The following is a 230,686-nucleotide window of genomic DNA, read 5'->3' as shown; positions in this document are numbered from 1 at the left end:
CGGCGTGAATCGCCTGCAAGCGCTCTGCACCTAAACGAAAAATACTCACACCATGATTTTGCGAGCCTATCCAAACACTGCCATCTGACATCGCTCTCGCAGAGAAAAAATCGATACCGACTAAACCACGCGGATGTTTTTCAGTACCGAATAAAGTAAAGAAGGCGCTGGAAGAGGGGTCATGCAGACTAATACCGCGTTGACTACCTACCCAGACTAAGCCAGAACGATCTCGAAAAATCGACCATACCGAATTGTCGGCCAGACTGCTATTTCTACCTGGCTCATGCAATAGGCGTTTGCTTTCCAAGGTCGTACCATTGACGATCACAATACCTTTACCATAAGTACCAAGCCAGATTTCATTTTCTGCGGTTTCACGTATCGTAAAGATATTATCATTGGAGGGTAACAACTGATCGGTATCCGGCTGCGGCAATAGTAAACGATGTGGAATACCATCTTTAGGATCAATATAAAAAGCGCCTGCATCAAAAGTACCGACCCAAATCTTACCGTCTTGGCTACATGCCAAGCTAACGATGCGTTGAATTTTTCCTCCGTCCATAGGCAAACGCACGGGCGTAAAACGTGCGCTACCAACATCTTGTGCGCTTTGTTTCACTAAGCCGACACTCGTGCCTATCCACAAACTGCCGGTTTTATCGCGGGTAATCGCGCGCACAAAATCACTAGGCAAACTCGCCTCTTGTTTTGCATCGGCATGAAATTGTTGAAACTTACGGCTATCAGGATCGTAATGATTTAAGCCACCACGAGTCGCTAACCACATACCATTTTTACCATCGCCAATAATCGCATTGACGGTGACATGGCTAATCGCCTGCGCCCCGATTGGTACCCGAATGAAATGATCGGCTTTACTATCGTATTGCGCCAAACCACCGCCATTGGTGCCGACCCAAATCCGCCCACGCGGATCGGTATATAAAGACATGACGTAATTATCTGGCAAGCTGTGCTCATCATTTTGCACAGGCAGATAGTTACGAAAACGATAGCCATCCCAACGTGCCAAGCCACCTTGGGTACCGACCCAAATAAAGCCATCACCATCTTGGGCGATAGCCGTCGCACTGGTTTGAGGCAATCCATTCTGCATAGATAAACGATGGAACACCGTATCAGCGAAACGCTGCCAAGTTCGTACTGGGACCAGTGCCGGATGACCTTGTTGAGTACGAAGCTCTGCGGCATTTTGAGTTTGGGCAGAGGCGCTATTCGTCCATAGATTCCCGTATAGCAAAACGTGGCTCAAGATACTCAGCACTGCAACTCGCCCAAACATTGAATGTAAGCTCATCATCTACGATCCACCATGCACCATATATCGACTTATTCTCGTCTTTGTTTAACCACCGTGACCGTACATTCAGCTTCTGCCACCACCTGCGCCGAGACGCTACCTAAATAACGTCGGAGTGTAGAGCTGCCGCGCGAACCGATAATGATTTGATCCACATTGTTATTGTGCGCATAGTCAATAATCGCTGCCGCCGTATCATGGGCTTCCAATACATGAAAAGTAATTTTATCTTTCGATACTTGCAAAGAACGCGCCCAATGCTTCAGTTCTACCAATTGCTTCACGTGCATATTCTGACCGCCTTGCACTATGCCCTCGTCCAAGCCTATACGGCTGGTTTTACGGATCGTGACACAGGCCAGCCGCGCCCCTGGTTCGGTCTGCAACATGCGACGAGTCAACATACGGATATCATCTGTCAGCTCGGTATTACTTTCGCTCAAATGTAGCGCCACCATAATGATGGGGGATTGCGACAATTGATCTGACATACTGTATTTGGCAAAGGGCTCAACCCCAGCCGCATGAAAACGTCGTTTCAAAACCGACAGCAAACCATCTTTGCCAGATTTTTCGGCACGCGCCGTCAAACTTAACTGATCGGGATTTTGTAGCATCAAACCCAACTGTGCAGCAGTGTCAAAACGAGCACTAGGATCTACTTCCAAACAGCGCAAAATGATCTCTTGCAGCCAATCGGGTATCGCAGGATTATGATCGCGAGGTGGAATCGGATCTCGATACAAACGCTTTTTCAATCCCGACACCGAAGTAGGATGACCAAAAGGGCGTTCGCCCGTCGCTAAGTGATACAACAATACGCCTAATGAAAATTGATCGCTACGCGGTTCATTGCGTATCCCCAAAACTTGTTCCGGGGCGATGTAAGGTCCAGTTCCCATCGGCAAACGAAACTCTTCTCCGAGTAGATCTGGCAATTTGTCATGGCGCGATAAACCGTAATCGATCAAGACAGCGGCACCACCTGCACGAAACATAATATTGGAAGGTTTGAGATCGAGATGGATCACATGCTGTCTGTGCAAATCTTGTAAAGCTGCCGCCACTCGGATCCCAACACTCACCACTTCTTCAACTGGCAAGGGAGAATCATCAAAACGGGCGCGTAATGACACGCCTTCGATGTGTTCCATCACGATAAAAGGTTGAGCATCAAAGTCACCAGCACCGTAATATCTGGGCACATGCTTTCCTTTGAGTTTAGGCATGATCATTTGCTCAACTTCAAAGGCCACAATAGCGGTGGGATCTTCGATGCTAAACATCAAAGGCACTTTCATAATCAAAGCAGGCAATTCACCTTCGGGCGAACGATAACGCTCCTGCAAATCGGTAATGCGCCACAATGCCGCCATGCCGCCCATATGCAGTTTTTCTTCTAAACGATAACCATCCACCACCATGCCCACTTGTAAGCGGCGTGGTGAACTTGGTTTTTCGGATGATGCGGCCGACTGCCCACTGGACTTATTGCCAGCCTGATCGCTGATAGGTGTAGTAGGGGATGCAGTAGAAGATGCAGACTGATTTGGTGACTTCGGTAGATTATTACTCATACCTTAGCCTCCCTGAATCAAACGCTGTGCCAAAACGGCAGGCAATCCGGCTTCCAATACTTTTTGTGAAGCCGTTTCCGCATCATAAGGGACTCGGAAAAAACTCAGTTCTCGCTGCACGGTGTCATACAAGGCATAACAAGCAGCAGGATTGCCATCGCGAGGTTGGCCAACAGAGCCAGGTTGCACTAACCAGCGTCGTAACTTGCTTAATGACATACTCAGATCGGAGACAGGTGTGAATTCACCTACTTTACCCGCATGACTCATATGGTACAGACTAGGCCGATGCACATGACCACAAAAGGTAATCTGCGCCTGCGTCGCATTGATACTGCGCCCCGCTTCCATGACGCCATCGACATATTCCCACTTCTCCGGCGCCCAAGCATTCGCGTGTACCAATAATAAATTATCCAATTCAATTTGCATGGGTAAATTGCGTATGAACTCTTTTTGATAATCATTCAATTGGCCACGAGTCCACTCAACGACAGCGCGCGCATTCGCATTCATATCTTTACGATCCGCTTGCAGAACGCCCAGATCATGATTACCCATCAACACGTAGGCACCGCGTCCAACATAGTTAATCACGGTATCGAGCACCCATGAAGGATCTGCACCATAACCGATCAAATCGCCTAAAAAAGCATATTGTTCGGCCTGCCGCTCTTGTGCATGCGCGAGGCAAGCCTCCAAGGCCTCACGATTGGCATGCAAATCCGTTAACACCGCTAATAACATGGGCAAAACCGTTAAAAGATAAAATTTGATTGTAAGATATTTGCGTAATCAGAAATGCGATTTTGTTGTTGCTATGACAGACTATCTGTAGGACATACTAAAGCGATGCTAAATAATTACGAACAGCAATTACGAACAGCAGCTACAAAAAACAGTAATGAAAAGCGGCTATAAAAAACAGCACTATAGAGTCACCGTTATGATTTATTTTCACCACGCATCCTTGCTACTCAACAACTACTGCATTCTTTAAGCGAAAAAAATACAACGTAGGCTATTTTCTCTACAAAAAAATCTACTTATTTTTCGATGATATTAGTCAAAAGCGTTTTTTTGGGATATTGTGACTTATACTCAAACAGTTAACTTGCGGCAACTTTTTTAAAGTATCCTAGCGCTTTTACAAATTCTCAAGCAGTACCGCGCGAACACCTTGATATACCTTGAATTACCAGCTCCATGACCGACGCTACCCACCAATTTATCAGTCCGGCAGAATTACGGATAGGCTTGTACATCTACCTTGATATAGGTTGGATGGATCATCCTTTTCCGGTGAGTAGTTTTGAAATTCGTAATCAAGAGCAAATTCACAAATTGCAGGCACTAGGTTTACAAAAGATTCGTTACGCTCCCGAAAAAAGTCAGCCTGATCCGCACGCAACAGAAGCAAAAGCGGCACTGGAGCAACTAAATACGCCCTTGCACACAGAATCACCCGAGGCGCTCGCCGCCAAACAACGCAAGGCTTTACTCGCCAGCCAACAAGCCAGTCTGATGGCCTGCGAACGCCAATTTGGTCAAGCCACCCTAGAATTTAAACATCTGACCGAAATCATCCACGCCCAGCCTCCAGCGGCTAGAGATACGGCCAGTAAATTAGTACAAGGCATGCTCGATGGCATTCTCAACCATGATGAATCGGCGATACGCTTGCTGTCTGAAAAAGCCGGTGAAAAAACCGCGCTGCACAGTATCAATGTCACTTTAATTTCACTCTTATTGGGTAAGGCCTTAGAGCTACCCAAAGAAGATATGCTAGAGCTCGGTATCGGCGCTTTATTGCACGATGTCGGCAAGATAGAATTACCCGATCGCCTGCGCTGGGTCGATGAACAGAGCAGCCCAGCCGAGCGTCAGCTCTACCAAAGTCATGTGGCACATGGGGTGAATTTAGCACGCAAAATGCAGCTCTCTAACAGTGCCACTTTATTGATCGCGCAACATCACGAATTCGCCGATGGCAGTGGCTATCCGGGTCATATCCATGTCGATAAGATGAGCGCATTGAGTAGAATTATTTCGCTGGTAAATCGCTTCGATAATATGTGTAATCCTAGCAATGTGGCACTGGCGGTAACGCCGCATGAAGCTTTATCGCAATTGTTCACCAAAAATAAGATGCAATCCGATACGCCCACTTTAACCGCGTTTATCAAAATGATGGGCATCTATCCACCTGGCTCTGTAGTGCAACTAAGTGATGAACGTTATGCCTTAGTCGTCTCGGTCAATTCATCCCGTCCGATCAAACCCAAAGTCATCATCCACGATCCAGCCATTCCACGTGATGATGCTTTGATGATTAATCTGGAACATGAAACACATATTGGCATACGCCGCAGTTTAAAACCGGTGCAGTTGCCTAAAGCGGCTTACGACTATCTGTCTCCTCGTAAGCGTTTATGCTATTTCTTCGAACGCGCCAGCGATCCTCTGTCGATGGCCACTGATTTGGTCGGTAAAATTTCATGAGCCGTCGTCAATGGGAAGCCTTGATCGAAGGCATGTTAGAAGGGGTACTGTTAGTCGATCCCTTACAACTACATATCGTCGCCGCCAACCGTGCAGCTCACGAATTATTAGGGGTAGCGCCACTTAGCTTGCTCGATACGCCTGTCATCAATCTAGCAGCTGCACCCGAGGACATGTTTTTTTGGGAAGATGTGGCAGCTGGGCTATCCAATAATATCTACTCTGAAACCTTACTGAAACGCCCCGATGACAGTATTGTCCAGGTCATTCGTCGTGTTAGTTTTGTTCATATGGATATGGACACCTCTTTGTATGTGGTTGCGATACGCGATCACAGCGATCAAAGGCAAATCGAAACTGAATTAGAAAAACTCATCGCTGAATTACGTGCCACATTAGAATCAACTGCAGACGGGATTTTGGTCACCGATCTGAATGGCGACATACGCAGTTATAACCACTTATTTGCCAAGCTTTGGGATTTGCCCGAAGAGCTGCTCACCGAACGCAATGACATCGCGATCTACGCTTGGATGGATAATTGCATCGTGGATGCCAGTCATTACCATGAACGGCTGTCTGAAATACGCCGCTCGCCATTGATGGAAGCCAACGATGTCCTAGTACTACATTCAGGCAAAATCTTAGAGCGCGTCACCTTACCGCAGTATGCACGCGGTCGACCAATAGGTAGGGTTTTTTCCTTCCGCGACATCTCGCAAAAATTGGCCGATCAAGCACGCCTGCAACTCGCTTCCAAAGTCTTCGAAGCCAGTACCGATGCGATCTTTATTACGGATCACTACCAAAATATTATCACCACCAATCCCAGTTTTGAGCGCCTGACACAGTACACCGAAGCCGAAGTGGTCGGTTTAACGATTAGTGATTTTCTACACAATCAAGGTTCAACTGAGCTCTTGAAACGCGTATTAAATGAATTGACCGAGTACGGCTTTTGGGAAGGTGAAATTTGGAATCGACGTAAAGATGGGCATGCCTATCTCTGCATGATTTCCTTAGTCTGCGTACAAAATGAATTGGGTTATACCGTCAATATCATAGGCTTTTTTAAAGACCTGACTGAAAACTATAACGCCAAGCAAAAAATCGAAGAGCTGGCCTTTTCCGACGCTTTAACTGGCTTGCCTAATCGGCTGTTACTAGAAGAACGCATCAATCAAGCCATCACGCACGCGGCTCGCGACAATACTGAATTTGCTTTACTGTTTTTAGATCTGGACAATTTCAAACAGATTAATGACTCACTAGGCCATCCATTTGGCGACCGGGTTTTAATCGAAGTCACGGAACGTCTGAAGAAATGTTTACGACAAGTTGATACCGCCGCTCGCCTAGGTGGCGACGAATTTGTTTTGCTCCTCCATCAAGTCAACGCCAGCGGTGCAGAGATTTGTGCCCGACGTGTATTAGCTGATTTAGCCGCCTCATTTTGTCTGGATGGCATTCCATTTAGTGTGACCTGCAGTATTGGCATCGCGCTCTATCCAATTGATGGTCAAACGATGGAGGATTTGATTAAAAACGCGGACAGTGCCATGTACCACGTGAAAGAACGTGGGCGCTCGGATTTTCGCTTTTATCAAAGACAAATGAACATAGGCTTATTGTCGCGCATGAAAATTGATCATGCGATGCGCCAAGCCCTAGAACATCAAGAATTCCGCTTGCACTATCAGCCCCTGGTCGATCTGGAAACGCAACAGGTCTACGGCGCAGAAGCGCTATTGCGTTGGCACGATCCAGAGCTAGGCGAAGTCAGTCCCGCCAAATTCATTCCAATTGCGGAAGAAACAGGATTAATTATCGCGTTGGGACAGTGGGTTATGCATACCGCGATCGCACAAGCCGCCGCGTGGAATAAAGACGGTCGCCAATTACGTATCTCGGTGAATGTCTCGGCTCTACAATTTCAGCAAGCCAATTTTGTCGATAGCTTAGCCAATGCCCTCGATGATGCCCATTTAGACCCTGGCTTTATCGAATTAGAATTAACCGAATCTATCTTGATTCGAGATATAGAAGAAACACTCAAAAAACTCAATGCCATCGCCAAGCTAGGCGTCAAAATGGCGGTAGATGATTTTGGTACCGGTTATTCCAGCCTCAGTTATCTCAAGCGCTTTCCTATCAACAAACTCAAAATCGACCGCTCCTTTGTGATGAACTTGACCAAGGATGAAAGCGATGTTGCCATCGTCACAGCTATTATCAGTCTGGCGCATGCGCTGAAATTGAAAGTGATTGCCGAAGGTGTTGAGACCGAAGAACAAAAACAACTACTATCGTCGCTACACTGCAACGAAATCCAAGGTTACTTAATTTCGCGCCCGCTCCATCCTCAGGATTTTGAAACCCAGTTTCTGACTAATGTTTAGTAAAATCTGGCGAAATTGCGCTAAATTTTGCTAAATCATCCTCAGTCAGTTCGAATATCTGGCAAATGCGGCTATCACTAATTCGTCACGCATATGCTTTACAAGACTGAGCAATTAAATCACCGCTGGTTGGCAATAGTTGGCAGCAGAATTTAAATTTAACTTATCTTTTAGATCATCAAACGCAAAATTGTCGTTACACTATCGCCTGCGTCGAATTTCTATTTGTTTTTCAATGTTGGTTTTTTTATTTGTTCTTCGGTTTTTTATATTTTTACACATTAGTTTTTATTCGATTTTTAAAGGATGGGTCACATGAAAAAAAGTTCCTTGGCTATTGCCGTGGTTGCCGCTCTGGCAGTCGCTTATCCAGCCGCCTCCTGGGTCACAGGCAAACGCTTAGAAACCAAATTGAGTCAACTCAATACCAACGAGGTGCTGTTTTCTAAGTTAAAGATAGTCAAACAAAACTACACCCGCGGTATCTTCACATCGACCCAAGAAAGTACGATAGAAATCAGTTACGCTGACATGGTTCCAGGCATGCCTGCACCAGCCCATTTCCAAGAGCCAGAAGCGACAACAGCAGACAATAATGCGGACAATGCCGACAATGCGGCGCAAGCAATGCCGGACATGATGCCTGTCATCAAGCCTATACAAATTCAAATTATCAACCATATTACGCACGGACCTATCCCCGGTATCGTTGGCATAGGCGCGGGTAAGATAGAAACAGAATTCGTTCTAGATGCAGCAACCGTCGCCGAAATCAAAAAAATCTTCGGCGACAAAAAATATTTAGAGCTACAAACTGTACTTAACTACAGTGGCGGCGGCACAGTCAAAATGAGCAGCCCAGCAATTAATACCGTGGTTGGTACACGTCAAGATAAACTCAATTGGAAAGGCTTGAATCTGGAATTCGCATTCGATGCAGCCTACAAAAAATTGAAATTTGATTTCAATGCGCCAGGCATGGATTTGGTCAGCAGCGACGGTAGCACCACCATGAATCTGGGTGCGGTCAAAATGAATGGCGACGCAGAACGTGCCTATGCTGATGGAATACTCTATGTTGGCAACTCAAAAGCGAGTATCAGCGGCATCAGCTTCGCCAATACCCAAGCTCCCAATGCAGGCTTTAATTTGAAAGACCTGATCTTAGAGAGCAACACCACGCGTAAAGACGATTTATTCGATTCAGCGCTAAAAATGGGCATACAGCAAATTCAAGTTAACAAACAAGATATCGGTAACTTCCATTACGACTACTCTTTGAAAAATCTGCACGGTCCTAGTTTCAATCAATTATTCACCGCCTTATACGCAATGGATCGTAAAAATCTGACGCCTGAAAAATTGGAAGAGATGCAAGTTACTTTCAAAAAACACGGCGCCGAAATGCTCAAGTATCAACCCGTCTTGTCTTTAGATCGCCTCAGTCTGGCTGGCAAAAACGGCGAATTTAAGGCTAGCGGTAAATTGCAATTTGTCGACGTAAAACCTGGTGACATCGATAATCCTATGCTCTTGTTGAACAAACTAGAAAGCAAAGCTGATGTCAGTTTGGCGGAAACCTTGGTACAAGAATTGATTAACGGCACACAAACCGATCCCGATGCACGCACCATGATGCTGGGCATGTTTAAAGCCAGCATAGAACCCTACGAAGCCCAAGGTTACATCGCCCGCAATGGCAGTAACTTGAGTTCGCAAGTGCTCTGGAAAAATGGCAAGCTGACGATTAATGGCAAGGCTTATCCAGCAACTGCAGCAGGCGAAATGCCTATGGAACCAGCGCCAGAAATAAAATAATCAGCTTCAAAAATTAGCTGGTGTTAGCTAGTATCAGCTAATTTAAGCAACAAAAAAGCGACCCGTGGGTCGCTTTTTTTGTTGGGTACATCAACTACCGTAGTTTCAATTTTACTTCACACCATGCATCAATTTTTGCATCAAAGGTCCAATCAAGAACAATACGATACCTGCGCCTAATAATGAGTAGAAGCCGAAGGTATAGCCGCTCAACGCAGACGCTACCGACATCCCGCCATCACCACTCACATGGCTAGCAAAAATACCTGACAAGTTATTACCAATACCCGTCGATAAGAACCAGCCGCCCATGCCCAAGCCGACCAAACGTGTTGGTGCCAACTTAGTCACCATCGACAAACCGATTGGAGATAAGCACAACTCACCAATTGATTGAATCACGTACACCATGAACAAAGTCCAGAATGGAATTTTGCTCTTTTCATCGACCAAGAAAGTCAAAGCGTACATCAACAAACCAAATGCCAACGCGTTACCGATCAAACCCAGACCAAATTTACGTGGGATAGATGGATTCAAATTACGACGACCTAACATTACCCACACCGCAGCAACCACCGGTGCAAAACCAATAATCGCTAAAGAGTTAACGCTTTGGAACCACGCCGTTGGGAAAGTAAATGCGGAGGTCAAATCACGATCAACAATTTTGTCAGCCAAGAAAGTGAAAGAACTACCAGCTTGTTCGAAGAACATCCAGAACAAAATATTGAAGGTAAAAATCAATAACATCGCGATCACTTTATCACGAGCGATGTTACCGTTGCGGAAGCCTTCTACCAACAACATAATCGCCAAGCCGCCAAATAAAATGAACAAAACAATTTGTAATTTTACGGCACCCATAGAGAGTAAGAAATAGGCAACTGGAATTACGCATAAAGCACCGATCGCGACATAAATCACGCGCGACATACTTTCTGCGCCAGGGGCTGGTGCGCCTATACCTTTTAACATGCGACGGCCGATAGCAAACCAAATCAAACTCAAAACCATACCGATACCAGCAGCGATAAAGACGATCTTGTAAGCAGGGGTGTCGCCAGTGCTGAAGACTTTTTGTGCCAAGAATTGAGTAAAGATTGGTGCCAAGAAGCCACCCACATTAATACCCATATAGAAAATAGTAAAACCAGAATCACGACGGGTATCAGCAATGCTGTACAACTTACCCACCATGGTAGAAATATTCGGTTTAAACAAGCCGTTACCAATAATGATGGTCGCCAAACCCATCTTAAAAATATCTTGGTTGGGAATCGATATCATAAATAAGCCAGCTGCCATGAATACCGCGCCCACTAAAATCGAACGCTGGTAACCAATCACTCGATCAGCTACATAGCCACCAAACAAAGCAGCGGCATACACTAGAGCCAAATAAGAGCCATAAGTCAGATTAGCGTCAGCTTGGCCAGCGCCAGAGCCTTGGTAGAACTGATCAACGATATACAGCACCAAAGCCCAACGAATACCGTAGAACGCAAAGCGCTCCCAGAATTCGGACATGAATAACATCCAAAGTGGAGCGGGATGCCCCATGATTTGCTTAAACTCTGGAATTGGGGTCTCTTGACCCGGTGTGATTGCAGCACCGCTCATGCAATTTTCTCCTGTTTGAATTTTGTAAAACTTATTTTGAATTATCGTAACAGTTCATCGTAACTACTCGTCATAACTACTCATAGCAATTACTGAATGACATCAAATCCGCCTAAATCTATCCTTATCCGTCCACATCCGTCCAAGATCCACTAAATCCATTAAGTCCCGATCTCATCGCAATTCCCATTTCATTTTTTGACGGGAAAAGGCACTTTTCTGTATTTTTTATGTTTCTCTTTCTGCATTCTGTACTTACCAAAAATGCAGGGATTTTCAACGACGGTGCATTCTAAACTAGAAATGTCAGACATGCGGTCAATTTGTGGCGAGGAAAGGCGCTAGATTTATTGCGCATTGCGGCATTTTTTATGATTTAGTTGATCTAGATCTGATCTTCTTCTCATTACTCGCATTGCGGCATACCAAAGCATCACCTTGCTCGGTATGCCACACGACGTAATTTACTGCCCCGGATGATAGCTGCGTTTTAAGTGCTTAGCGATGTCTTCTGGGTAAAACAGCACGTCTTTAAACTGCGCTTTACTATACATATCGGCCTGATCATTGAAGTGTGGCGAGGTAGGATCGCCACTTTCACCACCGGCCAATATGCTCTTCGCTTGGATCCGAGGACCAAAGGAAACGACAGCAACAAAACTATTGCCACGATCACCATAGATTCGTTTGGTCGTTTGTTTGGCGACCATGCCATAGGCGGCTAACGCCCCCCAATTACCCGAGGCAAATGCAACGGGCAAACTGGGCTTGTTATCATCATAAGTGGCATTTATATCACCGGACAGTCGTTGAAAACGATTGATTTCTCCCCAAGGTGTTTGCCAACTTCCAAAATCCTTTTGCAAACGCTCACTGGCACGTTGCAAACCCGACAGCAAAGCAGATGCGGGCAAACTAGGTAGGTAATCCACGACCGGCATATGATGGCGACGCGCTTCGGCCGCGTGTGTCTGTACTAAATCTTGCGCCCAATAGATTGCCAAGGAAGTGGGACGAGATTCTAGGCTGGTTCGCAAATCCCATTCGCGCAAGCTTTTAATTTGCTCAGCTAAAGCCGGGCTGGGCGCAGCATCATAGGCTTTAAATAAGGGCGGCAATAAAGATTCAAACGCGGTAAGCTCACTGTCATAAGCCAGTGCAATCATACCGTCCAAAGTCAATTTATTGGCGTCTTTCAATACTTTGACGGCGTGCAAACCGCGCGCATTCTCGCCATTACTCCACATATAGCGCGGATAATCCTGTTGGCGCGGACTACTATTACCGTCCCCGATACCGGCTGCTGAAAATGGCCAGTTATTGGTATTTTGTATCCAGCCGTTGGCGGGATTAAATAGCTGAATAATGTCCTTGACCGGATGCAGACCTTGCCAGTCCGCCGCACGAGTGCTGCCATCAACCGGCTGTGTCCAGTCAAGTTGCGGATTACGACGCGGCACAAAATCACCATGGAAATACGCAATATTGCCATCGCGATCAGCATACACCGTGTTATTCGATGAATTCGCGCGCAAATCCATGACTTTGGCAAACCCAGCATAATCACGCGTCTTAGTGCGCAGATAGGATTGCATCAAGGCTTTGACTGGTTCATTCATCAATTGCACTGCGATCCATTTACCATCCGCAGCGCGCACCACAGGGCCATGATGGCTAGCATAGGTGGTGATCTTGCGATTGGTTATACCGGTACTGGTTTTATAGGGCAGATTTAGTTCGACGACTTTCAAAGCTCGTTGCTTGCCTTCATACAGATAATAGTATTTACCTGCTTTCTGACTCACGGTGAGCGCAAACTCATCAATCACGTCGGCCGCATTTGAGGTATGCATCCAGCCATTATATTGATTGAAGCCCTGATAAATAAAGAATTGACCCCAAGTCACCGCGCCGTAAGCGTTCAAACCTTGTGAACTGGTCACTTGCACTTCGGGACGAAAATAGAACGAGGTATGCGGATTAATCCACAACATCGCCTGTCCATTCGCGGTACGAGTAGGGGCAACCGCAAAACCGTTAGAACCACGTGGTTCCGGCAACAGGGGATCGGTATCGAGCGCTGCTAATTCAGGACGCTTCCCCTGTTGCGAACCGTACAAGGCAGCGAGTTGAGTAAGATTGACCGACTCAATATCGCCACCAATACTACCTTCACTAAACGCTAAAGCCATCCAAGGTTCAAAATGAGTGATCAAGCGTGGTTTGACCTCAGGATGGGTGTGCAGATAATAGTTCAAACCATCCGCAAAGGCATTCATCAGTTGCTTAAGCCAGACCGGACTGGCCGCATATTTGGCTTGTAAATCCTTAGGTTGAATAAACAACTTCATACGCAAATCACGCCAAATCTCAGCCTCACCTTCGACCTCAGCCAAACGCCCCAATGCATTGATGTAATTTAGTTCTACGCGTTTAAAATCATCTTCTGCCTGCGCATATAGCAAGCCAAACACGGCGTCGGCATCGGTTTTACCAACCACATGCGGGATCCCCCACTTATCACGCGAGATCGTGACTTTCTGCGCGGTGGCTTGCCAGCGTGCGAGCTCTTTCGAGGCCGCAGTTGGTGCGCTTTGTGCGCTTTGTGCAGTCGCCATATGAACACTGGCGTAGAGTAAAAATCCTAAACTCGCTAGCGTCTTTGAAAGCGCCAATGTTTTTATCGGCGTTTTTGTTCGTTTTTCTGATAATTTCATTTCAGAACTCAACATCATGCATGCTCCTTTTATTGGTTTTTATTATTAATTCCCCTAACGAAAGGCTAACACAGCTCACCGCATTTACTCATCACACATTCATAAGATAAAAAGCAAAACAGACACCCGATTTCTCAAGTGTCTGTTGATTTTCCAAAAGTATGGGAATGGAAAATTAAGAGGCATTTAATTATGGCATTTCACTTTTTCACGGCAAATCAATAGTAAGCCCTCAAAAGTAAAAATGACTCCTACTTGACCATAGACTTATAAGAATACGGATCGAAGTTTATCAAATAAATATCTTCTATCATTCTGTCCGCCCCTTTTTGCTGACGAGTGAAATACAACTTACCTTGATGAACAAAAGGGCAGAATTCAGCTAAGTTTGAATTGATAGGTAAACCCAGATTGAACGGCTTAGTCCACCCACCATTTTCAAAAAAACTAATATACAGATCGACTTCACCAAAGCCCGTGGCATCCGAAGAAAAATAAATTAAGTAATCTTCGTCAGGGGAGATAAAGGGATTGGATTCTCTGAATTGTTCAGTATTGACTGGCATACCGATATTGATGGGTTTCTGGTACTTCCCATTGACGAATTTAGACACAAAAATATCTGAATTACCAGGCTGATTTTCATGGTCTTTCATAAAATAGATATTGCCATTTTTTGCGATTGACGCGTAAGACTCTGAGGCTTCCGTGTTGATCACGCTTCCCATATGAAAAGCCGCTCCCCAGCCTTGGTCTGTCTTTTTGACTGCCCAAATATCAAAATCCTTTTTCGGTATCCCATCCGCATTCGACACCGGACGATTCGATTGAAATAACACCAGATTACCGTCGGGACTAAACATAGGATCGATATCTTTCCATCGTCCGCTGTCATCAGAAAACAGCGCTATTTTAGGCTCAGTCCATTGGCCATTCACATTCGTAGACTCCATGATGGTGAGTTTTTCTCGCTTGCCCTGAGATTGCACCCACAGTGCGGTTTTACCATCTGGAGATAAAGTCAGACCAAACACCCCACCATTAGAAATGAGAGGCGCTTGAAACTTTTCTGGCAAAACTTGCGCAGTCAGAATAGGTGTAAAAAATAAAGCGCTGATAAGGAAAGCAAATTTATACAAATTCGTCATCATCGTCACCATAGAGCTAACAGTTTTTAAGAAAAACAAATTACTTAAACATACATCGGCCTACATAGGCTTAAATCGCCAAGCATAAGCCTGACTCACCTTTAACAGCTCTTTACTGCCACGCAGTTCCACCGTCACTTTGCCTAATTCATCGCGGTGAGCTTTGGCGATCGCTTCAGCGCGCACTACGACGCTGCGATGAATTTGCCAAAACACTTCGGGATCTAAACCGTCGATAATTTCTTTCAGCGGTTTGCGCACGTGTGCCTCATCATCAGCGCAAACGACACGCGTGTATTTTTCATCCGAAGTGAAAAACAAAATTTTATCGATCGGGAACATCTTAATCGTGTCGCCAACACTGGCACTGATCCAGCGTATGCGCTCAGCCGTTTGCGGGCGTAGGCGCTTGTCTAGCTCTTGCATCAACTGACTGAGATCACTTGGTGCGGCTTTCGTTGCCAGACGTTCTTTGAGGCGATTGATGGCATCGACCAGACGTTCGCGCGAAATAGGTTTAAGCAAGTAATCAATGGCACCTGCCGAAAAAGCTTCTAAGGCATGATTATCGTAGGCTGTAGTAAACACCGCATGGCAGTGGCCTTTGGTGGCATTGGCAACATCCAGTCCTGTCATCCCCGGCATACGGATATCGAGAAAGGCAATATCCGGACTATGGTGATGGATCGCTTCCAAAGCTTCGGTGCCATGTTCACACTCCGCCAGAATTTCTAACTCTGGCCACAACTCGGCGAGCATGCGGCGTAAATCTTTACGAGGTAAATCTTCGTCATCAGCGATGATCGCAGTGGTCATATGCACTCCGTCTAAGACTATATATGTTAAAAAATAGGATATTTATATCAGTTTATGATTCAGCTTATGAAAATACTTTAGCATCAGGCAATTAAGCAATTATTTAAGCAATTAAAGGAAGCACGATACTGGCGGTGACGCCACCTTCAGGTCGTGCTTTCAAAACTAAGCTGGCACGTGAACCGTACATGGATTCGAGACGTTCGCGTATATTGGCGAGACCAATCCCGGAACCGGAAGTCGCACCACCAAATCCGACTCCGTTATCACTCACCGCGACTTCTAGTTTCTCTTCATCGTCTTGATCAAAATAACGCGCATTAACACTAATATGCACCGGGCCAATTTTGGGTTCGATTCCATGTTTGATGGCATTCTCTACCAAAGAAATCAGCATTAAAGGGGGAAATACCGCGTCTTTTAATTCAGATTCCACGCTATATGTCAGGCGCGGTATACGCGCTTGCATCAAACCTAAGTAAGCTCGCGCCGCCTCTAATTGTTTTGCTAAGCGGCCTTGCTCAGAGCTACCATCACCTCGCATCTGAGGTATGGTAGAACGCAGATAATCAACTAAGTGATCCACAATTGCCGTCGCGCGCACTGGTTCGGTCAAAATCGCAGAGCGCACACCCGCTAGAGTATTAAACAGAAAATGTGGTTCTACCTGAGCCACCAAAACCGAGAGACGCAACTCCGCTTCTCGTCTCGCATCTTGCGCGCGTTTCAACTCTTGTTGACGCAAGGCTTCCGCTAAGCGTTTACGTTGCCGGAAAAAGAACCATAAATCAAAGCCGCTGCCGGTATAAATAACTAAGAAAATCATAGGGAAAGCACTCAACACCAGCTGAATCAATTTATCGATTTTGACGGTGTCGCTATTCGCCGTGCTGCTGACGGCAGTGGATTTGCTCGCGATGGTGCTAGGGCTTGAGCCTGGGCTTGATGCTTCCGCTGTTGCTGCAGATCCTGAAGCAGCAACCGTCTCCGTACTCGCTACCGCAGACGAACTAGGCGCGCTAGCCGCCGATCTTTCAATATCATTGCTGGCTTGTGAATTAGTAGATTGTGACTCAGGGTTATTTTTTTTCGCCTTGGAGGGAAACTTGTAATTCGCATCGCCATAAATCGCCAATTTCGCTAAGTTATCGGTGACTTGCGCGACACCGTAGGCGATCCCAACACCCGACAAAATAGCGATACTTAGATAAATACCTTCTTTACGACTTGTAAAATGTTTTTGCCTTACCCACACCGCCATGGCTTGGCCAACTGTCGTCAAACTAATCGCAGCCAAGATAACGGGTAACATAACGGCAGCGTAGGTCTTCCAATCGCCCTTCGTCAAAGCGGCTATCGCACTGATTAACACCGCGATAAAAATATAAACGCTGATAAAAGCAACGGTTCTATAACGAAACCACGTTTTAGAAAATACCGGAAAATTACGATACCGATTCAACCAGGTATCGCTTTGTATCGATACCTCGGCGGGTAATGCTTGTTCTGACATAGCAGGGGTAAGGGATGAAGAACTCATAAGGCCTCCTTAAGATTATGTCTCACTGTAAGCGAAGGTCAGAGCTTGGTGTAAAAATGTGATGGAATTAGCTGATACCTGATAAAGCAAGAGAAATACAGGATGAACTAGTCGCTAGGAGGGTTGCTGTTGCCATCAGCGGCAGGAGTTGGGGAAGTGCTAGCCGCTTCGGCTTGTTTTGCGCGCGCCTGAGAGGCAATGCGAAGTATTGTATTACGAATTGACATCAGTACAGCGGTTGCATTGAATGGTTTCACGATAAAACCCACCACGCCCAAAGCTTGTGCTGCTGCGATAGTTTCCGCATCCAATTTGGCTGACACCAAGAACACCAAAGCTTTAGGTAATTGGGCACGTAGATTTTCCAAGATCGCCAAACCATCTTTGTCGGCTTCACCGATATCTACGCACACAATTTGCGGTTGTAATTTGACCATTTTGGCCAAATTATGCGCACTGTGGTTACCATCACCTATCACTTCGTGCCCACCATTCATCAACACCGATCCCAATAAATTCCGGGCAACGGCTTGATTATCTAAAATGTAGGCTTTGAGCATAATAAGAATTTAAAAGTGTTATCGCGCTGGAATTAAAATGCATTGTAACAACAAAACACTAAGCTTTTAGTTGCTATGCCAAAAAAGCTATTTACCAGAGACAGGTTTAGCATTTTTTACATAACGTAGCAACCATTGATCTTGCTCCCACAGCATATGCAATAAAGATTCACGCGCTCGGTAACTGTGACTTTCATACGGCAACATCACCAAACGTGCCGGTGTTCCTAATCCTTGCAAAGCCTGATACATACGCTCACTTTGCATAGGAAAGGTGCCGGGATTATTGTCGTCTTCGCCGTGTATCAAAAGCAGTGGCACGTCGATCTCATCAGCGTAATTGAAGGGTGACATCTCTTGATAAGTATCGATCGCCTTCCAGTAATTTCTATCTTCGGCTTGGAAACCAAATGGTGTCAGGCTGCGGTTATAAGCACCGGAACGCGCAATTCCTGCTCGAAATAAACTCGTGTGCGCTAACAAATTGGCTGCCATAAACGCCCCATAACTATGTCCGCCTATGGCTATTTTATGTCGATCTGCGACGCCCAAACGCACCACCTCATCGACCGCTGCTTCGGCATTCATTTTAATTTGTTCGATAAAGGTATCATTGGGTTCTTTACGGCCTTCGCCCACTATCGGCATAGCAAAGCCATCTAATACGGTATACCCACGCGCCAACATCACTTGCGGCCCTTGTACATTGATGCGATTAAATTTATAAGGCGAGCTAGTCACCTGAGCAGCAGTCTCTGCGCTTTTAAATTCACGTGGATAGGCCCACATCAACATTGGTCGCGCACCATCGCGCTTTGGATCATAACCAGGAGGTAAATACAAGGTCGCGCTCAAACTCAAACCATCTTGACGTTCATAGTGGAGCTGACGCTTTTGTATACCGCGCAATTGCGGTGTCGGATGCGGAAACGCTGTCAAGGCTTTAGGTGCGGCATTACTACTTATACTACGCAGATACAAATTGGGGCGTTCATCCTGCGACTCACGGGTGGTAATTAATTGCGTTCCCAAATCATCAACCACGCCCAGCACTTCCTCGTAATAAGGTGCTTTAGAACGCCATAAGCGTTGCGCTTTTTCTGTCGGTAAATGATAGCGATCTATAAAAGGCCGATCGCCTTCTGGGCTGGCACCGGTGCCAATTAAAAACATGGATTGCTCATCACGGGTCAGACGTATCACCGAACGGCCGTATTGATTCAACTCCATCAATGGTGCGCCGGGATTTGCATACTGATCCTCCGACTTACGTGCAAATAGCAAATCAGGTTTGCTGTGTGGCGCTCCAGGTTGAATACGCCAAGTACGAATTTCCTTTGTCTTGCCCCAAGTTTCTGTTACCAGCGCAAGGTGATCATTGCCCCATACGACGGAATTAAAACGCCACGCTAAGTCCATTAATTTTTGTGGTGCGCCACCAAATGGCACACCATGCTGCATCAAAATATCATGCACTTTAATATTGCTATCGGGATCGCCACCACCTTGCGCTTCCAGCCAATATAAAGTCGCAGGCTGATCATTGCGCCAAGAGAAATTGCGCGGTCCCGCTTGTACCGCATCGTTAGCGCTCGGCAAGCGTTCACGCATCGGCAACTCAGCAATGGTTTTTAATTTCTTACCCTCAATATCCCACACTTCAATCAACTGTCCGAAGCGCTCTAAAGGTAATTGATAAGAATAGGGGCGTTTGATTTGCGTAGTGAGTATCCATTTACCATCAGGCGATGCCAGCGCTTTTGTCAAATTCATGTTAGGACCAAAGCGCCGTACCTTCCCTTGCACACTGACCATTGCCAATTGGGTTTGTAGCTGCCAATCGAGCATATCGGCATCAAAGGGATTTCTTAATAAATCAGGATAAGTACGGGTTTGCGCTAATTTACCACCGCGCGTTTCCTGCATAGACGGGCCAGTCGGTATCGTGCTCTCACGAGGCGCAGGCTTTTGTGACTTAGGTAACAGTCTGACCAATAGCTGATCGGCTTGCCCATTGCCACTGACCCAAGAAAAACCCGCGCTGGTCACTGCGTTCAAAGGTTCTTCTATCAATTTATGCGCAGTAGCCGTTTTGACATTCAGCAACCACAATTCAACCCCACGTTTGCCCCAATTACTAAAGGCCAACCAACGTTCATCGGCCGACCAAGCCATATCAGCGATTTGCACGCGATTTGGTAATCCACTGACTTTGCGCGTATTACCGCTGGCAATTTCTAACAAACTCAAGCCATCACTAAAACTGGTTCGGCTCGCCGCCCGCAGGCGTGAATGGACACGCAAACCCGCCAGTTTCAATTCGGGCTGGGCGACTTCAGCAATACTGGGCAAGCTAGGAATACTGATCAATAAACCCATCTTATTGAGCGGTCCTAAGCGAAACTCCGGTCCACGTGGTGCATCGACCAAAGCCTGTAACTCTGGCGCAGGCACTTGATATTTACTATCTATCGCCAACGCTGGCGCGCCGCATAGCAGCAAAAATACTGCGCTGACACCACCTACAATACCACTGATCAGATTTTGTCTATGGGACGAAAAACAATTTGACGACATCCCGTCATCCTTTTTTACTTAGATTCGATTGACATTCGAAGTTGATACAATTCAGTGCCGATTTACGTTAAACACACACCAAAATGAGTAAACATTCTCTATTTTTGCGGTATTTTGCCGCAAACTCGGGATGATTGTTGTAAATCCTGCTCATTTATCAAAGCGGAATAGGGCGATGACCGCCATTTTCACATCGATCTTGCCTCATATTCATATCTTTTAAGCATCAACAATGTGCACTGGAGTTCATCTCGTATCTCATATCAGCAACACTTTGTCGGGCTGTTGTTTTAACTAACGCGCTCAGGGGAATTACTAGGATTTAAGTAGAGGAACGCTTAGACTTTAGGAATATCCTTGTCGATAACCATATAGTTTTACCAATTTTCAAAAATACCCATAGGGCGCATTTTGATCTCTTGGTAGGTCATGGTTGATTCTCCATTTTTAAATTGATTGATGTGAGTCTATGTCAGAACTGAACCACGAACAAATTGCTGAACGCCTACAACATTTAACCGAACTCAGTGTCGCTTTAAATGATATTAAAGAGGTCGATCAACTGCTAGAACGCATTGTCAGCACCGCCAAAACGATGACCAATGCCGATGGCGGTACTTTGTATCGGGTCAGCAGCGATAAGCAAAGTCTAGAATTTGATATCGCTATTAATGACACGCTCAATCTACATTTTGGTGGCTCTCACGAAAAATCTTCCAAGATGGCATCCATTCCACTGGTAGATCAGGCAGGCCATCCTAATCTCAGCGCGGTGGTCGCCTACGCGGCAAATCTCAAACAGTCAGTGCGCATCGCTAGCGTCTATGACGCAGACTTATTTAATTTTTCTGAAATGCGGCGTTTTGATGAATTGAATAATTATCGTTGCCAGTCTTTGTTAACCGTACCTATGCTTAATCACGAATCTGAGCTAATAGGTGTGCTGCAATTAATTAATGCGATAGATCCGGTGAATAAAGACATTCATAGTTTTTCAGAGACCGACCAAAGATTTATCGAAGCGCTAGCGTCGCAAGCTGCGATTGCACTGAGCAATCAAGAACTGATTTTTCAATTAGAGAATTTGTTTGAATCTTTGGTCAACCTGATCAATATAGGAATAGACGAAAAATCACCGAATACGGGGCGGCATTGTCAGCACGTTCCAGAACTAACCATGATGCTTGCCGAAGCTGCCCATCGTCATAATGAAGGCCCGTTAAAAGACTTCAAAATGACTGATCGTGATCGTCGCGAATTATGGATGGCGGGCTTATTACACGATTGCGGCAAGATCACAACGCCTGTGCATGTGATCGAAAAATCCACCAAACTCGAAACCATTTTTGATCGTATTCACCTGATCGATGCGCGCTTTGAAATCTTGCGACGTGACCTAGAAATTCAATATCTAAAACAAACTCATACGCTCTCTGCCACCTCAGAGCAAAAGCAAGCGGCCGAACAGGCCTACAAAAACGAGCTAGTGCAACTAGACCAAGAAAAAGCCTTTTTACGCCATGCCAATATCGGTGGCGAGCGTATGAGCGACGAAGATCAACAACGCGTATTACAGATTGCGCAACGTCGTTGGATAGATAGTCACGGCGTACAACAACATTTACTCAACACCGAAGAAAGTGAGAATCTAACCATCAAAGGCGGCACCTTAACCGCCGACGAACGAAAAATTATCAACAACCACATCGCCGTCACGATACGCATGCTAGAAGCTTTGCCTTGGCCTAAGCATTTAAAAAATGTCCCTGAATATGCGGGGGGGCACCATGAACGCATGGATGGCAAAGGTTATCCGCGTGGTTTGCGTGGATCACAAATGTCAGTACAAGCACGCATGATGGCAATTGCCGATATTTTTGAAGCACTGTCGGCTAAAGACCGCCCGTATAAAACCGGAAAAAGCATCACAGAATCGCTCGATATCCTCGGCAAATTCAGTTTAAACGGACACATCGATCCCGACTTGTTTCATATCTTTGTGAAGGAAAAAGTTTATCTGCAATATGCGCAAAAATTTATGGACAGCGCGCAAATTGACGAGGTGGACGAAAGTAAAATTCCCGGCTATCTGGCACCATCGCCAACTTCATAAATAGCCTTCTTTACGATGAAATCTTCACTGCGCTTTATTCACGTTTTTACGCTAGTGGTGGCACTTCTCGCGGTCTTTGAAGTGCTATCGCCAAGTTACCTACTCAACCTCGATGGTAAATTTTCTGACTGGTTAGTCAAACTACAGGCGGAGAAATTATCCGCTGACCCTGCTATCGTGATCCTCAATATCGACGACCGCAGCTTGACCCAAATGGAAAGCAAAGTAGGTAGATGGCCTTGGCCTCGTTCGGTCTACGCAGAAGTGGTGGAAGCCATTCTGCAGCAACAACCCAAAGCAATCGTCTTTGATATTACGTTTAATGAACGCGATTTGGACAGACCCGAAAGCGATCAACTGTTCAACCAGGCGATCAAAGATAAGCGTAATATTTTTTTCCCCTTTATCAGAAGTGAACTTGATCGTGCGGCCTATGTGGGAAAACTCAGCGATTTACAAAACCAATTGGGATTAATCAAGACATCACGAGCGAATGAATTGGCCAATGGTGCGTTTTTATTGCCCATGGTAATTGACTCGCGCCAGTGGCGTATCGGCACTGTCAATTTCTTAGGGGATGCCGATGGCGTAGGGCGGCGCTATGAACTTTACACTGATATTTCTGGTTGGTTAGTCCCATCCCTACCAGCCCGTGTCGCTAAGGATTTGGGTTACAAAGTGCCACAGAGATCCGATTTAGTATTGACTTGGCTTGGTAGTAGTAATCCCTATCAACGCATTTCATTTACCGATCTTTATGCTGACATTGATCGAGAAAAGCCCGCACGTCCTGAACAGGAATTTAAGGACAAAATAGTCATCATTGGTGCCAATGCTTCGTCTTTACACGATCTGCGAGTGACACCAATTGATAGCCAGTATTGGGGTTCAAATATTCTCGCCACCGCGATCGACAATTTGAAAAATCAACAGTTCATTTCTACACCACCGCCATGGTTCTTACTATCAGCCACCTTAACGGCAATTGCACTCATTTATACGTGTTTCTTGCGTAGGGTGAATGCGCTTTATCCAGGACTAGGTCTAGCTTTAATTACGCCTATGGTCATCGGTGGAGCCTACTGGGCATTATCCCAAGGCATATTGCTGCATGTCCTTATCCCCTTATTTTTTGTCTGGATCTATTACCTCTGTCTGGCACTATACGAATATTGGATTGTGCACCGTTCGTATCAAGCCACAATTAAAGAATTTGGTCGCTACGTCAATCCACACGTAGTTAAGGAGTGGGTCGCTCGCGAAGGTTCGGAACATGTCGGTGAAAAAGCAGAGAGCCGTGAGATTACGGTTTTATTCTCAGATATTCGTGGCTTCACTTCATTGTCAGAAAGTCGCACGCCGGAACAAATCGTGGATCTACTGAATCGCTACTTTACACTTCAAGTCGAAGTGATTTTTCGCTATAACGGTACTATCGACAAATTCATCGGCGACTGCATTATGGCATTTTGGGGCGCACCGCTCGACAATAAGCAACACGCCTTAGATGCGGTAAAAGCGGCGCTCGAAATGTCTGAGGTACTGGAAAAATTTAAATTAGAGTTAGGAGATCTCTCAGCCGACTTTGATGTGGGAATTGGGCTGCATTCTGGCCCAGCTGTTGTTGGCTCAATAGGCTCGTCAGAACGGAAAGAATTTACCGCCATAGGCGATACTGTCAACCTCGCCAGCCGCATTGAAGGTTTGACCAAAGGTGTATCGCGCATTTTAGTTTCAAAGGAAACCATGTTGCAATGCGGCGACACGCTTGACTTTGCCTCTTTTGGCTCATATAAGGTAAAAGGTCGTGAACAAGAAGTTGAATTATTTTCCCCTAGTCCAAGGAAGTTAACATGAAACCGTTTGCAGTTCCGATTCTTATCGTGGGCACGTTGATGTTCACACCGTCAATGAGCTTTGCACAAGCTCAAGCTATCGTTATACGTAACACCGAACTCAAGTCCAAGCCCTTTAGCGATGCGGAAACACTAAGGTCTTTGAAGGAAAATCAGAAACTTGATGTCGTCTCACGCAAGGCGAGCTGGACTGAGGTCAAAGCACAAGATGCCGTGGGATGGGTGAAAATGCTGAGCTTACGTTTTGAAGACCATGGGACAAAGTCGTTCAGCCTAACAGAGACTTTAGTCTCGGGAGCCAGCCTACAGAAAGGCACAAATACTGGGAGCACGACAACGACTGCGGTGAAAGGTTTAACACCGGAGAGTTTCAAAAACCTGTCGCCCAATATGGATAGCTTCCAGAAAATGCAGAGTTTTAATGTTGAAAAGACAGTGGCGAAGAATTTTGCGACACAGAGAAATTTAAGTGATCAAGAGCTGGCCTATGTTAAAGCCGAAGGAGAAAGATAATGTTCAAACATTTTCTTGCTGCAAGTACGGTTGGGCTCTGCTTGACACTGATTCCTGCAATGGCGACACCGTCCCCGCAATTTAATTTAACTAAGATATTTAAGACGGTTACGGATGGTGCTAAAGCGGCAAAAGATATCTCCGAATCGGATGAGATCGTGCTCGGTCAAGAGGTTGCTGCCAATTTACTGAGCCTCGCCCCCTTGCTCGACAATCAAGAAGTTCAATCCTATGTGAACAAGGTAGGGCGCTGGGTAAGCTTGCATAGTGAACGCCCAGACTTACCATGGACTTTTGTCGTATTAGACTTGAGCGATGCCACTGCTTTTGCCGCACCCGGAGGCTATATCGTCATTACCAAAGGTCTGCTTCTAAAGCTAAACAATGAAGCAGAACTCGCTGGCGTTTTGGGTCATGAAGCCTCTCACGTCGTCCGTAAACATCACCTCAGCGCGATCAAAAAAGCCAATACGACTGCCTTTCTGAAAACGCTTGGCGATACTGCACTTGATGCCAGTGGTAAAGACAATCGACGAAACCGGGCTTTTTTAGAGATTGCCTCGCTGGGAGCTGCTCTCTACGGTGTTGGCTTGGATAAAGACTCGGAATTTGAGGCAGATCGTATGGGTGTCGTTTTAGCGACCAGATCCGGTTACGATTCTTTTGGTTTACCTGCGGTCTTACAAACCTTGCAAGGAAGCAAAGGTAGCGAAGTCAATTCGCTACTATCTACACACCCACCAACTAGTGATCGCCTCAATCAATTGGATCGCGTGATGGGTTCGAATTTTGACCGTTTTGATGCTTTACCCGCTGTCGAAGATCGGTTCCTAAAAATCAAAGAACTACTCACTGCAAAGAAGAAGTAAACAAAGCAAAAGCCCGTGGACTATCTCAGATCCACGGGCTTTTTTATTCTACGACGAATTAATCTCGCTTTATCACTCTATCGCTTTATCTTTCTATTGCCAACGCCACACCCATACCACCACCGATACACAAACTCGCTAAGCCTTTCTTAGCATCGCGGCGTATCATTTCGTGGATCAAGCTGACCAGAATGCGACAGCCTGACGCGCCGATTGGATGACCGATCGCAATGGCGCCACCGTTCACGTTGATCTTGCTGGTGTCCCAACCCATTTCACGATTCACACCTATCGCTTGTGCGGCAAAGGCTTCGTTGATCTCCATCAGATCGACTTCTTCATGCGTCCAACCAGCTTTTCTCAAACACAATTGCGCGGCGGGCACAGGACCTAAACCCATCACGGTTGGATCGATACCAGCGGAAGAATAGGCTTTGATCTTCGCCAATACTGGCAAACCCAGCTCGGCGGCTTTTTTCGCTGACATCATAATGACTGCTGCTGCGCCGTCATTCAGACCTGAAGCATTGCCTGCAGTGACAGTGCCCGCTTTATCGAAAGCAGGACGTAAAGCCGCTAAAGACTCTAAAGTACAGCCGTGCTTGATGAATTCATCGGTGTCAAATACCGTTGTGCCTTTTTTGCCGACGATGTCGTAAGGAATAATTTCATCCACAAACTTGCCTGCTTTTTGTGCGGCTTCAGCTTTATTTTGGGATTCCAAGGCAAATTGATCTTGCTCTTCACGTGTAATGCCATGTTTCTTGGCAACGTTTTCTGCGGTGATTCCCATGTGGTATTGGTTATATACATCCCACAAACCATCGACGATCATCGTGTCGACCAGTTTTGCATCGCCCATACGGAAACCATCGCGTGAACCGGCCAACACATGCGGAGAAGCGCTCATGTTTTCCTGACCACCTGCGATCATAATTTCGGCATCGCCTGCCATAATGGCTTGTGCTGCCAAATGGGTCGCTTTCAAGCCACTGCCGCATACTTTATTGATCGTCATGGCGGGTACCGTGTTTGGTAAACCAGCACGAATAACTGCCTGACGCGCCGCGTTCTGTCCCACACCAGCTGTTAATACTTGTCCCAAAATGACTTCACTAACTGCAGCACCGCTTAAACCTGTTTTTGCCATCAAGGCCTTGATCACATGCGCGCCTAAGTCCGATGCCGGGACTTTCGCCAAAGATCCACCAAATTTACCAACCGCGGTACGTCCAGCGGCGACGATTACGACTTCTTGCATGGGTAACTCCCTAAATAATTTGAATCAAGGTTGCGATGAGTTCATAAGATTACACCAGTCTGTAATGCTTGGCGCGGAATCGACTTAGAAAATACTGCACCGCATCAGAATTGCTGATTTTTTAGACAATTATTTGTACTATTTGAAAAATAGGGACGAAAAAAAAGCTTCCTTTTCAGAAAGCTTTTTTACTTTGAAGTCAGCTAGCTTGCTCAAACAAACTTAACTGCACTTGCGGGCGAAACTTGCGACTTCGTGGTCGTTTCGCGCTTGCCTTAGGCAAACGCTGATCGGCTAAATTACTTCTTTTTTGCTGTTGTCGTTGCTTTTTCAGCAGCTTGTGTGAATTGCTTAGTGGCGTTGGCCAAGTTGTCTTCCAAAGTTGCAACAGCTTGTTTCGCTGTTTTAGACAAATGCTCGTAACCTGCATTGATGTTACCAACCACTGTTTTTAATGCAGTCACAGCTTGTTCGGAACCTGCAGGTGCATTTTTTGTGACTTCGTCGATCAAAGAAACAACTTTTGCATTAGTTTCAGCAATATGAGATTCCACTGCTTTTGTGAATTCTTGCTGAGTTGCTGAAGTGATCGTTGCCAAGTGACGGCCATAAGCCAAGGCTTTTTCTGCATTTGGTTTTGCCTGAGCAGTAGCCAAAGCGATCAACTCTTGCGCATCTTTAGCGTTCAATAATTGTTGTGTTGCTGTCGTGCTTTCTTCGAAAGTTGCCTTAGCAGCATTCACGTTCAAAGATACGAATTGTTCCAAACCTTCAAATGCTTTTTGGTTCAATGCTGTAATTGCAGCAAATTGTGCTTCCAAGTTAGTCTTAGTCGCAGCGATAAATTGTTCTGGCGTTGTGTACATGAAATTCTCCGTTAGGTTGACGATTCAGATTGAGGATTCAGTGTGAATCAAAATGGCAGTGAGTCCAAAAAACCTTAAACATGGTGCACCGCAACAATTCGCATTGTTGCTGACTATTTTTTAAGCGTCAAGCTTTTTTTGTGCATTGCATCAAAAAATTTCTGATATGCGCCTTTTCATTTACATTACGTCAATTTTTCCTTGTATTTCAAGGATTTACCCCGAATCATCTAACACGCTCTAAATCCAGTAAATACTGCTTATTGGACAACCCGCCAGCATACCCCTGCAAATCACCATTGGCCGCAATCACCCTATGACATGGCACGATAATCGATAAGGGATTGCGCCCATTTGCCGCACCGAGTGCTCGAACAGCCTTAGGTCTACCGATTTTTTTTGCTAAAGCGGCATAACTACAGGTCTGAGCATAAGGAATGCTCGACAATGCACGCCAGACTTCCTGCTGAAACACCGTGCCTTGACTAAGATCCAAAGGCAAATCAAATTCGGTACGCAGACCTGCGAAATACTCTTGCAATTGCGTTTGAGCACGCAGCAATACAGCATCATGCGGCTTATGCTGCCAAGTGTTTTGCCATTGCAAGTGTTTATGCTCAGGGAAATAAACACCGGCTAAACCTTGCTCGCTGGCGACCAAACGCAAATCACCCAATGGTGATGAATAGACTAAATAATTATTCATAATTAATGTTCAAAAAATGCTCAAAAGTTCGCCTTCGAAAAACCTATGCGCATATTTAGGCTCTAGGCAAGTGATTCCCACAAGAGCAAAGCCGCATAACTACGCCACGGTGACCATGTCTGTGAGCGCAATTCCAACGCCTTTGCACTACAACGAGTTTGATCAGGTGGTGTCACTGCCTTTTGCAAGCCCAAATCGCCCGCAGGAAAGGCATTGGGAAAACGCAGAGCCCGCATCGCAATATAGTGTGCAGTCCAGTCCCCAATGCCAGGTAAGGCAACTAAGCGTTGGATCAGTTGCTCCATACTGATACCGGGATTGATATCCAAACCACCACCCGCACTAAAAGCAGCAAAACTCTGGATAGTGGCCGCCCGCGATTTTGGTATGCCGATAGCGGCGATGTCCTCAATGCTCAATGTCGCTAAACGCACTGGCGTCGGAAAATGATGGCTCAACTGTGGCCAAGGTGTCTGCATGGGTTCACCAAAACTGCGTACCAAACGACCTGCCACCGTCGTCGCGCCAGCCACGCTCACTTGCTGCCCTAAAATGGCACGTATCGCCAACTCAAAGGGCGCAAAGCTACCGGGCACTCTCAGTCCCGGGGTGCGCTGCATTTGCTGCGCCAAAATAGGATCGTGTTGTAAATGACTGGCGATCAAAACCGGATTAGCCTCGACATCAAACTGCTGGCGTATTTTGGCTAACAATGGCATCAACACGCTGCTTAAAGAGGGTGCAATCTGCAAGCCCAATTGCTGTTTATCCGCGATGTGATGAATACTGATCCAACCATTTTTTCCATCTAACTGTATGGTGCGGCGATAACTAGCCTCCTCACTATCGACGTATTCCAAACCTGCCATAGCACGTCCGCACAGATAATTAAGTAAGGCATCCCAGGCATAAGGGGGACGATATGCCAAACGCAAATAAATCCCCGACTCGGGCTGAGAATGAGAGCGTCGGATAGAAGCTGGCGTCATTTTGTAACGTGCTTCAAATAAGGCATTAAAACGCCGCACACTGCCAAAACCTGCTGCAAATGCAAGCTCGGTCATACTCAGATTCGTTTCTTGCAAAAGCTTTTTTGCAAATAGTAAGCGCTGCGTTTGTGCTAATTCGATAGGGCTAACGCCAAACTCTTGCAATACCACTCTACGCAATTGGCGCGAAGATAAGCCAACGGTTTGTGCCAATGATTCCAGTCCTTGCTCATTCATTGCTCCTGCTGCAATTTTTTGCCAAATCGCATGCGCCAAATTTTGTTGCAAATCGTAGGGAGCCAACTCAGGACGGCAACGCAAACATGGTCTGAAACCTGCCGCCTCGGCCGCCGCCTGCGAATGAAAAAACACGCAAGAACTTGCACGTGGCGTTTTCACTCGACAAATCGAACGACAATAAATACCTGTGGTCGTGATTCCAGCAAAAAATACCCCATCAAAGCGCGCGTCTTTCGCAGCAAGTGCTCGGTAGTAATCCGACAAATGGAGGTCCGGTGCGGGGATGGAAGGTGCGTTCATGGATAAGGTAGGTAGTGGCTTATGTTGTACTTTATTGGTATCGATTTCAACTGACTCATGCCGTATTTTTTACGGGCACCAATCGCTTAGATGTCGTTATACGTGAAAGCAAGTCCCGCTTCTAGCCATTTTCGGACAAGTATTTTTAAAAATATGTCCCAAACAAAAACAAAACACCCATAAAAAAACGCCTCCCAAGTTACTGAGAGGCGTGAAAGTCCCACCAAGAAATCTTTACATCGACTTATTTAATTGCGTTATTTAACTCAGTTATTCAAATCTGCGCCAGCCAAATTTGTCGGCGCGAACTAGCTTAAGAATGATAAGCAGACTCACCATGACTAGTGATATCCAAGCCTTCACGTTCTTCATCTTCAGGAACACGCAAGCCTATAACCAAATCAACTAATTTATAAGCGATAACAGAAACGATGGCGGACCACAGAATCGTTACGCCAACCGCTGTGGCTTGAGTTGTTACTTGACCCGCAATGCTATAGGCATCAGCCGACATCTTATTAGTCACATAGTCAAAAATACCTTGACCGCCTAAGGATGGTGAAGCAAAAACGCCTGTCAACAAGGCACCCAAAATACCGCCAACGCCATGCACACCAAATACGTCCAGCGAATCATCAGCACCCAGCATACGTTTCAAACCATTGACACCCCATAAGCAGACGATACCGGAAGCCAGACCAATGACTAAAGCACCCATAGGTCCGACAAAACCGCAAGCCGGTGTGATTGCAACTAAGCCAGCCACCGCACCCGAAGCGCCACCTAACATAGAAGGCTTACCCTTAGTCATCCATTCACCGAAAACCCATGAAACGGTGGCGGCAGCAGTCGCTAACAAAGTATTGATAAACGCCAAGGCCGCAATATCATTCGCTTCATACGCGGAGCCTGCATTGAAACCAAACCAACCCACCCACAACAAAGACGCACCGATCATGGTCATTGTCAACGAATGAGGCGCCATTGCTTCTTTACCATAACCAACCCGCTTACCAATCATGAATGCACCCACCAAACCAGCAACCGCCGCATTGATATGAACCACCGTACCACCTGCGAAATCGAGTGCACCCATTTGGAACAAGAAGCCCGCTTTGGCGGTTTCTGTCGCTAAAGTCGCGGCGTCTTTAATCGCGTCGGGGCCAGTCCAGAACCACACCATATGAGCGATAGGCAAATAGCTGAAAGTGAACCAAATGACGACGAAAGCTAATACCGCTTTGAACTTAGCGCGCTCGGCAAAAGCACCAATGATCAAGCCGCAAGTAATCGCCGCAAAAGTCGCCTGGAACGCGACAAATACAAACTCCGGAATCACCACCCCTTTGCTAAAAGTAGCCGCTGTAGTGAAACTTGCTTGTACTGGGTCCCAAATACCTTGTAAAAGAACTCTGTCAAATTTCCCGATGAAACGAGAACCTTCTGTGAACGCCAATGAATAACCATAAACGCACCACAACACGACAATTACCGCAAAAATCATGAACACTTGCAGCAACACAGAGAGCATGTTTTTTGAGCGTACTAAACCACCATAAAACAAGGCTAAACCAGGAATCGACATCATAGTCACCAAAACCGTGGCGACTAATAACCAAGCGGTATCACCTTTATTCGCAGTCGGTGCTGGCGCTGGTGCTGATACTTGTGCTGGTACTGCGGCAGGAGCTGCTGCCGGTACTGATGCAGACACTGAAGCAGATGCTGCGTCCGCGCTAGCTGGCATCGATGCCGGCAGTGAAGCTGACACTGATGCAGACGCACTTACGGCCGCGACAGCACTGGCCGACGCTACGGCTTGCTCTTCGGCAAAGGCTAAACTGCTTTGCCCTATCGCTAGCGCACACACGGTGGCAGCGAGGATTTTAAATAGTTTATTCATTTTAGGTCTCGTTGGTTCGATAAGTTCAATTCGTTCGAAAGATTCGACTAGGCTGATCTTGATTAAAGCGCCTCGTTGCCTGTTTCACCGGTACGAATCCGTACCACTTGTTCCAGTGAATAGACAAAAATTTTGCCGTCGCCAATTTTTCCGGTACGGGCAGCGTTCTCAATAGCTTCTAAAGCACGCTCAACAATATTGTCTTCAACCGCAGCTTCAATTTTGGTCTTAGGCAAAAAATCGACGACATATTCCGCGCCACGATATAACTCGGTATGACCTTTTTGACGGCCAAAGCCTTTCACTTCCGTAACGGTAATACCTTGCACGCCAATTTCTGAAAGCGCCTCGCGAACTTCGTCCAACTTAAATGGTTTAATAATGGCAGTAATCAGTTTCATGATGGTCTCAATGATGTATTGAACAAAACATCTGTTGGTTCGATATGGGTTAATTCTTTATGGATTAATTCTTTGCAGAGTCTTACTCGACCAAGAATTAAAAAGTTTTTACCGCAGACACTACCAAGCTGGTTTTGCCGGTAAATTTACCCGCTGGGGTGTAGTACAGCTTTTCGTCAGCGCTGGTACCGATGACGGCTAAGCTGAAATTCACGCCGACCAATTCTTTGGTGACGCCCACTTTCCAATCGTTGTACGAGGAAGCGGTATTGTTTTTAATCGTTTGGCGACCGTAATGCAGATTCAAGGTATAGCCTTCACTCAGGTCGAGATTGGCACCCAAATCTAAGTAGCCGCTATTTTTACTATTAACGAAGCCAAATAAATTCGTGACGGAATGTGAATACTTCGCGTAGAAAGGACCACTGCCAATTTGACCGTAGATTTCAGTGGTATTCGCATCGGCAAAACCAGCGACCTTTTTCAAACCATTGCTTGGATAAACATAGGACAGAACGCCAACGTCATAAGTCACATCTGGCGTAATCTCACCGCGTTTTCCCGCATACAGGTCCATCTCCACTTCACCACTACCGCCCGCATCTTTAGTCCACTTAATGGTTGATAACCAAGTGCCAGCGTAAATGCCATGCGTGTTATTCACATAATCAGCACCACCTTGTAATGCCGGTTTCAAACGCGATTGAGAAATACCACGATAACGATAGTCACTAACTCCGCCTATATTAAAACTGACTTCATGTTCCGGTTTCGCTTCTTGAGCAAACGCTGGTACTGCGACCAAAGCATTCGCCATTGCACTCATCGCTACACCCATTACTGCACTCGCCATTACCTTGCGCGTTAATTTCGTTTTCATGTTGTATCCCCATTGGTGGAAGTTTGATTTAGACTGCATTTACTAATTAACTCTAAAAAAACTGACCGACGCTAAACATTGACTTTTATTTATTTTCTACGCTGGTATCAGCCAGCAAAGTCGCGACTTTTACTTAACTTCTAGCAGAACTCGTGCCAGCTTTATTGCAATGCGTCATAAATCAGCTAAATCAATTTTTCGAATCAAAAGTGGTATGCCCATTCAATCGCAATTCCGCCCCAAGAATGGACGGTGTGAGTAGGATAAATAGAGTGGAAAAAAAGGAGAGAGCGGAAAGGGGAGAAGAGCAAAGCAAAAACAAAACACCAGCTTATGTAGACAAATCCACTTGCCTACACTTAGCACTCACAACAAAAAAGCAATAAAAAAATATACACAATTTGTTTTCATTTATGTTAATTTTATGCTTTCCCTAATAAATCGCGCACTGAAATGGCGCATTCTTTATCGACAGGAACTTTATAATGCACCGCAAATGCGCTTTTGCACTATAAGACCTCATCGATAACTTTAAACAAGGAAAAATTATGGAACCGAATCAATTTTTTAATGATGTACACAACAAAGTTCAGCAAGCACTGGAAAACTCACCCGCCAAAGATATAGAAAAAAATATCAAGGCGATGATGAACCAAGGTTTTGCCAAGCTAGATTTGGTGACCCGCGAAGAATTTGATATTCAAGCCCAAGTTTTGGCAAAAACTCGCGCGAAATTAGAAGCACTAGAAGCACGGGTCGCCGAACTGGAAGCACACTTAAGCAAGTCATAAACGAATCGTAAACAAATAGTAAGCACTCAAACTCTGGGCAAACTACATGGCATTGGCCGTTTTAAAAAGTCGCGCCTTAAATGGAATGGAAGCGCCCGAAGTGACTGTTGAAGTGCATCTGGCAAATGGTTTGCCCGCATTTGCCATCGTCGGCTTACCAGAAACCGAAGTCAAAGAATCGAAAGACCGGGTACGCGCAGCATTACAAAATGCGCGCTTTGATTTTCCCGCTCAGAAAATTACCGTCAATTTGGCGCCCGCAGACTTACCTAAAGAATCAGGACGCTTTGATCTGCCAATCGCTTTAGGAATACTGGCAGCTTCAGGACAAATACCTGATGACACTTTAGATCAATACGAATTCGCCGGTGAATTATCCTTGTCTGGAGAATTGCGACCGATACGCGGTGCGCTAGCCATGACCTATGCAATTTGCCGAGGTAATGGCAAAACATCGGAAAACGCGCGAGCATTTATGCTGCCCAAAGCCAATGCGAATGAAGCCGCCTTAGTAAGTGATGCGCGTATTTATCCCGCCGAATCATTGTTACAGGTGTGCGCCCACTTCGCAGGTGTTGATTCAGAATCCAAGATCAGCATGCATCGAAGTCAAGTACAAAGCGAAGCGCCAAGCTATCCGGATTTCAGCGATGTCAAAGGTCAATTGCAAGTAAAACGCGCGCTGGAAGTCGCTGCCGCTGGCAATCACAGTGTCTTGTTAATGGGCCCACCGGGCACCGGCAAATCGATGTTAGCTAGTCGTTTCCCAGGCATTTTGCCAGGCATGACCGAGCAACAAGCCTTGGAATCTGCCGCTGTACAATCACTTAGTAGCGGTTTTACTTTGAACAAATGGAAGCAACGTCCTTATCGTTCGCCTCACCATACGGCATCTGCCGTTGCACTAGTAGGAGGTGGAAGTACACCACGCCCCGGTGAAATCTCATTGGCGCATCATGGCGTATTATTTCTCGATGAATTGCCCGAATTCGACCGCAAAGTCTTAGAGGTATTACGCGAGCCATTGGAATCAGGTCATATTCATATCTCACGCGCAGCAAAACAAGCGGACTTCCCCGCACGCTTTCAATTAATTGCAGCCATGAATCCCTGCCCATGTGGCTATCTGGGTCATTTCAATAATAAATGCCGGTGTACACCGGATGCGGTAAGCCGCTATCAAGGAAAAATCTCAGGTCCCTTATTAGATCGCATTGACATGCAAATTCAAGTGCCAGCCCTAGCCCATGCCGATCTATTGCGTCAAAGCGACAGCGAATCCAGCCAAGCAATTCAAGAACGGGTAGAGCGTGCGTTTGAACGCCAGATCGCACGCCAAAATAAAGCAAATAATTTGCTTAGCACCAAAGAAATCGATCAACTCTGTGAAACCGATGCCGCGGCCAGCCAGCTATTGCAAAACGCAATGTTAAAACTCAATTGGTCGGCACGCGCTTATCACCGGGTGCTAAAAGTGGCACGCACTATAGCCGATTTGGCAAATACCAGAGAAATCCGACAAGCCCATGTGGCGGAAGCGATACAGTATCGCCGCGCATTGCGCGAACCTTAATCTACACTAACAAGACTTTCGCAATTTCTAAAAGTTTGGCTTACACTGTTACTTAACAGTAAGTTCATTCTTAAACAAAAACGTGCTTTTCAAATCACTTACTGTCTTCCTGACACCTAGGTTTGCGGGATATCTCGCGATCATAAAAAATCAAAAAGTCAGGTTCATGAATTGTATTTTCAAAATCTCATTTTCAAAATTTCTATCCGAGTTCTTACCAAGTTCTAACTGAGTTTTAACTACGTTTTAGGTCGAGCTTCATGGTCAAGTTTTATAGTTAAGTTTCACATATCAGGTATAAGGCTAATGCCGGAAGGCAACTCTGTCTCCCGCGATTTTTTTACCACTTAAGTCGAGGTTTTTTGATGAGCATCAAACGCAGAATTTGGGCGCTGCCCATTATCGCTACGGTCATTTTTGGTGTAGGTATCGCAGCCAGCGTGTATTTTTCCACGACCGCAATCAAGTCGATTAAGACTACGGAAAATATCGATTATCCGGTGCTAGACCGATCCAAAAATATTCAAGCCGATGTGCAAGGTATCGTTGACGCCTTAAAACAAGCCGTTGGTGAAGACGACAAAAAAGGCATAGAAGCAGTCAACGAACGTGCCAAAAAAGTCCGTGAAAAATTCAAAAACTTAAGCAGCTTACCGGGTCAACAAGCTTTAGGAGATAGACTCGCCAAAGAGTTTGATGCCTATTTCAGTCCCGCCTTAAGTGTCGCCAAAATCATGCTGGGAATGGATCAAGGCGATCCACAAGCGGCGATCGGGCAAATGCAAACGTCTTTGAAAGTATTAGAAGATGATTTGAAAAAAACCGTCGATTCCGCACAAAAACAATTTACTACTGGCGTGGATAATTCTGGCGACAATGTTCGTAAAGTGCTCTGGACGGTCATCGCCGCGGGTCTGATCGTGATGCTGGTATTGGTCATTGTGTCTTATTTTATTATTCGCACTATCTGGCAGCAACTTGGCGGCGAACCTGAATATGCGCAAGAAATTGCCTCGGCAGTCGCATCCGGTAATTTGACCATGCAAATTGATGTAGAGCGTGGCGATACCACTAGTTTGTTAGCGGCGCTGAGCGAAATGCAAATCCGCCTACAAAATATGGTGCTGGATATCAAAACCTCGGCTGAAACCATCAAAGTCGCCAGTGCAGAAATCGCCAGTGGTAACGCCGATTTGTCCTCACGCACGGAATCACAAGCCAGCAGTCTGGAAGAAACTTCCAGCTCGATGGAAACGATGACCGAGACCGTCAAACAAAATGCCGACAATGCACGTCAAGCCAACAAGATGGTTGAGACGGCTTCCGAAGTTGCGGTAAAAGGTGGTGCCGTAGTCAATCAAGTGGTAGCTACCATGGATGATATTAATCAGTCCTCGAAGAAAATTGTGGACATCATCAGCGTCATTGATGGCATCGCATTTCAAACCAATATTCTGGCCTTAAACGCGGCGGTAGAAGCTGCTCGTGCGGGTGAACAAGGACGGGGCTTCGCGGTAGTTGCATCCGAAGTTCGCAGCTTGGCACAGCGCAGCGCGGCGGCGGCGAAGGAGATCAAAACTTTGATTGGCGATTCAGTCGATAAAGTACGTACCGGTTCGGCCTTAGTGGATCAAGCAGGTCAGACTATGGATGAAATCGTAGCCTCCGTACGTAGAGTCAGCGACATCATGTCTGAAATTACCGCAGCCAGTCAGGAACAAAGTACCGGCATACAAGAGATTGGTTCAGCCATCAATCAGATGGATGAGATGACTCAACAAAATGCTGCCTTAGTCGAGGAAGCAGCGGCAGCGGCCGAATCACTGGAAGAACAAGCCGATCTGCTCACTAAGGCTTTAGATGTATTCAAGTTGAACGCAGCTGGTGGCAAAGTCCATGCCGCCAGAGCCAGCACCGCGCCGCGTCCTGCGACTAGTGCGACAGGTCCAGCGCAGGCGAGAATTACTGCAAGCCCCGCCAGCGCAAAAAAAGAAAGCACTGATGAAGATTGGGATGAATTTTAAATTCTTGATCTTGTACTTCATACCAAAAACGCCCACACTACTTACGCATAAGTGGGCGTTTTTATGTCAAATAGAAAATTGGCTTAAAAATTAAGCAGCTTAAATAAGCTAAGATAGACAAAGATAAACTTAAACAGCCAAATAAGCTTCTACCAAACGCACCCAGTAACTCGCACCGATGGGCAATAAATCGTCATTAAAATCATAACTAGGATTATGCAAATTGCATGGGCCTAAGCCGTGTCCCACGTGACGATGCGCACCTTCACCATTGCCGATAAACACATAACATCCGGGTTTGTGTTGCAACATGAAGGCAAAATCTTCTGCGCCCATAGTCGGTTCAACTTGCTCGTCAAGATTCTCAGAACCGACTAAATCACGTAATACTTGCGTGACAAACTGCGTTTCTTTTTCGTGATTAATCAAAGGGGGATAGTTACGTTTAAAAACAAAATCAACTTCAGCATCAAATGCCGCTGCGGTTGATCTGGCGATCACTTCCATACGACGCTCAATTAAATCTAAAACATCGGTACTGAATGTACGGACGGTTCCAATCAAACTAGCATCATCAGGAATAACGTTCGTCGCACTGCCCGAATGGATCTGAGTCAACGACAATACCGCGGGCTCGAGTGGATTGACATTGCGGCTAACGATGGTTTGCCAACTTTGGGCAATTTGTACCGCGATCATCACCGGGTCGATTCCCTTTTGCGGCTGAGCTGCGTGCGCACCTTTACCCCGCACGGTGACTTCAAATTCATTCGACGAGGCCATCATGCCACCGGGACGCACGGCAAAACTACCCGCTGCCAAACCCGGCCAGTTATGCATGCCAAATACCGCATCCATAGGACAACGCTGAAACAAGCCTTCCTCTATCATACGTCTGGCACCACCACCACCTTCTTCCGCGGGCTGAAAAATAAGATACACCGTGCCATCAAAATTCTGATGTTGCGATAAATATCGCGCCGCTCCCAATAACATTGCGGTATGTCCATCATGACCACAGGCATGCATTTTTCCAGCATGCTGTGAAGTATGGGCAAATTGATTTAGCTCTTGCATGGGCAACGCATCCATGTCAGCCCGCAAACCTATCGCACGTTCGCTATTCCCACGCTTAATAATCCCGACTACGCCAGTATCGGCTAAGCCACGCAACATGGGTATGCCCCATGCTTCCAGCTTGGCTGCGACCACTGCTGCGGTTCTATGCTCATCAAAACACAATTCGGGATGGGCGTGAATATCACGGCGTATGGTTTGGATTTCGTGTTGGAATTCACGAATAGACTCAATCAGTTTCATACTGTCCTCAGACTGCAATTATCAGTCTGGCAGTGTAAATCATTTTTGAAGCTACTTATGCTCTGGATAAAGAGGATGACGCGTAATTTTGACGCTAGATATATTATTTATTTATGTCTGGTATACGAAAAAGCGACAAGACTTATTTGCTGCACTGCGATAAAGTAACACCTGTCTCCTCCAACACCTTCAAAGGTTTGGACTTAACCCGCAGCGAATAGCTAGCGGGTTTTTTTTGTCCATTTTTTTATTGGCCAAAAAAACGCCTAAAAATTGGTACTCGATCTTGTGTATTTTAAAAGAAAATACCAACATCAAACCGCTTTAATTCTGATTTTGATTAAAAATCAGTGAAAGATGTACAAAAAGAAAAGAGTGCGATCGTTTAGCATAATTGCATAAACCATCAACACTCTCGTTTTAACTACTTTAGCAAAATCTAAAATAAAGGCGAATTTAAATTAATTTAAGCTAATTAAATTTTTCTTTAAAGCATGTTCAATGCAGCAATACTGACTGTCCCATGTAAGTATCAAATTTCGCCAGAAATTCATCGATCTCTTCAATACTAGGCTCATTCGATATCAATTCTTGTACATCTTGTCGAAAAGTTTCAGCCTGTATGCCACCAATAAAACACTCACGGCGCACTGATTTGTCAGTAATTTCGTAACCACCGTAACGCAAAGCCTCATGCTCCGTCTGGGCGCCAAACTCTACTACGCTGTACTGATCACTGTTATAGATAATGTTCATTTGCTCTTCCTTTCTCAGGGAAGTCTCATTTAAGAAACCAGTCATTCAAATACAAACAGGATGCTTGGTTTGAAAAGAGAAATTACGCTCTCTTAAGAAGAGTTACGGCAGAGCAAGCTATGAACTTTAGGCTTTCACTACGAAGTTTTCAATCGGCGCAATCAAGATAAAGAAATTAATGCTAAAGCATTATCACTTCGTCTGTTCGCAGCAACTGATCGTAGGGTGGAGATGACAATGACTGCTGTAATGCCGTCACATGCTGAGCATCATTAATTGCAATAAATAATTTTTTTGTATTCTGCCGAGTTATTTGTTTGATTAAACGGTTCAATGTGACACGTAAGGCAAGTTGCCCTACGCAGCAAAAACAACCAGGCGCGATACGCTCTATCAAAAGATGTGTATGAGCTTGCAAAGACATCACGCCCGTCGGCAAACCTTCTAATAAGACGGCGGCATTTTCCTGAGATGGAAGAGAGGCTATGGCGGTAGCAATCCAAGCCTCGCGTGCCTGATAATTGCTACCGGCCACTAAAACCAGTGTGATTGGGACTATCGGCTTATTCGCCGCGTTTTCCATATTTAACGGATTCAACGCCTAATTGCTTAAGTTTGCGGTACAGATGAGTGCGTTCTAAACCCGTTTTTTCTGCGACCCGGGTCATACTGCCACCTTCACGGTGCAAATGATATTCAAAATAAATTCTCTCAAACGCATCGCGCGCTTCACGCAAAGGTAAATCAAAAGAGAGATTATTAAATGAATGCTGATTATTTTGAGCAAGATGATTAGCCATGCCAAAATCGCGGCTTTCATACGTTGCTGGTGCAGCTGCAAACGATGCAGTATTACTTACCTGCGTATTCGCTTCCATCGTGCTCATACGCGTCACCGGAGCGACAGGGCGTGGTACCTCAATATTGCGGGTCAAACCTTGTTGTACCGCCTTTAAAAGCTTTTGCAAAGCGATAGGTTTTTCCAAGAAGTTCAACGCACCGATACGGGTAGCCTCCACTGCCGTATCTATCGTTGCATGGCCTGACATCATGATGACTGGCATCGTCAATAAACCATCACGCTGCCATTCCTTCAATAAAGTCACACCGTCGGTGTCCGGCATCCAGATATCAAGTAGTACCAAATCCGGCCGTGATTGCGCTCGCGCCTCCCGCGCTTGCTGTGCATTTTCTGCTAATTGAACGACGTGTCCCTCATCGCCCAAAATTTCCGAGAGTAACTCCCGAATTCCCATTTCGTCGTCGACGACCAATATGTTTGCCATAAATGTACCCTAAAACCTACTACGCTAATTACACGACACTGTGCTTCTCTGTGGAAGCCTGCAGCATACACAGCACTTGAGATAAACCCCGAATGATACTCAGGTATTGAACTCCGGTGCTAACTTTAACAGCAAAATCGAAACTTTGGCACCGTTTGCATCAACACGGTTTTGAATATCGACCTTGCCCCCATGTTCATCTACAATTTTTTTCACCATCGCTAAACCTAAACCGGTACCTCTAGGTTTAGAAGTCGCATAGGGCTCAAAAGCACGAGCCAATATTTTATTTGAAAAACCTGGTCCGTTATCGACCACTGACAAACGAACTGCAAGTCTTTCCGTTTTATCTGCACTGGTGTAATGCACGATTTCTGCTGCGACATCGATTCTTGGAAGCTGTCCGTTTTTTGTATTTTCGGCGACTGCGTCCTGGGCATTTTGTAGCAAGTTATGAATGACCTGACGTAGCTGAGTCGCGTCGCCCATAATCAAAGGTAAATTCGGTTCTATATGTAAATGAATAATATCGCGCCCATCACCCGACAAATACAAATGCAAAACATCATCGATCAAGGCTGATAAATTAATCTTCGATAAAACGGCTTGTGGAATTTTCGCGTAGTCACGGAAATCGTCCACCATGCGCTTCATTGAAGTAACTTGATTCACAATAGTGGTCGTACTTTTATTCAAAAACAAGGCATCAGTTTCGTTTAACTTATCGACTAATTTCATTTGTAAGCGTTCAGCAGACAATTGAATTGGGGTCAGCGGGTTTTTAATTTCATGCGCCAAACGACGTGCAACTTCGCCCCAAGCGATCGAACGCTGAGCTGAAATAATATTGGTAATATCATCGAACACAATGACATAACCAACCCCAGAAGCAACAGGTAGATGTGAGCCGCGCGCTAATAAAGTCAGTCCTTTATCCTCATCCCCTGCCTGACTACTGGTCTGACTCCCTAAGGTTCCATCGCAGCCTTCACTAAATGCAGAACTTGGTAATTCAATTTGCTGCTGCCAATGCTCTTGCTCAGCACCACCTGCTGACTGCGCATGTTGCTCCGAAAAAGCTTTATCAATCGCTTCCGCAAAAACCTGTAAACCGGGAATATCGCTTAAAGGTTTTCCCGTTTCACTATCGAGTTGGCGACGTAAAATCCGTTCAACCGAATGATTACACGTGACCAGACAACCATATTGATCCAACACCATCACACCCGCCGACATACTAGCTAAAACGGATTCTAGATAAGCTTTGGCATTTTCTAATTCATTGCGATTTTTCTCCACCGCTGAACGAGCATCAAATAATTGCCGTGTCATGGTATTAAATGATTGTGTCAAACTCCCTAATTCATCCGAAGTGGTAGTAATCGGACGAGGCGAAAGATTGCCTTCCGCAACCGCCTTCGTGCCTTCTGCCAATAACAATAAAGGTCGAGATAATTCGCTCGCAATAAAAAATGCAGCAGTAATCGCACCAAAAATCGCAAACAGTAAGAGCAAAGTCAAACTGACCAAATACATATCCTTCAAACCTTCACGGCTGCGGGATCGTTCGCGGTGTTCTGAAATCGCGTTGGTAAATACTTTGGCCTGAGTATCCAATAGTTCTGGAATAGGCTGTATCAATTGCAGATAACTAGATTCATGCTGAAAGCGCGCATTCATGCCACTTAATTGCAGAGGGATAATCACGCGCAAAAATTCTTTTTCTCCCAGATCACCGCCGCTATTTTGATGTGCATCAGTGTACAGATTACGCGTCGCATCTTCACCGATATGGTCAAGATGGGTGCTGATTTTTGCGTACTTACCTTCAATTCTTACGGTCTGAATAATGCTGGCATTTGGCAGCTCTGGTACTAAAATCGCAGGATTTTTATTTGCCGTCGCAATCACGCGACCACGGCCACTGATAATAGTCGCCTCTTCGATTTGCATCTGTTCTAACAGACGCGATAATTTGATCGGTAAGGTCGATGAATAAGGATTTTCGCTCACATCACTCAGCTGGTTCACCATACTTCGAGCTTTAGCCTCTAAATCCTTGAGTGTGTAATCTAATGCTGTATGTCCTAAATCAACGCCCGAATTTAATAAAGGATCGAGTTTAACAATGAACCATGAATCAATTGAGCGGGTAACAAACTGGACCGACACAATGTAAATCAAAGAACCCGGCAAGATCCCAGCTAACGCAAAGAGAACCACCAGGCGAGTCATAATACGCGAGCCAAACTCACGCTTACGATAGCGCCGTATTAATTGCCACGACAGCGTCATTACCATTGCTAATAGACCGAATGCAACCACCGCATTGGCAATCAGTAACAAAGGGAAATTTGCGTTGGTGTATTGAAAACGGCTCGAATTCTCGGTGGACGTCATCAGCGAAAACAGCAACACGCTCATCAGAACGCCACCGACAACTAAACCTTTCCACAAAAACTTAATCACTTATCGTCTGCCTTAAACGTAAATCGTTTCCACTCAGAGGCCAGACGCCAATCACTATTGCTAAACGAGGTAATTAACATAGGTCTCGACAATTGATTACTATCGAGTTTTAAACGCACCGCAACGTTATAAGTTGCATTCGAATTCAAAGCATTTTTGTCTGCGACTAACCAACGGCGCGGACGTAATACCAAAGTCATGGCTTCTTCTAAAGTGGCAAAATTTTGTTTTAACCCCCCATTCACCGCGGCGGTATATTGACGACGCCAAAGATCGTATTGAATTTTAACCGTCTGGGCAGAGCGTATGGTTTTCTCGTCAAACCAATACCAACGCGGTCGATTAATTTCGACTTCCGCGGTAAAAGAGACGGGTATCCCTTCATTAATCGCGGTCTTTAAATCATTACCGAGTTCAAACGAAAAAGCGACTAAAACGCGATAACCTTCATCGCTACTTTCAATTTTAGCGGTCGTCACTTCTACCCCAGACGCATGTGCCTGAGCGCAAAAAAACATCATGGGCGCTAAACAACTTAGCGCCCATGCGAGAAAAATTGATCGCGAGAATTGGATCAAGCGGGTGAGCATAAAGAAAACACGAAAATCCTGAAAATAACAAAACCCATAAAACTTAGGAAGACTACTTTGCCACTAGTTCTCAAAGTATTCTTTTTGACATCATAACTTGAAACGAGTTTCAAACTGCTGGTTTTTCAAAGAGGGCATAGAACAAACCATCATGTTCGTTGTTGATTTCTGACGTTGGTAATAATTGACCTGGTGCCGGCAAACGAATTGCGTTATGACGATTTGCAAATGCGGCAGCTTGTGTTTCAGATTCACTAGGCCAAATTGAACAAGTGACCAATAATAATTTTCCACCCGGTTTTAACATGCGCCAAAGATTATCTAAAATACTTGCTGAAGTCTCCGCCAGTTGTAGCGCATCATTTTTACGTCTGAGCCAACGGATATCAGGATGACGTCGTACTACGCCGGAAGCGGTACAAGGTACATCTGCCAAAATACGATCAAACGGCTGACTATTCCACCAATTAGAATATTTCGCATCACCACTTTTAATCGTGGCGAACAATTGCAAACGCGCTAAATTCTCGTGTATGCGTTCTGCTCGTTTTCCGTCTATTTCTAAAGCTAATAAATCAATTTTTGCAATTTCTAATAGATGCCCCGTTTTACCACCAGGTGCAGCACAGGCATCTAACACACGCATGCCATCTTTTACGTCAAGTAAATCAGCTGCCAACTGCGCTGCCGCATCTTGTACCGACACCATACCTTGTTCAAATCCTGGTATGAGTTGCACTGGCATTGCGCGCTTTAAACGCACGGCCATCGGCCCAATTTGTTGCGCTTGAATATCGTTTTTCTCTAGCAAAGCCAAATAGTCATTAACAGAAATTTGTCTTTGGTTCACACGCAAAGTCATCGGTGGTGGCGTATTGCCAGCATTCAAAATTGCTTGCCATTGTTCAGGATAAGCTGCTTTACATTGATCTACCCACCACTGCGGATAATTCCACATAGCCGCCGGTTGTTTCATCACGAGCGCTAATAATTGCGTTTTTTCTCTCAAGAACCGACGCAAAACGGCATTCACCATGCCTTTTGCAAATACCATTTGAGTCGACGAAGCCGCAGCATTGACCGCCTGATCAACCACCACAAAATCATCATACGGTGCGTCTTCAGGGTTTTCTGTCACTAACAATGTCAAGGCACAACACAATAAGCTATAAAGCAAAGGCGGTTCGGGCAATTTGCTGGTCATGACTTTAATTAATGCATCCACTCGACCAACCTGACGCATGGTGCGATACGCAATATCTTGAACCGCACCACGTGCTTGTGGATTCAATTCATTTAGAGTAAAGACTCTCGATAAAGCCTGCGGTAAAGCCGTTCCCTCCAACACATACGCAACGGCTTGGGCCGCACCCACCAAGCTATAGGCGAGCGAATCTGGTTTGATAGTCAGCGTCGCTATTTCATTGACTACTAATGGTGTTGGCGGTGCTGATTTTGGCGCTGGTGCTGAGGCTGATGCTGAAGTTAATCTTGAGTCAGTATGAAACTTTGCTTTGGATTTAGCGCTAGGCTTAGCTACAGATTTAGCGACCGATTTAGCTTTATTCAAAACAGGGCGGGTTAATACTTTGCGGGTGGTCTCTGACATAAGGTTTTTGCTTACGATATGGGGTAAAAAGTAAAATTAGGTAGCAGATATAGCGGGTGTTTCAGGCATCAGATTCTTTTGTTCCAACCACGTTCTAACGTCGTCAAAAGCGCGCAAGGCCTCAAGTTCATTAAAAATTTCGTGATAAAAACCAGGATAAAAAATAGCACTCAAAAATTTCGCATGTTCACTATTTTCAATTTGTTGTACCAAGGCCTTCGCCCCACGCGGATTAACCACGACATCCGCATCTGCAACCAAAAGCAATAAAGGAATAGGTAATTCTTGTATGTGTGCTTTCACATAGCTCATAGAAGACAACATACTGCCAAATAAACTAGCACTGATACGTGAATGTACTAGAGGATCATTTTGATAAGCCGCGACGACTTCAGAATCATGCGATAAATAGCGCCCATTGGTACCATGCGCCACCCCTAAATAGGGAATTAAAGCTCTGCTGAATTTAAAAAGAATTTTTTGAAATGTACTGGTTTTTACAGAAAATGCTGGTGAAGACAAGATAAATGCTTTGACAGGTGCTAATCCTTGCAACACAAAGTGGGTCGCAAATAATCCCCCCATGCTATGTGCAAAAATCATAGGTGCGTCAGGTAGCTGTTTTAAAAAATCATTAATTACCAAGCGTGTATCACGTAATATCGCTTCATCATCGGGAACCACACCACGCCTGCCGCTTGATTGCCCATGACCGCGTTGATCAAAGCTTCTGACTCTAAATCCTAAACCAAGAAAAAACCTAGCGATATGAATATAACGGCCTGAATGTTCACCCAAGCCATGCATGATCAAAATACCGGGTGCCTTATTTGATTTTGCAGACCAATCACGCACAAATAGAGAAGTGCCATCGGCCACTTCTAAAAAAAATTCTTCTGTATGTTCTACGTGTGCGCTCATGAATTCATTTACCTTGCTTATACGCCCCACAAAATATCTTTTTGTTTTTTATGGGCGATTTTTAACATATCTAAGAATGGAAATAGTCGTGCAGACAAAGTGACTGTATCCTTTTTTTTCTTTTTCTCCGCATCATCTAAATCTTCATCGGCATAACTATTTTCTGTACTTTCCTTACTTTCTTGTAATTGTCTTTGTTTTTTATCGGCTTCAATCAAAGCTTCGATTTTTTCTATCGCCTTAGCCATTTCAGCGACCGTAATAACGCCACGGTCAACGTTTTTACCTAGCAATTCCAAAACCTCAACAATATGCGCTTTGTACATAGTAATTTCGGCTGTCGCTGTCGATTGAAAACTGACTAACATAATTGTCCTAAATAATTATTTAATTAAATTTTAAAGAATCAAAAAACATATCGACCACCTCAGGCTTAAACGATTTTTCCTCACCAATCATAATGGCTTGTATCAACCAAGGACCTTGAATGGTAAATCGACCTATCAATTTCACAGCTTGACCATTATGGGTTTTACCTAAAGCCGCAACGGTATTTTTAGGTAATGCCGCTGTGTTATTTTCTATTAGCTTACCTTGGATATTATTTAACATGCCTTGTTTCATTGCATCCAAGGCTTGTTGTTGTAATTGACTTATTTGTTCCTGATTCAATTTGCTGTCTAGCATATCTAATTTGGCATAGGCTAAAGCAAAGCTAATCTGATTAACATCCACAGCCGTCATTTGCATTTTAACTTTTATACCATTTAGATTGACTTCTTTGGCATGGCTAGCGGGCTTACCGGGCATTAACAAACTAATCGGCGCATCGTTCATTCTGACTTCACGCCAGTCAAATTTAGGTGAACAGGCAGTCAATAAAAACAAACAACAAATCGCTATAAAAGCCTGAAATTTAGACATGAAAAAGACTACTTTCTACGATCAAATCTGATTTACGGAGAGAAAACTAAAATGAGCTGTCATTGTAGGTGAAAGTACCTCTAGTTCGCAGTCTTTTTCATAGTTCAACTGATTTTCATCCGATTTTTATCTTCCCTTTGTTTCTAATTTTGTTCCCACTCATCGCGATAAATTACCTTTGAGACCTCGCTTTCTGCTTTTAATCGCAGGCAACTAGTGAGTGTTTTTTTGCGGTGCTAATGTGTAGTCATGGATGCAGGGTTCTGCATCAAATTAACCGACAAATAAGGAGAATTACCATGAACTTCGAAGCCCACAATCAAACTGAACATCAAGCACAACAAACTAGCAATGAACAAAATCAACAGGCCAAAAATAATCCTGTTTTGGAATTTATTTTAAATGTGACTGATGCTGGTAAATACATTTGGCAGCACTACATGGAATGGATTATCGATGTCTCTTGGGGCAAACTTTTCTTAGCATGTTTATTGACTTTGATTATCGGTGGCATTTTGTCTATACACACTTTGGCCAATTGGTTGGTGATTGGATCTTTATTATTGAAATGCTTTATTGGTAAAGAAGATCAGGTTCAAGCAACTTCACCTCAAACGCAACCGGTAAATGACGTTTCAGAAAAAGTTAAACCAGATGAAGTTCATCAGGAGAATTAACATGGAACAAGATAAAAAAAACCAAGTGCTTTTGTTTATGTTGGACGTCAAAGAAACAGCAAAAGTCTTTTGGTGGAAATTTTTTGACTGGTTAGCGGTAATCTCTTGGAGCTACTTAGTTTTTGTATCTTTGTTAGCGATGATTATCGGTGGCATATTAGGTTTAGGCGCCTTGTTACCTCTGCTGGTATTTTCTTCCATCATGATTAAAAGTTTGGCCGGCGGTAAACGCCGTGCCGAAATGGCTGCTAGCGCTGCCGCAACTAGAGCAGATGTTGAAGCTTTAGAACGTCGAGTTTTAGAAGCTGAAATGGCGACTTTACAGGCGCAAATTGAACCGCATTTTTTATTTAATACCTTAGCTTTAATTGGACAATTAATAGAAACCAATCCTGAACAGGCTTCAATTGTTCATACCCATTTAATTAAATATTTACGCACAGCCTTACCGCAAATTCGTGAACAAGGCGGTGGAAAATTAGGCCAACAATTAGAGTTATCACGTGCCTATTTGAATATTATGCAAGCGCGTATGCAAGAGCGTTTGACATACAAAATCGAATGTCCACGTGAATTAGAACACGTACATTTTCCTTCCATGATGATACAAACCTTGGTTGAAAATTCCATCAAACATGGTTTGGAACCTAAAACCGATGGAGGCCATATCGATATTATTGCTCGTCAAGGCGAACAAGAAATTCTAGTTGAAGTCAGCGATAACGGTATAGGTTTTGATATGCATGCAGACGATGGTATAGGCTTAAGCAATATTCGAGAACGTTTAAAAGTTCTATACGGTATGAAAGCCAGTTTAGTAATTGAGGCACCAACAACAGGTGGCGCTAAATTAGTTTTGCATATACCTGATCAACAAAAAAACTAATATTTAATGATGACTACAATTACCGCAATGATCGTTGATGATGAAGCGCCTATGCGTGACTACTTACGATCTAAATTAAAAAAAATCTGGCCAGATTTACAGATAGTTGCAGAAGCTGCTAATGGAATTGTCGCCATAGAAGAAGCGCAATTACATCAACCCGATATTATTTTTCTGGATATCCGTATGCCAGGGAAAAATGGCATTGAGGCAGCGACACAATTAGCTCAACAAGCGCTCATTATTTTTGTGACGGCTTATGATGAATACGCGGTTCAGGCTTTTGAACGTGGTGCTATGGATTATTTATTAAAGCCTATCGATAACGATAGATTGCAACAAACTTGCTTACGTTTACAACAAAGAATAGAAGAAAAACAGTTACACAAAAACAGTCATCTTGGCTCGCACATTAATCAAGTTACTAATTCGAACAAATTATCTGAATCAACATCACAATCAAAACAAGTCGAACAATTATTAACGCAATTAATGCAACATCAACAGAGTCAACAACGTGACTACTTACGTTGGATACAGGCCAGTGTTGGAAATACTTTACGTATGATCAGCACTAAAGAAATTTTATTTTTTAAATCAGATGAAAAATACACCTTGGTACAAACAGAGCAAGCTGAATTTTTGATTCGTAAAACTTTAAAAGAATTAGAAGATGAATTAGATCCTAAAGAATTTTGGCGTATACATCGATCGACCTTGGTCCGAGTTAGTGCCGTTGCAGAAGTAACGCGAGATTTTCGTGGTCGTCAAATGTTAGGTTTAAAAGGAAGTTCCGAAAAACTCGAAGTGAGCCGCAATCATACCCATTTATTTCAACAAATGTGAACTTTTTTAGCAGTTTTTTTTGAGCTCGAAAAAACTGCTTTTTTCTTTTAATTGAATAAGTTTATATATATGAATAGTAGTAGTTGTTAACGTTGAAGAATTTTGTGGATAAGCGAATTTTACTAATTAAAATCAAGGCGCTACAGAAATTATAAGTAGGCGCAAAAATCTTGTATGAGAACTCAACAATTTTTGTATAAGTTTTTTCGTTTGAATAAGTAAGCTAGTTTTACACAAATTTCGCAAGCTTTATCCACAGCCTTATCCACAAAAATAATTTATTCAATTACGCTATCTAGATCGATTTTCAAAAAAATTCTTCAAAATTCCCAGGGTATAAGGCGCAGCAACGTTTTTTACAAAACTTTGAAAATCGATATGCGCCGTATCATTGGCACTATCAGAAATCGTTCGTAATATCGCAAACGCCAATTCATGTTCATCACAAACCTGCGCAATCGCAGCACCTTCCATTTCTACTGCCAATAAATCGGGTAAAGCTTGTTTTAATTGATGCAAAACTTGAGCGTCATGAATGAATTGATCTCCGCTCGCGATTAATCCGGTATGGCTTGTTACGTTTTGTAATTGAAATTGCTCAATCTGCGCGCTAAAAAAATGTCCAGACAAATTTTGAATAAATTGTTGAGTCGCTATTTGTAGCGCTTGATGTAGATCTTTATTCGCCAGAAAACGTGATTTTCCAGTTAATGGAATCTCAAAACGTGGAAATAGCGGAGAAGCATCCATATCGTGTTGTAGCAGTTCTTTAGCGATAACCACGTCTCCCACCTTCAATGCAGGTTCAGCAGCGCCTGCAACGCCACTTAGAATCAATTGATTCACTTGAAAATGATGTATCAGAAGATTGGTTGTGCTGGCGGCGGCGACTTTGCCTATTCCTGCTAGCACCATAACGATAGGGTGTCCCCATAATTCACCTTGTATAAAGCTACGTTTGGCAATTTGATGGATTTGTTTGTCTTGAATATGGGCTTGCAATCCTTCTTGTTCTTCTTGCATGGCAAAGATTAAGCCTGTGGTGTTGGGTTTAATTGAAATAGACATTTTTTAAAAAGAAGGACAAATAAGGAATTAGCTCTGTTTTGTATACATAAGGTATATGTATACATAGTAGTAGTAGTTAACGTTGATGATTTTTGTGGATAAGCAGGTTTACTAGCTTGAAATCAAGGATTTAGCGCAAGGATAAAGACAGGGACAATGCTTGTACAGAAAAAGAATAGATTCTGCATAAGATTTCGACTGTGGAAAGCTTAACTACTTTTGCACATAAGCTCCTCAAGATATGCAAAGACTTATCCACAGATTTTTTACATTTATAGATTTATTTTTTTAATTTGGTTTTTCAAAAATAAATAGCGAGCCGTAGAGTGCGCAGCGATCTTTATTTTGTAGAGATTGATTGCGTAATGAATCCGTTTGCCAATTCGGTGTTTCGTCTGATTGAAATACAACTTGCGGTAGTGGTAATTGTGTTCCTAGGCTGCGGATTAATACTTTTGCCCCAGGAGCAGCGCAGCGATTAATCTCTTGCCATAAAATTTTGATTTCGTTTGGATGTAAGTAATCAAGATGATCTTGTAAAACGAAAGCGTCGATGGACTGTTTGTTTTGTCGGCGTAGAAAATCGATTAGATTTTGTTGGTGCGGATGTACCCGATGTGCAAATTGGCGTAACTGTGAAAAGACTTCTTTTTGCAGATATAAAGGTAGGCTTTGCTGTTGTTGTATTTGGTAAGTTTGGCCTATGACTTGTTGGGCAAAATGGTTTTCTTTGATACTGAAATCACATAGTAGGCGTCGTAATCTTTGTATCAAAATCTGCGACAACTCTTCTTGATTTGCATTTTTGAGTCGGGTAATTTGGTTTTGATTAAAGCCTAGTCGATTAAGTACATAGCGACGCTGTATCAGAAATTGAAAATATTTGTTTTGTAAGGCGGGCAAAATATCTTGTTCGAAGATTTGATTTTGTTGCGCTAAATCTTTTGCCAGATGCAATTTGTCAAAACGCGCACCTAATTGCGTTAAGAGAAATCGTAAGGCGCGCAGACTGCTGTTGTAGTAGCCATGTTCTTGTAAATTTTCACTGAATGCATAGTAACGTGGGCGCCCAAGTAAATTTCGTTTTTGCCAGTAGTGGCTGGCTTGATCCGATAAGTTAGCGCGCAAGTGACGTTGATAGCGTTTTAAATTATCGCTTTGATGTGGTTGCGCTAAAAATTTGAGTACCGCATCGTAATCGGGCAAATGAATTAAGGCTTTGGCTTTGATTTCTAAGAGTGCTAATTGGGCTGGATTATTATCGATGCAATGTATGGCCGCAGGTTTGGCGCTCAAATATGCTAAAGCGTGGCAGGCACCGGCAGCGATGGTCACTATATTGGCTGCTGGTTTAAGATCTAGCGCCAGTAAATCAATATGACTATCAGCCCATGTTTGAGATTGAATAAGTTTATGTTGAGGTTTTAATTCAGCAAAAAAATTACTCACGGAGAAGCTGTCAAGAATCGCCGTTTTAGATGTGGGATGCTTAATCTTGCTGGGAAAAAAGGCTTTTGTATTCATGATCGATACCTGAGAGTTTGCTGAAAATAGAACTACTCTAGGCTGATCAGGTGACCGGTTTATGACAAAATTTCTGTGTATCTGACTATTTTGTAAAGTGTGTGTTTTTGATGATTTTGATTCAGTCGATCTACATTGCCTTATAGCTGTCCGCAAGTGACTGGCAAGGGTGGTGGAGCTAATTCTAGTTTTTCACCTGCTTTGGGATGGCGTACACAATAGGTACCGTAAGGTGTTTTGATTTTACTGACGGGCCTACCATCGTAAGCAAATTTCTTTTCGATGATCACACCTTCTCTTTGAATTAGCGCTGCATCGGCTAAAGCATTTGAGAATTTTTTCATACTTTCAGTATTGCTTTTAGGGTCCGGCCTAAAGTTCTTCTCTTGCTTTAAGAAGTCTTCTTTTAAACTTTGACTCAAGTTACGAATATTTTTTTCTATGGCTGGAGCTGATACTGATGTTGAAACTGATGGTGAAACTGAGGCTGATGAGCTTGTTTCTGCTTGGATTGGTGAACTGGACGCTGGCGTTTGATTGGTGATTGTGATTGATTCTGAGCTTATGAGTTTTTGTTTGTTTTCACTCTCATTTTTATGCTTTGCTTGTGAAAGGCGAGATGTGAGTGTGCTTTCTTGGATTGTTTTTTTCTCGATGAATTGGGTATTGGTTTTGGTATTTTCTTTGGTATTTGTTTTCTGCAGTGGCAACGAGAATACGAACAAGCTTGTATGGCTATTGATCGTTGGTGTAAATGCTGAAGGTATTTTTTGCCAACTCAGAATGAGAACTAGATGCACCAAAAAAATACAGATCAGAATGCAGTAGCGTCCAAAGCGATTGCTGGAGATGGCGACATTTTTTGCGTGAGCCGAATGGATCAATTTTTTCCTAAGAGTTGGGTGTCTTTATGAATACATCAAATTTTTTGATCTAGGGTCAAATTATTTTAGCTGAGTATAAGTGCTAAAACCTATACAAAGCGGCAAATAATTATTTATGAGAATCACTATTTCAAAATAAGCAGATACTTTTTGCTTAATTTTAAGAACAATCGTCGTTATTTTATGTGCTTAGAAAGCGTTTATATTTACTTCGATTTTTACTGGCTGATATCAGGAACTGCACGATTAAAAGGGGGTCTGACTATTCCGACGAAAACTGGGTTTTCTGTTCTTGTGAGATTAGTGAGCTTGAGCGATACTGCGAGTTTGCTTAATCCCGTGGTTTGATGCCGCATAAGCATACTCAATAATTACACTAAAAAAGGAAAGGCAACGGAGATGGATTTTAGTAACCCTACCAGTATCACCTTCATCATTTATATCTTAGCGATGTTAGGTATAGGATTTGCCGCATGGCGTTTTACCAATAATTTATCGGACTATATTTTAGGTGGCCGCAGTCTAGGCGCTTTCGTTACTGCGATGAGTGCGGGCGCTTCGGATATGAGTGGCTGGTTATTGATGGGCTTACCTGGCGCTTTGTATTTTTCGGGTGTGTCTGAAAGCTGGATCGCTATAGGCTTAACTTTGGGAGCTTGGTTTAACTGGCATTTGGTAGCAGGGCGTCTGCGTGTTTATACAGAATTGACGAATAATGCTTTAACTTTACCCGATTATTTTACGCATCGATTTGAAGATACAAGTAAGTTATTGCGGATTATTTCTGCTTTAGTGATTTTGGTCTTTTTTACGATTTATTGTGCATCCGGTATGGTTGCTGGCGCACGCTTATTCCAAGAAACTTTTGGTATGAGCTATAACGTTTCTTTATGGGCGGGGGCTGCAGCAACAATCATTTACGTATTTATCGGTGGTTTTTTAGCGGTGAGCTGGACCGATACTGTGCAAGCGACTTTGATGATTTTTGCTTTGCTATTGGCACCAGTAATGGTAATCATGCATGTCGGTGGCTTTAGCGAAGCGATTACCGTGATTCAAAATATCAATCCTAAATACACGGATTTATTTAGCGGTACCTCGTTTATCGGTATTATTTCTTTGTTGGCTTGGGGTCTAGGTTATATGGGACAGCCACATATTTTGGCGCGTTTTATGGCAGCTGAAAATTTTGCGACCATTAAAAATGCGCGTCGTATTGGTATGACTTGGATGATTTTGTGTTTGGGTGGTGCTATCGCCGTAGGTTTCTTCGGTATCGCTTACTTCGCGATGCATCCTGATCAAGCAGGTGCGGTAACTGCAAATAAAGAAACTGTGTTTATTTCACTGTCTCAAATTTTGTTTAATCCATGGATTGCGGGTATTTTGTTGTCCGCTATTTTGGCGGCGGTAATGAGCACATTGTCTTGTCAGTTATTAGTTTGCTCTTCGGCTTTGACAGAAGATTTTTATAAACCTTTTTTCCGTCCTAATGCTTCTCAAAAAGAGCTGGTGTGGTTTGGCCGTATGATGGTACTAGTCATTGCTGTGATCGCGATTGCGATTGCGGCGAATCCTACGAGTAGTGTCTTGGGTTTAGTGAGTAATGCTTGGGCGGGCTTTGGTGCTGCTTTTGGACCTGTTGTGTTGTTATCTTTGGTCTGGCCTAGTATGAATCGTAATGGTGCTTTAGCGGGTATGTTTGTGGGTGCCTTGACTGTGTTGGTGTGGGGTGAATTTAAATGGTTAGGCTTATATGAATTGGTGTCAGGATTTTTCTTTGCTTGTGTGGCGGTTGTGATCGGTAGCAAATTGGGAGCGCCAGCGTCTGAGAAAATGAAGGCTGCGTTTGCCACTATGCGACAGCAATCACAGTAAATATTTAGAAAAAATGGGGAAGCAAGTCTTCCCCATTTTTTTGTCTATCTGTGTTGTGAGTCTACGGTCTGTGATTACTTTGTATTTTTAAAGAGCGTTTAAAAATCCAGAAAATGCATACAGTTTGATGATTTAAATTTGACGTAAACCTTGTACGGCTTTTTTCCAGTTTTGCATTAAACCGAGCGCATTGGTGCGTGAGATTTTCGGTAAAAAGCGTCGTTGCTCTCTCCATAAACTACGACATTCGTCGAGATCAGAATACACGCCCATTTTTAATCCTGCTAAATAGGCGGCTCCTAAGGCGGTGGTTTCTAAGATTTCTGGACGCACGACGGGGATACCTAGCAAATCGGCTTGGATTTGTAGCAGAGTATTATTTGATGCAGCGCCACCATCAACGCGTAATTCAGTGATCGTCGTATGGCTGTCATTTTGCATGGCAAACAGTAGTTCGGCACTTTGAAAAGCAATTGCTTCTATCGCCGCGCGGGCGATATGCGCGGCTTGAGTGCCACGATGTAGGCCTAAGATGGCACCTTTGACGTTTGCGTCCCAGTAAGGGGCGCCGAGTCCTGCAAACGCTGGTACGAAGATCACACCATCGCTGTCTGGCACGCTATTAGCCAGCGCTTCAATATCACTGGCATGGGTGAATAAATGTAATTGATCACGCAACCATTGCACCACGGCACCGCCGATGAAGACGCTGCCTTCGAGCGCATATTGAGTCTTGCGATCAACTTGGCAGGCGGCGGTGCTGATTAAGCCATGCTGGGATTGGCTACACAGATCGGCAGTTTGTAATAGCATGAAGCAGCCAGTGCCATAGGTATTTTTTGCCATACCAGCTTGAAAACAAGCTTGACCAAAGAGGGCCGATTGCTGATCCCCAGCCATTCCCGCGATCGGTATGGTACTGCCAAATAGATGGCAATCACCAAAATGATGACTGGAGGGATAAACCTCAGGCAAGATCGCTGCGGGAATATTGAATAGCTTAAGTAAATCCTCATCCCAACAATTTTGATGAATATTCCACAGCATGGTGCGTGAGGCATTGGTAACGTCACTTACATGCAATTGACCTTCACTGAGTTGCCATGCTAGCCAAGAATCTATGGTGCCAAATGCTAATTCCCCTTGTTGAGCTTTGCTTCTAGCGTTCGGAATATGGTCGAGTATCCACGCGAGTTTGGTCGCAGAAAAATAGGGATCAAGTACCAGCCCAGTTTTTTCCTGTATGGTTTTACTATAACCTTGGGCACGTAAGGCTTCACAATATGAGCTGGTGCGGCGATCCTGCCAGACGATCGCGGGACAAATTGGATGACCGGTTTTTTTGTCCCACACCACGGTGGTTTCACGCTGATTGGTGATGCCGATGGCGGCAATTTGTTGGCTAGCAATGCCGCTCTTTTGAAGGACTCGCTTGATGGTAGCAAGTTGGCTGTGCCAGATCTCCATTGCATCGTGTTCGACCCAGGCTGATTGAGGAAAATACTGTGGAAATTCCTGTTGGGCGCTAGCTATAATTTGACCTGCACGATTGAAAATAATAGAGCGTGAACTGGAGGTGCCTTGATCGAGTGCCAGTAGATAAGTCATATCGCTCTCCAGATGCGGTAATTGTTTTGCTTATTACTCGTTGCTTTGATTCCAGACATCAGTACCTAGCATTTCGATTTGCGTCAAATAGAGACGACAATCTAATTCGTATTGATGATACTCAGGCTCCATATAGGTGCACAGTTGATAGAAGGCCTTATTGTGCTCTTTCTCTTTTAGGTGTGCCAATTCATGCACGGTGATCATCTTCAGAAAGGCTTCTGGTACGTATTTGAATAAACTGGCGATCCGGATTTCGTTTTTAGTTTTGAGTTTACCGCCTTGTACTCGCGACACATAAGTATGTGTGCCTAGTGCATTTTTGATGACGTGCAATTTGTTATCGTATAAAACCTTGCTGATTTGATCGCCATTTTTTAGTGTGTCATTTTTTAAATTTTGCACATAGAGATACAGCGCTTTATCGGTGCGGATGTCATGTATTTCAGGGTATTTGTGACGCAGATGCTGCGCCAGTTTTCCGCTGTCGAGTAACTGCCTAACTTGAGCTTGTAAATGCTCAGGATAGGCCGTTAGGTATTTCAGCGTATTTGTTTTGGTGTCGCTCAAAATCGTTTATTTTACTTTTAACAGTTCAACTTCAAAAATCAAATCAGAATTTGCTGGAATTAAGCCATTACCAACTTCACGTGCACCATACGCAAGGGCAGCAGGAATGATTAAGGTGCGTTTACCACCGATTTTCATCCCTTGTACGCCGAGATCCCAGCCGCGAATGACTTCACCGCCATTGATGGTGAAACTGAATGCTTCACGTTTGCGTGAGCTATCGAATTCTTTACCTTTTTCACCTTTGGCTTTTGGATCACGTAACCAGCCTGTGTAATGCACGGTCACTTGTTTACCGCTAACCGCTTCTACACCTTTACCGAGTTTATTATCAATTTTTTTGACTTCAGGCATATTGATTACATCTAGTAATTCGATATCGAAAACCAAATCGGCATCAGGTGGAATCACGCCTTTGCCAGCACCACGTGAGCCATAGCCCAATTGTGAGGGAATAATCAAGGTGCGCTTACCACCGACTTTCATGCCTTGTACGCCTTGTTCCCAACCTTTGATGACACGACCTTCACCGAGGTTAAAACTAAATGGGCCGCGACCAATTGAGCTGTCGAAAGCTTTGCCGTGCTGTTGCTCGGCTTGAGGATCACGCAACCAACCACTGTAATGAACGACGACGGTTTTACCAACTACCGCTTCAATGCCGCTTCCGACTAGGGTGTCGATTTTTTCTAAGACGGGAGCCACGGTTGTGATGGGCGCAATCGGTGCGACGGCTTCTTGATTTGTTGTTGCTGTACTTGCGGCTGAACTAGCTGCTGTACTAGTGGTCGTGGTGTTTTCTTGAGTAGTTTTTTGTTCTTGGGCAAAGGCGGTGTTTGCACATAAATTACCAGCAAGCGCGAGTGTGATGATCAGACTGGATTTCATAGATTGGATGTCCTTGATTGAATTGTTATTGCTTGGTGTTTTTGTTGTGTTGGGTTCGACTACTAGCGTTTTAATTTTGCTTCAAACGCGATGTCCAGCTTACTGGCTTTGCGCGGTGCTTCTTTTTGCAGACTATTGACGAAGCGCACAAAGTCATCGATTTCTAATGCCGTGCAAAGTTGTTCTTGTGATTCAGGGTCATGGCCTAAGACTAGGTAAAAATGCCCGCTGCCGGTGCTGACCATAGAATAGGGCGCGTTATTGCTACGTTGTTTTAAACGTAGCACGGCATTACTTGCTTTGGTTGAACGTGCCATGGTGTCCTTGGTTTTTTATGTAAATTTCGTCTCGAAACTTAATCATCGACATGATAATCTACACGCTTGATTTGGAGAATACCAGAAGGATAAGCATGACCGTGATTGCGCATTATATGAATGGCAGTGAGGTGGCCTCGACTAGTGGACGCCAACAGCCCGTGTTTAACCCTGCTAGTGGCCTACAAAGCGCTAGCGTAGCACTAGCCAGCGCTGATGAGGTAAATCACGCGGTAGCGAGCGCGCTGGCGGCGTGGCCTGCTTGGAGTGAGACAGCACCCTTACGACGGGCGCGAGTGATGTTTAAGTTTAAGGCATTGCTGGAACAACATCAGGAACAATTGGCGACCATTATTACCCGTGAGCATGGCAAGATTTTTTCCGATGCGATGGGGGAGGTGACGCGAGGAATCGAAGTGGTGGAGTTTGCTTGTGGCTTGCCACAGTTATTGAAATCACAGTTTTCAGACAATATTGGCGGCGGCATCGATCAATGGAATATCCGCCAATCTTTGGGTGTTTGTGTCGGGATCACGCCATTTAATTTTCCTTTTATGGTGCCGATGTGGATGGCGCCATTGGCAATCGCGACTGGAAATACTTTTATTTTGAAGCCATCAGAACGTGATCCTTCTGCTTCTTTATTGATTGCTGATTTGTTTAAACAAGCTGGTTTGCCAGATGGTGTTTTCAATGTCGTTCAAGGCGATAAAGTAGCGGTGGATGCCTTGCTAGCGCATCCAGACGTGGCCGCTATTTCGTTTGTGGGATCCACTCCGATTGCAGAGTACATTTACGGTGAAGCGACGCGTCGTGGCAAACGAGTACAGGCATTAGGTGGCGCGAAGAATCACTTGGTGGTGATGCCAGATGCAGATTTGGATCAGGCGGTCGATGCTTTGATGGGCGCAGCTTATGGGTCGGCTGGCGAGCGTTGTATGGCGATTTCTGTCGCGGTCGCGGTAGGTGTGATCGGTGATCCATTGGTGGAAAAATTGGTACCGCGAGTGCAGGCACTGAAAGTGCGTGATGGTATGGATGTCGAAGCCGAAATGGGACCGGTAATCTCGGCAGCGCATAAGGCCAAGATAGAAAGTATGATCGCAGCGGGTGTTAGCGAGGGGGCGCAATTATTGGTCGATGGACGTGGTTTGTGTGTGACAGGACATGAGCAAGGCTATTTCTTAGGCGGCTCTCTATTTGATCATGTGCAAGAAGGCATGCAGATCCATCGCGAAGAAATTTTTGGCCCGGTATTGTGTGTAATACGCGTACCGGATTTTGCGTCGGCCTTAGCGCTGATCAATCGTCACGAATTTGCTAATGGCGTTTCATTGTTCACGGCCGATGGAAATACTGCGCGTGAATTTTCACGTAGCGTACAAGTAGGGATGGTGGGAATTAATGTACCGATTCCAGTACCGATGGCATGGCACTCATTCGGCGGCTGGAAGCGTTCTTTGTTTGGTGATATGCATGCCTATGGCGAAGAGGGTATTCGCTTTTATACACGCTATAAATCGATCATGCAGCGATGGCCGGACAGTATTGCCAAGGGCGCGGAGTTTACTATGCCAGTGGCCAAATTGTAGGGTGCACCAAGCGCGTTAATGCGTATCAATGCGCTCCCTACGGTTTATCGCTTGTTGATTAACATGCGATGCTCAACAAGCAGTGTATTTACCCGGTTCAACAGCGAGCATCGTGGTAATTTTCAGATAGTTTTTGATGCGCATTTGTTGTTGTTTATAGCCTATGTTATCGCTGGGTTTTGAACACTCCAAATCGCCATTGATGCTGCGCACAGTTTCACCAAATCCTAAATTTTGTTTGATCGCGATGTGGCTTGGTAAAGGGCCAGAACCTTTGATTTCCATCCAATACCACAAGGCTGTTTTCCACGCGACCGTCGCATCGCGCGCCACCATGTCGGGATCGTTCAGTAAATCTAATCCCAGCGCTTTACCTGCCAACGCATAATTAAAATTCCAACTTAGTTGTATAGGGCCACGTCCAAAATACTGTTTGCCCTTAGCGCACGGGACGCCATTTTTATCATTGCAATAGTGATCGTGTACGCTGGTATCGACTTCGGTAATGGCTTGTAGCTCATGCGATTCATGCATGATATTGGCGAGGAAGGCAGCCACTTCACGCTTGTTCTCAGCCGCACTGCCAAAGTTACCAAACTCGGGATAAGCCTTAATCGCTTCGGTCAAGCCTGCGTAGGTATAGAAGGGAATGCGTTTCGGAAAAAGGGTTTCGAATTGCGCTTCGCTGATCATGAAGCCGGTTGAATTTGTTGTTTGGTTGGCTACCGTGCTACAAGCACTGATGCCGATGGTTATTGATATGCTAGCTATTGTCGCTGCGATGCGAATCATTTTTTTCATGTGCTTCCTTCTGTGTTTTCTTCTATCCGTGAGCGAAATTAAGTCGCTGTTTAGCTTAAACAAAGAACCGATTGAAAGCAAAGAAGTGGTATTGAATCAAGCAAAATAATATAAAAAAATGGCGGACCGAAGTCCGCCATTTTTAAGATAAAGCGCTAATACGATGTTGAAATCAAATTAGAACTTGATGGTTGCACCTAGAGTGTAATAACGACCAGCTACATCATAATAGGTAGGGAAGGTGTTACCAGCATTGACGCCAGTACCAGAAACAGTATTACCTACAAATGGTGGCTTTCTATTAGTCGCATTCGTTACACTTAAACTTAATTTGACTGTCTTGTTAAAGTTCCAGTTTGCACTTAAATCCAAGTAGTTATATGCACTAATGCTTGAGTACGCAGGTAGATAAGTTTTACTGCCATCAGCTTTAGTCGGATTGGATATTGGTTCAATTTCAACCGCACCAACATAACGCCAGTTATAGCCGAAGGTGAAGTCACCGACTATCCAACTAGTACGTTGATTAAACTTGGATTTGTAGCTTGGTCCGCCGCAAGAAGTGGAGTAGTAGCCTAAGCAATCACGATTAATTGACACGGGTGTTGCTTGGAATAAATTGGATTTAGCTTGGTTGTAATTTAATCCTAAGTTCAATTTGCCATATTTTGCATCTAAACCTAATTGATTCAAACCTAATTGATAGGCAATATTCAAATCGTAGCCGCTAACTTGAACTACACCTAAGTTCGATAATTGAACGGCAACACCTTTAGACTCAGCTGCCGGACCATTTAATGTCCCATTATTGATATTTCTACCAATCGCTGCACATGAGACATTCATGACTAAGCCTGGATTAAATTTAGTGCTGTAGCAACCATCTAAAATGTCAGCAACAGTTGGTGTGGTGATAGCTTTGGTGATATCAATTTTGTAGTAGTCGAGACTAATTGCCATTTTTGGCAATGGCTCAATCACGAAACCGATTGTTTTACTCTTAGCTTCTTCTGGTGCCAAGTTTGGATTACCGCCAGACAGACGATTAATTTGGCCTGCAGATGGCGTTGCTACAGAACCAATTGAGCCTGCTGGAACACCTGTTAAACGACACAAGTTCGATAAAGTACCTGCTTTGTTCGCATCAGCTTGGTTAATTAAGGCTAATTGGCAAGGATCTACGGCTAAGTTATTTAAGCCAGTAGAGACTGGTGCAAATAGCTCGTTGACATTAGGAGCACGTGTCGCCAATTGAACCATGCCACGCAAGCGGAAAGATTTAACAGGTTCCCATTCACCACCGTATTTGTAACTACCATAATCACGACTTTGTGCTGAAGTTTCAAAATCAGTTTTGCGGTAACCTAATTCCATTGCTAAATTACGTACAAATGGCAAATCTTTAATTAAGGGAATATTTGCTTCAACAGCCATTTCTTTCATTTTGAAAGAACCTATGCGATTAGGATTTGCGCCACCTGCACCTGCTAAATCTCCAGATTGCACACCTTCATCACTAGTAGTTGATGCTGTTGATTTACGTTGTTCTGCACTAAGTGAAATAGTAATGGGTTGTTTTGCCCATGGACTTTGAACGAAGCTACCTAAATCACCAGACGTAGAAAGTGCCGCAACATCTTGCGTTACATTCTGCAAGGTAATGCCATCCATATTGATGAATTTTGCCATATCCGCATTAATACTACCTTCTGCACCGAAGGCATTTAACGGAACGCAACCACCACTAGTGTTTACACAGGCTGTTTTGCTTACGGCATTTAAAGCTTGTTTCATTTTATTGAAAGAGCCCCAGTTTTTGCGTAGGCTGGTTTGATCTGAAGCACCTCGTGACCAATAGGCATCGTAAGTCCAATTACCCGCTACTTCACCTTTCATACCGAAGGTATATTGATAGGTTTGTGTCGTGTAATTATTGATACGAGGACCTAATTCAGTGATACGGCGATCCACACCCATTGGCACTATAGTTGTGTTACCTACTACGCAATCGGTCGCTGCGATACCACGACGTAGACAAATTTGTTCACGCATAGGCTGTGGAATATATGGATTTCCAATTGGCACATCAAACGTGGAGGCAAAAGTACCTGTTGAGGCTAATTGTGAAGCTACGACACTATTGGTATATAGCATCTCAGTGTACGCTTCAAAATTATCATTAATTTTGTAATTAGCTAAGGCCGTCGCTTGGTTTCTATCCATACCAGTGTTGTAGTAATTGTCTGGATTGAAGTTAAATGTATTGACGGTTGATACCAATGCTCCTGTCGCTGGATCGACTTGCTAAGTACCAGCTAACGTTGTTGTACCGGTATTGAGAGGCTTAGCAACAGTAATTGCCGCCGGAACCGTGGTACCCGAGCCTTGTACTAAACCTGTTGTGGAAGCAATACCTTTTTGTGACCAGCTACGAGAAGATTGTGTAAATGGGTCGACTTTTGTTTTACCTAAGCTGACAACGACATTACCGCGGCCATCATCTAAATTAGCGCCAAAAGTGATATCGGTACGATTGCGTTTTGCATCGCCTTTGTCGGTGACACCCATGGAGGTATTCACTTCAAAGCCAGTGAAATTTTTCTTGAGGGTAAAGTTGACGACTCCAGAAATTGCATCCGCACCATAAACTACAGAAGCTCCACCAGTCATTAAGTCAACTCGATTAATCAAGGCTACTGGAATAGCATTAGTATCAACAACACCAGTTAAATTATAGGGAACCAAACGGCGACCATTTAATAGCACTAAAGTACGATTGGAACCTAGACCGCGCAAATCAATTGTTGCGGCACCACCTGTGCCATTATTGGTACCTGCGCCAATTGCAGGAACAGCCGCAGGAAGTCCTTTAAAAAACTCTTCAACCGCTACTGGTTGAGTTGTTTGAATCTCAGCTGCGCTGATGGACGAAATTGGGCTATTAGAAGTTGTACCTGGAGTGGTAATGCGTGTACCAGTAACGACCACGGTTTCTATTTTCTTTTCTTGTGCTACCGCAGGCAACGCTACAACGCCAATACTTGCTACGACACTACCAGTGAACATGAGTCGCAAGGAACGCGACAAGATTTTTTCTACTATCATTTGATACTCCTAGTGTGGGGATCCCTATTGAAAATCAGGCATGTTGTGAACCTGATGCTTTTGCTACTTCCCTCTTGAGTGGTAATTTTGCACGTCTTTAATTGCGTACATTTTTGTGTGAATTACCTGCGCATGTATGTAATGCAGGCATAATGAGACCACCTTCGCCTATGGCATGTCAATTAGTGATAAGACTCTGTTTTTTCTAAACAACAGTTGTTTTTTTACTTGATTTTATTGGGGTTTCCTGAATGCATTTATCTATATGGTATCTTTATAAACTATGCATCTGCGTAGTTCGTTTCATTAGTGAAATTAAGTAGTCAGTTCAGGTATTGAATCCACAAAGTGGTTTTCGGTCTTTAAGTAATTAAATTATTTTGTAAGTTTGGTTCTTCTTGATCATTGTGTCCGAGAAGCTGACCAGATGTGTTATAGCTAAGCTGTCTCAGTAAAAGGTGGGATGACTAATAGGAGTCTTGTGAGCGATTTTTTACTTTTAGGTGCAGCCGCCTTCTTTGCCGGCTTTGTTGATGCAGTAGTCGGTGGTGGTGGATTGATTCAGTTACCGGCGCTTTTCACGGTGTTTCCGGCGGCGGTTCCGGCAAGTTTATTGGGTACCAGCAAGTTCGCTGGCGTGTGGGGAACTTCGGTTGCTGCATTGAACTATGTCAGGATAGTGCAACTCAAATGGAACGTTATTCTGCCTGCTGCCTTAATGGCATTTATGTGTTCGTTTGTAGGGGCGGTAACGGTAACGCATATTCCGCCTACTTATTTGCGTAAAGCTTTACCATTTATTTTGGCATTGATTGCCATTTATACATTTTGGAAGAAAGATCTCGGCACGCACTTTCGACCTTTATATCAGGGTAGGGAAGAGTTATGGATGGCACTGCTAGTCGGTGGACTTATTGGGTTTTATGATGGATTCTTTGGGCCTGGAACTGGTAGTTTTTTTATCTTTATCTTTGTGCGGGTATTCGGCTATGATTTCCTCCATGCCTCTGCATCGGCGAAGGTTTTAAATGTGGCTTGTAATATTGCAGCTTTATTGTGGTTTGGATTTAGTGGACATGTTATGTGGATTTTGGGTTTAGCAATGGCTGTTTGCGCTGTATTTGGTTCGCTCGCGGGAAGTCATTTGGCAATCAAGCACGGTAGTGGTTTTGTCCGTACATTATTCTTATTTGTGGTTAGTGCTTTGGTTCTAAAAACTTCTTATGATGCATTCTTGAAATAATATTGGTTTCACGTGAAACAAACTTGAGCGAGAAAATTTTGGATTCAATTGATAGTATCTTGTTTAGACGTACAAAGTCAGGTGAGGCGGAGGTTCGTGAGCGCGGCCATACCTTGAGTAAATTCGAGCAGACGCTTTTGTTGACCGTAGATGGAGAGTTGGCATATCCTGATTTGAGTAAGTTATTTGAACAATCAGAGTTGCCTGAGTTTGAGCGAGCCATTAATTCTTTGCAAGAAAAAGCATTAATCGAGCGGGTGCCAGATCATACTGAACTTGATGAGCGTAGTGCAGATTTGCTACGTTCCAGTATTGAGGACTTCAACTCGGATGATTTCTTTTCTGGGTCCTTGCGACCAATTCAACAGGGTTCCGGCTTAGTGGTAGATACGCACGCTAATAAAATGAAGTCAGTAAATCTGAAGAGCCATGATTTTTCTGTTCATGAGACATTTGAACTTTCTTTGGGTTTGGATGACGAGATTAAAGGTAAGAAGGCCAAGCGTACAAATAAAAAACTAGTGCAAGTATTTCCAGAGCCTGAGAAGCCGAAAAGGCGAGAGCGTTCTAAGAAGAAGGTGGTCGTCGTTCCTGAAAACAAATGGAAAATGCGCGCTTATATAGGCTTGATAGCTGGCGGTGTTTTATTGGCTTTGTTGTCTTTGTTCGTCTAATTGCGGTTGTTTCACGTGAAACATGTTGTTCCGTTTCTGAGGGTTTTGTCAGTAAAGTAAATGATTTGATCGAATTTTGCTTTTGAATAAATCATTTTCGGGGTAAAAAGCAACTATAATCGTGCCTCGTATAAGTTTTACTGTATCGTCACCAAGCAATTCCTCCTTGAGCTATCCACATGTTTTATCCAAATGAATTCGATGTCATCGTCGTCGGCGGCGGTCATGCTGGTACAGAAGCCGCTTTAGCTTCTGCACGCATGGGGCAAAAAACGCTGTTGCTGACCCACAATATAGAGACCTTAGGGCAGATGTCCTGCAATCCTTCAATAGGTGGAATTGGCAAAGGTCACCTGGTCAAAGAAGTCGATGCTATGGGCGGTGCAATGGCAATCGCGACTGATGAAGCGGGTATACAGTTTCGTATTTTGAATTCCTCCAAAGGCCCAGCAGTCCGAGCAACTCGTGCGCAGGCAGACCGGATTTTGTACAAGCAAGCGATCCGTAGCCGTCTTGAAAATCAGGAAAATCTTTGGATTTTTCAGCAAGCTGTTGATGATTTGATGGTGGAAGGCGACAAGGTCGTTGGTGCGGTGACGCAAGTTGGTTTGAAATTTAAAGCGCGTGCAGTGGTCTTGACTGCAGGTACTTTCCTCGATGGGAAGATTCACGTTGGTCTAAATAGCTATTCAGCAGGCCGTGCCGGCGATCCGCCCGCCATTTCCTTGTCTAGTAGACTGAAAGAATTAGCGCTGCCGCAAGGGCGTCTGAAGACCGGTACGCCACCAAGGATTGATGGTCGAAGCATAGATTTTTCCCAAATGGAAGAGCAGCCGGGTGATCTTGACCCCATTCCTGTATTCTCAGTGATGGGTAATGTTGCCATGCACCCGCGTCAAATGCCATGTTGGATTACCCATACTAATGCGAAAACCCATGACATTATTCGTGCCGGATTAGATCGTAGTCCTATGTACACGGGCGTGATTGAAGGTGTAGGTCCACGTTATTGCCCATCGATAGAGGATAAGATCCATCGCTTTTCAGGAAAGGATTCACACCAGATTTTCCTTGAGCCAGAGGGTTTGACCACCAATGAGTTTTATCCAAATGGGATTTCCACTAGTTTGCCATTTGATGTGCAACTTGAGCTAGTACGCTCTATGCGTGGTATGGAAAACGCTTATATCTTGCGTCCCGGCTATGCGATTGAATACGATTACTTTGATCCGCGTGGTCTGAAAACTTCGCTGGAAACACGAGCGATTCAAGGTCTATTCTTTGCGGGGCAGATCAACGGCACCACTGGCTACGAAGAAGCTGCCGCTCAAGGCATGCTGGCAGGCTTGAATGCCGCCTTACAAACACAGGGTAAAGACGCGTGGGTGCCACGCCGTGATGAGGCTTATCTCGGCGTGCTAGTTGATGATCTGGTGACCAAAGGCGTACAAGAGCCATACCGTATGTTCACCAGTCGCGCTGAATTCCGTTTGAGTTTGCGTGAAGATAACGCTGATATGCGTCTGACAGAAATCGGTCGCAAGCTCGGTTGTGTCAGCGATAAACAATGGCAAATGTTTGAAGAAAAACGTGAAGCCGTTTCACGTGAAATGGAAAGATTGAAATCTACTTGGGTCAATCCTCGTATCGTTGAAGATGCCGAAGCAGAACGCGTCGTGGGTAAAGCTTTGGAACGTGAATATTCTCTGGCTGATTTGTTACGCCGCCCTCAGGTGACCTACGATCAATTGATGACACTCAAAGGTAAAGAAGGGCAATCTTTGGGTGGTGAGGTCGTTACCGATCCTGCTGTCAAAGAACAGATCGAAATTCAAATCAAGTATTCAGGTTATATCGGACGTCAGGCCAAAGAAGTTGAACGTCAGGCACATTATGAGAATCTGAAAATGCCAACGGATTTTGATTATCTTGAAGTGAACGGTTTATCTATCGAGGTCAAACAAAAATTGAATGCACAAAAGCCAGAAACATTAGGGCAGTGCGGCCGCATTTCAGGCGTGACGCCAGCAGCCTTGTCTTTGTTGTTGGTGCATTTAAAAAAACGGGGCTTTAAAGGTTTTGCCAATGTGGCACCTGCCAATGATGAAGCATTAAATGACAAAGTGGTAGGTGAATAGTTTATGAGTCGTTTTGATAAAGAAGCTCTGGGAAATGAGCTGAGAGAAGGTATTGTCTCACTAGGTCTGCCACTCAATGATGAGCAAGTAGAAAAGATGCTGGCTTACCTCGCTTTATTGGTCAAATGGAACTCAGTCTACAACTTGACTTCTATTCGTGATCCGCATGATATGGTTAAACAACATCTGCTGGATTCTTTGTCCGCGGTGCATGCTTTTACCCAGGCGAAAAATATTTTGGATGTGGGTTCTGGAGGTGGTTTGCCGGGTATCGTATTGGCGATAGTTTTTCCAACGGCTTCGGTCACCATGATCGATATTGTGAATAAGAAGACCGCTTTTCTAACTCAAGTCAAAGCCGAGCTCAAACTCAAGAATGTTACCGTACATACCGGGCGTGTTGAGCTACTGAAAGTTGAACATCAATTTGACGTGATTACCTCGCGTGCTTTTTCTGAACTGAATAATTTCATTAATTGGTCACAGCATTTACTGACGGAGGACGGTCGTTTCTTAGCGATGAAGGGCGTGTCACCAATCCAAGAAATTGAACGGCTACCTGAAGGGTGGAAAGTCGAACGTATCGAGCCTTTGCAAGTGCCGGGTCTGAATGTCGAAAGACATCTGGTGCATGTGAAGAAGCTAGATTCCGTCACTTAGCTCAGTTAAATGAGTCAGTCAAAGAAGTCAGCAAATTAAGTTACACGTGAAACAGCAGTACTGGGATTTTCTTTTAACCGCAATTATTCTAAAAAGTGTCTATGGCTAAAATTTTTTGCGTTGCCAATCAAAAAGGTGGTGTAGGAAAAACTACTACAACAGTGAATTTGGCGGCAGGTTTGGCAAAACTCGATCAACGTGTTTTGTTAGTGGACCTCGATCCGCAGGGCAACGCCACGATGGGTGCGGGTGTGAATAAAGCCAAGCTTGAGTTGTCTGTTTATCAAGTTTTGTTAGGGATGGCGGATGTGAAATCTGCCGTAGTTAGATCAGAATCTGGTAAATTTGATATTCTTCCTGCCAACCGTGAACTCGCTGGTGCTGAGGTCGAAATGGTGGAGTTGGAAAACCGAGACAAGCGCCTACGCTTAGCCTTAGACGAAGTAGGCGCTGACTATGACTTCATTTTGGTTGACTGTCCGCCTGCGCTTTCCATGTTGACTTTGAACGGATTATGCGCGGCGAATGGCGTGATTATTCCTATGCAATGTGAATACTATGCGTTGGAAGGCTTGTCTGATTTGGCCAATACGATTAAGAAGGTGTCTGCCAATTTGAATCCTGATTTGAAGATCGTGGGCTTGCTACGGGTGATGTTTGATCCTCGCATGACCTTGTCGCAACAAGTCTCGGATCAGTTAGAGCAGCATTTTGGTGACAAGGTTTTTAAGACTGTCATCCCACGGAATGTGCGTTTAGCCGAAGCGCCTTCGTACGGCATCCCTGGTGTGGTGTTCGATCCTTCATCCAAAGGAGCGCAAGCTTATGTTGCTTTCGGTGCGGAGATGGTCGAAAGAATTAAGACCTTAGACAAGAAATAAAATTAAAAGAATTTTTTATAAGTGTGAGTGTGGCAGGGAAAATGGTAACGAAAAAACAAAAAGGCTTAGGGCGTGGCCTAGACGCTTTGCTCGGCGGTGCTGATGACTTTGCGGACGCGGTGCCGAATGTTGTCGGTGCGCCGAGTAGCTTGCCGGTAGGGCAAATGCAGGCGGGTAAATATCAACCGCGTACTCGCATGGATGAAGGTGCATTGGCCGAATTGGCAGCTTCAATCAAGGCTCAAGGTTTGATGCAGCCTATTTTGGTGCGTCCGATTGGACAGGCAAATGGTGTCACTAAATACGAAATTATCGCTGGTGAGCGTCGTTTCCGTGCATCGCAAATGGCAGGTTTGACTGAGGTTGCGGTCTTAGTGAAAGATGTAGACGATCAGGCCGCCGCGGCGATGGCCTTGATTGAAAACATCCAACGTGAAGATCTTAATCCGTTGGAAGAGGCGCAGGGCATACATCGTCTGATTTCCGATTTTACTTTTACGCACGAGCAAGCGGCGACTGCGGTAGGACGTTCACGTAGTGCGGTATCCAATCTGTTACGCCTGTTAAATCTAGCGCGTCCGGTACAAACTATGCTGATGGCGGGCGACATCGACATGGGGCATGCCCGTGCCTTATTGGCGGTGGATGCCGCAACACAAATACAATTGGCTAATCAAGTAGTGGCTAAACGTATGTCGGTACGTGATACAGAAAAACTCGTGACAAAGACGACGTTAGAACTTAGCACTCCTGCCAAACAAAAAGACAAAACCGAAAAATCACGTGACATCACTCGTTTGGAAGAAGAGCTGTCTGACTTGCTAGCGACTCAAGTTACTTTAAAGATGGGCAGCAAAGGCCGCGGTCAGATGATTATCGATTTTGCTGATCTTGACTCTTTGGATGGCGTGATACTCAAAATTCGTGGTCAATAAGTCGCTTTAAAAGCTCTCAACGCAGAGACACAGAGTTGAGGAGAAAAGCCGGAGAAAATCTAAGGGAGTTTAAAAACCTAGTTTTTCTCCGCTTCTTTTTCCTCTCTGCATCTCAGCGCCTCGACGTTGAGGGTTTGCTTTAAGTCCCATATAAGTATCTAAAAAGTAAGATTGCCGATAATCCTCGGCAATCTTACTAATTGATCGAAGACAATTGGGCAAATGAATTCTAAAACGAAATTTGTTGCGTTGCATCAAACGTTTGACCTTGCCTATACATGCACGTATAATTCCGTGGCTTTGCAAAATCTGCTGGAAAATGCACTGAAACAGTACAGAAACAGCGTTTAACTAGCACTAAAATAGAACACACTTAGCACCAAATTAGCTCATTTTGCGCACATAAAAAGAAGAAAAATGTGTCCTGCCAATTGGTGGAAAACGAATACTTGTAGTAAAACCTGGGGAGTAGCATGGCGCGCATCATCCTGTTGCAATTTGCAGCAGCTTTTATCGCGGCGCTGGTGGCGTTGTTAGTGTCTGGCTTCTCTTCCGGAATATCCGCTCTACTCGGCGGTCTATGTTGCGCGCTCCCAAACGCGTTTTTTGCTTTGCGCTTACTCAGTAGCGTGCGAAAACCCGGCGGTGCCAACCCGATGAACTTTTTCATTGGCGAGTTTATAAAAATTGCACTGACTCTGGCTCTAATGGGAGCTGTCGTTATGTTTTACCCCGATTTGAATTGGATGGCGTTTCTCGCCGCATTCATCGTGGTAATGAAAAGTTATTTAATTTTACTCTTTAGGCATTGATTATGAGCGCAACAGAGCACGCCCCAACCCCATCGGAATATATTTCCCATCACCTGGGTCATTTGGCTAATTCACATGACCAACAAACAGCACTGGTTGATATGTCCTATATCAACTACGATACGATCATTTGGTCCGTGTTCTGCGGCCTCCTAGCCATCATCTTGATGTACTTAGCTTCTCGTAAGGCGACTTCTGGTGTGCCAGGCCGTTTCCAATGTGCGGTTGAAATGGTTGTCGAAATGGTTAATGACCAAGCCAAGAGCATCGTGCATGGTAATGTGTCTTTCATCGCACCAATGGCATTGACGGTATTCGTATGGGTTTCTTTGATGAACTCTATGGACTTCTTGCCAGTTGATTTGTTCTCAGTGTGGTTGTTTCCATTGCTCGGCATTAATCCAGAAATTCACCACCGCGTAGTTCCAACCGCTGATTTGAATGGCACACTCGGTATTGCTATCGGCGTTTTCGCTTTGATGATGTACTATTCTTTCAAAATCAAAGGCGTAGGCGGCTTCATCAAAGAACTGTGTACAGCGCCATTTGGTCCAGCGATGTTACCGTTCAATATTATGTTGAACGTGGTTGAGTTCGCTGCCAAGACTTTCTCTCTCGGTATGCGACTGTTCGGTAACATGTTCGCAGGTGAGTTGTTGTTCTTGTTGATCGCTTTGCTTGGTGCATACAGCCATTTCGGCGGTATCGGTCAGGTGATTGCTGGTTCTGTTTGGGCGATCTTCCACATTTTGATCGTGTTCTTGCAAGCGTTTATTTTCATGATGTTGACCTTGGTATACATGGGTCAATCACACGACGCACACTAATTCGAATGGTCGTAGCAAGTACTTACGAACTGCGACCATTCAAGTGAAGTAAAAAGTTTTTAGTATTGGTTTTAGTTTTTTGGTTTTTTGGTTTTGGTATTTTAATTTTTTAACTTTTAGGAGTTTTCTCATGACTAACGTCGCATTTGTAGCTTTGGCTTGTGGTTTGATCATCGGTTTGGGCGCTTTGGGTGCATGTATCGGTATCGCTATGATGGGTGGTAAATATTTGGAAGCGTCTGCTCGTCAACCAGAATTGATGGACAAATTGCAAGGCAAAATGTTGTTGTTGGCTGGTTTGATCGACGCTGCGTTCATTATCGGTGTTGGTATCGCTATGTTCTTCGCAACAGCTAACCCATTCAAAGGTTAATTGAATTTCCTTTTTCTACCGTGGTGTTGGTCAATCTGGTCAACACCCGCGGAACGATAATTCAGACAAGGAAACGACATGAATCTTAATCAAACAATGTGGTACCAAGCGATCGTATTTTTCGTACTCGCTTGGTTCACCATGAAATTCGTATGGCCACCGTTGATCGGCGCCATCGATGATCGCAGAAAAAAAATCGCTGACGGTTTGTCCGCTGCGGATCAAGGTCAAGCTGCTATGAAAGAAGCTGAGAAAAAAGTTCAGCTCGAATTAGCAGGTGCCCGCGAAGAAGGCTTGAAACAAGTTGCAAACGCTGAAAAGCGTGGTCAATTGATCGTTGAAGAAGCTAAGAATGCTGCTAACGCAGAAGCCGCACGCATCATCGCTGCAGCTCAAGCAGAAGCCGCAAATCAAGTCACAAAAGCACGCGAAGAGTTGCGCGACCAAGTAGCTGCTCTGGCAGTTAAAGGTGCAGAGCAAATTTTGAAGCGTGAGGTGAATGCAGCTGCTCACGCAGATTTGCTCAACCAATTAAAGACTGAGCTGTAATCATGGCTGAACTCGCAACGATCGCTCGTCCATACGCAGAAGCGTTGTATCGCGTTGCAAAGTCTGGCAACTTGTCCGCTTGGTCGGAACTAGTTGCTGAGATGGCGCAAGCTGCGGCACATCCCGATGTAGTGGCTCTTGCACACAACCCCAAAGTCTCCGCAGGTCAAACTGCTGAGGCTTTCTTGTCCGTGTTGAAGTCAACTGTAACTGCTGAAGCAAAGAACTTCATCAATACTTTGACTGAATATGACCGTTTAACTTTGTTGCCAGAAATCGCGGCACAATTCCACGCACTGCAAAATGCCGATACTGGCTCTGCAGATGCTGAAATTGTCAGCGCGTTTGAAATGTCTGACGCACAAGTTAAAGAATTAGCGGCAACACTGGAAAAGAAATTTGGTCGCAAATTGCACCCAACCGTGACAGTGGATTCTTCACTGATCGGTGGTGTGCGTATCGTGGTTGGTGATCAAGTGCTGGATACTTCGGTTCGTGCCAAGCTGCAACAGATGCACAACGCTTTGACAGCTTAATGCTGTTCAAGTACTGAAACAATTTTAGGAGTTTGTATGCAACTCAACCCATCAGAAATCAGCGAGTTGATCAAGAGCCGTATTCAAGGCCTTGGTGACAGTGCTGAGATTCGTAATCAAGGTACGGTTATTTCCGTTACCGACGGCATCTGCCGCATCCACGGTTTGTCCGACGCGATGCAAGGCGAGATGCTGGAATTCCCAGGCAATACATTTGGTCTGGCTTTGAACTTGGAACGTGATTCCGTTGGTGCCGTTATTCTCGGTGACTACGAACACATTTCCGAAGGCGATACAGTTAAATGTACAGGTCGTATTTTGGAAGTACCTATCGGCCCAGAATTGCGCGGCCGTGTTGTTAACGCATTGGGTCAACCAATCGACGGCAAAGGTCCTATCAATGCAAAATTGACTGCGCCAATCGAAAAAATCGCTCCTGGCGTTATCGCTCGTCAATCCGTTTCTCAACCATTGCAAACTGGTTTGAAGTCTATCGACTCCATGGTTCCAGTTGGTCGTGGTCAACGTGAATTGATCATTGGCGATCGTCAAACTGGTAAAACAGCTGTTGCGATCGATGCGATCATCAATCAAAAAGGTCAAGGCGTTACATGTATTTATGTAGCGATTGGTCAAAAAGCTTCTTCCGTTAAAAACGTTGTGCGTTCTTTGGAAGCACACGGCGCGATGGAATACACTATCGTTGTGGCAGCGACTGCATCTGAATCTGCAGCGATGCAATACGTATCCGCATACTCCGGTTGCGCGATGGGTGAGTACTTCCGTGATCGCGGCGAAGACGCATTGATCGTTTATGATGACTTGTCGAAACAAGCGGTTGCATACCGTCAAGTTTCCTTGTTGTTGCGTCGTCCACCAGGCCGTGAAGCGTATCCAGGTGACGTGTTCTACTTGCACTCCCGTTTGTTGGAACGTGCAGCACGTGTTAACCCTGACTACGTTGAAGCATTCACTAAAGGTGAAGTTAAAGGTCAAACAGGTTCATTGACAGCATTGCCTATCATTGAAACTCAAGCTGGTGACGTTTCTGCGTTCGTTCCGACTAACGTAATTTCGATTACTGACGGTCAGATCTTCTTGGAAACTTCCTTGTTTAACTCTGGTATTCGTCCAGCGATTAACGCGGGTATTTCCGTGTCTCGCGTGGGTGGTGCAGCGCAGACTAAAGTAATCAAAAACTTGTCCGGCGGTATCCGTACTGACTTGGCGCAATATCGTGAATTGGCAGCGTTTGCTCAGTTCGCATCTGATTTGGACGAAGCAACACGTAAGCAGTTGGATCGTGGTGCCCGTGTTACTGAATTGTTGAAACAAGCTCAGTACGCACCATTGTCTATCTCTTTGATGGCGTCTAGTCTGTTTGCTGTGAACAAAGGCTTCTTGGATGATGTACCAGTGAAGAAAGTTTTGGCTTTCGAATCTGGCATGCATAACCACTTGAAGACTAACCAAGCAGCGTTGTTGGCAAAGATCGAAGAAAGTAAGCAACTGGACAAAGATGGCGAAGCTGCCATGGCTGCCGCAATTGCTGATTTCAAAAAATCCGGCGCATTTTAATTTACCGTAGCTAGAAGGAGTCAATACTCATGGCTGCAGGTAAAGAGATACGTGGCAAGATCAAAAGCGTAGAAAATACGAAGAAGATCACTAAGGCGATGGAAATGGTTGCCGCTTCTAAAATGCGCAAGGCGCAGGACAGAATGCGTGCCGCTCGCCCATACAGTGAGAAGATTCGTAATATCACCGCTAACTTGTCACAGGCCAACCCAGAGTACACGCATCCTTTCATGGTTCAACAAGATCAAGCTAAGAAAATTGGCTTGATCGTTGTGACGACTGATAAGGGTTTGTGCGGTGGCTTGAATACCAACGTTTTACGTTTGGTCACCAACAAAATGCGTGAACTCGAAGGTAAGGGTTCGAAAATTGAAGCGGTCGCGATTGGTAACAAGGGTCTCGGCTTCCTGAATCGTGTAGGTGCAAAAGTTGTTTCGCATGCGATCCAACTTGGCGATACGCCGCATCTCGATAAATTGATTGGTCCAGTAAAGTTGTTGCTGGATGCATATCAGGAAGGCAAGCTCGACGCGGTTTATTTGAGCTACACCAAATTCATTAACACCATGAAGCAAGAGCCAGTGTTAGAGCAATTATTGCCTCTGACAGCGGACAAGCTGGAAACAAATGCAGCTTCCCATTCTTGGGACTACATTTACGAACCAGACGCAGCGACGGTGATCGATGAATTGTTGGTACGTTATGTTGAAGCACTGATTTATCAAGCAGTAGCAGAAAATATGGCGTCTGAGCAATCGGCACGTATGGTGGCGATGAAGTCAGCTAGCGATAACGCAGGTAATGTGATTGGTGAGTTGAAACTGGTTTATAACAAAACCCGTCAAGCTGCAATTACCAAAGAGCTCTCCGAAATCGTCGCCGGCGCGGCAGCGGTTTAAACGAATTTTAATATTATTGAAGGAACGAACATGGCTAATGGCAAAATCGTTCAGTGTATCGGCGCTGTTGTGGACGTTGAATTTCCACGCGACGCGATGCCTAAGGTTTACGATGCCTTGAAAATGGAAGGCTCCGATCTGACATTGGAAGTCCAACAGCAATTGGGTGACGGTATCGTCCGTACGATTGCTTTGGGTTCTTCTGACGGTCTGCGTCGCGGCATGACAATCACAAACACTGGTGCACCAATCATGGTTCCAACCGGCAAAGCAACGCTGGGCCGTATTATGGACGTATTGGGTAACCCTATCGATGAATGCGGTCCTGTAAGCCACGAGCAAACAGCATCGATTCACCGTAAAGCGCCTGCATACGACGAACTCTCTCCATCGCAAGAATTGTTGGAAACCGGTATCAAAGTTATTGACTTGGTTTGCCCATTTGCGAAGGGTGGTAAAGTTGGTTTGTTCGGTGGTGCGGGTGTTGGTAAGACCGTTAACATGATGGAATTGATCAACAACATCGCGAAAGCACACAGCGGTTTGTCCGTGTTTGCTGGTGTTGGTGAACGTACTCGTGAAGGTAATGACTTCTACCACGAAATGGCTGACGCGAAAGTGGTTGATCTGGACAATCCAGAGCAATCTAAAGTAGCGATGGTTTATGGTCAGATGAACGAACCACCAGGTAACCGTTTGCGCGTTGCTTTGACTGGTTTGACGATCGCTGAAGGTTTCCGTGACGAAGGTAAAGACGTGTTGTTCTTCGTCGATAACATCTATCGTTACACATTGGCTGGTACTGAAGTTTCCGCGTTGTTGGGCCGTATGCCTTCCGCGGTAGGTTACCAACCAACTTTGGCTGAAGAAATGGGTCGTTTGCAAGAACGTATTACTTCCACTAAGACGGGTTCTATTACTTCTATTCAAGCGGTTTACGTTCCAGCGGATGACTTGACAGATCCATCCCCAGCGACAACGTTTGCTCACTTGGATTCCACCGTTGTTTTGTCTCGTGACATCGCATCCTTGGGTATCTACCCAGCGGTTGATCCATTGGATTCCACATCCCGTCAGTTGGACCCACAAGTTGTTGGTCAAGAGCACTATGAAACAGCACGCGCTGTTCAAGGTACTTTGCAACGCTACAAAGAATTGCGTGACATTATCGCGATTTTGGGTATGGACGAATTGGCTCCTGAAGATAAGTTGATCGTTGCTCGTGCACGTAAGATGCAACGTTTCTTGTCTCAGCCTTTCCACGTTGCTGAGGTGTTTACCGGTTCCCCAGGTAAATACGTTTCACTGAAAGATACAATCAAAGGCTTCAAGATGATTGCATCCGGTGAACTCGATCACTTGCCAGAACAAGCGTTCTACATGGTAGGTACAATCGACGAAGCGATCGAAAAAGCGAAGAAAATGGCTGCTTAATATTGCGAACTCGTTTGCTTGAGTCGTCATGCCTAAGTAGGACGACTCGAAGCAATCGACGCAAGAGGCAGACTTTTCGTGGTGCGCGTAAGCGTACTTAGACGAAAGAAAAGGTTAGCACATGGCACATACTATTCACGTTGACGTGGTTTCTGCAGAAGAGAGCATCTTTTCTGGCGAAGCTGAATTCGTCGCGTTGCCGGGTGAATCAGGTGAATTGGGTATTTATCCAAAACACACACCATTGATCACACGTATTAAGCCAGGCGCAGTACGTATTAAGGTTGCAGGTCAAGCCGAAGACGAATTTGTATTCGTTGCCGGTGGTATCTTAGAAGTGCAACCAAATACAGTGACTGTTTTGGCAGATACAGCGATTCGTGGACATGATCTTGATGAAGCGAAAGCAGCTGAAGCTAAGAAATTGGCAGAAGAAGCTTTGGTTAATCGCGAAGCTGGCATCGATTACGCGCAAGCGCAAGCTGAGTTGGCATCCGCGATCGCGCAATTGGCAGCGATTCAGAAATTACGTTCTAAGCGTTAATTCTATAAAAATTTTATTTTGCGGTAGAGTTAAATGGTTTGATAGAGGAGGCAGCTACGGCTGCCTTTTTCTTTTTGGGACTCGATTTAATTTATACCGCTACTAGGAAAATATGTCTGAAATATTAATTGATCACTTATTGAATACTGCGAAAACTATCGCTATCGTTGGCATCTCGAATAAGCCCGAGCGTGACAGCTATAAAGTCGCACAATATTTACAAGAGCATGGTTATAAAGTGTTGGCGGTGAATCCACTGCAAACAGGTAATACGATATTGAGCGAGATTTGCTATGCGAGCTTGAGTGAGGCGCGACAACACAGCGGTCTTAGCATAGACATCGTTGATTGCTTTCGTAAATCGGAAGATATTCCCGAGATCGTGCAGGAAGCGATAGCTATTAAAGCAGGAGCGGTGTGGATGCAACTTGATATAGTCAACGAAGCTGCTGCAGAACAAGCGCAAGCAGCTGGATTACAAGTCGTCATGGATAAATGTACTAAGATAGAGCACAAACGTTTACATCAAATTTCCTAAATCCAGAGATAAGAGATCAAGGCTATGAGCGCTAGTGCACTACTATTTCTCGCTACATCCGATTTCATCTTGCACGACAAAGATGCTAGCAAACGACCTTTTACTGAGATCGGGACGAAAGAGGCGATAAGATTAAAGACCGCTGGTTTGAGCGAAAAAATCGCCATCTGCCAAGATATCTTGTATGCACAACGTCAGCATAAATTACTGATCATTTTGCAAGGCATGGATACTTCGGGCAAAGATGGAACGGTGAAAGCAGTGTTCGGTCAGCTCAATCCTGCTGGGGTGCGCAGTGTGAGTTTTAAAGCGCCAACTGCGGTGGAATTAGCGCACGATTTTTTATGGAGAATTCATCAGCAAGTGCCTGCTGCGGGCGAGGTGGTAATTTTTAATCGTAGTCATTATGAAGATGTGTTGATCACCAAAGTCCACGCATGGATTGATGACGCAGAATGTGCGCGACGTTACGCGCATATCAATGCCTTTGAACGACTATTGAGCGACACGGGTACCACCATTTTGAAGTTCTTTTTGCATATATCTAAAGAAGAACAAAAGTTGCGATTGGAAGAGCGTATTGCCGATCCAAATAAGCATTGGAAATTCGATCCTCAAGATTTAAATGAGAGGAAGTTTTGGAGCCAGTATCAGCAAGCGTATCAAAATACCCTGAGAGCAACCCATACCGACTATGCACCTTGGCATATTATTCCGGCCAATTCTAAGACCCAAAGAAATCTGGCGATTGCGCAAATCGTGACCGAAAAGCTAGCAGGAATGGGGTTGGCGTATCCGCCAGAAAATCCAGAACTGTATAAGCTAAAGTTTGAATAAAATCCGCGCCGGCTTATTCGCTTGAAGTGACGCCGTAAATTGTAATTGTGTGAGGCACTTACCAAATCTTCATCGTATTTCAAATTAATTATCCACAAAATTTATACCAAATATTTTCCTGTGGAAATTTTAAAGGTTTAATGAATTTTTGTAAATTTGTTTGAAAATCATAGGCTTACAAATGGTAATTAATTTGAATTATGCTGAAATTGATTTGAGCAGCAAATTATTCAAATCTTACTCACAAAGTTATCCACAGATTTCTTGACATCATTCGGTTTGAAGTAAGCTCACCTCGCCTGAAACTTTTCTACAAAATTATTCGACTTTCATTGCCACAAAGCGATAAAAATGTCGCAAAAAAACACAAAATGGGAACGTTTCCATAAAAATGTTGACACCAATTTTTGATGAATGCTATATTTCAAATCACAAATGGAAACGATTCCATAAAAGTGAAGAATTCAGCTAATTGACCTTGTTTGCTGAACCCGACGATAAACGCTAAGAGCGAGCCGCTTAAGTAGATATCGAATAAAAATAACTTTTTGTGGATAAAGACCTTTGTAAGCACCGCCAGTTAAATCGTAATTTGGTACAAAGGAAGTAGGTACTGCGTAAGTTGTCACCGAGTAGCAAATAAGTGAATGTAAGATGGATTCATTACACAGATTTAGCCAAGGCAGAGGCTGCAAGAAATTGGTTTAGTAATCGCAGAAACAAATCGCATCAAGAAAAACGAACACCTGTAGTGACATGACTCTACGATGCATCCAAATATCCTAGAGATCGCAGAATATCAAAACAAGGAGACAAAATGTTTCATCTGAAGACCAAACGCACTCTCATGAGCGTGGCTGTTGCCGGCGCATGCGGATTGATGACCATGCACGCGCAAGCACAGCAGGCAGAGCCAGCAAAAACGACAGAACCGGGCACCACAAAGAAGAGTAGTAATTCCGAACCAGAAAAAATTCAAGAGGTTCAAGTAACCGCAACTCGCTACTCCACTTCTTTGCTGAAAACGCCTTTGGCTGTTACCGCTTTCAATCAAGAAAGTTTGGCGCGCATGGGTGTTACCAGTGCTAAGGATTTAGCCAACGAGATTCCTAACGTGACTATCGTCCAATCAAACGATTCAGCGATTCAAGTGACGATACGCGGTATCACTTCCAGCAACACGACCGAGATCGGCGATCCAGCGGTTGGTTTCCACGTTGATGGCATGTACTCTCCACGTCCACAAGGCGCGCAGGCATTGATGTTTGACGTTGCGCAAGTCGAAGTTTTGCGCGGTCCACAAGGTACGCTGTTTGGTCGTAACTCTACCGGCGGTACGATCAATGTGATCTCTGCCAAACCTGATTTTAGTGGTAACTACGGTAGCGCAGAAATTGAACTGGGCAACTATAACAAGCGCCAAGTTCACGCGATTCAAAACATCAAAGTGAATAATGAATTGGCCTTGCGTGCGGCGATCATGAAAGTCACGCGCGATGGCTACGCGAATCAGATGCAAGATTTCAGCGAAGCCAATTTACCGTCCAAAGGATGGATTCCTGACGGCATACCAGACAACATTCAACGTTGGAATCGTAAAGTAGATCCTAGCGATTACTACACCAATCAAAACGAATGGGCTGCTCGTCTATCTGCTTTATATAAAGTGAATAAAGACTGGAAGCTGCATGCTACTTATGAAGAATTTCAAGATTCCAGCGCCGGTGGTACCTCATTCAAAGATTGTGAATCGACCAAAGGCACTCGCTACGCATGTCCAGCAGGTTGGGGACGTTTTGATCTGAAAATCAATGTGCCTGGTATGACCGATATGAAAATCCGCACGCTGCGTGCAGGTTCTAATTGGAATATCAGCAATGACGCTAGCTTGGACTATAACTTCGCTCTGGCAGATCAACGTCGTAGCCAATTGTATGACAATGACAAAGGCAATCAAACCGCCTTGCCATTCCAAATTACCCAAGATCATCCACGCATTGCGGGTGGTAATAACTGGGGTACGTGGCCTTTGGCAGATCAATATCAGCAAACCGTCGATTCCAAATATGTCTCTACCGTACATGAGCTACAGTTAAAGCAACGCATCGATTCTTTGCAATATGTGGCGGGTTTGTTCTGGATGCATGAGAAGAACCAAATTAACTATGAAGTCGTTGATTTGTATCGTGCCCCGGTAGGTTTAGCATCGGGTGCTTTTTACGCGCAACCGAATCGTCAGGTAGATGCCAAAGCGGTGTTTGCTCAAGCTGATTGGAAGTTTGCACCAACTTGGACAGCGACTGCTGGCTTGCGTTACAGCGTGGATAAAAAGACCGATAAAGACGGTTTAAATCTTGGTGGTTGGTGGGGCCAAAAAGAATTCTATAACGGTGGTTTCGACCCAGGTGAACCAGGTACTCCCGGTTATCATTTACCACAAGGTAATGACTTGAACTATGGTCCGGGCGGCAGCGCGGCGGCTTATAAAGGCTACGGCACACCAAGTAAAAATGATCATAGCGATTCTTGGCGCAAGATGACTTGGCGCTTAGGTCTGCAAACGCAAATCAACGAAAATCAAATGGCCTACACCGCTTTGGCGACTGGCTATAAGGCTGGTGGATTTGGTGATCGTACTTTAGCTTGTGGTGGTAGCGCGACAGATCCGGTGCAGCGTCAATGTGCGGATGGAAAACCAAATACAGAAACCTTCCTGCCGTACAAACCCGAGTTGGTGACTAACTTCGAAATTGGCTACAAAGGTAAATTCTTAGATAATACATTTAGTTTGTCCGCGGTCGCATTTGCGATGAACTATAAAGATCAGCAATTGACTGGAACCTATTTCGTCAGTAAATATAAAACACCAATCCCATGTACCTCCGACCAACCAAAATGTGACGTTTATGAAACATGGCGTACCATCAATGTGGGTAATACTAAGATCCGTGGTTTAGAAGTTGAATGGGATTACAAACCATGGCCAGGCGGCAAAATTGGTGGTGCCTTTACTTTGTTGGATACCAAGATTCACGATTATGGTTCCTACAGTGATGACTACAACTGTGACGCTCGTGTCGAATTTGGCGAAACACCATGCCCAGTTGCTTATACAGGTTTGGGCCCAGATAACGGTAAGCGTTTATACGACGTTACCAATAACAGCTTACCTAATGCACCTAAGCGAACATTCATGCTGCATTTCTCGCAGAAGTTTGAATTGCCTAGCGGGTATAGTGTGACGCCCTACATCAAGACCAACTGGCGTGATAAAGCGTATTTCGACGTGCGTAATGATGAATTCAAATACATAGGTCGCTACCAAAAAGCCTATGCGCTAGTCGATGCATCTGTGCGTTTAGATGCACCAGAAGACCAATGGCACGCTGAGCTATTTGTACGTAATGCGACTGATAGTAAAGCAGTGTATTGGCGCGGTTCAGGCGTTGGTGCTCAGATGAATTCTTCACCTGTAGAACCGCGTATGTTTGGTATTCGTTTTGGCTTTAACTATTAAACCATTGTTGTAAATTCTTTCTTGTATTTTCTCGAGGTGATTGTGCCTATGTTGTGTGATCTAATGATTACGTAACATAGGCATTTTTTTATTTTGAAAGCTAATTTTTAGCTTTCGACATCGAGTAAGGCCTGAGAATAAAAATGAAATTAATTTAGGAATAGAGATGACAGATCGTCGCATTAAAGAAATCGTTATTGTCGGTGGCGGTACCGCAGGTTGGATGAGCGCCGCCGCACTTGCGCAACTACTGCCGCATGGTCACCGTTATCGCTTGATAGAATCTGATCAAATTTCCACGATCGGTGTTGGTGAGGCGACGATTCCCAGCATACGTAATTTCAATATGCATTTAGGCATAGATGAAAATGACTTCATCCGTCACACCCAAGGCACATTCAAACTAGGTATCGAATTTGTTAACTGGGGCATCAATCATACCAAGTACTTTCATGGCTTTGGCTCGGTCGGACGAGATCAGCCAATGGCGAACTTTTATCACTACTGGCTCAAGCTAAATCAGCTTGGTGTGGCTGGTGGACTAGAGCCTTATTCAATCAACACCGTGGCAAGTGCTTTAGGTAAGTTTAGTGTTGGTCGGCCAGATTTGCCCAATTCACCGCTGTCCGACTTATCTTACGCTTATCATTTTGACGCCGGTCTGTATGCCCGATATTTACGCGCTTATGCAGAACAGCGTGGTGTTAAGCGAACCGAAGGACGCATAGTACAAACCATATTGCGTGAAAGTGACGGATTCATTGATGCCATCGTGATGGAAAACGGTGAAAAAATTTATGGCGATTTTTTTATCGATTGTTCTGGCATGGTTGCCTTGTTGATCGAAAAAGCACTGCAAACAGGCTACGAAGATTGGACCCATTGGTTGCCATGCGATACCGCCATCGCCGTGCCTTGCTCACTGGCTGGTTCGGCGCAAGCGCATACGCGTTCCACCGCGCATAGCGCAGGATGGCAATGGCGGATTCCCTTGCAACATCGGATTGGTAACGGTCATGTGTTTTCCAGTAAATTTATGGATCACGACACTGCACAAAATATTTTGATGAATAATTTGGATGGTAAAGCACTGGCCGAGCCACGCCAAATTAAGTTCACCACGGGGAAACGCAAAAAAGCTTGGAACAAAAATTGTGTCGCAATTGGCCTATCGGGTGGTTTTATGGAACCGCTAGAATCGACCAGTATTCATATGGTTAAGACGGGCTTGATGCGTCTATTAACTTTCTTCCCAGACAAGGACTTCGATCAAGTCGATATCGACAATTACAATCGTCTTACCGATAAAGAATACGCACAGATCCGCGACTTTTTGATCTTGCATTACAAAGTCAATCAACGCGATGATTCGGAATTTTGGCGCTACTGCCGCAACATGGAGGTGCCTGAGAGCCTGCAAGTGAAGCTCGATCTATTCTCCAGCCACGGCCGCATTCTCCGCGAAAATGAAGAACTTTTTCCCGAAGACAGTTGGTTACAAGTGATGCACGGACAAGGCATGCGACCACGTCGCTACAGCCCAGTTGTTGATCAGCGCACGCCTGAAGAGATCGCCGGGTTCTTGCATAACACGCAAGCGGTGATACGCAAGTGTGTGGATGCTATGCCTACCCATTTGGATTACATACGCAGCAATTGCATGGCAAAACCTATGGCATAGGTGTTTTTACTGAGTAGGGAACTCAGCAATATTTTCTCAGTCGAATCAGGGCAATTATTTCACTTACCCACCTTGTGCGCTGGCGTGCACAAGGTCATCGACAATAAGAAAAGAGAATCTATGCATCCATTTACCCTGACTAAGCTCGCCCGTAGTATTTCAATTTCCCTTGTGCTCAGCGTTAGCAGTGTCGCGCTAGCACAAGACGCTACCTCCAAAAAAATCGTCGAAATCGGCCTGCAAGACCCGCAAGTCATGACTTGGCTTGACGTATTGACCAATCGATTTGGCGGTCGCATGGTGGGTAGCGATAATTTCACTCATGCTGCGCGTTGGACTAGAGATCAGTTACGGCAATGGGGCATAGCCGCTGAACTGGAAGAAGTTGGACAGCAACCGCTAGGATTTAATCGTGGGCCATGGTTTGGCAAAGTCCTTAGTCGTAACGACAAGGCATTGCGTTTTGGCACACCCAGCTATACCGCTGGTACCAAAGGCGCGCAGCGCGGCTTTGCGGTGCTCGGCCCAGCAACGGAGGCCGAAGCGCAGTCCCGCATGGCCGAATTTAAAGGCGCTTGGGTTTTGATCGCCGGTGAAAGTCGAGGAATGGGGCGCGATGGTCGCAAAGAATACAAACCCGACGCGATCAGCTTAAAACTGATGGAAGCAGGCGCACTCGGCACACTGCAAGCGGGTAAAGAACCGCTCAGCTTACTCGACGCCAAACCGACGAGTTGGGACAAACTTCCCAGCATGCCGGATATCAAATTGACTGCGGTGCAGTACAACGAAATACAAGAACAACTCAAGAAGGGTGAAAAAGTTGAGTTGGAATTTGATATCCGCAATTGGTTTTACCCTGGACCAGTACCCTTCCACAATGTCGTCGCAAAGATACAAGGGACTGAAAAGCCGGACGAATACATTGTGATTGGCGCGCATCTCGATAGCTTCGATAGTGCGACTGGTGCAGTCGATGATGGTTCTGGCATGTCACCCACCATAGAAGCCATGCGCTTGTTAGCAAAAGCAGGTGCCAAGCCTAAGCGTAGTATCGTTATGCTGGCCTCTGCCGGTGAGGAATTAGGCATTTTAGGCGCGGCTTCTTACACAGAAAAGCATGCCAAAGAAATGGACAAAGTCATCATGATGCTCAATCGTGATGGTGCCCCTGGGGCGGTTTCTGGCATCACCGTCCCCAGCGCATGGAGAGCGCCATTCGATCGAGTCGCCAACAACTTGCAAGCGGTGCAAGGGGGGAATAGCGAATTCGGATTTGAAGTGAAAACCAGCGACTATCCTAGAGTGCGTGCTGAAGCTTTGTCTGGCACCGATGCCACCGCTTTTGGCATGAAAGGTGTACCAACGCCTTCGGCTAATAATAAAACCGATTTTATCTACAGTCGTACTTGGCATACCTTACTCGACACCTATAACGAAGTGGTACCTTACGCCAAAGCTCAACAGCATTCCGCTATTGCTATCGCTTTGATGGCCTACGAAGCAGCCAACGCTCCTGAGCCTTTGAGTCGTGAAGGCTACTACTTGCCCTCTGGATTGTATGTAGAACTGACGAGCAATCAAGGCAACCTGCTGTTTGCCTTACATCCAAAATTGGCACCCGCCACTGTGGCACGTTTGGTCGGTCAATTAGAAATGAACTTTAAACCTCCTGCATTTAACCCAGGCGCAGCACGGCCAACGACGCCAGCACCAGCGATAGGGCAAGCCAAAATGATCGATGGTCAATTGGGATTTAGTCTGAATGGCACTTGGCCTGATAGCCAGCTCACAGAATCGGTCAATACCTCACATAATTTGACCGGCGTGACCTTAGCGATCAATGCGCAAGGTACTTTATTACTCAATCCTGCGCAGAACAGTACACCGGCAGGTTTTATCACGGTGGCGCAGCTCATCGCAGGACAAGAGCTTTTGAGTAAATTAGAAAACACTGGAGAAGTAAAGCAAATCCGCGTCATTCGCGCTGGTGCTGATGCAAAAGCCTTTTTGGGAGAGGGGCTGCAAAAGAAATAAATCTAACAAAGACCTCTGCGCAAGCTAGTACGCGAGGCTTGTGCAGAGCTCCTCAGCACAAATTGATATTTAAGCTCGCTAAGTCGCACTAGCGAGCTTTTTTATTATCACCTCAGCTCACAACAATTCACGCCAAAACTTGAGGTGCTGGCGTATCAAAATGATCCGCTAGTCGCATAAGTCTGGATCAAAAAAATGAATTTGCAGAAGATGCGCAGGCGCTTTTGAATAGTGAACTGCACTCACCGAGATTTTCATTAGGCTCAATCTCTACGCAGCTTAGATTGGCGAGTAGCTCGATTCAACAAGCGCGCATCCCGTCCATTTTTAGGAATACATTTATGCGAAATCTCTCTTTACGCAATTCTGCATTGCGCTCAGATCTACCTTCCCTGTCTCGTTTCATGACCGTCGTGTTCATTGCTTTGGCCAGCTTGATGCTCTCTGCTTGCGGTAGTAGTGGTCATGTTGATGATAGGGGACACGAAGTCTTAGTTGATGGACATAAACTCGACAGCATCATTAATAAATCGGGACGCTATAACGTATATATCACCGGCACCAGCAATAATATTGTGATTTCAGATAAAAATCAGGTAGGCAGAATTCGTGTTACAGGCGTGAATAATGATCTAACGATACGCGCTGGCGCTACCGTTGATCAAATTGATTTAGAAGGTGAAGGTAATACGCTCTACGTTCCCAAAGGCTTGATCTCACGCATTTCCAAGAGTGGTATCGGGAATAAGATTATTGAACGCTAAAGCTAGGGCCTGTTAACATTTAAATCGGGAGATGCGTTCAAGCCAAAAGGTGGGATGGCAAGGCGTAGTTCGCCGCCGAGGCTGATGCCTCGGCAAGAGCAGAAATAAACCTCGCGCTGTCCATCGCGCCTTTTGGCTTGAACCCTTCGGGAATGGGTAAAACGGGCACATGGCGTTGTTGCAAGTCGCTTACAGTGCTTGCACTGCGGCGCGACTTGACGGTGAAGTCAGGGTTTCGAGCAGCATGCTGCTCGCTGACGTAACGAAGCATCTTTGCAAAGATGCTTTCCTTCAGCGATAGCCTAGCCCTGTGCCCGTTTTTCCGCATTCGCACTCCCAATTTAGATGTTAACAGGCCCTAATTAATTTTGGCGTGATTTTTGAGGCAGAAGTCTGGTGGGCTTTTTGATGAGACTAGCGCACCAGATTCCATTTTTGATATCTAGGTGGGCGATGAAATTACTGCGCCACCATCTCCACCCGACGATTACGCGCACGTCCTGTTTCCTCGGCATTGCTCGCTACAGGTGCCAAGTTGGCGTTACCTTTGGCGATCAAACGACTGGCGGCTATCTTATACGGCGCGCTGCTTAAAGCTTCGACGACGGCTTGTGCTCGTTGCAAAGACAGCGTCATATTGCTATCAAAGTTACCGACATTATCAGTGTGACCCACGATAAAATATTTTTGCTGGGTTTGCGTTTGCATCAGTTTTGCCATTTCATCCAACTGTGCTTTTGACTCTGGCTTGATAATCGCTTTGCCCGTATCAAAATAGAGGCCATATAAAGCAATCTTACCTTCGGACTGCAAGGCGGTCTTGATCGCATTCGCATCTACGCTGACCTGCCCAGTTTGCATCGCTTTAGGTTCTATGATTTGAATAAACGTCGCGGTTAGTTCAGTCACGCTATAGGCGGCTACCGAGGTATAGAGCACGACATACACTTCTTGACCGGCGTTTTTGAGTGAGCCCACTAACATCAATCCTTTGTCCGAACTCAGGCTAGAGCTGTGGCTATAACGGCTGCCGGTCGGGGTATAAATACTGCCATTGGCCCACTGTAAACCGTCTGTAGGTTTGCTCAATTTACTCCAAGCATAATACAAAGCAGCGCAGTCTTTTTCGCAGCTAAAGCGCGCCTTAAAACCGGCCGACTTGAGTGCTTGCTCATAATTGCGAAAAACTTCTAGCGTCGACTTACCGCGCGGTGCCAAATATAGCAGACGAGTCACTTTACCTTCTAGCGTCAAACTCTCTTTGAATTTTTTATCGCTATCTATCTGAGCACTCATTGGTATAGTCGCCGCATTCCATTCTTCAGCCAGATAGCCTGTCAACCATGAGCCGGTAAAGCGTTTGATCATAGGATGATCTTGTCCCTTGATGACATCTTTACCCCATTCACTCGCCTCATCAGCGTGACTGATGGTGGTGTTGAGACTTAGTATTAAAAGTAACGCGCTGCTTAGCGCAGCGATGATAGATTTTTTCACAGTGGTTTCCTTGGTTTGGAATTTTGGTTCTAATGTCATATTAATTAGGACTTACGCGAAATTGTCCCAGCTAGAGCCTGCCCTCGAACGCTCTAATCGGGGGCGTGTCGACGAAGACAGTGCTATTGCACGGCGAGACGACAACAACGACGCTGGGACGATTTTGCTTAAGTCCTATAATAAAGAATGTTGAGTATTCATTATTATTGCTTTGAATGCAAATTGGCCTTCGTTAAATTTGCAATGGGCGAAGTTATTAACATGCGCGTACGACCAAGCTTCCGCTCATCCCAAATGAGTCAGTCAGATACTACGGTTGATTTACAATTCGCCTTACGAACTAAATCTTTTTCCACAAACACCCATGAACTCACTCCACCAACAACTCAATTTTTTACGCGAGATTGATCGCTTAAAAACCGTGATTCGACAATCACCTTTGTTAGACCAAAGCCGTAAAGAAAACAGTGCCGAGCATTCTTGGCATTTGGCGATGTACGCCCTGTTATTGCGTGATCATGCTGTGGGTGTAATCGACGTTGAGCGCGTCATCAAAATGTTGCTGATCCATGACATCGTTGAAGTCGATGTCGGTGATACGCCGATTCATAGTGGCGCCTCGTCACAAGATCAAACGCTGTTGGAGACGCAAGCCGCCGCGCGATTATTTGGTCTGCTACCTGAGCCACAAGGCAGCGAACTGCTCGCGCTGTGGCATGAATTTGAAGACGCCGTGACCGAGGATGCCAAGTTCGCCAAGGCACTGGATCGGGTACAACCGCTATTGGCGAATGTTCATACGGGTGGCGGCACCTGGACTGAAAACGGTGTCACTTTAGAGCAAGTGCTGCAACGCTATGGCACCGTCATAGCACGCGGATCGCCTGCCTTGTGGCAGGTTTGTGAGCAATTGGCGAGGGAGCATTTTGCAAAACAAAGTTCTTCTGTACCAGTTTGATCTTAGATAGATTGTTTTTTCTCATTAAACTAATAGGAGTCTGCATGCCCATCGTAACGCTCACCGTTCGTAAGCCCAAGTCTGACGAATTTAAATCTTTAGTTCTCGATGCAGTACATGCTGCACTTGTTTCTTCCGGTGTACCCGCCACGGATAAATTTCAACGCGTGATAGAACTTGACGCTCAGGATTTTCGTTTTGATACCCATTATCCTGACCTGCAAGCGAGCCGCGATAATGACTTTGTCTTGATTGAAATTTTATGGTCGATAGGACGTAGCGTTAAAGTGAAGAAAAAACTACTTGAAGAACTGATGAATCGACTTTCCGCATCAGGGTTTAATCCTGAGAATGTGATGGTTTGTTTCAAGGAAACCGCCTGGGAGAATTGGTCATTCGGCGGTGGTCGTTTGATTCACACTTAGCCTAGTCTGTCCTTTATGGAATTGCGTTAGGGGAAGCGATTATTATGTTTTGTACTAACGTAGGCTGGGATCGCGCGTGGGCTGGAGGTCTTGTGAATGATAATTTCAGATTTCTTTAAATTAAGAATAGTTCAAATCCCATTTGCAATAGTCCCATTTTGGGATTATTATGTAAGTATGCGTATCATATCAATATCCACGATTAAATCGTTTTGGGAAAGCAATCCCGCATTTATTGATGCGAAAGAGCCGGCATTGGCGTGGTATCGTCATGCGCTTAAAGCTGACTGGGATTCTCCCAATAGTGTAAAGCTCGATTTTGGTCAAGCCAGTATTCTGCAAGATGGTCGCGTTGTTTTTAATATTGCAGGGAATAAATATAGGTTGGTGGTCTGGATAAATTACCCATACCGCGTGATTTATGTTCGATTTTTTGGTACGCATAAGCAGTACGACAAAATCGACGTGCAAACTATCTAATGGTGATAAAAATGGATATTAAACCGATACGAACTAAAGCGGATCATAAGGCTGCGCTTAAAGAAATTGAGTCGCTTATGATGGCAAAATTTGGCTCTCCAGATGGCGATAAACTTGATGTGTTGGTGACATTGGTTGAGGCCTATGAAAGCAAACATTTTCCTATGGATTTGCCCGATCCAGTTGAAGCAATTAAATTCCGAATGGAGCAATCTGGTTTATCGGTTAAAGACCTTGAACCCATGATTGGAAAAAGTAATCGTATCTATGAAATCTTTAATCACACGCGGCAATTGACCTTGCCGATGATACGGCGCTTACATTCGGGTCTAGGCATTCCTGTTGAAAGTCTGATCAAAGAATATCGTTCGTAGCGACACCGAAGAAAGTATGCTCACTTTTCTCATCTATCTAAGCGATGAGTTTGAACAAGGCCAGACAGAATTTCCTTGGGAAAAAATACAGCCTAAAGTTGGTTTAGCGCTAGTATTTCCACATAGGCTTAGCCACCGTGCCAACAATGTCATCAATGGTACTAAGTACGTTTTGCGTACCGACGTGATGTATCGTGAGATTGAGTAATGGCAAACGCTGAATTGACCGCAACGACTGCGCTGATTGGCTGTACTTTTTATTGGTTTTTTTAAATCAGATTGCAGTCAGATATAAGCAAATTAGGCTAAGTCTTATGCGGGTTGCCAGAAGGTAGGTACTAATTGCTTAATTTTTGATAGTCGGTTATCTTTGCAATTTATATAATCAAATCACATTATTCGGAGAGCTATGTTTTTTCGTAACTTGAATGTATTTATTGCTTGTCTATTGGTTGGTGGCATGACCTTGGCTGCGCCAGTTGGCATGTTTATGTCAATTGCGTTGATGGCTGTCATTGGTTCCAAATACGCGACCGTTGCCGGATACTATCTTGGGTATGCCATACTCGCGGCCACTCTTGCTTTCTTTTGGTGGAAAGGTGGGCTTTCTCCAGTAACAAGAAAGCAAGATCGCGAAGGACGGTTTAACTTTGGACACAACCTCCTTGGATTGACCAATGTGGTGGCCATTGGAGCACTCGCGGGACCAATCTTGCTTGCGCAGATCACCAAGAATTCGGACCTTGCAATGTACGCATGGTTTTCAATACCCGTTTATATGTTCGGTTTTTTAGCTTGGCCAGTAGGACTATTTATGGTGTGGAGTAGTCGAGCATAATTGGTTGCTCGTCGCGTACACGCATCAGCAGGGTGTTGCTTTGCGACGCATACTGCCTGCCGGACAGCGCCAATGTTTAAACATAACCGGCCATATAACTCACCATAATGATCGCAAGAATTAAGTTTGGTGACGATAAGCCGAATGTCGCCTTTCATCTTAAACGTTAAAGTGCATGATGATCAATAGACTTTTCACCACCTTCGCTTTAGTAGCCCTATCGAATTCAGTCGCAGCGGTTGATTGGAGCTATAAAGGCTTAGGGTATTCTTTGGGAACGACTGGAGTTAGCTCAGATTTCGGTACCGATACTGGCCGCATGGGGCGCATCGTTGAGCTTAAAGCATACGGCCTACCGACTCGTGAAACTACTATGCCTGTCTGTTATGAACTAGAATTTTTCAATGAGAGTCAGGAAGGTTTATTGTATTGTAAGAAAGCGAAAGGATCAGCTCTCAGCGAGTCGGTATTTACACGAACACCAATAAAAGGCGACAACAAAACTTTTGTTTGTATTAAGAAGTGTAGAACTAAAACACCAAAGGTCTTGCGTCTGAAATATGATAATACTGATTAGGTTGTTGCCCTTTAACATGAGGCGCGACTCGGAAATTACGCGAGCTGGCGTTTTGATACTCAGTATTATTTCAATTATTTGCTCTTCGGTTAATGTGCGTTGTGCGCAGTTCCGATCAGCTTAGCGCAGAAACATAATTGACCAAATAACTCACCATAATAATCGCAAGAATTAATCCTGTTTACGGTGATCAGAAGTTTTCGTCCCCGCTCTACAAAAACTTTCCTACCTACGATTACGCTATATTTTCACCATTACACCGCTTAGCTTAGTTACTATGCCCACCAACCGGCACCCGCAAATCATCCAAATAGTCACGAGCAATATTCACACTACATGACACGCCCAAATGGTGACGTTGGTCTTGTAGCCATTGCTTAGCAGAGTTGATACCTAGGTCGCGGAGTTGGTAGATTAATGCGGCGTCGGTTTGTGATTTGCTGGAGGCGGGATAGGCTTCGAGTTGTTCGCCGCCGTCGATGCGATGCATGAGGACGTTTTTGTAGCGGGTGGGATCGAGTTTGCCTTCGGCGAGTAGACGTTTGACAAAATCAATCGCGCGCATCTCGGCGATTAGGGCGGAGTTGAAGGTCATTTCATTGAGTCGATCTAGGATGTCAGCCGAGGTTTTGGGCAAACTATCACGTCGTATCGGATTGATTTGCACCAGCAGTACGTCACGACTTTGGCATTCGTAAATGAGCGGGTGTATCGCTGGATTACCCGAATAGCCGCCATCCCAATAATGTTCGCCTTCGATTTCTACTGCTTGAAACACCGTGGGTAAACAGGCTGATGCCATGACCGCATCGGCAGTCAGGCGTTGGCCGCTGAAGATTTCGGCTTTGCCGTCGCTGACCTTGGTGGCGACTACAAATACCTTCATGGCTTTGCAAGATGCCAGTCGCTCAAAATCAATTTGCCGCTCTAAGAAAATTTTTAAGGGATTAATGTCTAGCGGATTACTTTGATAAGGTGAGATCGCGTTAGCCCACAGGCTACCCATAGACTCCGAGAATATTTGTGCGGGTGAGGGCGCACCAACGAGTGCCGCCATACCACCAAACAAAATATCAAACGGCACGCGTTGTGCTTGCGCCAAGCTGTTTTGCAAAGCGCCCATGTTGATGACGCCATCCCAAAAATCCTTCAATGACTGGCGTGCTGCGTCGCGTTTTGCCGTGGCTGATTTTTTGTCCGCCAACGCAAAGCCATGCGCCATCGCTACCGCATTCATGGCCCCTGCACTAGTGCCACTTACGCCTTCAAAATTGATATGCCCGTCTTCTAATAAGGCGTCCAATACACCCCAAGTGAAAGCACCATGCGAGCCGCCACCTTGTAGTGCTAGATTGACGATATGTTGCTTGTTCAAATGAATCTCCTTAGTCTCTTGCGACGCTTTTACCATGTCTTTAGAGTATAGCGCTTGTATCAGAGCTGTATGGCTACTTGTGTACGATAAGGCCTGTTGATCGGCATTTTCATCGAACATTTTTGTCAAACATGATGGCGTATTTGAGATGGATAGTAGTCATTTTCAAATACGCGGATAAGTTTTATGATGACGTTCCTCAATCAGGAAATCGAATGCCATGCACAATTATGTAATCCGCTCAGCGACACAAGACGATAGCCAAGAATTAGCGAGACTATTTACCGAACTTGGCCATCCAACTACCTCCACACAAATACTGACCCATTGGCCAGCGTGGTCGCAGTATGGCAGTCAGGCCTTGGTAGCGGCACAAGACGATGGAGAGTTACTCGGTGTGCTCGCGTTGCACAGTATGATTGTATTGCACCGACCTAAGCCGATTGGTCGTGTGAGCGCTTTAGTCGTTGATGCCCGATTGCGGGGCAGTGGGATAGGACGTGCGTTAATGGCAGCGGCAGAAACTATTTTGAAAGAGGCGGGATGTGGGTTGATCGAGATTACTAGCCATAATCGCTTAGTAGATGCCCATGCATTTTATGAACATCTGGCTTATGACCGAACTAGCATACGTTTGGTGAAAAATTTGGACTGAAATTTGAACTGTATGCGTTTGACGTCAATTCAATTGTAGATTTGTAGATTTGTAGATCGCTAGAACTGACGAAATAACTTGAATTCATTGGCATGGTGCAGGAGATTATATGCAATTAATATTTACCAAAGGCAGTGGGAAATACGACCGTATGGATATCGTCCGCAATGGCCTACCTGCGGAGGGTATCGATTGCCCAAAACAAGGCATTATTCCTCATGATATGGTGCATTTTGGCGTTGAGATTACGTTGCATAAGCGCGGTTTTATCGGTAGGGTTTTGCATGGTGAAGCGGCGACCTTTCAAATGGAAGCGGAACCAGAGAGCGACGGTGTAGAGCGTTTGGTTGAAATATTTCAGGCGGATGGCTGGTCGGGCTGGAATAGCTCACCCGCTGATATGTTGGATCTATATCGTGTGACTTGCGATGCTCGACAATGCCCTCCTTTGCAATTAAGTATTGACGATATCGACGCTGTGCGTAAAAAACTTTTAGAGTTGACCGCGCTATGGCAAGCGGTTGCGATGGGTGCATCCTTAGTTCTAGAGTTTGAGTGATAAGAGCTAAGTTCTTGTTTTATAAAAGCGAGGGAGGCGGGCATGGGCACAACAGCGTCGGTACAACAGTTAGTTGTAAAACTAGTCAAGCAGCTTGAAGCCTTGGGACTAGAATCCTACCGCAATACTCTACGCAAACACGGTGCGCAAGAGCCACTCTTCGGTGTCAAAATCGAAGAGATGAAAAAGTTGATGAAGCCGTATAAAAACGATTTAGATGTTGCATGCGCCTTGTTTGATACCGGAATTTATGACGCGCAGTACATGGCGGGTTTGCTGGCTGATGGTAGCAAGATGAGCGCGACGCAATTGCAGCATTGGGTAGAAACCGCCAACTCGCACGGCATACGTGAATACAGCGTGGCGTGGGTGACTGCGGAGAGCACTCATGCCATGTTCTTAGCCTTGGCGTGGATAGATTCGGATAATCCCGATATCGCCGCCGCTGGCTGGTGTACTTTGAGTAGCTATATCTCTATCACTGAGGATGCAGAATTGGATGCTGATTTACTGCACAAATTGCTGAAACGTGTACAAGCCGAGATTCATCATGCGCCCAATCGTGTGTGTTATTGCATGAACGGTTTTGTGATTGCGCTTGGTTCTTACGTGACGGCTCTTAGCGATGCTGCAATTCAAGCTGGAAAAACCATTGGTGAAGTCGTGGTTGATGTCGGCGACACCTCCTGCAAAGTACCGTTCGCCCCTGACTACATTGCCAAGGTCGCGCAGCGCGGGAGCTTGGGTAAGAAACGTAAGACGACTAAGTGCTAGCGCTGGTGCTAGGCCTAGTGTTAGCTCGCACTCAACAAACTCTTCTCATACTCACCCGGTGTCATTCCTATCAAGGCGCGAAAATCTCGTACAAAATGCGCTTGATCAAAATAGCCTAGCTCTAGTGCTAGATCACTCCAGCTACATGTTTTACCTGCCTGTACTTGTGCGATAGCTTGATGCAGGCGGTAACGTTGTATCACCCATTTCGGGCTGGCACCTACATAAACTTGAAACAAGCGTTGTAAGCTGCGTTTGTCTAAACCCGTATGCGTGATTAAATCTTCCACGCTAATCAGGCTGCGATTTTGTTCTATGTCTGTGAGTAATTGATCCAGAAAATTGAGTTTGGGATCTGCTTTTGGTAGGTAGGCCAATAAAAAATTTTCTGCCGCATCGCACATCGCCGAAAAGTCTGGCGCCGCTTCGATTTTCGCAAGCAAATCCTCGCCCCCAGAAGCGAAACAGCTAGGGATATCGAGTGCCTGATTATGAATCTCGGCGATGGGCTTTCGGTAAAACGGATAGAAACCGCCCGCTTTGAATTTGATACCAAAGACTCGATCTTGTCCTGTCAATTCTCGCGTAAAACGTGCGCTGTGCACGCCGTAAATACTGGCTTGCCCTCGTTCTACGATGAGATGCACATTAGGGTGCGGTAAAGTCGCTTGCTGTTGTGGCTGACATCTACGTAGATCCCAACTGACGAACCAGTAATGCGCAACGAATTGAGCTAATGCTGCGCTAGGGGTTTGTCGCAGATGTTGAAATTGTCCTTCGCTAAAACTGGGTCGCAGTACACCACGCGGTTCATTGCTTGTCATAGTATTTTGTCGCGTTTTTACTATCCGTTGGGGAAGAATCAGGTTTAAATATCCAATAATGTGATCAAGTACGAGGCATTTATAAGAGGTATTTATAAGAGGTATTTATGAGACGATTAAACCAAGGATTATATGTAGCTTGTATCAGTTTGTGTCTGATCGCTAGAATAAGCCATGCAGAACCAACACCCAACGCTATTCAACTTAAGGAGTCCATCATGCATCAGATACGCGGTAGTTTCGACGTTAAACTTCAGCCACAAGCGCCAGCAGCTGCAATTGCAGAAGCTCATTTAGGACGACAAACCATAGACAAACAATTTCACGGCGAGCTGAGCGCACATAGTTTGGGTGAAATGTTGGCCGCGATGACCGAGGTCAAAGGTTCCGCTGGCTATGTGGCGATAGAAAGAGTGAACGGGACTTTGCAAGGTAAGCGCGGTAGTTTTGTGCTGATGCATACCGGCGTCATGGATAAAGGTACGCCTCACTTGACGATACAAGTGGTGCCAGATTCTGCGACGGATGAGCTAGTCGGTTTGAAAGGGCAGATGCAGATAGAAATAAAAGACGGTAAGCACTTCTACGTGTTTGATTATAGTTTGCCGTGATTGGAAATCTTTTTGCTCTTTTACATTCCGTTCAAAATTAGCTTGAATTTAGTTTCAGATTTTTTTTGCTGCACTATGCTGTGACTGGATTGACTGCATTGCATAAAGTCGAGCTATCGAATAGCGCGATGCGGTCAAAAAAATATGAGTTCTCGCTCAACTACAGATTTTACCGAGTAGTGATGCTAAGATAAGCCAACATGAGCTGACATGAGCTAGGATAAGTTAGAGTGATTTTTAGAAGATGCAGGTTGATGGCATAACAATGAGAAAAACGTATGGCAAGCATTGACACTAAACCAGTTCCAACCTTACTTGTGGTAGACGATGATCCCTTAGCTTTGGCTATGATTAGCACGATTTTACGCGCCTCGGCTTACACGATTTTCGAAGCACACAATGTACATGACGCCATATTATTGGCGCAGCAAAAGAAATTTGATCTGGCTTTATTGGACATGCATATGCCAGACATGTCAGGTCTGGAATTGGCGCAAAAGCTAGAGGCGATTGACGGACTTCCTTGCATGTTTATCACAGGTGCTAGTGATAAGGAATTAGTTAGACAAGCGACCGATTTCGGCGCCGTTGGCTATATTGTGAAGCCCTATGATGTACAGCAAATTGCCCCAGCGGTAGCGGCGGGCTTAGCCAGAGCGATTGATATTCGCCGTTTGCGTCAGTCAGAAAGTGATTTGAGCAATGCCTTGCGCGCGGCGCGCGAGACCAGCATTGCTGTCGGACTTTTAATGGGAAAATACCATGTTGATCGTGACACCGCATTTGATATCTTGCGTCAGTATTCTCGTTCACATAGAAGTAAGATTCACGACGTCGCAGAGCAATTACTTAATGCGAGTGAACTGTTAAGTCAATTTCATGCGCTCTTTAAAGAACATATGCCACCAGAGAAGAAATAAGCTATTTTGGTTTGATTTAACGCAAATTAACAATTCATTTTATTGCCGTACGGAAAAATTAGACCTATACTTGCGTCAAGATTTAAAAATAAATCTAAAAAGATTTCTTAGCGACTTTACCGACAAACCGTAATCTAGCGCGAAATCTTCCTCAGCTGCCACTCCCCCGCAGCGCCATGTATCTCCCGGCCCATTCCGCCGATTTTCATTTAATTTTTATTGTCAAAACTCGCAGTAGATTTAAGCCCACGTCTTGTGCTTAGTGCTGTTTTGGTTTGGCGATTTTCTTGAAAAACGAAGGAAATATCATGTCTAACGAAGTTACCAGCAACGCAGAAAGCCTGACGTCGAATCGTCACGGCTGTGAATACCTCAGTTTTAAACTAGGCGAAGAAGAATACGCGATGGATATCCAGCAAGTGCAGGAATTGCGTCGCTATGAAACAGTGACGCAAATTGCCAATGCACCTGAGTATGTGAAAGGTGTCGTTAATTTGCGCGGCATTATCGTACCCATCTTAGATTTGCGTATCAAGTTCCAAATCGGTTCACCTACCTATGACGAATTTACCGTCGTCATTATCCTCAATATCCATAACAAACTGACTGGCATCGTAGTCGATAGCGTATCCGATGTCGTGCTGTTAGCGGCAGAGGATATCCGATCCGCGCCATTGATTCAGGAGTTGGCCGAGGCCAGCTACCTAATTGGTTTGGGCAGCATCGCAGAGAGAATGTTGATCGTGGTTGATATCAGCAAGATGTTATTGAGTGCGCAATTGGGTACGCAATTAGACCTGCAACTGAGCGCACAACCCAGTGCGCAAATTGGAGAGCACGAATCTGAACTGGAAACGAGTGACTTGTCGGCTTAATTGATGGCGTAGTTTGAAATCGTCTATTAAATTCTAAAACCTATTCTTTCGGGTGAAAAAAATGAATATCAGAAATTTGAAAATTGCACATAAGCTCGCTTTCGCATTTGGCATTGTGATTATTCTATTAGCGGCATTGTCTTTAGTAAGTTTTCGCGGGATTACGCAATTGAAAAGCGAAATGGAGCTGACGGATAAAGATCGTTACCCTAAGGTGGTCTTGGCACATACGATCAAAGATCAACTGAATGAGAATGCACGCAATATGCGCAATATCTTACTCTTAACAGATCCAGAAGTAATAAAAACCGAGTACGCCAATATTGAGAAAAGTTCCAGTATTAATAAAGAAGCGATTAATCAATTGGATAAGACCATCACAAGCGTAAAAGGCCGTGAATATTTCAATGAACTTATGGATGTTCGAGAAAAATTTATCGCATCACGTACCAAATTTTTGAACTTAACTAGAGAAGGTAATAAAGAACAAGCCTTAGCGATGTTAAGTACAGAAACGCGTCCCGCGCAACTCGCCTATTTTAAAGTTCTCGATGCGTTTATTAAGTTTCAAGAAGGTTTGATGGAAGAAGCCGCTGCAGAAGCACAACGAGATGCGGCAAGTGATATTAAGTGGATTGCCGGTATGGGCTTGAGTGCCTTGCTGTTATCAGTGGGTTTGGCTACTTACATCACTCGTGCTATTACACGACCATTGAATAGCGCGGTAAGTGCGGCTCGTCAAATCTCTAAAGGTGATTTAACGGTTGCCATTGAGGTGGACTCGACGGACGAAACAGGACAGTTGATGCAGGCGCTAAAAGATATGAACGCCAGCTTGCTCAATATTGTGACACAAGTGCGTATGGGTACCGATACGATTAGCACAGCATCGAGCGAGATTGCCGCAGGTAATATGGATTTATCTTCTCGTACTGAGGAGCAAGCGAGTTCTTTAGAAGAGACTGCTGCTTCGATGGAAGAATTAACTAGCACTGTTAAACAAAATGCCGACAATGCGCGCCAAGCTAATCAACTTGCCAGTTCAGCCTCGACAGTAGCGGTGCGTGGGGGTCAGGTTGTCTCTCGTGTCGTCGATACGATGGGATCGATTAACGAATCCGCGAAAAAGATCGTCGATATTATTAGCGTGATTGATGGTATTGCATTTCAAACCAATATTTTGGCGCTCAATGCAGCGGTAGAGGCCGCACGTGCCGGTGAGCAGGGGCGTGGCTTTGCTGTGGTCGCCTCCGAAGTGCGCACCTTAGCGCAACGCTCAGCCGCCGCTGCAAAAGAAATCAAATCTTTGATCGATGATTCCGTGAATAAAGTGACAGAAGGCAGCAAGCTTGTCGGTGAAGCGGGTTCTACTATGGATGAAATTGTCGTGAGTGTAAAACGCGTCAGTGATGTGATTAGTGAAATCACGGCAGCCAGCCAAGAACAAACTGCAGGCATTGATCAAATTAATGTTGCGATCATACAAATGGACAATGTCACGCAACAAAATGCTTCTTTAGTAGAAGAAGCCGCCGCCGCCGCCGAGGCGATGCAAGATCAAGCCCGGAATTTATCAGAAGTGGTCAGTGTCTTTAAGCTTGATATAGAACACCTAGCGCACCCAAAAATCGTCGTAAAAAAAGCCAAAGTACATAGTGCGAAACAAGTGGTAAATCACTTGTCAAACAGTGCGGCAAAAAAAATAAGCTCAGTCGCGACTAGTGCCGCCAAATCAACCATGCGTGCTCCCAAATTAGGCGTAGCGAATGGCTCAGCTGATCTTGACTGGGAAGAATTTTAATTGATGTTTGATATGTGTGACGAGTCGTAACGTTAAACCTTCAAATCCCAGAGAACGTAGAGGAATCATCATGTTACCAACACCTAAAAAATGGCGCAGTATTTTGTGCATCAATCAAGATCATCAACAATTAAATATGCAAGGCTTAGTACTAAACAGCCTTGCCAATTTAGATGTGCACTACTGCAATTCGAAAAAAAAGGCCGCCAGTGTCATGAATCATATTCAGCCCGATGCGATCTTATTTGAACTGGAACAAGGCGATGATTTTTTGAGTGCCTTGGCTTGTTTAGATGATGCTGAGACGAACAATATTCCGGTCATCTGTATTGTCGATCATGCTCAACATCAGCAACTAAGTGAGAATTATCATCGCAATTTAGTCGGTGCCATTGTCAAACCCATTGAACTACTACAATTGCCAGATAGAGTTATTGAGATTTTAGAAAATTCACACTTACAAGCTTTGCACTGATTGATTGTGCTCAAGGCTGCTTAAGGTCAGCGATAGTCAAAACACCTACGCTGCTGGCGTTTTGATTAAAGACTTCTGAGGCTAATGCGATATGGATGGCAAGCCATTCATTGTTGCGCTTAGACCCGGTTAAAACTAGCAGTGATTTACTTGTTTTCCGGCGTTACTCGAAATTTGTGTTCGAGAGTAGTGCAGTCCGGGGCATGAAGGAGCTTTAATGTTGACACGTATTGGAATCGCAAGGCGTTTGTACCTTGTGTCTTTTTTGCTAATTTTGGCCTTGGTTATAGTCGCGTTCGATGCGTGGATAGCTTTGGGTAATATGAAAAAAATGGTGGTGAATACCGAAGAAAAAAGAGTGCCGCAACTGATGGAGATCGCTTCGATAGAATTGAATGTCACTCGTACCTCCTTGCAGTTGCGCCATGCAATTTTAGTTAAAACACCTCGTGAGCTCGATGCAACTATGGCTGATATCGCAGCCAAACGGTCTGCAATTGATCAGGCACTTAAAGAATTTGAGTCAGGCGTCGCAACATCGGAGGAACGCATTTTTATTGAAAAATTTAAGCTCCTGATTAAAGACTTCTGGATCGTCGGTGAGAAAAATATTCAGTTAATTTTGAATGGTGAAAAAGAGTCTGCTTTTGATTTTTTGGTGGCGAAAACCATTCCAGTACGTAATCTTTTGTTGGCTGCAAGTGGTGCGGAAAAAGATCGTCAAAGCAAGCAACTCAAACTTGAGTTAGGTTCTTTTGGTCACAAGGCTGATACGACTCTATATCAAATAGTAGGACTCATCGTGGTGGTGGCGATTGGTTTGCTCGCGTTTTCTACCTACATTGCTGCAGTCTTGCGTCTACGCGTACGTATTTCTCAAGAGGTGGCTGAACGGGTTCGAGATGGCGATTTAACACATGTTGTTGTGGATGATGCCCGTGATGAATTTAGTCCTTTACTAGCCTCGCTCAAAAGCATGCAGCAGTCTTTAACAGAAATAGTCAGCACTGTTAGACATGGCTCGGAGGGCGTGGCTGCTTCAAGTGCGGAGATTGCGTTGGACGATTTGGAGCTTAGTGAGCGCACTGAAGGTCAAGCGAACGCTTTAGAAAAAACGGTTACAGCTATGAGCCAGTTGAGTAGCACCGTGAAGCAAAATGCTGATAATGCGCAACAAGCCAATCAATTGGCCGCCTCGGCATCGGATGTTGCGACTAAGGGTGGAACGGTAGTTTTAGAAGTGGTTGAAACCATGAAAGGTATCAATGTCGCATCGAAAAAAATTGCCGATATTATCGGTGTCATTGACGGGATTGCTTTTCAAACCAATATTCTGGCACTTAATGCCGCGGTCGAAGCGGCTCGCGCTGGTGAACAAGGGCGCGGTTTTGCAGTGGTCGCATCGGAAGTAAGAAGTTTAGCGGGAAGATCAGCCGAAGCCGCTAAGGAAATCAAGAAATTAATCGACGACAGTGTAGAACGTGTGAATCGCGGTTCCGCTCTAGTTGATCATGCTGGAGCGACAATGAATGAGGTGGTTAGTGCAATTCGTCGTGTGACCGATATCATGGCAGAAATCAGTGCGGCTAGCGCTGCACAATCGAATGATGTGATCAACGTAGGGACGGCTGTGACACAAATGGACGCGAGTACACAACAAAACGCTGCGATGGTCGAAAAAATGGCGGTAGCTGCTGATAGCCTGAAATCACAAGCGCATGAATTAGTAATGGCCGTATCAGTTTTTAAATTGCAATCCGTACTTAGGTAATTAGAATAGAATCAGAGATGGTCAGGGATAGCCAACGATAGGATATGAAACCGATAGCCAATTTCTCACTGGAACAACACATCGGTCCTTATGAAACATGGCCATTGCGTACGCGCCTCGACTATGACGGAGTGAGTACGATGACAAAAATCCCTGGTTATCAACTGCAACATCAGTTTGCAGTCAAGCAGGGCTATTTGTTAATCACAGATTGGGATTGCCCATTCGAAGAAGCGACTAGCTTCATATTGCTAAATCATGATTTTCGTATCTTATCTTGGCGTCGCTTATCGCTACCCTATGCTTCTTTTTTGCTAGATCAGATTACGCTTATCGATGATAAGCAACTTCAGCTTACCTTCTTTCAAGACGATCATTGGTTGCTAACGGTACGCGCTTGGGGGCTTCCCTTTGTCTATCCCCGCTTAAAGCTGCAACGCCTGTCTGCATGAAAGGCGCAATAGGCTTATGCCATCGCGCTCTTTTTTACTTTGAAAAATGCATTCAAACAAAGGCGTCCTATTTGCGGATCTTGGCTCAGCAATTTAGGATGTGTTATATGTGCCGCATGAAAGACGGTGCCTTCGTAAAAAATGGCACGATTCCATTTGGCCGGAATGCTGCGCATTAGTTCGAAATAGGGATTGCTATGAGTGAGGTAAGATGGCCGTTCACCAATCTCTGCACTGAGCGAGTCATTGGAATTTTGTTGTGTCTTGTTGAGAAAATGGCGGGTTTCATCAAGGCTGCGAGTTGGGCGATAGAAGCTAGTGCCACCTAGCTCAGGCTGGTGAAATAAATTGACGACGCCTGCAAAAATCCCCATTCCATCACTTAGTACCTCGCTATCGCGATGACATAGCCTTTGCAGTGGCTGTAGTTGTTCAGGTGCTAGGGTGGTGATGGCCATGCGGCAGGCGGTACCGAGGTTGCGTCTTACCTGAAAGTGCACGCGTAATTTTTGTACGAAATATTGTTCTAAGGCCAGCGCAAATGCTCGCCCCATGTCGATTTCTACGCCAGGATAATAATTGTCCTTATCGTAGCGAAAGTACGCTAAATTTTTCGCAGCATGGGTTTGCATAGCAGTGGGATCGCCTAGAAAGTCATCAATCACAACACAGCGATGTTGATCAAATAGCGGCACGACAGAGAGCGATGCGTTGGGATTGAACCAGTCACTGCCGAGGATAGGATGTGCTTGCGAGCTCTTCATAGATCATAGATATTTATTTGATAGCGCCTATTTTTGATAAACCCGCACATAGTCAATCTCAAATTTGCTAGGAAAAATGCTGTCATCGACCGCACCACCTAGATCGCCGCCGATGGCGAGGTTGAGGATTAAATATTGCGGTTGATCGAAAGGCCATTTTTTGTAATCGCCGTTTTTCGGATTGACAAACTGAAAGTAGTATTTGCCATCGACTCCGATGGCAAGTTGTTCGGTATCCCAATATAGCTGGTAATTATGGAAGACATCACAAGCGTCATTGACGATGGTTTCTTTGGTATTGCCAGTGCCATTCGGCCAATTGTAAAACGCGCTATAGGCGCTGCCGAGAATTTTGCCTTTGTTTTTCCCTACATGTTCCATGATGTCGATTTCACCGTCATCTGGCCAGGCGCCCTTGGTACCTAAAGTCCAGATCGCGGGCCAAGTGCCGAGTCCACACGGTAGTTTGGCACGAATTTCAAAGAACCCATAAGTCCAACTGGCTTTACCTCGTGTCAATAGGCGTGCCGAGGTATAAGCTTGTCCACCGTAATCGGGCGCACTGCTGAGTTGCTCTTTGAGTGCGGTGATCGTCAGTTTGCCATCGGCCACGCGAGCGTTTTCTAGACGGTCTTTTGAATAGTACTGGCGTTCATTGTTGTACCAACCCGCTTTGTTTCTATCGGTATCGAACATCCATTTATTCGCATCGGGTAATCCGGCTTGATCAAATTCATCCGCCCATACTAATTTCCAACCGGCGGGCGTACCAGCCGCTGGCAGGGCAGGCGTGTTGACGGTGGGTGTCGTGACTGCGGGTGTGCTAACGACAGGTGTCGTGCTGTTAGTGCTGGAGCCACCACCACAGGCGCTAAGACCCGAAGCGCTAATAGCACTTACTGCCAGTACGATCAGTAAACGGAAGTCAGTTTTCATCAAACGATGCTCCAGTAATGAGTTGTAGCTTCTAAAAAAGAGGATTTTGATAAGGCGGTGTTGTAGAAATGTGGAACCGTTTCCAATTTGTCGTGAAGTATGGCATTATTCATTTTTAAATGTCAACGTTAGTGTGTAGTGTTGATCATTCTGTGAAAATTAGTTCAGAACTAATTTAGAACAAAACCAAAAATCAATGAATAATGTAGGCAAAGTATCTGCATTATCAGGAGACTCGATGTTTAAACCTACCAAGCCTATATTGGCCTTCTGTCTGGCCTCGTTTGCAACTGCCTTAACATTGCCAGTGTCAGTGCAAGCACAAACAGCAAAGCCCGTACCTGTCGAAAAAGCCGAAATCATTCACTGGTGGACCTCTAATAGTGAGTCCGCTGCGGCAAAACTAATCGCTGATGCCTATCGTAAAGCGGGCGGTATCTGGGTTGATTCCGCCGTAGCAGGTGCGGATCAGGCGAGAGCCGTGGCGATTAATCGGATTGTGGGCAGCAATCCGCCAACCGCTGCGCAATTCAACACGACCAAGCAATTTCTAGATTTGGTCGAGCAAGGCATGCTCAATAATGTCGATGATGTCGCGAAGAGCGAGGGCTGGGAAAAAATTCTGCCTGAACCGGTCTTGAATGTGATTCGGATTAAAGGCCATTACTATGCCGTGCCGGTGAATATTCATATGCAGACCTGGTTCTGGTATTCCAAAGCGGCATTTAAAAAAGCCGGTATCGCTAAAGAGCCCGCGACTGTGGATGACATGTTCGCTGCGCTTGATAAGCTGAAAGCAGCTGGCATTATTCCACTCGCGCATGGCGGTCAAGCCTGGCAAGAAACCATCGTGTTTCAAGCCATGTTAGCCAATGTCGGTGGTAAAGAGCTGTACCTGAGCGTGATCCGTGATCGCGATCAAAAAGCGATTAATTCTGAGGCCTTCAAAAAAGTTTTGACTGCTTTTAAACGCATGCAAGCCTACACCGATCCCGGCTCACCGGGTCGCAATTGGAACGACGCTACGGCACTGCTTATTAGCGGCAAAGCAGGTATGCAAATTATGGGCGATTGGGTCAAAGGTGAATTTGCCGCCGCCAAGCAAGTGGCGGGTAAAGACTATGGTTGCATCGCAGGCTTAACACCAAATTCACCGTACTTAATTCAAGGTGATGCCTTTGTTTTTCCGCGTACCACCAATCCGTCCACCGTCAATGCGCAGAAATTATTGGCGAAAGTGGTGTTGACCCCAAGTACGCAACTTGAATTCAATAAACTAAAAGGCTCGATTCCCATCCGCAGCGATGTTGATACCTCTACCATGGATATCTGCGCGCAAGCGGGGATGGCGATTATGAAAGATAAATCGCGTCAAGTCGGTATCAGCGAGATCTTTTTAACGCCAGATCAAAACGGTGCATTGCAAGACATATTGACGGCTTTTTGGAATACCCGTATGCCAGTTGAAAAAGCCCAAAAAAGTATCGCAAGTGCTTTGAAAGACTAAACGAATAGTGTCCATGCAAATCAAAGCGCTCCGCCACAAGACAAAATCACTGACGCCGTTCGCAGCCTTGCTGCCTATGGCTTTAGTGACTTTGGTCGCCTATCTGGGCGCGACTTTGTGGTCGATTAAAGTCTCGTTTTCCAGTTCGCGCACCATGCCTACCGATACCTTTGTTGGTCTGGCGCAATACACCAAATTATTTGAGAACGAACGTTGGTTACTCTCTATAGAAAACATCGCGATCTATACCGTGTTGTTTATTCTGGTGAGCATGGTGTTGGGATTTTTGCTGGCAGTATTTATCGATCAAAAAGTTACAGCGGAAGGCGTTTTGCGCACGGTATTTTTGTACCCGTATGCGATGTCCTTTGTGGCGACTGGCTTGATCTGGCAATGGATGTTGACTCCCGGCATAGGAATCGAATACGCGGTGCGGCAGATGGGTTTTCCGGATTTTGTGTTTGATTGGATTATTGATCAAGACAAAGTTATTTACACCATCTTGATTGCTACCGTTTGGCAAACTGCTGGTTTGGTAATGGCGCTTCTCTTGGCTGCTTTGCGCGGCATAGACGAAGAGATATGGAAAGCCGCCCGACTCGATGGCATCCCGGTTTGGCGTGTGTATGTGTCTATCGTGATTCCTATGTTGGCACCTGCTATCGCGACCGTTTTTTTATTGCTTTCCACGACAGCGATTAAGTTATTTGACTCGGTCGTGGCTATGACGCAAGGCGGACCCGGGACTGCAAGCGAAGTACCTGCCAAATTTATTATGGATCATCTATTCGGTCGAGCCAATATTGCGCTCGCGTCGGCCGGTGCGGTGATGCTGTTAGTGCCGGTGATCGCGATACTGGCGCCCTATGCGTATGCTCGCAGCCGCAAAGCACGTAATATCGCACATATAAGTGAGAAACATAAATGAGCGCGATCTTGCCATCTGCAAATGCTGTTCCTAATGCCAGTCAAAAACCGCAACGACGCGTTAGAAGCAAAGGTTTTAGTTTCGCGCGCTTGGGTATTTACGCTTTTCTGATTAGCGCGGCGATTTTCTTTCTATTACCGCTCTACATCATGCTTACGACTTCAGTGAAAAGCATGGACGAAATCCGCATGGGTAACATCTTCGCGTTGCCGCAGCAATTTAGCCTCGAGGCTTGGACGATCGCCTGGAGCAGTGCTTGTACCGGTATTGATTGCGAAGGGATACGCGGTGGTTTTATGAACTCGGTCGCCATTGCGATACCGAGCACTTTGATACCGATTTTTCTGGGTGCATTGAACGGTTATGCCTTGTCATTTTGGCGTCCACGTGGAGCTAATATTCTGTTCGGCATACTGATGGTAGGTGCCTTCATCCCACTACAGGTAATGATTTTTCCTTTGGTGAGAATCTTAGCTAGCATAGATTTGTACAGTTCTTTACCTGGCATTGTATTGGTGCACACGGTGTTTAGTATGCCCGTGATGACGCTACTGTTTCGCAATTATTACAGCACCATACCGCATGAATTATTTCAAGCGGCGCGTATCGACGGCGGCGGCTTTATTCGGATTTTTGTACAACTCGTATTGCCGATGTCCACGCCGATCATCGTTGTCGCTGTGATCATGCAATTGACCGGCGTATGGAACGATTACATTCTCGGTTTGGTGTTTGCCGGACGTGAGCATTTACCAATGACGGTTCAATTGAATAATGTGATTAATACCACCACGGGTACGCGCATGTATAACGTGAATATGGCTGCGACGATTTTGACTTCGCTGGTGCCGCTGACTTTGTACTTTGTCTCGGGACGCTGGTTTGTGCGGGGTATTGCGGCGGGTGCGGTTAAGGGGTGAGGCGTGTGAATATGAATGATTTTGTAGGGCGGGTGCAACCCGCGCTGCTTAGATATTCAACGGGCTGGCGGCGCGGGTTGCACCGGCCCTACGAGATTACGATAGCGTTTTGAAAAATATGAAGGCTTAGGATAACTGTGGCGAATGTTCGTTTACAAAATTTAGGTATAACTCTGGGCGGTAACCAGATTATTTCTGATCTCAATTTAAGTGTTGAGGCCGGAGAGTTTTTGGTTTTGCTGGGGCCTTCTGGTTGTGGTAAATCGACCTTGCTGCACGCGATCGCTGGATTGATTGATGTCAGCGCTGGGAGTGTGGAAATTGCGGGTCAAGATATGACTTGGGCCGATCCTAGCGAGCGTCAAATCGGTATGGTGTTTCAGTCCTATGCTCTGTATCCGACTATGACAGTTGAGAAAAATATGTCGTTTGGCCTGCGTATCAATGGCACGCCCAAAGCAGAAATAGCGCGACGTATAGAAAAAGTGGCAGAGATGCTCCATCTCACGCCGCTCTTGCAAAGAAAACCTGCCGCCTTGTCCGGCGGACAGAGACAAAGGGTTGCGATTGGACGTGCCTTAGTGCGTGAAGCAGAAGTGTTTTTGTTCGATGAGCCCTTATCAAATCTAGATGCCAAGCTGCGTAGCACTTTGCGACGTGAGCTCAAGCTTTTGCACCAACAACTGCAGTCCACCATGATTTATGTCACGCATGATCAGGTGGAAGCGATGACCTTAGCAACGCGCATCGTAGTTATGCAAGCCGGAAAAATTCAGCAGATCGGTACGCCAGAATGTGTATACGAACGGCCAGTGAATTTGTTTGTGGCGGGATTTTTGGGGGCGCCTGCGATGAACTTTATTCGTGGCGAACTTGACGCTCAAGCGCGTTTTATCTCAAATACACTGAGTATGGATTTATCGACCTATGCTTTTGCAACGTCATGGTCGACACCTGCCGAGGTCATCTTAGGCGTGCGGCCTGAGCAGATACAAATTCGTGAGGATGGGCAATTTGTAGGCGCCGTGATGTTGGTCGAACCTATGGGTAATCATCAAGTCGTCTGGTTACAGGCGGGAGCGCAAACTATTTCCAGCATCGTCAATGATCAGCGCCCATTCGAGATAGGCCAAACGGTTTTGTATAGTATTGATACGTGTAAGATTTCTCTGTTTAATCCACAAAGCGAGCAAAGATTATGAGTGACTCTATGAATGCAACTCAAGCCGCCAATATGAATCAACAGATACGCGATATTGTAATCGTTGGTGGTGGCACTGCGGGTTGGATGACGGCCGCTGCCTTATCGCGCATGCTACCGCAGGGTAAGCGTATCCGCTTAGTGGAATCGGATCAGATTTCGACGATAGGCGTGGGTGAGGCGACCATACCCAGCATACGCGCTTTTAATCAATTATTGAACTTGGATGAAGATGAGTTCATGCGACAAACTCAGGCCACGTTTAAGTTGGGCATAGAGTTTGTGAATTGGGGCAAGCAAGGTGATTCCTACATTCATGGCTTTGGTCAGATCGGGCGTGATCAGGTCGTGGCGAAGTTTTATCAATATTGGTTGAAGATGTATCAGGCAGGTACAGCCCCTGATCTGGAAGCTTTTTCCATTAATACGGTAGCGCCACGTCAGGGCAAATTTATGCGACCGCCCAAGGATATGCCGAACTCGCCGCTGTCTGATATTTCATATGCTTTTCATTTTGATGCAGGATTGTATGCGCGTTATTTGCGAGGGATAAGCGAAGCGCAAGGTGTGGTGCGCAGCGAAGGCCGTATCATCGATGTGTTGACGCGCGCGCAGGATGGGCATATTGAAACGCTGGTGATGGAAAACGGTGAACAATTCACGGGCGATTTGTTTATTGATTGTTCGGGCCTAGCTGCCTTGTTGATAGAAAAAACCTTGCAAACGGGTTATGAGGATTGGAGCCATTGGCTGCCTGCCAATAGTGCGATTGCCGTGCCTTGTACATCCACCGCGCCCTTATTGCCTTATACTCGTTCGACTGCACATAAGGCCGGCTGGCAATGGCGGATTCCTTTACAACACCGCACTGGTAATGGCCACGTATTTTGCAGTAAATTTATGAGCGCAGATGAAGCGCAGGCGATATTGCTAAGTAACTTGGATGGTAGCGTTTTAGCCGAGCCGCGCTTGATTCATTTCACGACAGGTAAGCGTAAAAAAGCGTGGAACAAGAATTGCGTGGCAATGGGATTGGCTGGCGGTTTTATGGAGCCACTCGAATCGACCAGTATCCATATGGTGCAAACGGCCATCATGCGTTTGCTTAGTTTGTTTCCTGATCGTGGTTTTAATCAGGTAGATATCGATACTTATAACGCACAAAATGATGAAGAGTATCAACGTATTCGCGATTTTCTCATCATGCACTATAAGTTGAACACGCATCAGAACGCACCGTTCTGGGAATACTGTCGCACGATGGAAGTGCCCGCTGAAGTCCAGCATAGAATTGATTTATATCGTAGCCATGGCAGAATTTTCCGTTTAGGCGAGGAATTATTTGCCGATGCTAGTTGGTTGCAAGTCATGCACGGTCAAGGTTTGCGAGCGGCGTCTTATCATCCATTGGTCGATCAGCGTAGTGCCGAAGACATACAGTATTTCTTAGATCAGGTACAAAAAACGATAGCCAAATGCGTGGATGTCATGCCCACACATGCGGAGTTTATTGCAGCGACTTGTGCTGCGAATAATGTAGTGAGTGCGGCGGCATGAGGGATAAATATAGATTGTAGGGTGGGTGCAACCCGCGCCGCCATTCAGTTGAGGAGTCTAGGCAGTGTAGGGTGCTCTATAGTTCGGCGGCGCGCGTTTCGCCGGTTTTACGAGATTCTTTTTGTTTTTTCGGCGGCTCTGCGTTGAGGGCTTTTGTTTTTGATTTAATCGCAGATAATGTAGTAAAGCTATCAAGAAAGTCAGAAGCAAGCGTAGGCATTTACAATATGTGGCAATATTTAGTCGCTCAGATTTAAATTTAGATTCAGGTTCAGGTTTTAAAAACACAAAACATAAAATAATCTGCTGAAGAAAGCATGAGAATAAAAAATTATGGCAACTATTAAAGATGTCGCCCGTCTGGCGGGAGTGGGATTGGGCACTGCCTCCAGGGTCGTCAGCGGCAAAGGTTCGGTATCTCCTGCGACTTTAGAGCGGGTGAGAAAAGCGATTGAAGAATTAGATTTTCGTCCTTCGCACGCGGCGCGCTCTTTGTTGTCCGGATCAAGTCGTATGATAGGCGTGTATATACCTTTGCTGAAAGGCACTTTTTACATGCCGATCATGCAGGCGATAGATACCGAATTGCGAGCCGAAGGTTTGCATATGGTGGTGGCGTTCGGCGTCGGCGCCGGTGATGTGCGTGAACAAGCGATAGATGGGATTAATTTCTTGATTGAACGTGGTTGCGATGGTTTGATTTTGATGAGCAATGCCTTGCAAGATGCAGATATCGAAAACTTAGGTTCTAAGAAAACCAATTTGGTCGTGTTGAACCATCGCTATGACTGCATCGCTGATCAGTGTTTTACTGCCGATCACAATTTAGGTGGGCGTATGGCAGCACAGGCGCTGCTCAAACAAAAGCATAAAAAAATTGCTGTGATTGCGGGTCCCGCCAGCGCACCCGATAACGTGGATCGTATTGGCGGCTTCATGCATGAATTGGAGCAAGCTGGCATCGACGTTAAAAAGATGTGGGTCGCTGAGAGTAACTTTGCACCTGATGGCGGTTGGGCTTCGGCACAAGAGTTGGTCGAGTCGGCTTACGATTTTACCGCTGTGTTTTGCGCCAATGATGAGATGGCAATCGGTGCTTTATCTTACTTCCAACACGCGGGTATCGCGGTACCAGATGAAGTCTCTGTAGTCGGCTACGATGATACTGAAACCGCCTCGTTTTCTGCACCACGTTTATCCTCGGTGCATATCGCGTGGCGTGAGATGACGATGAGTGGTTTGAGTTTCTTATTAAATCGTTGCTATGACTTGCAACGTCCAGTGCAACGTAAATTTCCGGTCAGTATGACTTGGCGTAGTTCGGTGGAAAAAGCAGCACGTACTTCATTCCGTAAGCGCTTGAGTCAAGTAGGCAGTGAACCGCGCGGTGAGCGTGTTAGTGAAGAGTAAGCGAAAAATTTGACGAAAAAAATAAGCAGCATATTTTTAAAAAAAACATGCACATTTTGCGTGTTTTTTTTGGATGTAAAATGGAAACGATTCCACGTGAAAATGAGATGAATTTGGAAATGGGTGGAAACGAATCACGTTGCTCGGTCAAGCTCAAAATATAGAGGTGTCATCCTGCGTAGGCAGGGATCCAGTGTCTTTTCGCTTTTACGACACTAGATTCCCGCTTTCGCGGGAATGACGATACTACGTAACTGTACAGCATAGCTAGAAAGGGAGAGGGTGAATGAAAAATCTGAGCAAGGCCGAGACGCTGCGACGCCAGAAAAATGAAAAGCGAATAAGCAAGGACATAGTTGCGCTCGGCGCTTTTCTGTGCGCTCCTCAGCGTCTCAGCGCCTCAGCGTTGAGGGGTTTTGACTTTCTAGTTCTTAACCTGATAGCGGTAGTTTTCAGCCTCAGCGCGTGCGGCTCCAGCGACGCCACCTCCACCAAAACAGTGACACCCGCAGTCAATGTCATCGTCCCTATCCCACAAGCGATCGTGCGTGAAACGCCGACCATGTTGCATACCGAAGGCACGCAATGGTTGCGGGAGAGTGGTAAGCCAATACAACTCAAAGGCGTCAATCTTGGCAATTGGCTGATGCAAGAATTTTGGATGATGGGGCAAGGTTCGAACGGTATCGACGACCAATGCAAATTAGAAGCGGTATTGGATAAGCGCTTTGGTTACGCCGAGCGGGAGCGCTTATATCGCTTGTATCGAAAGAACTGGATGCGCGAACGTGATTGGGATTTGATAGCGCAATACGGTATGAATGTGGTGCGACTGCCTTTTATCTGGAGTGTGATTGAAGATGAAAAAAATCCCGGTCATTTACGTGCTGATGCGTGGGAGTATTTAGATGATGCCATCGCCCAGGCCGAACGTCGTGGCATGCACGTGATCCTTGATTTACACGGCGCGGTGGGTAGTCAGGGGTGGGAACATCATTCCGGTTGCGCGGGTAAAAACCTGTATTGGAGCACGCCTGAATTCCAAGAGCGCACGATCTGGCTGTGGCAGGTCATCGCAGCCCGTTATAAAGATAGGCCGGCAGTGGCGGGTTATAGCTTATTGAATGAACCTTGGGGTACTACGCCTGATGTGATGGCGAAAGAAGTGATTCGCCTGTATCACGCGGTGCGTAGTGTTGATCCGAATCATGTGATTATTTTGCCCGGGCATTCTAGTGGGATTGATGCCTATGGCAAACCAGCTGATCGTGGCTTGCGTAATGTTGCGTTTGAAATTCACCCCTATCCTGGATTTTTTGGTTGGGGGCAACCCACATTACAAGTACATCAAGATTGGCTGCGCTGCGGTAGTGCTGGCAATGGCGGCGTGTGCGAATGGAATACTCGACTCAAGAATCTTAATAGCGCCCTATTTATTGGTGAGTTTCAACCGTGGGCGGGCTTAGGTGCGGAACTGGGTGGGCAAATTACTCGCGTCACTTATGACACTTACGCGAGTTATGGCTGGGCAGCCACCAGTTGGTCCTATAAATTGCTCAGCAATAACGGTGCGCAAGGAAATGGTACTTGGGGTCTGGTAACCAATAGTAGCCAAGTGAAAGTCCCTGCACTCGATTTTAATCAAGCTAGTCTGAGTGAGATAGAAAAACTATTTGAACTCTTTGGCAGCATTCCCTATGAACCTCAACAGGCGGTGATGAGTTGGATGACCAGCGCTGTTGCCCCCAATCCTTTTGCACGTACTCAATAAGCTTATGACGACAACAAATTCCACTAGCATAGTGAATTCTTTCCCTTCTTTACCTGCGTTGGCGCGTGATGATTTCCCTACAAATTTTGCTTGGGGTTGTTCGACTTCCTCATTTCAAATTGAAGGTGCTGCGACCGCAGATGGACGTGCTGAATCGATCTGGGACCGATTCTGTCAACAGCCGGGAAAGATCCGTGATGGCAGCAACGCCTTAGTCGCTTGTGATCACTATCATCGCTGGCCAGAAGACTTGGATATCGCCAAGCAATTTGGTATGAACGCCTATCGCTTCTCGATCGCGTGGCCGCGAGTGATTTCTGAATTAGGTGCCAAGACTAATCAACGCGGGCTCGACTTTTATTCGCGCTTGGTGGATGGCATGCTGGAGCGTGGTTTGCAACCTTGGGCTACGCTTTATCACTGGGATTTACCGCAGTATTTACAAGAGTTGGGTGGCTGGGAACGACGTGCCACGATTGACGCCTATCTAGAATATGCCGATGCAGTTACTCGACATTTAGGTGATAGAGTAAAAAATTGGATCACGCACAATGAGCCTTGGTGTACCGCGATGCACGGCAACTGGGATGGCATGCATGCGCCGGGTCAACAGAATTTTAAAGCCGCGCTACAAGTTTGCCATCATGTACTACTGTCGCATGGTTTGGCAGTACCGATGATCAAATCGAATGTGGCGCAGGCGCAAGTAGGTATTGCATTGAGTTTACATCCCCTGCGTACCGCGAGCGACAAATCAGAAGATAGAGCGGCGATGCAGCGTCACGATGGTTTGCGCAATCGTTGGTTTCTCGATCCGCTTTTTGGGCGTGGTTATCCGACGGATATTCTCGAACATTGTGCAGCCGATGCACCTGTAATGGCGTCTGGCGACCTTGATGTGATCGCTACGCCTATTGATTTTCTCGGCGTGAATTACTATTTTCCTGAAACTATAGTCGATGCGCCTGAGCTACCACCACTGCATACTAAGTTGGCCATTTTGCCGGATCGCGAGCGTACCGATTTTGCATGGGAAGTTGCACCGGATGGTATGCGTGAACTCCTAGTTCGTATTAAAAATGACTACCCTAAGATTCCTATTTTCTTGACTGAAAATGGTTCTAGCTATGATGATAAATTAGAGGCGGATGGTAGTGTGAGTGATACGCGCAGGCGTAATTATTTCATACGTCATTTAGACGCTTTGAAACAAGCGCGCGCCGAAGGGGTTGACGTACGTGGCTACTTTGCTTGGAGCCTGATGGATAATTTTGAATGGGCAGAAGGTTATCTGCGACGCTTTGGTATGGTATATATAGACTTTGTCACGCAGAAACGTACGGTGAAAGAAAGTGGTCGCTGGTTTAGTGCGTTTTTAAATCAAAACAAGTAATATTGCTAACTACCTAGTGATAGTCGGCCATGATTTAGAATTGCCCTATTAGTCTATGATCTGCAAAGGTTTATGCACTACTTGTCCCGGGGGGGAGAAGTAAGCAAGAGTGGAGGCGGATGGTCATCAGTAAAGTCTGATGCACCGTTCGCCTCGCATTCTAAGCACTCGCCTTAGTGAAGATAATTTCTTTCAAATCCCATCTTTCCCCACATTTTCATCCCTAAGTTGTATCTCTTTCACACCTCCGAAACTTTTTTTAAAAATAATTGGTAACGTTTCCAAAATTCATTTAGAATAAAACGGAAACGTTACCAATTGATGCTTAAGCGGTTCAAAAGACTGTACAAGTTGCAAGAAATATTGCCAGAAATATTGACTGAAATTCCTTCTTCTGTAAGCAGGAGAGGGCTTGAATCACTGCCATTAAGTTTAGCTATCTGGTAGGGCGGGTGAAACCTGTGCTGCTTGGGTGCTCGGTGGTCTGGCGGCGCGGGTTGCACTCGCCCTACGATATTCGCCATACCGAATAAAGAATTGAGCCTTAAAACCAAGGCATTAGCCAACTAAACAAAGAGAGACAAAACGTGAAACTACGAACAAAAAAACTGACTAGCTTGCAGCTCGCTTTAGCCCTTATGTGCAGTGCAGGTTTTTATAGCGCGGCAAACTCTGCCACAGCAGCAACTACCCCAGCGCCAGCCACCATCAAAGACTGGCCGCACATCAAGAGCGCCATCGCTAAAGATCCTGCGATGGAAGCAAAAATCGCCAAGATGGTCAGTAACATGACTTTGGCGCAAAAAGTTGGGCAAATGACACAGCCGGAAATCAAATTTATTACGCCCGATGATGTACGTAAATACTATCTAGGCTCAGTCTTAAATGGCGGCGGAAGTTGGCCAAAAATGAATAAGTATGCGACTGCTGCAGATTGGGTGAGTCTGGCCGACCAATACTACGCCGCTTCCATGAGTACCGATATGGTGGACAAAGTCCCGGTGATCTGGGGGATTGATGCGATCCATGGCAATAGTAATGTGGTTGGTGCCACGCTGTTCCCACATAACATAGGTTTGGGGGCTGCGCGTAATCCCAAACTGATAGGGCAAATGGCTGAGCACGTCGCTAAAGCTGTGCGTGCTACGGGTATCGCTTGGGTGTTTGCACCGACGTTGGCCGTGGGACGTGATGCTCGCTGGGGACGTTCTTACGAGAGCTTCTCTGAAGATGGTCGTCTGGTCAAAGAGTACGGCGCGGTATATGTCAAAGCCTTACAAGGCAAATTTAAAGAAGACAAAAACGTGGTGGCGACCGCCAAGCATTTCATCGGCGATGGTGGCACTAATAATGGCGTAGATCGCGGCGTGAATAAAACAACATTGAGCGAGATGTTGAACCAGCATGCGCAAGGCTACTATGGCGCGTTTGCTGAAGGTGCGCAGACGGTGATGGCGTCTTATAACAGTTGGCATGACGTAGCAGGGAATGTCAATTACGGCAAAATGCACGGTAGCAAAGCGCTGCTAACCGATGCTCTAAAAGACAAAATGGGGTTTGATGGTTTCGTCGTATCAGACTGGGATGGTATTGCCGAAGTCCCTGGTTGCAGTAATGATAGCTGTCCGCAAGCGATTAATGCCGGTATCGACATGGTGATGGTGCCCGATAACTGGAAATCGTTTATCGCCAATACCATTGCGCAAGTCGAACGCGGCGAAATTCCTATGGCACGTATTGATGATGCGGTCAGTCGCATTTTGCGAGTCAAATTACGTGCAGGTTTATTCGGCAAAAAACCATCCGACAATCAATATGCGGGCAAACAAGAAGCACTGCAAGCACGCGATGTCGCACGCCAAGCGGTGCGCGAATCTTTGGTGCTGTTAAAAAATAATGATAGTGTTTTGCCACTGACGCGCGGCAAGAAAATTCTGGTCGTCGGTAAGAGCGCCGACAGCATGATTAATCAATCTGGTGGTTGGTCTATCACTTGGCAAGGCACCGAAAATAAAGAAAGCGACTACACACCGGGTGACACCCTATTGAGCGGGATTAAAGAAGCTGCGGGCGCAGTCAACGTGCATTACAGCGCTAACGGTGATGATGTAGACGTCGCGCAATTTGATGTAGTCATTGCTGTTTTGGGCGAAACTCCGTATGCAGAGGGATTTGGCGATGTAGCAGCCAGTCGTGGTTTGAGCCACAGTCAACAGTTTCCAGAAGACTTAGCAGTACTGAAAAAAGTCGCTAACAAAGGTAAGCCTGTCGTCACACTATTGATGAGTGGTCGTGCGGTGTATGCCAATGATTTGTTGAATCTTTCTGATAGTTTTGTCGCGGCGTGGCTACCTGGCACTGAAGGTAAAGGGGTAGCCGATGTCTTGTTCAAAAATGCGCAAGGCAAAGTGGCACATCCCATTAAAGGTCGCCTGTCATTTTCTTGGCCAGCCAAGGCGTGCTTATCTTCAACATTGTCATCAGCACAAACGCAGGGCGTTAGTGAGACTTTGTTCAAGTATGGCTATGGTTTGAACTACGGTAAAGTAGCACGCATGGGCACTTTGCCTGAAGACACCAGCAGCGCATGCAATGTCGCATCTAGCCATATTATTTCGAGCCCACAAGATCAGACCAGCTATCCACTATCTGTGATCACCGGCAAACGTAAAGTCACACTGGGTAGCGAATTGAATTTGAGTAGACCTGATGACACTGTCGCCGTAAAAACCGTACAAGTCGGTGCTGTCAGCGGTAGACAAATTAGCTGGAGTGGCAAAGGCAGATTCGAAGCAGCGGCCGCCTTCGCCACACCGATTCCAGCCAACTTAGTAGCCGATGGCGCATTGCAATTCTTAGCCCAAGTACAAACCGCACCCGCTGGACGTGTTGGTATGACGATGGAATGCGGCGATACCTGCACCGCTAGCCTAGATCTTAGTTCTACTTTTAAAAACATGGCAAGCGCCGGCGTCAAGACAGTAAAAATTCCTTTGTCATGCTTCAGTGCTCTAGGCGTCGATATGCGCAAAGTCAAAACGCCTTTTAATGTCAGCACCGATGCCAGCTTTGTAGCGGCTTTCGCTGATATCAAAATCGTCGCAGGCGCAGCGAAAGAGGCAGATGCCTTGTCGTGTGAGAGCTTGAAGTAAGCGGTTTCAGATTTCCTCCCCCGTTAAGGGGGAGAGTTAGGGTGGGGATGGGTTTTGGTTTAGTGAGGCATACGGCAATTGCGATCGAAACCCATCCCCATCCCGACCTTCCACTTGAAGGGGAAGGAGAAAAACCAAGTAAAACCAGTAAAAAAAGTAGGGCGGGTGCAACCCGCGCCGCCAGAACGTGGTGCTTGCGAGGCCTGACTATGAACAAAGCGTGTTACCGCGAGGGTAATTTGAGCCGTAAATTCCCTCCCCTTGAAGGGGAAGGAGAACATCCAGATAGAACCAGCTTCACAAGATTTCAGTAATCCAAAAAAACAAATAAGAGCAAATAAAAAAAGGAGGCACAACATGGCAAGTCAAATGGGCAGTAATGTTTTATCCAATCGAGACAATGGCGGCGTGAACAGCGCAGTCAAAAACAATAATTCCGCCTTAGTAATCGTCACCCTATTGTTCTTCATGTGGGGTTTGCTCACCTCGCTCAACGACGTCTTGATTCCGCATTTGAAATCCATCTACACGCTGACTTATGTACAGGCGATGTTGGTGCAATTTTGTTTTTTTGGTGCCTATTTCATTGTGTCTTGGCCAGCAGGAATTCTGATAAAACGGATAGGTTATCAAAGTGGCGCGGTAGTTGGTTTGGTGATTGCTGCTACTGGCTGCGCTTTGTTTTATCCCGCTGCGACACGCGGCTACGGTCTATTTCTGCTGGCATTTTTTGTGTTGGCATCGGGCATCACGATTCTGCAAGTGGCGGCAAATCCTTACGTCACCGTATTGGGTGACGCAAAAACGGCGTCCAGTCGTTTGACTCTAACGCAAGCATTTAATTCACTCGGCACCACGATTGCGCCGTCTTTAGGTGGATTTCTAATTCTCTCCGGCGTGGTCATGACGGCAGCTCAGTTTGATGCCTTACCAGCCGCCGAACAATTGGCACATAGAGCCAAAGAAGCCGCCGCAGTACAAGGGCCGTACTTGGCGTTGGCGGCAGCGTTGTTAGTGTTGGCGATCTTGTTCGCACTGGCACGCTTACCCAAAATTTCTCATGATGAAGAAGCCGTGATCAGTAGCACCGGAGCTAGTTCACATACGTCTGTTTTTGCGCATAGACATCTGGTGTTAGGGGCAATTGGCATCTTTTTGTATGTGGGTGGAGAAGTGAGTATCGGCAGTTTTTTGATTAATTTTTTGGGTGAAAGTCAGGTCGCTAATTTGAGCGCTGCTGATGCTGCGCATTACGTCAGCTATTACTGGGGTGGCGCCATGATAGGGCGTTTCATCGGTTTTGTGGTGATGCGTAAAGTTAGCCCAGGTAAAGCTTTGGCATTCAACGCTGCGTGCTCTATCGCGCTGATTTTGGCGGCTATTTTTGCTCGGGGTAGCGTGGCGATGTGGGCGATTATCGCAGTGGGATTATGCAACTCGATTATGTTCCCAACCATTTTTAGCATGGCTTTAAAAGATCTTGGTAAGTTCACAGGACAAGGTTCAGGTGTCTTGTGTATGGCCATAGTCGGCGGTGCGATAGTTCCCTTTATACAGGGATTTTTCGCCGATCAAATTGGTTTGCAATGGTCGTTCTTTGTGCCTGCTGCATGCTATCTGTTCATCTGCTACTTCGGAGTGAAGTATGCAGGTATGTACGACAAGCCAGCTGCTTGAAGCTTGGCCTATTAGTGCACACTAAAGAACAATGAGGAACCAACCATGTCTGAACAAACTACTCTAGCCCAGCAATTTCCTGCCGGATTTGTGTGGGGCGTCGCCACCAGTGCTTATCAAATTGAAGGTGCCGCCAATGAAGGCGGCAGAGCAGCGTCGATCTGGGATACTTTTAGCCATACGCCGGGCAAGATACTCGATGACAGCAATGGCGACGTGGCCTGTGATCATTACCATCGCTACGCTGAAGATGTGGAACATATCGCGAATCTTGGTCTTGATGCCTATCGTTTCTCGGTATCGTGGTCGCGCGTACAGCCCGATGGGCGCGGTGCTTGGAATGAAGAAGGTATGGCGTTTTACGCACGTTTGATCAGTGCTTTAGCTGAAAAAAATATCAGCGCACATATGACCTTGTATCACTGGGATCTACCACAAGCTTTACAAGATGACGGTGGCTGGCTCAATCGAGATACGGCCTATCATTTTGCTCAATACGCAAGGGAAATGGCCGCTCGTTTTGGTGATCAGCTGGCGAGTATTGCTACCCATAATGAGCCTTGGTGTACCGCAAATTTAGGCTATGGCAATGGCCAATTTGCACCTGGCGTGAAGGACGAAGTAGCCGCCTTGCAGGTGTCACACCATCTTTTGCTCTCGCATGGTTTGGCAATACAAGCAATGCGTACTCAAAATAAAAAAGCTAAACTAGGCATCGTTTTAAATCAATGGACTGCCGATCCCGCGACCGATAGCGCGGCCGATCATGCCGCCGCAGCGTGGGAATATGCGCGTTCTGTGCAGTGGTTTATGGACCCTATTTTTCGCGGCCACTATCCAGCTTTGGCACTAGCAAAAATAGATCAGTCTCGTTTCATCGTTCTACCGGGTGATATGGAAGTGATCCATCAAGCCTTAGATTTTCTGGGGATCAATTACTATTTTCGCGCTTACGTCAGTACAGAAACACCACCACGCCAGCCTGAAACCAAATTAGGCTTAACCGATATGGGCTGGGAAATTTATCCAGAAGGCTTAAGCCGCCTTTTGATCGGCATACACCAAGAATACAAAGACCTAGGATTGCCTCCCATCTACATCACAGAAAACGGCATGGCTGTCGCCGACCAATTAGACGGCGAACAAATTCACGACACGCCACGCATCGACTACATGCAACGTCACTTTCAAGAAGTCGCCAAAGCCATCGAAGCGGGCGTGAACATCAAGGGATTTTTCTATTGGAGCCTACTCGATAACTTCGAATGGAATTCAGGCTACCTACGTCGCTTTGGATTGATCTACGTAGATTATGTGAGCCAACGCAGAATTTGGAAAGATAGTGCGATTTGGTTTAAGGGGTTTGTGCAGAGGTTTCGGGGGAGAGTGGGGTAGTGTTCACCCCCGCATACCGATCCAAATCACCGCTTCGGTAGATGCTTCAATTATCGGAGACAGTAGTCGTGCCCAAAACTCGCCACCATCCAGATGTGATGCCGAATGATCGTGATGTTGACGTTCGTCTTCAATAATAGACGAGATAGCGATCACGGCAGCATCGTCTTTGTCTCGCAGTTGCTCCAATTGATGCTCAAGGTGGCGCAGCACAACACGTTCGACCGCAACGGTAGTGGCCGCAATTGCCTTACGCCCGAATAGCCCAGAGCCCAGACCAAGTAAGAATCCACCCAGCGCACAGAGCCAGTAGCTACGACAACGTGGCTGATTGCGGCGCTGTAACTCTGACCAGAAAATCGCACGATGTCTTTTTTCGTGAGATTGGAATTCTCTAAGCTCGGCGACCATATCGCGTGCCGTGAGTCGGGCAATAAAAATCTGTCCTGAGTAGATGCAAATCGCGCCATGCTCTCCAGCATGATTGACTTTTAGGATGCGTGATCCGAGTGCTGAGTCATGCATAACAGGGAGATGAGTGCGTGCAGCGATCGTCTTATTTTGAATATGTGCAATCGCTTCCTGCAATCCTTGTTTAATACTTTCAGATGCTTTAGTCATGATGTTTTTCCAATGCTGACGTTACTAATATGTCGAAAATTTGAGCTTATTGAATAACATTATGCATACCAGGGCGTCGTTTATTATGGGCGACGGCCAAGATGAAAATACCATGTTCATCATGTTGGTAAATGATTGAATATGGAAAACGTTTGACGACGAATTTTCGGAGTAGTTGTCCAAGACGTGGTGGTGTGTCTGGATGCAATCGAATAAATGTCACAGCATTTTGTATATCGGCTACGAACGATTTGCCTAAACCAGCTACTTTGTCTTCATAATACAAAGCAGCTTCAGTAAGTTCAGCTTCAGCTTCAGTATGAAACTTAACTTGCATCAGTTGAGTTGACGATGCAATTTATCGAAGACGTCTTCGGCAGATACCAATGTTGCCTCACCTCGTTTGATTTCGGCGAGTCTTGATTTCGCTTCAATTTGCCATGCGCTCTCGATATCTCCAGAATCGGCTGGCTCTAGCGTTACAAGTAAAAACAAAGCCAACTCGGCTCTTTCGTCAGCCGTTAACTGAGAGGCTTTTTGTTCTAGTTCTAACAGGTTTAAAGACATTTTGTTCTCCTTCTGGGAGCTTTAAAGCACAAAAGATTATACGTCACTTCAATATCAACACCCCTGCCGAGACAACTTAGCCACCTCATGCACATGCTTTCCCGCTTTTGCTGCTGAGGATAAAAGTAATACCGTATCTGAATTGTTGTAGCGAGATTTTTCGATGATGAGGTCGATTTTGCCGTCGCGGTCGATGTCGCCAGCCCACGATACGCTGATCGTTTCGTTGAAATCACTGTCACCATTTTCCAAGGTGTCGCCTAGCCATTGCTTAATGTTGTTCCCATTACCGTTACCGACTAAATAGACTTTGCATGATGCAAATTCTTCAGCTTTGCTCTTTTTCTTGCATTGGTGCTCGACCGTGTACACCGTTTTATCGAAGGTGATGGTTTGACCTTGGTCGGTGGTGGTAATGCTAGCTTGTTGGACCACGCCAGTTGTCAGGCCCTGTCTTCTGATGAGCATAAAGGGTTCTGGACCTTTTACTTCGACTTGCTTGCCCGAATATGAGGCTTTGTTATTTTCATCGTCCATGATGCCGTCAAATACGGTTTTGATTTTTGGCGCGGCCGTTTTGAGTTCAGCTTGCTCACCGTTGATCATTAAAGCAAACCAATTGCGTCCAGCAACATTAGGCACTTCGCCGCTGTGGAAAGTACCGACCTGCATGATCTCGGTGGGAATGCTATCTATTGCGGAGGCCATTGGGGTCAGCAGACTGAAAAACAGGGATGATAAAAACAAAGATGATACGGCGTGTTTAGCCAAAGGCATGATGTGTCCTATGAATGTTTTGTAGAAATTGTTCAGAACAATAATTGAGCGCAGCCAGTTATTTTGTCTCTATCCTTGTGATGGATCAATTTCATCACAGGATACTACTGCTCTGGCGGTTTGATGTGAAAGAGCCCCCATCCATGTCCATCCGGATCGACGAAGCTATGTGAGTACATAAATCCTAAGTCCTCAGCTTGATCATAACTAGTGCCGCCCGCAGCGAGTGCACTTGCCACCAGGCGATCGACTTCTTCGCGGCTTTCACAGCAAAGATTGATCAGCATTTCTACCGCGACATTGGTATCGCAAATTGCTTTTGGTGTGAAATCACGAAATCGCTCTTGGGTACACAACATGACAAAAATCGCATCGCTGATAATCATACAAGCGCCACTATCACTAGAAAACTGAGGATGGCTTTCAAATCCAAGCGCCTTAAAGAAGGCGATTGATTTGGGCAGATTAGACACGGGAAGATTGAGATAAATCTGTTTGCTCATGAACTGCTCCTTTTGACCTGAGGAAGGAAAACTGTGAATGAATTTGAGCACTTGTAGTGCTATATTTTAGCGAGTTTTGGCTATCCGCTCAGCACACAAACTAAGGCTCACTGCCATTTAGATTTGCCAAAATCCGCTTTGAACAACGCCAAACATCACGATCGCACATTTGCCGCGACCGGGAATCTCCATGGGAGGAACGGCGATATGCGCGCCAGCACTTTTCGCCTCTTCGACCGCCTTGGCTATGTCGGCAACAAGATAATAGGGACGGGTAGTGGGCTCTTCGGCTTGGTGCATAGGTGCGCGTATTCCAACTGTTCCACCACTAGAGAGCCTAGCCGTTCTGGCGCCTCCTAATTCAGCGATTGGCGCACTAAATGTGACCTTGAGCGACTGCGAATATGCTTCACACAATTGCTCAGGCTGCGGTGTAACGATTTCTAAATAATGAACTTGAACCTGCTCTGTCATGACATTTCCTTAGAATGGGAAGCAATAGTGAAAGCTTGAAAATTTGATGACCACACGCCCGACAAATAGTTTAGTCAGAGTACGCATCTAGACGACACTTTATGTTTGAATCCAGCGACTGACCTTCGTTGGAATGATCGAGTGGGTGTCACACTAAGCAAAAATTGACCGCCCCGAGGCAACGCGATCTCGTAATTCGGCAAGCATCTCTTTCTCAGACAGCGCGCTTGCCCAAGTTGGACGTAATTGAAAGTGGGGCTGATCAACTACGGAAGTCCAATTACCACCCCACTCAAGTCCTATGTCCATCCCCAGTACCCCAACCGCCTTGTATTTGGGCGATTCTGGCAGGTAACTGTTTCCCGAAAAGACACCTACGTCAAACGCGATGCCAAAGTTGTGATTGGAGTAGCCGCCACGAGCATTGGTCACTTTCGGACCTGGTGCCGTGCGCCCCTGAGCGTAGAGTGCGTCTTGCTGTTCGTAGCTTCGCAGTCCACTGATGATCTTGATCTGTATGCCGTTGGCTGCGGCCTTCTGCACTAAGGCTCTTGCAATCGGCTGAACTTCGGGAAGTAGTGTGCCGATATTTTTCTCGCTGCGATCATCTACTTTAGAGATCACGATAGCAGGCACAACGCCAGAGATGGTAGGTTTGACAATGGCAGCGTAAATAGCACCCCAAGTTTCCGATCCCGCTTTGCCATCATCGTCAATCTTCAGCTTACGTTGGATCGCCTTGATCATTTCAGTAATTTCCATAAACAGCTCCTTGATGAGTTGGGACTAGGTTTTTATGGTAGTTCACGAGCTTGTGTAAAACGGTCTATTTGCAAAATGCGCGACAAAATACAGGTGGTTTTGACTGTTCAGATGATAGTGATTGTTGAAGATAGCTGATTTGAGAGGTTGATTTTGAGCGTGGTTTTCGAATATTTTTGTGTCGGAGTAAAACACAGTTTTAACGCAAATTGACGGGGCCGCCGCCATGCTTGTATTTAATTAGGTAGCCATCATTCACAAAATACAAAGATAACCGATAAGTACCAAAATCACAAACACCACTTGGTAGAAAAAACCAATTGTAAATTAATTACTTGTCGTGCGCCGACTCGCAGTCATTTGGAGGCAATCAGAATTAGAAGATGGTCATACCCACTGCTACGACGGCGACAAGCACGGCGATGACCGCGAGCGCGAGAATGAGCTTGTTCTGTTGCATGTCGCCCGCTGGGGAAGCAAGTTCCAACGAGGCCAGACGTTGGCGAATGTCATCCCGTTCTGGATACGCGCTCGCGGCTGCTTTGAGCAGCTCAATAGCCTGCGCCTTGCGACCATAGGCGATAAATACTTCTGCTTCTGCTTCTGCGATGGGATCAGGTTTAATCATGATGTTTAATGTTGATTTGAAAGGCGCGCGCGCCAATCTGTAAATTTAAAGAAAGCTCCGCTTCGCACGTCATTTTCGAAAGTCATGTTATGCCAATTGAGTTTCGGACAGTGCTGTGATTTTCAGGACCCAGTCCATTACGGAGGTCGATTGACAGGTATGGGGCACTAGGTAAGTCCTTCTATCACTTTGCTCTTCAAAGTCAAAAATAATTCTTATCACAAAATTTTTGCGAAAATCAAGTTGTTCCTCTGAAGAACGAACTTGAAATTGACCTAATTCTGGAGTATTACCAATGAAATCCCAAATGTCGCGAAACATTTCTTCATCAACAAAAACCGGAAATTTTCTTTCAGTCGTTCCGTCAGCAACGGTCCACGTTGATTTCGGCAAACCATTAGTAAGAGAAATTGTTCCGTGCGTTGCCAATTCTCCCTTTTGCGTAAAGAAATCTATAACGAAAATTTCGTTCGGCGCTGGTGGCTTTGAGTTCGAAAATTTGCTACCTACCGCTTTAAGAAGAGCCTTAAACATAAGCCTAACGATTGAGTTCAGTGGCGGCCGTCCACTGCAATGATGGGATGGACTCCCCCGTCTTTTTACGCGATATTAAGCGCACTGGTTCACATTGGGGATGGGGATCAGATTTCAACGTAAGGAGTCCACTATGAATACTACTACTGTGGCCGTTGATTTGGCCAAATCTGTTTTTCAACTTGCGGTCGCCGACACACAATGGCGAGTAATCGAGCAACACCGATTGACTCGTGCACAATTCGAACGATGGTTCACTAATCGCAATGTTTCGCTGGTCATTATGGAAGCTTGGGGCTCCGCTCATCATTGGGCGCGTTCTTTAAATGCTCTTGGTATCGAAGTCAAATTACTTCCCGCAGCATACATTAGAGCCGCAGTTGATGTAAATAAAACGCAATAAAACCGATGCCGCCGATGCATGTGCGTTGTTAGAAGCTGCGCGTTGTGCCGATATTCGCCCTGTTAAGATTAAATCGATTGAACAACAAGCTTTGCAAGGTTTGCATCGCACACGTTCACTGTGGATGGGAACGCGCACCTCACGCATCAATGCACTGCGCGGTTTCTGTCGTGAATTTGGTATTTCCGTTGCGACTGGAAGTCGCAACGGCATAGAACAAATCTCACGCGTTCTAGCCGATCCAAATACTTCTGTTCCTCATCTGATACGCGGAACAATGAAGTTGCTGATCGAAGAAATCCATTTACTTGAAGCACGAGTCACTCAATTAGAAAAAGAACTGACCCAGCTCGCGAAGCAAAGTGCAGCATGCACAACCCTACTTTCAATACCAGGCATCGGCTTATTAACGGCGACCGCGATGGTTGCTGCCACAAGTGGAAGCGCTGCTCACTTCAAAGATGCTCGTCATTTCGCGAGTTGGTTCGGACTGACGCCGAAAGAGTACTCATCTGGTAACACGCGATACCTAGGACACATTTCCAAACGCGGTGATCGCTATCTTCGTATGCTATTGACGCACGGCGCTCGCTCCGTTTTACGAGCGGCTAGCGTCGGCTTTAGTGCGGGGCGACACTTAGACGATCTACGAAGCTGGGCACTGAAAGTGCAAGGTCGAACTAACCACAACAAAGCGGCCTGCGCACTAGCCAACAAACTGGCCCGCATTTGTTACGCCACGCTGCGTGATGGTGAAGACTATGGAACCGTACAACGCATGAATAAAAAATTAGAAAGGACTTCGTATGCAATGCCAGCTTAATTCACCAATTAAGAATTGAAAGAATGATTTCTCACCAGCCTTTGCGTAGAGATTAATCACCCATCATGGCACAACGGAACGCAACCAGATCATTGAACGCCGATAACCCTTCCGGCAGCGTTAAGCCTGTCGCTTGTAGCGAGTGGCGCAATGATCACGCAGATTCCATGTCGGCACGGAACAAAATAGATTCCACATTAGATGCCGGATATACGACTGCAGGCTTATTCCTCGCGCCAAAACTATTGATTAATTTCTTGTACTTTCGGGGGAGTCCATATACGAATGGTTAGGGCTCATGGCTGGCAGACGGCGCTAATGGTCTGAACGGCGCCACCTGAAATGCTTAGCTGAAGCCAGCAGGATGACTGATGGCTGTAGTACTCAAGGTATTTGCCAGTCTCTCTCTTAGAGCTAACAGGCTGGCCGTAAGTCGCCATAACCTTTGTTACCGTCGTGCCCGGACAAATGCCCGATGGTGTGCAGATATTGGCACCAGTAGCCGTCACTTGAAATACGCGGCGTTGCTTGCCAGAAGCTGGTTTCTCAAGCCAACCAACTTGTACCGTAATGTCGGCGTATCGCAGTGCCACTCCTTCGCCCGTATCGGCTTTGGAAGGCGCGCGGCCTAGTACAGCTATCACCTGCTTCTCGGTATCTCCGATCGCGACGCCACCGAGAGAAAGCTCAGCATCTGAGATGCCATTAGCCGAGCAGACTATTGGGCTTGCGAGGAGAGCAACGGTCGTAAGGATGCTTTTCATGGGGCCTAACGTGATTTAATTTAACAAGTTGCAACGATAACCGACTTGTAATAAAAATACAAATTCCACTTGGAAGAAAAATTCGCCTATAAATCAACTGCTTATCGCGAGCTAGCTAGGGTCATTTACGATAACCAAAAGCGTAAACGGTCATAGCATGTCGTGATAGAAAACTCGTAGAGGTGTGAGAGTTAAGAAAGTGTATAACACCGTTCGATACTTGCATGTTCACTGGCAGAATAATTTATCATCTTCACGAATAATCTGAGGAAATACTTGCCTGCTACCATCAACCTGCATGCGGCGCAAAACGCCTTACGAAATGATTACGTTTTACCGGGTTCAGCCGTATTTGTGAATTTCTTTGCTAAAAATATGAACAGTGTAAACATCGCCGACGAAACCAAAGCTATGGACACGCAAATTATTATTACATCAAATGATTGTAACTTTGCTTCAGCTAGTAGGAGAGCATATGTAGATAGTGAACCGACCACAGACAATCCCAATATCCCAGAAAAAATAATCGCTTTCCATAGTTTTGTCTGAATTCGATTTTTACTTAGGAAATATACTGGTAACCCAGTGATAAAAAATAACACGTATCCAAAAAACAGTGCCACTCCAAGTATTGCACCGAAGACTAGTCCCTCGCCAGCATGAACTACACCCATTGAAGCGGACACAAACATCAGGTAAGCCAGCACGAGACTTGGTACCAGAAGTGGTGCGATTGCTGCACTCTTTGCAATTGATTGTCGACTATATTTCTGCATATCGGGTGAACAGACGAATGTTAGGAATGTTAAATATATGGTGATCCCTTGATTTCCCTTACATTAATGGAAACCTCGGTTAAGCAACAATGCTGACTTTATGATTAAGCGATAGGCTGAAATCTTTGCTTATTTTGGGATGGCTACCAAAGAGAATTGAGCCAATTAGAATTAGCCTCAAAGCTTGCCAAAATGTGATTTTCTTAAAACCGAAAACATCTGGGATTGTCATATTCCATAGCCATTGTAGGATTGCTGTTATTATTACAAAAGCCAAAATGGCAATAAAAATGACGGTAATGATGTTAGTTAAATTATTTTGCATAAGTTAGCTTTCTAGTTAGCTTTTTAATGGGCGATGCTACTCTGATGGATCGTTACTAAATTATGTTTTGAAGCAAAAATTTTCATTTGGCAATTAAACGAACCAGAGGAAATAATTGTTTACAATGTTCAACCGTTTGTCGCGCAATACGCCTGCGAAAAAATTGCGACTTACCGGGTTAGTCGCCTGTGCGTGGATCATTGTTAGTAAACTTCGGAATGCTTCGACTTTTGCGCTTCAATCTTCCCTGTGCCCAAACGTTGTTTCCAAATCCACAATCAGAATCACTACCCGCTGACTGACTGATTTCGACATGGTTTGAGAAAAACTGAAAGGTAATCTCACATAACCTGCCGTAAAATGTCTTTTGAAATGTTCCAGATTTGTCGTGCAATTCAAACTCGCCCTCGATCCATCCTGAGTTATATGAAGGAGAGCCTCTTTGCAATTCGAGTTGAAAGCGTACTTTGTTGTTACGCTGCTCGGTCTTTAGCCACTTACCCAATTCGGCCGGGCCGTGATACTCCCAAGTTCCTGTCGCATCCATCGCCATAGCCTTGGCGTTTGAAAGGACAAGCAGAAATGAAATTGCCGTCAGAAATCGGCAGAGCATATAGAGCCTAACGTGATTTAATTTGACAAGTTGCAACGATAACCGACTTATAATAAAAATACAAATTCCACTTGGAAGAAAAATCCACCTATAAATCAACTGCTTATCGCGAGCTAGCTAGGGTCATTCACGATAACCAAAAGCGGAAACGGTCATGGTATGTCGTGATTAGTTTGATGTAGAGATAGAAAACTCGTTGAGGTGTGAGAGCCCAAAAAATGTATAACACCGTTCAATACTTGTATGCTCACTAGCAAAATAAATGAAAGTCTTGAATTGACTATTCCAGCTTACTGTAAGTGCCAGTTGGTTTTATTGAAGATGGATGCAACAGAGTCAGAGAATTGAGTCCATTTGTTTTTATTCGTTTTACTTTTGCTTACCTACCACTGGAACCCACCAGCGAATTCGCATCTCGTTCATAGGTCTGAATGGTATAGGAAAATAAGACACGATATCTGGCTTATTCCCATCTCTTTCATACCCAGTTGCGGCAAACCACTCTCCATAAATATACCGATTTGTTCGCATTGATGTTTTATAGGTGCAATAAAACTCTGCGTAGGTGGCTGAAGGGACTGAGTGGATTTCATGTCCATTAGTTTCCGAGGCATTTGTAGCTTCTATACCCAGAACATCGATGAATTCGTTTCGATTTCCATCTTCTTTCGGAAAATAGGCAGACAGCAATGGAGCATTCGTTTTGGGACCAGGCCGCCCCTGCTGTAGGTCACCAAGCTTTAGATAGTCTTCTGAATTGACATATTCTTTCCAGAACTTTGAACCGTTTTTAACGAATTCTTCAAAAGCAAAGTCTTTGCTTTTGCCAAGAATTTGGAATTCTGAAATTGTAATTATTTTATAGTTCATGTTTTCTCCACTTTGATTTTTTAATGGGAAGAAGACTCGATCATATGTCGAGAGTGTTGCAGAACTCCGGCGGGTTTGACTTGGATTCATCCCATGCATTTTCCGAAAAGCGCGAGCAAAAGCATTGGGAGACTCGTATCCATATTTCAAAGCGACATCAAGGACGCTTTTGTTAGTGCTCATCAGCTCAACCGCAGCTAAGGTAAGTTTTCGCCTTCTAACATACTCAGCGCACGTAACTTTAAAGCAAGCAAAAAACATTCGATGGAAGTGATATTGAGAACAACATGCAACTCTTGCGATATGCTCAACATTGAGCGTGCTCTCTAGATTGCTTTCAATATATTCAATTGCAAGATTCATTCTTTGTGACCAAGTCATACTTAATAAACCTCCTAGTAAGATCTTATTTTACCCAGTCATATAAACCACAATCTCACCTTTTCTTGCTATTTTTAAACTCTATATATCCTGAGGGCTAGCGCGCTACGCACACAAGAGTTTTATTCCCAAGAGTGGAGTTAGACGCACTGTACCCGCCTGATTGTTTTAAACTTTAATCGCAGACGAAATATTCACAAAGTGTTATGACCCTCCTTTGACATTTTACGTATGCGGTTTGGGCTGAGATCAGGGATAATATCGGATTACCTATATCTCGCCAGTCGAAAGCACGCCATGTCCAACACTTTTGCCCCTCTCAAAAACGATACCTTCTTGCGCGCCTTGATGCGTCAGGAGACTGATTACACGCCGCTGTGGTTGATGCGTCAGGCGGGGCGTTATTTGCCTGAATATCGTGCCACGCGCAAAGGGGCTGGCTCGTTTATGAGTTTGGCGAAAAATCCTGATTTTGCTACCGAGGTGACGATACAGCCTTTGGATCGCTTTAAGTTGGATGCGGCGATTTTGTTTTCGGATATTTTGACCGTGCCCGATGCGATGGGTTTGGGTTTGTATTTTGAAGAGGGCGAAGGTCCGAAGTTTGAGCGTCCTTTGAAAGATGAAAAATCCATCATGGATTTGAAAGTGCCGGAAGAAGGCAGCTTGCAATACGTGTTTGACGCTGTGACGCAGATTCGCCGTACTTTGGACGGGCGTGTGCCTTTGATTGGTTTTTCGGGTAGTCCTTGGACTTTGGCTTGCTATATGGTGGAAGGTCAGGGCTCGCGTGAATTTCATGGCATCAAGACTTTGATGTACAAGCGCCCCGATTTGATGGACAGGATTTTGAGCTTGAACGCGGAAGCGGTTGCCACGTATTTGAATGCGCAGATCGATGCCGGTGCGCAGGCCGTGATGATCTTTGATAGCTGGGGCGGTGCCTTGGCCGATGCGGCTTATCAACGTTTTTCTTTAAAATATATGCAACAAGTAGTGAGCAAATTGAAACGTGAGAAAGACGGTCAGCGTATTCCTTGCATCGTGTTCACCAAAGGTGGCGGTTTGTGGTTAGAGCAAATTGCCGATATCGGCGCGGATGCTTTGGGCTTGGATTGGACGGTTAATTTGGGACAAGCGCGGGCTCGCGTTGGTGACAAAGTGGCCTTGCAGGGCAATCTCGACCCTGCGGTCTTGTTTGCCGAACCTGATCAAATCCGTAAAGAAGTGACCGCCGCTTTGCATTCTTATGGCAAACCAAGCGCAGGTCATGGTCACGTATTTAATTTGGGTCATGGCATTTCTCAATTTACCTCGCCAGATGCGGTGACGGTGTTGGTGGAAACCGTGCATGAAGTGAGTCGTCAACAGCGTAGTAATGCAGCTTGATCGCCCTGTGTCGTCATTTAATTGCTGTAGAGTAAATATTTTGTGTGTGGTTTTTTTGCTTAATCTTGCTTAAATCGTTTTGTGCGGCCTGTGCAAAATTAAGCGAAAAAACAATAAGTTTCGGCATATCTAGTCAGCACGTCATGTTGCTGCGCAAAACATAGTGGACATGCGGCTTAGCGGCGTGAATGCTTGAAAAAGCTAAGACAATTGCGGTGGATAAGTCCCGTTTGAAGCTAGACTTTTTAGTAGTTATTCACAAAAAAAGTGGCACAAAAAAATAATATGAAAATTTGTTTTTTACCTAAAGTGAATTTTTTTAAGTCTTTGTTTTTAAACAGATTTTTTTGTGCATCGCAATTGTGCATTCTGTGGAAACCCGCATAGAATCTAGCACTTCCGCTTGTCAAGATGTTCTTGTCCACAAAGTTATCCACAGAAATTGTGGATAGAGTAAAAACACCTTATGAAACCGATAGTTAGCGCATTACCTCAAGCCTTACATTAAGTTCGTGGAACCCATTTACCTCACTATCGCACTCGACACCCCCCTTGACAGACTCTTCGATTACCGTTGGCTGCCGGCAGATGGCTGTCCCGTGCCTGAGATAGGGCAGATTGCTCTGGTGCCTTTCGGTCGGCAAGAGATCGCAGGTTTGATCGTCGGTCTCAGCCATCAGACCGAGATACCTGCGGATAAGATTAAAACGGTATTGGCAGTGCGTCATCAATGCCCAGCGCTTAGCCCGCAATGGATAGACCTGTGCCGCTTTGCTGCCGATTATTATCAGCGTCCTTTGGGCGAGGTGGCGATTCCCGCCTTGCCTAAAAATCTGCGCGTGCCCAAAGCAACATCTTTAGATCGTAATTTAAAGAAGTTGGCAAAATTGCAGCTCGCGCATGAACATGACGCAACGCCGAACCAAGAGCCGACGCTGAATGCGGAACAGCAAGCTGCGGTCGAGACGATTGCCAGCACGACTGGGTTTGCCAGTTATTTATTGTACGGCGTGACGGGTAGCGGCAAGACTGAGGTTTATTTGCAAACCGCGGCGCGGGTTTTGGCGACGAATAGCCAGGCGCAGATTTTGATTCTGGTGCCAGAGATTAATTTAACACCGCAGTTAGAAGGCAATATTCGTCAGCGTTTTTCAGGTATACAAATCGCCACTTTACACAGCGGCATGGCAGAAGGTGAGCGCCTGCTTCACTGGTTAGCCGCGCATACTGGTCAGGCGAGAATCATTCTGGGCACGCGTCTGGCGATTTTGTCATCCCTTCCGCATTTGAAAATGATAGTGATTGATGAAGAACATGATCCTTCTTATAAGCAGCAAGAAGGCTTGCGTTATTCGGCACGAGATTTGGCTGTTTGGCGGGCGCATCAATTGGGGATTCCTGTGGTTTTGGGTTCCGCGACGCCTTCCTTGGAAACTTGGCAACATGCAAAAGCGGGTCGTTATCGCAAATTAGAACTACGGCAAAGAGCGGTGCAATCGGCGGTTTTGCCCGTCGTGAAGATCGTCAATACCGAGCGTGAAAAGCCGTCCGAAGGTCTGACCCAAAGATTAGTCACTGCAATCCGCTTACGTTTAGAGAAGGGTGAGCAATCACTACTGTTTCTCAATCGGCGAGGCTATGCGCCCGTGATTCATTGCGATGCCTGTGGTTGGATTAGTAATTGCACACGCTGCACCGCGCATCTGGTCATGCACAAACTGGATAAAAAACTACGTTGTCATCATTGTAGTTTTGAGCAACGCATCCCGCGCGCTTGCCCGACTTGCGGCAATGTGGACCTGCAACCGCTAGGGCGCGGCACCCAAAGATTGGAAGAAGGTTTAAAAGTTCTATTCCCAGACGCCAGAGTGTTTCGTATTGACGCCGATTCCACTCGCTTGAAGGGAAGTGCTGAAGCCGCCTTTGATACCGTGCATCGCGGTGAAGTCGATATCTTGATTGGCACCCAGATGGTAGCGAAAGGACATGATTTTAAAAATCTGACTTTGGTCGCTGCTTTGAATCCCGATAGCGCTTTATTCTCACAAGATTTTCGCGCTAGCGAACGCCTGTTCGCGCAATTGATGCAAGTCGCCGGGCGCGCCGGTCGTGCTGGGCAGAGAGAGGGCGGCAATCCTAGCGAAGTCTTGATTCAAACTCGCTATCCTGATCACCCCTTGTATCATGCTTTAATGGCGCATGAATACCCACGTTTTGCCGATGATCTTTTGGAAGAGCGGCAGCAAGCCGCCATGCCGCCATTTATTTACCAAGCGCTGCTACGCGCCGAAGCACGCGAGTTAGAAACCGCCATCGCCTTTTTACAAACTGCCAGCCAGTGTGAACCCGTCCACGCGCACGCCGGTATCACCATGAACGATCCGATTCCGATGACCATGGTGCGTGTCCACAATGTAGAGCGCGCCCAGTTACTGGTCGAATCCAATTCCCGCCCCGCCTTGCAAGCATTCTTAAAAAACTGGATCGCCGAGCTCCGCAGCATGAAAGTACGGGTGAAGTGGGGCGTGGAGATTGATCCTGTGGATATTTAGAGTGGCGTTTTGTACCATTTTATGCGGTACTTTGTGGTCTTTGACGTTATTCCTCCCAAAGTAATTTAAAAAGTATTTCTGTTAAGTTTCAGGTATATTTGTTATTTTTAAATAAAATACAAAATTACCATGACACATTTGCCTACTTACATTCTTGCTGGATGTATTGCGATGAGCGTTAGTGCAGCGCATGCGCAATCGACAATGGCTTTAGTAGCACTTAGCCCTGCGAGCCAAGATGTGGTTGTGCGCAGTGCTTCGGAGCTTGAACGGCGTATGCAAGCGGGTGCGACACCGCTTGATGCTTTGACCCCTTATGGCCGTCGTGAATTTATGCGTGGTTTGCAGTGGGGTACTAAGGGTTTGTCTGGTTTTTCGTATGCAGCGCTACGAAGAGAATTACTGCCAGACCAAATTATGGCGATTGCCAAGTTTCTCGATTTCGAGCCGCATGTGAAGTCTTTGTTAGCGGATGCAGGGCGTTTTCCGCCATTACGTTTGCCTGAACCGGATGCGGTATTGGAACAACGTATAGTGGCATTTAAGACTTGGATGGACACACAAAGCCAAGCCGAAGCAAATAGCAGTGATGTCCTGACTCGCAATGATCACAGCATATTGTTGTCGCGTTTTGAGCAAGACTTTGCCGCTGAGCTGCAGTCTAATTATGTAGAGCAGGCAAAAGACGGCGATTTGGTTTTGCTTTTTCAGCTTAGTCACAGTGTTGCTTTCGTTGCTTTGAGTCCAGCTAGCGCTCAAGCGCTAAATCGGATCTATCAAGTCCTGAAAGTACGTGGCCTTGAGACCCGGCGTGGTATAGATAAAGATATGCTGGAAATCTTATTGAGACAGCGCGAATTTGAAAAGGCGCGCGTGTTTGTGACTCAACATCCAGACTTGAATGCAGAGGTCATCCCACGTATTGAGGATAAATTGCCAGCGAGTTTTCGGGGACGTAGTGTGTATAACTACGATCCGCAATCGAATACGCTAACGCGCACAGCGGTGAAACTAAGCGTTGGTAAGCAATTAGTGGTAGTGGTCGGCGCTGGCTGTCATTTTTCACAAGATGCTCTGGCTGCGATCAGTAAGAATGTGTTCTTGCAACAGCACTTACTCAACGCGAATCTGTTGATCATTACGCCTCCCTCGGAAAGCATACCGTTTCATTTTATACAGCAGTGGAATGCTAAACATCCAGATATGGCGATGGTGGCAGCCGCACGTGGCGACGAATGGAAAGATATTGATGTGCCAAGTGTGCCCATGTTTTATCTGTATGAAAATGGGCGATTGCAAAAGAAATTTGAAGGCTGGTATCCGGAAACCACGATGCGCGATATTTTGTCGGCTTTGGGTAAGAAGTAATCTACTTCTATCTTTTACCAATTCCTTGGCTAGACTTCCAACGCTGCACAATTTTCTGCAAAGTCTGATCCTTGTTCATCGCTGCAAATGTTTGTTGTAGCTGATTGACCACCTCGCTTGGGGTGTTTTTGCTTAGTCCCATATAAAGTGCGGTGTCGCGAGGTAGGTGTAGGACTTTGACTACTTCTTGTTGCGTTATTCCGCAGGTTTGTAGGAAGCGTTCGACACCGTTGGGATCGAAAGGTATTAAATCTACTCGGCCGATTTTAAATTTATTGCAGTTGGATATATTGGATGGCGCCGTGTCAACTTTGTAACCCAGAGATTTGAGTAACGACAGCGTAGAGTTGCCAGCAATGTCGCCAATCAGGTAAGGGTTCACGTCGCGTAATTCTGAGATGTTGATATCGGAACGTGAGGCCAATCGATACAGCCAGACTTCGCTGGAAGTAATCGGACCTATCCAGTGGTACACCCTTTCTCTGACAGCGGTACGAGCTACGCTGAAAATCATCGTCCCACTCTGATTTTGTGCTAATTGTAATGCCCTAGGCCAGGGCACTATATCGACTTGTAATTGGTAGCCGGCTCTTTCCACTAAGGCTTTGGTGACATCAAACGCTAGACCTTGCACTTGACCGTCCTTGATAAAATTGTAGGGAAAGGTCTCAGCGCTGGTCACTGCGGTGATGATAGGTTTAGTCGCTTTGCCTGATGTTGTTTGTTCTGATTTTTGCGCAGCAGCTGAGGTGCTGGCTAAGATGCTTAATGCTAACAGTCCATGACAGATTTGAATGCCTGCGGATTTGGCAGCCCAAAAAGAGAAGAGTGAGGTACTTGGCATGGTTAGTTATTTTAGCTATTTGGGATAGTGGGGCAGTTCAAAACAAATCATCTCGGTGGTCTATATGATTTTGGCATGATTGTTGTGAACTGTCAGTGTTACCCGGATTTTTCTTTATCTGAGTGCATGGTTTCTCGATTTACTAGGGGATTGCGTCGGTTAGCGCTGTTGTTTTGGGTATGATGTCGCCTTTTAGTCAGCTTGTTTTACGCCATGAGCTCAACGTCGTCTCTTCCAGATTCACCTCCAGAATCATCTTCTGCTTCATTTGCTACTTCTGATCGCCGTCCATCAGATCAAGATTTTGCTAGGGTTTTGTTACAGCGGGTTAGAAATCGTTTGATCGAGTATCTAGAAGTGGCGGCTTCATTTGAAGCGCAACAGGCGTTTTTAGCGCAGTCGCCGGATCTGGATGTGCCGAATGAGATTATTCAGCAGTGGTCAGATTGGGTGAGTCCTAATTGGCGGTTCGAATTGATCATGCCCGTCTTCTCTGAGGATGAGTTGCTAGCGATTCAACAATTCCAGACAATTTGGCAAGCACTTGCAGAGGATCTGGTGCAGCCTTTGCCTACTTTATCTATTTTGCAGCAATCCCCTTTGTGGGAAAAATTGCGCTTGTGCGCAGAGCATACTTTACATATCTTTATGATACGAGGTCGATTGTCAGAAGAGCAGATCGACCAGCGCTAATATAAATGTTGTTTTAATGTTTAGTTGCTATGTACGCTAAATAATTTGCAATACAGTTGCCAAATAAACTCGTATCATGGCATCACATTTCCACCTGTCCACCACCTATCTACCAAGTCAGGCATAGAGATCATGGCGCGATTATTAAGTAGTTTGCGAATTCGGTTGACGCTATTGTTTGGAACGCTGGCTCTCCTTATTGGTATCACAGCATCCTTGTATATTAATTATTTTGTCAGCCTGAGGATGACTGAAACCAAAGGGGAATCTATCCAAAAACTGGCTCAGTCGATTGCCATGTCGATTTCTGAAAATTTGCGTGAGCGTCAACGTGAAGTGGGTTTGTTGGCGCAATCTCCTTTGCTGATACACGCGCCTTTGAATAGTCCCGAACTCAGAAAAAGTCTAGATCGTACTAAGAATACTTACCGCCATTATGCTTGGGTCGGCATGGCGGATATTCAAGGCCAAGTGCAGTCTAGTTCCGATGGTTTGTTAGAGGGGGAGAGCGTTGCAGCGAGACCATGGTTCATTAATGGCTTAAAAAGTAGTTTTTTTGGTGATGTGCATGAAGCTGTGTTGCTGAGCAAATATCTCAATGTAGGGCAAGTGAACGACACTAACTCTGAGCCATTACGCTTCGTCGATTTTGCAGCACCGGTTTTTGATGAACAAGGTAAGGTGCGAGGTGTATTGGCTACCCATGCTCATTGGCGTTGGGTGGATGAAGTTATACAACGGCATTTACCAGATGGCAGTAAAGCGGATGCGATAGAAGTCTTTATCACTAACAAAAAGAATGATATTTTGTCACCTTTTGCTGCGATCGGTAAGTTGACTATACCTGCGCAGGCAAACCTCAATCAAGCCTATCAAATCTTGGGATGGTCAGATCAGGGCACCTATTTGGTGAGTAGTGTCACGATCAATTTGTATGGTGAATCTGAGCAACTGTGGCATGTGGTAGTGCGTCAACCGGTCGCGCAGGCATTGAGTAATGTCAGTGAATTGCGTCAAAGATTATGGCTGTTAGGTTTGGTGACTACATTGATTTTGATGCTGCTCACGTATTGGTTGTCACGTGCAATCAGCGCGCCGATTGAACAATTGTCGGCGATCGCCAGTCGAGTGGCCGATGGTGATGAATATACTGAATTAAGAGTTCAGTCGACGACACGTGAATTAAAAACTTTGATCGCGTCCTTAAACGCGATGACTTCTAAACTAATTAAACGTAAGCGTGAACTCTTAAATATTAATGATCAATTGGAACAAAAGGTTGATGAGCGCACCTTCGAATTAAAGAAAACCAATTTAGAGTTAGCTTCGCTAGCGCAACAGTTAGAACTACTAGCGCGTCAAGATGCGTTGACGGGAATCGGTAATCGTATGTCTGCCGATGAGCATTTACAACAAGAACACGCAAGAATGCTACGCACGGAAAATCCTTATTGCATCCTTTTGATGGATATCGATTACTTTAAAAAAGTGAATGATAACTATGGTCATGCAATTGGTGACCAAGTGTTGCAGCAAGTCGCTGAGCTACTCAAAACAGCGATCAGAAATAGTGACATGGTGGCTCGTTATGGTGGGGAAGAATTTATCTGTGTGCTGCCAGACACCGATCTGACGGGTGCTGCGATATTGGCTGAAAAAATAGCGAGGCTAATAGAAGCGTACGCCATGCCAGGCTGTGGTCGGGTGACTGTTAGTATCGGTGTGGCTCTGTCGAGGGTCGATGACAAAGACCACGATGAGCTTGTCAGACGCGCTGATCAGGCGCTATACGCAGCGAAGGCCAATGGAAGAAATCAAGTTGTACTTGCTGCGCATTAGATCAAGGTCGATTGTCTATGGTTAACAATTATTAGTCATATTAGTTGATGAAATTGACGCGCTTACCATTCACATTACGTTGCGCAGGATTGCCATAAATCGTGACATGACCTGAGCCAGTCGTTTGTGCAATCACATTTTGTGACACCGCCGCACTGACGTCGCCTGAACCGTAAGTGCTCAAATCGGCGGTCAAACTTTTCACCGCTGATAATTCTGCCGAACCAGAGCCATGGGTTTGCGCAGTCAGATTGCGTACGTTACCGCTGGCATTCACCGAGCCAGAGCCATGCACGGTCACATTCAATTCATTGCCATTGACTTGACCGAGATTGAGTGAGCCTGAGCCTTGAACGCGTACTTTAGTATCTTGGCTTTGTAAGTTTACCGCATTAATTTTGCCAGATCCCATCGAGCTGATATCGAGCTGCGTTACGCGGCCTTCTAATACTACGGTGCGCGAGCCATTATTTCTTAAATTGAAATTGCCGCCGTTGAGACCATTAATCATTAAACGGCCAGAGCCATTAGAATTCACGTCTTCTAATACCGGCACCGTGTACACCACACGAATTGGATTAGTGCTAGAAAATTTATCGTCCATCCAAATTTTTTGACTATTGCCTGTGACCTGAGCTTGTACCAAGCCGACTAAATTGCTATCGCCAATAATTTCTAAAGACGCTGTACCGCCTACCCGTACCTCAACTTGTAATGGTCCACTGATGTTCAATGAAGTCAGACCCGTGACAGGACGTTTGTCGCTAGTGACTTCACCATTACCTTTCACCGCATTGCTACTCCATGCAGATTCAAAACGAGCATCGTTGCCATCGGGCGCGATGATGATGGCACAACCAGAAAAAGCCAAGATAGAGCAGAGAGCAAAGATAGTACGCATGGTGATTCCTTTTAAAAAATACTGAGTATGAATGTGCAACCGAGGAGCGCACTGTAACTAAGTGGTCTCATGTCAGCGAGTCATAAGCGACGAATTGCAGTCTGAGTGGTTTGAACTGTCAAAAAATGGCTTCGGGCGTGGGCCTATCGTTCCACTCCGAGGAGCAAGCGCCGCGTTAACTTTTTAACCAATACCTGCGGTTATCCACAATAGACGCTACCAAACAGCTTCTTGATAATGCGTGCAAGGATGGTTTTTTGAGTGGGTAGCTGTTGCTTTAACGATAGACGCTAAATGACTCAAGCTAAATCTTGTCCTTCGCCAAGCCAAGCCAAGGCATGCCAGACCGAGGCAAACATAGATAAGGAGTGAGACATGAAACGCGTCACCGGACATTTATATTTTTGGGTATTACTCGCCATTTTTTGCGGCGGACTTTTTGGATTTCTCGATGCTGCCAATGCGGTGAAACTAAAGCCTTTGGGCGATGGCTTTATCGCACTGGTGAAGATGCTGATTAGCCCAGTGATCTTTTGTACCGTGGTACTCGGTATAGCGGGCGCGGGCGATATGAAAAAAGTCGGACGGGTAGGCGGTAAAGCTTTGATTTATTTCGAAGTCGTTTCCACCATGGCCTTAGCGATTGGTTTGATCGTGGTTAACATTTTGAAACCTGGCGTCGGCTTCAATGTCGATCCCACCACGCTCGATGGTAAAGCAGTCGCCACCTATGCCAAAGCAGCGCATGATCAAAGCACAGTCGATTTTTTACTCCATATTATTCCTAAAACTTTTACCGACGCCTTCACTGGTTCAGGCGATTTATTGCAGGTCTTGTTGGTAGCGGTTTTGTTCGGTTACGCCATGATGCGCATGGGTAAAACTGGGCAAGCCGTACACTTATTTATCGAAGAAGCCTCCCATATTTTCTTTGGCATGATGAATGCGATTATGAAATTAGCACCTATCGGTGCGGGTGCTGCGATGGCGTTCACTATCGGTAAATACGGTCTGGCTTCTTTAAAACCTTTGGCCGCTTTGATGGGCAGCTTCTACCTGACTTGTGCACTATTTATCGTCATCGTCTTGGGTACGATTGCGATGTTGGTCGGTTTTAATATCTTCCGCTTTATCGCCTACATTAAAGAAGAATTGCTCACGGTGTTGGGTACTTCATCTTCAGAATCTGCTTTAGTGCCATTGATGGGCAAATTAGAAAAGATGGGTTGCTCCAAATCGGTGGTAGGTTTGGTCGTACCATCTGGTTATTCGTTCAATTTGGACGGTACCAATATCTACATGACGATGGCAGCCATCTTCGTTGCCCAAGCTTTAAATATTGAACTTACCTTGACTCAAGAATTAACCATGTTGGGCGTCGCGATGCTGACCTCCAAAGGCGCATCAGGCGTCACAGGCGCAGGTTTCATCACACTCGCCGCTACCTTAGCTGTCGTGCCCACCATTCCAGTCGCAGGCTTGGCATTGATACTCGGCATAGACCGCTTCATGTCCGAGGCACGCGCTTTAACCAATTTTATCGGTAACGGTGTCGCGACAGTCGTGGTCTCACACTGGGAAGGTGAGTTGAAGCGTGATGTGATGAATAAAGAATTGGGGCAATCGGTTAAGACACCCGCTACACCAGCGGCAACAGTGGCACCAGTAGCGCAAGATGTGGTCGCAGTGAAATTGCCTGTTTGATCAATGCGCCGCGTATATTAGGCAAATTCAATGTTTTTGCCTAATTTATGTGGCAGATTGAGTTAAGAATTGCTCAAAATGGAGATGCTTAATTATTACAAAAAAGTAGTTTTGCTTTTATTGAAATGAGCGACTACTTTTTGTAGTGCTAATAAATTGTGCTACCATAATTGGATGAAAAATCAATTAATCAAAGAACTGGCGGAGTTGAATGTTGCTGAAAAACGCTTGTTAGGAGAAGCGTTGATTAGTAGTGCTGAAAACGAAGCCTTTTCTCCACCACTCACCGAGGCGCAAATGCTTGAATTGCGCTCCAGACTCGCATTTCATCGTAGCAATCCTTCTGAGCAAGGTATCTCTTTTCAACAGCTCAAAGCAAATTTGCTAGGCGACAATCGCCGTTCATGAAGTTTCAGATCGTTTATAAACCATTAGCACAAATTGAAGCAGCGGAAGCTTACGCTTGGTACGCGCAACCAGATATCAATATGGGAATGGCATTCCTTACGGAGTTGGAACGCGTGGATGGTTTCCTGTCTCAAAATCCATTTTTATATCCTTGTATTGAGGATGAAATTCGTCGCGTAAACTTAGCGAGATTTCCTTACTCACTGTTCTATGTCATAGACGATAAGCTCGTCAATATACTTTCTTGCTTCCATCAACATCGCGATCCCAAGTCCCGCAATAGTCTTCTGACGAACTAAGATAGTTTGAACTATGTGATTTTGTGGGCACTGCGTTTAGTGCTTTTTCACTTCACTAGCCATTTTTCTCAAATCCATAGGAGCAATTTTTGACATTGGGATTTGTTGCAAGACGCAGTGGATAAACAAGCATATCTACAATCCGTATCTGGTATCTGATCACAATAACTTTTCTCTCCCTTCATCGCAGCGAGATAATCATTCCGTTCATCAGCATCATCCTGCCATTTTCTGGCAGTAACTACGCTACACTATTCGCTTCCCCCTCCATTCAAATACCAACCAACATATGTCCCGCGCACAACGCCTACTCGATTTGATACAGATACTTCGTAGTCATCGTTTCCCTGTTACTGGACAAAGATTGGCGGAGGAATTGGGTATTAGTTTGCGTAGTCTGTATCGGGATATTGCGACTTTGCAGCAACAGGGGGCGAGTATTACTGGTGAGCCGGGTCTTGGTTATGTATTGAAGCCGGGATTTATGTTGCCGCCTTTGATGTTTTCGGAAGAGGAAATTGAAGCCTTGGTGCTGGGTTCGCGTTGGGTGGCGGATCGAGGTGATCCTCATTTGGCCGAGGCGGCGCGTAATGCTTTACAAAAAATTGCTGCCGTTTTGCCGGATGATTTACGCCTGTCCTTAGATACTAATACCTTGTTGGCGGGACCTGATCTGATACGCCCAGAGTTCGATACTGCTTTGCCTTTATTACGCAGCGCTATTCGTAACGAAAGAAAAATTTTACTCAATTATCGTGATGCGCAAGACAAGCTTAGTCAGCGCATGATTTGGCCGTTTGCACTGGGATTTTTTGAGCACATTCGAGTCTTAATTGCTTGGTGCGAATTGCGTCAGGAAATACGGCATTTTCGTACTGATCGTATCGTCTCGTTCGAGGTTTATGAATTGCGTTATCCGCGCCGACGTCAGGCTTTACTCAAAGAATGGCGTGCTCAGGAGGGTATCGCTGCTGACAAAAATTGACAGTAGCTCCGAATAAGATTCTTGTTATGGCATCTCAAACAGAGATTCCATTTCTCAATTTTCTTATCCTTTCATTGGAACACATTATGTCCGCAATTTCAGAAAATCCAGCAAGTCCAGTAAGCTCATCAGCAGTGTCAACACCGCAAACGTCCTCAACTTCACTGGCATCCGCCATGTCGCATCCCAATTTTGCGCTGCTCTACGTTGATGATGCCATCGTCAGTGCACGTTTTTACGCTGATCTATTGGAGATCGAGCCGATTGACGAATTACCGACTTTCGCGTTGTTTGCTTTGCGCTCGGGCTTGATGTTGGGGCTGTGGGCGAAGAGTGGTGTATTGCCAGCAGTGACGGCCAACTCAGGCAGTAGCGAATTGGCGATCGCACTGAAAAGCGAATCAGAATTTGAGCATACTTATCAAGCTTGGCAGAACCGTGGTGTTGATATCGCACAGCTCCCAACTATGATGGATTTTGGCCTGACTTTTGTGGCACTCGATCCAGATGGACATCGTTTGCGTGTATTTGTGCCAACCGAAGTGCTCACAACGGTATGAAAAACTGGATCGCTGTTGCTTCTTAGCACATAGTTTCTCAAGCTTCCTGATTTGGTTCAGAATGCATGCAAACACTTTTTCGGGAGTCGGCATGCATTTTCTTTTTAAAGCGGGAAGTCAACTATCGCGCACTGCGCTCTTACTGCTATTGAGCGTCTTGTTGTTGATTGCGTATGCCTTATGGAGTGTGCAACCGCGCTTGCCTTTCAGTCCTGATGCCAGTACCAAAGTTGCCGCAGCCTATTCTCTAGCCGCGGCGCAGACTCAGTTAAAACAAATTACGCAAGAACGCCATCCCGCAGGCAGTCCTGCGCATGGCCGTGTGCGCGATTATTTGATGGCTGAATTAAAGGCAATTGGACTAGAGCCACAGATACAGACCACGTTTGCCGTATCGGAAAAAGGCACTGCTAGTGGTCAAGTGCAGAATATAGTAGTTCGTTTACCTGGGAAATCCGCATCGGCTAGCGTGCCAGATAAAAAAGCTCTGTTGCTGATGGCACATTATGACGCGACGCCGTATAGCTATGGTGCGGGCGATGATGGGGTTTCGGTGATTAATATTCTGCAGGCTTTGCGTGTCTTGAAACAGCAGCCTGCTTTGCAAAATGATGTGATTACCGTCTTTAGCGATGCAGAAGAAGTGGGTTTGCTGGGGGCTAGTGGTTTTGCGGCCGATCATCCGTGGATGAAAGAGGTTGGTATGCTGCTTAATTTTGATAATCGCGGTAATGATGGACCTGTTTTGATGTTTGAGCCTAGCGTCGGTAATGGCAAACTGATTGCAGGTCTAGCGCAAGCAGTTGCCCATCCTGTCAGCAATTCTATGATGTATGAAGTGTATAAGGCGCTGCCGAATGACACCGATTTTACGGTGTTTAGGAAAAAGGGCATCCCCGGTTTGAATTTTGCCTTGATACAAAATCTGTCTAGCTACCACACGCGTTATGACCGTTCTGATTTAATTAATCCGGCTTCGCAACAACAGCAAGGTGAAATGATCTTGCGACTAGTTCGTCATTTTGGCAATGAAGATTTGAATCAACTTAAGAGTGACGATAGCGTCTATTTTAACTTTCCTCTGGTCGGTTTGATTCATTATCCAGCCAGCTATGCATTACCACTAGCTGCCTTGATTAGTGCTTTGGTGATGCTCAGTTTTTGGGTAGCAGCTAAGCGTACACCTGTGCGTATGTTGCGGACTGTTGCTGCGGTTTTGTTGTTTTTGCTGGTGATCGTTGCTTTGGGATTTTTATCGCAACGAGCGTGGAATTTGCTGCTGCAATTGTATCCAGCGTATTGGACTTTGATTGATCCTGATACCAGTCATTTTTACTTGTCGGGTATTTTGTTATTAAGTACGCTGACCTTTGTTGGTCTATATCAATTTTGCTCGCGTTGGTTGACTGTCACGGAAATGCGTTTTGGCGCAGCTTTGGTATGGTTGATCTTGTTAGTGTTTACTAGCCTACGTTTTCCTGGCGCGAGCTTCTTATTCGCATGGCCTCTACTTTTTGTAACGCTGTCTTGGTTGGTGTTGGATGCCAAGGCGATTGCCTATGATAGCGCAGCTTATGGCTGGATTTTATTCTTGGGTTTTGCTTTTGCCCTGATCTTATTTGCACCGCTGATTTTGCTATTTAATATTGCATTGGGCTTTCATTCATTGGGTGTGCCCGTGATCTTGTTTGTGCTGTTACTGGGTATCGCCTTGCCCTTGTTGATGTGGTTATTCCAGCATTTGCGTATGCCGGTATTTCTAGTAACGAGTGTAGGATTGATGGCATATGCTGCTTATGCTACCGCTGCTTTTCATCTAAGCTATCCTATCGCACCGCAATTAATTTATACCGCCATATCACAGTCCCCACAGCCCCCGCAGTACCTTTGGTTGGCACCGCAGAGACAATTAGATCGTGAACTATTAAATCAATTTAGTGGAAAAGCGGAACAACGATTAGTGCCCGAAGTATTTGGCCATAGTACGCCAAGATCGGAGTGGAAATATTGGACAGAGATAGCGCCCGCGACGCAATTGGCTGCGCCACAGATGACGATCTTGTCGGATCAGATCGTGGGTGAACAACGTGAGATAGTGGTGCATATCGATAGTCCGGAGCACGCCATTTCTACCCGTATGGTTTTTGAAGGCGTGACGGTATTGAAGGCCAGCTTACAAGACAAGCTGATGATAGAAACGGCGACTGAAAAATGGAACTTTAGTATTAGTGCCATGCCAGAACATGGTGTTGATCTGCGCTTTTCTATCGACAAAAATGCCAAACTTGCAGAGGCAAAATTGCGCGCTACTGATGTATTTTATGAGCTACCCGCTAGCCTCAAAGGATTGACTCTACCGCCAGAAAAGTCAGTTGATTTTCTCGCCATGGCGGTGAGTGTTTTAGATATTCCTGCTGCTCTTGCTAAGTAGGGTTGTTTAGAGTTGCTTAGCGCTGTAGTTCACCGCGTTTATTAAAAATGCGGTGAGCTGCTAAGATTTTTGCACGACTTTTAGCAATCCCTGCGAGGCATCTTCAATATAGTCTAATACCGTATCAAAACCACTGGCACCGCCATAATAAGGATCAGGCACTACCTCGGATGGGCTACGGCTAGCATACGACATCATGAGTGACAATTTATGTTGATGTGCTGCTGGGCAGCGGTCTTTCAGTACGCGTAGATTGTCTTTGTCCATCGCGATAATAAAATCAAAATCGTTAAAATCCTGTAGCCTCACTTGTCTTGCGCGTTGTGTCGATAAATCATAACCACGCCGGCGCGCATAGTCTTGCGAGCGCGCATCGGGCGGTTCGCCTACGTGGTAAGCGTGAGTTCCTGCAGAATCAATTTCCAATTGAGCCGACATGCCTGCTAATTCAGCTTGTGCGCGAAATACGCCTTCGGCGGTGGGAGAGCGGCAAATATTGCCCATGCAGACAAAGAGAATACGAGTAGTCATAGTGTGTTGGTCAGTCTTAAGATAAAGGCGAGAGCAGAAATTTTACTGTAGATTGATTTTATTTGGGTTGTACTTGGGTTGTACTTAAATTGGGGCCTGTGTTTAAATGGCGCATCTTTTTTGCGTGTTCACTTATGGCAGACAATATTCCAACTTTGCTACAACAAGCCTTAGCGCTGCACCAGCAGGGACACCTACAGCAGGCTGAGAACTTGTATGCGCGCGTACTGCAAATTGATCCGCGCCAATTTGATGCCTTACATTTAATCGGCTTGATCGCAAAGCAGCGCGGTGACTTAGAGTCCGCGTTGAATTTTTTTGGTAAAGCGCTGCAAGTCGATTCGCAACAGGCCAAATTACATTGCAATCTTGGCGCAAGCTTGCAAGAAAAAGGTGAGGCGCTGCACGCCTTGGCGAGTTATGAGACTGCGCTGCGATTACAGCCTGATTATGCAATGGCTTGGAATAATCGCGGCAATACTTTACGTAGTTTGCAGCGTTATCAAGAAGCCTTAGATAGTTTTGAACAAGCGATGCGCTTTCAAACAAATTATCCCGAAGCCTACGTGAATCGCGGTATTTGTTTGCAAGAAGTGAATGAGCATGCTCAGGCTATTTTGGATTTTGAAGATGCGCTGCGGTTGCGTCCCAATTACGGAGCCGCTTGGTTTGCACTAGGCTTTAGTCATCAGCAGTTGCAGGATTATGAACAGGCGCTTGCTAGCTATCAACAAGCCTTAGTGCTTATGCCCGGACACAGTCCTGCTTACTACAATCGCGCTATCGTATTGATTAAGTTGGAACGCTATACCGACGCTTTGGATGATTTACAGCAGCTCATTGATATTCAGCCAAAGTCGTCTTCAGCTTATTTGCAACGAGGCCATGCGCTACGTCATTTACAGTGCTTCTCGGAAGCCGTGCAAGCCTATCAGATGGCGTTAGAACGAGGCGGCGATGCACAGCAAATACAGTATCATTTAGCGAGCTTGGGAGTGGGCGCATCGCCATCCATGGCACCACCCACTTATGTCGCAGATTTGTTCGATCAATATGCCGAGCGTTTTGATCAGCATTTGCAGCAACAATTAGATTATCAGGTACCTCAATTGCTAAATCAGGCATTGCAGGCGTTGCGGACACCGCAGAATGCGGCGCACGATGTGGCGTTGCGGTTTAATCGTGCTTTGGATTTGGGTTGTGGCACGGGTCTATGCGCGCCTTTTCTAAAGTCAATTGCAGAGACGCTAGATGGTGTTGATTTGTCGCCCAAGATGCTGGAAAAAGCGCGGCAACGTCACTTGTATGACAGCCTATATTGTCAGGAAATCGTAGAATTTTTAACGCAATCAGTGTCGCTATATGACTTAATGCTAGCAGCTGACGTGTTGGTTTATTTTGGTGATTTGCAGGCCGTGTTTGAGACTGTGTATACCCAATTGGAGGCGATGGGTATTTTCGCATTTTCCGTTGAAGCTGCTACAGAAATCGGCTGGCAATTGCAGCCTTCCCATAGATATGCGCATTCGGAAAACTATATACGTACATTGGCCAAACAAGTCGGATTTGAATTGCTAGAACTTACGCTGCATCATGGCCGGCGTGAGCAGCAGCAATCTGTTTCAAGTTTCATTGTCGTGCTTAAAAAAAGCTAAACCAAGCTTTGCACTACATCCGATTTATTTGACCAGTTTGCTAACCAACTTACGGGTGAACGGCGCGAATAAGAGCACCAGAGGAAATGCACACGCCCATGCGATCAAAAAGGCATGCATCCAACGCGCCAGATAGCCATTGGCGATGCCCGTGTTCACGGCGGTTAAAATGCCAGACATGATCAAGGCCATCTGCATAGACATCAGGAAACCGAATGCTAGTTGCTGTTGTTTTTCTTTAGTCATTTTGTAGATAGGCTTAGATAAGCTTAGCGACATTTAGATAAGCGCGAAGAGTGTAACGCTGACACCAACGCCGCCAAACCAGATCAAAGAGCGCAAAGTCGCTTTGTCCATTAAGTAAGCCGCCACGTACAAGCAGCGCAAGATAATGAAAGCGATAGCGAGTCCGTCGATCCGACTTTGTTCCACATGTGCTTGCTGCGCCAAGATTACGCCTGCGATAAATAATGGCAAAGCCTCAAAGCCATTTTTTTGCGCAGCGATCGCGCGTTGTTGCCAGCCGGTGAGTTTATTTTCCCATGCGCGTGGATGGTGATTATCATAGCCGCCATTTTTGCGCGACACTCGACCCATGCTAGCTTTGGCTAAACCGACTGTGATCACAGGCAGAAAGCAGGCAGCTAATACACACCAATTTGCAATACTCATAGTAAAACTCTCATAGTCATTTCTTCTTTGCGGTCAGTTAAGCCATGCTTGCGAAGAAAATTAGTTGGTAGGAAGTGGGGCTACTTCCGACATTGTGCCATTACGGCGAAATTTTAGAGAAAACCAGACTCGTTTATAGTGCTTTTTTACGGCAGCCGCTGAGTTCACCGCGCCATGCTTTGACGGCAAAAAATGCACTGCCCACTAACCAAACGCCACTCAGTAAGGTGTCAAGCATGCGATCAAGGTTGCTGCACTTACGTGAGTACAGGCAGTCAATACTCACCATGATGCTGGAACTGATAGCAATAATCACAAACAAGCCCAGTGAGTACAGCGCCATACAAAGGACACGCCGCCCGGCAGAAGGATAAATAAAAACTTGTCCTTGATCTTTATTTTTGAGCCATTGTGTCAATGGTTTGAAGTATTGAGGTAGTAACATAACATTAATAAAAACAGTCGCGAAATTCAGGCGCAATTATGCGCCATTACGCTGCGAAATACCTACAATTTGCAACTTGACGAATTATTTTTGTGGGACATCCAAGGCATGTCTCACTCGTGCGCATAAATCTAAGGGGCTTTGCGAAATTAAGGCGCTTGGAATCTCAAATTTCTTAGTCAATCTTTGATAATCTTCAAAGCCATAGGAGGCGATGAAGGGATGCATGCCGGCGGCCAAGGCAGAAGCATAATCTTTGTGCTCATCACCACAGGCAAAAGACAGCGCGGGATTGACCGCAAATTGAGCGCTAGCGGCTTTGAAGAAATCGGCCTTGCTGGCGCGGATAGGCACGTGCGCGAAATAATCTAGATCGCCGATATCAATGTCATGCCGGGCAAATAGTTTGGCCATGGTGACTTGCGGCTCGTTGCTGATATTGCGTGTGACTAGACCGACTTTGATGTTTTTGTCGGCGATCAGTTGTTTGATTAAAGCGGCAAATCCTTCGTAGAACTGGGCTTCTTCGCGATAAATGTCGGTTAGCGTAGCGATCACTTGTTGTCGGCTTTTTTTGCCTAACTGCTTTTTGATATTGAGTGGAAATTCTTTCAGTCCACCCAAGTATTTAAAGAATTTGTGGCGCTTTTGAAAACTCTCCAAATCGCCAATCGCCATATTGTGCCGAGCGAATGTCTCCTCAATCGCACTAAATGCGTCGATGATCGTACCATCTGCATCAAAAATAATCAGTCGATTTTTATTGGGGTACATGTTTCGCTCTTGGGCTACGTTACTATATGAATAAATTATTATGTATCTTACTGTGGCTAATTGACCGTTTTATGACAAACGTGTGAAAGCGGCTTGTACTTTTTTGTATTTCATTCTTTTACCAGCGCTATGCCAAATCTCAAATCTGATTTTCCTCAATTGACCACCGCTCGTTGTGTATTGCGACGGATACGACAAAGCGATAGAGCCGCCCTATTTGCTGGTTTATCGCATCCAGAGGTGATCGCTTATTACGGTATCTCTTACACCAGCGAGGAAGCAACTCAGGAGCAATTAGATTGGTATCAAGCACAAGAGCTTACTAATAGTGGTGTCTGGTGGGGCATTTGTTTGGCCGAGCAAGGGGGTGACAATTTGATCGGCACTTGCGGTATCTATGAGATCGACGATCACAACCGTAACGCCGATGTCGGTTATTGGTTGTTGCCAGAGTATTGGGGGACAGGGCTAATGCAGGAATGCTTGCGCAGCATACTAGCTTACGGATTTAATGTTAGACAACTACACCGCATCGAAGCTGAAGTTGAACATGGCAATATGGCCAGCGTTCGCTTGCTACAAAAGCTCGATTTTCGCTGGGAAGGACGACGCCAACAAGTGGCATGGCGGGATGATCATTTTGTCGATTTGAACTATTACGCATTATTGGCGCCTAACTTCCAGGTTTCGCCACATCAGACATAGCGATGATGCTGGAATCGGCTAGCGGCTGTTACAACTTCTTACCAGACAGTTTGGGAAGTTACCAATTCCTGAGTGCATTTTTATCGACGAAGTTTTAAGCTGTGTACTTCTCCCTATTTGCTGTTTTTTCTATGAGATAGCATCATGACTAAATCCATTTCATCGTTTCTGCCCGCATTGAGCCTAGTTTTGTTAGCGAGTCTGGCTGGTTGCGCCAGCTCCAATAAAGACACTAGCGGTGACACACTTCAATCTGCACTTGTACCCGGACGTAGCGTGCAGCTAGGCAATCAATTACAGCAAGCACAGGTCGATCCCAATCTCTTTTTGAATCGTCTTACATGGGGTGAAAATGCCAGCAGTATGGCGGCCATGCAGAGTCTTGGTATGGATAAGTATTTGTACCAACAATTGCTGGTAAAACGCGCGCAATTGCCAGAGGCGATACAAAAACAAATCGACGCGATGACAATTTCACAAAAGCCGTTTGCCACCTTGATGCAAGAGCTCGATCAGCAAAGGCGGGACGCGGCTGAGATGAAAGGTACCGATGACACTTTGCGCAAAGCCTATCAACAAGAATTGACCCGCGTGGCTCGTGAAGCCGCATCGCGCTCGGTGCTGCGCGCGACATATTCATCCAATCAATTATTAGAGCAAATGGATTGGTTTTGGATGAATCACTTCAACATCTCTAACCGCAAAGACAACCTGCGAGCGATGTTGGGCGACTTTGAAGAAAATGCGATTCGTCCTCAGGCCTTGGGTAATTTCCGTAGTTTGTTACGCGCTACTTTGTTTCATCCCGCGATGCTGCGTTATTTAGATAACGAACATAATGCGGTAAATAAGATCAATGAGAATTACGCACGTGAATTGATGGAGCTACACACTATGGGTGTTGGTAGTGGTTACACCCAAACCGATGTGCAGGAGTTAGCCAGAGTTTTAACTGGTGTAGGTATCAATTTACGTCCGACACAGACCCCAGCTAAAGTTGAACAGCAGCCGAATTTTGTGCGCCTCGGCATGATGGAATTTAATCCACGCCGGCATGATTTTGGTGACAAAACGATTTTAGGTGTAACGATTAAAGGGCGCGGTATCGCCGAAGTGGAGCAGGTGCTTGATTTACTCAGCAGACAGCCTGCCACAGCGAAATTTATTAGCCGTAAGTTAGCCATGTACTTTGTATCCGATGAGCCTTCGCAAGCCTTGGTTGATAATATGGCAGCGACCTTTTTGCGCAGCGATGGCGACATTCCTTCCGTATTACAAACTATGTTCTATGCGCCTGAGTTCACCGCATCTTTAGGTAAAAAATTTAAAGATCCCGTGCACTATGTGATTGCTTCGGTACGCCTCGCGTATGACGGCAGCCATATCGTCAACACCGGTCCTATACTAAATTGGATCAATACTTTAGGCCAACAAGCCAATGGCCATCAGACGCCAGACGGTTATCCTCTGTATGAAATGGCGTGGTCGAGTGCGGCACAAATGACGGCGCGTTTTGATGTCGCGCGTGCTATTGCACGTGGCACACCTAATTTATTTAAGCCGGAAGATGATGATGGAAAAAATGAGGCATTGAATGCACAAGCCCGTGAGTTAGCACGTCCGGCCTTAGCGCAAAATGCTTATGTGAAGACCATGAGTAAGCGTTTTAGCCCCAGTTCACAAGAAGCGTTGACGCAATCTGCGTCGCCGCAAGAGTGGAATGCATTTTTCTTGGCCACACCAGAAATGATGCGCCGCTAATGTTGGTAGCACTTATTGTAAATTTATTTTTTGATTAAAAAATGAAGGAAGCCATGATGAACCGTCGTGACCTATTAAAATCTTTCGCCGCTTTAAGCGCGACCGCTGTAGGCTTGCCATTCAGTACGCAGCTTATGGCCATGCCTGCGACGCAAAATCGCTTTTTACTGGTATTTCTGCGCGGCGCTTATGATGCGACGAATTTATTGATCCCGACTTCGAGTCAGTTTTACTATGACTCGCGTCCCAACATCGCGATTGCGAAGCCTGGCACGAATACAAATGCTGCGCTAGAGCTGAGCGCAGATTGGGGTTTGCATCCCGCCTTGCGCGATACGATTTATCCCATGTTTAAAGCAGGTGAAGCCAGCTTTATTCCGTTTGCTGGGATTGATGATTTATCGCGCAGTCATTTCGAAACCCAAGACAGTATAGAAATGGGACAAGCCTTGGGAGGAACTCGTAATTTCCAATCGGGTTTTTTGAATCGATTAGCGATGCAATTGAATGCCGGTAGCGCCATGTCGTTCACTGAGCAACTCCCCATTATTCTGCGAGGTGATACCAAAGTGTCGAATGCTGCTTTACTCAAAGCAGGGAAAAATAGTCTAGACGATAGACAGAGCAAAATCATTACGCAGATGTATGGCAACACAAAATTGGAGAAACAAGTCAGCGATGGTTTTGAAGTGCGTGGCGAAGTCGTGCAGAACATGAAAGCCGAAGAACAATCCATGCAAAAAATGATGAACAACGACGGCAGTCGTGACGCGATTTCATCCAAAGGATTTGAGCTAGAAGCGAAGCGTATCGCCAAGATGATGCGTGATAAATATGCCTTAGGTTTCGTCGATATCGGTGGCTGGGATACCCACGTCAATCAAGGTGGTGCCAGCGGCGTTTTGGCCAATAAGCTGGAAGAGTTAGGACGAGGTTTAGCGGCCTATAAAACCGAAATGGGTAGCATGTGGAAAAACACCACGGTGGTCGTCATCAGTGAGTTTGGTCGCACCTTCCGTGAAAACGGCAAACAAGGCACCGACCACGGCCACGGCAGCGTGTATTGGGTTTTGGGCGGTGGTATCAAAGGCGGACGCATAGTAGGCGAACAACAAGCGCTAGAAGCGGCCACCTTGTTCCAGAATCGCGATTACCCTGTATTAAACGAATATCGCGCCGTATTAGGCGGCCTGTTTGCCGGGATTTATGGCTTAAATTCACGACAAATGGATCAGGTATTTGCCGGTGTGCAGACGCGTGATTTGGGCTTGGTATAAGTAAGTGGTATGCCAGACCTCTCGGTCATTTCTGTAAGGAAGAAACAGCGGTTTAGAAAAACAGGCAGATTTACAACAGAAACCGGATTTTTTGGGAATATTACTTCTCGGAACTGTTTCTCGGTGCTAAGGTTTTAACACAGTGTCTGGTCATAGCAATGCGCGGTCAGCCGCGCTACCAGATTTCGAATGTAAAACGGGAGCATGCATAATGAAAAAAACTATTTTGATGACTAGTCTGTTGTTGATGACTTGTACTGCATCTGCCGGCGTTTTGTCTTGCGAAGACTTAAAAGCCAAGATAGAAAAAAAGGTAGAAGGCAAAGGTGTAAAAGACTACAACATGGTGGTCGTCACCAAAGACACCAAAATCGCAGGTCGGGTGTTAGGAAGCTGCGATAAAGGAACGATGAAAATCGTTCATGAAAAAAGCAAACCTAAGGCAGTAGAAAAAACGTCCTAAGATAGCTTCGAATAAAAAGCGCCTCAGTTCACAAGAGCTGAGGCGCTTTTTTATGTACAAATTTTTTACGGTACTAACTTAAATAATGAATAGTGATGTTTACTTGGTTTCGGTAATGTCACTGATCAGGTGTTGACGCTAGATTGTTGCCAAGACACGCTCGAACGTGAATCCTAACACTCCCTCGCCCGCAAGCGCGAGAGGGTTGGGTTGAGGGTGATTCAGATTGGCGCAATGCTTATTCAAGCTTATTTCAGGATTTTTAAATGTACGAAGCTGACGCCACTCCCACCCGCTTAACTGTCCTCACCCAGCACCGTATTTATGCGTAAAGCTTTTTAGCGCAAGTAGCAAAGATTAAAAATATCGGCAACGTAGCAAATTGAGAAGCTGCCAAGATGTTATTATCCCTAGGCAACTGAACTGTCGCGGTTTGCTTGCCTGTAGTTGATACGCATTAACCGGGTTGGGTTTGATATTCAATCATTTTCAACTGCGATGTATGAATGTTAGAACTGATCCCGTACTCTGAAATGTCTTCCACAAAAATTTCGATAGCAAGAGATTAATGGCGAAAGTTACAGTGAATACGGGGCGATTATTTTTCGAAAGAAATTGTAACTATGAAAAATGCAAATGTTGAATTGAAACAACTTCTTGAAATTTGGAATCAGTTGCTAAGTAGTCGTCCAGCAGAGCTAGATTTCGAGCAGTACGGCTATCCATTGACTAATGCAAACAACTTTACAGAACTTTTTAAAAGTTGGGGCGAATTAATCGACACCGCTAATCAAAAAATAAAGCCTGTCAACGTTAACGATGAACAAGTGTGTGATGCAATACTAACTAGGCTTCTGAGAGATCTTAGAAGTAGTGTACTTAGCGAGGCAATGTCAAATGGTTTTGGCTGGCTTTTACAAAGCTCCCCTTTTTTCCAATTAATTTCTGAAATAAGTAATTATGTTGCAATCACAGTTGAAAGAAGAATCCAAGTCAGGAAAGAAATTGTTAAGCTAATTGAGTCAAAAACAAATCAAAAAATCTTAAATATCGAAATAGCAGCGCCAATTGCTGACAGATTAATATCTGATAACCACGAAATAACCCAATATTTGGCAGATTTACAGAAAACAAAAAACGATACTGAAGCTGATGTTCAATCCATCAAAAATTACCTTGAAGGCATACTAGACAATAAGTTGACGATTGAATCAACGAGAGGTCAGATCCTAGGTATTAAATCAGAAGTTGATGAACTAATTTTAGTTTTAAACAGTAAAATAAATTCAGCTAAAATTAATTTAGATGACACATCTGAAAGTACGAAAATAGCGCAGGAAACAATGATTCGCTCACATGAATTATTAGAAGAGTCCAATCAAAGAATGATAGTTGCACTTCAAGATATAAACAGATTGGCGTTGGCAGGCTCTTTTCAAATTCAAGCTAAGAATCTCAGAATTGAACGAGTACTTTGGATAACTTTATTTGGCGCTGCCATTGGGTGGCTCATTTGGATCGGTTGGAATTTTAACTCCTCATTCTCAATCAGCGGAACTCTAAAAATAGGAGAGAACCAATTTTCAATGAATTGGTTCAATTTGTTTAAAGAATTATCTCTTGTAGCACCAGGAATATGGCTCGGTTGGATTGCATTGCGTCAAGCTGGAATTACCTCAAAATTACAGCGAGACTATGAATTCAAAGCAGTAACTGCGACTGCTTTCGAAGCTTATAAAAAAGAGATAGAGAAATCAGGAGATGCGGAAATGAACAAGCAACTTCTCAACATCGCAATTAAAAATTTCGATGATAATCCCATCAGGCTGCTTGATTCAAAAAATGATGACCACGTAATGCCAATCGAAGTGCTACTAGCTTCAATAAAAGATGAAAAAATTTTTAATCAGGTAATGGAATTTATAAAAGCTATCAAACCAAATTCCGGAAAATGAGCCGAGAGCACAAGGGTCTGGCCTTATATTTGGTATTACAAAAGCTAAGTAACATGGGCACGCTGTTTATGCCCAAAGAACTGAATGGGGCCAGTTCTAACATTACGACAAACCTCAAAAAATCGACTTATTTCATTCCAAAAAAAATCTTTTATAATCAAAATACGCAGTGACAATTTAGGTGATAAAAATGAGCACTTTACTCGACGAAATTAAACAACTCGATATCGCTGAACGGATACAATTAGTAGAAGATTTGTGGGACAGTGTTGCTACTCGTAGCTCTGACTTTCCGATTACGGAAGCACAAAAAACAGAGCTTGATCGTCGCTTAGCTAAGCGTGAATCTGCGAAACCTGTGGGTGTGAGTCTCGATCAAATAGTTCAAAAACTTGACGTCAGCATATGAGTTTTTCGGTCGTTTTTGAACCGGATGCAGAACTAGAAATCATTGAAGCTTTTCAATGGTATGAAGAACAGTCCTTCGGCTTAGGCGGCGAATTTCTTAGAGCGGTAAAACAAAGCGAAGCAGTGCTTGTACGTAATCCATTTCAATATCAAATTCAATACAGAGAAGTACGCCGCGCCTTCCTTAGACGTTTCCCATATGCTTTGCACTATGTCGTTGAAGAAAATACTGTATCGGTGTTGGCATGCTTTCATTTTCGTAGAGACCCTAAGCAATGGGATTGATGACAGCATGAGGTCAAGTCTTGATATACAACATTTACAGAATAGCTATCAATTCAGCGACTGACCCGATGCCTAACACCATATACTAACTACTCAAGAAATCTTCCTCTTCCCTTAAGAATTTTATCCGTCGCAGCGCCAGTTTCAGCGCTGTTTTGTAGGACTAATTTTTCATTCACTAGGATGGCTAGTTGATGTGCTTTTCGAAGCTTGAATTATTTAAGATTCATACGCTTATCGTCTATCACTTCACCCGCGGCCATGGCGTCTTTTTCATGACCCGCTTCACGCCATTTTTCACGTAAGGCTTCGGTTTGCCATTGCTGCATGGAAGGTAATGCCAACATGCGCTTGACATAGGCGCTGGCTTGGGTATTCATCGGCAAGCCGTAAGTTTGAATGCGAAATACTACGGGGGCAAAGAAGGCATCTAGCGCGCTGAATTTTTCTCCTGCCAGATAAGGTCCACCGAAGCGATTGAGGCCTTCACTCCAGAGTTCGTTGATACGATCAAGTTCTGCTTGCAGGGCGGGGCTGATTTCTTTCATGCGTATGCGCAGACCTACGTGCATAGGGCAAGTATTACGTAAGTTGTTAAAGCCAGAATGCATTTCGGCGGCGGCGCAACGAGCCCAGATTTTGGCTAGCGGATCTTCTGGCCAGACGCCGCGATGACGATCCGCTAGATATTCGACGATGGCGAGCGAGTCCCATACGACAGATACGCCATCGTGTAGGCAAGGTACTTTGCCTGCGGGAGAAAATTTTCGGAAATTTTCCCAATTACTACCTGTACCAAAGGTGACCAGTTTCTCTTCAAACAATAACTCCATTTCGCGCATGAGTATCCAAGGGCGGAGTGACCAAGATGAATAAACTTTGTTCGCAATATAGAGTGTGTACATGGACGTGCCCTTAAAGTGTAGAAGGAGAGAAGTCGAGCGATGGATCTATTATGACTGAATTTATGGCTGTTTTTGTTTCTATTAATTCCCGAAAAATTGCTTTCTGTAGGCAATCGGGCTAGTTGCGGCGACACGCTTAAATTGCCGCCTGAAGGTTTCTTCGGAACCAAATCCCGTGAGTTCTAAAATATTGCTGACACTACTATCCGAAGATTCCAACAATTCTTTTGCGATGGCGACTCGCTCTCGGATAATCCATTCATAGGGTGAATAGCCGGTCAACGCTAAAAATTGCCTTTGCAAAGTGCGCTCGCTCATTGCCGCACGTTGCGCTAAGTCGGCCAGTTTATGTTCTCGTGCAGGGTGCTGGCGTATCCAATCCAATAATTGCGATAAGCGGCCACGTTCGTCTTGGGCGATGGGGCGCGGAATATACTGTGCCTGACCACCTTCACGATGCGGCGCGATGACTAGGCGCTGTGCTACTTGGTTAGCAATTTTGACGCCGTAGTCTTTTCTGATCAGGTAGAGCAACATATCGAGACCCGCCGCAGAACCGGCTGAAGTGATTACCTGACCAGCATCGACATACAAGGCATCGGCGTCTACTTTTATCGACGGGTAACGTTTAGCTAATTTATCGGCATAGCGCCAATGCGTAGTCACCGATTTACCATCCAAAATACCAGCCGCGGCCAATACAAAAACACCAGAACAAATGGTGCAGAATCGAGCCCCACGGGCATAGGCATTTTGAATTTTTTTAATGAGTTGTGGTGAGGGCAGCTCATCCACATCGCGCCAGCCCGGGATGATGATCACGTCGGCCTTGTCGAGCAGGCGCAGCGTATAAGGTGCTTCTATGGTGATGCCACCCGCTGCGCGCAATTTGCCAGGTTCTGCCGCGCATACGGCAAAGCGATACCAGTTCACCTGTAGTTCTGGACGCTCTAGCGAAAACAGCTCAACAGCACAAGAAAACTCGAAAGTACACAAACGATCATAGGCGACCGCGACAACGAGAGGTGAGGACATGCTTATTCCTGATGGCATAAAAAAATTCAGCTAAACGGCGTTTTGGTAGGTTGGCGGAATATGACTGTGAAATGGCATTCTCGCCACTATACCGTGTTTTTTTATAAGCGCACAATGCGCTTGTTTTTCTCCCTCCCATTTTATTGATAAGGAAATTTATGAACCACAATGCTGTTATTGAAGTCGCCGCGGCGGATAGTGCTTCTGCATTACAACATTTCTCCTCTAGTTTAGGTTTTGAAACAGATTGCTGGGATGTGCATGAGGCTTTGGCAAATGGTCATCCAGGCTTTGTTTTATTGGACGTGCGTTTACCTGCCGAGTATGCGCGAGGGCATGTACCGGGCGCTATTAATTTATTACGTGGCAAAATTATTGCTTCTAAATTGGCGGAGTATCCCGCCGATACCTTGTTTGTGGTTTATTGCGCTGGTCCGCATTGCAATGGCGCGACTAAGGCCGCAATAGCGCTGGCTCATCTGGGGCGTCCAGTGAAAATCATGATAGGAGGCATAACCGGCTGGCTGGATGAGGGTTTCGTATTGGAATCGAGTCGCTACTAATTGATGGGTGCAACATCTAAAAACGACTAGCGAAAATCGCTATGCTATTTTCGTCATGCTAGCGCGCCAGTCTCGTCAAGACTCAGGCTTAGGCAGCGTACTATATTGGATTCCGTAGACATTATTGTTGGGGAACTGCCATGCATGAGGATAGTCAAGATACTTTGTTGGAACAGCGGCGACGTCATCTGAAAATTTATGGAAAGGTGGCGGCGTCGTTAAGCCTGTTACCTTTGCGTGTGTCAGCCGAGGATAGGCCAACTGTGCCGACTCGCCTGCCCAAGAAAGCGAAAGCAGTCGCGCTGGATCAAGTACGTCTATTGCCGTCTCCCTATCTCAACGCAGTGAATGCTAATAAAGCTTATTTGTTGCGTTTGAGTGCGGATCGTTTTTTACACAATTATCATAAGTTCGCGGGCTTGCCAGTGAAGGGCGCAATCTATGGCGGTTGGGAGTCGGATACGATAGCTGGTGAAGGCTTGGGGCATTATTTGTCGGCGCTGGCCTTAATGTTTGCGCAAACTGGTGAGCGCGAGTTTAAACAAAGAATTGACTACATTGTGGACGAGCTACTGCGGGTGCAGGCTGCGCATGGCGATGGTTATATTGCAGGTTTTATGCGTAAGCGCCCGGATGGCAAGATCGTCGATGGCAAAGAGATTTTCGCCGAAATGTTAGCGGGTAATATCCGTTCGGCTGGATTTGATTTGAACGGTTGTTGGGTGCCGTTTTATAACTGGCATAAAGTGTTTGCTGGTCTATTTGATGCGCAACAACTTGCGTACAATCCTCACGCATTAAAAGTCGCTGCGCAACTGGGACATTATATTGATCGTTTCTTCGCGGGCATTAATGACGAAGACTTACAAAAAATACTCAATTGCGAACACGGCGGCATCAATGAAAGTTTCGCTGAACTCTACGCCCGCACAGGCGAACAGCGTTGGTTGAAACTGGCTTTACGTCTGTATCACAACAAAGTCTTACAGCCCTTAACGCAGCAAAAAGATGAGTTGGCGAATACTCATGCCAATACTCAGATTCCCAAATTGATTGGTCTAGCCCGTCTACATGAAGTACATGGAAACGAACAGCATGCCAGCGCGGCGCAGTATTTTTGGCAGCGCGTCACGCAACATCATAGCTATGTGATCGGCGGTAACGGCGACCGAGAATATTTCTTTGAGCCTGATACCACGGCAAAACATTTGACCGAACAAACTTGCGAAGCCTGCGGTAGTTACAACATGCTCAAGCTCACCCGTCATCTGTATAGCTGGGCACCGGATGCGACGTATTTTGACTATTACGAACGTGCGCATTTAAATCATATTCTGGCGCATCAAAATCCGGCGACGGGCATGTTCACTTATATGACGCCGTTGATGGCGGGCGTGGCACGCGACTATTCCAGCGAAGAGAATGATTTTTGGTGTTGTGTTTTATCGGGCATGGAAAGTCACGCTAAACACGGTGATTCTATTTATTGGCAGCACGACGATACTTTATTGGTGAATCTTTACATTCCATCTCGTCTCGATTGGAAACAACAAGGCGCGCAGTTCGAAATGCTGACCGAGTATCCGTATCAGGGTGAAATACAACTACGTTTAAAGCAAATTAAAAAAGCTAAGCACCTGCGTCTGGCTTTGCGTATTCCCGCTTGGGCGCATGAGTATCAACTTTTATTGAATGGCAAAGCGCTTACCTCTACCAAGGAAAAAGGCTATGCGATAGTCGATCGAGTCTGGCGCAGTGGTGATCAAATTTCTCTGAACTTGCCTTTGGCATTGCGTTTAGAAACTGCACCGGGTGCGCCGCAAGTGGCCGCTATATTGCGCGGCCCTATGGTGATGGCGGCGGATTTGGGAGCAGCGGATAAAGCCTTTGATGGTGTGGCACCTGCCTTGGTTGGCGCGCAGATTTTGCCCGCGATATCGACGATTTCCGCGAGTGCTGCCCATTATCAAACGCAAGGTATAGGACGTCCGTCTGATCTGCCATTGCGTCCATTTTATTCACAGTACACGCGTCGCTCTGCGGTGTATTTTAATATCTATGACGATGCCCAATGGGCGGCTGCCGAAGTGGGATTCCGCAAAGAGCAAGAGCGTCTTTTGGATCTCAGCCGACGTGCCGTCGATGTCATGCATTTGGGCGAAATGCAGGCGGAGCGTGATCATCAGTTAGAGGCGGATATCTCTTATCCTGTGGTCTATCGTGGCAAGAATGGCCGTGATGCACGAACTGGTGGGTACTTCAGTTTTTATATGAAGGTCAAACCGGGTGCCTTGATTTTGCAAGCGACTTATTCTGGCGAAGAAAAAAATCGCGATTTCACTATCACGATTGACGGTGTAGAAATTGCCCATGTCGTTTTGAATGGCGATCAAGCGGGTGAGTTTATCGAGCAGAATTATGTCGTACCCGAAGCACTTACCAAGGATAAAGAAAAAGTGTTGGTACGATTTAATCCTATGAATGGACGCACGGCTGGTCCGGTGTTTGGTTGTCGCCTATATACCAAAGACTAGCTATCCGAATCGAGATGTCTAAAAACGATGTTCAATACCAGCACGCATGGGTGCGCCGTCATATTGATTTATACAGCGTCATAAAGTCAGCCGAAACGCTGTGTAAATATCGCGCGACCAAGTGATATTGCGTTGTCCGCTCACCAAGCGAATAAAATCTTTCAACATATGCCAACGCGCATTGCCATCGGGATAGCAATTAACATAGTGACGCCGCTGTTTCTTGCCCGAGCGCCACGGTGTAGAAATTAAGGTGCTGGCGTGGGTATTGCCTATTTGTTTTAAGCTCGCCACGTAATGCTGGGTGTAAACCGGATCAAAATAAGGTGTATCAGCCCGCACACCGCCATACACAAAAGGCACATTCGCCGCCATCGCAATAATATGTTTGATCGGTGTCGCTCTCAGACGTTCCAGTTCAGGCGAGCATTGCGCATTATTCGATAGAACTAACAGTGCTTGATTTTTTTGGCGCGCTAGATAGATGTGAATATTGCTGCCAAAGTGGGAAAATGGCTGATCAACAAATTCACCAAACATGCTTTCTAAACAGGCGATTAATGGCGCAGTGGATTGAAAGGCTGAGCGACCGAGCAATAGTTTACCGACCGCATGTACACCTGAAAACCAATGCGCATGGTGTTGACGCCGGAAAATTTGCTCAGTTTTAGGATCGCACAAATCGTCTATGCTGATACGGTTTTGCGCCGTACTAAATGCCATAAAACCAAACAAGGCAAAAACCGATCCCGAGAACGCATGGATGGCATCAAAGTTATGCAGACGTTCTATTCCTATCGCGTTTAACACGATGTATTGACGGGTTAATCCTGGCCCTGTGCTATCAAGTAGTAGGCAAGTTTCCTCCGCTTCGTGTGCCGCAAAATGCTGGTTAATTTCCGCATGAACTCTATGCTTGAGCGCGATCTGTGTGGCGGGCAAATGCATGATGTTTCCTTTTGTAATTCGGCTCTGAGGCCAGCGATACCGCAGTGTGATAGCAGTGTGGTAGGGATGATTTGGTTGAACTTAGTCCGTGTTGGGTTTTGTCGCAGTTATTTGCGCGCTCTGTTGCGCCAAGATAGGTTTGGCATCTGGGGCTGGGCTTTTGATTTGGTTCGCTGTGTTAGATGTCGGATTGATTGTCTCCTTAGTTGTTTCCTTACTTATTGGATTGATTGTCGAGCTATTGTGCGCAGGATGCTGTGCGACTAGTTCATAAAAATCAGCTAAGGGGCCGCGTTTAATTTCGGCGTCTACGATCACTGAGGTTTTTTTGTCATGCGGTGCGGCGGTTTGGGCAAGGGCGTTTTGTGAGTAATTGCTGAGTAAGAGTAAGGCAAGCAAGCTAAGTGTTTTCATGATTAAGCTCTCGAAAAATGGAGTTGGAAAAATTGCTCAGGGCACATGCGATTGAGGACAAATTCCGTAAATCGCGATAAGTTACTTTCAAAATGCAAGTAACTTATCGCATGATACTCAATAGACTTTTAAAATGCAAGTGTGTAAAATGAAGATGCCTTTTCTAGCGCTAAAATGCGCTAAAACTATTCTAATAGTGAATAAAAATGACAAAACCATCACAAAGAGCATGCCCCGTCGTGCGCGCGGCCAGTTTGATCGGGGATGAATGGGTCTTATTGATCTTGCGTGAGTTATTCAAGCGCTCACACAAATTTGATGAGTTACAAAAAGCCACGGGAGCCGCCACCAACATCCTAACTAACCGACTAAAACGTATGGTAGACGGCGGTATCGTGGTGAAATTACCCTATCAAGAACGACCACCACGTTTTAAATACCGTCTGACAGAAGCTGGCTTAGGCTTGCTGCCATTGGCTTTAGAACTGATGCGCTATGGCGAAGATTGGATGCCCTGCCCACAGCCCACACCTATACTGCTGCGCCATTTGAGCTGCGGACAAATTACCCGCCCAGGGCAAATTTGCACCGCCTGCGGCGAGCCTCTTGCGGTGATGAATTTACGTATGGAAGACAATCCGGCGGCGGTGGTTGAAGAGGCTGAGTTGGGAGAAATTCAGGACTAAGTAAATACGGCCTGAGCGTTTTGGCTTCGTCCGAATGAAAGCAAAATGCATTACAAATGCTTGAGCGCCTCCCGCACACTCAAATTCGACAACAGCCCGCGATGTGTTTCTATAAATTCGCGTACCGCTTCCGGCTGCCATCTGGCGTAATCGCGTAGCGCCCAGCCTATGGCTTTGCGTATGAAAAAATCTTCTTCATGCGCTAGTGTTTTGGCGTATCCAAAAAGCCGTGCCTCATCTGTTTCTAAGCGCCAGCCTAGTTGATGAATCATGGCGATGCGCCTTACCCACAGATTGGAATGCTGTAAGGCGCTGTCCATATGAACTTGAGATTGTTGGGTGCGGTTGGCGAACAACACCCGATTGGCTACGGAAGCCAAACCATCGACGCTATCCCACCAAGATTTTTCTTGTGCCAATGTCAGTAACAAACTCAGTTGTGACACATCTAGTTTCTTTTTATGCAACGCCAGTACATCAATCGCTGCGTATTGATATTCTCGCTGAGGTAGTAGCCATAAGGCGCGGGCTAATTGTTCTAAATCTGTATGGGCAAATTCGACTGTAGCTAAATCTTTGATCAGCGCGCGGCGTACGGGTGTTTTGATGCCGAGAAAATCAAATTGGTCGCGCATATAACGCCGCATGGCGAGGGCGTTTTCGGGATTAGCTTGAGCGCTAAAAGCAGTTTGAATTTGATGGTAAAGAGCTTCGATTTGCATGATTGCCTGAGTCTGTTATCGAACTATGATCGCACTAAGTTTGCACTAAGAGCTACTGCAACTGCTGCCACAGCTACTACCGCAGGAGCTTCCACTAGAGCTACTATCTGCGCTGCTACCTGAGTCGGAACAGTTATCCGAAGAGCCTGCGTCCGTGCGGCTGCCTGAGTCGCAATCGGTATCGCTAGACGATGAAGTCGTTGATGTAGTGGAGCTGAGGGAGGACCCTGTGTCGTTATGGTGTGCGGCCAACTGTGCCGCTTGTTTGCGTTGATAATGCTCCAACATAGGGGCAGTAATAAGTCCGATTGCTAGTAATTCCGTAGGCATAAAGGTCGATGGAAAAACCGTTGCGCCATATGCTTGCCCGAGCAGACTCATAGATTGAAAACCCAATTTATCACCCGTCATACGATAGCTATAGCCGCGTGGCATCTTGAGCCGCTTGTCTAAGGTGAACAGCGCGGGTGCGGTTGGGCTTAATGCATCCTTGCCTTCATTACGACGTAGTTGAACTAAAGAAACCGCGAGCGCTACTGCCATCGTTCCTTTTGCTTCGGTATCTAACTGTGCCGCGGCGATGTGTGGAATCGTCATCCCAAAATGTTTTTGGCAAAAGCTATCAACATCCACATCCGAAAATCGCGCCTGTGGTAAATCTATCCACGCATGCCAGACGGAATCGGCGGCTTTAGATGGCAAGGCGCAAGGTCTGCCACCCACTTTCTGGCTTTGTTTGACGCAGTTAAAAAACATCATTAAACCTTCTGCGGCGCGGATAAAAAAAATGGCATCGTCAGGGATACCAGTAAATTCATCTTTCGCATGTGCCTGCCAGTGAGGTAACAAACTAGCCGGCAGCTCACTCAATGCTTTGCGATAAGGCGACCGCCGTATGAAGCGTCGATAAGCCAATTGTTGTAGCCAGCTTTTTAATGCCATAGATAGCCTCCTCTTTCTTGTATTAATACTTTGGGCGATACGATTTGTTATCTAGGATTCGTCATGATTATAGGTTAATCAAAAAAATCATGTAAAACTCAAAGCACAGACACAAGCCAATATCAATAACAAACTCACTAGTCCGGCCAGTCGAGATTTGATACCTATGACTGACGAGCCCATGATTTGGTGGTTTTGGGCGATTAAGAGCAAGGCGATTACATGCAGAGGCAGTAATACCGCATTGACCACTTGACTGGAGTAGATCAAGGGAATTAGCGGCAAGCCTGGTATTGAGACCACGCTGACCGCCGCTACCGTCAATAAGATAAAAGCCGCATAAAAAAAATGAAAATGTTTGGCATCCAAATCTAAGGAAGCAGGCGCACCCAGGCCTTCGGCAATTGAGTATGCGGTTGCCACCGGTACGATAGCTGCCGCTAATAAAGATGCGCCGAGCAGTCCTACGCCGAATAAGACGGTCGCAAAGGAACCCGCCAAGGGTTTTAATGCCAATGCGGCATCACTGGCGTTCGCGATATGTATGCCAGACTTGTGCAAGGTTGACGCACAGGCGACTGCAATCGCGATGCCAATAATGCCTGTGAGCAGTGAGCCGATCACGACATCCACTTGTTCCCAGCGTAGATTGTTGACCGAGATTTTTTTGTCTACCGCGTAGGATTGGATAAACGCCAGCCCCCAAGGTGCCAAGGTTGTGCCCAAGGTAGCGGCAATCGCGGTCCAACCCGCTTGATCATCCGGCAAATGGGGGATTAAGGAATAGTGCGCGATAGCCGTCCAATCGGGCGCCGCTAAAATTCCATCAACGATGTATAAGGCCAATGTCGCCGAGATAAATAACAGAATTTTTTCTATACGATGAAATGATCCGAGTACCACCACTAGGCAAATCAGTATTCCCGCTAAAGGCGCGCTGATCCACGCGGGCACACCGATTAAACCCAATGCCGCTGCTATCCCTGCATACTCGGCACAAATGGTTCCAAAGTTGGCGAACAGCAGACCTATCACCGCCGCGTAAGCCCAAGCACGTCCCCAATGTTGGCGTATCACGGCGACAAAACCCTGTCCCGTAGCAGCACCTATGCGCACAGCGATCATGTGAAATTGCACTAATAAAATCGTAGAGAACGGGATAATCCAAAGCAGGCGATAACCGTAGTCGGTCCCGAGTATCGAGTACGTGGTAATGCCCGCTGGGTCATCGTCAGAGAGTCCCGCTAACAGACCTGGACCCAGGACCGCCATAAAAGCGGCCAACCAACTCAAGCCTTTAACGCGAAATTGCGAAAAACGTGCCGCGATGCCTCGTTTATGATGTGCAATCGCATGAGGATGTTTGTGCACAATTTTTTTCATGAGTTTCCCGAGGTGAGATCAGCAAGGCAGCAAAAAGCTTATTGCAGATATTACACCTTGGGGCTGGATTTTAATGTGCCTTCTTTTGTACCAAGGCACTACCTATGCCGTGTCGCGCCGGTTCGCTGATAGCGGTGACCGTGCCATCTGGATTAAAACGGACGGCATTAGCAGCCCCAATTTCTGCATCGCTTTGATCGATTTTCCATTGATGACCAAAACGCGCTAAGCCAGTCGCCTGCGCGCTGGTGATGAAATTAGGCTCGACTTGCGTGTGAGCGCCGTTACGTTCTGACAGTCGCGGTGCGGCGATAGCTTCTGCCAAATTCATGCCGAGATCGATGTGATTCACGAGTGTTTGCAAGACGGTAGTGATAATCGTGGCACCACCCGGGCTACCAAGGGTGAAGGCGGGTTTGCCATCTTTCATCGCAATCACGGGCGCGATACTACTACGCGGTCTTTTGCCTGCTTCTGGACTATTCGGATGTGGTGCGCTGAAATCAAAGTCGGTTAACTCGTTGTTGAGCAGGAAACCGTAACCGGGTACCACCATGCCATTACCACCCCAGTCCTCTATCGTGTAGGTGTAGGCAACGATATTGCCGTCCTTGTCGCTGACGGTTAAATGTGTGGTGTGTTTAGGTTCTTCTTTGTTTGTTTTAATGAGGGCGGTGGATGGATTGGATGCGTTGGACAATAAATGTGGCCGCAGTGGATAGCTAGGATCATTTTGAAATGGGAAAGGATCACCCGGTAACGCATCGTTGCTACGACTCGCGGCTTGATCGAGACGCAATTGCTGCGCTCTTTGTTGGCTGTACTCCTTGCTTAATAAGCCCACGACGGGCACATCTACATATTCAGGATCGCCGATGTAGGCGTTGCGGTCGGCAAAAGCTAGACGTGAAGCTTCTAGATACAAATGCTCTACCTGCTGACGCGACATTTTTTTCGTATCAAAATTTTCTAATAAATTTAAGGCCAGCGCTATCGTGATACCGCCGCTGCTGGGCAAGCCTAAAGCATATAAATCGTAACCACGGTAAGTGCTGTGAACGGGTTGCCGCAGTCGTACTTCATAATTCAGCAAATCGGCTTGTGTCATCAGGCCGGGGCGTACTTTGACACCACTTACTGTCGGTGGCTGATTCACCGTTTTGAGTACGGCGTCGGCGATAGGACCACGATAAAAAGCATTCGCCCCACCTTGCGCAATCGCTTTATAGGTTTTTGCTAGATCGGGATTTTTGAAATGAAATCCGACGGGTAGCGCCTTACCGTTTTGCATGTACAGGGTACTGCTAGAACTGTACAAGGCAAACTTGTGACTAGCGCCCGAATTTAAATGATTAAAAATAGGCGTGATAGTAAAACCGCGTTCAGCAGTTTGAATTGCTGGCGCTAATACCTGTTTAAACTGCATGCTGCCATAGCGTTTCAAGGCCTCATCCCAACCGCGTACCGTACCTGGCACGCCAACCGCTCTGCCGCTGCTGATTGCATCATCTACGGCGATTTCTTGACCATTTTCTATAAACAAATTGGATGTCACTGAGGCGGGCGCGGTCTCTCTATGGTCGAGCGTCACAAAACGCTTTTCTTTGGCCAGATAAATCATCATAAAACCACCGCCACCGATGCCGCAGCTAAACGGGTCTGTCACACCCAAAGTCGCGGCAGCCGCCACTGCGGCATCAATCGCATTGCCGCCCTGATTGAGTATCTTCATGGCAGCTTGCGAGGCTGCTTCATTAATCGTCGCTACCGCGCCACCAGTGCCAGTGGCTATCGGTGTTTTGCTGGCGTGGACAGCGCTGATGCTGTGCATACTGAACGCACAAAGCAGAATAATGACTAAGGATTTTTTGGAGAGACTCATTTTAGTTCCCGAGCAAAAAGCAATCCATACAAGATAGCCCAAGCAGCTTCTTAGCGACTGTTTTCGCTAGAAAAATCATAGGAAATGGGCTTTTTGAGAGTGGATTGTTGCATTTTTGTGGCGGGGTGATGTCGGATCGTGAAATGCAAAAACATATAAAGTTTTTAAAGGCAAACTAGAGATTGATAAAATACGAATTAATTATTGCACTTAATCTCCGTTTTAGATAATCGATTGATCTATCGCTCAAATTCTTATTACACATCACATGAAAATCACAACCAGAGCCATGACCGCAAGTGACATCGTCAATGTCGCTCAGCTATTTGATTTGTACCGCCAGTTTTATGAACAGCCTTCTAATGCGCAACTCGCTTATGACTTCATCTACGAGCGATTTACGTTGGGAGAGTCGGTCGTGTTAGTTGCTGAAAGCGCCGAAAAAGGTGTGCTGGGTTTTTGCCAACTGTACCCCACGTTTTGCTCGGTTGCGGCGGCACCGATTTATACGCTATATGATCTTTTTGTGTCGCCAGAAGCGCGCAAATCCGGTGCCGGTCGTCAGTTATTGCTGGCCGCCGAAGCCCGCGCCATCGCCGATGGAAAAGTCAGAATGGATTTGACGACGGCAAAAACGAATGTGCCTGCACAGTCTTTGTATGAAAGCCTAGGTTGGGTGCGGGATGAGGTTTTTTATGCTTACAATCGATTTGTTCCGAAAAAGTAATTTCACGTGAATTTACAGAATTGAATTGAATACGTACTTAATGGAGTAGCTCAATGTTTAAATTTGCTGTTTTTTCGTTTTTATTACTAATGTCTCTCACAAGTTCCGCCTGTAGTTGTGGGAGAAATCTAAAAGAACAGGTAGGTGAAGCTGACAGAATAATCGTAGCAAAAGTCGTTTCTGCTAGATATCAATCTGGTACAAACGAGAATTCGTTTCCTCATGTTCAAGCAAATATGGCGGTGATCAGATTGCTCAAAGGCAAGGCTGCGGAAAATGTCGTCGTCGAGACTTCATTGCCAGGTAACGGCTGCGGTGTTTCAATGACTATTGGGCAAACTTACATTATTTTTTTGCGTAAAGATACCCAATACATTGGTATGTGTGACGGCTCGCATGAACTTCTTGGATTCGAGGAGAGAACCATGCCAGACGAAATTTTGGCTCTCGTTAGGACGCTTCCTAAAAAATAAATGGTCCGTGAGAATCTTTTCATAGCGCACGAAAAATTGTTTAAAAGTCATCAAGTTATTTGATGATTTGTTTACATATTTACTCAGTGCTTTTCAACATACTCCCAGTCTCACGATAGCGCGTATGCCAAGCAAAGGCTTTTTCTAAGACATGCGGTGTCTGTCCACCTCGGGTTTGAGCTTCTTTAATATACTCAAATAACATGCTGCGATACGGTTCGGCGACGCAGTTTTGTATGATGCATGGTGCGCGTTCGCGTGGTGCTAGGCCGCGTAAGTCGGCTAGCCCGACTTCGGTGACGATGATATCGACGTCGTGTTCGGTGTGATCGACGTGTGACACCATGGGCACGATACTAGAAATTTTACCGCCTTTAGCGACCGATTTGGTGGTGAAAATAGACAGGTAGGCGTTGCGTGCAAAGTCCCCGGAACCGCCGATTCCGTTCATCATATGGGTGCCACCTGTATGCGTGGAATTGACGTTGCCATAGATGTCCACCTCTAAAGCCGTATTGATACCTATGATGCCTAAACGGCGTATCACTTCGGGGTGATTGCTGACTTCTTGTGGGCGTAGTATCAGTTTGTCTTTGTAGCGCTCGATATGATTGAACACCTCATCGTGCTTTTTGCTGGAAAGCGTTATTGATGAACCAGAAGCAAAATCGAGTATGCCAGCATCAAACAAATCAAAGGTGGAATCCTGCAAGACTTCTGAGTACATGGTCAGGTGTCGAAACGGGCTGTCTTTAAAACCTGCTAGTACCGCGTTAGCCACGGAACCTATGCCAGCTTGCAGTGGCAACAAAGCATTGCTTAAGCGACCTGCCGCTACTTCCTGTTCAAAGAATGCAATCAAATGCCCAGCAATCGCGTCGGTCTCGGCATCCGGCGGCGTAACCGTGGACGCACTATCAAGTTTGTCTGTGATCACGATGGCGACAATTTTGGCGGGATCAATTTGAATTGCCGTCGTACCAACGCGATCATGAGCAGACATCACGGGAATAGGATCGCGGTGAGGACGTTTGCCCGGGATAAAAATATCGTGCATGCCTTCTAAGGCTAAAGGTTGGCTTAGATTAATTTCTACGATGACTTTTTCCGCCAAGATGGCAAAACTGGCGCTATTGCCGACGGACGTTGAAGGAATGATGGCGCCCGATTCGGTAATCGCAATCGCTTCGATGATGGCAACGTCGATCGGCGCGATCTGACCCGCACGCAGATGTTCAACCGTTTCGGATAAGTGCTGATCAATGAACATCACTTCGCCACGATTAATAGCGGCACGTAATACGGGATCGGATTGAAAAGGCATACGACGCGCAATCACATGCGATTCAGTTAACAGCTTATCGACATCGCCCCCCATAGACGCACCCGTCATCAGGGTAATTTGAAATGGATCATGCAGCGCGCGCTCTGCCAAGGCCAACGGTACCATTTTCGCATCACCGGAACGGGTAAAGCCGCTCATCCCAACTGTCATGCCGTTTTGTATCCAGTTCGCCGCTTCATTGGCACTCGTGATACGCGCGTGTAGTGCTGGTAGTCGTATGCGTGACAGCAGACCTTGGTTCGTGGCATCAACTGCGTTCGGATTTTGAGAGTCTTTAGACGGTGAGGTGGTGCTGAGCGTCATTTTTCATCCTTCAGAGGCGTTGCTATAGAGAAATGATATTGTACTGTTGCCTGTGTCTTGTTTGAGTCCTTAGTACAAGCAATTACTCGGTGTAAACGGATCATTTGCAGTAACTTTGATTTTTATCGTATCGCGTTTCCTGATTTTTCACATTATGATGAGCCCATCTTAGTTTGCTCGCCTGTGATTGCCCATGTCTTTCGTCCGATTAGTTACTTGCAGTTTCTTGCTTGGCCTGACGTGCAGCCCAGCACACGCCTACATCGATGATAAGCCCGTTGTGTTGCCACGACCAAGTTTGAGTAGCTTGACTAGCGCGCAGGTCATAGCGGGCGCTGAGAAAATGTATCGCCAGCGTCTGTCGGACATAGAACAAGCGGGATATCTTGATAAGGACGAGGCGTTTCTGGAGCGAGCTAAAAAAATAGCGCAAGTTCTGATACATCAAGCGGCACAAGATTATCCAGACACGCGGCACTGGCAGTGGGAAATCCATAGCACTAGTGAACAGGAAGAAAGCGCTTACAGTATGGCAGGTGGGAAAATTCTGCTCAGCCAATTCCAGGTAGAGCGCTTGAATTTAAATGAGACTGAGCTAGCGATGTTGCTGAGTCATGAAATCGCGCATGCTGTGCTGGAGCATAATCGACTTGAGTACGAACAGGCATTAGTGCTATTTCCCACATGGCATCAGCGCAGTTTTGAAGAACTGGAAGAAGCGGTAGACAATGATGAAAGTTTCTTACGCGCATTGGCACCACTATCCAAACAACAAGAAGAAGAGGCCGATACGGCTGGTTTGAAATTGGCGCAAGGTGCGGGTTTCTCCGTACATTCACTGGTCAATTTCTATAAAAAACTGAGTCGCAACAGCGCCAATCCGAATTTTGATAGTAAAAGTCATCCGGCACCAGCGCGACGTTGGATGGCGATGCGAGCATTGGCCCAGACGCTTAGTCAATAAACTGCTAACTGATGGGACTGTTCTTTCATTCATCTTGGAACTCAGTGGAGCGAACGCGCTAATTTAAGGCATATTAAGGCATACTCGTGTCATATTTAGCGCCAATTTAGTCGATTTTAGGTCATATTTAGGTCATATTTAAGCGAGAAAAACATGGAGTTCGAGTGGCAAGCTGTTCTAAAGAATAATTTCCCGTTAGAATGCTTCCCGCTGGTGATATTGGGCAAGTGGTATGGCCTTATAGGCTGTTTTTTCATCTAAGCATTTTCAATTTTTTTTAACCTGAACCCCACCTTTTGAGAATATCTGCATGACGATAGATCCACGTACCATCATGGTGGTTTGGGCTGCATTGAATATTTTGTTTGCTGGCATGCTGGCTTTGGTTGGCATGCACGCGGGCAAAGTCCGAGGCATGCGTCAGTGGGCTTTGGGTGATTTGCTGATTGGGATTAGTTTAGCGATCAGCAGTCAGATTATGATGTCGCCCCCCTTGTTCGTCGTGATTGTAGCTACTTTGACTTTGGGTTGTGGTTTGGGTCTGCTTTATAACGGCATCGAATCATTTAAAGGCGGGCGTAGTCGCTATTGGATCACAGCCGTATTCGCGCTGATCATGCTGGTGAATAATACGGTTTTTGGTGTCTGGTATCCTGAGCCTAAGATTCGTATTGCTAGCAATTTTCTCTTATTTGCTCTAGTGCATATTGTTTGCGCTCGCGCCTTGTTTGTGCAAATTTCTCAACCATTACGGACCGCCTATTGGCTGGCCGCTGCTTCCGTATCCGTGATTGCGATTTTGGCTTTGGTGCGCGTGGTGAGCATAATATTTACGCCCGCTGATTCGGTGCGTATGTTTACAGCGAGCGGTGTTAACCCCGGTGTGTTCTTTTTTGCTAGCTTGGCACAGATGTCGATGTCATTTGCGTTCATGCTATTGATTAATTACACCTTGGCCAATGAATTAAAGGAGCTAGCCGCGACCGATTCTTTGACCGGGATCTTGAATCGCCGCACCATAGAAGTGGAGACCATGCGTCAATTAGCCCAGATCAAGCGTAGTGGGGATAATGTGGCAATCATGATGATAGATGTTGATCACTTTAAACAGATCAACGATCGCCATGGTCATCCTGCTGGTGATGAAGTATTACGTCGCTTGGCACATTTGATGCGCTCCGTGGTGCGTGGCACCGACTACATCTCCCGCTATGGTGGTGAAGAATTCTGTATTTTATTACCCGCTACAGGTGAAAAACAGGCCGCCGCTTTAGCTGAACGCTTACGCCGCTTGTATTCAGAGCTGCGTGTCGATTGGAACGGGCATTCACTACAAAGCACGATCAGTATTGGCGTAGCCGATTCCCGTCAAGCAGGCAGCGATCTGGAAATCCTAATCAAAGCCGTTGATACCGCTCTATATCAAGCCAAGCATCAAGGTAGAAATAGGGTGGTAGGTTTTTCTGAAGGCGTTGCTGGAGCTGAGAGAGCCGAGGGCGTTGGTCAGTTCGCTTGATTTAAAGCTCTTATGCTTTATTTGCATCTGTATCTGCGCCAGCGCCGGAATTTTCGGCATCGTCAGTTAAATCGATTGGTGCCGACGACAAACCACTGGTTAGTGGCGGTAATTTTTTATTGATCAAGGGTAAATTGCTGATTTCCGTGCCATCTGGACGTACCGCTTGTTGTGCGGATAACCAATCGCCATTGTCTTTTTGTTGCATGATTGCCTCGTCTTCTGAATCTGAACAGAATCTAATTGAAGCAGAAATCTTAAAGCTAGGCTGAAAGCTTGGGGCGATTGTCTTGCGAATCTTTGTGCTAGCGCAAACAAAGATCGCAAGCCAGAAACCAACTACGCGCCAAAGAACTCCGCATGCACCAATTGCAAAGCAAGTTTTTTATCCTCTTGATGCACCAACATATACGCTGCGACTTCACTGGCACCTGCGGCAGCCAAATTGACGCGTGCGCCGCCTGCTAAGGCTGCGGATAAAGCGCGGCTGGCGATGGCACTGCCTTTGCCGTTACTGTTATCGCTGCCATTGCCGACACCGGAAGCATGTAAAACACCATCGCCCACCACCGCCACAATCGCGACTTGATCGTCTTTAGATACCTCGACCACACCACCCACATGGTGCTCGGCCACAGCGGCATAGGCTGCCTCCAAATGATCGCGTGCCAGCAAAATATTAATCGCCGTTTGTGCTGTGAGTACGCTTTTGATATTGATGTCGTGTTGATCTAAGGTGTTCGTGACTTGCGCCAAGATACCAGGTTTAAAGCCTACGCCCGGGCCATGTAGTTTGAGGATCGCTACATCATCGGTGGCGCTGACACTCTTTACCACATCGCGCGTCACGGTGCGTTCTGCGTTGATAACGGTGTAAGGCTGCAAGCCACGTTCTGGCTTGGTGATATTCAAAATGCGAATTGGAATATCTTGATCAAACAAAGGCTCTACCGTGCGTGGATGTAAGATCTTGGCACCGAAGTAGGATAACTCGGCGGCTTCGAGATAATTTAATTGAGCAATCGAACGTGGTGCGCCGACCGAGCCGGGATCGGCGCTTAAAAAGCCGTCCACATCCTTCCATACGTCGAGCGATTCTGCACCTATGCAACGAGCGATAGAAGCGGCGGAATAATCCGAACCACCGCGCCCAAACAGTGTCGTTTTGCCGTCGCGATCAACGCCATAAAACCCTGGTACCACAATGATCTCATCGCCATTTAAAGCTTGTGCCACGGATGCGGTGCTGGCGGTGAAATCACAGGCTGAATTTCCAAACACGCCATCGGTAATTAAACCTATATCTTCCGGCAAAGCTTCGCGCGCTTTGATGCCGCGGCTCAGCAGCACTTCTGTTAGCAATAAACTGGACAGTCGTTCGCCATAACTCAAGATCGCATCGTTCACGAAGGTCGGCACATCGCCTATGCAATGAATACCGGTGAGGTAGCGTTCCAATTGATCGAGTCGTAGGCCCAGCGCTTTTTCGGTTTCGGCTCTATGTTTTGGGTCAGCAATATTTGCTTCCAAAATTTCTTTTTTTAAAGCGCGTAGGGTTTGCGTATAGTCGCGGCTGTCAGCCAACGCAGCTTTGGTGCCGGCACCTTCTTTTGCACTTTGCACACAAGCGATGAGTGCATTGGTAATACCATAAAACGCCGAGACGACTAAAACCAGCGGACGATTATAGGTTTGTACGACATTGATGACACGATCAATATCTTGTGGTTGGCGCAGGTTAGAGCCACCAAATTTGACGACAATTTTTTTCATAAATTTCCCGATAGATATCTCTTATTGTGCTGTAGCGACCGTTGTTGATTGCGCTAAAAAGTCAGCTAAAACTTGGCGCGCACTAGCATAGTTGTTCATGCGCTTAGTTTGTTCTGGACTTGCTGGCAGATTTCCGACCACGCGTGCATGCTCTTCTACGTCGGCTTGTTTTACTCGTGCCGCTAAAGGCATTTGTATGACGCGCTGAATATACTCGTCGTACGTTTCGTCTGGGCGTCCTGTCAAGATCTCGACTGCCTGTACGACGTCGCGTGTAAAACCGATCTCCAATAATTGTTGCGCATGCATACCGCCATCCTCGATGACATCATGCAGCATTGCAACCTGACGTTCATCTTCTGCCAGCAAACGCAACATTACGCGCATACAGTGCAAGATTTCTGGATCACCGTCTTCTCCGATACGAGCCGCATGGGCACGTGCCGCTGTTTCTATGGCTATTGCGAGAGTGGGCATGCTGATTCTTTCTATGGAAGTGGCGGGTTATGCCTAATATTGTAATCTGAATGCCTTGCCTAAGAATAGGCACTGCTTCAGTTGAGCGGGATGAGGCGACTTCCAAAGGACATTTTTGTACATTATTGCGTCGAAAAAAACAAAACGTCCATCAAACAGTGGTCTGATGGACGTACTTAAAACGGCTTACTTACTTTGAACGTATTGATAATTCCTAGGAGCAGGCCATTATTTATTTAACTCATTTATTTAACTCACTTATTCAACTGGATCGGATCACCAAAACCCAACTCCTTCATACGTGGTAACTGCGTTTTGGCATCGCCAACCACCAGCCAGAACATCTTATTCGGATCGAGATATTTTTGTGATAAAGACTTGATTTGCTCGACCGTCATCGCCTTCACGATCTGTTCTCTCTCTTTGACATAGTTGGGTGTCCAGCCGTATTTACTGATGTTTTCTAACATACCGAGTTTTGCATTGGCAGTTTCGAAAGCGCGTGCATTGCTCTTGATCAGGAAGCTCTTGGTGGTTTCCAAGTCGGCATCGGAATATGTCATGGCGTAATCTTGCAAGATTTGTTTGACCAATTGCGCCGATTCTAATGTGACGTTGGTACGAACGCCGCTGCTGATACTGAAATCGCCCGTGCTCTTACTACCTGAAAATCCTGAGCGTATGCCATAGGTATAGCCTTTACCTTCGCGCAGTTGTTGCGTCAAACGTGATGCGAAGCCACCACCGCCCAAGATGTAATTCATTACGCTGGCCGCATAGTAGTCTTTATCGGTGGCGGCTAGGGCTGGGTAGCCGATTTGCAGCACCGATTGTTTGGCATCTGGCACATCGACGAAATAGACTTTAGCAGTGTTCGCTGTTGAATTGATGATCGTTGGCGCTGGCAAGTCCACCTTTTTAGCTTTCCATTTATTGCTCAAATCTTTGAGCGAGGCGCTAACGCTGGTTTTTTCTAAAGCACCAACGACATGCATCCTAGCCACTGATGGCGATAAATTTTTCGCGTAGTAGGCCTTCAAATCGTCCAGCGTAATGGCATTAATACTATCCGCGCTACCTAAAATATTGCGTGAGCGGATATTGTTTTCACCGTACAGCAATTTGCTGTAGGCGTTACTCGCAATTGCATTGGGATTAGCTTCCTGTTGACGAATCTGGCTGATGACACTTTGTTTGAGTAAGCCAAATTCTTTCTCGTCCCAACGTGGTTCTAATAGAATTTCTTCCACCAAGTCGATCGTCGCTTGGTAATTGCGAGCCAAGGTGTTGACGGAGATGCGTACATCTTCAGTGCGCGCTGAGACATTGATAGACGCGCCTAATTGTTGAATCGCTTCTTCCAATTCTTGTGGTGTTTTCTTAGCTGTGCCTTGCGTCATCATGCGTGCCATCAAGTTCGCAACACCGACTTTGTTAATGTCTTCTAATAGCAAACCACCATCGATCACGATCTCAAACTGCATGAGCGGCACTTCATCATTTTGTATGCCAAAAACCTGCATGCCGTTGCTTAACTTGTTGTTCCATACTTTAGGAATTTTTACTTCGGCTGGTGCACCATAGGCGGGCTCTTGATCGCGTTTGATCTTAGAGGGCGTTTTGGTATAGGTCGCATTGATGTTAGGATCAACCGCAGCTTCCGCGCCTTGTACAATTTTTTCTTCTACCACTTCGGCTTTTGTTGAACCGCTCAAAGCCAGATTCATTTTGCCTTTAGGGACAAAACTAGTCGCTACATAATTTTTACCCTTTACGTATTTTTCATAAACACGCATCACGTCAGCAGGTGTGACCGCTAAGATATTTTTGATGTCTTGTTCTACATAGCCAGGATTACCCGTGAGGTAGTTATATTCGGCGAGTTGGGACGATTTTCCGAGTACGCTAGATAGTGAGTTGTAGAACCGTGTTTCTTGTCCAGCTTTGATACGATTCAAATCTTTTTCTGAAATGCCGTTTTTTTCAAACAGTGCGAATGCCTCATTCACCGCGCTCGCTACTTCATCTAAAGATTTGCCATCGAAGGCACGTACGCTGAGCATGAATTGGCCTGCCACTTCGGAAGTGCGATTGCCTATGCTGACGTTGGACGTGAGTTTCTTATCTTCGACTAAGACTTTGTAGAACGGTGCTTTTTTACCGCGCGATAGGTATTCACTTAAGACATCGAGTGCATAGGAATCGGCATGCAGTTGTTCTACCGCAGGCCACACCATAGTCAGTGCGGGTACGCGGGCGAAATTATCTTCGTGGTATAGCTTTACCGTTTCTTTGACAAACCCAGCGCGTTTAGCAAGTGGTTTGACTTCTTCACCTCGTTTGATTTCGCCAAAGTATTTTTCTACCCATTGCTTCGCTTGGGCGGTATCAAAATCGCCGGCAATAACCAGAGTTACATTGTTCGGTACATACCAGCGGCGGAAAAATTCTTTGACGTCATCGACGGTCGCATTTTGCAAATCTTCGAGCGAGCCTATCACTTGCCAATTGTAAGGATGGTCGGTCGGATACAGGGCTTTGTCGATTACATAGGACGTATGTCCGTAGGGATTGTTATCGACGCTTTGGCGTTTCTCATTTTTGACGACTTGTTTTTCTTTTGCCAGCACTTGATCGGTCACGGTATTGATGAACCAACCCAATTTATCGGCCTCAGCCCAGATCATTTTTTCCAAAGCGTCTTTGGGCACGGTTTGCAGATAATTAGTACGGTCTTGTGAAGTAGAGCCATTCGCACCGGAGCCACCAATGCGTGCGGTCATTTTATCTAAACCACCTTTGCCGAGATTTTCGGATTCTAAGAATAAAAGATGTTCAAACAGATGGGCGAAACCAGTACGACCTGCTTTTTCACGGGCAGAGCCGACGTGTGCGGTCAAGTTAACTGCCACCACAGGATCAGATTTGTCCACATGGAAAATCACTTCTAGACCATTCGCTAAAGTGAATTTTTGATAGTCGATTTTTAGTGCGGCTTTGGTCTTATTTTTTGTTGTTTGTGATGTGGCCGTTGCGTTTTTTGTAGGTGCGGTTTTGTTGGCGCTGTCTTGCGCTAATGAAGCACTTACCGGTAATAGGCAGCAGCTCGCTAGTACCAATAGGGATGAGACAATTTTTGTATCAGCTTTCATGAGTCTTCCTTTTATCATTTTCGATTTTTGTGGTGAACAATTGCAACGGATTTTGTTTGGGATTTGACGATAGAAACCAGAACGGATGTGTACCGTATTTAATCAGAGTGAGAAGTATTCTCTAAGCAAGCCTAAATGGCAAGCACAGATGTTGATGGGAATGTTGGTTGGGTGAGTCCGCTGTCAAAGTAGCTTATGAAGGACAGACCGTCAGTCCGAATGATTCACAATGGCATAGGCTGCATCACGCGCACATGTCCTGCGCCTTGTACACCATTGCCGTTGTTCCAAAGCTGAGAGGCGTGCACCACTCCACTATGGCAGTTCACTTGTGAGGGCAAAGCAGCTAATTGCGTCGCTTCACAGGGTGTTCCTCCGCCTATTTCGATGAGGCGATTTGAGGCTGGAACGGGAGCGCCGTTTGCGCCATTCCAGATTTGTGTATGGCTGCCATAAACTTTGTAATCTAAGGTGGTATAGCCATCACAATTAAATGCGTAAGCATGTGGCGTTACGCCATGCGCGGGTAGCAGGCGTATGGAATCAGCCTGCAAACTCATACCGCCTGAAGGTACGAGTTGAATTTTGACGGACTGATTCGCGGTGCGCAGTCGGCCAAAACTATTGGCACGACAGCCGCCGCTGGTGGCGTGATCCAGACAAATTTCTATGCCAAATGGAATGGGGACGTCCTTGGCATCATGTATGCCATCGATAGTAAATATTGCGCTACCTTCCGTTACGCCTAAAACGTCTGCAGGAATGATCGATTCAGGCTCGGCGGGTAAGACGGAATGAGCCGTATGTTGACCGACATTGCCACTCCATTTTAAGAAATCTATCCCTGAAATGTAATGCTTACGGGAAGCGTAATTATGCGCGGTGTGGGCGCTACCACCACGTTGTATGAGTGCGGTGTTATAGACTTCACCCGGTTGTGTTGGGTCGAGTAAATATTCACCGTTGATACTCTTTGCGGTTGGAAACGAGGCGCTGATCGTGGTGCCAAAGACAAATAGAAAATCCACAAAACGATCATCGGCAGCCAGTGCTTGCATGCCGCCAAATAGTCCGCCCCATGCCTTTTGATACGGTGCAGGTAAGCCAAAACTGGCGGGTGCCGCACCAACCCAACCATTTAAAAGATCATGTAAATAAGCACCGCCAGCACCTCGGCATAAGAATTCAGGTGCCAAGAAAATCTTTAAGGTGTCACTTGAGTGATCAGTCAGTTGGTAGGCTTGATTGATCGCCTCCGCGAGAAAAGCGAGGCGTGCATCAATATCCCAACATTGACCAAGCGCATCGGTACGATAATCGACGGTTGTATTCGACAACCCAGCATAGGAGCCATGCGCAGGATAAGTCGGATCGAAACAAGGGCCAGTGTATAACTCCCACGAAATAAACTGGACTTTGTCGTAGTTGGACATGGGGGCGCTCAGAATGATATTAAGAAAGACGCTCTGAATAAGCTATAAGCTTACAAAAATGTTAGCGATAAAATGGTTCCACTTTACCTTTGACTTTGATCATCATAGGCATACCTTTACGGTCTAGAGTTTTGCCAGCGGGTACCGTGATCCAACCTTCACTAATGCAGTATTCTTCCACGCTCAAACGTTCTTTACCATTGAGCAAAATACCGACTTCGTGGTCAAAAATTTCAGCGACATAATATTTGCTACGTGGGTCAACTGAGAGACGGTCTGGGAATGCGGGTTTGGTAGTATCGGTCATGATGATTTCCTGAAAAATAGAGTTTGCGTTTGCTTAAGCTTTAAGGATAGTTTTTATCCGCTCAAGTCAGGGCTAGTGAGCTCAAGTTCGCTCAACTTAGCTTCAAGCCGTTAGTTTATCCGGTTTTTCTGTCCAATTGTTCGCCGATGTGCACTGGGGCGTAGGCTATTTGGGCAAACCTGATGCTTATAAACTTAGCTGCCGTAAGCGCTGATGTAATTCATCTTCAACATCGACTTTGATCTGTTGTTTAGCGCGTAAATAGTGATCGGTGAATACATCCAAGTAAGCTTCTAGTGTTTGAGCTGCCAGCGTATCACCCGCTAAGGCGAGGCAGAGTGCGGCTACCTCTGAGGTGCATAAATGATCGTCACGACGTGAGCGCCGTAAGCGATAGCGCGACATCTGTTCTGGCGCTAGGCTCAAGACAGGAAATTGATTGAGGTAGGGGCTTTTGCTAAAAATCTTGCGGGCTTCTGGCCAAGTGGCATCTAATAGAATGAAGAGCGGGCGTTTGCCCATTGCGTTTTCTCCATTTTGACTACCAGCTTCGGTACTAAGCTCATCTATTAGTTTCTCAACGACGCGTTCTGGTGCCACAAACTCACCGGGAAATACCACATACGGCTGCCATTGCGGATCGGCTAGCAATGCTAGTAGCGCAGGTTCTACGGTCGTACGCGCCCAGCCAAATGCTGTCGTTTCGGGTATGACGTCGGCGATCAGCCAGCCAGTATTGCTGGGTTTGAGTGTTTCATGCTCGGCCATTAACAAGCAAATCCCAGCGTTGCTTGGAACGATGGTACGGAATTCGCAAAAGCAATGACTGAGAATCAGACGGCATCCAGCGCAGCGTTCGCCATGTGGACCACCACGAGCGAGAAAGGGACGAGTACTGCGCGTAAGTCGAGCAGTGCGCAGGCGCGCGACAGCGTGGGGAGGGAAGGCGGGAGTCATGTAAAACCTAAAACGAGACGAGATGGCGGCATGGCCTTGGATGGGCTGGTATGCCGCCTTGTTGGATAGTCAGCAAATATGAGGAATGATTATTTTGCAGCGAACTTTGCGTAGTAGGCGACTACCGCTGGATGTTCTGCCACACATTTCATATGTGCGTTCAGGCTAGGTGCGAGCTTTTCTACCAAATCAGTCGGTAAGTGATCGAGGCGACCGGAATTCAAAGTACGGATATCAATGAATACCTTTAAATCGGCGACAGTCAAACGATTATCAGCAAAATACTGACCACCGTTGGCGGCTAATTTCTTTTCCAACCAAGTCAAATAAACAGGAATAGAGCTGTTGGCCAAAGCCAAGCGAGCGGCTTTTTGTTCTTCGCCTGTCATGCGATAAGTGGGGCCCATTTTGATACCCGCTTCTTCGATGACGAACATGACTTCATCACATAAAAGCGCTTGATATGCGTCGGTTGGATACAGACCTGCCAACTTGCCCGCATAACGCAGCATAGAGTCACATTGGGTAATTTGTACACCATCGACTTCTAACACAGGCACTTGGTTAAACGGCGTGTTCTTACGTACTTCAGCAAATTCTGGATAGCTAAAACGATGGTCGTCAAAGCTGATATTGCCTATGGCTAAAGCCAAACGAATTGGTTCAGCACGACCGCCGTGCATGTCAAAATAAGTTAATTTAAGTTGAGGCATGATGTTTTCCTGTGGGAGTTAGCGCGGTTTATTGCGCGAAAATGAGGGACAAACTAAGGATAAACTAGGGAAAAACCAAAAAGTGGCGGTTATCATATCACGCCTCGTTTTTCTCTTCATGCCTGTACTATTTTTTTGAACTGAGCTTAGAGTTGAGTTCTGAGCTAGGTGAGCAGATGCCGCCGTTAGTAAGCAATTAGCTTTATCAAGCTAGTGAACCGCACGGCATCAACTTAGTGCTGTTTAGAGGTATTTAAGTATGTTTAGGCATAAATTGTTCACTACCAATGATGCCTAAGGATTTGACTCCCCGATTTTGTGCTGATGCCAATACGCCTGCGACATATTTATAAGCGGCCAGTTTATGTGCCAGCAATTGAACCTCGGGTTGTTTGGCCATTTTGCTTAAAGCATCAAATCTGCTATCCAATTGTGAACGATCTAACACTTCACCATTCCAGCTCAAAGTGCCATCAAAATCAACGTCCACCCTTACTACTTCAGGTTTCGCACATTCGCCTACACAGGCGCTGGGCGTGTTGAGGGTTACTGCATTTTCTGGAATGGGTAAGGTCATGATAAACATGATGATTAACACTAGCATGACGTCAATCATTGGTGTCATATTCATATCCAGCATAGGTTCTGATTGTACGGGCAAAGCGGGAGTGGCTGGGCTTGCGGTGTGAGTCGAACTGGGTTTGTGTTTGCTAAGTTCCATGACCATATCCTTTCTAGGGATTCAAGAAGAAACTAGTATTGAGGAGCGACAAGGTGATGCTGGACTGGATGAAAACAAGAACAAAAATATGTGCGACAGTCTTACAACAATTGGATCAGATTGCGAGGACGAACGTAAAAACGGCAGCGAAGAAGCGAGTAAATGTTAGCGGCGAAAATAGATAATTATCTTGAGAAGCGAATTCAAACTCCTCGCTATCAATATGGACGATGCGCGCACAGAATTCAAGGACGAATTTGATTCAATGTAAAAATACGCTGATCACCTCGCGCAAGTATCCAATAGCATTTCACGCAGCCAACGATGGGCAGGATCGGCTTGCATGCGCGGATGCCAGTATGGAGTTCAAGTGCGCTAAGCGCAGAATTATTGGCCTACGGATAATAACTAATTCGAGCCATTGGTATGACTACGAAAAAAAAGATCCACAATTATCTCGTGCTGATGGCGTTTAGTTTCAGTATCTTTTTTTCGTTCATGAGTACCACTATCGTTAACGTCGCTTTAGTCTCTGGCATTCCTAGTCAAGCGCTTAATCTTGGCTTGATTACTAGTGCTTCTTTTTTATGAAATATAGCGTGCTAGACTAAACGGACTCAAATCAACATGGTAAGAACTATGCTCATTAAGCGGCGTACATCAACATGTCCTAATTAGTTTCATTAGGCTTGGTTGCGCTATCGGCGTTCGCACCCGTCATGAATAATTGATCTAAGGCTGCGCGGCCAGACATAGAAGCCGATGCCGATGTGTTGCGTGCTACGCCACGCTTACCGTGAAACTCTTCTTCGATATTGTCACGATAAAAACTCCAAGCGGTGCTTGAAGAAGCGGTCGATAAGCGGCGCCAGACTTCTTGTCCAACGCCTGTATAGTCGATTGCGGTGCCGTCATTAGGGCGTGTTGACATAATATTTGGGCAATGCGTTCCTGGTAAAACGCAGGATGGCAAGGCGCATCTCGCCGCTGCGGCTGGCCGCCCCAGCAAGAGATGCAACGCTGTCCATCGTGGGTTTTACCAGGAACCCTTCGGGAATGGCCGAAATGGGCACATGGCGTTGTTGCAAGTCGCTTACAGTGCTCGCACTGCGGCGCGCCTTGACGCCTAGCCCTGTGCCCATTTCGACTCATTCGCATGCCCAAATATTATGTCAACACGCCCTTACTCCACTCGCAGAACGCGCTCGCGCATGTCGTAGCCTATCGCGCGTAGTTTGCCTGCGTTAATGCGTTTCATGTCCATGCGGATCTCCTTCTTGCAAAATGGATTTTATGGATTTATGTATCTGAGCTGTTGGTCCTGTCTGAAAAGTGTACTGTCTTTTCAAAGCAAACGCTGTTCGCCATTCCTTGATACTGACCGTAATTCGGTACAAGTATATAGTCACTCTTTTGATACAGACGTATCGCTTGCAATTGTTTCACCCCTGTTTCTAGCAAACACTTTTGATATCCTAGCGTCAAAGCCCATTTTTCTAATGCGTTTAAGACGATAGAAGCGATACCTTGGCCGCGAGCTGCGGGTGCGACGAACATACGTTTGACTTCCATTATGCCATCAGCATAGTGTTTGATGGCTCCACAAGCAATTGCCGTATCTCCGTCATAGGCAACGATCACATATTTCAATCCATCGGATTTATTGTATTGCGCATAAAACGCATGCTCTTCTCCGTCTGTCATTGCCAAATAACGGTCTAGCTCGACCACCAGATGTTGAAAATCCGTATTGCTGGAATCGGTGTGTTGTAAGCGAATCATTCAGTTCTCCAAAAAATCTTGTGCCAATTTTCTTATCTAAAGAAATGTATTTTGCCTATTTAGATTTGCTTACTCAGCGCCAGCAAAGTCATGAATAAATAAACACTGTTTAAGAAGGTATTCGCGAATGCTGCTTTTTTGTAGGTATAGTAAATCAGACAGCAGCAACCAAAAACATTCATGCTTAGAAAACCAAGCGAGGTGCTGGCTAACAATTCTTGAATGTTCAATCCATAAGCGATCAGGCACACAATTCCGCCACCCCAGCCTATGTAATTTAAGTATTTATCTTGAGGTATGTGGGGTATTTTCATATCGTGTCCTGTATGCCAATTTTCTAAAGCGAATTGTAGTTGCTGGTGTTTGCAGTGATATCCGCTGAAGACGTAATTTACCCTTCTGTTTAATGCGAAAAAATGCTAAATTCGATTCAATTAATGTGAAATTTAAATTAATGCAATCTTTTCAATAGACGAAAAATAGAACAAAAATAGAAGAAATAGCGATGAATCTCCAGCAAATAGAATACTTTTTAACCTTAGCCGATGAGCTGCATTTTTGGAAAACCTCGGAAAAGGTTTTTATCACACAATCTGCGCTGAGCCGACACATTAAGAGCATGGAGCAAGAGCTAGGTTTTGATTTATTTGAACGTGATAAACGCAATGTCAAACTCACGCCAGCGGGAGAGTTTCTGCGCGACCAATACGCCAAGCTATTGGCCGATTATCAAAGTGTGACGCGCCGCGCCAGTCTGATTGCTTCGGGAGAAATCGGAGCGATACGCATAGGCTTTCCGGCCTCGATTACTTTTTCTGTGTTACCGGATTTGCTGTTGGCCTTGCACCAAAAGTATCCTCATATCGTGGCGCAGATGATAGAGGTCGATGCCAGTGATGTTGATCCTTTTTTACTGGCACATCGTATAGATATCGCATTTAATCGCGAATCGGCTAAGGCCAAAGATCTCGCATCTAGCCATTTGATGACAGAAAATTTTGCCTTGGTGGTGCCTGCGCACCATCGTTTTGCAGGGAAGTCGGAGCTTAAATTATCGGATTTATATAAACTCAAAAACGAGGAGTTTGTACTCCCTGCGCTGAACGGCAAAAGTGAACATGCTTCGCAGTTACGTGCGATTTTTCAAGGTGCCGGTTTTGATCCCATTATTCACGTTGAGTCTGATTTTGGTGTGGCTTTATTGGGGCTGGTGGCGAAAGGTCTAGGTATCTCTATCATGCCGATTTCTTATGCGCATCACTTAAAGCATGAAGTCCATTTCATCAAAATCCCACCCACTTCCGACCTATTGGCGCTGTGGCGTGTGGGGGATGCGAATCCCGCTTTGCAAATATTTTTACAGGTGATTGCGGAGTTTGATTTTTATCGAGAGCCTAGCTCCACTTAAGCTAGTCTTAGCCCTCGCGGTTATCACGGTATTTACCTATATAGCGCGCCCGTGGACGAATTAAATTGCCCGAAGTTTGCTGTTCTTGTGCATGCGCTATCCACGCCGCGCTGCGAGCGATGATAAATAGAATACTTGTGGCATAGTCAGGCCATAGAAAAGCCCATTTCATCAAGCCCAGTACACAATCCATATTCGGCAACAGCTGTAGTTGTTGCGCTGTTTGACGACAATAGCCTAGTCCTGCGCGTAAGCGCGTATTGGTTGTGGAATTAGGTATGAAATTAGTCCCAGCTTCAGTGCAGTTATTGGCGTTATTGGCATCAGTGGCGAGCTGCTCTAAGCGCTCTAGAAGATAATCTGCGCGCGGATCTCCATTGGGATATAGGGGATGACCAAAACCCGCAATAGTTGGCTCATGCGTAGAAAAAAATTCTTGTATGTATGAATCGAAATCCTCAGCGCTTTGTGCCTCATTCAGAAACGCCTCTACTAAAGCACTGCCGCCGCCATGGCGATGACCAGTCACTGCTGCAATTCCCGCACATAGCGCAAGATGCAAATTTGCGCCCGTCGATGCCACACATCGTACTGCGAAACTTGATGCGTTCAGTTCATGATCAGCCAATAGCACCAGCGTGCTACGAATCAAATCGGTTTGTGCAAAATCACAGTCCCAGCTAGTCGCGATTTGCAAGTGTATAGCTTGAGTTGAGAAGGGCACATTGAGTAGCAAAGCCGCCATCTGACGCATTAACCTAGCCGCATAGTCGAAATCAATACCAGACTTGGTTCCGCAAGTATTGATCTCAGCATCGGCCTTTGCAGACAACATTGGCAACACTGACATCAGTTGTAACACTGGCGAGTCGATTCCGCTCAATTTGCCGATAGGCGGCAGTTTTATCAACGGCACTTGGGATAAATCTTCCGTAAAATAATTGCGACCTTGATCATCCCACAGCAAACAAGCGATTTGTTCCAGTGAGGATGTCTGCGCTAATTTCTTAACGTCATAGCCGCGATAGTACAGCGAGCCGTTGGCGATCTGCGAGATGCTAGTCTCCAGTAAAGGTAGGCCCCAACTGACTGCCGATTGTACTTGATGACCACCTTGCTTCGCATCAGAGCGACGTGCTGCTAGATGTAAGACGGCATCAAGATCGTATCGTTTGCTGCGCGTGTTAGCGTGTTGAACTGAGCTTAATAAACCTCGACTTACGTAGGAATACAAACTCGCCACACTCACGCCTAAAATCTGAGCTGCTTCGGTGGCGCTGATTTGTTTGTTCATAGGATTAAACCAATATTTAACTTGATTGCCGGAATCAAGATTGACGATATTTATCTGCGATTATTAGACTACTTGCATGCTATCTAGAATTCAAGTCTGTCTCAATGCGCAATCAACATTCTCTGCTTTTACCCTTGCACCAAAAAAGATTCTGTCAATTATGGATCGCCAATCTTCTCTCGAATTTGGGTAACTGGAGTCAGACTTTTGCGCTAACTTGGCAGGTAACTAGTTTGACGCAATCAAACTTTAAGACCTCGTTGGTACAAACGGCTTTGTGGGCACCTCTATTTATTTTTGCGATTCCTGCAGGGCAATTGGCAGATGCATTACCTAAACCCCGTTTGCTATTCATCAGTAATTTGCTTGCTTGTGTCATCGCGCTGACCTTGTGGGCCCTGAGCGGTAGCGACATGATCTCTATCAATCTCATGTTTTGGCTTTGCTTTTTAAGTGCTAGCGCTAGTGCTTTCACGCTACCTGCATGGCAAACCTCGATGTCAGAGTTGGTCAGTCGCTCACAATTGAGTGCGGTGAGCTCCCTGAATAATTTGAGCTTTAATGTTGCAGCTTGTATTGCGCCATTTTTGGCAGGAATGTTCTTGCTTTGGCTGGGACCTGGACCTATCTATTTATTTAATGCCTTGTCGTTTTGCGGCTTACTGGTTATTTATTACCGCTGGCAGCATCAGTTGCGAACTACGCACCCAACATCAATAAGATTAAAGCGTGGTATGCGACAGGGTGTGCAACAAGTGCTTGAGCAAATTCGCACGACACCTAGTTTGAAAATATTGCTGAGTTTGACTTTCTTAGTATTCTGCCTATGTAACGCTATTCCTTCATTGCTGCCTAGCTTTAGGTACGCGGATACTGCGCCTAGCGCTATCCACTACGGTATGAGAATGGGCATATTTGGTGGTGGCGCGGTAGCAGCCGCTTTCTTGGTATCCGCTTTGCGTATGCGTTTCACAGAGCGTCAATTACTGCGCCTTGCTTTATCGATGTACGGTTTGATGTTAATTGCTTTGGCGATGTCTAAGGTTTATGTGTTTAGCATGATCGCCCTGTTCATAGCAGGTGTTGCATGGTCAGTCATTGTTACGAGTTTTAATAGCGCTGCTTTGCGTGCATTTTCTTTCGCATTGCGCGCCCGAGGATTATCTATCTACATTCTCGTTAACGCGGCAGGACAGGCGAGCGGGGGGCTAATTTGGGGGCGAATTGCTGACATGTTTAATCTACCGACGAGCGCGATGCTTGCTGGCGTAGTCTTATTAATTTGTGCTGTTTTTGTTCATATCACACAAGAATTTTTGGAGCCATAATGAAGTCACCTCTAATCCGTCTTCTCGCGCGTGACGATGCATCTCGACTACTACACTTTGAGCAGAACAACCGTGCCTGGTTTGAATCACAAATTGAAGCGAGACCGAATGACTTCTATACGATAGATGGGGTGCATCAGCATATCGCTGAATTGCTAGCAGCGTATGCCGCAGGACGTGCTTATCCCTGTTTATTAGTTAGCGAGGAGGGGGAAATTCTGGGACGCGCAAATTTAAAAAGTATCCAGCGATCTGAGGGTAACGCTGAAGTCGGCTACCGGATCGGGCATTCACACGTAGGAAAAGGAATGGCGACGGCCGCCTTAGATCAATTAATCACGAGTGCCCGTCAAACGTGGCGACTGCAACAACTACATGCCTATGTAACGGACGACAATCTTGCCTCGTCACGGGTATTGCAAAAAGCGGGTTTTAAGTCCGATGAAGTCGTCTTACGCCTAGCGAAAATTAATCAGCGTGAGCTCAATGGTAAACGCTACACCCTAGTTCTAAACCAGTAATTAGTTTGTCGAATGAGTTAGAAAACCAAATCTATCAAGGGTTTAATGCATTTTAAGTGACCGTGTCTGGATTAAGCCATCGACACGGTCAGTTAGTAGAACCATAGGATGGAATTACATCCCCAAAGATCGCAACAACTCGTCACTATCGTCGTCGCCAGCAGCCACGACCGTTGGTGCCGCGGTGTCTGTGCTGCGACCGGCTTGCTCACTATCAAGCAAGGCATCTGGGTCTAGCACTTCGCTAGAGTCAAAGTCGTGCAGCTTGATGAACTCAGTGCGGTCGATGGCCAGCTCGAGATAGAAAATATTATTACTCTCAGTGAAGAAAGAGACACGGCGAATTTCGGGACGATCAAGCGGCGTATCGACACTGAGCATCACTTGCTTGTTCAGTACCAACATCTTAGGTTGATTTTGCGTGATATTGGTTTGCAGCTCGCGGCGGATTTTGCCGGTGAAGTCACCGACGATCTGATTCATCAATTCACCCAAAATATTGGAAACTTCGTCAGAAGTGAAGGCAGAAGCCAGCTCGGATTTAGGCATGCCCATACTCAGCATGTATTTTTCATAAATCTCTAAAGCGGCAGAGCCGGAGAAATTCAACACGACCAAGCCAGAGAAGCCACCATCAAACAAAACGAAGCAGCCGATGTCCGGCTTTAAGCCTATCTTTGTAATACGCTGCACCATGGCTGAATAATGGATCTTCGTTTGCGTCGCGACATTCAGCACGCGAGTGACGGAATTACATAAACTCGTCAACAGATCTTCGGTACCGTACACGACACCGTTTTCGTCCTTACCCATAACCAACTCCTAAAAATTCTCTAAAAAATAATACGACTCAAGGTAACAAGCGGCTTGAATTATGCTGAAAGATGATAGCCACAGCAAACATGCTGACTGACTCCATCATGTGCCCTCTAAGTTCTTAGTAAATGCTTGCTCAGTGCTCAATGTTTATTGCGCATTGGCTTATTCATTAAGCAAGAAACCTTGGAAAATAATTCCTGCACAAGAACCGTTACCTCAGGGAATAGTGAAAGAATATTCCTTTGGAGCACTTGCCGTCTAGTTGTTTCATGCTTTCTGTGCGGTTTGTCGCTTGCGAGAAGGCGCTTTTCAGTCGCTATGCAGAATTACATGAGCAAAAAAACAAGAAAGGCTGCAATTGCAGCCCTTCATCTCTGTATACCCGCTAATTAGTAACTAGCAAATTGCTAGCCCAACGCGTCCTAGCTTTCACTCTCGTGACAACAGATGCAAATCTTGTTTCCATCTAGATCACGAAAATAGGCACCATAATAATTGGGATGGTAATGCGGGCGCAGACCCGGAGCCCCTTCGCAAGTCGCACCAAGTGCCATGGCCTTGGCATAAGTCGCATCCACCACGGCACGGCTCTTCGCCAACAATGCCAGCATCTGACCATTGCCGACGCTCATAGCTTCACCGTTAAATGGTTTACCGATACCCACGATAGGGCGCGCTGTGCCTTGTTCTACCCAACCCGACCAAGAGCGATCAGGGTAACAAAACTTCAAAACGTAACCGAGCTCATTCATAATGTCCGAATAAAACGCATGAGCGCGAGTATGGTCGGTGATGCCGATGAATACATGTGAAATCAATTTCTATCTCTCCGTTCAAAGTTGATAAGTCGAATTCAATCAATACACTTCCAAAGTTGCTTTCAGGGTGAGCGGTACACCATTGCGTAGCGAATGCACACCAATCACAGATCGCACGTGCAAACCGTTCTCACCGAATATCTCCACCAATAAATCAGACGCACCGTCTAGCACCCTTGCGTGGTCTTCAAAATCAGCCGTCGTATTCAATGAACCATGAAGCTCAATAAACCGCGCAATGTGTTTGAGTGAGCCAAGCTCCTTCGCTAAGGACGCCAGTAAATCTAGACATGCGAGGCGCGCCAATTGATAACCCTCAGCACTGTTGTATTCTCTACCGAGCTTTCCCTTAGGGACGATGCCATTCATTGCCGCAGGTGCTTTGCCGGAGCTAAACACGAGATTGCCAGTGCGCACCACTGAAACATAATTACCTGCTGGCGCACTGACGGGCGGCAGAACTATGCCTAACTCACGCAGCCTAGATTCTGGTTCAAACTTATTCACTAATTCATTCATCAACTTAGCCTCAAATTATCAAATCGATTGGCAAAAAAATGCCGGTTCATGGCCCAGCGAGATTCAATTCTACGCTCATCAAGCACTTTAGAATTTCTCAGCGTGAGACGCATCTTTTCCCTAGCTCATTACCTATACCAGTATTAGCAATAAATTGAGCGATAGAAAGTAAGTTTAAGAACCTAGTCATATGGACGTCCATCTTTATGCGTGAACACTCAAGTACCATTCAATCGATGCGCGGTCAAATCATCTTCTGGATACTTAGCTTCATCACCTTCGGTTCTATCTCCAATCTCAAGATAACGCGCCGGCTTGTCAGTGTGGTTCACCAGAGTATGGGCTAAACCCTTTGCGGGAAAACCGCAGCACATTCCCGCCACCAGTTCTGTCTCACTGTCGCCCAAAATCAAGCTCAATCTTCCGTCCAAAACATAGATGAATTCATCTTGTCTTGTGTGGGAGTGCAAAAGCGAAGAACGAGCACCCGCTTGCAACTCCGTCAAATTCACACCAAAATTATTCAACCCGAAATAATCGCCGAGTGCCTGCTTTTTTCTGCCATTCATTTTGACTGCAAACATCGGCGGATAAACAGAGGCTGTTGTTCGCGCTGGGACTTGTTCAGCATAGATTGCCTGCTTCGCCAATTTAGCCGACATGTTGTAATCTCCTTTGAAAATTATTGACTTCAAGTCTATCGAAGAGGCTAGGGCTAGACTTTACTGGCCTCTGGTAAGCTAGATATGAAATCCTAGTAGGTAACTAAACATCGCAATTCAATACTTTCACGCGGCGGTATAACTCATCGGTCGATGTGGGCCGGGGCGATAGTAGTTGAGATTCGACACTATGCTGGTGACAGAGCCTACATTCGCGGCTTCTATCTTGGAAATGAAATTGAGGTCATTTAGCTGCATGGAGAAGTCTTTCAATATGAACCAAAACGGAAAGGAATTTAAATCGACATTGCGTTCACAGCGACTCAGTTTTAGAAGATGAACCGTCAACGGAAACCAATAATTTGCTAGTAAAAAACTGCAAAATTTCGTCACGCGCTTGCGTGGTTGGATGGCCTTGTTCATCGACTAAATGTGCTGCCACCACGCTATGCGGGCAAGCAACCACTTTCTCGAAGAACGGCGGCGGATTTGGATGGGCTGCAGTATCTGGTAAAACTTTGGCGATAAACCGTTTGCCCAAGGCTTTGCTGTAAGCATCAAAACGCTCTGCTCGGCAGTAACGATCGCCTTCAAATCGATAAGCCAGTACGGATAAATCTTCGCGTTCTAATCGTTTAGCAACCGTCTGCAATTCATCTTGAGACATATTGATCGCCGCGGGGTCATCAAACGGTAAAGACGGCTGACATAAAACCGGCGCTAACATCGAAGATTCCAACATCATGGTGAGGGCAAAATTTCCAGTAAAGCACATACCAATCGCGCCCACACCAAGGCCACCACATTCTTGATGGACACGCTTCGCCAACTGTCTTAACCATTGCGTGACCGGACTAGATTCATCACTAGCAAAGGCGCGAAATTCTGCGCTCACACAAGCACGCTTGAGTATGGTCGTACCTTCCTCAGCGCTCGGCGTCGCACCGTCGACACCAAAGAGCGAAGGCATATACACGGTGAACCCTGCCTCTTTGACCCACTTTGCAAAGCGAATTACCTGTGGACTAATGCCAGGCATTTCGGTCAATACGATCACAGCTGGCCCCTGGCCTGCAAAATACACTTTTTTCGATGATCCTAGGAAGCTATAAGTTTTTGAATGAAATTCCGAATGCAAGGCCGAATCTGAGAAGCTTGGCTCCACGCGCATCTGGGATAAGACTGAAGTCGGCATTTGATTCATAGAGCCTCAACTCAATTTCAATAATGATTCAAAAAAGATTCAACAATGGCCTCACTATAAAATCTTGACGGATCGATTTAAAGCGTCTAATTTGACATTTTTCATGCGATTTTGGACAAATGAAAACCTTCCTCATTATCGTCACAGAAGGCATGATGGATTCCAGCCTCGCCATCACGCTCGACATTTTGCGTACTGCCGCCTTTCTGCTGGAACGTAATCACGAAGCGCAGAGCCTACGCATCCTCACCGCCGCGCATCGCAAAAAGGTGAAGACTGGGGCAGGTCTGATTCTCGAATGTGATTTCACACTGCAGCAGTTGTTGACTCAGAAAATCCCGGTCGATTGGCTGCTGCTGCCCGGCTCGGGAAAAAAGGTATTGAGTGAACTGGAAGCGAGCCTCTCCAGCAAAGAGGTACAACAAGTGATGTCTGTCCTCAACCACTATGCAGAAGAGCAAACCTGTCTCAGCGTATCCTGCGCTTCGACATTCATGTTGGCTGAGGCCGGCTTACTCGATGGCCGCGCCGCCACCACCAGCTGGTGGCTCGCCAACGCCTTTCGACAACGCTACCCAGCGGTCGTCTTAGATGAAACAAAAATGCTGGTAAGAGATGCCAATATCCTGACTGCCGGTGCCGTCTTCTCACAGATGGATGTTGTACTCGATATCGTGGCGGAGGTGGCTGGTGCTTCGATTGCCTACCTGTGTTCGCGGTATCTCCTGATCGAGCAACGCTCATCGCAAGCACGGTTCATGATCCCCACTCAAAATCAACATCTCGATCCCATCGTGATTGCGGCAGAAAAATGGATAGATAAACATATCGAGCAAGCGCTGACGGTACAAGAACTGGCCGCCCAATTTTCGGTTTCTGCCAAAACTCTCTCACGCAAAATACAAACTGCGACCGGTGACTCACCCATCAAATTTATTCAAAGACGCAAACTGATGCGCGCTGTGCATCTACTCGAATCGACCAAACTCCCGGTCGAACTGGTCGCAGAAAAAGTCGGCTATCAAAATGGCACCATGCTGCGCCATTTGATCAAACGCGAACTTGGGGTTTTGCCGAGTCGGATTCGCTAAAAATCTTCATCGATCACATGCGCTTGGGCGATTATCGAAGACAAACAAAGTCGGCGAATCATTTTAGGAGACCCGCTGTGTTGTACATTTTTGGAATCACCGTTTGCAATTTGGTGGCTTAAGCTCCATACGCGAACTTGTTATGATGGGGGTCTATTTCATTTTGAACCGCCCCTAGGCTAGTTACTAGCGCAAGTTCGCTGAAATCCTATTTTTTCCAGATGCATATATGTTCAAGCCCCGTCCGCAGCACCGGCACCAGCAACAGCGCCAAATCAAAAAAGAGCGTAGAAATTTTATCGCAGCGATGCTGGGACTTGTGTGCCTGCCACAATCTCGGGCCGAGCAAGATCATACATCTGCAAATCATTCTTCCACATTCACGCCTATAACTGAGGCCACTATGACAGAACAGCATGATCCACGCGATGATTTCAATTTCTTCGTTGGGCGTTGGCGTATTGAAAACCAACGCCTACGTCAGCGATTACAAAATTCAAGTGATTGGGAATTTTTCGAAGCGGATCAGGAGATGCGGCTCTTGCCTGGAAAAATTGGGAACTATGATGATTTCGTCGCGCCGAACTGGCGTCCTGGCTTTGTTGGAATGTCGTTGCGTTTGTTTAATCCACAGACACAATTGTGGAGCATTTATTGGCTCGACAATGCGACAGCGGGGTTGAATAGCGAAGGAAGCCTTCTGCCGCCAGTTGTGGGGCGCTTCCACGATGGCGTCGGTGTCTTTGAATGCGATGATGAATTCGAAGGGAAGAAAGTACGAGTGCGCTATAAATGGTTTGACACAAAGACGGATAACCCCAAGTGGGAGCAATCGATGTCCACCGATCATGGGCAAACTTGGGAAGTGAATTGGCGCATGAAAATGTTCCGTGTCGCTTGATGTTACCAAACTGAAGCTAATGAACAGATGCTACTGAATTGATGCCATTGAATTGATGCAAAAAAAGCGCAATCAATGCCCTTTACAAAGTTTGATGGGCGCAATCCCACCGAAACCTCAATGTTTCGGTAAGCGTCCTTCAAACAAATCGATGTTCTCACGCAGGGTCTTGTACAAAGAATCGGAGACAGATTTGATGCGCTGTTGACCTCGCAGTTCGCGATGAAAAAGTATCCACAGATCCGATTCAAATTGCTGAATCGGCGGACTCACTCGGCGCACCTGTTCAAGTGTATCGCCTAAGTAGCAGGGCAAAATCGCTACGCCCATCCCCGAATTCACCATCTGCGCCACCGCAACCATGCTATTGCATCTCGCCACGGCACGTTCGAGCAAACCTTCCGCGGTCGCCCAGCGGACCGACGCTAAATGAGCAAAAGATTCATCTGGAACGATCCACCTAAATTCCCGAAAATTCTCTTGATTCACCTCGGCCCAGGTTGCGGGACAATACATCGCCACCGCAATCTTGCAAACCTCACGCCCAACAAGATTGTCTGAAGGCTTGCCACCAGCACGAATAGCATTATCGGCCTCACGCCGATTTAAATCAATCAAGGAATCGGTGACGTTGATCTTCAATTCAATGGCTGGAAACTTACTACGAATGTGGTCAAACGCCCGCGGCAAAACCGAATGCATCAAGGTTTCGGTAGTCGTCACATTCACCTTGGCAGTACCATGCTCTGCATGACCCGCCAACTTCAGCTCCAGCTCATTAACGGAGTCGTCAATTTTCTCCGCAAGCTCCAACAACTCACTCGCATTATCAGTAGCGATATAACCCTGACGACTACGCTCAAATAAAGTAAAACCCAAGGTTTTCTCAATCGAGCGCACATGCCGAAACAAAGTGACATGGCTCACCTCCAAGACTTCAGCCGCACCAGTTAAAGACCCCGCCCGCGCCACTTCGAGCATAACCTTCAAGTCGTTCCATGCGAGTTTTTTGTTCGGTGTTTTCACAGGGCTGTTTCACTAGAAATTTGAACTTGCTTATCTCGAAGCAGGATCACAGGCGTGACATTCTATATCAGGGCTTAAGCTTCAAGCTTTGACTTCGCGATCGAACCAAGAAAGATGATGGAGTTTGTTCTACAAAAAAAGAACCCTAGCAGCCAGACTTTTGTTCCAGCTTGCCAATTTATCGCGAGATATTTCATCTCACTTTTTTGCGCCTTAGACGGCGGTGCGTACTAAGGTCTACTGGAACATATCGCCATCAGATTTATGCCTTAGATAGAGAGAGTTTTCATCAATCCGAAGGTAGAAAGATATTTGATGCCTTTGGCGATTCAACTCCAACAATACGTAGAACTCAGTCCTAAGTCTACTAAAGGTAGTTCAATCACATTTCGACTGTCAGTCTAAACGGTAAAACATTCGACAAATAATAATTTTTGAAGTCCAAGCGTTTTTGTTCATCATTGTCGTGTCGTGATCAGCATGACTCTTCGGCACTTATCGTGCCCATTCTCTGCGACTGCGACGAATTCTTTAGCAAATGTCTTTGCTGTGGTTCTTTACCAAGATTCATTAGTGTCACGATTTCCTTGGTGCCCAAAAAACAGGAACGCACTTTGGAATTGACTCCTTTAATGCAAACAAAGACCAGACTTTGACGTCATTTACATGTAAAAGTGTGCAAATACAACACATTTAGAGTATTTTCCAGAAATCGATATCGACTGCTAAAAATTAATAAAAAAAACTTAGTTTTTTTTAATGCTCTGATTTATGATCGACCCGGTTCCAATCGAAATCAGTATCTTTTAGCTAAGACCATTTAAGACCATCGTTTTTGCAGCACGCGCACCAAGCATTTTCGGTTATCTCATATTCACCAATTGGTTAAGCCTCATGAATACTTCTACCTCACCATTTCGTCTCGGCCTTTTCTACCTTCTCTTCGTGTTAATCTTTGGCGCCATTCTGATGAATTGGGCTATTGGTTCAATCCGCCCCGATTTAGCTTGGCTAGTTTCGTTAGCAATGATCATTGCAACGATTGCGTTTTTCGGTAGCTATACACTAGGAACTTGGAAGGGAATCTTAATTGATCGGCGCAACGTTATTAGTCTCTCACGGCTACAAATGACGAGTTGGACTGTCGTCATAACTTCCGCTTTACTTACCATGACAATCTGGCGAATTTGGTCTGGTACCAAGAACCCTCTTGATTTAAATGTTCCCCCTGAGTTGTGGGTACTGATGGGTATCGCAACGACATCCTCAGTAGGTGCGTCATTAGTAATTAATGCCAAAGCGAGCTCACAAGAACCTAATGAAGAACAATTTTCCAGAACCAAAAATAGTCTTGCAGCACAAGGTGACGACCCAAGCAATATTGGCAATCATGGCGTAATCCTGATCAACAAAGAGCTAGCGATGGCGCGTTGGACTGACATGATTACCGGTGACGAAACCGGTAACGCCGCCCATCTCGATCTCAGCAAAGTACAAATGCTGCTCTTTACTATCGTCAGCATTGTCGTCTACAGCCTGTGCGTTTGGAACGCACTACATTGCATCAGCAGTACCAATCCCAAGACCATCGATGGCCTACCGCTGATCAATCAAACTATTCTCGCTCTGATTGGAATCAGCCATTCTGGTTATCTCACGTCAAAAGCTGTCGGCAGCAGTGAACTTGCCAAATAGGCGCTGAACAACTGAATCAGCCAAACATGAGCAAAATTAAGCAGCATTTCCCCCACGACGTAGCAACGATAACAGTAAGCAACACCGATAGGAGGTTTTATGAGTATGTGGCCACATCAGAGTGAAGTTGATCAATTTTACGGAGACCCGCGCGGAGATGATGGCGGCCCGAGCAAAGCATGGGAGTCTGCAAATATCATTCGTTTGAAAGCACCTTGGCAGATGGTGACCGCATGGGATTTTAAGCCTGTAAACGGTATTCTGGTTCACAAGAAATGTAGCGATAGCTTGTCAAAGGTCTTCGACCAGATATGGCAATCGGCGGGTCAAAGTCAGCAGAAAATAAATGAATGGGGTATGCAATTATATGCCGGTGGTTACAACTTCCGATTAATGCGCGGAAGCACACGACTTTCTATGCACAGCTGGGGCTGCGCCGTTGATTTTGACTCTGCACGAAATAGCTTCGGAGACCCGCATCCCAATTTTCAACACATACCAGCGGTACTAGAAGCTTTCAAGTCGCAAGAATGGACCTGGGGCGGGAACTGGGGCAAGCCCGATGGAATGCATTGGCAGGCCGCAAATGTGTAGGTCAGGCAAAGCAATACATAGTTAGAAAGGAGCGAACGTGCTTTACAAAACCATAAAGACAGGTCTAGTTCTAACATTGGGGGTTTCAGTATTTGGTTGCACCTCCATCCCGCCGAATACTCCCATCCTAATCGACAAAGTGAGCGAACGCATCGAGACTCGTGGTGAGGTGGTATCGAAGGCTTTTCGCACAGTTCTTGACGAATCAACATTTGTAAAAGACGACTTACAAGATGCTCGATCAAAACTACAGAGTATTGACAAGTCAAAATTGAGCGAGAAAGATCAAAAAGCTCTTGGTGAGGCACTCACCACACTTAATCGAGATTATGCAAACCTTGAAAAGATGAAGAGCTGGGACACTGTTCCTGAAAATACGAGAAAAATACTGCAGGAGTCTGCAAACCATCTTCGATTCGTGAAGCAAATGATCGCCGCTGAACTAGACAAGAAAGCACTGGCTCAAGAAATTATTGATTTAATTGAGAAAAATAAATCCAAGGGAGAGGACAAATGAACGATGAAGTGAAAGCACTTTCCTTAGCGCTTGACACACTAAGAGCTAAGTTAATCGCAACACCAAGAACTGCCGATGGATTCGGTGAAATGCGAGGCCTATACTTAGACCTTACAAATGCACTCATCGTCGCTGGTGACAAGGCTGATAGCGAACTCGCAGCTGAGATTTCGAAGAGCGCCAAATCAATTGCTGAAGAATGGTCCAGCAACACCGGAAAAATCAAGCCTTGGTTGGATGTGCTCAAACCGGTGGTGAGCGCAGTCGGTGTAGTACTGAAAGTGGCAAGCCTGTCGAATCCTTTGCTTGCCTTGCTCGTGTAGGCTAATCACCAAGTCAGTATTTTGCATTGAAACCCTTTTCGCGAAAGGAGTCCTGTGTGGAGAAAGCAAGTTGGCAAAGAATAACACCTTGGTTCTTGATGATTGCCTCAAGCATCGTTATTTATACCATAGGACACTTTTTGATTCAAAACATGGAGTGGTTTAGGGCTAATGCAACTCTTGTGATATCAGGACATAGCGAGAATTACCAAATTCACATATTGCACATACACGCTGCGACACTAAAACGTTTAATAGGTTTTTTTGCCTCTTTCTGTTTGATTTTTCTCGGCACTGGGGTCTCCATTTATGCCGTGCAGAATGCCACAAAATTTTCTGGTGAGGCAAATTCCGCCAAACTATCGCTCGTCACAACGTCACCGGGAATTGTGGCCATGTTGCTTGGGACTGTACTAATGATTTACGCGGTGACGAGCAAAGACGAATTCCCCGCTTTCGATGGTTCTGAAACCAATAGTGCCTCTGCCACAACACCAGGTTTAGAGCGCACCGTGCCACTGCGTGGACAGCCAAATGAAAATCAAAATGGAAGGGAGAAGTGATGCGTCAATTAATCATACTAGTAACATCGTTTTTTTGCCTAACGAACGCGCTCGCACAAGATGACCTACACGTGACAACAGCAAACAACCTGAAAATGATCGCCGAAAGTTATGTGAAAGAGGGCAAGCCAGATAAGGTTACCGTTCTTTATAACGCCTTCAACCTAGTCCTCGAAAAGGTAAGTGACAAACAAAAACTTAAGTCCCAAGTTGAATACTTCGAAAACATCATTGGGCTAAATAGAGCTAGCTTTGTTCCCGTTCTAATCTCGACAGGTAGCGCACCGATAAGCATACCGAACAAAGAATGCAAATTCGATCTAAAGTTCCTGAAATGCATTCAACCTTCGTATGTAAATATCAAAAGCACTGACGGCTGGACCCACAACGAGATTCATCAACTACTTGAGCTATTAAATAAGAAAAAGCCAGGGGAACTCAGTGTCGCGATTGACAGGTTTCAAAAGAGCTTGGTGACGCCACAAGATAAGGCCCCGGGTGAGGCCAAATGAATCAATTACGTCATTCTAACTTTGCCCTAACTGTGTGCACTAATAATTGTATTTCTGTCTTTGCCGGAAATTCGGTTATTATCTAGAGACACTCAAGTTTCTTTGAGTGCTTTCAAATTCGGGCGTGAAGTAATATCAACTGAAGTTGACAAATTCTCCGTAATTATCCCCAAACTACCGGTTCTAAATCGCACTCACTCAACACTTTACGCATTGGGATGTTTTCTATTCCGACAAACTCACTCAAATTGAGTACGCTGGTCGCGACGTAAAGTTTGATGCCGTCGCCAGTGCAAAGGCGGTGGCAAGTTTGCACTTAGCCACCTCAATGCGCTCCTTCCGTGCCGAGAAACTGTCACACATGGTGCACCATCTCATTCACAACAACCCGGAAGCAGCAGCGGAAATTTATCAGACGTTCAAAGATAAATTCCCCATCGTTGTCACCCGCGATTTACAAGCAGCGAAGGCATGGATCAAACAGCATGCACGCGCTAACGAAACGAAAGGCATCATCGCATCTTCTGGCGCTGTGCGGCTCAAGCCAGAAGGCATCTTCGTCAAGAACCGACTGTCTGCGGCAGATTGGTTTTTGAATGATCAAGACGATGTCCGTTCATGCCACTACCTCGAAGACGTCGCAACCGAATTTGATATTCAAGGCCTTGAACTCGATTGGTGCTTAGTAGCGTGGGATGCTGACTATCGATACGTCGATGGGAAATTCGAGCATTGGAAATTTACGGGCACGACTTGGAAACGGCGACAGCAGGAAGAGCAGCAGCGTTATCTGGAAAATGCTTATCGGGTTTTATTGACCCGGGCGCGGCAGGGGATGGTGATTTTTGTGCCGCTTGGAAATCAAAAAGACTTAACGAGATCTCCACTTTTCTTCGGAGATACCTTGGAATATCTAGTGGCATGTGGTGTAGTTTTAGCTGGTGAAATTAGGTAGGCAAGAGTGAACATACAAACAAGATTTCACACCGCCTACACCTAAATTCACCTAAAAACTGCATCTTTATATCCTACTCATCCTTTTTAACCTCAACTAGATTTGGTAGTTTCTTGACCTTATCTTCCTTAGCGAGCGTTTTTTCAATAGCTTCTTGATTTTGCGCATAGAAAGCATGATGAAGTCGGCCTAAAAGACCTTTTGACTTATTCGGTTTATACTTTTTACCTGGTAGATGTTTCTTTTCCTGAGAACGAAATGCAATCGAAGTTTGCTCCCTTACACTGATATTCGCGGCGCTTGCCAATCTCTGCCTTTGATCGAAGGCGAGTTCAAACATATACAAATGCCTTGCGACTACCCCTTGAAGTAAGCGCAGTCCAAAAACATTGTCTTTCATCTTATCCGCAAAGGCCTCCACATACGATATTGGTGCATTGCCTGGATAGCTCAACTGCGCAGCGATTGCAATCAGTTTGTTCGTTGGCTTGCTTTCTTCATTCGCGACAGTATCTATTGCCTCTTTAAGTTTTGGTGACCCGATAATCTCGCCCTGACGTGACAAAACTCCATCGGCAAAACTACTCAATGTTAAGAAAATTAAGTTTTGAGCGATTCTTTTTGCTTCTTCTTCCTTCAACCCAGGTTTCTTCTCCATAAAATTTCTCCCAATTGCTTCGATTAGCGCTTCGGGTGATTCATTCAAATAAGACAGAAAAAAGTTGATACCTCTTAAAGGGCCGTCGAAAAGCTCTTTCATCAATTCTTGTTTTAACGCCTTATCCAGCGACCCATATTTATTCTTGAGTATTTGTCCTAGAATTTCGCAAGTCTTGAACAATAAATTCAATTGGGAAATAAAATCCAAGTTACCGAGAGACTCAACCTGATTTTTATGCTCGACCTCAGGTAAAGCGCTTGACCTGTCTTCAAGTGCTCGTTGTTCTGATCGATTGTTTTCAATGTTCGAAGTATCGACAATCAAATTTGCAGCTTTCGATACCCAACTATTCAAGACAGAGGTGTCTCGCTTAATATCAAACGGTTGAATGCTGCTCAATAGCTGCTTGAGAACTTTAGAAACTTCGAGAATGATCCATTTATTAGGGGCATGATGGGTAAGAAAGAGAACGATATTGGCATTTTCTTTGAGATAGAGATGTTGACATGCATTCTTAACTAAGTCCTGCATTACCGGATTATCTTCTAGGTTATTTGCAATATGCTTAGCAACAAAGAAGTATTTGATATAGGGATATCTGAAAGAATAAGCGTCTCCGGTTCGGTACAAGACTCGACACTTAATCAAGAATTCCATTCTCTCAACAAACTCTGTCGTTTGAATCTCGTTAGAAAAATAAGAATTAAAACCACGCAAACTATTTTCGTCCAAAGTCGAGGTTTTTTTCTCGTAGAAAAACCACGCAAGGTGGGCTAGATAACTAAAAATCTCGTCGAAGTCATGCCCTTTTAGTCTGGCACGAATTAGACTTTTGCGAATCAAGAACTCGTAATATTGTGCCATTCCGGCATTCGCTAACGTTCCTTTCGCACCGACCTCAAGCGACTGCAATAGGACTTGAATATTAAATGCAGTGGTTGGTACCAAGCCTTTTCCAATTACCGAATTAATTATTGTTTCAGCATCATGCAAATGATTTTGCAAATCGATTGGTGAATATTCGCTTCCTATCGCAAACCATTTCTTTATCAATTCACCTCGAAGTTTGAAACCAAAGCCGAGCAGTCGGAAAACATTGAAGGCAACTGTCGCTTCAGCGGCTTTGGTAGAAGATAGTTCAGTGACTTCGAAACGTTCGCCAACAGTAATTATTGCAAATTCAAAATTTCTACTTATAAAATCGAGTGCCTTAGCAATTTCGTTGGGATGCGCTCCATCTCGATCTAAATCGTCCACCAGAAGTATTTTTGAAGTACTTTCTAACTGTGCAAATTCATTGACCGAATTTTCACCGTATTGAGAAGAAACAGCGGAATGAATTCTTCGTCGCACTTGCTCTTCAGTAGCGTTCAAAAAATCCTTCCCATTCAATAACAAAGGTACATATCCAGAATTAGAATATTTATTGTATAGATGATGCAAAAGAGAGGTTTTACCGTATTGTTCATCTCCACGCACAATTGCTTTTCTTATTTTGTGAATTTGCGTTCCAAGAACTTGGGCATTTACAGTCTCACTCCCACTTGATCTTGCATCCAAATCTTGCAGATCAGGATAAACATAAATGTCCGAAAGTGTAATTTTTTCTTTGCTCTGATGCGTAAAATTGGCACCTATATCTTCCAAAAATTCCTTGATTTCATCCGTCATAATGAAGCGATCATTCTTCTTCTTTGGAACTGAAATGAAAGAATCCCAAATCGCCTCTCCCTGAGCCGGGATGTAACGACCAGACGACCATTGAAAATCAACTTTTGCAAATCTCTCTGCATCGAGATCTAGAGTAATGACCGAGAACTTTGATGACTCATTTGCATCGTGGCTGCACAGTGCGCCGGCTTCGAGCATCAAAACACTATCACCAAGTTCAATGTCTGTGACGAGGCTTGTTGTCGAAACATGCTCATGTCCGCTCATAACTATATGAAAATGTGATCGACAGAGCTCTCTCAAAGGATGATAGCTACTTTGAGAATACCAGTTCAACGGATGATGTATGAGAGCAATGCGAAGATCAGATTTGCATTTAATTTTATCTTGGTAATTTGAGATTGGAAAAACAAGTTTCCCTTGATTTTCTGGGACCGTCGATAGCCAACTTGCATTAATTGCGCTAAAAGAGATCGTCTTGCCAGCCAAGGTTACGTCATGCTGCTTCCACAGTTGATCCGAAGATGTTAAATGGCCTGATTCAAATTCATTCTCGAATTCAAAGAAATTTTTCTGAGGAGCCGTGCAAATTTGGATAATCGAGTCGTCTATCTGAATCGCGCTGTGCCCATTTTGAATACTTTGCACCAAGGTACTACGGGCACCATTGGGATTTTTAAACTCCCCATCATGATTGCCAGGAACGAAAATAGGATAAATGAGGAAATCTGCACTTGTTTTTGACCGTATACAAGCAATAAGTGAATTAAAAAAAATTTTTGCATGCCGATATTCTTCTGCGGAACCTGAGTATGCGATATCACCAGTTACTGCGATGAATACGCCTGCTGTATTTGGCAATAAGTCATTTAAAGTGGCGCAAATTTTTTCTACTCGGCTGAGGATCGTTGTATTTTGATTGTGAATATGTAGATCACTTAAGTGAAGTAATACAATTTTCATTTTTTATCTCGATTCGTTAATGATTAAGACTTACGAATAACGACAAAACAAAAAAGCCCAACAAACTGCTGGGCTCTTTCAGATTCAAACAAACATCAAACGTCAATATTCCCAGCCCGCAGCGCATTACCCTCAATAAACGCACGGCGTGGTTCTACGTCGTCGCCCATCAAGGTTGTGAAGATCTGATCTGCTGCGATCGCGTCTTCGATTTGGACTTTGAGTAAGCGGCGTACGGTTGGGTCCATCGTTGTTTCCCAGAGTTGTTCTGGGTTCATTTCGCCTAGACCTTTGTAGCGCTGTTTGGAGACGCCGCGTTCGGCTTCTTCGCGCAGCCAGCCCATGGCTTGGTGGAAGTCGACGACGTTGGCTTCTTTCATGCGGTCGCCTTCGCCGCGGCGGATGGTGGCGCCTTCGCCGAGTAGGCCTTTGAAGGTGTTGGCGGCATCGGCCAAGACTTTGTAATCGGCGCCGTGCACGAAGTCGGAATCGATACTGCACACTTTGACGTTACCGTGCACCATGCGTTCGATGCGAATGCTGAAGTTGCCGGAGAGCTCGTCGGTATGTACCGCAGTTTTCACGGTGAGGTCGCCAATCGCTTTTTGCAAGGCGGCTGCCGAAGCTTGTGCGTTGTCCATGGTGTCGAGCTGCAAGCTGACGCCGGTCATGATGGCGGTGAGGGCAGCGCGGTCGATGACGCGGGTTAAGCGCATCATGACGGCGTTGGCCAAGTTGTATTGACGGACCAATTCGCCCAAGGCTTCGCCGACGATGGGCTCAGCCCCCGTTTGTGGAATCAAGGAAGCGCCGTTCAACGCGACCGTAGTCATGTAGCTGGCTTCTTCTGCATCGTCTTTCAGATAACGTTCGTCGCGGCCTGCTTTGACTTTGTACAGCGGTGGTTGTGCGATGTAGATGTGGCCGCGTTCCACCAAGGATGGCATTTGGCGGTAGAACAGCGTCAGCAACAGCGTACGAATGTGGGCACCGTCGACGTCCGCATCGGTCATGATAATGATGCGGTGGTAGCGCAGTTTTTCAACATTGAATTCGTCTGGGCCGATGCTGGTGCCTAGTGTGGCGATCAGTGTGGTGATCTGTTCGCTCGACAGCATTTTTTCAAAGCGGGCTTTTTCGACGTTTAAGACTTTACCGCGCAAAGGCAGAATCGCTTGGAATTTACGATCACGACCTTGTTTGGCTGAACCACCCGCAGAGTCACCCTCGACGATGTAGAGTTCGCACAGCGCTGGATCTTTTTCTTGGCAGTCGGCCAGTTTGGAAGACAAGCCCAAACCATCCATCACGCCTTTACGACGTGTCAGTTCACGCGCTTTGCGTGCAGCTTCACGGGCACGTGCTGCTTCGACGATTTTGCCGCAAATGATTTTGGCGTCGTTCGGTTTTTCCATCAAGAAGTCGGTCAAGGTTTTGGTGACGATTTCTTCGACAGGACCACGCACTTCAGATGACACCAACTTATCTTTGGTTTGTGAACTGAATTTTGGTTCTGGTACTTTCACCGACAAAACGCAAGTCAAACCTTCGCGCATATCGTCGCCCGAAACTTCCACTTTGGCCTTCTTGGCGAACTCGTTTTCTTCGATGTACTTGTTGATGACGCGCGTCATCGCTGCACGCAAACCGGTGAGGTGAGTACCACCGTCGCGTTGCGGAATATTATTGGTGAAGCACAGCACTTGTTCGTTGTAGGCGTCGTTCCATTGCATGGAAACGTCGACGCTGATATTGGTGCCTTGATCGGATACTTTTTCTCCGGTCGCTTGGAAAATGGTTGGGTGCAAGACGGATTTATTTTTGTTGATGTATTCAACGAAACCGCGTGTACCACCTTCGAAGGCAAACAATTCTTCTTTGCCAGTGCGGTGGTCATTCAACTTGATGCGTACGCCATTGTTCAAGAAGGACAATTCGCGAATACGCTTCGACAAAATTTCGTAGTGGAATTCAACATGCGTGAAGATTTCTTCATCGGCCCAGAAATGCACTTCAGTACCACGCTTGTCGGTTTCGCCGATCACTTTAATCGGGGAACATTGCACCCCATCGATCATTTCGAGTTCACGATTTTGCACCACGCCTTTGGCGAATTCCATAGTGTGGACTTTGCCATCACGACGAATCGTTAACTTCAATAATTTGGACAATGCGTTCACGCAAGACACACCCACGCCGTGCAAACCACCAGACACTTTGTAGGAGTTTTGGTCGAACTTACCACCAGCATGCAACTCAGTCATGACGATCTCAGCCGCGCTACGTTTTGGTTCGTGCTTGTCATCCCATTTGATACCGGTTGGAATACCTCGACCGTTATCGGTGATGGAAATCGAATTGTCGGTATGAATCGTGACGTTGATTTCAGTACAGTGACCGGCCAAAGATTCGTCGATGGAGTTATCCAAGACCTCAAAAACTAAATGGTGCAAACCGGTGCCGTCAGAAGTATCACCGATGTACATCCCTGGACGTTTACGAACGGCTTCGAGACCTTCCAGAATTTGAATCGAGGACGCACCATATTGTGCAGATGCGGCGGCACTTGCTGGTTCTGGAACGGCTGGTGTGTTGTCTTGGGTATTCTCTGACATGGCTACCTTCTGAAATTAACAAGCAGCTTTTGGCTGCGATTTTTTAGTGCTTTGTTTTGTTTTTTAGCTCCCTCTCCCGCAAGCGGGAGAGGGTTGGGGTGAGGGTGGTTGAGTACGTAGAAAAATCAAAATTGTGATGGAATCTTAAGATTGATTTCTTTCACACTCATGGATTGCTGAACGCCCCTCATCCCCGACCCTTCTCCCGTGCACGGGAGAAGGGAGGTTTGTTACATCAAATCCGCATCGGCATGACAACGTATTTGAAATCACCATTCTCAGGAATTGTGATCAAAGCAGATGAATTGGAATCACCCAAAGCGACATTGATTTGATCGACTTTGAGGTTGTTCAAGACATCTAACAAATACGTCACGTTAAAGCCGATATCGACGCTATCGCCGCCGTAATCGATTTCGATTTCTTCGACCGCTTCTTCTTGATCCGCATTGGTGGATAAGATGCGCATTAAACCTGGTTCGATTACGCAACGTACGCCTTTGAATTTATCCGAAGTCATAATCGCGACGCGTTGCAAAGAGCGCAGGAGTTTTTCACGGCTTAAGGTGAAATTGTTTTTGTAACCTTTAGGGATCACACGATTGAAGTCAGGGAATTTGCCTTCGACCAATTTGGAGATCAATTCGATATCAGCAAACGTCAATTTGACCTGGTTGTTGGCGATGTCGAGTTGAACTGGTTCGTCTTTGTCTTCTAACAGACGCTGCAATTCCAAAATGGTCTTGCGTGGAATGATCACTTCTTGACGTGCGAATTCTTGTTCGACTTCGACTTGTGCATACGCCAAACGGTGACCGTCAGTTGCCACTGCAATCACGTTTTTACCATCAACGACTAATAGCAAGCCGTTCAAGTAGTAACGAATATCTTGCTGCGCCATGGAGAAATGCACCATGTTGAATAAATGCTTCAAAGCTTTTTGCGGCAAGCTGACGCTGGCATTGAAATGTTCTGCTTGGGCGACGGTTGGAAATTCTTCCGCTGCCAAAGTCTGCAAAGAGAAACGCGATTTGCCGGATTGCACCGTCATCTTCTTGTTGTCGAGCTTCAAGGTGACGTCATTGTCATCAGGCAGTGCGCGCAAGATGTCGAGTAATTTGCGTGCTGCAACCGTGGTCGCAGTCACTTCGCCACCCGAACCAATTTCTGCATGTGTAGTAATTTGGACTTCGATATCGGTCGATAAAAAGGACACTTTTTCGCCGTCTTTGCGGATGAGAATATTGGCCAGAATCGGCAAAGTGTGCCGACGCTCGACAATACCACTCACAATTTGCAGGGGCCGTAAGAGGGTATCCCTGTGGGTTTTGACCAATTGCATTTTATATCCTCACTTGTTTATCAATGTTAAAGGATGCTTCATTACTGGATGCCGTGCTGTTACACGGATCGAGTAACACATAACTACTCTTACATTGGGAGGACTTGCGAAAAACTGCCCATCATTCGCGTGGCCAATTTTACGTAAATCCTACGCCGGGTTTTGCTGCTAAATACTACTTACTCTTATCTATACTCCCTTCTCCCGCAAGCGGGAGAAGGGTTGGGGATGAGGGTGTTTCAGAATCCAATAATGGCATTATTTAACGTCAAAAATATTGATCCTTCACGCTAACTATACTAATACTCTTTCTTGTTGCTGAACTTCCCTCACCCTAACCCTCTCCCGCTTGCGGGAGAGGGAATATTTAGTTTTCGTAGGGCGGGTGCAACCCGCGCTGCTCAGGTGTTTAAGGAACTGGCGGCGCGGGTTGCACCCGCCCTACAAATTCTAGCTACTACATTCACATTCTTTTAATGCTGGATGCGCAAAAACTTCCGTATCTTTATTTCTGCCATTCCTGCGAAGGCAGGGATCCAGTGTCTTTCGTTCAGTAAGCATCTGCGCCATTTTTACGTCACTGGATTCCCGCCTTCGTGGGAATGACAGAGCAATATACTTCAGCGCAATCTGCGACAAACACCTTCTAAACTATCCCTTCAACGTCTGTTCCAACACATGAATCTCATGGTTGCACTCAGGACTTTTCGCTCTATCTGCGGCGATCTTGCGTACTGCGTGCAACACAGTCGTATGATCCCGGCCACCAAACAATTCGCCAATTTCCGGCAAACTCTTTTGCGTTAATTCTTTTGCCAAATACATCGCAATCTGACGTGGTCGCGCGATATTTGCTGGCCTACGTTTGGAATACATGTCTGCGACTTTGATATTGAAAAAATCCGCGACTGTCTTCTGAATATTTTCTACCGAGATTTGGCGGTTTTGTACTGACAACAAATCTTTCAAGGCTTCTTTGACGACATCAATCGTGATGTCTTTGCCGTGGAAACGCGAATACGCCAAGATCTTGCGCAGAGCACCTTCTAGTTCACGTACGTTAGAGCGCAAATGTTTGGCGACGAAGAAGGCGACGTCGTCAGAAAATTGTACGCCTTCCGTGTAGGCTTTCTTCAATAAGATCGCGACGCGCATTTCCAGTTCTGGCGGTTCAATCGCCACCGTCAAACCCGAATCAAAACGTGAAATTAAGCGATCATCCATGCCCGTAATTTCTTTTGGATAGGTATCGCTGGTGATAATGATTTGTTTTTTGGCGGCGATCAGGGCTTCAAACGCGTAGAAGAATTCTTCCTGAGTACGGCTCTTGCCGCCAAAGAATTGAATATCGTCGATCAGCAATAAATCGAGTGAATGGTAATAGCGTTTAAATTCGTCAAAGCCTTTGCGCTGATACGCGGTCACCACGTCGCGCACATATTGTTCGGCGTGGATATAGCGGATTTTGGCATTCGGTTTGTCGTGCAAGATTTGATTACCAATCGCGTGAATCAAATGCGTTTTACCGAGTCCAACACCACCGTATAAAAATAGCGGGTTATACGACACGCCGGGATTATTCGCGACTTGTATCGCTGCTGCACGCGCTAATTGATTGGCTTTACCAGTAACGAAGCTATCGAAAGTCAAATCAAAATTAATCCGCGCATTGTCACGACGCGGTGCGGTTTCCGGTGGCGGTTCGTTAGGGATGCCATCAGCTTGTGCTGCCTGAGAAGTACGTTGACCATGATCGGCGCCATTGCCTTGACCTGAGTTGGCGGGCGGAGTTGTGGTTGAAATCGGTTTCTTGCCCGCGCGTGGGTCAATGATGAATTCAACATCAACCGTGTCATCCCAAAATTGCGCTGCAAATTCGGCGATGCGGCTGGCGAACTGGGCTTTGACCCAATCTAATTTAAAGCGATTAGGCGCGCCTATGCGCAGATGACCTTCTTCAAAGTCAACCATCGTCAACGGCTTAATCCAAGCACTAAATTGCTGAGGCGTGAGTTCCTGTTCGAGTTGTGAAGAGCAGGCTTGCCAGAAATTTTCCATGAATCGCTTTACTGTTTACTTAATGCTTAAGTTTTTGTTCTTTTCAAAACCATCACCTTATGGGGTGAGTGGCTCTACTTTTAATTGAAAATAGCCTCGACAAAATCGATTTATTTCTTGTGCATCATTTGACATCAATCAGTGGCAAATTATAGCGGAGCACATCGCGTCATCGGTCTAACTTTGTATAAAATCAGGCGCTTTTGACGGATACCTGTCAAGAAGATAAATAGTGTTTTTTTGATTACGTGAGGCAATACTTCAGACACCGCTATTCTACCCTTCGCGGCTAGAGTTATCCACAGGCGAGGTGAAATTTCTTTTGATTAACACTTCCAGAAAGCGAAGAAAAACGGTCAAATGAATTGACAGTTGACTTGAAAATGGTGTCTAATTACGGGTTCCCTACCCTGTTTTGTTAGATGTGCCTTCTTATTGCATTGACGCTATCTTGATAGTTTGTTGGTGCCTAGAGCGAAGTTACAAGATGAAACTAAGCATGAGCAGCGGTTTTGGGGCAGTAATCGTGTGAATAGCGTGTTGCTATTGTTTATTTGGTGCTCTTCCATAACAGAGCCACATCAAGGCAACGGCGCAATGCACTATTACCCGTAATTCCGATTTATTTTTTGCTCAAATAGTGAGATCAACATGAAACGTACTTATCAACCTTCCGTAGTTCGTCGTAAGCGCACTCACGGTTTCCGCGCACGTATGGCAACACGCGGTGGCCGCGCAGTTTTGAACGCACGTCGTGCTAAAGGCCGTAAGCGCCTAGCAGCTTAATCGGCATACAATAAATCCGATTCTAGGGGATATTGCCGCGTTGTTTGTCCTCGCAATACTTTGCTTTAGAGCTTAGCAATTGCTGCGGGAAACGCCTTGCACTATCTCCCTATAATTGAATTTCTTGAATACCGAGCGACTAGTCGGATACATCGTCAATTAGTTGATTCAATAGGTTTAAAAATTATTGTGACTAATTTGGCTGCCATTCCTGACCTAGCTCAAAACCAGTTGTCCGGCGGTGATTTTGCGCGGGAGCGACGAATTCTTAAAGCGGATGAATTTTCATCCGCTTTTCGTTTACGCCCTGTGCAAAAAACGGCGCATTTTGTATTATATGCGCGCTCTAATGCTTTGCCGCATGCCCGCCTTGGCGTGGTGGCAGCAAAACGTTTCGCACCGCGCGCTGCGACGCGCAATATGATCAAGCGTGTCACACGCGAGATTTTCCGACAGTCTGACCTGATGAATGTGGATTGCATTGTGCGCTTATCTAAGCCCGTCAATAGCAAAGCTGGTCCTGCCACTAACGCGCAATTAAAGCGTGCTTTGCGGGACGAAGTTTTACGCCTGTTCGTTTCGCAACGGGCTACAACGCGCATTCCTGTCGCGCCAGTGATCTCTGTTCCCGAGTCTTCCTCATGAAACCCTTGCTGCTGCTGATCTTGCGTGGATACAAGCTGGCGATTAGTCCGATGTTGGGCCAAAATTGCCGTTTTTATCCTAGCTGTTCAGAGTACGCGATGGAAGCAATTCGTGAATATGGTGCAGCCAAAGGCTCGTTGATGGCGGGCAAGCGACTTTGCAAATGCCATCCCTGGCATCCGGGCGGGATTGATTTAGTTCCTCCCAAGTCAGAAATAGAATCTGCGCTCGATGGGGATGAAAAATCAGCAAGTGCCCCCACATCAAGCCTCAGTCAAAATAGTTAGTTTTCCCGATCTTTAACACCTACATAACACATACACAAGTGGATAAAATGGATATAAAGCGTACCGTCCTCTGGGTTATTTTCTCGATGTCTCTATTACTCCTGTGGGATAACTGGATGCGTCATAACGGAAAACAATCCATGTTTTTCCCTGCAACGACTGCACAGCAGGCTAAGAGCGCAAGTGCTTCTGCCACCGCAAACGCAGCATCAGCGAGCGCTGCGGCAGCTAATCCAGCGGCGACAGATACGGCTGCAATATTTGCACCTGTGATCAGAAGTGAAACAATTACCATCACTACCGATTTAATCAAAGCCGACATTGATACGATTGGTGGCGAGATTAAGCGTTTGGAATTGTTAAAGTATCCAGATAGTCATGATCCCAAGAAAAATGTGGTCTTGTTCGACAATCATGGTGGTCAGACTCGCACCGAAGAAACTGGATTCTTTGGATTCTTCAAGGGCAGTAAGCAAGTGGCCGTGCCAGCCCGTACTTATGCCGCACAAACCGGTTTGTTAGGCGGTAATTTCCCTAATCACAAATCTGGTTTCGTCGTTTTGCCTGGCCCACGTTCTTTGGACGGTGCTAATGAATTGAATTTGGTCATGGAGTCCGAGCAAGCTGGTGTGAAGTTGACCAAAACTTTGACTTTCAAAAAAGGCAGCTACGTTATTGATGTCAAACACACTGTCGCGAATACGACTGCCGCCCCGATTACACCTTCTTTGTATTTGCAACTCATTCATGATGGCACTAAGCCAACATCAGGCGGCATGTTCTCAGGCCAAACAGAATTTTATGCACCAGCGGTATACACAGAAGCAAAGCATTTCCAAAAGTTGAGTTTTGAAGATATCGAGAAGCGTCATGGCAAGCCTGACGCTAAACCTGATCATGAAACCAAAGCCGATACAGGTTGGGTATCGATGATTGAACATTTCTTCGTATCCGCTTTCATTCCCGAAGACAAAGTACAGCGCGAAATCCGCACTGAACGTGTACGTGAAAATATCTACTCCATCAGTTCCGTGATTCCTTTGGGTAGCGTGGCGGCAGGTGCGAGTGTCACTTCCAATGCGCGTTTGTATTCTGGTCCGCAAGAATCAGCGATCTTGGAAAAAGTCGCACCAGGTATGGAATTGGTCAAAGATTACTGGTACTTCGCGATGATCGCTAAGCCCATGTTCTGGATTATGGAATTGATCCATAAAGTCTTGGGCAATTGGGGTTGGACCATTGTGGTATTCACGATTGCGATTAAGTTAGCCTTGTTCCCTTTGTCGGCTGCCGGCTATCGCAGTATGGCGAAGATGAAAGTTGTGACGCCAAAAATGACGGCTTTGAAAGAGAAATACAAAAACGAACCGCAGAAGTTAAATGTAGCAATGATGGAGCTCTACAAAACCGAGAAAATCAATCCGCTCGGTGGTTGTTTGCCTATCTTGATCCAAATGCCTATCTTCTTGTCTTTGTATTGGGTCTTGCAAGCGTCTGTGGAAATGCGCGGCGCGCCGTGGATGGCATGGATTACTGACTTGTCAAAACCTGATCCTTACTTAGTCTTGCCGATTTTGTATGCGATCTCTATGTATATCACGACTAAATTGAGCCCAGCACCAGCTGATCCAGTGCAAGCGAAAATGATGTTGTTCATGCCTTTGCTGTTCTCCATCATGTTCTTCTTCTTCCCATCAGGTTTGGTCTTGTACTGGGTAGTGAATAACGTCTTGTCTATTGGCCAGCAATGGGTCATCAATAACAAGATCGTCCCACCTGAACATCGATAAGATGGCATGAAAATATTTAGTAGTTGATTCACTAGTTGAGTCAAAATTGATTCAAAAAAGCCCATGGTTCATGGGCTTTTTTGTTAATGGAAACCACGTTTTTTGCTGCATATCATGTCGTGTTTACGATACAAATGGCATGATGTAAAGCTGCAGATTTTCAACAGATTTCTCTATCGCAAGGTTAGAATTTCCTCATGACACATACCTATGACAGCACTCCCATCGTTGCCATCGCTACCGCACCAGGACGAGGCGGGATAGGCGTTGTGCGAATTTCTGGTAAAGATCTTGGTGCAATCACCCGCCAACTATTTGGAGCGACGGTATTAAAACCGCGTCATGCCACTTACCTCGATTTCACACAAGCTGATGGCACGGTGATTGATCAGGGTTTAGCGCTGGCTTTCAAAGCGCCGCATTCGTACACGGGTGAAGACGTACTCGAATTACAAGGCCATGGTGGTCCGGTGGTAATGCAAATGTTGTTAGCGCGTTGTCTGGAAGCAGGTAAAGATCAGGGTTTACGTTTAGCCGAACCTGGTGAATTTACCCAACGTGCCTTCATGAACGACAAACTCGATCTGGCACAAGCTGAAGCCGTGGCCGACTTGATCGAAGCCTCGACGGAAGCTGCCGCCAAATCGGCTTCGCAATCGATGTCGGGTGCGTTTTCTAAAGTGATTCATGCGCTGGTTGAGAAAGTCGTGCATTTACGTATGCTGGTGGAAGCCACTTTAGATTTTCCTGAAGAAGAAATTGATTTCCTTGAAAAGTCTGACGCGCGCGGCCAACTCAGTGAAATTCAAAAATCCCTACGCGCCGTATTTGAGCAAGCTGCACAAGGCGCCTTATTGCGCGAGGGTTTGAACGTCGTATTAGCGGGACAGCCGAATGTCGGTAAATCTTCTTTGTTGAATGCTTTAGCGGGTGATGACATCGCTATCGTGACGCCAATCGCGGGCACCACGCGCGATAAGGTCACCGAGACTATACATATTGAAGGAATCCCTCTAAACATTATCGATACCGCGGGCATTCGTCATGACCACGATGAGCCAGAGTTTGGTGAAGTCGTCGATAAGATCGATGCTGTTGAACGTATAGGCATAGAACGTACTTGGAACGAAGTGCAAAAAGCCGACGTGATTTTGCATTTGCTAGACGCGAGTCGTGGTCCTACACGCGCCGATGAAGAAATTGCCGAGCGCTTTCCAGACGGTGTTCCCGTGATCTGTGTGTGGACTAAGATTGATATTTCAGGACATCACGCTAGTGTGGACACCGTTGGCGATCTAACCCAAGTGTATTTGTCCGCGCAAGAACATTTGGGCATGGATTTACTGCGCCAAGAATTACTGCGTATCGCGGGTTGGCAGCAAACCGGAGAATCTTTGTACTTGGCGCGCGAGCGTCAGTTGATCGCGCTTAAACATGCGCATGAACATTTGGAACTAGCGGCTGCCTATGCTGCACAAAACGATCAATCACTAGATCTATTCGCCGAAGAGCTGCGCTTAACCCAAGACCGTTTAAATAGCATCACCGGAGAATTTACTTCCGATGACTTGTTAGGCGTGATTTTCTCGCGCTTTTGTATTGGGAAATAATGATTGCGACGCGACGTATCTATTCTGGATACGCGCAGCGTCAAATCAAAAGCAAACCTCAGTCAGCTAGAAAGATTAGTCTTCTGTAGCGAAGCGGAATTGTCCTGCGGGAAGCATGAGTTTCGGTAGTGGCTTCTTTACGTCCACTAAAACGAGATCAATCGGTGTAGCATCCAAAGGATCATCTTGTCGATAAGCGTAAATTAAGCGCACACCATTTTTAGGCAGTAAATTGATGGGAATGTCTTTGGGTTTGAATTCTGCGATTGATTCCAACCATGCCTCACGATGAGTGACTTTATCCAAGCGATAATGGGGATAAACGATCTGCATATCAACCACTTTCTGCTGAATACCTAAGCGTACATAATGGCCGGACTTAGTCGCTAAAACTGATGGTTTTGTAATCTTGAAACGGCTTTGCACCTTCTTATACATATCTTGTTGCTGCTTAGACTGAAAGATGGGACTCATTTGGGTCTGCTCGATAACGAATGGATCAATACCGGACAGCATCTTGAGTTGTGCCGCCATCATCGCATGCTTAGGTTTGCTATTTGCCTCTGGATGTTTGTATATGTGGCCATAACCTGCATAGACGAATACTTTTGCATTTGGGTCCTTCTTAAAAATCTTCTCCATTAAGTTTTTTGCCATATCCAATTCGCGAGTGGCTGTCGGCGCTTCGTAACTGATCAATTTCCAATCATCCTCAATCGCACTATTAATAAAATTAGCAAACATGGGTTCAAGGGTGTAGAGACCCATAGCATCGCTAACATATTTCTTTGCAAGAGGTTTTTCATCCCAAGGAGAGAATGCCTCACAGGCTAAATAGGTGAACCCGATACGCTTCAATTCTTTTGCCAATTTCATTGCAAATGCCCGATGCATAGGCAGGTGATGCGCCTCGTTGAGCATAATAATCTGCCGGTTTTTAGCCTGTTTGACTATTTCGCTGATTGCGTCGAGCACTAGAATATTTTCTGATTCTGCGCCTGATACCAATGTCTCATCACCCATTTCATAAGGCAAAGAGGGCGCTAATCCTTGCTTCTTCTCCATCTCATGTGAGAGTTGAATTTGTGAGTTGATCGCCTCAATGGCCGCTTCTTGATCGCCTATAAGAGACAGTGAATTTCCTAAATGTAGGAATGCGCCTGCTACTTTAAACTCACGGCTTCGTCCTTTTAACTCGGCATCAGTTAAGGATTTCATTTCTAGTAAATAGGCTTCCGTCTCTCTGAGCTTTTTGAGTCTAGTTGTTTTGAGTTTTATGCTAGGGGCGGCAAGCTTGTCATGGCCTTCTTGGGCATGGAGAATGCTAGCTGGAATGGCTGTCGCTAATAGACAAAGAAGTACAGTGCGTAGTGGTCGATGATTCATATCAATGGAATTGATTGAGGGTTTTGTATTACTTGAGACATCTGGAATAACGACTGCACGACTTTGTCTTTGCCACGTATCGCTAACCCCAAGTTTGCAGTGCCTCGTACACCTGACGAGAAGGTATGCAGTCTTCGGGAAAATGTTCCATAAAATCAGCGCGCATGGCGGTGGCAAATTCGTTTAGATAACGCTCATAGTTCGCTGCATTACTGGCCTGATAGCAGGTGCGATATTGTGTAGGATTGACTTTGTCGAACCGGATTTTTTCGAAGCATTGCGTTGCCCAAATTTCTGGGATATGTTTTTCACGCATATAACGTTCAAATGGTTCACTTAAATCGGCACTGATTGCCACACTGACTTCGTACAGTATCATAGGTCGCTTTCTACTAACGGGCGTCCATTAGCCTGGATCGCACTAGTTTCAAAAATCAATCGTCATCGTCTTCAGCTTCTGCTAAAGACTCTAATCTTTCTTTATCGAGTTTTTCTTTCAGTAGCTCCGCGTCTTTGCTGAATTCATCAACACTAATGTCTTTACTTAGCCGTAAATTAGGTGAAAACAAATCGCCCATATATAGATCGTCACTGAAGCTGCCGGTATTCTTGTACTTTGACATTAACATCGTACCTGAGGCCAGTGCCGCACAGAACATGACCGCCCATAATTTACGACGCGAAGCCTTTGCGCTGATGGTGATCAGATGAAAATAAATCATAAAGCCCAAGCACAATATTTGTGTGTGGCTGCGATAGCGCGGTAAGACTTCCCAAGAGAAAATAAAGCCCGCGAGCGTGGCAATGATGACGCATATTTGCATCGCGAGAAAGCCGCTTGCCGCGATAAACAGATGTCTTCCAAAACGTGGATGCGCTGCAAATAAGCGATTCGCACCGGCCCACAGCCCACTCCAAACTAAGGCAGAGAGCAGCATGCCTATCGTATATTGTGTATAAACGGTAAAGCTAAATGCTTCGGATTGCGAGATCCATTTGGTGAATGCTGACTGAAAAATAATCAGCAAGAAAGCAGCGAGTGCAGGGCGCCAGCCTTCCCAGCGATAATTATTGACATCGACTATTTCAGGTTCGACTACAAAGTCGCGATCACGCACTCGGATTAAGGTTTGGCCTAAGCGTAAAACGCGATTGCCATCGAGTTCTAGCGTGTGATGACGGCGATTTTGATAAGTGATGCCATTTTTGCTGCCGAGATCGCGAATTTGCAAATGATCTTGCTCGTTCAATTCTATCTGTGCATGGTGCGCCGCTGTGTGCGGGTCTTCCAGAATGTAGTCATTGTCATAGGCGCGACCTAGGCGGATTGGCAAGCTATCAAACTTCTGGCGACCTTCAACTTCGCCGTTGCGCGACAAAATTTCTAGAAAATATTCAGCGCTCATTTTTTGCTCCCATTGGAAGCATCCGCAGGCATGGTTGTAGCCGTAGTGTTTTTAGCGATGCTGTTTGATTTTCTGCCCATCGTTTGTAAAAATTGACGAGTCAGGCGCATCCCATTGTCGTAGGAAACACCTTTGGCGCTTAAGACACTTTGTAATACTTCTTTATCTTGATCCATGCTGTAAGTGATAAGACGGAAGTCATAGATGCCGGCAAATTTACGATAGGCTCGGGCACAAATAACAGCGCGCATGGAGAGTCGATCATTCTTGATAAATTCTTCCGTGCAGGCAGGACCCGTCAAATTACTTTGCTTATTTCCGGGATAAATTTGATTTTTAAATTTGTCGCTCATAGCGATTGAAAAGCGCAAGGCGTCTAGGCTTTTACTTTTAGAGAAGCTATGAGTAATCGCGACATGACCTGTTTGTAATTTACCCGAGACATAAATAGCCGACTCCATATTGCAGCTAATTTTGTCCTCGGTAAAAGTTGCCTGCTCCTTGGTGTTAGAGCTACCCCAGCAACGCATTTGTTCTGATTCGCGCACTGGCACCAGATAGGGGCCGAGTTCTTTTTTGTTCAACGGGTGTTCGAGTAATTTGTCCAGCATCAGGCTTTGATGCACGATCAATTGCCGACCGACTTCTTCATTAAAACTACTAGGAGGAGATTTTTGTAGTTTTACTTTGTTGAGCAACTCCACCACGAAGCGCGCTGGTACTAGGAAGCTAACTAGTTCACCATCCGTGCGTTTGGCAACGTTCACGCCTGCTAAGGCGCCAGACGGCGTGATATTGGGGCCGCCACTCATGCCAGAGTTGATCGAGCCCGTGAATAAAAACTGATCATAAAAAGCGCGACCTATGACTCCATTGTAAGCGCCTTCAGAGATCGCAAAACCCAAATCCAAAGGATTGCCTAAGGAGTACAAATATTGACCTTGATTTAATTTAGGTAATTGCGCACTGTCGTCTGGGATTTGAAAGAAACCAGTACCACGGCGACTGATGCGAACGACGGCTAAATCATGCAAGACATCTACCGCTAATAATTCCACCGTGCCGCGTTGGTCATTGGTATCGACAAACTCACCGACATAGACCTCTGGCTCCAGCGCGATTTGCGAGACTACGTGGTAATTGGTCACCACCAGATCAGTTTGACCTACCATGAAGCCCGAGCCTACCGAAGATTGTGTGCGTCCATTTTTGACTAACACGCGAATTTGCAAGAGATCGTTTTTGGCGGCGCTATACAATTTTTGCGCAGCGGACGAGGTTGGTTTATTGCTGATACTGTCCTCATCGTTTTTTTCCTGTGCTTGGGCAGGATGAAACAGCAAGGCTAGGCTGAATCCAGAGCAGGTGAGGGCACGAAGCAATAATCGACAATTCATACGGGCGGTCTTTGGGAATAGGCGTTGAGACTAGGGCTGATTTGCTACTACTTATTTATTGGGCTTAGTATCCAACAAGAATATAGATGTTACAGAGCATAAACGATTTTGTGATGAAGTTCAAAAAGCCAACTGCGCTGGTAACGGTGTTCAGTTATGCTCAATGAGATGAATGGTCGTTCCCGCCTAACTGAACGGCATTACTCCTGCGCTGGCTCATTTAATTCTATTCATTGATTGCAAGGGTGGTGCACACCGCACCACCTCAAGAGAACGCAAGCCTTAATTCAATATCACCGACATCATACTAATCGCGCCCATCACCATTTCATCACTTTCGATTCGTATTTTATCTTCAGGAAGTTTTGCACCGAGTATGTATAACAAAGGCAGATAATGTTCACTGGTCGGCACCGAGAGTTGAGCATCACTGCCGAGCTGATGATAATGAATTACTTGGCTAAAGTCGCCAGTGCGTTCGCCGGCAATGATGGCGTCGCGAATTTTGCTATTAAAACGCTCCGCCCAATCGAAGCTAGCGATGCGAGGATCTAAGCGGCGCAAATTGTGAACTACATTACCGCTGGCCATGATCATCACACCTTCTTCACGCAAGCTGGCGAGACGTTGGCCTAGTTCAAAATGAAACGCTTCATTTTCATTCAAATCTAAGCTCAACTGAACAACAGGAATATCTGCATCAGGAAACATCTTTACCAACACCGACCAAGTGCCATGATCTAGTCCCCACTCCTGATCTTGTTTAACAGGTAGCGGCGCTAAGACTTGCACGATGCGCTGGGCTAGTTCTGGGCTACCAGGTGCTGGATACTGCATGGCGAATAAGGCCGGTGGAAAACCGCCAAAATCATGAATCGTTTTAGGTTGCGTCATGGCCGTGACTTTCACTCCATGACTCATCCAATGCGCAGAAATCATCAGTATCGCGTTGGGCTTGTTGTCGGCCTGAGTAAATTCACGACCAAGCTGCGCCCAATTGCGAGTAAATTGATTGTCTTCCAAGGCATTCATAGGACTGCCGTGACCGACGAAAATAGCGGGTTGTCTGGGTTTGTTCATGATGTTTCCTTATGATAGCCTAGCTTGTTGTTTGGTTAGCTGTCTAATGCTTCGAATTTAGGCTGCATTTTTTTAGAAATTTTTGTACTGCTTGCGCAGCTAATTGAGGCGCCACTTGTAAAACAAAGTGCGGTGCTCTTATTTTCTCTACTTCAATCTCTTTAATGCATAGCGCTAAATGTTCAGAGGTTGCTTTTGATATCAGTAGATCTTCGCTAGCGACTATGGACAAGCATGGCAATTGAATTTGTCTCGCTAGATCCGAATAATCAACATTGAGCGCAGCGTTTGCACGAACCCGGAAAACGCTATTGCTTACTTTTGAAATAGCTTGGGCCAGCATATTTCTAAGTGGCTTGCTTGAATATTTTCCTAGTATGAAATATTGGATTGTAAAAAATGGAGCTAGTTTCAGCGGTAATTTAGAAATTATTGTTTGCATACCTTTAAACAAAGGCAGAGGGCTGCGTGCGAAAGTGCAAACAAAAATTGCAGCGATCAGATTTGCAGGCGGATGTGCCGCAATAGCGATAGCAATTGGCCCCGAAAAAGACTCTCCAAGAATCACGAATAGCTCGTCTTTTGGTAACTGATTTCTTACCTGCATTTCTAACTCAGCATAATCACAAGGGTGCTGAGTATCGTAAGTAATTATAGTTCTCGGAATACTTGAATCCAATTGTTCAAGGAACGGCGCGAAGCAATCGCCTGTTCCATCCATGCCAGGTAACAGTATTAAGCGGGTCATCGGGCGCCTATTTCAAAGCCCACAGCGCCGCCTTACGTGCATGCAGTGCTGTCGTGTCGAATAGCGGTACGCTGGCGTGGCTTTGATTGATTAACAAAGAGATTTCGGTGCAACCTAGGATGATGGCTTGTGCGCCGTTTTTAATTAAGTTTGCGATGACGCGTTGGTATTCTTGGCGTGAGCTTTCTTGAATACTGCCTAGACATAGTTCATCGTAAATAATCTTATGTACGATATGACGATCTGCTTCATCGGGGGTGATGACATCGAGACCATGCATGTGTTGCAGTCGGTCTTTATAGAAGGCTTGTTCCATCGTGAAGCGTGTACCTAATAATGCGATGCGTTGATAGCCCTGCGCTTTGATTTCTTCTGCGGTGGGATCGGCGATGTGAAATAGGGGAATGCTGACGGCAGCTTCAATTGCTGGCGCGACTTTGTGCATGGTGTTGGTGCATAGCACCAGTATGTCGGCACCGGCGCGTTCCAATGCTTGCGCCGCATTCGCTAAAATCTTTCCGGCGCTATCCCAATCACCGCTGCGTTGTAAGGCTTCAATTTCATGAAAATCGACGCTAAAAACAATGATCTTCGCCGAGTGCAAGCCACCTAATTCTTGCTTCACGGTTTGATTGATTTCGCGATAATAAGGAATCGTTGATTCCCAACTCATGCCACCAATTAAGCCTAAAGTTTTCATGCCGATTTCCTATGTAAAAAATACCTATTTCTTTAAATGCAGGCGTTTTTTAATGCTCGTTTCTACGCCATTGATGGGCGTTAGCAATTGTAGTTCTACTTGTTTTTCTTGTGCCAGCCAAACCACATTTTGTAATTTTCCTGCGGGTAGTTTTACGTAGGGCGTGACACTATTTTTCGCCACATTAAAGCTACTGATGACTTTGGTCGATGCATCCTGAAAGAGCGCCACCTGACCACTTGGTGCGATACTAAATTCACTGCATTGACACAAATGACGCTTTTCAAAATACAGAAATTTGAAACTCTGGTTGCTGTGCCAACGACCGGGCACATTAATTTGCTTGGATTCTTGAGAATGAAAGCCATGGCCCAGGTCTTTATTCACTTGGGTTAAGACTTGTGCCTGCGCTACCGAGATCAGCAATCCCACTCCTAGCCCAGAACGAATTAGTAGGCCTAGCATTTTGCGGAAATCAGGTAAGAGAAGCGACATGTTGAATATAGTAGGAGTGAGAACCAATTGAGATATTGATCATAAACGCAATTGCGCATCTTAGTTTGTTTGTCCTCAAGTTGCGTTGCTAGTGATGTTCTTCTGCATAGGAATAAATCGCAAACCGTGCATCTCTTGAACTTCTGTGGTCGGCGTAAAACCCCATTTCCGGTACATCTTTTCGGCGAAGAGTGAGGCATTGACGGTGAAGTTACCGGGGTTGCCTCTTTGCGTAGCGTGCAACTGCAGTTCCTCCCACAGTTGCTTGGCATAGCCTTTCGATTGTTGATCGCTGGTGACAAAGAGATGGTATAGATGGCTATTATCGCGTAAGGCAATCGCGGCAATAATGTGATCTGGCGCTGTTGCTAGCGTTGGCGCTAGTGCTGGCATTTGCCCTTGCTGTTGTTCAAGGCAGCCTACCCAATACACATATTGATCCGATGCTAAATAGCTGCGTACGGCATCTGGGGTAATTGATTTAAAAAATTCTTCGGCACCACGGCCGTCAGCATGTACGGTGAAATAATGCGCAACGCTATGTACTAAGGTGCTGATGGCTTCGGCATCGTCGATGGTGGCGCGGCGTATGTGTAGAGTCATATTCTTATTTTGTATTTTTTACTTTGTATTGATTTCAAATTGTGCGAGTAGTGCCGCGTAATCTTGTTGCCAGTTTTTTAGATTCAATTCACTTTTAGCGCGCAGATGATCTAAAAAAACTCGTATCGCACTGCGCGTCGCTAGTTTGACTTTAGGGTTGAGTTCTTCACCACCCGTATTCATTCTATCGGTAAAAATACTGTGCGAACCATCTTTAAATACTAAGAGATTTTTTTCAGCTTGAGTTTGCACGGACATGGCATTAAATACTTTGATCCTGTCTTCGACGCCGGAACCATAGCCGGGGATATTAATGTCGTCTTGAGTGGATGTGATGTGTAAGCTAGGAATCGCAATATCGGCCAGAATTTTTTTCACATTGCCCTTGCCATAAAATGGTGGTGCAGAAATCAGTATCGCAGCCTTGATTCTTTTATCCTGCAAATGTATCTCTTGTTCGCCATTCATGACGCTGGCGCCAGCGACAAGCATCGCGGTGTTAGCGCCGAACGAATGACCCGCTACAAAAATCTGATCGGTATCGAATTGCACGCCTAGATCACTCCCCAGAATTTGATCCAGAGCAAAGCTCACATCGCGGGCTCGTGCAATGGCTTCGGCATCGTTCGCTGCACCTGCCAGCCGAAACAAAAGGGTGAAACGACTGCCGGTCCATAAACTTCTATCACTACCGACATGTTGTAGATGCAAACTGGCATAACCGTGGCTGGCCAGATATTTGCCGAGATAGCTGTAGCCCTCACGCGAACCACCCAAACCGTGAGAGAAAATGACCAAGGGTAGTTTTTGTGAGGTAAGGCTTAGAGTCGGCAAATACAACTTTGCCGGTACGGCTCGTTGCCGCCCTGGGTCTAACCAGTCTAGCATTTCAACACGGTATAGCTGGCTATCGATCGGTAACGCCTGTTCATTCCTTAATGCGGATTCGACTTGGTTTGGTGCGCTGATTGCCTCTATCTGTTGGGCGAAGCTGGGCGGTATTGCAAACAAGCTGATAAACACGCACGTTAATAGCGAACGATAGTGAGTATGCGCTATTTTGCCGAGGTTCATTACGGAAAGCAGGAGATCGCCACAGTCAATACGAGAGAGGATTTGCATGGTAATTCTTTCAAACGCATTCAAGTAACTAAATAGGAATCAGTGTAGCTCAAACTCAGCTTTTCTATACGGCACGTCTCTATTGTTATGTGAACGCTGGAGATGCATCTTTGGTGACGTATTGCATTTTTAGATAAGCACCTAATTACTAATTAATCATCTAATGACTAAGTCAAAAATGAAAAAATCGAGTAGCATGTGCGTTCTGTGATATTCGCTGGTGTTTGCTCATATCTGCTCATAGGCGAATATTGAAAGCAGGACGCGCAATTGAATGCATGGCAGTGGAATGAAGCGCAACCCAACATAACCTAATTGGAAGTTTATTATGTCCGAAGAAAAAGAAAACAATAACGAAGCACGTAGCCCATTTTTAGAAGAAAAAGCCTTTAAATCTCGTACCGTTTTGGTATTTGGCACGATTAACGATAAATTAGCCGCCGATGTCAGTAAGCGTCTAATCGCTTTATCTGCGGAATCAAAAGACCCTATCACCTTGTTGGTATCGTCTCCTGGTGGCCATGTGGAATCCGGCGATGTGATACATGACATTATTCGCTTTATCGATGCGCCTGTACGCGTGGTCGGAACGGGTTGGGTAGGAAGCGCAGCAGTGAACGTATTCTTAGCCGTCCCTAAAGAACGCCGTGTATGCTTGCCCAATACGCGTTTCTTGATTCATCAACCTAGCGGTGGCGCTGGTGGACAAGCAACTGATATCGCAATTCAAGCGCGTGAAATCGTCAAAATCCGCGAACGTATCGCCGCTTTGATCGCTAAAGAATCCGGTCAGACTCTAGAAAAAGTCACTACCGATATCGAACGCGATTACTGGATGAGCGCTGTGGAAGCGAAAGAATACGGTTTGGTATCGCGTATTATCGTGCAACAAACCGAATTAGACGCTTAAACAAAACTGCATAGTTAAAAAAGTTTTATGAAAAGTAGTGAGGTTCTTACCTCACTATTTTTTTTGCCTGCGTTTGTTGCTACAACAGTTCGTTGAAATAGAAAGCGAAGTAAGACACAAAGCAAGCATAGAACTCCTGACTTTTTTCCCACTTATTCCCATCTTAAAAATACGCAAGCGAGGCTTACACTAGACGCCGTAGATGTTTTCAGGAGTCAATATGTCGCTGAGTCTGTCGCTGAATTCAGCGCTACCTGCAAGCCAGTCAGGCTTGCAAGCCTATCAGCAAATTAAACAACGCGGCGAAGCTGCGACTGTAAGTGCCGAGACACGATCCGATCTCAGGGCTGCTGCAGAACCAGTGACCGTATCAGAAACTAAAGAAGTTACGCCACCCATGAGTCTGGCGGAACAACGCGAACTAGAGCGTAGTTGGGGCTTGATGAGTGCGATTATTGGGACACAAGTGGATGTTTTTGTTTGATTTGCTTGATGAAATCAACCTGTCTCGGGTAGCTTACCGAATTTCAGTGTTAACTGAAGTTGGTTTGCCACGCCAATAGAAATAGAGGAATGATGCCAGTGGAAAACCTAAGCAGCTCGCCACGAGTACGACATAGAGGATATCGAACAGAAGAAAATTGAGTAGGCTTTGTATGGCTGGCATCGATAAAAGTGATAACCCCAAAAATGGCAGTACCGCCCAAAATAACATGAGGATATCCATGAAGTTGATTTGGCGAATTAAGTGCATATGGTTTTTGTATTGAAGAGGATAGGCTGGCAATATGGTATATCGTACTAGAAGAAACTAGGCGTCGTATCTCCATTCAGCATATTGGTAAAAAAAATCAAGTTACGAAGCTCCCTTTGCCCGCGAGCGGCGGGGGGGGAAATGCTGGGTTGGGGATGAGGGTGCTTGGGGTGCTGTGAGAATAGTCAGATTGCACCAGTATTTAGTTTTTTAAATTTCCGAATTGAAATTGCGATTACGCATTTTTGACGTTTACAGGTCGGGTGTGGCCCGACAGCCAAATACCTTTTTTGTTTCGCCAAAAAAGGTATTCCAAAAAAGGCGACCGTAGACTCGCCCTGCGGGTGCTTACGCTGCGCTTCAGCATAATTTGTGCATCACAAAAAATGGGAAAGTGTTGAAACTGTTCTTAGGAATGTTCGCTTGCAAGCGAACACCGTTCCGCAGGCGAGGCGCATGCGCCTCGAATTCCCTGCTACACCTCAGACAACAACACTTTCTTATCCATTTTCTGTGAGGCACAAATTACATCGTCTCAAACGGTGGTAAGTCAAAGTCAAAAGCCACTTCAAAAACAAAGTCAAAAACAACGATCATCAACGGCTAATGGAAAAAATGAGAGCTTGTAGATAACATGCCCCTTTTTGCGATGACCTACGCTATGTATCGTCATTCCCGCGTAGGCGCACTGGTGTCCGGAATAATTTGCTTGACTAAGCTGTGGGATGTTGCAGGCATTGGTTTACGAGTGTTAACCTCGGTTTGCCGACTAAAAAAACAAACCTGCAACATGTTAAGAATAACCAAT

Annotated in this window: 220 protein-coding genes (1 of these 220 cut by a window edge); 113 read left to right on the top strand and 107 right to left on the bottom strand. The window is 45.7% G+C overall.

The window, feature by feature from the left end; all coding sequences use genetic code 11:
• The 3 genes in view from ACFFJH_RS12330 to ACFFJH_RS12320 are tightly spaced (at most 29 nt apart) and all read right to left on the bottom strand, a layout consistent with a single transcriptional unit that may run on beyond the window.
• A protein-coding gene (locus ACFFJH_RS12330) for a two-component regulator propeller domain-containing protein (protein WP_390213040.1) crosses the window boundary here: on the bottom strand, nt 1-1,327 show its start. Its footprint begins 2,048 nt before the window's first position; the window shows 1,327 of its 3,375 coding nt (coding positions 1-1,327); the start codon lies at nt 1,325-1,327; its stop codon lies off the left edge, out of view.
• Between the two features lie 29 nt (nt 1,328-1,356).
• Nucleotides 1,357-2,904: a protein kinase domain-containing protein gene (locus ACFFJH_RS12325; RefSeq protein WP_390213039.1), complete on the bottom strand. Its 1,548-nt coding sequence runs from the start codon at nt 2,902-2,904 to the stop codon at nt 1,357-1,359.
• Between the two features lie 3 nt (nt 2,905-2,907).
• Complete coding sequence (locus tag ACFFJH_RS12320; protein ID WP_390213037.1) at nt 2,908-3,651, bottom strand: metallophosphoesterase family protein; 744 nt, start codon at nt 3,649-3,651, stop codon at nt 2,908-2,910.
• A gap of 459 nt (nt 3,652-4,110) precedes the next feature.
• Here ACFFJH_RS12320 and ACFFJH_RS12315 point away from each other — a divergent pair, with 459 nt between their 5' ends.
• The 3 genes from ACFFJH_RS12315 to ACFFJH_RS12305 all read left to right on the top strand — a co-directional run bounded on the left by ACFFJH_RS12315 (nt 4,111) and on the right by ACFFJH_RS12305 (nt 9,623).
• The gene (locus tag ACFFJH_RS12315) at nt 4,111-5,406 is read left to right on the top strand and encodes an HD-GYP domain-containing protein (protein WP_390213035.1); all 1,296 of its coding nucleotides are present in this window, start codon (nt 4,111-4,113) and stop codon (nt 5,404-5,406) included.
• Entirely contained in the window at nt 5,403-7,805 is a 2,403-nt protein-coding gene (locus tag ACFFJH_RS12310; RefSeq protein ID WP_390213033.1) for a sensor domain-containing protein, read from the top strand. Before ACFFJH_RS12315 ends, ACFFJH_RS12310 begins: the two co-directional genes overlap by 4 nt.
• Before the next feature lie 315 nt (nt 7,806-8,120).
• Nucleotides 8,121-9,623 (top strand): YdgA family protein, encoded by a 1,503-nt coding sequence (locus ACFFJH_RS12305; protein WP_390213031.1) that lies wholly within the window; start codon nt 8,121-8,123, stop codon nt 9,621-9,623.
• A 111-nt stretch (nt 9,624-9,734) separates the two neighbouring features.
• Here ACFFJH_RS12305 and ACFFJH_RS12300 read toward each other — a convergent pair whose 3' ends face one another.
• From ACFFJH_RS12300 to ACFFJH_RS12270, 7 genes are all read right to left on the bottom strand, one after another.
• Nucleotides 9,735-11,246, bottom strand: coding sequence for a peptide MFS transporter (locus tag ACFFJH_RS12300; protein ID WP_390213030.1), 1,512 nt, complete (start codon nt 11,244-11,246; stop codon nt 9,735-9,737).
• A gap of 464 nt (nt 11,247-11,710) precedes the next feature.
• Nucleotides 11,711-13,981, bottom strand: coding sequence for a penicillin acylase family protein (locus ACFFJH_RS12295; protein ID WP_390213028.1), 2,271 nt, complete (start codon nt 13,979-13,981; stop codon nt 11,711-11,713).
• Nucleotides 13,982-14,214: 233 nt separating this feature from the next.
• Nucleotides 14,215-15,114 carry a TolB family protein gene (locus ACFFJH_RS12290; protein WP_390213026.1) on the bottom strand — a complete coding sequence of 300 codons (900 nt, stop codon included), beginning with the start codon at nt 15,112-15,114 and terminating at the stop codon, nt 14,215-14,217.
• Nucleotides 15,115-15,171: 57 nt separating this feature from the next.
• Entirely contained in the window at nt 15,172-15,927 is a 756-nt protein-coding gene (locus tag ACFFJH_RS12285; protein ID WP_390213024.1) for a LytR/AlgR family response regulator transcription factor, read from the bottom strand.
• Nucleotides 15,928-16,030: 103 nt separating this feature from the next.
• Complete coding sequence (locus tag ACFFJH_RS12280) at nt 16,031-17,467, bottom strand: sensor histidine kinase (RefSeq protein WP_390213022.1); 1,437 nt, start codon at nt 17,465-17,467, stop codon at nt 16,031-16,033.
• A gap of 107 nt (nt 17,468-17,574) precedes the next feature.
• Complete coding sequence (locus tag ACFFJH_RS12275) at nt 17,575-18,027, bottom strand: response regulator (protein ID WP_390213020.1); 453 nt, start codon at nt 18,025-18,027, stop codon at nt 17,575-17,577.
• Between the two features lie 87 nt (nt 18,028-18,114).
• Nucleotides 18,115-20,604 (bottom strand): alpha/beta hydrolase family protein, encoded by a 2,490-nt coding sequence (locus ACFFJH_RS12270; protein WP_390213018.1) that lies wholly within the window; start codon nt 20,602-20,604, stop codon nt 18,115-18,117.
• A 469-nt stretch (nt 20,605-21,073) separates the two neighbouring features.
• Between ACFFJH_RS12270 and ACFFJH_RS12265 the strand changes: the two genes are divergently transcribed.
• From ACFFJH_RS12265 to ACFFJH_RS12250, 4 genes are read left to right on the top strand one after another with little or no spacing between them, the layout of a single operon-like run.
• Complete coding sequence (locus ACFFJH_RS12265) at nt 21,074-22,717, top strand: HD domain-containing phosphohydrolase (RefSeq protein WP_390213016.1); 1,644 nt, start codon at nt 21,074-21,076, stop codon at nt 22,715-22,717.
• Nucleotides 22,718-22,732: 15 nt separating this feature from the next.
• Complete coding sequence (locus tag ACFFJH_RS12260) at nt 22,733-24,574, top strand: CHASE2 domain-containing protein (protein WP_390213013.1); 1,842 nt, start codon at nt 22,733-22,735, stop codon at nt 24,572-24,574.
• Entirely contained in the window at nt 24,571-25,086 is a 516-nt protein-coding gene (locus ACFFJH_RS12255; protein ID WP_390213011.1) for an SH3 domain-containing protein, read from the top strand. The genes ACFFJH_RS12260 and ACFFJH_RS12255 overlap by 4 nt, the downstream gene beginning before the upstream one ends.
• The gene (locus ACFFJH_RS12250; RefSeq protein ID WP_390213008.1) at nt 25,086-25,955 is read left to right on the top strand and encodes a M48 family metalloprotease; all 870 of its coding nucleotides are present in this window, start codon (nt 25,086-25,088) and stop codon (nt 25,953-25,955) included. Before ACFFJH_RS12255 ends, ACFFJH_RS12250 begins: the two co-directional genes overlap by 1 nt.
• Nucleotides 25,956-26,040: 85 nt before the next feature.
• Here ACFFJH_RS12250 and ACFFJH_RS12245 read toward each other — a convergent pair whose 3' ends face one another.
• The 7 genes from ACFFJH_RS12245 to ACFFJH_RS12215 form a co-directional block, all read right to left on the bottom strand.
• Nucleotides 26,041-27,216, bottom strand: a complete 1,176-nt coding sequence (locus ACFFJH_RS12245; RefSeq protein WP_390213006.1) for an acetyl-CoA C-acetyltransferase — start codon at nt 27,214-27,216, stop codon at nt 26,041-26,043.
• Between the two features lie 299 nt (nt 27,217-27,515).
• Nucleotides 27,516-28,082: a phasin family protein gene (locus ACFFJH_RS12240; protein ID WP_390213005.1), complete on the bottom strand. Its 567-nt coding sequence runs from the start codon at nt 28,080-28,082 to the stop codon at nt 27,516-27,518.
• 226 nt (nt 28,083-28,308) lie between these two features.
• Nucleotides 28,309-28,788, bottom strand: a complete 480-nt coding sequence (locus ACFFJH_RS12235) for a methylated-DNA--[protein]-cysteine S-methyltransferase (RefSeq protein ID WP_390213003.1) — start codon at nt 28,786-28,788, stop codon at nt 28,309-28,311.
• A gap of 62 nt (nt 28,789-28,850) precedes the next feature.
• Nucleotides 28,851-30,317 (bottom strand): AlkA N-terminal domain-containing protein, encoded by a 1,467-nt coding sequence (locus ACFFJH_RS12230; protein ID WP_390213000.1) that lies wholly within the window; start codon nt 30,315-30,317, stop codon nt 28,851-28,853.
• A gap of 313 nt (nt 30,318-30,630) precedes the next feature.
• Nucleotides 30,631-32,220 (bottom strand): ammonium transporter, encoded by a 1,590-nt coding sequence (locus tag ACFFJH_RS12225; protein ID WP_390212998.1) that lies wholly within the window; start codon nt 32,218-32,220, stop codon nt 30,631-30,633.
• Between the two features lie 62 nt (nt 32,221-32,282).
• Nucleotides 32,283-32,621: a P-II family nitrogen regulator gene (locus tag ACFFJH_RS12220; RefSeq protein WP_314862757.1), complete on the bottom strand. Its 339-nt coding sequence runs from the start codon at nt 32,619-32,621 to the stop codon at nt 32,283-32,285.
• Nucleotides 32,622-32,718: 97 nt separating this feature from the next.
• On the bottom strand, nt 32,719-33,501 hold the full coding sequence (locus ACFFJH_RS12215; RefSeq protein ID WP_390212996.1) for a TorF family putative porin: 783 nt from the start codon (nt 33,499-33,501) through the stop codon (nt 32,719-32,721).
• A 548-nt stretch (nt 33,502-34,049) separates the two neighbouring features.
• On the opposite strand from ACFFJH_RS12215, the gene ACFFJH_RS12210 reads away from it, so the two are divergent.
• The 3 genes from ACFFJH_RS12210 (at nt 34,050) to ACFFJH_RS12200 (ending at nt 37,889) form a co-directional block, all read left to right on the top strand.
• On the top strand, nt 34,050-34,292 hold the full coding sequence (locus ACFFJH_RS12210; RefSeq protein ID WP_390212994.1) for an accessory factor UbiK family protein: 243 nt from the start codon (nt 34,050-34,052) through the stop codon (nt 34,290-34,292).
• Nucleotides 34,293-34,338: 46 nt separating this feature from the next.
• Nucleotides 34,339-35,865 carry a YifB family Mg chelatase-like AAA ATPase gene (locus ACFFJH_RS12205; protein ID WP_390212993.1) on the top strand — a complete coding sequence of 509 codons (1,527 nt, stop codon included), beginning with the start codon at nt 34,339-34,341 and terminating at the stop codon, nt 35,863-35,865.
• A 365-nt stretch (nt 35,866-36,230) separates the two neighbouring features.
• Nucleotides 36,231-37,889 carry a methyl-accepting chemotaxis protein gene (locus tag ACFFJH_RS12200; protein WP_390212992.1) on the top strand — a complete coding sequence of 553 codons (1,659 nt, stop codon included), beginning with the start codon at nt 36,231-36,233 and terminating at the stop codon, nt 37,887-37,889.
• A 129-nt stretch (nt 37,890-38,018) separates the two neighbouring features.
• Here ACFFJH_RS12200 and ACFFJH_RS12195 read toward each other — a convergent pair whose 3' ends face one another.
• The 10 genes from ACFFJH_RS12195 to ACFFJH_RS12150 form a co-directional block, all read right to left on the bottom strand.
• Nucleotides 38,019-39,209 carry a M20 aminoacylase family protein gene (locus ACFFJH_RS12195; RefSeq protein WP_390212990.1) on the bottom strand — a complete coding sequence of 397 codons (1,191 nt, stop codon included), beginning with the start codon at nt 39,207-39,209 and terminating at the stop codon, nt 38,019-38,021.
• A gap of 498 nt (nt 39,210-39,707) precedes the next feature.
• Nucleotides 39,708-39,965, bottom strand: a complete 258-nt coding sequence (locus tag ACFFJH_RS12190) for a BTH_I0359 family protein (protein WP_390212988.1) — start codon at nt 39,963-39,965, stop codon at nt 39,708-39,710.
• Between the two features lie 181 nt (nt 39,966-40,146).
• A complete protein-coding gene (locus tag ACFFJH_RS12185; RefSeq protein WP_390212987.1) occupies nt 40,147-40,563 on the bottom strand; it encodes a GTPase in 417 nt (138 codons plus the stop codon).
• Entirely contained in the window at nt 40,529-41,251 is a 723-nt protein-coding gene (locus ACFFJH_RS12180; protein ID WP_390212985.1) for a response regulator, read from the bottom strand. The genes ACFFJH_RS12185 and ACFFJH_RS12180 overlap by 35 nt, the downstream gene beginning before the upstream one ends.
• Before the next feature lie 99 nt (nt 41,252-41,350).
• On the bottom strand, nt 41,351-43,675 hold the full coding sequence (locus ACFFJH_RS12175) for a sensor histidine kinase (RefSeq protein WP_390213199.1): 2,325 nt from the start codon (nt 43,673-43,675) through the stop codon (nt 41,351-41,353).
• Between the two features lie 41 nt (nt 43,676-43,716).
• Nucleotides 43,717-44,241: a DUF4390 domain-containing protein gene (locus ACFFJH_RS12170; protein ID WP_390212982.1), complete on the bottom strand. Its 525-nt coding sequence runs from the start codon at nt 44,239-44,241 to the stop codon at nt 43,717-43,719.
• Nucleotides 44,242-44,419: 178 nt separating this feature from the next.
• Entirely contained in the window at nt 44,420-45,919 is a 1,500-nt protein-coding gene (gene rsmB / locus ACFFJH_RS12165; protein WP_390212980.1) for a 16S rRNA (cytosine(967)-C(5))-methyltransferase RsmB, read from the bottom strand.
• Between the two features lie 36 nt (nt 45,920-45,955).
• A complete protein-coding gene (locus ACFFJH_RS12160) occupies nt 45,956-46,840 on the bottom strand; it encodes an alpha/beta hydrolase (RefSeq protein ID WP_390212978.1) in 885 nt (294 codons plus the stop codon).
• A 17-nt stretch (nt 46,841-46,857) separates the two neighbouring features.
• Nucleotides 46,858-47,208: a DUF1840 domain-containing protein gene (locus ACFFJH_RS12155; RefSeq protein ID WP_390212976.1), complete on the bottom strand. Its 351-nt coding sequence runs from the start codon at nt 47,206-47,208 to the stop codon at nt 46,858-46,860.
• A gap of 19 nt (nt 47,209-47,227) precedes the next feature.
• The gene (locus ACFFJH_RS12150) at nt 47,228-47,764 is read right to left on the bottom strand and encodes a hypothetical protein (RefSeq protein WP_390212975.1); all 537 of its coding nucleotides are present in this window, start codon (nt 47,762-47,764) and stop codon (nt 47,228-47,230) included.
• Between the two features lie 299 nt (nt 47,765-48,063).
• On the opposite strand from ACFFJH_RS12150, the gene ACFFJH_RS12145 reads away from it, so the two are divergent.
• From ACFFJH_RS12145 to ACFFJH_RS12135, 3 genes are read left to right on the top strand one after another with little or no spacing between them, the layout of a single operon-like run.
• Nucleotides 48,064-48,441 carry a hypothetical protein gene (locus ACFFJH_RS12145; protein ID WP_390212973.1) on the top strand — a complete coding sequence of 126 codons (378 nt, stop codon included), beginning with the start codon at nt 48,064-48,066 and terminating at the stop codon, nt 48,439-48,441.
• 1 nt (nt 48,442) lies between these two features.
• A complete protein-coding gene (locus ACFFJH_RS12140; protein ID WP_390212971.1) occupies nt 48,443-49,327 on the top strand; it encodes a sensor histidine kinase in 885 nt (294 codons plus the stop codon).
• A 9-nt stretch (nt 49,328-49,336) separates the two neighbouring features.
• Complete coding sequence (locus ACFFJH_RS12135) at nt 49,337-50,173, top strand: LytR/AlgR family response regulator transcription factor (protein WP_390213197.1); 837 nt, start codon at nt 49,337-49,339, stop codon at nt 50,171-50,173.
• A gap of 291 nt (nt 50,174-50,464) precedes the next feature.
• Here ACFFJH_RS12135 and ACFFJH_RS12130 read toward each other — a convergent pair whose 3' ends face one another.
• The 3 genes from ACFFJH_RS12130 to ACFFJH_RS12120 all read right to left on the bottom strand — a co-directional run bounded on the left by ACFFJH_RS12130 (nt 50,465) and on the right by ACFFJH_RS12120 (nt 53,475).
• A complete protein-coding gene (locus tag ACFFJH_RS12130) occupies nt 50,465-51,241 on the bottom strand; it encodes a 5'-methylthioadenosine/adenosylhomocysteine nucleosidase (RefSeq protein ID WP_390212970.1) in 777 nt (258 codons plus the stop codon).
• Nucleotides 51,242-51,529: 288 nt separating this feature from the next.
• Nucleotides 51,530-52,765 carry a DUF3419 family protein gene (locus tag ACFFJH_RS12125; protein ID WP_390212968.1) on the bottom strand — a complete coding sequence of 412 codons (1,236 nt, stop codon included), beginning with the start codon at nt 52,763-52,765 and terminating at the stop codon, nt 51,530-51,532.
• A 140-nt stretch (nt 52,766-52,905) separates the two neighbouring features.
• Nucleotides 52,906-53,475: a hypothetical protein gene (locus ACFFJH_RS12120; protein ID WP_390212966.1), complete on the bottom strand. Its 570-nt coding sequence runs from the start codon at nt 53,473-53,475 to the stop codon at nt 52,906-52,908.
• A 573-nt stretch (nt 53,476-54,048) separates the two neighbouring features.
• Between ACFFJH_RS12120 and putP the strand changes: the two genes are divergently transcribed.
• On the top strand, nt 54,049-55,527 hold the full coding sequence (gene putP / locus ACFFJH_RS12115) for a sodium/proline symporter PutP (RefSeq protein ID WP_390212963.1): 1,479 nt from the start codon (nt 54,049-54,051) through the stop codon (nt 55,525-55,527).
• A gap of 132 nt (nt 55,528-55,659) precedes the next feature.
• On the opposite strand, the gene glpK is transcribed toward putP, so the two are convergent.
• From glpK to ACFFJH_RS12095, 4 genes are all read right to left on the bottom strand, one after another.
• The gene (gene glpK / locus ACFFJH_RS12110; protein WP_390212962.1) at nt 55,660-57,135 is read right to left on the bottom strand and encodes a glycerol kinase GlpK; all 1,476 of its coding nucleotides are present in this window, start codon (nt 57,133-57,135) and stop codon (nt 55,660-55,662) included.
• 33 nt (nt 57,136-57,168) lie between these two features.
• Nucleotides 57,169-57,705, bottom strand: a complete 537-nt coding sequence (locus ACFFJH_RS12105; RefSeq protein ID WP_390212960.1) for a YgjP-like metallopeptidase domain-containing protein — start codon at nt 57,703-57,705, stop codon at nt 57,169-57,171.
• A 6-nt stretch (nt 57,706-57,711) separates the two neighbouring features.
• The gene (locus ACFFJH_RS12100) at nt 57,712-58,593 is read right to left on the bottom strand and encodes an FKBP-type peptidyl-prolyl cis-trans isomerase (RefSeq protein WP_390212958.1); all 882 of its coding nucleotides are present in this window, start codon (nt 58,591-58,593) and stop codon (nt 57,712-57,714) included.
• A 62-nt stretch (nt 58,594-58,655) separates the two neighbouring features.
• Complete coding sequence (locus ACFFJH_RS12095; protein WP_390212956.1) at nt 58,656-58,910, bottom strand: hypothetical protein; 255 nt, start codon at nt 58,908-58,910, stop codon at nt 58,656-58,658.
• 95 nt (nt 58,911-59,005) lie between these two features.
• On the opposite strand from ACFFJH_RS12095, the gene ACFFJH_RS12090 reads away from it, so the two are divergent.
• Complete coding sequence (locus tag ACFFJH_RS12090) at nt 59,006-60,502, top strand: CoA-acylating methylmalonate-semialdehyde dehydrogenase (RefSeq protein ID WP_390212955.1); 1,497 nt, start codon at nt 59,006-59,008, stop codon at nt 60,500-60,502.
• A gap of 72 nt (nt 60,503-60,574) precedes the next feature.
• Here the strand turns inward: ACFFJH_RS12090 and ACFFJH_RS12085 are convergent, their stop codons facing one another.
• From ACFFJH_RS12085 to ACFFJH_RS12075, 3 genes are all read right to left on the bottom strand, one after another.
• On the bottom strand, nt 60,575-61,303 hold the full coding sequence (locus tag ACFFJH_RS12085) for a chitinase (RefSeq protein WP_390212953.1): 729 nt from the start codon (nt 61,301-61,303) through the stop codon (nt 60,575-60,577).
• Between the two features lie 177 nt (nt 61,304-61,480).
• A complete protein-coding gene (locus ACFFJH_RS12080; protein WP_390212950.1) occupies nt 61,481-63,583 on the bottom strand; it encodes a TonB-dependent receptor domain-containing protein in 2,103 nt (700 codons plus the stop codon).
• 24 nt (nt 63,584-63,607) lie between these two features.
• Nucleotides 63,608-64,408, bottom strand: coding sequence for a TonB-dependent receptor plug domain-containing protein (locus ACFFJH_RS12075; protein ID WP_390212949.1), 801 nt, complete (start codon nt 64,406-64,408; stop codon nt 63,608-63,610).
• A 481-nt stretch (nt 64,409-64,889) separates the two neighbouring features.
• Between ACFFJH_RS12075 and ACFFJH_RS12070 the strand changes: the two genes are divergently transcribed.
• From ACFFJH_RS12070 to ACFFJH_RS11970, 21 genes are all read left to right on the top strand, one after another.
• The gene (locus ACFFJH_RS12070) at nt 64,890-65,651 is read left to right on the top strand and encodes a sulfite exporter TauE/SafE family protein (protein WP_390212947.1); all 762 of its coding nucleotides are present in this window, start codon (nt 64,890-64,892) and stop codon (nt 65,649-65,651) included.
• A gap of 59 nt (nt 65,652-65,710) precedes the next feature.
• Complete coding sequence (locus ACFFJH_RS12065) at nt 65,711-66,325, top strand: hypothetical protein (RefSeq protein WP_390212944.1); 615 nt, start codon at nt 65,711-65,713, stop codon at nt 66,323-66,325.
• 179 nt (nt 66,326-66,504) lie between these two features.
• The gene (gene mnmG, locus ACFFJH_RS12060) at nt 66,505-68,463 is read left to right on the top strand and encodes a tRNA uridine-5-carboxymethylaminomethyl(34) synthesis enzyme MnmG (protein WP_390212941.1); all 1,959 of its coding nucleotides are present in this window, start codon (nt 66,505-66,507) and stop codon (nt 68,461-68,463) included.
• 3 nt (nt 68,464-68,466) lie between these two features.
• Nucleotides 68,467-69,123, top strand: a complete 657-nt coding sequence (rsmG, locus tag ACFFJH_RS12055) for a 16S rRNA (guanine(527)-N(7))-methyltransferase RsmG (protein WP_390212939.1) — start codon at nt 68,467-68,469, stop codon at nt 69,121-69,123.
• A 101-nt stretch (nt 69,124-69,224) separates the two neighbouring features.
• Nucleotides 69,225-70,004: a ParA family protein gene (locus ACFFJH_RS12050; protein ID WP_390212936.1), complete on the top strand. Its 780-nt coding sequence runs from the start codon at nt 69,225-69,227 to the stop codon at nt 70,002-70,004.
• Nucleotides 70,005-70,045: 41 nt separating this feature from the next.
• Entirely contained in the window at nt 70,046-70,939 is an 894-nt protein-coding gene (locus ACFFJH_RS12045; protein WP_390212934.1) for a ParB/RepB/Spo0J family partition protein, read from the top strand.
• A 473-nt stretch (nt 70,940-71,412) separates the two neighbouring features.
• Nucleotides 71,413-71,751 carry an ATP synthase subunit I gene (locus ACFFJH_RS12040; RefSeq protein ID WP_390212932.1) on the top strand — a complete coding sequence of 113 codons (339 nt, stop codon included), beginning with the start codon at nt 71,413-71,415 and terminating at the stop codon, nt 71,749-71,751.
• Nucleotides 71,752-71,753: 2 nt separating this feature from the next.
• On the top strand, nt 71,754-72,578 hold the full coding sequence (gene atpB / locus ACFFJH_RS12035) for a F0F1 ATP synthase subunit A (protein WP_390212930.1): 825 nt from the start codon (nt 71,754-71,756) through the stop codon (nt 72,576-72,578).
• 130 nt (nt 72,579-72,708) lie between these two features.
• Nucleotides 72,709-72,951 (top strand): F0F1 ATP synthase subunit C, encoded by a 243-nt coding sequence (gene atpE / locus ACFFJH_RS12030; protein WP_186917574.1) that lies wholly within the window; start codon nt 72,709-72,711, stop codon nt 72,949-72,951.
• A 78-nt stretch (nt 72,952-73,029) separates the two neighbouring features.
• Nucleotides 73,030-73,500: a F0F1 ATP synthase subunit B gene (locus tag ACFFJH_RS12025; protein WP_212675706.1), complete on the top strand. Its 471-nt coding sequence runs from the start codon at nt 73,030-73,032 to the stop codon at nt 73,498-73,500.
• 2 nt (nt 73,501-73,502) lie between these two features.
• Nucleotides 73,503-74,036 (top strand): F0F1 ATP synthase subunit delta, encoded by a 534-nt coding sequence (locus ACFFJH_RS12020; protein ID WP_390212927.1) that lies wholly within the window; start codon nt 73,503-73,505, stop codon nt 74,034-74,036.
• Between the two features lie 36 nt (nt 74,037-74,072).
• Nucleotides 74,073-75,614: a F0F1 ATP synthase subunit alpha gene (atpA, locus tag ACFFJH_RS12015; RefSeq protein WP_390212925.1), complete on the top strand. Its 1,542-nt coding sequence runs from the start codon at nt 74,073-74,075 to the stop codon at nt 75,612-75,614.
• Nucleotides 75,615-75,643: 29 nt separating this feature from the next.
• On the top strand, nt 75,644-76,513 hold the full coding sequence (gene atpG / locus ACFFJH_RS12010) for a F0F1 ATP synthase subunit gamma (protein WP_212675703.1): 870 nt from the start codon (nt 75,644-75,646) through the stop codon (nt 76,511-76,513).
• A 30-nt stretch (nt 76,514-76,543) separates the two neighbouring features.
• The gene (atpD, locus tag ACFFJH_RS12005) at nt 76,544-77,947 is read left to right on the top strand and encodes a F0F1 ATP synthase subunit beta (RefSeq protein WP_390212923.1); all 1,404 of its coding nucleotides are present in this window, start codon (nt 76,544-76,546) and stop codon (nt 77,945-77,947) included.
• Nucleotides 77,948-78,068: 121 nt separating this feature from the next.
• On the top strand, nt 78,069-78,491 hold the full coding sequence (locus ACFFJH_RS12000) for a F0F1 ATP synthase subunit epsilon (RefSeq protein ID WP_390212920.1): 423 nt from the start codon (nt 78,069-78,071) through the stop codon (nt 78,489-78,491).
• Between the two features lie 112 nt (nt 78,492-78,603).
• Complete coding sequence (locus ACFFJH_RS11995; protein ID WP_390212918.1) at nt 78,604-79,029, top strand: CoA-binding protein; 426 nt, start codon at nt 78,604-78,606, stop codon at nt 79,027-79,029.
• Nucleotides 79,030-79,053: 24 nt separating this feature from the next.
• Nucleotides 79,054-79,866, top strand: coding sequence for a PPK2 family polyphosphate kinase (locus ACFFJH_RS11990; RefSeq protein ID WP_390212916.1), 813 nt, complete (start codon nt 79,054-79,056; stop codon nt 79,864-79,866).
• 817 nt (nt 79,867-80,683) lie between these two features.
• Nucleotides 80,684-83,383: a TonB-dependent receptor gene (locus ACFFJH_RS11985; RefSeq protein ID WP_390212914.1), complete on the top strand. Its 2,700-nt coding sequence runs from the start codon at nt 80,684-80,686 to the stop codon at nt 83,381-83,383.
• Between the two features lie 166 nt (nt 83,384-83,549).
• The gene (locus ACFFJH_RS11980) at nt 83,550-85,064 is read left to right on the top strand and encodes a tryptophan halogenase family protein (protein WP_390212912.1); all 1,515 of its coding nucleotides are present in this window, start codon (nt 83,550-83,552) and stop codon (nt 85,062-85,064) included.
• Nucleotides 85,065-85,184: 120 nt separating this feature from the next.
• Nucleotides 85,185-87,101 carry a M28 family peptidase gene (locus ACFFJH_RS11975; protein WP_390212910.1) on the top strand — a complete coding sequence of 639 codons (1,917 nt, stop codon included), beginning with the start codon at nt 85,185-85,187 and terminating at the stop codon, nt 87,099-87,101.
• 341 nt (nt 87,102-87,442) lie between these two features.
• Nucleotides 87,443-87,865 carry a hypothetical protein gene (locus ACFFJH_RS11970; RefSeq protein WP_390212908.1) on the top strand — a complete coding sequence of 141 codons (423 nt, stop codon included), beginning with the start codon at nt 87,443-87,445 and terminating at the stop codon, nt 87,863-87,865.
• A gap of 37 nt (nt 87,866-87,902) precedes the next feature.
• Here ACFFJH_RS11970 and ACFFJH_RS11965 read toward each other — a convergent pair whose 3' ends face one another.
• Both ACFFJH_RS11965 and ACFFJH_RS11960 read right to left on the bottom strand, forming a co-directional pair.
• Complete coding sequence (locus ACFFJH_RS11965; protein WP_390212906.1) at nt 87,903-88,193, bottom strand: hypothetical protein; 291 nt, start codon at nt 88,191-88,193, stop codon at nt 87,903-87,905.
• 131 nt (nt 88,194-88,324) lie between these two features.
• A complete protein-coding gene (locus tag ACFFJH_RS11960; protein ID WP_390212904.1) occupies nt 88,325-89,362 on the bottom strand; it encodes an OmpA family protein in 1,038 nt (345 codons plus the stop codon).
• 364 nt (nt 89,363-89,726) lie between these two features.
• Between ACFFJH_RS11960 and ACFFJH_RS11955 the strand changes: the two genes are divergently transcribed.
• The 7 genes from ACFFJH_RS11955 (at nt 89,727) to ACFFJH_RS11925 (ending at nt 93,014) form a co-directional block, all read left to right on the top strand.
• The gene (locus ACFFJH_RS11955; protein WP_390212903.1) at nt 89,727-90,320 is read left to right on the top strand and encodes an HD domain-containing protein; all 594 of its coding nucleotides are present in this window, start codon (nt 89,727-89,729) and stop codon (nt 90,318-90,320) included.
• Between the two features lie 44 nt (nt 90,321-90,364).
• On the top strand, nt 90,365-90,745 hold the full coding sequence (locus ACFFJH_RS11950; protein WP_390212901.1) for a tautomerase family protein: 381 nt from the start codon (nt 90,365-90,367) through the stop codon (nt 90,743-90,745).
• Between the two features lie 177 nt (nt 90,746-90,922).
• Entirely contained in the window at nt 90,923-91,225 is a 303-nt protein-coding gene (locus ACFFJH_RS11945) for a type II toxin-antitoxin system HigB family toxin (RefSeq protein ID WP_390212899.1), read from the top strand.
• 5 nt (nt 91,226-91,230) lie between these two features.
• The gene (locus tag ACFFJH_RS11940) at nt 91,231-91,599 is read left to right on the top strand and encodes a helix-turn-helix domain-containing protein (RefSeq protein WP_446697467.1); all 369 of its coding nucleotides are present in this window, start codon (nt 91,231-91,233) and stop codon (nt 91,597-91,599) included.
• A complete protein-coding gene (locus ACFFJH_RS11935) occupies nt 91,589-91,807 on the top strand; it encodes a 2OG-Fe(II) oxygenase (RefSeq protein WP_390213195.1) in 219 nt (72 codons plus the stop codon). Before ACFFJH_RS11940 ends, ACFFJH_RS11935 begins: the two co-directional genes overlap by 11 nt.
• Nucleotides 91,808-92,008: 201 nt before the next feature.
• Nucleotides 92,009-92,437, top strand: a complete 429-nt coding sequence (locus tag ACFFJH_RS11930) for a hypothetical protein (protein ID WP_390212895.1) — start codon at nt 92,009-92,011, stop codon at nt 92,435-92,437.
• Between the two features lie 175 nt (nt 92,438-92,612).
• Nucleotides 92,613-93,014, top strand: a complete 402-nt coding sequence (locus tag ACFFJH_RS11925) for a hypothetical protein (RefSeq protein WP_390212894.1) — start codon at nt 92,613-92,615, stop codon at nt 93,012-93,014.
• Between the two features lie 268 nt (nt 93,015-93,282).
• On the opposite strand, the gene ACFFJH_RS11920 is transcribed toward ACFFJH_RS11925, so the two are convergent.
• A complete protein-coding gene (locus ACFFJH_RS11920; RefSeq protein WP_390213194.1) occupies nt 93,283-94,425 on the bottom strand; it encodes a patatin-like phospholipase family protein in 1,143 nt (380 codons plus the stop codon).
• Nucleotides 94,426-94,609: 184 nt separating this feature from the next.
• Between ACFFJH_RS11920 and ACFFJH_RS11915 the strand changes: the two genes are divergently transcribed.
• The 3 genes from ACFFJH_RS11915 (at nt 94,610) to ACFFJH_RS11905 (ending at nt 96,377) form a co-directional block, all read left to right on the top strand.
• The gene (locus ACFFJH_RS11915; RefSeq protein ID WP_390212892.1) at nt 94,610-95,044 is read left to right on the top strand and encodes a GNAT family N-acetyltransferase; all 435 of its coding nucleotides are present in this window, start codon (nt 94,610-94,612) and stop codon (nt 95,042-95,044) included.
• 109 nt (nt 95,045-95,153) lie between these two features.
• On the top strand, nt 95,154-95,603 hold the full coding sequence (locus ACFFJH_RS11910) for a hypothetical protein (protein ID WP_390212890.1): 450 nt from the start codon (nt 95,154-95,156) through the stop codon (nt 95,601-95,603).
• 42 nt (nt 95,604-95,645) lie between these two features.
• The gene (locus tag ACFFJH_RS11905) at nt 95,646-96,377 is read left to right on the top strand and encodes a DNA alkylation repair protein (RefSeq protein ID WP_390212888.1); all 732 of its coding nucleotides are present in this window, start codon (nt 95,646-95,648) and stop codon (nt 96,375-96,377) included.
• A 20-nt stretch (nt 96,378-96,397) separates the two neighbouring features.
• On the opposite strand, the gene ACFFJH_RS11900 is transcribed toward ACFFJH_RS11905, so the two are convergent.
• Nucleotides 96,398-97,201, bottom strand: a complete 804-nt coding sequence (locus tag ACFFJH_RS11900) for a DUF6597 domain-containing transcriptional factor (protein ID WP_390212886.1) — start codon at nt 97,199-97,201, stop codon at nt 96,398-96,400.
• Between the two features lie 218 nt (nt 97,202-97,419).
• Here ACFFJH_RS11900 and ACFFJH_RS11895 point away from each other — a divergent pair, with 218 nt between their 5' ends.
• The 7 genes from ACFFJH_RS11895 (at nt 97,420) to ACFFJH_RS11865 (ending at nt 104,106) form a co-directional block, all read left to right on the top strand.
• A complete protein-coding gene (locus tag ACFFJH_RS11895; RefSeq protein WP_390212884.1) occupies nt 97,420-97,812 on the top strand; it encodes a DUF3224 domain-containing protein in 393 nt (130 codons plus the stop codon).
• A gap of 278 nt (nt 97,813-98,090) precedes the next feature.
• Nucleotides 98,091-98,732, top strand: a complete 642-nt coding sequence (locus ACFFJH_RS11890; RefSeq protein WP_390212883.1) for an ANTAR domain-containing response regulator — start codon at nt 98,091-98,093, stop codon at nt 98,730-98,732.
• Between the two features lie 308 nt (nt 98,733-99,040).
• The gene (locus ACFFJH_RS11885) at nt 99,041-99,607 is read left to right on the top strand and encodes a chemotaxis protein CheW (RefSeq protein ID WP_390212881.1); all 567 of its coding nucleotides are present in this window, start codon (nt 99,041-99,043) and stop codon (nt 99,605-99,607) included.
• A gap of 61 nt (nt 99,608-99,668) precedes the next feature.
• Entirely contained in the window at nt 99,669-101,408 is a 1,740-nt protein-coding gene (locus ACFFJH_RS11880) for a methyl-accepting chemotaxis protein (protein WP_390212879.1), read from the top strand.
• A gap of 70 nt (nt 101,409-101,478) precedes the next feature.
• A complete protein-coding gene (locus ACFFJH_RS11875; protein WP_390212877.1) occupies nt 101,479-101,883 on the top strand; it encodes a response regulator in 405 nt (134 codons plus the stop codon).
• Between the two features lie 217 nt (nt 101,884-102,100).
• Nucleotides 102,101-103,654 carry a methyl-accepting chemotaxis protein gene (locus tag ACFFJH_RS11870; RefSeq protein WP_390212876.1) on the top strand — a complete coding sequence of 518 codons (1,554 nt, stop codon included), beginning with the start codon at nt 102,101-102,103 and terminating at the stop codon, nt 103,652-103,654.
• A gap of 44 nt (nt 103,655-103,698) precedes the next feature.
• On the top strand, nt 103,699-104,106 hold the full coding sequence (locus ACFFJH_RS11865) for a hypothetical protein (RefSeq protein ID WP_390212874.1): 408 nt from the start codon (nt 103,699-103,701) through the stop codon (nt 104,104-104,106).
• A gap of 14 nt (nt 104,107-104,120) precedes the next feature.
• Here ACFFJH_RS11865 and ACFFJH_RS11860 read toward each other — a convergent pair whose 3' ends face one another.
• Complete coding sequence (locus tag ACFFJH_RS11860; protein WP_390212873.1) at nt 104,121-104,870, bottom strand: DUF6445 family protein; 750 nt, start codon at nt 104,868-104,870, stop codon at nt 104,121-104,123.
• A gap of 27 nt (nt 104,871-104,897) precedes the next feature.
• A complete protein-coding gene (locus ACFFJH_RS11855) occupies nt 104,898-105,806 on the bottom strand; it encodes a glycoside hydrolase family 16 protein (protein WP_390212871.1) in 909 nt (302 codons plus the stop codon).
• Nucleotides 105,807-106,044: 238 nt separating this feature from the next.
• Between ACFFJH_RS11855 and ACFFJH_RS11850 the strand changes: the two genes are divergently transcribed.
• The 11 genes from ACFFJH_RS11850 (at nt 106,045) to ACFFJH_RS11800 (ending at nt 122,717) form a co-directional block, all read left to right on the top strand.
• The gene (locus ACFFJH_RS11850) at nt 106,045-107,313 is read left to right on the top strand and encodes an ABC transporter substrate-binding protein (RefSeq protein WP_390212869.1); all 1,269 of its coding nucleotides are present in this window, start codon (nt 106,045-106,047) and stop codon (nt 107,311-107,313) included.
• Between the two features lie 13 nt (nt 107,314-107,326).
• A complete protein-coding gene (locus tag ACFFJH_RS11845) occupies nt 107,327-108,241 on the top strand; it encodes a carbohydrate ABC transporter permease (RefSeq protein WP_390212866.1) in 915 nt (304 codons plus the stop codon).
• The gene (locus ACFFJH_RS11840; RefSeq protein WP_390212864.1) at nt 108,238-109,161 is read left to right on the top strand and encodes a carbohydrate ABC transporter permease; all 924 of its coding nucleotides are present in this window, start codon (nt 108,238-108,240) and stop codon (nt 109,159-109,161) included. Before ACFFJH_RS11845 ends, ACFFJH_RS11840 begins: the two co-directional genes overlap by 4 nt.
• A 137-nt stretch (nt 109,162-109,298) precedes the next feature.
• A complete protein-coding gene (locus ACFFJH_RS11835; RefSeq protein ID WP_390212861.1) occupies nt 109,299-110,363 on the top strand; it encodes an ABC transporter ATP-binding protein in 1,065 nt (354 codons plus the stop codon).
• Entirely contained in the window at nt 110,360-111,919 is a 1,560-nt protein-coding gene (locus ACFFJH_RS11830; protein WP_390212859.1) for a tryptophan halogenase family protein, read from the top strand. Before ACFFJH_RS11835 ends, ACFFJH_RS11830 begins: the two co-directional genes overlap by 4 nt.
• Nucleotides 111,920-112,252: 333 nt before the next feature.
• The gene (locus ACFFJH_RS11825; RefSeq protein WP_390212857.1) at nt 112,253-113,329 is read left to right on the top strand and encodes a LacI family DNA-binding transcriptional regulator; all 1,077 of its coding nucleotides are present in this window, start codon (nt 112,253-112,255) and stop codon (nt 113,327-113,329) included.
• 286 nt (nt 113,330-113,615) lie between these two features.
• Nucleotides 113,616-115,100 (top strand): glycoside hydrolase family 5 protein, encoded by a 1,485-nt coding sequence (locus ACFFJH_RS11820; RefSeq protein ID WP_390212855.1) that lies wholly within the window; start codon nt 113,616-113,618, stop codon nt 115,098-115,100.
• 4 nt (nt 115,101-115,104) lie between these two features.
• The gene (locus ACFFJH_RS11815) at nt 115,105-116,493 is read left to right on the top strand and encodes a GH1 family beta-glucosidase (protein ID WP_390212853.1); all 1,389 of its coding nucleotides are present in this window, start codon (nt 115,105-115,107) and stop codon (nt 116,491-116,493) included.
• Nucleotides 116,494-117,080: 587 nt separating this feature from the next.
• Nucleotides 117,081-119,645, top strand: a complete 2,565-nt coding sequence (locus ACFFJH_RS11810) for a glycoside hydrolase family 3 protein (RefSeq protein ID WP_390212851.1) — start codon at nt 117,081-117,083, stop codon at nt 119,643-119,645.
• 369 nt (nt 119,646-120,014) lie between these two features.
• Nucleotides 120,015-121,322, top strand: a complete 1,308-nt coding sequence (locus ACFFJH_RS11805; RefSeq protein WP_390213193.1) for a sugar MFS transporter — start codon at nt 120,015-120,017, stop codon at nt 121,320-121,322.
• A 45-nt stretch (nt 121,323-121,367) separates the two neighbouring features.
• On the top strand, nt 121,368-122,717 hold the full coding sequence (locus ACFFJH_RS11800; RefSeq protein ID WP_390212848.1) for a GH1 family beta-glucosidase: 1,350 nt from the start codon (nt 121,368-121,370) through the stop codon (nt 122,715-122,717).
• A gap of 3 nt (nt 122,718-122,720) precedes the next feature.
• Here the strand turns inward: ACFFJH_RS11800 and ACFFJH_RS11795 are convergent, their stop codons facing one another.
• From ACFFJH_RS11795 to ACFFJH_RS11755, 9 genes are all read right to left on the bottom strand, one after another.
• Complete coding sequence (locus ACFFJH_RS11795; RefSeq protein ID WP_390212845.1) at nt 122,721-123,338, bottom strand: demethoxyubiquinone hydroxylase family protein; 618 nt, start codon at nt 123,336-123,338, stop codon at nt 122,721-122,723.
• Nucleotides 123,339-123,384: 46 nt separating this feature from the next.
• The gene (locus ACFFJH_RS11790; RefSeq protein WP_390212843.1) at nt 123,385-123,675 is read right to left on the bottom strand and encodes a type II toxin-antitoxin system RelE/ParE family toxin; all 291 of its coding nucleotides are present in this window, start codon (nt 123,673-123,675) and stop codon (nt 123,385-123,387) included.
• Nucleotides 123,675-123,905, bottom strand: a complete 231-nt coding sequence (locus ACFFJH_RS11785) for an addiction module protein (RefSeq protein ID WP_390212841.1) — start codon at nt 123,903-123,905, stop codon at nt 123,675-123,677. The genes ACFFJH_RS11790 and ACFFJH_RS11785 overlap by 1 nt, the downstream gene beginning before the upstream one ends.
• A 54-nt stretch (nt 123,906-123,959) precedes the next feature.
• Nucleotides 123,960-124,682 (bottom strand): hypothetical protein, encoded by a 723-nt coding sequence (locus ACFFJH_RS11780; RefSeq protein ID WP_390212839.1) that lies wholly within the window; start codon nt 124,680-124,682, stop codon nt 123,960-123,962.
• Between the two features lie 104 nt (nt 124,683-124,786).
• Nucleotides 124,787-125,185, bottom strand: coding sequence for a VOC family protein (locus ACFFJH_RS11775; protein ID WP_390212838.1), 399 nt, complete (start codon nt 125,183-125,185; stop codon nt 124,787-124,789).
• A 117-nt stretch (nt 125,186-125,302) separates the two neighbouring features.
• A complete protein-coding gene (locus ACFFJH_RS11770; protein WP_390212836.1) occupies nt 125,303-125,659 on the bottom strand; it encodes a VOC family protein in 357 nt (118 codons plus the stop codon).
• Between the two features lie 153 nt (nt 125,660-125,812).
• Complete coding sequence (locus ACFFJH_RS11765) at nt 125,813-126,421, bottom strand: M15 family metallopeptidase (RefSeq protein ID WP_390212834.1); 609 nt, start codon at nt 126,419-126,421, stop codon at nt 125,813-125,815.
• Between the two features lie 376 nt (nt 126,422-126,797).
• Complete coding sequence (locus ACFFJH_RS11760; protein WP_390212832.1) at nt 126,798-127,049, bottom strand: type IV pilus assembly protein FimV; 252 nt, start codon at nt 127,047-127,049, stop codon at nt 126,798-126,800.
• An 87-nt stretch (nt 127,050-127,136) separates the two neighbouring features.
• On the bottom strand, nt 127,137-127,583 hold the full coding sequence (locus ACFFJH_RS11755; protein WP_390212830.1) for a hypothetical protein: 447 nt from the start codon (nt 127,581-127,583) through the stop codon (nt 127,137-127,139).
• Between the two features lie 133 nt (nt 127,584-127,716).
• Here ACFFJH_RS11755 and ACFFJH_RS11750 point away from each other — a divergent pair, with 133 nt between their 5' ends.
• Both ACFFJH_RS11750 and ACFFJH_RS11745 read left to right on the top strand, forming a co-directional pair.
• Entirely contained in the window at nt 127,717-127,986 is a 270-nt protein-coding gene (locus ACFFJH_RS11750; protein WP_390212829.1) for a hypothetical protein, read from the top strand.
• A 25-nt stretch (nt 127,987-128,011) separates the two neighbouring features.
• Nucleotides 128,012-128,809, top strand: coding sequence for an IS110 family RNA-guided transposase (locus tag ACFFJH_RS11745; protein ID WP_390212826.1), 798 nt, complete (start codon nt 128,012-128,014; stop codon nt 128,807-128,809).
• A gap of 296 nt (nt 128,810-129,105) precedes the next feature.
• Here the strand turns inward: ACFFJH_RS11745 and ACFFJH_RS11740 are convergent, their stop codons facing one another.
• Nucleotides 129,106-129,453 (bottom strand): hypothetical protein, encoded by a 348-nt coding sequence (locus ACFFJH_RS11740; RefSeq protein WP_390212824.1) that lies wholly within the window; start codon nt 129,451-129,453, stop codon nt 129,106-129,108.
• Between the two features lie 396 nt (nt 129,454-129,849).
• On the opposite strand from ACFFJH_RS11740, the gene ACFFJH_RS11735 reads away from it, so the two are divergent.
• Nucleotides 129,850-130,122, top strand: a complete 273-nt coding sequence (locus tag ACFFJH_RS11735; RefSeq protein ID WP_390212822.1) for a hypothetical protein — start codon at nt 129,850-129,852, stop codon at nt 130,120-130,122.
• A gap of 306 nt (nt 130,123-130,428) precedes the next feature.
• On the opposite strand, the gene ACFFJH_RS11730 is transcribed toward ACFFJH_RS11735, so the two are convergent.
• The 3 genes from ACFFJH_RS11730 to ACFFJH_RS11720 form a co-directional block, all read right to left on the bottom strand.
• A complete protein-coding gene (locus ACFFJH_RS11730; protein ID WP_390212820.1) occupies nt 130,429-130,674 on the bottom strand; it encodes a hypothetical protein in 246 nt (81 codons plus the stop codon).
• Nucleotides 130,675-130,852: 178 nt separating this feature from the next.
• Nucleotides 130,853-131,221, bottom strand: coding sequence for a hypothetical protein (locus ACFFJH_RS11725; protein ID WP_390212818.1), 369 nt, complete (start codon nt 131,219-131,221; stop codon nt 130,853-130,855).
• Nucleotides 131,222-131,656: 435 nt separating this feature from the next.
• Nucleotides 131,657-132,538: an AraC family transcriptional regulator gene (locus ACFFJH_RS11720; RefSeq protein WP_390212816.1), complete on the bottom strand. Its 882-nt coding sequence runs from the start codon at nt 132,536-132,538 to the stop codon at nt 131,657-131,659.
• A 297-nt stretch (nt 132,539-132,835) separates the two neighbouring features.
• On the opposite strand from ACFFJH_RS11720, the gene hemE reads away from it, so the two are divergent.
• From hemE to ACFFJH_RS11705, 3 genes are all read left to right on the top strand, one after another.
• Nucleotides 132,836-133,927: a uroporphyrinogen decarboxylase gene (hemE, locus tag ACFFJH_RS11715; RefSeq protein ID WP_390212814.1), complete on the top strand. Its 1,092-nt coding sequence runs from the start codon at nt 132,836-132,838 to the stop codon at nt 133,925-133,927.
• Between the two features lie 512 nt (nt 133,928-134,439).
• Complete coding sequence (locus ACFFJH_RS11710) at nt 134,440-136,479, top strand: primosomal protein N' (protein ID WP_390212812.1); 2,040 nt, start codon at nt 134,440-134,442, stop codon at nt 136,477-136,479.
• A gap of 129 nt (nt 136,480-136,608) precedes the next feature.
• Nucleotides 136,609-137,847 (top strand): hypothetical protein, encoded by a 1,239-nt coding sequence (locus tag ACFFJH_RS11705; protein ID WP_390212810.1) that lies wholly within the window; start codon nt 136,609-136,611, stop codon nt 137,845-137,847.
• 7 nt (nt 137,848-137,854) lie between these two features.
• Here the strand turns inward: ACFFJH_RS11705 and ACFFJH_RS11700 are convergent, their stop codons facing one another.
• A complete protein-coding gene (locus ACFFJH_RS11700; protein WP_390212808.1) occupies nt 137,855-138,691 on the bottom strand; it encodes a substrate-binding periplasmic protein in 837 nt (278 codons plus the stop codon).
• A 213-nt stretch (nt 138,692-138,904) separates the two neighbouring features.
• On the opposite strand from ACFFJH_RS11700, the gene ACFFJH_RS11695 reads away from it, so the two are divergent.
• Both ACFFJH_RS11695 and ACFFJH_RS11690 read left to right on the top strand, forming a co-directional pair.
• Nucleotides 138,905-139,384 (top strand): hypothetical protein, encoded by a 480-nt coding sequence (locus ACFFJH_RS11695; RefSeq protein WP_390212806.1) that lies wholly within the window; start codon nt 138,905-138,907, stop codon nt 139,382-139,384.
• A gap of 132 nt (nt 139,385-139,516) precedes the next feature.
• The gene (locus ACFFJH_RS11690; RefSeq protein WP_390212805.1) at nt 139,517-141,223 is read left to right on the top strand and encodes a sensor domain-containing diguanylate cyclase; all 1,707 of its coding nucleotides are present in this window, start codon (nt 139,517-139,519) and stop codon (nt 141,221-141,223) included.
• A 40-nt stretch (nt 141,224-141,263) separates the two neighbouring features.
• Here the strand turns inward: ACFFJH_RS11690 and ACFFJH_RS11685 are convergent, their stop codons facing one another.
• Nucleotides 141,264-142,124 carry a GIN domain-containing protein gene (locus ACFFJH_RS11685; RefSeq protein ID WP_390212803.1) on the bottom strand — a complete coding sequence of 287 codons (861 nt, stop codon included), beginning with the start codon at nt 142,122-142,124 and terminating at the stop codon, nt 141,264-141,266.
• A gap of 375 nt (nt 142,125-142,499) precedes the next feature.
• Between ACFFJH_RS11685 and ACFFJH_RS11680 the strand changes: the two genes are divergently transcribed.
• The 6 genes from ACFFJH_RS11680 to ACFFJH_RS11655 all read left to right on the top strand — a co-directional run bounded on the left by ACFFJH_RS11680 (nt 142,500) and on the right by ACFFJH_RS11655 (nt 148,511).
• On the top strand, nt 142,500-143,828 hold the full coding sequence (locus ACFFJH_RS11680; protein WP_390212801.1) for a dicarboxylate/amino acid:cation symporter: 1,329 nt from the start codon (nt 142,500-142,502) through the stop codon (nt 143,826-143,828).
• A gap of 174 nt (nt 143,829-144,002) precedes the next feature.
• On the top strand, nt 144,003-144,236 hold the full coding sequence (locus ACFFJH_RS11675) for a hypothetical protein (RefSeq protein ID WP_390212799.1): 234 nt from the start codon (nt 144,003-144,005) through the stop codon (nt 144,234-144,236).
• A complete protein-coding gene (locus ACFFJH_RS11670; protein WP_390212796.1) occupies nt 144,233-144,535 on the top strand; it encodes a type II toxin-antitoxin system RelE/ParE family toxin in 303 nt (100 codons plus the stop codon). The genes ACFFJH_RS11675 and ACFFJH_RS11670 overlap by 4 nt, the downstream gene beginning before the upstream one ends.
• Nucleotides 144,536-144,824: 289 nt before the next feature.
• The gene (locus ACFFJH_RS11665) at nt 144,825-145,520 is read left to right on the top strand and encodes a helix-turn-helix transcriptional regulator (protein ID WP_390212793.1); all 696 of its coding nucleotides are present in this window, start codon (nt 144,825-144,827) and stop codon (nt 145,518-145,520) included.
• 86 nt (nt 145,521-145,606) lie between these two features.
• Nucleotides 145,607-146,080 (top strand): VOC family protein, encoded by a 474-nt coding sequence (locus tag ACFFJH_RS11660; RefSeq protein WP_390212791.1) that lies wholly within the window; start codon nt 145,607-145,609, stop codon nt 146,078-146,080.
• A gap of 91 nt (nt 146,081-146,171) precedes the next feature.
• On the top strand, nt 146,172-148,511 hold the full coding sequence (locus tag ACFFJH_RS11655) for a M28 family peptidase (RefSeq protein ID WP_390212790.1): 2,340 nt from the start codon (nt 146,172-146,174) through the stop codon (nt 148,509-148,511).
• Between the two features lie 60 nt (nt 148,512-148,571).
• Here ACFFJH_RS11655 and ACFFJH_RS11650 read toward each other — a convergent pair whose 3' ends face one another.
• On the bottom strand, nt 148,572-149,042 hold the full coding sequence (locus tag ACFFJH_RS11650) for a low molecular weight protein-tyrosine-phosphatase (RefSeq protein ID WP_390212789.1): 471 nt from the start codon (nt 149,040-149,042) through the stop codon (nt 148,572-148,574).
• A gap of 134 nt (nt 149,043-149,176) precedes the next feature.
• Between ACFFJH_RS11650 and ACFFJH_RS11645 the strand changes: the two genes are divergently transcribed.
• Nucleotides 149,177-150,697, top strand: a complete 1,521-nt coding sequence (locus ACFFJH_RS11645) for a tetratricopeptide repeat protein (RefSeq protein ID WP_390212788.1) — start codon at nt 149,177-149,179, stop codon at nt 150,695-150,697.
• Nucleotides 150,698-150,721: 24 nt separating this feature from the next.
• On the opposite strand, the gene ACFFJH_RS11640 is transcribed toward ACFFJH_RS11645, so the two are convergent.
• From ACFFJH_RS11640 to ACFFJH_RS11625, 4 genes are all read right to left on the bottom strand, one after another.
• Complete coding sequence (locus ACFFJH_RS11640; protein ID WP_390212787.1) at nt 150,722-150,943, bottom strand: DUF2798 domain-containing protein; 222 nt, start codon at nt 150,941-150,943, stop codon at nt 150,722-150,724.
• A 33-nt stretch (nt 150,944-150,976) separates the two neighbouring features.
• The gene (locus ACFFJH_RS11635) at nt 150,977-151,369 is read right to left on the bottom strand and encodes an MAPEG family protein (protein ID WP_390212785.1); all 393 of its coding nucleotides are present in this window, start codon (nt 151,367-151,369) and stop codon (nt 150,977-150,979) included.
• A gap of 133 nt (nt 151,370-151,502) precedes the next feature.
• A complete protein-coding gene (locus ACFFJH_RS11630; RefSeq protein ID WP_390212783.1) occupies nt 151,503-151,814 on the bottom strand; it encodes a hypothetical protein in 312 nt (103 codons plus the stop codon).
• Nucleotides 151,815-151,898: 84 nt separating this feature from the next.
• Nucleotides 151,899-152,588, bottom strand: a complete 690-nt coding sequence (locus ACFFJH_RS11625) for an HAD family hydrolase (protein WP_390212780.1) — start codon at nt 152,586-152,588, stop codon at nt 151,899-151,901.
• A 129-nt stretch (nt 152,589-152,717) separates the two neighbouring features.
• Between ACFFJH_RS11625 and ACFFJH_RS11620 the strand changes: the two genes are divergently transcribed.
• The 7 genes from ACFFJH_RS11620 to ACFFJH_RS11590 all read left to right on the top strand — a co-directional run bounded on the left by ACFFJH_RS11620 (nt 152,718) and on the right by ACFFJH_RS11590 (nt 159,442).
• The gene (locus ACFFJH_RS11620; protein ID WP_390212778.1) at nt 152,718-153,293 is read left to right on the top strand and encodes a GNAT family N-acetyltransferase; all 576 of its coding nucleotides are present in this window, start codon (nt 152,718-152,720) and stop codon (nt 153,291-153,293) included.
• 144 nt (nt 153,294-153,437) lie between these two features.
• Nucleotides 153,438-155,054: a DUF1800 domain-containing protein gene (locus ACFFJH_RS11615; protein WP_390212777.1), complete on the top strand. Its 1,617-nt coding sequence runs from the start codon at nt 153,438-153,440 to the stop codon at nt 155,052-155,054.
• A gap of 56 nt (nt 155,055-155,110) precedes the next feature.
• Nucleotides 155,111-156,331 carry a DUF1501 domain-containing protein gene (locus ACFFJH_RS11610; RefSeq protein WP_390213192.1) on the top strand — a complete coding sequence of 407 codons (1,221 nt, stop codon included), beginning with the start codon at nt 155,111-155,113 and terminating at the stop codon, nt 156,329-156,331.
• 211 nt (nt 156,332-156,542) lie between these two features.
• Nucleotides 156,543-156,794 (top strand): DUF1161 domain-containing protein, encoded by a 252-nt coding sequence (locus tag ACFFJH_RS11605; protein WP_390212775.1) that lies wholly within the window; start codon nt 156,543-156,545, stop codon nt 156,792-156,794.
• A gap of 623 nt (nt 156,795-157,417) precedes the next feature.
• Nucleotides 157,418-158,749, top strand: a complete 1,332-nt coding sequence (locus ACFFJH_RS11600) for a hypothetical protein (protein WP_390212773.1) — start codon at nt 157,418-157,420, stop codon at nt 158,747-158,749.
• Between the two features lie 190 nt (nt 158,750-158,939).
• Nucleotides 158,940-159,158: an addiction module protein gene (locus tag ACFFJH_RS11595; RefSeq protein WP_390212772.1), complete on the top strand. Its 219-nt coding sequence runs from the start codon at nt 158,940-158,942 to the stop codon at nt 159,156-159,158.
• A complete protein-coding gene (locus ACFFJH_RS11590) occupies nt 159,155-159,442 on the top strand; it encodes a type II toxin-antitoxin system RelE/ParE family toxin (RefSeq protein WP_390212770.1) in 288 nt (95 codons plus the stop codon). Before ACFFJH_RS11595 ends, ACFFJH_RS11590 begins: the two co-directional genes overlap by 4 nt.
• A 215-nt stretch (nt 159,443-159,657) precedes the next feature.
• Here ACFFJH_RS11590 and ACFFJH_RS11585 read toward each other — a convergent pair whose 3' ends face one another.
• Both ACFFJH_RS11585 and ftrA read right to left on the bottom strand, forming a co-directional pair.
• Nucleotides 159,658-160,347 (bottom strand): glutathione S-transferase family protein, encoded by a 690-nt coding sequence (locus ACFFJH_RS11585; RefSeq protein WP_390212768.1) that lies wholly within the window; start codon nt 160,345-160,347, stop codon nt 159,658-159,660.
• Between the two features lie 81 nt (nt 160,348-160,428).
• A complete protein-coding gene (ftrA, locus tag ACFFJH_RS11580; RefSeq protein WP_390212766.1) occupies nt 160,429-161,382 on the bottom strand; it encodes a transcriptional regulator FtrA in 954 nt (317 codons plus the stop codon).
• Nucleotides 161,383-161,540: 158 nt separating this feature from the next.
• Between ftrA and ACFFJH_RS11575 the strand changes: the two genes are divergently transcribed.
• Nucleotides 161,541-161,945 carry a rhodanese-like domain-containing protein gene (locus ACFFJH_RS11575; protein ID WP_390212764.1) on the top strand — a complete coding sequence of 135 codons (405 nt, stop codon included), beginning with the start codon at nt 161,541-161,543 and terminating at the stop codon, nt 161,943-161,945.
• A gap of 140 nt (nt 161,946-162,085) precedes the next feature.
• On the top strand, nt 162,086-164,479 hold the full coding sequence (locus ACFFJH_RS11570; RefSeq protein WP_390212762.1) for a beta-L-arabinofuranosidase domain-containing protein: 2,394 nt from the start codon (nt 162,086-162,088) through the stop codon (nt 164,477-164,479).
• A 78-nt stretch (nt 164,480-164,557) separates the two neighbouring features.
• Here ACFFJH_RS11570 and ACFFJH_RS11565 read toward each other — a convergent pair whose 3' ends face one another.
• The gene (locus tag ACFFJH_RS11565; protein ID WP_390212759.1) at nt 164,558-165,427 is read right to left on the bottom strand and encodes a hypothetical protein; all 870 of its coding nucleotides are present in this window, start codon (nt 165,425-165,427) and stop codon (nt 164,558-164,560) included.
• 81 nt (nt 165,428-165,508) lie between these two features.
• Nucleotides 165,509-165,841, bottom strand: a complete 333-nt coding sequence (locus tag ACFFJH_RS11560) for a hypothetical protein (protein WP_390212757.1) — start codon at nt 165,839-165,841, stop codon at nt 165,509-165,511.
• A gap of 206 nt (nt 165,842-166,047) precedes the next feature.
• Between ACFFJH_RS11560 and ACFFJH_RS11555 the strand changes: the two genes are divergently transcribed.
• On the top strand, nt 166,048-166,527 hold the full coding sequence (locus ACFFJH_RS11555; RefSeq protein WP_390212755.1) for a winged helix-turn-helix transcriptional regulator: 480 nt from the start codon (nt 166,048-166,050) through the stop codon (nt 166,525-166,527).
• 50 nt (nt 166,528-166,577) lie between these two features.
• Here ACFFJH_RS11555 and ACFFJH_RS11550 read toward each other — a convergent pair whose 3' ends face one another.
• The 4 genes from ACFFJH_RS11550 to ggt all read right to left on the bottom strand — a co-directional run bounded on the left by ACFFJH_RS11550 (nt 166,578) and on the right by ggt (nt 171,456).
• Nucleotides 166,578-167,249 carry a DNA alkylation repair protein gene (locus ACFFJH_RS11550; protein ID WP_390212753.1) on the bottom strand — a complete coding sequence of 224 codons (672 nt, stop codon included), beginning with the start codon at nt 167,247-167,249 and terminating at the stop codon, nt 166,578-166,580.
• Between the two features lie 45 nt (nt 167,250-167,294).
• On the bottom strand, nt 167,295-168,191 hold the full coding sequence (locus tag ACFFJH_RS11545) for a hypothetical protein (protein WP_390212752.1): 897 nt from the start codon (nt 168,189-168,191) through the stop codon (nt 167,295-167,297).
• An 87-nt stretch (nt 168,192-168,278) separates the two neighbouring features.
• Nucleotides 168,279-169,574, bottom strand: coding sequence for an NRAMP family divalent metal transporter (locus tag ACFFJH_RS11540; RefSeq protein WP_390212749.1), 1,296 nt, complete (start codon nt 169,572-169,574; stop codon nt 168,279-168,281).
• 70 nt (nt 169,575-169,644) lie between these two features.
• Complete coding sequence (ggt, locus tag ACFFJH_RS11535; RefSeq protein ID WP_390212747.1) at nt 169,645-171,456, bottom strand: gamma-glutamyltransferase; 1,812 nt, start codon at nt 171,454-171,456, stop codon at nt 169,645-169,647.
• 268 nt (nt 171,457-171,724) lie between these two features.
• On the opposite strand from ggt, the gene ACFFJH_RS11530 reads away from it, so the two are divergent.
• On the top strand, nt 171,725-172,183 hold the full coding sequence (locus ACFFJH_RS11530; RefSeq protein ID WP_390212745.1) for a GNAT family N-acetyltransferase: 459 nt from the start codon (nt 171,725-171,727) through the stop codon (nt 172,181-172,183).
• A 53-nt stretch (nt 172,184-172,236) separates the two neighbouring features.
• Complete coding sequence (locus tag ACFFJH_RS11525) at nt 172,237-172,656, top strand: hypothetical protein (RefSeq protein ID WP_390212744.1); 420 nt, start codon at nt 172,237-172,239, stop codon at nt 172,654-172,656.
• Nucleotides 172,657-172,735: 79 nt separating this feature from the next.
• On the opposite strand, the gene ACFFJH_RS11520 is transcribed toward ACFFJH_RS11525, so the two are convergent.
• On the bottom strand, nt 172,736-174,304 hold the full coding sequence (locus ACFFJH_RS11520; protein ID WP_390212742.1) for an acetyl-CoA hydrolase/transferase family protein: 1,569 nt from the start codon (nt 174,302-174,304) through the stop codon (nt 172,736-172,738).
• Between the two features lie 193 nt (nt 174,305-174,497).
• On the opposite strand from ACFFJH_RS11520, the gene ACFFJH_RS11515 reads away from it, so the two are divergent.
• Nucleotides 174,498-175,268, top strand: coding sequence for a M48 family metalloprotease (locus ACFFJH_RS11515; protein ID WP_390212739.1), 771 nt, complete (start codon nt 174,498-174,500; stop codon nt 175,266-175,268).
• Between the two features lie 310 nt (nt 175,269-175,578).
• Nucleotides 175,579-176,784 (top strand): GGDEF domain-containing protein, encoded by a 1,206-nt coding sequence (locus ACFFJH_RS11510; protein WP_390212737.1) that lies wholly within the window; start codon nt 175,579-175,581, stop codon nt 176,782-176,784.
• A gap of 10 nt (nt 176,785-176,794) precedes the next feature.
• On the opposite strand, the gene ACFFJH_RS11505 is transcribed toward ACFFJH_RS11510, so the two are convergent.
• The 9 genes from ACFFJH_RS11505 to ACFFJH_RS11465 all read right to left on the bottom strand — a co-directional run bounded on the left by ACFFJH_RS11505 (nt 176,795) and on the right by ACFFJH_RS11465 (nt 186,317).
• A complete protein-coding gene (locus tag ACFFJH_RS11505) occupies nt 176,795-176,992 on the bottom strand; it encodes a hypothetical protein (RefSeq protein WP_390212736.1) in 198 nt (65 codons plus the stop codon).
• Nucleotides 176,993-177,123: 131 nt separating this feature from the next.
• Nucleotides 177,124-178,557 carry an aspartate kinase gene (locus ACFFJH_RS11500; RefSeq protein ID WP_390212735.1) on the bottom strand — a complete coding sequence of 478 codons (1,434 nt, stop codon included), beginning with the start codon at nt 178,555-178,557 and terminating at the stop codon, nt 177,124-177,126.
• Between the two features lie 21 nt (nt 178,558-178,578).
• Nucleotides 178,579-179,034, bottom strand: coding sequence for a hypothetical protein (locus ACFFJH_RS11495; RefSeq protein ID WP_390212732.1), 456 nt, complete (start codon nt 179,032-179,034; stop codon nt 178,579-178,581).
• Between the two features lie 254 nt (nt 179,035-179,288).
• The gene (locus tag ACFFJH_RS11490) at nt 179,289-182,186 is read right to left on the bottom strand and encodes a M16 family metallopeptidase (protein WP_390212730.1); all 2,898 of its coding nucleotides are present in this window, start codon (nt 182,184-182,186) and stop codon (nt 179,289-179,291) included.
• 224 nt (nt 182,187-182,410) lie between these two features.
• Nucleotides 182,411-183,619: a hypothetical protein gene (locus ACFFJH_RS11485; protein ID WP_390212728.1), complete on the bottom strand. Its 1,209-nt coding sequence runs from the start codon at nt 183,617-183,619 to the stop codon at nt 182,411-182,413.
• A gap of 61 nt (nt 183,620-183,680) precedes the next feature.
• Nucleotides 183,681-183,926 carry a DUF3297 family protein gene (locus ACFFJH_RS11480; RefSeq protein ID WP_390212726.1) on the bottom strand — a complete coding sequence of 82 codons (246 nt, stop codon included), beginning with the start codon at nt 183,924-183,926 and terminating at the stop codon, nt 183,681-183,683.
• Nucleotides 183,927-184,112: 186 nt separating this feature from the next.
• Nucleotides 184,113-184,883, bottom strand: a complete 771-nt coding sequence (locus ACFFJH_RS11475; protein ID WP_390212724.1) for a tRNA-uridine aminocarboxypropyltransferase — start codon at nt 184,881-184,883, stop codon at nt 184,113-184,115.
• A gap of 89 nt (nt 184,884-184,972) precedes the next feature.
• The gene (locus ACFFJH_RS11470; RefSeq protein WP_390212722.1) at nt 184,973-185,596 is read right to left on the bottom strand and encodes a glutathione S-transferase; all 624 of its coding nucleotides are present in this window, start codon (nt 185,594-185,596) and stop codon (nt 184,973-184,975) included.
• 253 nt (nt 185,597-185,849) lie between these two features.
• The gene (locus ACFFJH_RS11465) at nt 185,850-186,317 is read right to left on the bottom strand and encodes an ExbD/TolR family protein (RefSeq protein ID WP_390212721.1); all 468 of its coding nucleotides are present in this window, start codon (nt 186,315-186,317) and stop codon (nt 185,850-185,852) included.
• A 426-nt stretch (nt 186,318-186,743) separates the two neighbouring features.
• Here ACFFJH_RS11465 and ACFFJH_RS11460 point away from each other — a divergent pair, with 426 nt between their 5' ends.
• Nucleotides 186,744-186,908: a hypothetical protein gene (locus tag ACFFJH_RS11460; protein ID WP_390212719.1), complete on the top strand. Its 165-nt coding sequence runs from the start codon at nt 186,744-186,746 to the stop codon at nt 186,906-186,908.
• Nucleotides 186,909-186,987: 79 nt separating this feature from the next.
• Here ACFFJH_RS11460 and ACFFJH_RS11455 read toward each other — a convergent pair whose 3' ends face one another.
• The 4 genes from ACFFJH_RS11455 to ACFFJH_RS11440 form a co-directional block, all read right to left on the bottom strand.
• The gene (locus ACFFJH_RS11455; protein ID WP_390212717.1) at nt 186,988-187,248 is read right to left on the bottom strand and encodes a hypothetical protein; all 261 of its coding nucleotides are present in this window, start codon (nt 187,246-187,248) and stop codon (nt 186,988-186,990) included.
• Nucleotides 187,232-187,459, bottom strand: a complete 228-nt coding sequence (locus tag ACFFJH_RS11450) for a hypothetical protein (protein ID WP_390212715.1) — start codon at nt 187,457-187,459, stop codon at nt 187,232-187,234. Before ACFFJH_RS11450 ends, ACFFJH_RS11455 begins: the two co-directional genes overlap by 17 nt.
• Nucleotides 187,460-187,616: 157 nt before the next feature.
• Nucleotides 187,617-188,099, bottom strand: a complete 483-nt coding sequence (locus ACFFJH_RS11445) for a GNAT family N-acetyltransferase (protein ID WP_390212713.1) — start codon at nt 188,097-188,099, stop codon at nt 187,617-187,619.
• A 59-nt stretch (nt 188,100-188,158) separates the two neighbouring features.
• Complete coding sequence (locus ACFFJH_RS11440; RefSeq protein ID WP_390212711.1) at nt 188,159-188,413, bottom strand: hypothetical protein; 255 nt, start codon at nt 188,411-188,413, stop codon at nt 188,159-188,161.
• A gap of 191 nt (nt 188,414-188,604) precedes the next feature.
• Between ACFFJH_RS11440 and ACFFJH_RS11435 the strand changes: the two genes are divergently transcribed.
• Complete coding sequence (locus ACFFJH_RS11435; RefSeq protein WP_390212709.1) at nt 188,605-189,507, top strand: LysR family transcriptional regulator; 903 nt, start codon at nt 188,605-188,607, stop codon at nt 189,505-189,507.
• 7 nt (nt 189,508-189,514) lie between these two features.
• Here the strand turns inward: ACFFJH_RS11435 and ACFFJH_RS11430 are convergent, their stop codons facing one another.
• On the bottom strand, nt 189,515-190,801 hold the full coding sequence (locus tag ACFFJH_RS11430) for a citrate synthase family protein (RefSeq protein WP_390212707.1): 1,287 nt from the start codon (nt 190,799-190,801) through the stop codon (nt 189,515-189,517).
• 104 nt (nt 190,802-190,905) lie between these two features.
• Between ACFFJH_RS11430 and ACFFJH_RS11425 the strand changes: the two genes are divergently transcribed.
• A complete protein-coding gene (locus ACFFJH_RS11425; protein ID WP_390212704.1) occupies nt 190,906-192,129 on the top strand; it encodes an MFS transporter in 1,224 nt (407 codons plus the stop codon).
• Nucleotides 192,129-192,650: a GNAT family N-acetyltransferase gene (locus ACFFJH_RS11420; protein ID WP_390212702.1), complete on the top strand. Its 522-nt coding sequence runs from the start codon at nt 192,129-192,131 to the stop codon at nt 192,648-192,650. The genes ACFFJH_RS11425 and ACFFJH_RS11420 overlap by 1 nt, the downstream gene beginning before the upstream one ends.
• A 114-nt stretch (nt 192,651-192,764) precedes the next feature.
• On the opposite strand, the gene ACFFJH_RS11415 is transcribed toward ACFFJH_RS11420, so the two are convergent.
• The 6 genes from ACFFJH_RS11415 to ACFFJH_RS11390 all read right to left on the bottom strand — a co-directional run bounded on the left by ACFFJH_RS11415 (nt 192,765) and on the right by ACFFJH_RS11390 (nt 196,672).
• Nucleotides 192,765-193,463 carry a DUF3334 family protein gene (locus ACFFJH_RS11415; protein ID WP_390212700.1) on the bottom strand — a complete coding sequence of 233 codons (699 nt, stop codon included), beginning with the start codon at nt 193,461-193,463 and terminating at the stop codon, nt 192,765-192,767.
• 428 nt (nt 193,464-193,891) lie between these two features.
• Nucleotides 193,892-194,287 carry a VOC family protein gene (locus ACFFJH_RS11410; protein WP_390212698.1) on the bottom strand — a complete coding sequence of 132 codons (396 nt, stop codon included), beginning with the start codon at nt 194,285-194,287 and terminating at the stop codon, nt 193,892-193,894.
• A 39-nt stretch (nt 194,288-194,326) separates the two neighbouring features.
• A complete protein-coding gene (locus tag ACFFJH_RS11405) occupies nt 194,327-194,806 on the bottom strand; it encodes a RidA family protein (RefSeq protein WP_390212696.1) in 480 nt (159 codons plus the stop codon).
• A gap of 218 nt (nt 194,807-195,024) precedes the next feature.
• Nucleotides 195,025-195,468: a cupin domain-containing protein gene (locus ACFFJH_RS11400; protein WP_390212694.1), complete on the bottom strand. Its 444-nt coding sequence runs from the start codon at nt 195,466-195,468 to the stop codon at nt 195,025-195,027.
• A 126-nt stretch (nt 195,469-195,594) separates the two neighbouring features.
• Nucleotides 195,595-195,726 (bottom strand): hypothetical protein, encoded by a 132-nt coding sequence (locus tag ACFFJH_RS11395; RefSeq protein ID WP_390212693.1) that lies wholly within the window; start codon nt 195,724-195,726, stop codon nt 195,595-195,597.
• Nucleotides 195,727-195,781: 55 nt separating this feature from the next.
• Complete coding sequence (locus tag ACFFJH_RS11390) at nt 195,782-196,672, bottom strand: dienelactone hydrolase family protein (RefSeq protein WP_390212691.1); 891 nt, start codon at nt 196,670-196,672, stop codon at nt 195,782-195,784.
• 119 nt (nt 196,673-196,791) lie between these two features.
• Between ACFFJH_RS11390 and ACFFJH_RS11385 the strand changes: the two genes are divergently transcribed.
• Nucleotides 196,792-197,763 (top strand): GlxA family transcriptional regulator, encoded by a 972-nt coding sequence (locus ACFFJH_RS11385; RefSeq protein WP_390212689.1) that lies wholly within the window; start codon nt 196,792-196,794, stop codon nt 197,761-197,763.
• A 403-nt stretch (nt 197,764-198,166) separates the two neighbouring features.
• Nucleotides 198,167-198,664 (top strand): hypothetical protein, encoded by a 498-nt coding sequence (locus tag ACFFJH_RS11380; protein WP_390212687.1) that lies wholly within the window; start codon nt 198,167-198,169, stop codon nt 198,662-198,664.
• 117 nt (nt 198,665-198,781) lie between these two features.
• Here the strand turns inward: ACFFJH_RS11380 and ACFFJH_RS11375 are convergent, their stop codons facing one another.
• Nucleotides 198,782-199,690, bottom strand: coding sequence for a LysR family transcriptional regulator (locus tag ACFFJH_RS11375; RefSeq protein WP_390212684.1), 909 nt, complete (start codon nt 199,688-199,690; stop codon nt 198,782-198,784).
• A gap of 969 nt (nt 199,691-200,659) precedes the next feature.
• Here ACFFJH_RS11375 and ACFFJH_RS11370 point away from each other — a divergent pair.
• From ACFFJH_RS11370 to ACFFJH_RS11340, 7 genes are all read left to right on the top strand, one after another.
• A complete protein-coding gene (locus tag ACFFJH_RS11370) occupies nt 200,660-201,385 on the top strand; it encodes a hypothetical protein (protein ID WP_390212682.1) in 726 nt (241 codons plus the stop codon).
• Between the two features lie 99 nt (nt 201,386-201,484).
• The gene (locus ACFFJH_RS11365) at nt 201,485-201,979 is read left to right on the top strand and encodes a M15 family metallopeptidase (RefSeq protein ID WP_390212680.1); all 495 of its coding nucleotides are present in this window, start codon (nt 201,485-201,487) and stop codon (nt 201,977-201,979) included.
• Between the two features lie 37 nt (nt 201,980-202,016).
• Nucleotides 202,017-202,496: a hypothetical protein gene (locus ACFFJH_RS11360; RefSeq protein WP_390212678.1), complete on the top strand. Its 480-nt coding sequence runs from the start codon at nt 202,017-202,019 to the stop codon at nt 202,494-202,496.
• Entirely contained in the window at nt 202,493-202,819 is a 327-nt protein-coding gene (locus tag ACFFJH_RS11355; protein WP_390212676.1) for a hypothetical protein, read from the top strand. Before ACFFJH_RS11360 ends, ACFFJH_RS11355 begins: the two co-directional genes overlap by 4 nt.
• Nucleotides 202,820-202,875: 56 nt before the next feature.
• Nucleotides 202,876-203,382, top strand: a complete 507-nt coding sequence (locus ACFFJH_RS11350; RefSeq protein WP_390212674.1) for a hypothetical protein — start codon at nt 202,876-202,878, stop codon at nt 203,380-203,382.
• The gene (locus tag ACFFJH_RS11345) at nt 203,382-203,894 is read left to right on the top strand and encodes a hypothetical protein (RefSeq protein WP_390212672.1); all 513 of its coding nucleotides are present in this window, start codon (nt 203,382-203,384) and stop codon (nt 203,892-203,894) included. The genes ACFFJH_RS11350 and ACFFJH_RS11345 overlap by 1 nt, the downstream gene beginning before the upstream one ends.
• A gap of 187 nt (nt 203,895-204,081) precedes the next feature.
• On the top strand, nt 204,082-204,849 hold the full coding sequence (locus ACFFJH_RS11340; RefSeq protein ID WP_390213190.1) for a DNA/RNA helicase domain-containing protein: 768 nt from the start codon (nt 204,082-204,084) through the stop codon (nt 204,847-204,849).
• 73 nt (nt 204,850-204,922) lie between these two features.
• On the opposite strand, the gene ACFFJH_RS11335 is transcribed toward ACFFJH_RS11340, so the two are convergent.
• The 4 genes from ACFFJH_RS11335 to dnaA all read right to left on the bottom strand — a co-directional run bounded on the left by ACFFJH_RS11335 (nt 204,923) and on the right by dnaA (nt 214,159).
• A complete protein-coding gene (locus ACFFJH_RS11335; RefSeq protein ID WP_390212670.1) occupies nt 204,923-208,144 on the bottom strand; it encodes a metallophosphoesterase in 3,222 nt (1,073 codons plus the stop codon).
• 95 nt (nt 208,145-208,239) lie between these two features.
• A complete protein-coding gene (gene gyrB / locus ACFFJH_RS11330) occupies nt 208,240-210,759 on the bottom strand; it encodes a DNA topoisomerase (ATP-hydrolyzing) subunit B (RefSeq protein WP_390212668.1) in 2,520 nt (839 codons plus the stop codon).
• A 235-nt stretch (nt 210,760-210,994) separates the two neighbouring features.
• Nucleotides 210,995-212,101 carry a DNA polymerase III subunit beta gene (gene dnaN, locus ACFFJH_RS11325; RefSeq protein ID WP_189345617.1) on the bottom strand — a complete coding sequence of 369 codons (1,107 nt, stop codon included), beginning with the start codon at nt 212,099-212,101 and terminating at the stop codon, nt 210,995-210,997.
• 651 nt (nt 212,102-212,752) lie between these two features.
• Complete coding sequence (gene dnaA / locus ACFFJH_RS11320) at nt 212,753-214,159, bottom strand: chromosomal replication initiator protein DnaA (RefSeq protein ID WP_390212665.1); 1,407 nt, start codon at nt 214,157-214,159, stop codon at nt 212,753-212,755.
• A gap of 651 nt (nt 214,160-214,810) precedes the next feature.
• Here dnaA and rpmH point away from each other — a divergent pair.
• The 5 genes from rpmH (at nt 214,811) to mnmE (ending at nt 219,277) form a co-directional block, all read left to right on the top strand.
• On the top strand, nt 214,811-214,945 hold the full coding sequence (gene rpmH / locus ACFFJH_RS11315) for a 50S ribosomal protein L34 (protein WP_061535510.1): 135 nt from the start codon (nt 214,811-214,813) through the stop codon (nt 214,943-214,945).
• Nucleotides 214,946-215,041: 96 nt separating this feature from the next.
• The gene (locus tag ACFFJH_RS11310) at nt 215,042-215,590 is read left to right on the top strand and encodes a ribonuclease P protein component (RefSeq protein ID WP_390212663.1); all 549 of its coding nucleotides are present in this window, start codon (nt 215,042-215,044) and stop codon (nt 215,588-215,590) included.
• The gene (gene yidD, locus ACFFJH_RS11305) at nt 215,587-215,877 is read left to right on the top strand and encodes a membrane protein insertion efficiency factor YidD (protein ID WP_390212661.1); all 291 of its coding nucleotides are present in this window, start codon (nt 215,587-215,589) and stop codon (nt 215,875-215,877) included. The genes ACFFJH_RS11310 and yidD overlap by 4 nt, the downstream gene beginning before the upstream one ends.
• 47 nt (nt 215,878-215,924) lie before the next feature.
• Nucleotides 215,925-217,667: a membrane protein insertase YidC gene (yidC, locus tag ACFFJH_RS11300; protein WP_390212659.1), complete on the top strand. Its 1,743-nt coding sequence runs from the start codon at nt 215,925-215,927 to the stop codon at nt 217,665-217,667.
• A gap of 197 nt (nt 217,668-217,864) precedes the next feature.
• The gene (gene mnmE / locus ACFFJH_RS11295) at nt 217,865-219,277 is read left to right on the top strand and encodes a tRNA uridine-5-carboxymethylaminomethyl(34) synthesis GTPase MnmE (protein WP_390212656.1); all 1,413 of its coding nucleotides are present in this window, start codon (nt 217,865-217,867) and stop codon (nt 219,275-219,277) included.
• Between the two features lie 75 nt (nt 219,278-219,352).
• On the opposite strand, the gene ACFFJH_RS11290 is transcribed toward mnmE, so the two are convergent.
• The 10 genes from ACFFJH_RS11290 to ACFFJH_RS11245 form a co-directional block, all read right to left on the bottom strand.
• A complete protein-coding gene (locus ACFFJH_RS11290) occupies nt 219,353-220,663 on the bottom strand; it encodes a hypothetical protein (protein ID WP_390212653.1) in 1,311 nt (436 codons plus the stop codon).
• A gap of 82 nt (nt 220,664-220,745) precedes the next feature.
• Nucleotides 220,746-221,042, bottom strand: coding sequence for a DUF4286 family protein (locus ACFFJH_RS11285; protein ID WP_390212650.1), 297 nt, complete (start codon nt 221,040-221,042; stop codon nt 220,746-220,748).
• A gap of 55 nt (nt 221,043-221,097) precedes the next feature.
• Nucleotides 221,098-222,069 (bottom strand): FHA domain-containing protein, encoded by a 972-nt coding sequence (locus tag ACFFJH_RS11280; RefSeq protein WP_390212648.1) that lies wholly within the window; start codon nt 222,067-222,069, stop codon nt 221,098-221,100.
• Nucleotides 222,066-223,466, bottom strand: coding sequence for a S1 family peptidase (locus tag ACFFJH_RS11275; RefSeq protein WP_390212646.1), 1,401 nt, complete (start codon nt 223,464-223,466; stop codon nt 222,066-222,068). The genes ACFFJH_RS11280 and ACFFJH_RS11275 overlap by 4 nt, the downstream gene beginning before the upstream one ends.
• Before the next feature lie 282 nt (nt 223,467-223,748).
• Nucleotides 223,749-224,546 carry a 4,5-DOPA-extradiol-dioxygenase gene (ygiD, locus tag ACFFJH_RS11270; protein WP_390212644.1) on the bottom strand — a complete coding sequence of 266 codons (798 nt, stop codon included), beginning with the start codon at nt 224,544-224,546 and terminating at the stop codon, nt 223,749-223,751.
• 43 nt (nt 224,547-224,589) lie between these two features.
• A complete protein-coding gene (locus tag ACFFJH_RS11265; RefSeq protein ID WP_390212642.1) occupies nt 224,590-225,294 on the bottom strand; it encodes an alpha/beta fold hydrolase in 705 nt (234 codons plus the stop codon).
• Between the two features lie 7 nt (nt 225,295-225,301).
• The gene (locus tag ACFFJH_RS11260) at nt 225,302-225,994 is read right to left on the bottom strand and encodes an aspartate/glutamate racemase family protein (RefSeq protein WP_390212639.1); all 693 of its coding nucleotides are present in this window, start codon (nt 225,992-225,994) and stop codon (nt 225,302-225,304) included.
• A gap of 24 nt (nt 225,995-226,018) precedes the next feature.
• Complete coding sequence (locus ACFFJH_RS11255; protein WP_390212637.1) at nt 226,019-226,489, bottom strand: hypothetical protein; 471 nt, start codon at nt 226,487-226,489, stop codon at nt 226,019-226,021.
• 75 nt (nt 226,490-226,564) lie between these two features.
• On the bottom strand, nt 226,565-227,092 hold the full coding sequence (locus ACFFJH_RS11250; RefSeq protein ID WP_390212635.1) for a GNAT family N-acetyltransferase: 528 nt from the start codon (nt 227,090-227,092) through the stop codon (nt 226,565-226,567).
• A gap of 18 nt (nt 227,093-227,110) precedes the next feature.
• A complete protein-coding gene (locus tag ACFFJH_RS11245; protein WP_390212633.1) occupies nt 227,111-228,214 on the bottom strand; it encodes an alpha/beta hydrolase family protein in 1,104 nt (367 codons plus the stop codon).
• 328 nt (nt 228,215-228,542) lie between these two features.
• Here ACFFJH_RS11245 and ACFFJH_RS11240 point away from each other — a divergent pair, with 328 nt between their 5' ends.
• Both ACFFJH_RS11240 and ACFFJH_RS11235 read left to right on the top strand, forming a co-directional pair.
• Nucleotides 228,543-229,124, top strand: a complete 582-nt coding sequence (locus tag ACFFJH_RS11240) for an ATP-dependent Clp protease proteolytic subunit (protein WP_390212631.1) — start codon at nt 228,543-228,545, stop codon at nt 229,122-229,124.
• Nucleotides 229,125-229,344: 220 nt separating this feature from the next.
• Nucleotides 229,345-229,608 carry a hypothetical protein gene (locus ACFFJH_RS11235; RefSeq protein ID WP_390212629.1) on the top strand — a complete coding sequence of 88 codons (264 nt, stop codon included), beginning with the start codon at nt 229,345-229,347 and terminating at the stop codon, nt 229,606-229,608.
• Nucleotides 229,609-230,686 lie beyond the last annotated feature (1,078 nt).

This window comes from Affinundibacterium danionis (genome assembly GCF_042432465.1).
Lineage (GTDB): Bacteria > Pseudomonadota > Gammaproteobacteria > Burkholderiales > Burkholderiaceae_D > Undibacterium > Undibacterium danionis.
Note: the sequence above shows the minus strand (reverse complement) of the source record. Positions and strands in the feature narration are given on the sequence as shown.

What these genes read in the sequence shown, in the direction of transcription:
- ACFFJH_RS12275 (WP_390213020.1), bottom strand. Translation starts at nt 18,027, where the DNA reads ATGCTCAAAGCCTACATTTTAGATAATCAAGCCGTTGCCCGGAATTTA.
- ACFFJH_RS11880 (WP_390212879.1), top strand. Translation starts at nt 99,669, where the DNA reads ATGAATATCAGAAATTTGAAAATTGCACATAAGCTCGCTTTCGCATTT.
- ggt (WP_390212747.1), bottom strand. Translation starts at nt 171,456, where the DNA reads ATGAGTCTCTCCAAAAAATCCTTAGTCATTATTCTGCTTTGTGCGTTC.
- ACFFJH_RS12290 (WP_390213026.1), bottom strand. Translation starts at nt 15,114, where the DNA reads ATGATGACGAATTTGTATAAATTTGCTTTCCTTATCAGCGCTTTATTT.
- ACFFJH_RS11425 (WP_390212704.1), top strand. Translation starts at nt 190,906, where the DNA reads ATGCGCAATCAACATTCTCTGCTTTTACCCTTGCACCAAAAAAGATTC.
- ACFFJH_RS11820 (WP_390212855.1), top strand. Translation starts at nt 113,616, where the DNA reads ATGAAAAATCTGAGCAAGGCCGAGACGCTGCGACGCCAGAAAAATGAA.
- ACFFJH_RS11590 (WP_390212770.1), top strand. Translation starts at nt 159,155, where the DNA reads ATGAGTTTTTCGGTCGTTTTTGAACCGGATGCAGAACTAGAAATCATT.
- ACFFJH_RS11240 (WP_390212631.1), top strand. Translation starts at nt 228,543, where the DNA reads ATGTCCGAAGAAAAAGAAAACAATAACGAAGCACGTAGCCCATTTTTA.
- ACFFJH_RS12170 (WP_390212982.1), bottom strand. Translation starts at nt 44,241, where the DNA reads ATGATGTTTTTTTGCGCTCAGGCACATGCGTCTGGGGTAGAAGTGACG.
- ACFFJH_RS11595 (WP_390212772.1), top strand. Translation starts at nt 158,940, where the DNA reads ATGAGCACTTTACTCGACGAAATTAAACAACTCGATATCGCTGAACGG.
- atpA (WP_390212925.1), top strand. Translation starts at nt 74,073, where the DNA reads ATGCAACTCAACCCATCAGAAATCAGCGAGTTGATCAAGAGCCGTATT.
- ACFFJH_RS11525 (WP_390212744.1), top strand. Translation starts at nt 172,237, where the DNA reads ATGTTTAAATTTGCTGTTTTTTCGTTTTTATTACTAATGTCTCTCACA.
- ACFFJH_RS12215 (WP_390212996.1), bottom strand. Translation starts at nt 33,501, where the DNA reads ATGAAAACGAAATTAACGCGCAAGGTAATGGCGAGTGCAGTAATGGGT.
- ACFFJH_RS11255 (WP_390212637.1), bottom strand. Translation starts at nt 226,489, where the DNA reads ATGTCGCTTCTCTTACCTGATTTCCGCAAAATGCTAGGCCTACTAATT.
- ACFFJH_RS11475 (WP_390212724.1), bottom strand. Translation starts at nt 184,883, where the DNA reads ATGACTCCCGCCTTCCCTCCCCACGCTGTCGCGCGCCTGCGCACTGCT.
- ACFFJH_RS12000 (WP_390212920.1), top strand. Translation starts at nt 78,069, where the DNA reads ATGGCACATACTATTCACGTTGACGTGGTTTCTGCAGAAGAGAGCATC.
- ACFFJH_RS11540 (WP_390212749.1), bottom strand. Translation starts at nt 169,574, where the DNA reads ATGAAAAAAATTGTGCACAAACATCCTCATGCGATTGCACATCATAAA.
- ACFFJH_RS12205 (WP_390212993.1), top strand. Translation starts at nt 34,339, where the DNA reads ATGGCATTGGCCGTTTTAAAAAGTCGCGCCTTAAATGGAATGGAAGCG.
- ACFFJH_RS12145 (WP_390212973.1), top strand. Translation starts at nt 48,064, where the DNA reads ATGAACTTCGAAGCCCACAATCAAACTGAACATCAAGCACAACAAACT.
- ACFFJH_RS11830 (WP_390212859.1), top strand. Translation starts at nt 110,360, where the DNA reads ATGAGTGACTCTATGAATGCAACTCAAGCCGCCAATATGAATCAACAG.
- ACFFJH_RS11985 (WP_390212914.1), top strand. Translation starts at nt 80,684, where the DNA reads ATGTTTCATCTGAAGACCAAACGCACTCTCATGAGCGTGGCTGTTGCC.
- ACFFJH_RS11755 (WP_390212830.1), bottom strand. Translation starts at nt 127,583, where the DNA reads ATGTTTAAGGCTCTTCTTAAAGCGGTAGGTAGCAAATTTTCGAACTCA.
- ACFFJH_RS11615 (WP_390212777.1), top strand. Translation starts at nt 153,438, where the DNA reads ATGACTAAATCCATTTCATCGTTTCTGCCCGCATTGAGCCTAGTTTTG.
- ACFFJH_RS11965 (WP_390212906.1), bottom strand. Translation starts at nt 88,193, where the DNA reads ATGCGGAAAAACGGGCACAGGGCTAGGCTATCGCTGAAGGAAAGCATC.
- ACFFJH_RS11530 (WP_390212745.1), top strand. Translation starts at nt 171,725, where the DNA reads ATGAAAATCACAACCAGAGCCATGACCGCAAGTGACATCGTCAATGTC.
- ACFFJH_RS12225 (WP_390212998.1), bottom strand. Translation starts at nt 32,220, where the DNA reads ATGAATAAACTATTTAAAATCCTCGCTGCCACCGTGTGTGCGCTAGCG.
- ACFFJH_RS11980 (WP_390212912.1), top strand. Translation starts at nt 83,550, where the DNA reads ATGACAGATCGTCGCATTAAAGAAATCGTTATTGTCGGTGGCGGTACC.
- ACFFJH_RS11280 (WP_390212648.1), bottom strand. Translation starts at nt 222,069, where the DNA reads ATGAGCGCTGAATATTTTCTAGAAATTTTGTCGCGCAACGGCGAAGTT.
- dnaA (WP_390212665.1), bottom strand. Translation starts at nt 214,159, where the DNA reads ATGGAAAATTTCTGGCAAGCCTGCTCTTCACAACTCGAACAGGAACTC.
- ACFFJH_RS11390 (WP_390212691.1), bottom strand. Translation starts at nt 196,672, where the DNA reads ATGAATCAAATGCCGACTTCAGTCTTATCCCAGATGCGCGTGGAGCCA.
- ACFFJH_RS11805 (WP_390213193.1), top strand. Translation starts at nt 120,015, where the DNA reads ATGGGCAGTAATGTTTTATCCAATCGAGACAATGGCGGCGTGAACAGC.
- ACFFJH_RS11570 (WP_390212762.1), top strand. Translation starts at nt 162,086, where the DNA reads ATGCATGAGGATAGTCAAGATACTTTGTTGGAACAGCGGCGACGTCAT.
- ACFFJH_RS11955 (WP_390212903.1), top strand. Translation starts at nt 89,727, where the DNA reads ATGAACTCACTCCACCAACAACTCAATTTTTTACGCGAGATTGATCGC.
- ACFFJH_RS11430 (WP_390212707.1), bottom strand. Translation starts at nt 190,801, where the DNA reads ATGAACAAACAAATCAGCGCCACCGAAGCAGCTCAGATTTTAGGCGTG.
- ACFFJH_RS11400 (WP_390212694.1), bottom strand. Translation starts at nt 195,468, where the DNA reads ATGTCGGCTAAATTGGCGAAGCAGGCAATCTATGCTGAACAAGTCCCA.
- ACFFJH_RS11660 (WP_390212791.1), top strand. Translation starts at nt 145,607, where the DNA reads ATGTCCGCAATTTCAGAAAATCCAGCAAGTCCAGTAAGCTCATCAGCA.
- ACFFJH_RS12025 (WP_212675706.1), top strand. Translation starts at nt 73,030, where the DNA reads ATGAATCTTAATCAAACAATGTGGTACCAAGCGATCGTATTTTTCGTA.
- ACFFJH_RS12265 (WP_390213016.1), top strand. Translation starts at nt 21,074, where the DNA reads ATGTCAGAACTGAACCACGAACAAATTGCTGAACGCCTACAACATTTA.
- ACFFJH_RS11845 (WP_390212866.1), top strand. Translation starts at nt 107,327, where the DNA reads ATGCAAATCAAAGCGCTCCGCCACAAGACAAAATCACTGACGCCGTTC.
- ACFFJH_RS11265 (WP_390212642.1), bottom strand. Translation starts at nt 225,294, where the DNA reads ATGACCCGCTTAATACTGTTACCTGGCATGGATGGAACAGGCGATTGC.
- ACFFJH_RS11815 (WP_390212853.1), top strand. Translation starts at nt 115,105, where the DNA reads ATGACGACAACAAATTCCACTAGCATAGTGAATTCTTTCCCTTCTTTA.
- ACFFJH_RS11440 (WP_390212711.1), bottom strand. Translation starts at nt 188,413, where the DNA reads ATGAAAATACCCCACATACCTCAAGATAAATACTTAAATTACATAGGC.
- ACFFJH_RS11975 (WP_390212910.1), top strand. Translation starts at nt 85,185, where the DNA reads ATGCATCCATTTACCCTGACTAAGCTCGCCCGTAGTATTTCAATTTCC.
- rsmB (WP_390212980.1), bottom strand. Translation starts at nt 45,919, where the DNA reads ATGTCAGAGACCACCCGCAAAGTATTAACCCGCCCTGTTTTGAATAAA.
- ACFFJH_RS11770 (WP_390212836.1), bottom strand. Translation starts at nt 125,659, where the DNA reads ATGACAGAGCAGGTTCAAGTTCATTATTTAGAAATCGTTACACCGCAG.
- ACFFJH_RS11610 (WP_390213192.1), top strand. Translation starts at nt 155,111, where the DNA reads ATGAACCGTCGTGACCTATTAAAATCTTTCGCCGCTTTAAGCGCGACC.
- ACFFJH_RS11545 (WP_390212752.1), bottom strand. Translation starts at nt 168,191, where the DNA reads ATGGCATTAAAAAGCTGGCTACAACAATTGGCTTATCGACGCTTCATA.
- ACFFJH_RS11930 (WP_390212895.1), top strand. Translation starts at nt 92,009, where the DNA reads ATGTTTTTTCGTAACTTGAATGTATTTATTGCTTGTCTATTGGTTGGT.
- ACFFJH_RS11630 (WP_390212783.1), bottom strand. Translation starts at nt 151,814, where the DNA reads ATGTTACTACCTCAATACTTCAAACCATTGACACAATGGCTCAAAAAT.
- ACFFJH_RS12020 (WP_390212927.1), top strand. Translation starts at nt 73,503, where the DNA reads ATGGCTGAACTCGCAACGATCGCTCGTCCATACGCAGAAGCGTTGTAT.
- ACFFJH_RS11905 (WP_390212888.1), top strand. Translation starts at nt 95,646, where the DNA reads ATGGGCACAACAGCGTCGGTACAACAGTTAGTTGTAAAACTAGTCAAG.
- ACFFJH_RS11485 (WP_390212728.1), bottom strand. Translation starts at nt 183,619, where the DNA reads ATGTCCAACTACGACAAAGTCCAGTTTATTTCGTGGGAGTTATACACT.
- ACFFJH_RS12040 (WP_390212932.1), top strand. Translation starts at nt 71,413, where the DNA reads ATGGCGCGCATCATCCTGTTGCAATTTGCAGCAGCTTTTATCGCGGCG.
- ACFFJH_RS11765 (WP_390212834.1), bottom strand. Translation starts at nt 126,421, where the DNA reads ATGGAAATTACTGAAATGATCAAGGCGATCCAACGTAAGCTGAAGATT.
- ACFFJH_RS11675 (WP_390212799.1), top strand. Translation starts at nt 144,003, where the DNA reads ATGAAAAATCAATTAATCAAAGAACTGGCGGAGTTGAATGTTGCTGAA.
- ACFFJH_RS11520 (WP_390212742.1), bottom strand. Translation starts at nt 174,304, where the DNA reads ATGACGCTCAGCACCACCTCACCGTCTAAAGACTCTCAAAATCCGAAC.
- ACFFJH_RS11505 (WP_390212736.1), bottom strand. Translation starts at nt 176,992, where the DNA reads ATGCAACAAAAAGACAATGGCGATTGGTTATCCGCACAACAAGCGGTA.
- ACFFJH_RS11560 (WP_390212757.1), bottom strand. Translation starts at nt 165,841, where the DNA reads ATGAAAACACTTAGCTTGCTTGCCTTACTCTTACTCAGCAATTACTCA.
- ACFFJH_RS11865 (WP_390212874.1), top strand. Translation starts at nt 103,699, where the DNA reads ATGAAACCGATAGCCAATTTCTCACTGGAACAACACATCGGTCCTTAT.
- ftrA (WP_390212766.1), bottom strand. Translation starts at nt 161,382, where the DNA reads ATGTCCTCACCTCTCGTTGTCGCGGTCGCCTATGATCGTTTGTGTACT.
- ACFFJH_RS12230 (WP_390213000.1), bottom strand. Translation starts at nt 30,317, where the DNA reads ATGAACGCACCTTCCATCCCCGCACCGGACCTCCATTTGTCGGATTAC.
- ACFFJH_RS11925 (WP_390212894.1), top strand. Translation starts at nt 92,613, where the DNA reads ATGATGATCAATAGACTTTTCACCACCTTCGCTTTAGTAGCCCTATCG.
- ACFFJH_RS11890 (WP_390212883.1), top strand. Translation starts at nt 98,091, where the DNA reads ATGGCAAGCATTGACACTAAACCAGTTCCAACCTTACTTGTGGTAGAC.
- atpE (WP_186917574.1), top strand. Translation starts at nt 72,709, where the DNA reads ATGACTAACGTCGCATTTGTAGCTTTGGCTTGTGGTTTGATCATCGGT.
- ACFFJH_RS11495 (WP_390212732.1), bottom strand. Translation starts at nt 179,034, where the DNA reads ATGCCCACTCTCGCAATAGCCATAGAAACAGCGGCACGTGCCCATGCG.
- ACFFJH_RS11855 (WP_390212871.1), bottom strand. Translation starts at nt 105,806, where the DNA reads ATGAAAACTGACTTCCGTTTACTGATCGTACTGGCAGTAAGTGCTATT.
- dnaN (WP_189345617.1), bottom strand. Translation starts at nt 212,101, where the DNA reads ATGCAATTGGTCAAAACCCACAGGGATACCCTCTTACGGCCCCTGCAA.
- rsmG (WP_390212939.1), top strand. Translation starts at nt 68,467, where the DNA reads ATGAGTCGTTTTGATAAAGAAGCTCTGGGAAATGAGCTGAGAGAAGGT.
- ACFFJH_RS12160 (WP_390212978.1), bottom strand. Translation starts at nt 46,840, where the DNA reads ATGAGCGCACACGTAGAACATACAGAAGAATTTTTTTTAGAAGTGGCC.
- ACFFJH_RS11385 (WP_390212689.1), top strand. Translation starts at nt 196,792, where the DNA reads ATGAAAACCTTCCTCATTATCGTCACAGAAGGCATGATGGATTCCAGC.
- ACFFJH_RS12240 (WP_390213005.1), bottom strand. Translation starts at nt 28,082, where the DNA reads ATGTACACAACGCCAGAACAATTTATCGCTGCGACTAAGACTAACTTG.
- ACFFJH_RS11550 (WP_390212753.1), bottom strand. Translation starts at nt 167,249, where the DNA reads ATGCAAATCGAAGCTCTTTACCATCAAATTCAAACTGCTTTTAGCGCT.
- yidC (WP_390212659.1), top strand. Translation starts at nt 215,925, where the DNA reads ATGGATATAAAGCGTACCGTCCTCTGGGTTATTTTCTCGATGTCTCTA.
- ACFFJH_RS11945 (WP_390212899.1), top strand. Translation starts at nt 90,923, where the DNA reads ATGCGTATCATATCAATATCCACGATTAAATCGTTTTGGGAAAGCAAT.
- ACFFJH_RS11285 (WP_390212650.1), bottom strand. Translation starts at nt 221,042, where the DNA reads ATGATACTGTACGAAGTCAGTGTGGCAATCAGTGCCGATTTAAGTGAA.
- ACFFJH_RS12130 (WP_390212970.1), bottom strand. Translation starts at nt 51,241, where the DNA reads ATGTCTATTTCAATTAAACCCAACACCACAGGCTTAATCTTTGCCATG.
- ACFFJH_RS12045 (WP_390212934.1), top strand. Translation starts at nt 70,046, where the DNA reads ATGGTAACGAAAAAACAAAAAGGCTTAGGGCGTGGCCTAGACGCTTTG.
- hemE (WP_390212814.1), top strand. Translation starts at nt 132,836, where the DNA reads ATGTCCAACACTTTTGCCCCTCTCAAAAACGATACCTTCTTGCGCGCC.
- putP (WP_390212963.1), top strand. Translation starts at nt 54,049, where the DNA reads ATGGATTTTAGTAACCCTACCAGTATCACCTTCATCATTTATATCTTA.
- ACFFJH_RS11370 (WP_390212682.1), top strand. Translation starts at nt 200,660, where the DNA reads ATGAATTGGGCTATTGGTTCAATCCGCCCCGATTTAGCTTGGCTAGTT.
- ACFFJH_RS11420 (WP_390212702.1), top strand. Translation starts at nt 192,129, where the DNA reads ATGAAGTCACCTCTAATCCGTCTTCTCGCGCGTGACGATGCATCTCGA.
- ACFFJH_RS11840 (WP_390212864.1), top strand. Translation starts at nt 108,238, where the DNA reads ATGAGCGCGATCTTGCCATCTGCAAATGCTGTTCCTAATGCCAGTCAA.
- ACFFJH_RS12250 (WP_390213008.1), top strand. Translation starts at nt 25,086, where the DNA reads ATGTTCAAACATTTTCTTGCTGCAAGTACGGTTGGGCTCTGCTTGACA.
- ACFFJH_RS11895 (WP_390212884.1), top strand. Translation starts at nt 97,420, where the DNA reads ATGCATCAGATACGCGGTAGTTTCGACGTTAAACTTCAGCCACAAGCG.
- ACFFJH_RS11460 (WP_390212719.1), top strand. Translation starts at nt 186,744, where the DNA reads ATGACTACGAAAAAAAAGATCCACAATTATCTCGTGCTGATGGCGTTT.
- ACFFJH_RS11395 (WP_390212693.1), bottom strand. Translation starts at nt 195,726, where the DNA reads ATGCAGCTAAATGACCTCAATTTCATTTCCAAGATAGAAGCCGCGAAT.
- ACFFJH_RS11785 (WP_390212841.1), bottom strand. Translation starts at nt 123,905, where the DNA reads ATGTCTTTAAACCTGTTAGAACTAGAACAAAAAGCCTCTCAGTTAACG.
- ygiD (WP_390212644.1), bottom strand. Translation starts at nt 224,546, where the DNA reads ATGAACAAACCCAGACAACCCGCTATTTTCGTCGGTCACGGCAGTCCT.
- ACFFJH_RS11510 (WP_390212737.1), top strand. Translation starts at nt 175,579, where the DNA reads ATGACGATAGATCCACGTACCATCATGGTGGTTTGGGCTGCATTGAAT.
- ACFFJH_RS12180 (WP_390212985.1), bottom strand. Translation starts at nt 41,251, where the DNA reads ATGGCAAACATATTGGTCGTCGACGACGAAATGGGAATTCGGGAGTTA.
- ACFFJH_RS11455 (WP_390212717.1), bottom strand. Translation starts at nt 187,248, where the DNA reads ATGTCAACACGCCCTAATGACGGCACCGCAATCGACTATACAGGCGTT.
- ACFFJH_RS11690 (WP_390212805.1), top strand. Translation starts at nt 139,517, where the DNA reads ATGGCGCGATTATTAAGTAGTTTGCGAATTCGGTTGACGCTATTGTTT.
- ACFFJH_RS12325 (WP_390213039.1), bottom strand. Translation starts at nt 2,904, where the DNA reads ATGAGTAATAATCTACCGAAGTCACCAAATCAGTCTGCATCTTCTACT.
- yidD (WP_390212661.1), top strand. Translation starts at nt 215,587, where the DNA reads ATGAAACCCTTGCTGCTGCTGATCTTGCGTGGATACAAGCTGGCGATT.
- ACFFJH_RS12085 (WP_390212953.1), bottom strand. Translation starts at nt 61,303, where the DNA reads ATGAAAAAAATGATTCGCATCGCAGCGACAATAGCTAGCATATCAATA.
- ACFFJH_RS11910 (WP_390212890.1), top strand. Translation starts at nt 95,154, where the DNA reads ATGCAATTAATATTTACCAAAGGCAGTGGGAAATACGACCGTATGGAT.
- ACFFJH_RS12255 (WP_390213011.1), top strand. Translation starts at nt 24,571, where the DNA reads ATGAAACCGTTTGCAGTTCCGATTCTTATCGTGGGCACGTTGATGTTC.
- ACFFJH_RS11990 (WP_390212916.1), top strand. Translation starts at nt 79,054, where the DNA reads ATGAGCGCTAGTGCACTACTATTTCTCGCTACATCCGATTTCATCTTG.
- ACFFJH_RS12245 (WP_390213006.1), bottom strand. Translation starts at nt 27,216, where the DNA reads ATGCAAGAAGTCGTAATCGTCGCCGCTGGACGTACCGCGGTTGGTAAA.
- ACFFJH_RS11365 (WP_390212680.1), top strand. Translation starts at nt 201,485, where the DNA reads ATGAGTATGTGGCCACATCAGAGTGAAGTTGATCAATTTTACGGAGAC.
- ACFFJH_RS12125 (WP_390212968.1), bottom strand. Translation starts at nt 52,765, where the DNA reads ATGAATACAAAAGCCTTTTTTCCCAGCAAGATTAAGCATCCCACATCT.
- ACFFJH_RS11450 (WP_390212715.1), bottom strand. Translation starts at nt 187,459, where the DNA reads ATGGGCACAGGGCTAGGCGTCAAGGCGCGCCGCAGTGCGAGCACTGTA.
- ACFFJH_RS11850 (WP_390212869.1), top strand. Translation starts at nt 106,045, where the DNA reads ATGTTTAAACCTACCAAGCCTATATTGGCCTTCTGTCTGGCCTCGTTT.
- ACFFJH_RS11780 (WP_390212839.1), bottom strand. Translation starts at nt 124,682, where the DNA reads ATGCCTTTGGCTAAACACGCCGTATCATCTTTGTTTTTATCATCCCTG.
- ACFFJH_RS12310 (WP_390213033.1), top strand. Translation starts at nt 5,403, where the DNA reads ATGAGCCGTCGTCAATGGGAAGCCTTGATCGAAGGCATGTTAGAAGGG.
- ACFFJH_RS11260 (WP_390212639.1), bottom strand. Translation starts at nt 225,994, where the DNA reads ATGAAAACTTTAGGCTTAATTGGTGGCATGAGTTGGGAATCAACGATT.
- mnmG (WP_390212941.1), top strand. Translation starts at nt 66,505, where the DNA reads ATGTTTTATCCAAATGAATTCGATGTCATCGTCGTCGGCGGCGGTCAT.
- ACFFJH_RS11645 (WP_390212788.1), top strand. Translation starts at nt 149,177, where the DNA reads ATGGCAGACAATATTCCAACTTTGCTACAACAAGCCTTAGCGCTGCAC.
- ACFFJH_RS11465 (WP_390212721.1), bottom strand. Translation starts at nt 186,317, where the DNA reads ATGGAACTTAGCAAACACAAACCCAGTTCGACTCACACCGCAAGCCCA.
- ACFFJH_RS11885 (WP_390212881.1), top strand. Translation starts at nt 99,041, where the DNA reads ATGTCTAACGAAGTTACCAGCAACGCAGAAAGCCTGACGTCGAATCGT.
- ACFFJH_RS12285 (WP_390213024.1), bottom strand. Translation starts at nt 15,927, where the DNA reads ATGACCACTGCGATCATCGCTGATGACGAAGATTTACCTCGTAAAGAT.
- ACFFJH_RS12295 (WP_390213028.1), bottom strand. Translation starts at nt 13,981, where the DNA reads ATGATGTTGAGTTCTGAAATGAAATTATCAGAAAAACGAACAAAAACG.
- ACFFJH_RS12210 (WP_390212994.1), top strand. Translation starts at nt 34,050, where the DNA reads ATGGAACCGAATCAATTTTTTAATGATGTACACAACAAAGTTCAGCAA.
- ACFFJH_RS12320 (WP_390213037.1), bottom strand. Translation starts at nt 3,651, where the DNA reads ATGTTATTAGCGGTGTTAACGGATTTGCATGCCAATCGTGAGGCCTTG.
- ACFFJH_RS11470 (WP_390212722.1), bottom strand. Translation starts at nt 185,596, where the DNA reads ATGCCTCAACTTAAATTAACTTATTTTGACATGCACGGCGGTCGTGCT.
- ACFFJH_RS11790 (WP_390212843.1), bottom strand. Translation starts at nt 123,675, where the DNA reads ATGCAAGTTAAGTTTCATACTGAAGCTGAAGCTGAACTTACTGAAGCT.
- ACFFJH_RS11800 (WP_390212848.1), top strand. Translation starts at nt 121,368, where the DNA reads ATGTCTGAACAAACTACTCTAGCCCAGCAATTTCCTGCCGGATTTGTG.
- ACFFJH_RS11655 (WP_390212790.1), top strand. Translation starts at nt 146,172, where the DNA reads ATGCATTTTCTTTTTAAAGCGGGAAGTCAACTATCGCGCACTGCGCTC.
- atpG (WP_212675703.1), top strand. Translation starts at nt 75,644, where the DNA reads ATGGCTGCAGGTAAAGAGATACGTGGCAAGATCAAAAGCGTAGAAAAT.
- ACFFJH_RS12235 (WP_390213003.1), bottom strand. Translation starts at nt 28,788, where the DNA reads ATGAATAATTATTTAGTCTATTCATCACCATTGGGTGATTTGCGTTTG.
- ACFFJH_RS11970 (WP_390212908.1), top strand. Translation starts at nt 87,443, where the DNA reads ATGCGAAATCTCTCTTTACGCAATTCTGCATTGCGCTCAGATCTACCT.
- ACFFJH_RS11730 (WP_390212820.1), bottom strand. Translation starts at nt 130,674, where the DNA reads ATGCAAAATAATTTAACTAACATCATTACCGTCATTTTTATTGCCATT.
- glpK (WP_390212962.1), bottom strand. Translation starts at nt 57,135, where the DNA reads ATGACTTATCTACTGGCACTCGATCAAGGCACCTCCAGTTCACGCTCT.
- ACFFJH_RS11620 (WP_390212778.1), top strand. Translation starts at nt 152,718, where the DNA reads ATGCCAAATCTCAAATCTGATTTTCCTCAATTGACCACCGCTCGTTGT.
- ACFFJH_RS11415 (WP_390212700.1), bottom strand. Translation starts at nt 193,463, where the DNA reads ATGGGTAAGGACGAAAACGGTGTCGTGTACGGTACCGAAGATCTGTTG.
- ACFFJH_RS11860 (WP_390212873.1), bottom strand. Translation starts at nt 104,870, where the DNA reads ATGAAGAGCTCGCAAGCACATCCTATCCTCGGCAGTGACTGGTTCAAT.
- ACFFJH_RS11795 (WP_390212845.1), bottom strand. Translation starts at nt 123,338, where the DNA reads ATGACTAAAGCATCTGAAAGTATTAAACAAGGATTGCAGGAAGCGATT.
- ACFFJH_RS11680 (WP_390212801.1), top strand. Translation starts at nt 142,500, where the DNA reads ATGAAACGCGTCACCGGACATTTATATTTTTGGGTATTACTCGCCATT.
- ACFFJH_RS11700 (WP_390212808.1), bottom strand. Translation starts at nt 138,691, where the DNA reads ATGCCAAGTACCTCACTCTTCTCTTTTTGGGCTGCCAAATCCGCAGGC.
- ACFFJH_RS12190 (WP_390212988.1), bottom strand. Translation starts at nt 39,965, where the DNA reads ATGAACATTATCTATAACAGTGATCAGTACAGCGTAGTAGAGTTTGGC.
- ACFFJH_RS11500 (WP_390212735.1), bottom strand. Translation starts at nt 178,557, where the DNA reads ATGAAAAAAATTGTCGTCAAATTTGGTGGCTCTAACCTGCGCCAACCA.
- ACFFJH_RS11335 (WP_390212670.1), bottom strand. Translation starts at nt 208,144, where the DNA reads ATGAAAATTGTATTACTTCACTTAAGTGATCTACATATTCACAATCAA.
- ACFFJH_RS11640 (WP_390212787.1), bottom strand. Translation starts at nt 150,943, where the DNA reads ATGACTAAAGAAAAACAACAGCAACTAGCATTCGGTTTCCTGATGTCT.
- ACFFJH_RS11250 (WP_390212635.1), bottom strand. Translation starts at nt 227,092, where the DNA reads ATGACTCTACACATACGCCGCGCCACCATCGACGATGCCGAAGCCATC.
- ACFFJH_RS12155 (WP_390212976.1), bottom strand. Translation starts at nt 47,208, where the DNA reads ATGTTAGTCAGTTTTCAATCGACAGCGACAGCCGAAATTACTATGTAC.
- ACFFJH_RS11870 (WP_390212876.1), top strand. Translation starts at nt 102,101, where the DNA reads ATGTTGACACGTATTGGAATCGCAAGGCGTTTGTACCTTGTGTCTTTT.
- ACFFJH_RS11565 (WP_390212759.1), bottom strand. Translation starts at nt 165,427, where the DNA reads ATGCATTTGCCCGCCACACAGATCGCGCTCAAGCATAGAGTTCATGCG.
- ACFFJH_RS12280 (WP_390213022.1), bottom strand. Translation starts at nt 17,467, where the DNA reads ATGAGTTCTTCATCCCTTACCCCTGCTATGTCAGAACAAGCATTACCC.
- ACFFJH_RS11575 (WP_390212764.1), top strand. Translation starts at nt 161,541, where the DNA reads ATGAACCACAATGCTGTTATTGAAGTCGCCGCGGCGGATAGTGCTTCT.
- ACFFJH_RS11720 (WP_390212816.1), bottom strand. Translation starts at nt 132,538, where the DNA reads ATGACTTGGTCACAAAGAATGAATCTTGCAATTGAATATATTGAAAGC.
- ACFFJH_RS11380 (WP_390212687.1), top strand. Translation starts at nt 198,167, where the DNA reads ATGACAGAACAGCATGATCCACGCGATGATTTCAATTTCTTCGTTGGG.
- ACFFJH_RS11665 (WP_390212793.1), top strand. Translation starts at nt 144,825, where the DNA reads ATGTCCCGCGCACAACGCCTACTCGATTTGATACAGATACTTCGTAGT.
- ACFFJH_RS12260 (WP_390213013.1), top strand. Translation starts at nt 22,733, where the DNA reads ATGAAATCTTCACTGCGCTTTATTCACGTTTTTACGCTAGTGGTGGCA.
- ACFFJH_RS12090 (WP_390212955.1), top strand. Translation starts at nt 59,006, where the DNA reads ATGACCGTGATTGCGCATTATATGAATGGCAGTGAGGTGGCCTCGACT.
- rpmH (WP_061535510.1), top strand. Translation starts at nt 214,811, where the DNA reads ATGAAACGTACTTATCAACCTTCCGTAGTTCGTCGTAAGCGCACTCAC.
- ACFFJH_RS12075 (WP_390212949.1), bottom strand. Translation starts at nt 64,408, where the DNA reads ATGATAGTAGAAAAAATCTTGTCGCGTTCCTTGCGACTCATGTTCACT.
- ACFFJH_RS11355 (WP_390212676.1), top strand. Translation starts at nt 202,493, where the DNA reads ATGAACGATGAAGTGAAAGCACTTTCCTTAGCGCTTGACACACTAAGA.
- ACFFJH_RS11705 (WP_390212810.1), top strand. Translation starts at nt 136,609, where the DNA reads ATGACACATTTGCCTACTTACATTCTTGCTGGATGTATTGCGATGAGC.
- gyrB (WP_390212668.1), bottom strand. Translation starts at nt 210,759, where the DNA reads ATGTCAGAGAATACCCAAGACAACACACCAGCCGTTCCAGAACCAGCA.
- ACFFJH_RS11435 (WP_390212709.1), top strand. Translation starts at nt 188,605, where the DNA reads ATGAATCTCCAGCAAATAGAATACTTTTTAACCTTAGCCGATGAGCTG.
- ACFFJH_RS11725 (WP_390212818.1), bottom strand. Translation starts at nt 131,221, where the DNA reads ATGGATGCGACAGGAACTTGGGAGTATCACGGCCCGGCCGAATTGGGT.
- ACFFJH_RS12200 (WP_390212992.1), top strand. Translation starts at nt 36,231, where the DNA reads ATGAGCATCAAACGCAGAATTTGGGCGCTGCCCATTATCGCTACGGTC.
- ACFFJH_RS12300 (WP_390213030.1), bottom strand. Translation starts at nt 11,246, where the DNA reads ATGAGCGGTGCTGCAATCACACCGGGTCAAGAGACCCCAATTCCAGAG.
- ACFFJH_RS11345 (WP_390212672.1), top strand. Translation starts at nt 203,382, where the DNA reads ATGCGTCAATTAATCATACTAGTAACATCGTTTTTTTGCCTAACGAAC.
- ACFFJH_RS11825 (WP_390212857.1), top strand. Translation starts at nt 112,253, where the DNA reads ATGGCAACTATTAAAGATGTCGCCCGTCTGGCGGGAGTGGGATTGGGC.
- ACFFJH_RS11760 (WP_390212832.1), bottom strand. Translation starts at nt 127,049, where the DNA reads ATGATTAAACCTGATCCCATCGCAGAAGCAGAAGCAGAAGTATTTATC.
- ACFFJH_RS11605 (WP_390212775.1), top strand. Translation starts at nt 156,543, where the DNA reads ATGAAAAAAACTATTTTGATGACTAGTCTGTTGTTGATGACTTGTACT.
- ACFFJH_RS12095 (WP_390212956.1), bottom strand. Translation starts at nt 58,910, where the DNA reads ATGGCACGTTCAACCAAAGCAAGTAATGCCGTGCTACGTTTAAAACAA.
- ACFFJH_RS11600 (WP_390212773.1), top strand. Translation starts at nt 157,418, where the DNA reads ATGAAAAATGCAAATGTTGAATTGAAACAACTTCTTGAAATTTGGAAT.
- ACFFJH_RS11900 (WP_390212886.1), bottom strand. Translation starts at nt 97,201, where the DNA reads ATGACAAGCAATGAACCGCGTGGTGTACTGCGACCCAGTTTTAGCGAA.
- mnmE (WP_390212656.1), top strand. Translation starts at nt 217,865, where the DNA reads ATGACACATACCTATGACAGCACTCCCATCGTTGCCATCGCTACCGCA.
- ACFFJH_RS11775 (WP_390212838.1), bottom strand. Translation starts at nt 125,185, where the DNA reads ATGAGCAAACAGATTTATCTCAATCTTCCCGTGTCTAATCTGCCCAAA.
- ACFFJH_RS12315 (WP_390213035.1), top strand. Translation starts at nt 4,111, where the DNA reads ATGACCGACGCTACCCACCAATTTATCAGTCCGGCAGAATTACGGATA.
- ACFFJH_RS11515 (WP_390212739.1), top strand. Translation starts at nt 174,498, where the DNA reads ATGTCTTTCGTCCGATTAGTTACTTGCAGTTTCTTGCTTGGCCTGACG.
- ACFFJH_RS12140 (WP_390212971.1), top strand. Translation starts at nt 48,443, where the DNA reads ATGGAACAAGATAAAAAAAACCAAGTGCTTTTGTTTATGTTGGACGTC.
- ACFFJH_RS11950 (WP_390212901.1), top strand. Translation starts at nt 90,365, where the DNA reads ATGCCCATCGTAACGCTCACCGTTCGTAAGCCCAAGTCTGACGAATTT.
- ACFFJH_RS12195 (WP_390212990.1), bottom strand. Translation starts at nt 39,209, where the DNA reads ATGAAACTGATTGAGTCTATTCGTGAATTCCAACACGAAATCCAAACC.
- ACFFJH_RS12100 (WP_390212958.1), bottom strand. Translation starts at nt 58,593, where the DNA reads ATGAAATCCAGTCTGATCATCACACTCGCGCTTGCTGGTAATTTATGT.
- ACFFJH_RS12050 (WP_390212936.1), top strand. Translation starts at nt 69,225, where the DNA reads ATGGCTAAAATTTTTTGCGTTGCCAATCAAAAAGGTGGTGTAGGAAAA.
- ACFFJH_RS12305 (WP_390213031.1), top strand. Translation starts at nt 8,121, where the DNA reads ATGAAAAAAAGTTCCTTGGCTATTGCCGTGGTTGCCGCTCTGGCAGTC.
- ACFFJH_RS11235 (WP_390212629.1), top strand. Translation starts at nt 229,345, where the DNA reads ATGTCGCTGAGTCTGTCGCTGAATTCAGCGCTACCTGCAAGCCAGTCA.
- atpB (WP_390212930.1), top strand. Translation starts at nt 71,754, where the DNA reads ATGAGCGCAACAGAGCACGCCCCAACCCCATCGGAATATATTTCCCAT.
- ACFFJH_RS11650 (WP_390212789.1), bottom strand. Translation starts at nt 149,042, where the DNA reads ATGACTACTCGTATTCTCTTTGTCTGCATGGGCAATATTTGCCGCTCT.
- ACFFJH_RS12150 (WP_390212975.1), bottom strand. Translation starts at nt 47,764, where the DNA reads ATGTCTAAATTTCAGGCTTTTATAGCGATTTGTTGTTTGTTTTTATTG.
- ACFFJH_RS11290 (WP_390212653.1), bottom strand. Translation starts at nt 220,663, where the DNA reads ATGAATCATCGACCACTACGCACTGTACTTCTTTGTCTATTAGCGACA.
- ACFFJH_RS11915 (WP_390212892.1), top strand. Translation starts at nt 94,610, where the DNA reads ATGCACAATTATGTAATCCGCTCAGCGACACAAGACGATAGCCAAGAA.
- ACFFJH_RS11750 (WP_390212829.1), top strand. Translation starts at nt 127,717, where the DNA reads ATGAATACTACTACTGTGGCCGTTGATTTGGCCAAATCTGTTTTTCAA.
- ACFFJH_RS12135 (WP_390213197.1), top strand. Translation starts at nt 49,337, where the DNA reads ATGACTACAATTACCGCAATGATCGTTGATGATGAAGCGCCTATGCGT.
- ACFFJH_RS11405 (WP_390212696.1), bottom strand. Translation starts at nt 194,806, where the DNA reads ATGAATGAATTAGTGAATAAGTTTGAACCAGAATCTAGGCTGCGTGAG.
- ACFFJH_RS11555 (WP_390212755.1), top strand. Translation starts at nt 166,048, where the DNA reads ATGACAAAACCATCACAAAGAGCATGCCCCGTCGTGCGCGCGGCCAGT.
- ACFFJH_RS11245 (WP_390212633.1), bottom strand. Translation starts at nt 228,214, where the DNA reads ATGCAAATCCTCTCTCGTATTGACTGTGGCGATCTCCTGCTTTCCGTA.
- ACFFJH_RS11490 (WP_390212730.1), bottom strand. Translation starts at nt 182,186, where the DNA reads ATGAAAGCTGATACAAAAATTGTCTCATCCCTATTGGTACTAGCGAGC.
- ACFFJH_RS11920 (WP_390213194.1), bottom strand. Translation starts at nt 94,425, where the DNA reads ATGGTAAAAGCGTCGCAAGAGACTAAGGAGATTCATTTGAACAAGCAA.
- ACFFJH_RS12270 (WP_390213018.1), bottom strand. Translation starts at nt 20,604, where the DNA reads ATGTCGTCAAATTGTTTTTCGTCCCATAGACAAAATCTGATCAGTGGT.
- ACFFJH_RS11275 (WP_390212646.1), bottom strand. Translation starts at nt 223,466, where the DNA reads ATGAATTGTCGATTATTGCTTCGTGCCCTCACCTGCTCTGGATTCAGC.
- ACFFJH_RS11445 (WP_390212713.1), bottom strand. Translation starts at nt 188,099, where the DNA reads ATGATTCGCTTACAACACACCGATTCCAGCAATACGGATTTTCAACAT.
- ACFFJH_RS12220 (WP_314862757.1), bottom strand. Translation starts at nt 32,621, where the DNA reads ATGAAACTGATTACTGCCATTATTAAACCATTTAAGTTGGACGAAGTT.
- ACFFJH_RS11635 (WP_390212785.1), bottom strand. Translation starts at nt 151,369, where the DNA reads ATGAGTATTGCAAATTGGTGTGTATTAGCTGCCTGCTTTCTGCCTGTG.
- atpD (WP_390212923.1), top strand. Translation starts at nt 76,544, where the DNA reads ATGGCTAATGGCAAAATCGTTCAGTGTATCGGCGCTGTTGTGGACGTT.
- ACFFJH_RS11685 (WP_390212803.1), bottom strand. Translation starts at nt 142,124, where the DNA reads ATGCGTACTATCTTTGCTCTCTGCTCTATCTTGGCTTTTTCTGGTTGT.
- ACFFJH_RS11480 (WP_390212726.1), bottom strand. Translation starts at nt 183,926, where the DNA reads ATGACCGATACTACCAAACCCGCATTCCCAGACCGTCTCTCAGTTGAC.
- ACFFJH_RS11585 (WP_390212768.1), bottom strand. Translation starts at nt 160,347, where the DNA reads ATGTACACACTCTATATTGCGAACAAAGTTTATTCATCTTGGTCACTC.
- ACFFJH_RS11695 (WP_390212806.1), top strand. Translation starts at nt 138,905, where the DNA reads ATGAGCTCAACGTCGTCTCTTCCAGATTCACCTCCAGAATCATCTTCT.
- ACFFJH_RS11875 (WP_390212877.1), top strand. Translation starts at nt 101,479, where the DNA reads ATGTTACCAACACCTAAAAAATGGCGCAGTATTTTGTGCATCAATCAA.
- ACFFJH_RS11995 (WP_390212918.1), top strand. Translation starts at nt 78,604, where the DNA reads ATGTCTGAAATATTAATTGATCACTTATTGAATACTGCGAAAACTATC.
- ACFFJH_RS11670 (WP_390212796.1), top strand. Translation starts at nt 144,233, where the DNA reads ATGAAGTTTCAGATCGTTTATAAACCATTAGCACAAATTGAAGCAGCG.
- ACFFJH_RS12175 (WP_390213199.1), bottom strand. Translation starts at nt 43,675, where the DNA reads ATGAGCGTGTTGCTGTTTTCGCTGATGACGTCCACCGAGAATTCGAGC.
- ACFFJH_RS11625 (WP_390212780.1), bottom strand. Translation starts at nt 152,588, where the DNA reads ATGTACCCCAATAAAAATCGACTGATTATTTTTGATGCAGATGGTACG.